General features: G+C 53.2%; 207 protein-coding genes and 1 other RNA gene (2 of these 208 only partly in view). 129 read left to right on the top strand and 79 right to left on the bottom strand.

Going from position 1 to position 230,686, the window contains the following annotated elements; translation table 11 throughout:
• Positions 1–279: the end of a DUF2490 domain-containing protein gene (locus CWO84_RS16755; protein ID WP_101053961.1), read on the top strand. Its footprint begins 426 nt before the window's first position; 279 of the gene's 705 nt are visible here — the last part of the coding sequence; its start codon lies off the left edge, out of view; its stop codon occupies positions 277–279.
• Between the two features lie 108 nt (positions 280–387).
• Here CWO84_RS16755 and CWO84_RS16750 read toward each other — a convergent pair whose 3' ends face one another.
• Together CWO84_RS16750 and CWO84_RS24475 are read right to left on the bottom strand one after the other, a co-directional pair.
• Positions 388–693 carry a hypothetical protein gene (locus tag CWO84_RS16750; protein ID WP_033158224.1) on the bottom strand — a complete coding sequence of 102 codons (306 nt, stop codon included), beginning with the start codon at positions 691–693 and terminating at the stop codon, positions 388–390.
• 86 nt (positions 694–779) lie between these two features.
• Entirely contained in the window at positions 780–944 is a 165-nt protein-coding gene (locus CWO84_RS24475) for a hypothetical protein (protein WP_165786353.1), read from the bottom strand.
• Positions 945–1,040: 96 nt separating this feature from the next.
• Between CWO84_RS24475 and CWO84_RS16745 the strand changes: the two genes are divergently transcribed.
• The 3 genes from CWO84_RS16745 to CWO84_RS16735 all read left to right on the top strand — a co-directional run bounded on the left by CWO84_RS16745 (position 1,041) and on the right by CWO84_RS16735 (position 6,369).
• Complete coding sequence (locus CWO84_RS16745) at positions 1,041–1,676, top strand: phosphatase PAP2 family protein (protein WP_101053958.1); 636 nt, start codon at positions 1,041–1,043, stop codon at positions 1,674–1,676.
• A gap of 3 nt (positions 1,677–1,679) precedes the next feature.
• Positions 1,680–2,066 carry a diacylglycerol kinase gene (locus CWO84_RS16740; protein ID WP_101053955.1) on the top strand — a complete coding sequence of 129 codons (387 nt, stop codon included), beginning with the start codon at positions 1,680–1,682 and terminating at the stop codon, positions 2,064–2,066.
• A gap of 259 nt (positions 2,067–2,325) precedes the next feature.
• Complete coding sequence (locus CWO84_RS16735) at positions 2,326–6,369, top strand: hypothetical protein (protein ID WP_101053952.1); 4,044 nt, start codon at positions 2,326–2,328, stop codon at positions 6,367–6,369.
• 152 nt (positions 6,370–6,521) lie between these two features.
• Here CWO84_RS16735 and CWO84_RS16730 read toward each other — a convergent pair whose 3' ends face one another.
• The 4 genes from CWO84_RS16730 to CWO84_RS16715 all read right to left on the bottom strand — a co-directional run bounded on the left by CWO84_RS16730 (position 6,522) and on the right by CWO84_RS16715 (position 10,782).
• Entirely contained in the window at positions 6,522–8,567 is a 2,046-nt protein-coding gene (locus CWO84_RS16730; protein WP_101053948.1) for a serine/threonine protein kinase, read from the bottom strand.
• Entirely contained in the window at positions 8,536–8,823 is a 288-nt protein-coding gene (locus CWO84_RS16725) for a SelT/SelW/SelH family protein (RefSeq protein WP_101053946.1), read from the bottom strand. Before CWO84_RS16725 ends, CWO84_RS16730 begins: the two co-directional genes overlap by 32 nt.
• A gap of 3 nt (positions 8,824–8,826) precedes the next feature.
• On the bottom strand, positions 8,827–10,197 hold the full coding sequence (gene mpl, locus CWO84_RS16720; RefSeq protein ID WP_101053943.1) for a UDP-N-acetylmuramate:L-alanyl-gamma-D-glutamyl-meso-diaminopimelate ligase: 1,371 nt from the start codon (positions 10,195–10,197) through the stop codon (positions 8,827–8,829).
• Positions 10,198–10,260: 63 nt separating this feature from the next.
• Positions 10,261–10,782, bottom strand: coding sequence for an ankyrin repeat domain-containing protein (locus CWO84_RS16715; protein WP_101053940.1), 522 nt, complete (start codon positions 10,780–10,782; stop codon positions 10,261–10,263).
• Positions 10,783–10,853: 71 nt separating this feature from the next.
• Between CWO84_RS16715 and apaG the strand changes: the two genes are divergently transcribed.
• The 3 genes from apaG (at position 10,854) to CWO84_RS16700 (ending at position 12,457) form a co-directional block, all read left to right on the top strand.
• Positions 10,854–11,231, top strand: a complete 378-nt coding sequence (gene apaG, locus CWO84_RS16710) for a Co2+/Mg2+ efflux protein ApaG (protein ID WP_020484295.1) — start codon at positions 10,854–10,856, stop codon at positions 11,229–11,231.
• Positions 11,231–12,064, top strand: coding sequence for a symmetrical bis(5'-nucleosyl)-tetraphosphatase (locus tag CWO84_RS16705; RefSeq protein ID WP_101053937.1), 834 nt, complete (start codon positions 11,231–11,233; stop codon positions 12,062–12,064). Before apaG ends, CWO84_RS16705 begins: the two co-directional genes overlap by 1 nt.
• Before the next feature lie 75 nt (positions 12,065–12,139).
• On the top strand, positions 12,140–12,457 hold the full coding sequence (locus CWO84_RS16700; protein ID WP_101053935.1) for a periplasmic heavy metal sensor: 318 nt from the start codon (positions 12,140–12,142) through the stop codon (positions 12,455–12,457).
• Between the two features lie 58 nt (positions 12,458–12,515).
• Here the strand turns inward: CWO84_RS16700 and speD are convergent, their stop codons facing one another.
• Positions 12,516–13,295, bottom strand: coding sequence for an adenosylmethionine decarboxylase (gene speD, locus CWO84_RS16695; protein WP_101053932.1), 780 nt, complete (start codon positions 13,293–13,295; stop codon positions 12,516–12,518).
• Between the two features lie 4 nt (positions 13,296–13,299).
• Entirely contained in the window at positions 13,300–13,719 is a 420-nt protein-coding gene (locus CWO84_RS16690) for an OsmC family protein (RefSeq protein WP_033158234.1), read from the bottom strand.
• Between the two features lie 128 nt (positions 13,720–13,847).
• Here CWO84_RS16690 and crp point away from each other — a divergent pair, with 128 nt between their 5' ends.
• Complete coding sequence (crp, locus tag CWO84_RS16685; protein ID WP_033158235.1) at positions 13,848–14,501, top strand: cAMP-activated global transcriptional regulator CRP; 654 nt, start codon at positions 13,848–13,850, stop codon at positions 14,499–14,501.
• 19 nt (positions 14,502–14,520) lie between these two features.
• Here crp and CWO84_RS16680 read toward each other — a convergent pair whose 3' ends face one another.
• Positions 14,521–17,583, bottom strand: a complete 3,063-nt coding sequence (locus tag CWO84_RS16680; RefSeq protein WP_101053929.1) for an efflux RND transporter permease subunit — start codon at positions 17,581–17,583, stop codon at positions 14,521–14,523.
• Complete coding sequence (locus tag CWO84_RS16675) at positions 17,583–18,752, bottom strand: efflux RND transporter periplasmic adaptor subunit (RefSeq protein ID WP_225892967.1); 1,170 nt, start codon at positions 18,750–18,752, stop codon at positions 17,583–17,585. The genes CWO84_RS16680 and CWO84_RS16675 overlap by 1 nt, the downstream gene beginning before the upstream one ends.
• 136 nt (positions 18,753–18,888) lie before the next feature.
• Between CWO84_RS16675 and CWO84_RS16670 the strand changes: the two genes are divergently transcribed.
• Positions 18,889–19,584: a TetR/AcrR family transcriptional regulator gene (locus CWO84_RS16670; protein ID WP_033158237.1), complete on the top strand. Its 696-nt coding sequence runs from the start codon at positions 18,889–18,891 to the stop codon at positions 19,582–19,584.
• Here CWO84_RS16670 and CWO84_RS16665 read toward each other — a convergent pair whose 3' ends face one another.
• Complete coding sequence (locus CWO84_RS16665) at positions 19,585–20,370, bottom strand: dienelactone hydrolase family protein (RefSeq protein WP_084153388.1); 786 nt, start codon at positions 20,368–20,370, stop codon at positions 19,585–19,587.
• 156 nt (positions 20,371–20,526) lie between these two features.
• On the opposite strand from CWO84_RS16665, the gene CWO84_RS16660 reads away from it, so the two are divergent.
• A complete protein-coding gene (locus tag CWO84_RS16660) occupies positions 20,527–21,726 on the top strand; it encodes an MFS transporter (RefSeq protein WP_101053926.1) in 1,200 nt (399 codons plus the stop codon).
• A gap of 148 nt (positions 21,727–21,874) precedes the next feature.
• Entirely contained in the window at positions 21,875–24,115 is a 2,241-nt protein-coding gene (locus tag CWO84_RS16655; protein ID WP_133120709.1) for a PAS domain S-box protein, read from the top strand.
• Here CWO84_RS16655 and CWO84_RS16650 read toward each other — a convergent pair.
• Both CWO84_RS16650 and bamE read right to left on the bottom strand, forming a co-directional pair.
• On the bottom strand, positions 24,112–25,053 hold the full coding sequence (locus CWO84_RS16650) for a peptidoglycan DD-metalloendopeptidase family protein (RefSeq protein ID WP_101053921.1): 942 nt from the start codon (positions 25,051–25,053) through the stop codon (positions 24,112–24,114). The genes CWO84_RS16655 and CWO84_RS16650 overlap by 4 nt on opposite strands.
• A gap of 12 nt (positions 25,054–25,065) precedes the next feature.
• The gene (gene bamE / locus CWO84_RS16645; RefSeq protein WP_033158240.1) at positions 25,066–25,410 is read right to left on the bottom strand and encodes an outer membrane protein assembly factor BamE; all 345 of its coding nucleotides are present in this window, start codon (positions 25,408–25,410) and stop codon (positions 25,066–25,068) included.
• Positions 25,411–25,520: 110 nt separating this feature from the next.
• On the opposite strand from bamE, the gene CWO84_RS16640 reads away from it, so the two are divergent.
• Together CWO84_RS16640 and CWO84_RS16635 are read left to right on the top strand one after the other, a co-directional pair.
• Positions 25,521–27,125, top strand: a complete 1,605-nt coding sequence (locus CWO84_RS16640; protein WP_033158241.1) for a protein adenylyltransferase SelO — start codon at positions 25,521–25,523, stop codon at positions 27,123–27,125.
• Between the two features lie 112 nt (positions 27,126–27,237).
• Positions 27,238–29,391: a retention module-containing protein gene (locus tag CWO84_RS16635; RefSeq protein WP_033158242.1), complete on the top strand. Its 2,154-nt coding sequence runs from the start codon at positions 27,238–27,240 to the stop codon at positions 29,389–29,391.
• Between the two features lie 62 nt (positions 29,392–29,453).
• Here the strand turns inward: CWO84_RS16635 and CWO84_RS24720 are convergent, their stop codons facing one another.
• Entirely contained in the window at positions 29,454–30,065 is a 612-nt protein-coding gene (locus CWO84_RS24720) for a VPLPA-CTERM sorting domain-containing protein (RefSeq protein ID WP_033158243.1), read from the bottom strand.
• Positions 30,066–30,349: 284 nt separating this feature from the next.
• Here CWO84_RS24720 and aceE point away from each other — a divergent pair, with 284 nt between their 5' ends.
• The 8 genes from aceE (at position 30,350) to CWO84_RS16590 (ending at position 39,039) form a co-directional block, all read left to right on the top strand.
• The gene (gene aceE, locus CWO84_RS16625) at positions 30,350–33,022 is read left to right on the top strand and encodes a pyruvate dehydrogenase (acetyl-transferring), homodimeric type (RefSeq protein WP_033158244.1); all 2,673 of its coding nucleotides are present in this window, start codon (positions 30,350–30,352) and stop codon (positions 33,020–33,022) included.
• A 13-nt stretch (positions 33,023–33,035) separates the two neighbouring features.
• Positions 33,036–34,331 (top strand): 2-oxo acid dehydrogenase subunit E2, encoded by a 1,296-nt coding sequence (locus tag CWO84_RS16620; RefSeq protein WP_033158245.1) that lies wholly within the window; start codon positions 33,036–33,038, stop codon positions 34,329–34,331.
• 33 nt (positions 34,332–34,364) lie between these two features.
• Positions 34,365–34,547 carry a hypothetical protein gene (locus tag CWO84_RS16615; RefSeq protein WP_033158246.1) on the top strand — a complete coding sequence of 61 codons (183 nt, stop codon included), beginning with the start codon at positions 34,365–34,367 and terminating at the stop codon, positions 34,545–34,547.
• Positions 34,537–34,941, top strand: coding sequence for a PIN domain-containing protein (locus CWO84_RS16610; protein WP_033158247.1), 405 nt, complete (start codon positions 34,537–34,539; stop codon positions 34,939–34,941). The genes CWO84_RS16615 and CWO84_RS16610 overlap by 11 nt, the downstream gene beginning before the upstream one ends.
• A gap of 46 nt (positions 34,942–34,987) precedes the next feature.
• Entirely contained in the window at positions 34,988–36,250 is a 1,263-nt protein-coding gene (locus CWO84_RS16605; RefSeq protein WP_033158248.1) for an AAA family ATPase, read from the top strand.
• A 5-nt stretch (positions 36,251–36,255) separates the two neighbouring features.
• Positions 36,256–37,008, top strand: coding sequence for a hypothetical protein (locus tag CWO84_RS16600; RefSeq protein ID WP_051670268.1), 753 nt, complete (start codon positions 36,256–36,258; stop codon positions 37,006–37,008).
• Between the two features lie 73 nt (positions 37,009–37,081).
• Complete coding sequence (gene lpdA, locus CWO84_RS16595) at positions 37,082–38,497, top strand: dihydrolipoyl dehydrogenase (RefSeq protein ID WP_033158249.1); 1,416 nt, start codon at positions 37,082–37,084, stop codon at positions 38,495–38,497.
• Positions 38,498–38,592: 95 nt separating this feature from the next.
• Positions 38,593–39,039, top strand: a complete 447-nt coding sequence (locus tag CWO84_RS16590; protein WP_033158250.1) for a hypothetical protein — start codon at positions 38,593–38,595, stop codon at positions 39,037–39,039.
• Positions 39,040–39,096: 57 nt separating this feature from the next.
• On the opposite strand, the gene CWO84_RS16585 is transcribed toward CWO84_RS16590, so the two are convergent.
• The 3 genes from CWO84_RS16585 to mutY all read right to left on the bottom strand — a co-directional run bounded on the left by CWO84_RS16585 (position 39,097) and on the right by mutY (position 41,117).
• Positions 39,097–39,642 carry a hypothetical protein gene (locus CWO84_RS16585; RefSeq protein WP_101053919.1) on the bottom strand — a complete coding sequence of 182 codons (546 nt, stop codon included), beginning with the start codon at positions 39,640–39,642 and terminating at the stop codon, positions 39,097–39,099.
• 154 nt (positions 39,643–39,796) lie between these two features.
• Positions 39,797–40,066 carry an oxidative damage protection protein gene (locus tag CWO84_RS16580; RefSeq protein ID WP_033158252.1) on the bottom strand — a complete coding sequence of 90 codons (270 nt, stop codon included), beginning with the start codon at positions 40,064–40,066 and terminating at the stop codon, positions 39,797–39,799.
• A complete protein-coding gene (mutY, locus tag CWO84_RS16575) occupies positions 40,029–41,117 on the bottom strand; it encodes an A/G-specific adenine glycosylase (protein WP_033158253.1) in 1,089 nt (362 codons plus the stop codon). Before mutY ends, CWO84_RS16580 begins: the two co-directional genes overlap by 38 nt.
• Before the next feature lie 255 nt (positions 41,118–41,372).
• Here mutY and CWO84_RS16570 point away from each other — a divergent pair, with 255 nt between their 5' ends.
• Positions 41,373–42,059, top strand: coding sequence for a zinc ribbon domain-containing protein (locus CWO84_RS16570; RefSeq protein WP_084153389.1), 687 nt, complete (start codon positions 41,373–41,375; stop codon positions 42,057–42,059).
• A 224-nt stretch (positions 42,060–42,283) separates the two neighbouring features.
• On the opposite strand, the gene CWO84_RS16565 is transcribed toward CWO84_RS16570, so the two are convergent.
• Together CWO84_RS16565 and CWO84_RS16560 are read right to left on the bottom strand one after the other, a co-directional pair.
• Positions 42,284–42,550, bottom strand: a complete 267-nt coding sequence (locus tag CWO84_RS16565; protein WP_020484270.1) for a hypothetical protein — start codon at positions 42,548–42,550, stop codon at positions 42,284–42,286.
• A gap of 213 nt (positions 42,551–42,763) precedes the next feature.
• Positions 42,764–42,970 carry a cold shock domain-containing protein gene (locus CWO84_RS16560; protein WP_033158255.1) on the bottom strand — a complete coding sequence of 69 codons (207 nt, stop codon included), beginning with the start codon at positions 42,968–42,970 and terminating at the stop codon, positions 42,764–42,766.
• Between the two features lie 295 nt (positions 42,971–43,265).
• Between CWO84_RS16560 and CWO84_RS16555 the strand changes: the two genes are divergently transcribed.
• Positions 43,266–45,377, top strand: a complete 2,112-nt coding sequence (locus tag CWO84_RS16555) for a hypothetical protein (RefSeq protein ID WP_101053916.1) — start codon at positions 43,266–43,268, stop codon at positions 45,375–45,377.
• A gap of 46 nt (positions 45,378–45,423) precedes the next feature.
• Here CWO84_RS16555 and CWO84_RS16550 read toward each other — a convergent pair whose 3' ends face one another.
• Positions 45,424–47,058: an alpha-D-glucose phosphate-specific phosphoglucomutase gene (locus CWO84_RS16550; RefSeq protein ID WP_033158257.1), complete on the bottom strand. Its 1,635-nt coding sequence runs from the start codon at positions 47,056–47,058 to the stop codon at positions 45,424–45,426.
• Positions 47,059–47,130: 72 nt separating this feature from the next.
• On the opposite strand from CWO84_RS16550, the gene CWO84_RS16545 reads away from it, so the two are divergent.
• Positions 47,131–47,685, top strand: coding sequence for a L,D-transpeptidase (locus CWO84_RS16545; RefSeq protein ID WP_033158317.1), 555 nt, complete (start codon positions 47,131–47,133; stop codon positions 47,683–47,685).
• An 84-nt stretch (positions 47,686–47,769) separates the two neighbouring features.
• On the top strand, positions 47,770–48,048 hold the full coding sequence (locus CWO84_RS16540; protein WP_165385904.1) for an Lpp/OprI family alanine-zipper lipoprotein: 279 nt from the start codon (positions 47,770–47,772) through the stop codon (positions 48,046–48,048).
• Between the two features lie 66 nt (positions 48,049–48,114).
• Here the strand turns inward: CWO84_RS16540 and CWO84_RS16535 are convergent, their stop codons facing one another.
• Together CWO84_RS16535 and rdgC are read right to left on the bottom strand one after the other, a co-directional pair.
• Positions 48,115–49,080, bottom strand: a complete 966-nt coding sequence (locus CWO84_RS16535; RefSeq protein ID WP_033158259.1) for a L,D-transpeptidase family protein — start codon at positions 49,078–49,080, stop codon at positions 48,115–48,117.
• Positions 49,080–49,988: a recombination-associated protein RdgC gene (gene rdgC, locus CWO84_RS16530; RefSeq protein ID WP_033158260.1), complete on the bottom strand. Its 909-nt coding sequence runs from the start codon at positions 49,986–49,988 to the stop codon at positions 49,080–49,082. The genes CWO84_RS16535 and rdgC overlap by 1 nt, the downstream gene beginning before the upstream one ends.
• 438 nt (positions 49,989–50,426) lie before the next feature.
• Between rdgC and CWO84_RS16525 the strand changes: the two genes are divergently transcribed.
• Together CWO84_RS16525 and yjgA are read left to right on the top strand one after the other, a co-directional pair.
• Positions 50,427–50,654, top strand: coding sequence for a hypothetical protein (locus CWO84_RS16525; RefSeq protein WP_225892965.1), 228 nt, complete (start codon positions 50,427–50,429; stop codon positions 50,652–50,654).
• Position 50,655: 1 nt separating this feature from the next.
• Positions 50,656–51,303, top strand: coding sequence for a ribosome biogenesis factor YjgA (yjgA, locus tag CWO84_RS16520; protein WP_033158261.1), 648 nt, complete (start codon positions 50,656–50,658; stop codon positions 51,301–51,303).
• A gap of 7 nt (positions 51,304–51,310) precedes the next feature.
• Here yjgA and mtgA read toward each other — a convergent pair whose 3' ends face one another.
• Together mtgA and CWO84_RS16510 are read right to left on the bottom strand one after the other, a co-directional pair.
• Positions 51,311–52,051 (bottom strand): monofunctional biosynthetic peptidoglycan transglycosylase, encoded by a 741-nt coding sequence (gene mtgA / locus CWO84_RS16515; protein ID WP_033158262.1) that lies wholly within the window; start codon positions 52,049–52,051, stop codon positions 51,311–51,313.
• Positions 52,052–52,561: 510 nt separating this feature from the next.
• A complete protein-coding gene (locus CWO84_RS16510; protein ID WP_101053913.1) occupies positions 52,562–54,970 on the bottom strand; it encodes a TonB-dependent receptor in 2,409 nt (802 codons plus the stop codon).
• Between the two features lie 420 nt (positions 54,971–55,390).
• Between CWO84_RS16510 and CWO84_RS16505 the strand changes: the two genes are divergently transcribed.
• The 15 genes from CWO84_RS16505 (at position 55,391) to CWO84_RS16430 (ending at position 77,503) form a co-directional block, all read left to right on the top strand.
• The gene (locus tag CWO84_RS16505) at positions 55,391–55,906 is read left to right on the top strand and encodes an RNA polymerase sigma factor (RefSeq protein WP_033158264.1); all 516 of its coding nucleotides are present in this window, start codon (positions 55,391–55,393) and stop codon (positions 55,904–55,906) included.
• Positions 55,907–55,979: 73 nt separating this feature from the next.
• On the top strand, positions 55,980–56,972 hold the full coding sequence (locus tag CWO84_RS16500) for a FecR domain-containing protein (RefSeq protein ID WP_033158265.1): 993 nt from the start codon (positions 55,980–55,982) through the stop codon (positions 56,970–56,972).
• Between the two features lie 177 nt (positions 56,973–57,149).
• Positions 57,150–59,681, top strand: coding sequence for a TonB-dependent receptor (locus tag CWO84_RS16495; protein WP_101053910.1), 2,532 nt, complete (start codon positions 57,150–57,152; stop codon positions 59,679–59,681).
• Positions 59,682–59,720: 39 nt separating this feature from the next.
• Entirely contained in the window at positions 59,721–60,935 is a 1,215-nt protein-coding gene (locus CWO84_RS16490) for a sialidase family protein (RefSeq protein WP_101053906.1), read from the top strand.
• A gap of 365 nt (positions 60,936–61,300) precedes the next feature.
• Positions 61,301–61,822 carry a sigma-70 family RNA polymerase sigma factor gene (locus CWO84_RS16480; protein ID WP_101053901.1) on the top strand — a complete coding sequence of 174 codons (522 nt, stop codon included), beginning with the start codon at positions 61,301–61,303 and terminating at the stop codon, positions 61,820–61,822.
• Positions 61,823–62,004: 182 nt separating this feature from the next.
• Positions 62,005–62,976 carry a FecR family protein gene (locus CWO84_RS16475; RefSeq protein WP_101053898.1) on the top strand — a complete coding sequence of 324 codons (972 nt, stop codon included), beginning with the start codon at positions 62,005–62,007 and terminating at the stop codon, positions 62,974–62,976.
• A gap of 366 nt (positions 62,977–63,342) precedes the next feature.
• Positions 63,343–65,778, top strand: coding sequence for a TonB-dependent receptor (locus CWO84_RS16470; protein WP_101053895.1), 2,436 nt, complete (start codon positions 63,343–63,345; stop codon positions 65,776–65,778).
• Positions 65,779–66,029: 251 nt separating this feature from the next.
• The gene (locus CWO84_RS16465) at positions 66,030–67,253 is read left to right on the top strand and encodes a PepSY-associated TM helix domain-containing protein (RefSeq protein ID WP_101053892.1); all 1,224 of its coding nucleotides are present in this window, start codon (positions 66,030–66,032) and stop codon (positions 67,251–67,253) included.
• Between the two features lie 268 nt (positions 67,254–67,521).
• Positions 67,522–68,028 (top strand): sigma-70 family RNA polymerase sigma factor, encoded by a 507-nt coding sequence (locus CWO84_RS16460; RefSeq protein WP_033158272.1) that lies wholly within the window; start codon positions 67,522–67,524, stop codon positions 68,026–68,028.
• Between the two features lie 89 nt (positions 68,029–68,117).
• Entirely contained in the window at positions 68,118–69,128 is a 1,011-nt protein-coding gene (locus CWO84_RS16455; RefSeq protein WP_101053889.1) for a FecR family protein, read from the top strand.
• Positions 69,129–69,257: 129 nt separating this feature from the next.
• Complete coding sequence (locus CWO84_RS16450) at positions 69,258–71,624, top strand: TonB-dependent receptor (protein WP_101053886.1); 2,367 nt, start codon at positions 69,258–69,260, stop codon at positions 71,622–71,624.
• A gap of 230 nt (positions 71,625–71,854) precedes the next feature.
• On the top strand, positions 71,855–73,090 hold the full coding sequence (locus tag CWO84_RS16445; protein WP_101053883.1) for a PepSY-associated TM helix domain-containing protein: 1,236 nt from the start codon (positions 71,855–71,857) through the stop codon (positions 73,088–73,090).
• A 180-nt stretch (positions 73,091–73,270) separates the two neighbouring features.
• On the top strand, positions 73,271–73,798 hold the full coding sequence (locus tag CWO84_RS16440; RefSeq protein ID WP_101053880.1) for an RNA polymerase sigma factor: 528 nt from the start codon (positions 73,271–73,273) through the stop codon (positions 73,796–73,798).
• 69 nt (positions 73,799–73,867) lie between these two features.
• On the top strand, positions 73,868–74,860 hold the full coding sequence (locus CWO84_RS16435) for a FecR family protein (protein WP_240348126.1): 993 nt from the start codon (positions 73,868–73,870) through the stop codon (positions 74,858–74,860).
• A gap of 261 nt (positions 74,861–75,121) precedes the next feature.
• On the top strand, positions 75,122–77,503 hold the full coding sequence (locus CWO84_RS16430) for a TonB-dependent receptor (RefSeq protein WP_165786352.1): 2,382 nt from the start codon (positions 75,122–75,124) through the stop codon (positions 77,501–77,503).
• 70 nt (positions 77,504–77,573) lie between these two features.
• Here CWO84_RS16430 and CWO84_RS16425 read toward each other — a convergent pair whose 3' ends face one another.
• Positions 77,574–78,161 (bottom strand): Uma2 family endonuclease, encoded by a 588-nt coding sequence (locus CWO84_RS16425; protein WP_033158278.1) that lies wholly within the window; start codon positions 78,159–78,161, stop codon positions 77,574–77,576.
• Between the two features lie 463 nt (positions 78,162–78,624).
• Between CWO84_RS16425 and CWO84_RS16420 the strand changes: the two genes are divergently transcribed.
• The 3 genes from CWO84_RS16420 to CWO84_RS16410 all read left to right on the top strand — a co-directional run bounded on the left by CWO84_RS16420 (position 78,625) and on the right by CWO84_RS16410 (position 82,677).
• Complete coding sequence (locus tag CWO84_RS16420; RefSeq protein WP_033158321.1) at positions 78,625–79,149, top strand: sigma-70 family RNA polymerase sigma factor; 525 nt, start codon at positions 78,625–78,627, stop codon at positions 79,147–79,149.
• Between the two features lie 110 nt (positions 79,150–79,259).
• A complete protein-coding gene (locus tag CWO84_RS16415; RefSeq protein ID WP_033158279.1) occupies positions 79,260–80,216 on the top strand; it encodes a FecR family protein in 957 nt (318 codons plus the stop codon).
• Between the two features lie 103 nt (positions 80,217–80,319).
• Positions 80,320–82,677, top strand: a complete 2,358-nt coding sequence (locus tag CWO84_RS16410; protein ID WP_101053872.1) for a TonB-dependent siderophore receptor — start codon at positions 80,320–80,322, stop codon at positions 82,675–82,677.
• 266 nt (positions 82,678–82,943) lie between these two features.
• On the opposite strand, the gene CWO84_RS16405 is transcribed toward CWO84_RS16410, so the two are convergent.
• Both CWO84_RS16405 and CWO84_RS16400 read right to left on the bottom strand, forming a co-directional pair.
• Positions 82,944–83,387, bottom strand: a complete 444-nt coding sequence (locus CWO84_RS16405; RefSeq protein WP_101053868.1) for a GNAT family N-acetyltransferase — start codon at positions 83,385–83,387, stop codon at positions 82,944–82,946.
• A 94-nt stretch (positions 83,388–83,481) separates the two neighbouring features.
• Positions 83,482–84,048: a YceI family protein gene (locus CWO84_RS16400; RefSeq protein ID WP_033158282.1), complete on the bottom strand. Its 567-nt coding sequence runs from the start codon at positions 84,046–84,048 to the stop codon at positions 83,482–83,484.
• A 106-nt stretch (positions 84,049–84,154) separates the two neighbouring features.
• Here CWO84_RS16400 and CWO84_RS16395 point away from each other — a divergent pair, with 106 nt between their 5' ends.
• The 8 genes from CWO84_RS16395 to CWO84_RS16360 all read left to right on the top strand — a co-directional run bounded on the left by CWO84_RS16395 (position 84,155) and on the right by CWO84_RS16360 (position 92,641).
• On the top strand, positions 84,155–84,499 hold the full coding sequence (locus CWO84_RS16395) for a DUF2069 domain-containing protein (RefSeq protein ID WP_033158283.1): 345 nt from the start codon (positions 84,155–84,157) through the stop codon (positions 84,497–84,499).
• 11 nt (positions 84,500–84,510) lie between these two features.
• Positions 84,511–85,203 carry a DnaA regulatory inactivator Hda gene (gene hda, locus CWO84_RS16390; protein ID WP_033158284.1) on the top strand — a complete coding sequence of 231 codons (693 nt, stop codon included), beginning with the start codon at positions 84,511–84,513 and terminating at the stop codon, positions 85,201–85,203.
• Complete coding sequence (locus CWO84_RS16385; protein WP_033158285.1) at positions 85,200–86,138, top strand: 2-dehydropantoate 2-reductase; 939 nt, start codon at positions 85,200–85,202, stop codon at positions 86,136–86,138. Before hda ends, CWO84_RS16385 begins: the two co-directional genes overlap by 4 nt.
• 219 nt (positions 86,139–86,357) lie before the next feature.
• Complete coding sequence (fusA, locus tag CWO84_RS16380) at positions 86,358–88,463, top strand: elongation factor G (RefSeq protein WP_033158286.1); 2,106 nt, start codon at positions 86,358–86,360, stop codon at positions 88,461–88,463.
• 148 nt (positions 88,464–88,611) lie between these two features.
• Positions 88,612–88,935, top strand: a complete 324-nt coding sequence (gene fdxA, locus CWO84_RS16375; RefSeq protein WP_033158287.1) for a ferredoxin FdxA — start codon at positions 88,612–88,614, stop codon at positions 88,933–88,935.
• Between the two features lie 669 nt (positions 88,936–89,604).
• On the top strand, positions 89,605–90,855 hold the full coding sequence (locus CWO84_RS16370; RefSeq protein WP_033158288.1) for a dicarboxylate/amino acid:cation symporter: 1,251 nt from the start codon (positions 89,605–89,607) through the stop codon (positions 90,853–90,855).
• Positions 90,856–91,017: 162 nt separating this feature from the next.
• Complete coding sequence (locus CWO84_RS16365; protein WP_101053865.1) at positions 91,018–91,533, top strand: RNA polymerase sigma factor; 516 nt, start codon at positions 91,018–91,020, stop codon at positions 91,531–91,533.
• A gap of 121 nt (positions 91,534–91,654) precedes the next feature.
• A complete protein-coding gene (locus tag CWO84_RS16360) occupies positions 91,655–92,641 on the top strand; it encodes a FecR family protein (RefSeq protein WP_346426969.1) in 987 nt (328 codons plus the stop codon).
• A gap of 2 nt (positions 92,642–92,643) precedes the next feature.
• Here the strand turns inward: CWO84_RS16360 and CWO84_RS16355 are convergent, their stop codons facing one another.
• Together CWO84_RS16355 and CWO84_RS16350 are read right to left on the bottom strand one after the other, a co-directional pair.
• On the bottom strand, positions 92,644–92,928 hold the full coding sequence (locus CWO84_RS16355; RefSeq protein ID WP_033158290.1) for a type II toxin-antitoxin system mRNA interferase toxin, RelE/StbE family: 285 nt from the start codon (positions 92,926–92,928) through the stop codon (positions 92,644–92,646).
• Positions 92,925–93,164: a CopG family transcriptional regulator gene (locus CWO84_RS16350; RefSeq protein ID WP_101053859.1), complete on the bottom strand. Its 240-nt coding sequence runs from the start codon at positions 93,162–93,164 to the stop codon at positions 92,925–92,927. The genes CWO84_RS16355 and CWO84_RS16350 overlap by 4 nt, the downstream gene beginning before the upstream one ends.
• A gap of 200 nt (positions 93,165–93,364) precedes the next feature.
• Between CWO84_RS16350 and CWO84_RS16345 the strand changes: the two genes are divergently transcribed.
• The 7 genes from CWO84_RS16345 (at position 93,365) to CWO84_RS16315 (ending at position 103,058) form a co-directional block, all read left to right on the top strand.
• Positions 93,365–95,881, top strand: coding sequence for a TonB-dependent receptor (locus tag CWO84_RS16345; RefSeq protein WP_101053856.1), 2,517 nt, complete (start codon positions 93,365–93,367; stop codon positions 95,879–95,881).
• Between the two features lie 145 nt (positions 95,882–96,026).
• Positions 96,027–97,253, top strand: a complete 1,227-nt coding sequence (locus CWO84_RS16340) for a PepSY-associated TM helix domain-containing protein (protein ID WP_051670283.1) — start codon at positions 96,027–96,029, stop codon at positions 97,251–97,253.
• A gap of 324 nt (positions 97,254–97,577) precedes the next feature.
• The gene (gene polA / locus CWO84_RS16335) at positions 97,578–100,355 is read left to right on the top strand and encodes a DNA polymerase I (RefSeq protein ID WP_033158292.1); all 2,778 of its coding nucleotides are present in this window, start codon (positions 97,578–97,580) and stop codon (positions 100,353–100,355) included.
• A 22-nt stretch (positions 100,356–100,377) separates the two neighbouring features.
• Positions 100,378–101,274 carry an MBL fold metallo-hydrolase gene (locus tag CWO84_RS16330; RefSeq protein ID WP_033158293.1) on the top strand — a complete coding sequence of 299 codons (897 nt, stop codon included), beginning with the start codon at positions 100,378–100,380 and terminating at the stop codon, positions 101,272–101,274.
• On the top strand, positions 101,252–101,662 hold the full coding sequence (locus CWO84_RS24470) for a hypothetical protein (RefSeq protein ID WP_165385903.1): 411 nt from the start codon (positions 101,252–101,254) through the stop codon (positions 101,660–101,662). The genes CWO84_RS16330 and CWO84_RS24470 overlap by 23 nt, the downstream gene beginning before the upstream one ends.
• 89 nt (positions 101,663–101,751) lie before the next feature.
• On the top strand, positions 101,752–102,288 hold the full coding sequence (locus tag CWO84_RS16320; RefSeq protein ID WP_033158295.1) for a transposase: 537 nt from the start codon (positions 101,752–101,754) through the stop codon (positions 102,286–102,288).
• 215 nt (positions 102,289–102,503) lie between these two features.
• Positions 102,504–103,058, top strand: coding sequence for a hypothetical protein (locus CWO84_RS16315; protein WP_129871319.1), 555 nt, complete (start codon positions 102,504–102,506; stop codon positions 103,056–103,058).
• Positions 103,059–103,558: 500 nt separating this feature from the next.
• Here the strand turns inward: CWO84_RS16315 and mltB are convergent, their stop codons facing one another.
• The 4 genes from mltB to CWO84_RS16290 all read right to left on the bottom strand — a co-directional run bounded on the left by mltB (position 103,559) and on the right by CWO84_RS16290 (position 107,402).
• Complete coding sequence (mltB, locus tag CWO84_RS16305; protein WP_033158297.1) at positions 103,559–104,740, bottom strand: lytic murein transglycosylase B; 1,182 nt, start codon at positions 104,738–104,740, stop codon at positions 103,559–103,561.
• A gap of 17 nt (positions 104,741–104,757) precedes the next feature.
• Positions 104,758–105,891, bottom strand: a complete 1,134-nt coding sequence (locus CWO84_RS16300; RefSeq protein WP_033158298.1) for a PilT/PilU family type 4a pilus ATPase — start codon at positions 105,889–105,891, stop codon at positions 104,758–104,760.
• Positions 105,892–105,906: 15 nt separating this feature from the next.
• Complete coding sequence (locus CWO84_RS16295) at positions 105,907–106,944, bottom strand: type IV pilus twitching motility protein PilT (RefSeq protein ID WP_101053853.1); 1,038 nt, start codon at positions 106,942–106,944, stop codon at positions 105,907–105,909.
• A 116-nt stretch (positions 106,945–107,060) separates the two neighbouring features.
• Positions 107,061–107,402, bottom strand: coding sequence for a TraR/DksA family transcriptional regulator (locus tag CWO84_RS16290; RefSeq protein WP_033158299.1), 342 nt, complete (start codon positions 107,400–107,402; stop codon positions 107,061–107,063).
• A gap of 145 nt (positions 107,403–107,547) precedes the next feature.
• Here CWO84_RS16290 and CWO84_RS16285 point away from each other — a divergent pair, with 145 nt between their 5' ends.
• Genes CWO84_RS16285 through CWO84_RS16275 form a run of 3 tightly spaced genes read left to right on the top strand, consistent with a single transcriptional unit; the run spans position 107,548 to position 111,352 of the window.
• Positions 107,548–108,453: an AAA family ATPase gene (locus CWO84_RS16285; protein ID WP_101053851.1), complete on the top strand. Its 906-nt coding sequence runs from the start codon at positions 107,548–107,550 to the stop codon at positions 108,451–108,453.
• Positions 108,450–109,400 (top strand): DUF58 domain-containing protein, encoded by a 951-nt coding sequence (locus CWO84_RS16280; protein ID WP_101053848.1) that lies wholly within the window; start codon positions 108,450–108,452, stop codon positions 109,398–109,400. Before CWO84_RS16285 ends, CWO84_RS16280 begins: the two co-directional genes overlap by 4 nt.
• Before the next feature lie 2 nt (positions 109,401–109,402).
• On the top strand, positions 109,403–111,352 hold the full coding sequence (locus CWO84_RS16275) for a DUF3488 and DUF4129 domain-containing transglutaminase family protein (protein ID WP_101053846.1): 1,950 nt from the start codon (positions 109,403–109,405) through the stop codon (positions 111,350–111,352).
• Positions 111,353–111,461: 109 nt separating this feature from the next.
• On the opposite strand, the gene CWO84_RS16270 is transcribed toward CWO84_RS16275, so the two are convergent.
• Positions 111,462–111,725: a hypothetical protein gene (locus CWO84_RS16270; RefSeq protein ID WP_033158303.1), complete on the bottom strand. Its 264-nt coding sequence runs from the start codon at positions 111,723–111,725 to the stop codon at positions 111,462–111,464.
• Positions 111,726–111,826: 101 nt separating this feature from the next.
• On the opposite strand from CWO84_RS16270, the gene CWO84_RS16265 reads away from it, so the two are divergent.
• The 8 genes from CWO84_RS16265 to rimK all read left to right on the top strand — a co-directional run bounded on the left by CWO84_RS16265 (position 111,827) and on the right by rimK (position 117,639).
• Entirely contained in the window at positions 111,827–112,747 is a 921-nt protein-coding gene (locus tag CWO84_RS16265) for an SPFH domain-containing protein (RefSeq protein WP_033158304.1), read from the top strand.
• 2 nt (positions 112,748–112,749) lie between these two features.
• Entirely contained in the window at positions 112,750–113,196 is a 447-nt protein-coding gene (locus CWO84_RS16260) for an NfeD family protein (RefSeq protein ID WP_033158305.1), read from the top strand.
• A 58-nt stretch (positions 113,197–113,254) separates the two neighbouring features.
• A complete protein-coding gene (locus CWO84_RS24220; RefSeq protein ID WP_129871318.1) occupies positions 113,255–113,803 on the top strand; it encodes a hypothetical protein in 549 nt (182 codons plus the stop codon).
• A 692-nt stretch (positions 113,804–114,495) separates the two neighbouring features.
• Positions 114,496–114,845, top strand: an RNA gene (gene rnpB / locus CWO84_RS16250) — RNase P RNA component class A.
• 33 nt (positions 114,846–114,878) lie between these two features.
• Positions 114,879–115,514: a methylthioribulose 1-phosphate dehydratase gene (locus tag CWO84_RS16245; RefSeq protein WP_101053844.1), complete on the top strand. Its 636-nt coding sequence runs from the start codon at positions 114,879–114,881 to the stop codon at positions 115,512–115,514.
• The gene (locus CWO84_RS16240; RefSeq protein ID WP_101053841.1) at positions 115,502–116,059 is read left to right on the top strand and encodes a cupin domain-containing protein; all 558 of its coding nucleotides are present in this window, start codon (positions 115,502–115,504) and stop codon (positions 116,057–116,059) included. Before CWO84_RS16245 ends, CWO84_RS16240 begins: the two co-directional genes overlap by 13 nt.
• Positions 116,056–116,730 (top strand): acireductone synthase, encoded by a 675-nt coding sequence (gene mtnC / locus CWO84_RS16235; RefSeq protein ID WP_101053838.1) that lies wholly within the window; start codon positions 116,056–116,058, stop codon positions 116,728–116,730. Before CWO84_RS16240 ends, mtnC begins: the two co-directional genes overlap by 4 nt.
• 18 nt (positions 116,731–116,748) lie before the next feature.
• Positions 116,749–117,639: a 30S ribosomal protein S6--L-glutamate ligase gene (gene rimK / locus CWO84_RS16230; protein ID WP_033157488.1), complete on the top strand. Its 891-nt coding sequence runs from the start codon at positions 116,749–116,751 to the stop codon at positions 117,637–117,639.
• Positions 117,640–117,722: 83 nt separating this feature from the next.
• Here rimK and CWO84_RS16225 read toward each other — a convergent pair whose 3' ends face one another.
• Genes CWO84_RS16225 through CWO84_RS25015 form a run of 4 tightly spaced genes read right to left on the bottom strand, consistent with a single transcriptional unit; the run spans position 117,723 to position 119,761 of the window.
• Positions 117,723–118,133, bottom strand: a complete 411-nt coding sequence (locus tag CWO84_RS16225) for a biopolymer transporter ExbD (RefSeq protein WP_033157489.1) — start codon at positions 118,131–118,133, stop codon at positions 117,723–117,725.
• Between the two features lie 4 nt (positions 118,134–118,137).
• Positions 118,138–118,818 (bottom strand): MotA/TolQ/ExbB proton channel family protein, encoded by a 681-nt coding sequence (locus tag CWO84_RS16220; protein WP_101053835.1) that lies wholly within the window; start codon positions 118,816–118,818, stop codon positions 118,138–118,140.
• 15 nt (positions 118,819–118,833) lie between these two features.
• Positions 118,834–119,250 (bottom strand): energy transducer TonB, encoded by a 417-nt coding sequence (locus CWO84_RS25020; protein WP_165786350.1) that lies wholly within the window; start codon positions 119,248–119,250, stop codon positions 118,834–118,836.
• On the bottom strand, positions 119,234–119,761 hold the full coding sequence (locus tag CWO84_RS25015; RefSeq protein ID WP_240618083.1) for a hypothetical protein: 528 nt from the start codon (positions 119,759–119,761) through the stop codon (positions 119,234–119,236). Before CWO84_RS25015 ends, CWO84_RS25020 begins: the two co-directional genes overlap by 17 nt.
• A 225-nt stretch (positions 119,762–119,986) precedes the next feature.
• Between CWO84_RS25015 and CWO84_RS16205 the strand changes: the two genes are divergently transcribed.
• The gene (locus tag CWO84_RS16205; RefSeq protein ID WP_101053830.1) at positions 119,987–121,873 is read left to right on the top strand and encodes a potassium transporter Kup; all 1,887 of its coding nucleotides are present in this window, start codon (positions 119,987–119,989) and stop codon (positions 121,871–121,873) included.
• 25 nt (positions 121,874–121,898) lie between these two features.
• Here CWO84_RS16205 and CWO84_RS16200 read toward each other — a convergent pair whose 3' ends face one another.
• Positions 121,899–122,345, bottom strand: a complete 447-nt coding sequence (locus tag CWO84_RS16200) for a hypothetical protein (RefSeq protein ID WP_101053827.1) — start codon at positions 122,343–122,345, stop codon at positions 121,899–121,901.
• Positions 122,346–122,418: 73 nt separating this feature from the next.
• Positions 122,419–123,294: a fumarylacetoacetate hydrolase family protein gene (locus CWO84_RS16195; protein WP_101053824.1), complete on the bottom strand. Its 876-nt coding sequence runs from the start codon at positions 123,292–123,294 to the stop codon at positions 122,419–122,421.
• A gap of 339 nt (positions 123,295–123,633) precedes the next feature.
• Between CWO84_RS16195 and mmoX the strand changes: the two genes are divergently transcribed.
• The 11 genes from mmoX to CWO84_RS16140 all read left to right on the top strand — a co-directional run bounded on the left by mmoX (position 123,634) and on the right by CWO84_RS16140 (position 138,227).
• A complete protein-coding gene (gene mmoX, locus CWO84_RS16190; protein WP_033157495.1) occupies positions 123,634–125,217 on the top strand; it encodes an aromatic/alkene monooxygenase hydroxylase subunit alpha in 1,584 nt (527 codons plus the stop codon).
• A gap of 28 nt (positions 125,218–125,245) precedes the next feature.
• A complete protein-coding gene (gene mmoY, locus CWO84_RS16185) occupies positions 125,246–126,424 on the top strand; it encodes an aromatic/alkene monooxygenase hydroxylase subunit beta (RefSeq protein WP_033157496.1) in 1,179 nt (392 codons plus the stop codon).
• Positions 126,425–126,433: 9 nt separating this feature from the next.
• Complete coding sequence (gene mmoB / locus CWO84_RS16180; protein WP_101053821.1) at positions 126,434–126,859, top strand: methane monooxygenase regulator MmoB; 426 nt, start codon at positions 126,434–126,436, stop codon at positions 126,857–126,859.
• Between the two features lie 9 nt (positions 126,860–126,868).
• Positions 126,869–127,366: an aromatic/alkene monooxygenase hydroxylase subunit gamma gene (mmoZ, locus tag CWO84_RS16175; protein ID WP_033157498.1), complete on the top strand. Its 498-nt coding sequence runs from the start codon at positions 126,869–126,871 to the stop codon at positions 127,364–127,366.
• 155 nt (positions 127,367–127,521) lie between these two features.
• Positions 127,522–127,782 carry a soluble methane monooxygenase-binding protein MmoD gene (gene mmoD, locus CWO84_RS16170; RefSeq protein ID WP_051670140.1) on the top strand — a complete coding sequence of 87 codons (261 nt, stop codon included), beginning with the start codon at positions 127,522–127,524 and terminating at the stop codon, positions 127,780–127,782.
• A 1-nt stretch (position 127,783) separates the two neighbouring features.
• Positions 127,784–128,821 (top strand): aromatic/alkene monooxygenase hydroxylase FAD-binding subunit MmoC, encoded by a 1,038-nt coding sequence (gene mmoC, locus CWO84_RS16165; RefSeq protein ID WP_033157500.1) that lies wholly within the window; start codon positions 127,784–127,786, stop codon positions 128,819–128,821.
• Positions 128,822–128,936: 115 nt separating this feature from the next.
• On the top strand, positions 128,937–129,230 hold the full coding sequence (locus CWO84_RS16160) for a hypothetical protein (RefSeq protein WP_033157664.1): 294 nt from the start codon (positions 128,937–128,939) through the stop codon (positions 129,228–129,230).
• 20 nt (positions 129,231–129,250) lie between these two features.
• Positions 129,251–130,933, top strand: coding sequence for a chaperonin GroEL (gene groEL / locus CWO84_RS16155; RefSeq protein ID WP_101053817.1), 1,683 nt, complete (start codon positions 129,251–129,253; stop codon positions 130,931–130,933).
• 212 nt (positions 130,934–131,145) lie between these two features.
• The gene (locus tag CWO84_RS16150) at positions 131,146–132,933 is read left to right on the top strand and encodes a sigma 54-interacting transcriptional regulator (protein ID WP_101053815.1); all 1,788 of its coding nucleotides are present in this window, start codon (positions 131,146–131,148) and stop codon (positions 132,931–132,933) included.
• A 768-nt stretch (positions 132,934–133,701) separates the two neighbouring features.
• Entirely contained in the window at positions 133,702–137,691 is a 3,990-nt protein-coding gene (locus CWO84_RS16145) for an RHS repeat-associated core domain-containing protein (protein ID WP_165786349.1), read from the top strand.
• Positions 137,692–137,696: 5 nt separating this feature from the next.
• A complete protein-coding gene (locus CWO84_RS16140) occupies positions 137,697–138,227 on the top strand; it encodes a hypothetical protein (RefSeq protein ID WP_033157504.1) in 531 nt (176 codons plus the stop codon).
• Positions 138,228–138,310: 83 nt separating this feature from the next.
• Here the strand turns inward: CWO84_RS16140 and CWO84_RS16135 are convergent, their stop codons facing one another.
• A complete protein-coding gene (locus CWO84_RS16135) occupies positions 138,311–138,499 on the bottom strand; it encodes a hypothetical protein (protein WP_033157505.1) in 189 nt (62 codons plus the stop codon).
• 185 nt (positions 138,500–138,684) lie between these two features.
• Here CWO84_RS16135 and trpE point away from each other — a divergent pair, with 185 nt between their 5' ends.
• From trpE to CWO84_RS16110, 5 genes are all read left to right on the top strand, one after another.
• Complete coding sequence (gene trpE / locus CWO84_RS16130) at positions 138,685–140,193, top strand: anthranilate synthase component I (RefSeq protein WP_101053808.1); 1,509 nt, start codon at positions 138,685–138,687, stop codon at positions 140,191–140,193.
• Positions 140,190–140,780, top strand: a complete 591-nt coding sequence (locus CWO84_RS16125) for an aminodeoxychorismate/anthranilate synthase component II (RefSeq protein WP_101053805.1) — start codon at positions 140,190–140,192, stop codon at positions 140,778–140,780. Before trpE ends, CWO84_RS16125 begins: the two co-directional genes overlap by 4 nt.
• Positions 140,777–141,016 (top strand): DUF4160 domain-containing protein, encoded by a 240-nt coding sequence (locus tag CWO84_RS16120; RefSeq protein WP_101053803.1) that lies wholly within the window; start codon positions 140,777–140,779, stop codon positions 141,014–141,016. The genes CWO84_RS16125 and CWO84_RS16120 overlap by 4 nt, the downstream gene beginning before the upstream one ends.
• Positions 140,976–141,245, top strand: coding sequence for a DUF2442 domain-containing protein (locus CWO84_RS16115; RefSeq protein WP_101053800.1), 270 nt, complete (start codon positions 140,976–140,978; stop codon positions 141,243–141,245). Before CWO84_RS16120 ends, CWO84_RS16115 begins: the two co-directional genes overlap by 41 nt.
• A gap of 298 nt (positions 141,246–141,543) precedes the next feature.
• On the top strand, positions 141,544–142,788 hold the full coding sequence (locus tag CWO84_RS16110) for a TIGR03862 family flavoprotein (RefSeq protein ID WP_276308164.1): 1,245 nt from the start codon (positions 141,544–141,546) through the stop codon (positions 142,786–142,788).
• Positions 142,789–142,854: 66 nt separating this feature from the next.
• Here the strand turns inward: CWO84_RS16110 and CWO84_RS16105 are convergent, their stop codons facing one another.
• Positions 142,855–143,700, bottom strand: coding sequence for a hypothetical protein (locus CWO84_RS16105; RefSeq protein ID WP_033157511.1), 846 nt, complete (start codon positions 143,698–143,700; stop codon positions 142,855–142,857).
• Between the two features lie 376 nt (positions 143,701–144,076).
• Between CWO84_RS16105 and trpD the strand changes: the two genes are divergently transcribed.
• From trpD to trpC, 5 genes are all read left to right on the top strand, one after another.
• Positions 144,077–145,093, top strand: a complete 1,017-nt coding sequence (gene trpD / locus CWO84_RS16100) for an anthranilate phosphoribosyltransferase (RefSeq protein WP_033157512.1) — start codon at positions 144,077–144,079, stop codon at positions 145,091–145,093.
• 39 nt (positions 145,094–145,132) lie between these two features.
• Positions 145,133–145,429 carry a type II toxin-antitoxin system RelE/ParE family toxin gene (locus tag CWO84_RS16095; RefSeq protein ID WP_033157513.1) on the top strand — a complete coding sequence of 99 codons (297 nt, stop codon included), beginning with the start codon at positions 145,133–145,135 and terminating at the stop codon, positions 145,427–145,429.
• 3 nt (positions 145,430–145,432) lie between these two features.
• A complete protein-coding gene (locus tag CWO84_RS16090) occupies positions 145,433–145,738 on the top strand; it encodes an addiction module antidote protein (RefSeq protein ID WP_033157514.1) in 306 nt (101 codons plus the stop codon).
• A 489-nt stretch (positions 145,739–146,227) separates the two neighbouring features.
• Complete coding sequence (locus CWO84_RS16085) at positions 146,228–147,322, top strand: hypothetical protein (protein ID WP_033157515.1); 1,095 nt, start codon at positions 146,228–146,230, stop codon at positions 147,320–147,322.
• 359 nt (positions 147,323–147,681) lie between these two features.
• Positions 147,682–148,479: an indole-3-glycerol phosphate synthase TrpC gene (trpC, locus tag CWO84_RS16075; protein WP_101053797.1), complete on the top strand. Its 798-nt coding sequence runs from the start codon at positions 147,682–147,684 to the stop codon at positions 148,477–148,479.
• A 261-nt stretch (positions 148,480–148,740) separates the two neighbouring features.
• Here trpC and CWO84_RS16070 read toward each other — a convergent pair whose 3' ends face one another.
• Positions 148,741–149,484 (bottom strand): methylenetetrahydrofolate reductase, encoded by a 744-nt coding sequence (locus tag CWO84_RS16070; protein ID WP_033157517.1) that lies wholly within the window; start codon positions 149,482–149,484, stop codon positions 148,741–148,743.
• Between the two features lie 310 nt (positions 149,485–149,794).
• Here CWO84_RS16070 and CWO84_RS16065 point away from each other — a divergent pair, with 310 nt between their 5' ends.
• The 13 genes from CWO84_RS16065 to CWO84_RS16000 all read left to right on the top strand — a co-directional run bounded on the left by CWO84_RS16065 (position 149,795) and on the right by CWO84_RS16000 (position 166,454).
• A complete protein-coding gene (locus CWO84_RS16065; RefSeq protein ID WP_101053794.1) occupies positions 149,795–151,195 on the top strand; it encodes an efflux transporter outer membrane subunit in 1,401 nt (466 codons plus the stop codon).
• Complete coding sequence (locus CWO84_RS16060) at positions 151,192–152,370, top strand: efflux RND transporter periplasmic adaptor subunit (RefSeq protein WP_033157519.1); 1,179 nt, start codon at positions 151,192–151,194, stop codon at positions 152,368–152,370. The genes CWO84_RS16065 and CWO84_RS16060 overlap by 4 nt, the downstream gene beginning before the upstream one ends.
• Positions 152,367–155,474 (top strand): efflux RND transporter permease subunit, encoded by a 3,108-nt coding sequence (locus CWO84_RS16055; protein ID WP_101053791.1) that lies wholly within the window; start codon positions 152,367–152,369, stop codon positions 155,472–155,474. Before CWO84_RS16060 ends, CWO84_RS16055 begins: the two co-directional genes overlap by 4 nt.
• A gap of 475 nt (positions 155,475–155,949) precedes the next feature.
• Positions 155,950–158,247 carry a PKD domain-containing protein gene (locus tag CWO84_RS16050; RefSeq protein ID WP_033157521.1) on the top strand — a complete coding sequence of 766 codons (2,298 nt, stop codon included), beginning with the start codon at positions 155,950–155,952 and terminating at the stop codon, positions 158,245–158,247.
• 291 nt (positions 158,248–158,538) lie between these two features.
• Complete coding sequence (locus tag CWO84_RS16040; RefSeq protein WP_033157523.1) at positions 158,539–160,425, top strand: ATP-binding cassette domain-containing protein; 1,887 nt, start codon at positions 158,539–158,541, stop codon at positions 160,423–160,425.
• Positions 160,426–160,427: 2 nt separating this feature from the next.
• Positions 160,428–160,937: a hypothetical protein gene (locus CWO84_RS16035; protein WP_033157524.1), complete on the top strand. Its 510-nt coding sequence runs from the start codon at positions 160,428–160,430 to the stop codon at positions 160,935–160,937.
• Between the two features lie 8 nt (positions 160,938–160,945).
• A complete protein-coding gene (locus CWO84_RS16030) occupies positions 160,946–161,389 on the top strand; it encodes a universal stress protein (protein WP_033157525.1) in 444 nt (147 codons plus the stop codon).
• Positions 161,382–161,909: a bifunctional adenosylcobinamide kinase/adenosylcobinamide-phosphate guanylyltransferase gene (cobU, locus tag CWO84_RS16025; protein ID WP_033157526.1), complete on the top strand. Its 528-nt coding sequence runs from the start codon at positions 161,382–161,384 to the stop codon at positions 161,907–161,909. Before CWO84_RS16030 ends, cobU begins: the two co-directional genes overlap by 8 nt.
• A gap of 7 nt (positions 161,910–161,916) precedes the next feature.
• Positions 161,917–162,957, top strand: a complete 1,041-nt coding sequence (gene cobT, locus CWO84_RS16020) for a nicotinate-nucleotide--dimethylbenzimidazole phosphoribosyltransferase (RefSeq protein WP_033157527.1) — start codon at positions 161,917–161,919, stop codon at positions 162,955–162,957.
• Positions 162,958–163,131: 174 nt separating this feature from the next.
• Positions 163,132–163,545 (top strand): TM2 domain-containing protein, encoded by a 414-nt coding sequence (locus CWO84_RS16015; protein WP_101053789.1) that lies wholly within the window; start codon positions 163,132–163,134, stop codon positions 163,543–163,545.
• A gap of 2 nt (positions 163,546–163,547) precedes the next feature.
• Positions 163,548–164,270, top strand: a complete 723-nt coding sequence (locus tag CWO84_RS16010; RefSeq protein WP_033157529.1) for an adenosylcobinamide-GDP ribazoletransferase — start codon at positions 163,548–163,550, stop codon at positions 164,268–164,270.
• The gene (gene bluB / locus CWO84_RS16005; RefSeq protein WP_033157530.1) at positions 164,267–164,980 is read left to right on the top strand and encodes a 5,6-dimethylbenzimidazole synthase; all 714 of its coding nucleotides are present in this window, start codon (positions 164,267–164,269) and stop codon (positions 164,978–164,980) included. Before CWO84_RS16010 ends, bluB begins: the two co-directional genes overlap by 4 nt.
• On the top strand, positions 164,970–166,454 hold the full coding sequence (locus tag CWO84_RS16000) for a cobyric acid synthase (RefSeq protein ID WP_033157531.1): 1,485 nt from the start codon (positions 164,970–164,972) through the stop codon (positions 166,452–166,454). Before bluB ends, CWO84_RS16000 begins: the two co-directional genes overlap by 11 nt.
• Positions 166,455–166,596: 142 nt before the next feature.
• Here the strand turns inward: CWO84_RS16000 and CWO84_RS15995 are convergent, their stop codons facing one another.
• Positions 166,597–167,040 (bottom strand): helix-turn-helix domain-containing protein, encoded by a 444-nt coding sequence (locus CWO84_RS15995; RefSeq protein WP_033157532.1) that lies wholly within the window; start codon positions 167,038–167,040, stop codon positions 166,597–166,599.
• A 104-nt stretch (positions 167,041–167,144) separates the two neighbouring features.
• Between CWO84_RS15995 and CWO84_RS15990 the strand changes: the two genes are divergently transcribed.
• Together CWO84_RS15990 and CWO84_RS15985 are read left to right on the top strand one after the other, a co-directional pair.
• Positions 167,145–167,987 (top strand): oxidoreductase, encoded by an 843-nt coding sequence (locus CWO84_RS15990; protein WP_033157533.1) that lies wholly within the window; start codon positions 167,145–167,147, stop codon positions 167,985–167,987.
• A 100-nt stretch (positions 167,988–168,087) separates the two neighbouring features.
• Positions 168,088–169,089, top strand: a complete 1,002-nt coding sequence (locus CWO84_RS15985) for an NADP-dependent oxidoreductase (protein WP_101053786.1) — start codon at positions 168,088–168,090, stop codon at positions 169,087–169,089.
• Between the two features lie 472 nt (positions 169,090–169,561).
• Here CWO84_RS15985 and CWO84_RS24710 read toward each other — a convergent pair whose 3' ends face one another.
• The 4 genes from CWO84_RS24710 to CWO84_RS15960 form a co-directional block, all read right to left on the bottom strand.
• The gene (locus tag CWO84_RS24710; protein WP_205800408.1) at positions 169,562–169,744 is read right to left on the bottom strand and encodes a hypothetical protein; all 183 of its coding nucleotides are present in this window, start codon (positions 169,742–169,744) and stop codon (positions 169,562–169,564) included.
• Positions 169,745–169,868: 124 nt separating this feature from the next.
• The gene (locus CWO84_RS15975; RefSeq protein ID WP_051670117.1) at positions 169,869–170,960 is read right to left on the bottom strand and encodes a GTPase domain-containing protein; all 1,092 of its coding nucleotides are present in this window, start codon (positions 170,958–170,960) and stop codon (positions 169,869–169,871) included.
• Positions 170,961–170,965: 5 nt separating this feature from the next.
• A complete protein-coding gene (locus tag CWO84_RS15970; RefSeq protein ID WP_051670118.1) occupies positions 170,966–172,078 on the bottom strand; it encodes a GTPase in 1,113 nt (370 codons plus the stop codon).
• Positions 172,079–172,680: 602 nt separating this feature from the next.
• Positions 172,681–173,103: an MFS transporter gene (locus CWO84_RS15960; protein ID WP_051670121.1), complete on the bottom strand. Its 423-nt coding sequence runs from the start codon at positions 173,101–173,103 to the stop codon at positions 172,681–172,683.
• 126 nt (positions 173,104–173,229) lie between these two features.
• Between CWO84_RS15960 and CWO84_RS15955 the strand changes: the two genes are divergently transcribed.
• Both CWO84_RS15955 and CWO84_RS15950 read left to right on the top strand, forming a co-directional pair.
• Positions 173,230–173,490: a type II toxin-antitoxin system ParD family antitoxin gene (locus CWO84_RS15955; RefSeq protein ID WP_033157535.1), complete on the top strand. Its 261-nt coding sequence runs from the start codon at positions 173,230–173,232 to the stop codon at positions 173,488–173,490.
• Between the two features lie 2 nt (positions 173,491–173,492).
• Positions 173,493–173,783, top strand: coding sequence for a type II toxin-antitoxin system RelE/ParE family toxin (locus tag CWO84_RS15950; protein WP_033157536.1), 291 nt, complete (start codon positions 173,493–173,495; stop codon positions 173,781–173,783).
• A 170-nt stretch (positions 173,784–173,953) separates the two neighbouring features.
• On the opposite strand, the gene CWO84_RS15945 is transcribed toward CWO84_RS15950, so the two are convergent.
• From CWO84_RS15945 to amoA, 6 genes are all read right to left on the bottom strand, one after another.
• Positions 173,954–174,460, bottom strand: a complete 507-nt coding sequence (locus tag CWO84_RS15945) for a DUF1993 domain-containing protein (RefSeq protein ID WP_033157537.1) — start codon at positions 174,458–174,460, stop codon at positions 173,954–173,956.
• A 64-nt stretch (positions 174,461–174,524) separates the two neighbouring features.
• Positions 174,525–174,905 (bottom strand): tautomerase family protein, encoded by a 381-nt coding sequence (locus CWO84_RS15940; RefSeq protein ID WP_033157538.1) that lies wholly within the window; start codon positions 174,903–174,905, stop codon positions 174,525–174,527.
• 20 nt (positions 174,906–174,925) lie between these two features.
• The gene (locus tag CWO84_RS15935) at positions 174,926–176,161 is read right to left on the bottom strand and encodes an MFS transporter (protein WP_101053783.1); all 1,236 of its coding nucleotides are present in this window, start codon (positions 176,159–176,161) and stop codon (positions 174,926–174,928) included.
• A gap of 382 nt (positions 176,162–176,543) precedes the next feature.
• Complete coding sequence (gene amoC / locus CWO84_RS15925) at positions 176,544–177,317, bottom strand: bacterial ammonia monooxygenase, subunit AmoC (protein WP_033157540.1); 774 nt, start codon at positions 177,315–177,317, stop codon at positions 176,544–176,546.
• A 16-nt stretch (positions 177,318–177,333) separates the two neighbouring features.
• Positions 177,334–178,572 carry a bacterial ammonia monooxygenase, subunit AmoB gene (gene amoB, locus CWO84_RS15920; protein ID WP_033157541.1) on the bottom strand — a complete coding sequence of 413 codons (1,239 nt, stop codon included), beginning with the start codon at positions 178,570–178,572 and terminating at the stop codon, positions 177,334–177,336.
• Between the two features lie 12 nt (positions 178,573–178,584).
• Complete coding sequence (gene amoA, locus CWO84_RS15915) at positions 178,585–179,337, bottom strand: bacterial ammonia monooxygenase, subunit AmoA (protein ID WP_033157542.1); 753 nt, start codon at positions 179,335–179,337, stop codon at positions 178,585–178,587.
• 249 nt (positions 179,338–179,586) lie between these two features.
• Between amoA and CWO84_RS15910 the strand changes: the two genes are divergently transcribed.
• On the top strand, positions 179,587–180,522 hold the full coding sequence (locus CWO84_RS15910; protein ID WP_033157543.1) for a LysR family transcriptional regulator: 936 nt from the start codon (positions 179,587–179,589) through the stop codon (positions 180,520–180,522).
• On the opposite strand, the gene CWO84_RS15905 is transcribed toward CWO84_RS15910, so the two are convergent.
• The 6 genes from CWO84_RS15905 to ileS all read right to left on the bottom strand — a co-directional run bounded on the left by CWO84_RS15905 (position 180,519) and on the right by ileS (position 188,220).
• Positions 180,519–181,613, bottom strand: coding sequence for an L-dopachrome tautomerase-related protein (locus CWO84_RS15905; protein ID WP_033157544.1), 1,095 nt, complete (start codon positions 181,611–181,613; stop codon positions 180,519–180,521). The two genes, CWO84_RS15910 and CWO84_RS15905, sit on opposite strands and share 4 nt — an antisense overlap.
• A gap of 357 nt (positions 181,614–181,970) precedes the next feature.
• Positions 181,971–182,192 carry a hypothetical protein gene (locus tag CWO84_RS15900; RefSeq protein ID WP_033157545.1) on the bottom strand — a complete coding sequence of 74 codons (222 nt, stop codon included), beginning with the start codon at positions 182,190–182,192 and terminating at the stop codon, positions 181,971–181,973.
• Positions 182,193–182,359: 167 nt separating this feature from the next.
• Positions 182,360–182,521, bottom strand: a complete 162-nt coding sequence (locus CWO84_RS24465; protein ID WP_165385901.1) for a hypothetical protein — start codon at positions 182,519–182,521, stop codon at positions 182,360–182,362.
• 1,024 nt (positions 182,522–183,545) lie between these two features.
• Positions 183,546–184,421, bottom strand: coding sequence for a restriction endonuclease (locus tag CWO84_RS15890; RefSeq protein ID WP_033157547.1), 876 nt, complete (start codon positions 184,419–184,421; stop codon positions 183,546–183,548).
• Between the two features lie 495 nt (positions 184,422–184,916).
• Positions 184,917–185,396 (bottom strand): signal peptidase II, encoded by a 480-nt coding sequence (gene lspA, locus CWO84_RS15880; RefSeq protein WP_033157548.1) that lies wholly within the window; start codon positions 185,394–185,396, stop codon positions 184,917–184,919.
• Positions 185,389–188,220 carry an isoleucine--tRNA ligase gene (gene ileS / locus CWO84_RS15875; protein WP_101053781.1) on the bottom strand — a complete coding sequence of 944 codons (2,832 nt, stop codon included), beginning with the start codon at positions 188,218–188,220 and terminating at the stop codon, positions 185,389–185,391. The genes lspA and ileS overlap by 8 nt, the downstream gene beginning before the upstream one ends.
• Before the next feature lie 325 nt (positions 188,221–188,545).
• On the opposite strand from ileS, the gene CWO84_RS15870 reads away from it, so the two are divergent.
• Both CWO84_RS15870 and CWO84_RS15865 read left to right on the top strand, forming a co-directional pair.
• A complete protein-coding gene (locus CWO84_RS15870) occupies positions 188,546–189,148 on the top strand; it encodes a nitroreductase family protein (RefSeq protein ID WP_101053777.1) in 603 nt (200 codons plus the stop codon).
• A 44-nt stretch (positions 189,149–189,192) separates the two neighbouring features.
• A complete protein-coding gene (locus tag CWO84_RS15865) occupies positions 189,193–190,584 on the top strand; it encodes a diguanylate cyclase (protein WP_101053774.1) in 1,392 nt (463 codons plus the stop codon).
• Between the two features lie 48 nt (positions 190,585–190,632).
• Here CWO84_RS15865 and CWO84_RS15860 read toward each other — a convergent pair whose 3' ends face one another.
• The gene (locus tag CWO84_RS15860) at positions 190,633–191,613 is read right to left on the bottom strand and encodes a TIGR03790 family protein (RefSeq protein ID WP_240618082.1); all 981 of its coding nucleotides are present in this window, start codon (positions 191,611–191,613) and stop codon (positions 190,633–190,635) included.
• Positions 191,614–191,964: 351 nt separating this feature from the next.
• Here CWO84_RS15860 and CWO84_RS15855 point away from each other — a divergent pair, with 351 nt between their 5' ends.
• Positions 191,965–192,360: a DUF2721 domain-containing protein gene (locus tag CWO84_RS15855; protein WP_240618081.1), complete on the top strand. Its 396-nt coding sequence runs from the start codon at positions 191,965–191,967 to the stop codon at positions 192,358–192,360.
• 39 nt (positions 192,361–192,399) lie between these two features.
• On the opposite strand, the gene CWO84_RS15850 is transcribed toward CWO84_RS15855, so the two are convergent.
• Both CWO84_RS15850 and CWO84_RS15845 read right to left on the bottom strand, forming a co-directional pair.
• Positions 192,400–192,786 (bottom strand): MAPEG family protein, encoded by a 387-nt coding sequence (locus CWO84_RS15850; protein ID WP_033157552.1) that lies wholly within the window; start codon positions 192,784–192,786, stop codon positions 192,400–192,402.
• A 167-nt stretch (positions 192,787–192,953) separates the two neighbouring features.
• Complete coding sequence (locus CWO84_RS15845; RefSeq protein ID WP_101053767.1) at positions 192,954–193,580, bottom strand: DUF998 domain-containing protein; 627 nt, start codon at positions 193,578–193,580, stop codon at positions 192,954–192,956.
• Positions 193,581–193,793: 213 nt separating this feature from the next.
• Here CWO84_RS15845 and CWO84_RS15840 point away from each other — a divergent pair, with 213 nt between their 5' ends.
• From CWO84_RS15840 to CWO84_RS15830, 3 genes are all read left to right on the top strand, one after another.
• Positions 193,794–194,474, top strand: a complete 681-nt coding sequence (locus tag CWO84_RS15840; protein WP_101053764.1) for an SDR family oxidoreductase — start codon at positions 193,794–193,796, stop codon at positions 194,472–194,474.
• Positions 194,475–194,520: 46 nt separating this feature from the next.
• Positions 194,521–195,780 (top strand): FAD-binding oxidoreductase, encoded by a 1,260-nt coding sequence (locus CWO84_RS15835; protein WP_101053761.1) that lies wholly within the window; start codon positions 194,521–194,523, stop codon positions 195,778–195,780.
• 252 nt (positions 195,781–196,032) lie between these two features.
• Positions 196,033–196,449, top strand: coding sequence for a hypothetical protein (locus tag CWO84_RS15830; protein WP_101053758.1), 417 nt, complete (start codon positions 196,033–196,035; stop codon positions 196,447–196,449).
• A 176-nt stretch (positions 196,450–196,625) separates the two neighbouring features.
• Here the strand turns inward: CWO84_RS15830 and CWO84_RS15825 are convergent, their stop codons facing one another.
• On the bottom strand, positions 196,626–197,477 hold the full coding sequence (locus CWO84_RS15825) for a YicC/YloC family endoribonuclease (RefSeq protein WP_240618080.1): 852 nt from the start codon (positions 197,475–197,477) through the stop codon (positions 196,626–196,628).
• Between the two features lie 54 nt (positions 197,478–197,531).
• Here CWO84_RS15825 and CWO84_RS15820 point away from each other — a divergent pair, with 54 nt between their 5' ends.
• From CWO84_RS15820 to CWO84_RS15805, 4 genes are read left to right on the top strand one after another with little or no spacing between them, the layout of a single operon-like run.
• A complete protein-coding gene (locus CWO84_RS15820) occupies positions 197,532–198,437 on the top strand; it encodes a serine/threonine-protein kinase (protein WP_101053752.1) in 906 nt (301 codons plus the stop codon).
• 57 nt (positions 198,438–198,494) lie between these two features.
• Positions 198,495–199,244 carry a ribonuclease PH gene (rph, locus tag CWO84_RS15815; protein WP_033157559.1) on the top strand — a complete coding sequence of 250 codons (750 nt, stop codon included), beginning with the start codon at positions 198,495–198,497 and terminating at the stop codon, positions 199,242–199,244.
• 4 nt (positions 199,245–199,248) lie between these two features.
• A complete protein-coding gene (rdgB, locus tag CWO84_RS15810; protein ID WP_033157560.1) occupies positions 199,249–199,836 on the top strand; it encodes an RdgB/HAM1 family non-canonical purine NTP pyrophosphatase in 588 nt (195 codons plus the stop codon).
• Positions 199,833–200,897 carry an aminoglycoside phosphotransferase family protein gene (locus CWO84_RS15805; protein ID WP_101053749.1) on the top strand — a complete coding sequence of 355 codons (1,065 nt, stop codon included), beginning with the start codon at positions 199,833–199,835 and terminating at the stop codon, positions 200,895–200,897. Before rdgB ends, CWO84_RS15805 begins: the two co-directional genes overlap by 4 nt.
• 186 nt (positions 200,898–201,083) lie before the next feature.
• On the opposite strand, the gene CWO84_RS15800 is transcribed toward CWO84_RS15805, so the two are convergent.
• The 10 genes from CWO84_RS15800 to CWO84_RS15755 form a co-directional block, all read right to left on the bottom strand.
• Entirely contained in the window at positions 201,084–201,608 is a 525-nt protein-coding gene (locus tag CWO84_RS15800) for a hypothetical protein (protein WP_133120706.1), read from the bottom strand.
• A 387-nt stretch (positions 201,609–201,995) separates the two neighbouring features.
• Positions 201,996–204,359: a penicillin acylase family protein gene (locus CWO84_RS15795; protein ID WP_240618079.1), complete on the bottom strand. Its 2,364-nt coding sequence runs from the start codon at positions 204,357–204,359 to the stop codon at positions 201,996–201,998.
• A gap of 247 nt (positions 204,360–204,606) precedes the next feature.
• On the bottom strand, positions 204,607–206,166 hold the full coding sequence (locus CWO84_RS15790; RefSeq protein ID WP_101053743.1) for a SulP family inorganic anion transporter: 1,560 nt from the start codon (positions 206,164–206,166) through the stop codon (positions 204,607–204,609).
• Positions 206,167–206,198: 32 nt separating this feature from the next.
• Positions 206,199–206,831, bottom strand: a complete 633-nt coding sequence (gene can, locus CWO84_RS15785) for a carbonate dehydratase (protein WP_101053740.1) — start codon at positions 206,829–206,831, stop codon at positions 206,199–206,201.
• A gap of 148 nt (positions 206,832–206,979) precedes the next feature.
• On the bottom strand, positions 206,980–208,551 hold the full coding sequence (locus CWO84_RS15780; RefSeq protein WP_101053736.1) for an NADH-quinone oxidoreductase subunit M: 1,572 nt from the start codon (positions 208,549–208,551) through the stop codon (positions 206,980–206,982).
• Positions 208,544–210,085, bottom strand: coding sequence for an NADH-quinone oxidoreductase subunit M (locus CWO84_RS15775; RefSeq protein WP_101053733.1), 1,542 nt, complete (start codon positions 210,083–210,085; stop codon positions 208,544–208,546). Before CWO84_RS15775 ends, CWO84_RS15780 begins: the two co-directional genes overlap by 8 nt.
• Positions 210,082–211,659, bottom strand: coding sequence for a proton-conducting transporter membrane subunit (locus tag CWO84_RS15770; protein ID WP_346426968.1), 1,578 nt, complete (start codon positions 211,657–211,659; stop codon positions 210,082–210,084). Before CWO84_RS15770 ends, CWO84_RS15775 begins: the two co-directional genes overlap by 4 nt.
• Positions 211,656–214,853: a DUF2309 domain-containing protein gene (locus CWO84_RS15765; protein WP_240618078.1), complete on the bottom strand. Its 3,198-nt coding sequence runs from the start codon at positions 214,851–214,853 to the stop codon at positions 211,656–211,658. The genes CWO84_RS15770 and CWO84_RS15765 overlap by 4 nt, the downstream gene beginning before the upstream one ends.
• Positions 214,853–215,170 (bottom strand): hypothetical protein, encoded by a 318-nt coding sequence (locus CWO84_RS15760; RefSeq protein WP_165786348.1) that lies wholly within the window; start codon positions 215,168–215,170, stop codon positions 214,853–214,855. The genes CWO84_RS15765 and CWO84_RS15760 overlap by 1 nt, the downstream gene beginning before the upstream one ends.
• Entirely contained in the window at positions 215,167–216,639 is a 1,473-nt protein-coding gene (locus CWO84_RS15755) for an NADH-quinone oxidoreductase subunit M (RefSeq protein ID WP_101053727.1), read from the bottom strand. The genes CWO84_RS15760 and CWO84_RS15755 overlap by 4 nt, the downstream gene beginning before the upstream one ends.
• Positions 216,640–216,963: 324 nt before the next feature.
• On the opposite strand from CWO84_RS15755, the gene rlmH reads away from it, so the two are divergent.
• The 6 genes from rlmH (at position 216,964) to CWO84_RS15720 (ending at position 224,748) form a co-directional block, all read left to right on the top strand.
• Positions 216,964–217,428, top strand: coding sequence for a 23S rRNA (pseudouridine(1915)-N(3))-methyltransferase RlmH (gene rlmH, locus CWO84_RS15745; RefSeq protein ID WP_101053720.1), 465 nt, complete (start codon positions 216,964–216,966; stop codon positions 217,426–217,428).
• Positions 217,429–217,432: 4 nt separating this feature from the next.
• The gene (locus CWO84_RS15740; protein WP_033157572.1) at positions 217,433–218,008 is read left to right on the top strand and encodes a nucleoside triphosphate pyrophosphatase; all 576 of its coding nucleotides are present in this window, start codon (positions 217,433–217,435) and stop codon (positions 218,006–218,008) included.
• Positions 218,005–219,462: a ribonuclease G gene (rng, locus tag CWO84_RS15735; RefSeq protein WP_033157573.1), complete on the top strand. Its 1,458-nt coding sequence runs from the start codon at positions 218,005–218,007 to the stop codon at positions 219,460–219,462. The genes CWO84_RS15740 and rng overlap by 4 nt, the downstream gene beginning before the upstream one ends.
• Positions 219,463–219,471: 9 nt before the next feature.
• Positions 219,472–223,272: a YhdP family protein gene (locus CWO84_RS15730; protein WP_101053717.1), complete on the top strand. Its 3,801-nt coding sequence runs from the start codon at positions 219,472–219,474 to the stop codon at positions 223,270–223,272.
• Between the two features lie 70 nt (positions 223,273–223,342).
• Positions 223,343–224,161: a carbon-nitrogen hydrolase family protein gene (locus CWO84_RS15725; RefSeq protein ID WP_033157575.1), complete on the top strand. Its 819-nt coding sequence runs from the start codon at positions 223,343–223,345 to the stop codon at positions 224,159–224,161.
• Between the two features lie 5 nt (positions 224,162–224,166).
• Positions 224,167–224,748 carry an outer membrane protein assembly factor BamC gene (locus CWO84_RS15720; protein ID WP_033157576.1) on the top strand — a complete coding sequence of 194 codons (582 nt, stop codon included), beginning with the start codon at positions 224,167–224,169 and terminating at the stop codon, positions 224,746–224,748.
• A 15-nt stretch (positions 224,749–224,763) separates the two neighbouring features.
• Here the strand turns inward: CWO84_RS15720 and moaC are convergent, their stop codons facing one another.
• Positions 224,764–225,252, bottom strand: a complete 489-nt coding sequence (gene moaC, locus CWO84_RS15715) for a cyclic pyranopterin monophosphate synthase MoaC (protein ID WP_033157577.1) — start codon at positions 225,250–225,252, stop codon at positions 224,764–224,766.
• A 53-nt stretch (positions 225,253–225,305) separates the two neighbouring features.
• Between moaC and CWO84_RS15710 the strand changes: the two genes are divergently transcribed.
• Positions 225,306–225,539 (top strand): MoaD/ThiS family protein, encoded by a 234-nt coding sequence (locus tag CWO84_RS15710; RefSeq protein ID WP_101053714.1) that lies wholly within the window; start codon positions 225,306–225,308, stop codon positions 225,537–225,539.
• A 1-nt stretch (position 225,540) separates the two neighbouring features.
• The gene (locus CWO84_RS15705; RefSeq protein ID WP_033157579.1) at positions 225,541–225,999 is read left to right on the top strand and encodes a molybdenum cofactor biosynthesis protein MoaE; all 459 of its coding nucleotides are present in this window, start codon (positions 225,541–225,543) and stop codon (positions 225,997–225,999) included.
• A gap of 5 nt (positions 226,000–226,004) precedes the next feature.
• Here CWO84_RS15705 and CWO84_RS15700 read toward each other — a convergent pair whose 3' ends face one another.
• The 4 genes from CWO84_RS15700 to rho all read right to left on the bottom strand — a co-directional run.
• Positions 226,005–226,265: a hypothetical protein gene (locus CWO84_RS15700; RefSeq protein WP_033157580.1), complete on the bottom strand. Its 261-nt coding sequence runs from the start codon at positions 226,263–226,265 to the stop codon at positions 226,005–226,007.
• 134 nt (positions 226,266–226,399) lie between these two features.
• On the bottom strand, positions 226,400–227,500 hold the full coding sequence (locus CWO84_RS15695) for a glycoside hydrolase family 5 protein (RefSeq protein ID WP_033157581.1): 1,101 nt from the start codon (positions 227,498–227,500) through the stop codon (positions 226,400–226,402).
• A 43-nt stretch (positions 227,501–227,543) separates the two neighbouring features.
• A complete protein-coding gene (locus CWO84_RS15690; protein ID WP_084153348.1) occupies positions 227,544–229,214 on the bottom strand; it encodes an ABC transporter ATP-binding protein/permease in 1,671 nt (556 codons plus the stop codon).
• 231 nt (positions 229,215–229,445) lie between these two features.
• Positions 229,446–230,686, bottom strand: partial view of a transcription termination factor Rho gene (rho, locus tag CWO84_RS15685; protein ID WP_033157583.1) — the 3' portion only. The gene runs 16 nt beyond the window's last position; only the last 1,241 of its 1,257 coding nucleotides appear in the window; the start codon falls outside the window, past its right edge; the stop codon is at positions 229,446–229,448.

Below are 230,686 nucleotides of genomic sequence, written 5' to 3'. Positions count from 1 at the left end.
CGGCACCGCTTCCGTTTAGTCTATTCGATACCGGACAGCCAAGCTTATCTAATCGCGCTTGATGAGCTGTTTGTGTATTTCAATTCCATAGACGAGGGCCGGCTGGCGCGATCCGTGCAAACCGGTATCAACCAAAATCGCAGTTATGTCGGGGTGGGCTACAAAGTAACCAAAAATTTGAATGTCGATACCGGCTATCAATTGCAATACATCCATAACTACGGCTCGCCCGATGTCACCAATCACGTCTGGCTAACCAATATCAATGTCAATTTCTAAGCCAGAGAAATGCGGGGATTTTTCGCTACCACCAGCGAGGCACTAAAACCAAGCTGGAGACTGACTCTATATGCAGCCCGCCTGGGCTGCATATAGAATCCTCGGCTCTCAGCTAAAAAAGCTCAACCGGTTTTTCACTTCCACAGCAACCAAGGCATCGTAATGACGCCGCAATACCGAGTCCGTAGGACGCGGAAATAAAGTGGCTTCAATTTCGCTTTGCAGCTGTTCCAGAAAACTGGAGCTTGGTTCCGTGCTGTCAGTAGCGACAGACTGGCTGGTCGAAGTTGCTGGCGTTTGGCCTTTAGCGGAACGAAATAGTTTGCCGAAAAAGGAAAGTTCGCAACCCTGAGACGAGTATGCGCACGCAGCGACCAGGCCGCTCAGTATGAACAATACAATGGCTTCGAACATATCAACACCTCATGACTAATAAAGAATACCGGCCAAACCAGGTTGCAAAGTCAACCAGGCCTGTGCCGGCGACTCTTGCTTAGCAATTAGAATGCCACCACCAAAAACGCATAAGCCATTGTTAAATAATTAAAAAATAATTTATCAGCACCTAAAACCCTGCCGTTTTCCCAACAATTTGTCGGTAATACACCAACACGCATGACAGGCGAAGCGGCAAGCCGCGGTGCGGAATTAGATGTTTCCGGCAAAAGCCGGAATCCATGGTAACAATAAAACTCTCGATTGCCCGGAAACAGCGAGATTCGACGGCCGGATTAGTGGTTGGCTAACGCGGAGGCAAAATAATGAAAATGTTAGGCTTGAAATATCTCCCGACGTTTGGATGTTGGTTAACGGCAATCGCACTGTTGGTTTTTATCGAGCGCTTCAGTGTGCATTGGCACCCGTGGGATCGCGTTCTAATGAGTACCGCGCACGGCATCAGAAGTGTGTTGCTGGATCGTTTTTTTGCAGCCATCACCTGGGCTGGTTCGCTGTTCATTCTAGCCCCGATAACCGCAGTGCTAAGCGGTGTTCTGGTGAGAAACAACCGTATCAAAGAGGCAGGGTTGATGGTCTTGAGCCTAACGGGTGCAGCCCTGTTCAGCCGTCTCGCCAAGCTTTGGTTCGCTCGCCCGCGGCCCGACTTTTTCCCCGTTGTGGGTGAAATCCCCTTGGACGCCTCATTCCCAAGTGCCCACACCGCGCAAATCGTTGCCTTTGCTACGGCCTTATGCTGGATGTGCAAACCCGACAAACTGGGGCTTAACTTTTACGCTTTGACCGGGTTTACGCTATTGACGGTATCCCTGGTTGCCGTCTCACGAGTCTATCTGCAAGTTCATTTCCCCTCGGATGTACTAGCTGGCGCCTTACTGGGACTATTGTGGGTGCTGGGTTTAATTAATCTGCTGCAAAACGGCGGCATCTTCATCAGGTGAGTCATGCGAAACAAATTTCTTAATACCGGACAGAGTGGTTATCACCCTTTAAGAAAACTGAAGGTCTGTTTGTCAGGTCTGCGCTACGCGGTTGTTTATGATTTTAGTGTGGCCTATAAAGTCGTACTGTCCGTGTTGATTTTGGCCGTATGCTTTTATTTTCGCCAATGGGTGGATTTCATCTCGGTACTTACCGCCACCGGGCTGATGCTGATATGCGAAATGTTTAACACTACGATAGAGGCGCTCTGCGATTTCGTGGAAACTCGGCAAAATGAAAAAATCCGCGTCATCAAGGATATTGCCGCAGCCGCTGCCGGCATCAGCATTCTGATTTGGGCAGTGGTCATGCTCTCGGAGCTCAGCTACTTAGGGTCGTTAATCGCTTGATCCGCCGCTGATAAAGATTTCCCCGGCACCATCAAACAAATAGCTACAAGAGGCAGACGGCGCAGTGCCTTAAAAGCAAAAACCGGAGATTGCTCAATTTCACCAGCTTTAGCCCGGCTGGGGATAAATCGCCCCCACGCTAGATAAGCATGACGAATGTTAAGATACATAAATCCCTTTATGCCCCTGGGTGCGGAGGGAGAGAGTTTTCTGTGATGTTTATCAAGTCCCTTAAATGGGATGAGGGCGGGAGGATAATATGGGACGATTGGTTTTTATGCTGTGGCTACTGCTTGGGCTGGCGCCGTTGCAGACGGCAAGGGCGTTGGACATGCAAGAGGTTCCGGAACCGTTAAAACCCTGGATCAGCTGGGTATTGGCGGATGAAACCCAGTATCGTTGCCCGTTTATCTTCGACGATTTTCAACAAAAACACTGCGCCTGGCCGGGCGCTCTGCACCTGAATTTACAAGCTAAGCACGGCAGCTTCGTTGCCGAATGGACCGTGTATCGCCAGGATTGGATTAGCTTGCCGGGCGACACGCAACATTGGCCGCAGGCGGTCACCGTCAACAAACAAACCCAGCCGGTCGTAGAAAAAGACGGTAAGCCGGCCCTGTACTTGCCCGCCGGCCACTACCAGATCAGCGGCGAATTTTTCTGGGAAAGCCTGCCGGAACAATTAGCCTTACCCGAAGCCAGCGGCTTGATTCAGCTCAGCGTCAACGATAAGCCGGTCGCGTATCCCCCCATCAAGCAAGGTGCCTTGTGGCTGAATACCGAGAACGCCGACACTGCCGACCGGGAGCAGGATAGGCTGGACCTGCAAGTATTCCGGCAGGTGCAGGACGAGGTGCCACTGCAAGTCATTACCCGGCTGGATTTGGAAGTCTCCGGCAAGGCCCGCGAGATTGAGTTTCCTTATGCTTTACTGCCTAACTTTATCCCGGTGGCGTTGAATAGCCCGTTGCCCGCTCGTCTGGACGGAAACGGACGACTATTGGTGCAAGTGCGGCCGGGACGCTGGAGCATAGACATTCATGCCCGCCACCCGCAAGCCTTGACGCAACTGGATTTGGCTGTAAAGGACGAGAACTGGCCGGCGCAAGAGTTGTGGGCATTCCAGGCCGTGCCGGCCTTGCGTCTGGTGGAGATCGAGAATTTGACCGCGATAGACGGCAGCCAAACCAATCTGCCCGCCGAATGGCAGCATTTACCTACTTATCAACTCCAGCAAGGCGAGAGTATGAAGTTTAAGGTCATGCGCCGCGGCGACCCTGAGCCCGAACCGAATCAACTCAAGCTGCAGCGCACGCTGTGGCTGGACTTCGAGGGCGGCGGTTACACGGTCAGCGATAACATCACCGGTACGATGAGTCGCGACTGGCGTTTGAACGCGGTGCCCGAGCTGGGACTGGGCCAAGTGCAACTGGATGGTCAGAACCAATTGATCACGCAACTGGCGGACGGCAACCAGGGCGTGGAAGTGCGCCGCGGTGCCATCCAGCTGAATGCCGACAGCCGGATCGAAGCCGATTTAAGTAGCTTGAGCGCCAGCGGCTGGCAACAGCGTTTTCAACAAGTACAGGCTGAATTGAATATCCCGCCGGGCTGGCGTCTGCTGGCGGTCAGCGGCGTGGATAATGTGCCGAATAGCTGGTTAAACCGCTGGACCTTGCTGGACTTATTTTTGGTCTTGATCGCTGCATTGGCCGTGGGCCGGCTCTGGTCGCCACAATGGGGCGCATTTGCCTTGCTCAGTTTGGCGCTGATTTGGCATGAGGCCGACGCGCCGCGCCTAATCTGGCTGAATGTGCTGGCGGTGTTGGCGCTGCTGCGGGTATTACCGGCGGGTAGCTTTTGGCAATGGTTGAAATGGTATCGCAACGCCAGTTGGCTGGCGCTGCTGATGCTGACGATTCCATTCATGGTAGCGCAAATTCGTATCGGACTTTACCCGCAGCTGGAACTGCCCCGGCAGCCTATTCAACGTTTGCATTCGATGGTGAGCACCGCCGCACCGATGGCGATGCAAGTAGAACAAATGGCGGATTCGGCGATGGCGCCGGAACGGAGTGATTCGGGCGAAGCTGAGCGCGGAGTTTATTTTAAAAAATCGGTTGCACCTGTCTCCCCTTACGGCGGCAGCTCGGCCATTTTGCAACGGGTCGATCCGGAAGCCAATTTGCAAACCGGTCCTGGTCTGCCGCATTGGGGCTGGCAGAAGGTGGATTTGAGCTGGAACGGCGCGGTCGATAATGGGCAGCAAATCGGACTCTGGTATTTGTCGCCATTTATGATGATGTTGCTGCACTTTGCCCAGGCCCTGTTGGTGGCGGTGTTGGTGTTAAAAATGCTGGGAGCCATCGCCACCAACTGGCGCTTGTCCTTGCCGAGTTTGACCTGCCTGTTGCTGCTGCCGCTGTTGATGGCGCCCAGTGAAAAGGCCTATGCCGATCTGCCCGACGCGCCAATGCTGGAACAATTGAAAACCCGTTTGCTGCAAGCGCCGCAGTGCCTACCCAACTGCGCGCAGTTTGCCGACATGCAACTCCTGCTCAAGCCGGAAGTGCTGCGTATCGAACTGCAATTGCACGCTCAACAAGATTTGGCAGTACCGTTGCCGGCCCAGCTTGAGCAATGGTTTCCGGAGCAGGTCAGCGTCGATGGTGGCGAGGCGCAAGCCTTGATTCGGCAGGATGACGGCAGCTTGTGGCTGGTCGTGAATGCCGGCGTACACAAGGTAACAATGCAGGGCCGTTATGCCGCGCAGGATAAATTTAGTTTGCCGCTGCCATTGCCGCCGCAACACGCTGGTGTCATTGCCGACGGCTGGCGGGTGGATGGTTTATACGAGGACGGCAAAGTCGGTCCGCAACTGGAGTTCAGCCGTCTGCAACTCGATACAGGGCCAAAAAACAAGCTGCAACAAACCGCGTTGCCGGCATTCGTGCGGGTGGAAAGAACCCTGCATTTGGGCTTGGACTGGCGGGTGACCACCCGCGTCGAACAATTGGCCGGCGCGCTCAGTCCGGTGTTACTGGAGCTGCCGTTGTTGCCGGGCGAAGCGGTTACCAGTCCGCAGGTGCGGGTGAAGGACGGCAAAGTATTGGTGAACATGGCAGCGGGTCAAGCTACTTTGGAATGGGAGTCGGCACTGGCGAAAACCGAGCAATTGACCTTGCAAGCCGCCGACACGCCGCAATGGACCGAGGTGTGGCGCGCCGATGTCAGCCCGATCTGGCATTTACAAGCCGACGGTATTGCGGTGGTGCATCACCAGGACGGGCAGGGCCAGTGGCTGCCGGAATGGCGGCCTTGGCCGGGCGAAAAGGTCAATCTGACTATCGGCCGACCGCAAGCGGTGGCCGGCTCAACCCTGACTATCGATAGAAGCGAATTGGCAGTCAAGCCGGGGCAACGCAGCGAAACAGTCGAACTGATTTTGAGCATCCGCAGTTCCAAAGGCGGACAACACCCCGTAAAACTGCCGGAACAGGCGGAGCTGCAAAGTGTGACGATAGATGGTGTCAGTCAGCCGATTCGCCAGCAAGGCGCAACGGTCAGCTTGCCGATACATCCCGGCACCCAGCAAATCGTGCTGAATTGGCAAACGGCTAAAGAACCGGGCGTGCTGTTGCGCACGCCGCTGGTCGATCTTGGTGTTGCCAGCGTCAACAGCCGTATTCAATTACTGATGCCACAGCAGCGTTGGTTGTTGTGGACCTTCGGCCCAAAATTTGGTCCCGCTGTGTTGATTTGGGGTTTGCTGATCGTACTGGCCTTATTGGCATTAGGATTGGGTAAGTTCAGCATTACTCCGTTGCGGCATTGGCAGTGGTTTTTATTATTGATCGGTCTGAGCCAACTGCATATTGCTGCCGCATTTTTAGTGGTGGGCTGGTTGTTTGCGTTGGGATTGCGCGCCGGCCATGCGCCGCAGCGGCCGCGTTGGTTCAATCTGGCGCAAATCGGCTTGGCCGGTTTGACGCTGTTGTCGCTCTTGTTAATAGCGATTGCCGTTGAGCAGGGCCTGCTGGGCGAACCGGATATGCAAATTGCCGGAAATCAATCCTCTGCAACTTTGCTGAACTGGTATCAGGATCGCAATGGCCCGCAGTTGGCTGTTGCCACCGTCGTAAGCCTGCCTTTGCTGGCCTACCGTATTCTGATGCTGGCTTGGTCTTTGTGGATGGCCGCAACGTTGTTGAATTGGCTGCGCTGGGGCTGGAACTGTTTTATCGGTGGTGGGCTTTGGAAAAAATCACAGCCTCCAGTGGCCGTGCCGAAATCAGAAGCTTGACATAGCAGATACCCCCGGCACAGCCGGGGGCTTTATTACGCGCAATGACCTTCCAGGCTTTCTCTAACTGGCTAATCACTGAACACTGCAACGCAATGCTTTCGCCACGCCTTTTATAAGTTCCAAGTGCAGCACTGTGTAATAAAGCCGCGTCACCAAGCTTCTAAAACCACCACTTTCCAGCCCCGATTCTCCGCCGGCCGTAAACTTACCCAGGCGGCGATCTGTCTTGACGGCTCAGATTGCCCCGCTGACTGGCTTTGGTAATAGCCCACGCCGGCGTCTTGATCGGCGATTTCAGCCGCGAGCTGGCGCAATTCCGGTATCTGATTGAAGCGCTCCTCACGGAACAAATTAAGGCCAATCTCCTGCGGATCGCTATCGTAAAGCAGCAGGCCATCATCTTGGACGACCCACACTGTGCGTTTTTGGGTCTGAGTATCCTCGGCCAGCAAACCACCCAGAAAATCGACCGGTTTGATGCGCATGGAAATAAAGCCCGGGATGGTTTTACCCTGTTTGATCGGCACCACCATCGTGACAGCGGGAAAGCCCTCAGGGGCTTGATAAATCCGGCTCAGAATCGGCACACCCCGCTCTAAAGTCATTCGGTTGTGCTCAAGTTGCGAGGTATCGGCACCCAGCGCTTGGCGATATTTGCCCGGAGCTACCGCCACGATAGTGCCGGGTGCGCGGGTGGTAGCGAAACTTTCACCGCGCGGATAACGTTGCAGCAAGCTCTCCAGTAAGCCGCTGGATGCGGCTAAATCGGCGTTGCTGTGTAAGGACTCGGCGGTTTGCTGCATGCCCATGCGCATTTCGTTCAGATTGCCCAAGATACTGTCCGCGATCTGGTTGGCGGCCGTCAGATTCTGATTGGAAATACGGGTGACATCGGCTAGCGCACGCTCCACCTGCTGCTTTTCCTGCTTGACGAGTTCGCCTTCAGCCACCGCCAAATTTCGGGCTTTATGCGCCTCCACGCCAAATTTGAAGGCCAGTCCGGCGCCGATCAAAATCGCCAGCAATACCGCCAGACTGGCCGCCAGCACGACTTTGTTGCGGGCGATGAAGCGGCGGAGCAGTTCGCCGCGCGAATAGGCATAGGCACTCACCAAGCGACCGTCGCGATAGGCCCGCAACTCGTCGGCTAACGCAGCCGCATTCGGAAACCGTAGCGATTTGTCCTTGGATAATGCCTTGTCGCAGATGGCGATCAATTCCGGCGGCATGGGCAGCTTCGGATCCCGCGCCGAGGGCATAGACGCCAGCGAACTGAGTTGCGCCAATATTTCATCAGCACTACCGCTTAGCGGCGGATGGCCGGCCAATAAATAATAGAGAATACAACCAAGCGCGAACACATCGGAGCGCGTATCCACAACACCGAAATCGGGATTAGCTTGTTCCGGCGCCATATAAGCAGGGGTGCCGAGAATGTCGCCGATCCGGGTCAAATCCGCATCGTCGGCCACCTGTTTCGGTGCGGCAGATATTAGTGGCGCCAGATCGGCTTCGTTTTCCACCTTGGCCAAACCCCAGTCCAACACAATGGTTTCACCGAACGGGCCCAGCACGATATTGCCGGGTTTGATGTCGCGATGAATCACGCCTTTGGAGTGGGCGTACGCCACCGCTTCGCAAACGTCGATTAATCTGTCCAACAAGCCCAGGCGCCGCGACAGCGCATGCTCGGCCAACACCTCGTCATTACAGGCTTTTAGGGCTTTGGCCAGTGTATCGCCACGCACCAAGCGCATCACATAATAGGGCGCGCCGCTTTGCTTCGTTCCCAGATCGTAAACCGGCACAATCCCCGGATGTTCCAGGCGGCCGGTAATGCGGGCTTCACGCAGAAAACGTGCGCTGAGCTCGACATCATCATTCGCAGCCTGATCCAGTAATTCCTTGATCGCCACTTCGCGGCCGATGCGCTCGTCAAACCCCAGCAACACCTGACCGCCGCCGCCCACGCCCACGGCGCCGCGTAGAGAATAATCATCGTTGAATTTAGCGTCCTGCCCAGGGCTGTCGTTCAACACCTGAGGGTAGGGGCGAGGCTTGATCCGGGTCAGATCGTCGTCTTTGGGTTTGATGAGCGTGGCGTCGTCTTCCGGGAGCATCATCTCAGACAGCTTAGCCTTGTTTAGTCTTTGCGCAGCCTGATCAAGACTGCGGCGCGGGCTTGCGGTCGGCATGCCCCAGGTCGCGCTCGGGGGCAATTTGATCGCGCACCAATTGCTTTAACTCGGTAATCTCCGGAAACCTGCCCTGCTGCTTGCGGGACCAGACCAACTCGCCGTTGGCGCGCACCTCAAAGATACCGCCGGTATCGGGCTGCATTACCAGTTCGTCCAGTTCTTGTTCGAAAGTGCTTAACAATTCCTGAGCCATCCAGGCCGCGCGCAATAGCCAGCGGCATTGCGTGCAGTAGCGGATTTCGACGCGGTTCATGGCTTACAACTCGTCGCGCAGGCGCTTGTATATGCCGCCGAAACTGCCGTTACTCATCAGCAACACATGGCAAACGCCGCCGGCTTGCGCTTTGATGGTAGCGATAATGCTTTCCAAGCTGTTGCAAATCTCGATGTTGTTGGCGTATTTCAGCAGCTGGCTTAAATCCCAGCCCAAGTTGTCTGGCTGATAGACGATGGCTTGGTCGGCCTGGCCCAGCGATTCTGCGAGCGATTGCGTATGCACACCCAATCGCATGGTGTTGGAGCGCGGCTCGACGATGGCCAGGATTTTTTCGCTGCCGACTTGTTGGCGCAAGCCGTCCAGCGTGGTTTTTATCGCTGTCGGATGGTGAGCGAAGTCATCGTAAACCGTGACGCCGGCGCTTTTGACGATGACTTCCATGCGCCGTTTCACGCTCTGAAACTGCTGCAAGGCTGCTATCGCATCTTTTGCCAGAATGCCGATATGCCGGGCGGCGGCGATGGCAGACAAGGCATTGTAGACGCTATGGCGGCCGGTCAAAGTCCACTCGACTACTCCTTGCTCTTCACCGGCAAAACTGACGCTGAAGCTACTGCCGTCAGCTTTCAACAAGTGCGCCTGCCAATCACCTTCACCGTCGATAGCCGTCTTCACGACCGGGGTCCAGCAGCCTGTTTCCAGCACTTCGGTAACATGTTGTTCGCAAGCCGGGGCGATGATCAGACCTTCGCTGGGTATGGTGCGCACCAGATGGTGAAACTGTTTTTTAATGGCGTCCAGGTTTTCGAATATGTCGGCGTGATCGTATTCCAGGTTGTTCAAAATCGCGGTTCTGGGCCGGTAATGTACAAACTTGGAGCGCTTATCAAAAAAGGCGCAATCGTATTCGTCGGCTTCGATCACGAAAAAATCCGACTCGCCCAAGCGCGCGGAGATGCCGAAATTCAACGGAATGCCGCCGATCAGAAAACCCGGTTTGAAACCGTTGTATTCCAGCACCCAAGCCAACATGCTGCTGGTAGTGGTCTTGCCGTGGGTACCGGCCACCGCCAATACCCATTTATTTTGCAACACGTGTTCCGCCAGCCATTGCGGACCGGAAATATACGGTAAGCCTAAGTTCAATACTGCTTCCACTTCCGGATTGCCGCGCGACATGGCGTTGCCGACCACCACCAAATCGGGTTTGCAGTCCAGGTTTTCGGCCTTGTAGCCGTTCATTAGTCGAATACTTTGTTCTTCCAACTGCGTGCTCATCGGCGGGTAGACGTTTTGATCGGAGCCGCTGACGGTGTAGCCCAATTCGCGGGCGATCAAGGCCAGGCCCCCCATAAAGGTGCCGCAAATGCCGAGGATGTGGATGTGTAATGGCTTTTGTAATTCTGTCATTCTGATAATTTTAGCGGGGTTAATTAGTTGCAAATCCGGAAATTCGGTCGGCAGCGAATTGGATCATTTTTTCGGTTCTTCCGGCTTTTTTTCTTCCTCGGCTTTGGGTTCGCCTTCGATTTTTTCTTCGACTTTGGCTTCCGAACCTTTGGCACCGGCCGCTTCTAACAGCTTTACGATGTTTTCCCGGCCGAGTTTTTTGGCTTTATCGAGTATTTTCACGCTCTGGCTATCGGCGGCATTGACGTTGGCACCGGCTGCGATTAACACGCCAACGATGTCGGCATTGCCGAACATCACTGCATCCGTTAATGCGGTGGAACCCAGTTTGTCCGCCAAATTGACGTCGGCACCATACGCCAGCAGCGCCTTGACAATCCTTAAATTGCCGTTAAAACTGGCTGCCATCAGCGCGGTACGGTCGGTCTCCAATTTGCCATTGACGTCCAATCCTTGGGCCAATAGCGCCTCGACGCGATCCAGCTTGCCGGTGGCTGCGGCGGCAAATAGATCTTTAGTATCTTCGGCAAGCGCCTGCACGGACCAGACGATTAGCCCGGCGCTCAGAAATCTGCGGATATTCATCGGATTGCTTGCTTGCGTTTGGGTATGAGTTGGGTTGAAATAAGGCAAATACTGATTTACATCATCTATCAATGAGCGAAAAAAACAAAGTTTTAGTTGAAGCCCAACCCTACTATATCGAGGCCCAATCGTCCCCCGAACAGAACCGCTATGTGTTCGCCTATACCATCACCATCACCAACGTCGGTTCCACGCCGGCCAAATTGCTGACTCGCCACTGGCTGATCACCGATGCCAACGGCAAGGTGCAGGAAGTGAATGGCGACGGCGTAGTGGGAGAAAACCCGCATCTTAGCCCCGGCGACTCATTCCGCTATACCAGCGCGGCGATGATAGAAACTCCGGTCGGGGTGATGCAAGGTAAGTATCAAATGCAATCGGACGCCGGCGAAAATTTTAACGCAGCCATTCCCAAATTCACTTTATCGATACCCAGAACCCTTCACTAATGGCGATTTATGCAATTGGTGACATTCAGGGCTGTTACGACGAGTTCCGTCGCTTACTGGACCATATAAGCTTCGATCCGAATCAGGATCAACTCTGGCTGGCCGGCGACTTGGTTAACCGCGGCCCAAAATCCTTGGAAACGCTGCGCTTTGTGAAAGGCTTGGGTTCTGCGGCCGTTACCGTACTGGGCAATCATGATCTGCACTTGATTGCGACCGTGGTTTCGCTGGGCAAGGCCGGTAAAAAAGACACGCTGAGCGACGTTTTAAGGGCCGAGGATTGCGAAGAGCTGATAACCTGGCTGCGCCATCAAAAGCTGTTCCATCACAATGATAATTTTTGCATGCTGCATGCCGGTTTGCCACCGCAGTGGGATTTTGAAACCACACTGCGCATGGCGCGTGAAACCGAGCAAGCCATGCAAAGCCCGGATCACGAACGCTTTTTCCGTTCCATGTACGGTAACAAACCCGTAGTTTGGCGCGACGATTTACTGAAAACCGAAAAGCTGCGCTTTGCGATCAATTGTTTCAGCCGGCTGCGCTATTGCACCGTCGACGGCGTGATGGATTTTGGACCCAAAGGCGCACCCGGCAGCCAGCCCGACCACTTGATGCCCTGGTTTGAAGTGCCGGGCCGCAAAAGTATCGATATGCGCATCATCTTCGGCCATTGGTCCACGCTGGGCTATTTCGCCGGCTATAACTGTTACTCAATAGACACCGGCTGCTTGTGGGGCGGACAATTGACGGCGCTGGAACTGTCCGAACAACCCAGACGTTTCAGTATCGACTGCGTGGCCTCGCATAATCCCAAGGCTTTTTCAGAGTAGTGAACTTTTGCCGGCGTTCCGGCATCAGTTCCCTCGCACACCAAGCACCACATCAATTTAACTCGAGATTAGACCATGCGAAAAAACCTGTTCCTCGCCATCATCCTGGCCTTGCCATTAACCGCCGTCGCTTATCCCAGCGAAAACGATTACGGCCAGCCGGTAGACCACAAGCTAGAACATTTGAACAAACTGCTGCAACTCAGCCCCGAGCAAAAAGCCAAGCTTGAAGCAATATTTAAAGAGCAGCACGAAAAATTCCGCGCCATCCACGAAGAGTCGCACAGCCGGATGAAAGAGGTGTTAAGTCCGGAACAAATGCAGAAAATGGACGACTTGCGTAAGCAGCATCAGGAACAGATGCGCGAACAGAGTCGCAAGCCGGCCCCATAAACAAAACGGCCTCAGCAGTAGCTGTTACTGCTGAGGCCGTTGTTTGAGCTAGCGTATTTTAAGAGAAATTTCGACCGTAAAAAATCTCGGCCATTTCTTCCTGCAGCATTTCCTGAATTTCTTCCTGCTCTTCGTCGCTGAAATTACTTTCCTTCTCGAACAAATAATTTTCCAGCTCGGTTTCTTTCAACATCATCTTGGTGTGGAAGATGTTTTCCTGATACACATTGACGTCGATCATCTGGTACAGCTCTTTCGTGCTTTCCGCGATGTAATTCTGGATGGAATTGATTTTATGATCGATGTAATGTTTTTGCCCGGACACATCGCGGGTAAAGCCACGCACGCGGTAGTCCATGATCACGATGTCGGACTCGAAACTGTGAATCAGATAATTCAAGGCTTTCAGCGGGGAAATTTGCCCACAGGTTGACACATCGATGTCGGCCCGGAACGTACAAATATCGGTATCCGGGTGGCTTTCCGGATAAGTGTGTACGGTGATGTGGCTTTTATCCAAATGCGCTAAAACCGTCTCCGGCAACGGGCCGGGTGACTCGGAATTCATGCCGGCCGGAATGACCGCACCTTCGGAAATCAGCATCGTCACACTGGCACCCTGCGGATCGTAATCCTGATGGGCGATATTCAAAATTTGCGCGCCAATGATGTTGGCTACGTCTTTTAAAATCTGCGTCAAACGCTTGGCGTTATAGGCTTCGTCGATATATTCGATATAGGCTTTTTCCTGCTCTTTGGGTGCATAGCAAACGTCGTAAATATTAAAACTCAACGATTTGGTCAGGTTATTAAACCCGTGTAACTGTAATTTGCTCAACCGATCAACCCTCTATAACTTCAAAATCATGACTTATTTCCACGCCCGCTTTGCCCAACATAATTGAAGCCGAGCAATATTTTTCGGCGGATAACTTCACCGCCCGTTCCACTGCGGCAACCGGCAGATTTTTACCCGTCACCTTGAAGTGCAAATGAATTTTGCTGAATACGGCCGGTACTGTGTCCACCCGTTCCGCAGTCAGTTCGGCAGTGCAATGTACGATCTCGTGGCGGCCTTTTTGCAAAATATCCACGACGTCGAACGACGAACAGCCGCCCACGCCCAACAACAGCATTTCCATGGGGCGTACCCCGAGATTACGGCCGCCGTGATCCGGCGGACCGTCCATCACAACCGTGTGCCCGCTGCCGGATTCGCCGACGAATAATCTGCCGTCGACCCATTTAATCGTTGCCTGCATGTTAAACCCCAACCAAATTCAAAATTGTCGCGAATTTTACAACGAACCCGTCAAATGTCTTGATTTTTTTGTAAAACTACTGCACCTTGATAGGGTAACCAATCTAGTTCACAGAATTATTACAAATTATGAGCTTTGTTAAACAAAACAAGATTTCACCCTCTGCCCTGGATGCCTTTTTACGCTTCTGCCATGTTAGAAGCTATCCGGCCAAAATCACCATAGTCCGCCCCGGCGATATAGGCGACAAGCTGTTGTTTGTGGTCGACGGCTCGGTCAGCGTCAGCGTCGAGGACGAGGAAGGCCGCGAGTTGATTTTGGCGTATTTGAACAAACACGATTTCGTCGGCGAGATCGGGGTGTTCAAAAACGCCGAAACTCGGAGCGTACTGGTGAAAACCCGCACCAAATGCCAGATGGCGGAAATCGGCTACGAGCGCTTCAAAATGCTGCTCAACGCCGAGTTGCGCGATCAGGCGGTGGAGATTTTGACGGTACTCGGAGAACAGCTGTCGACACGTTTGCTGATTACCAGCCGCAAATACCGCGACCTGGCGTTTATGGACGTGGAAGGCCGTATCGCCCGCACCCTGTTGGATTTGGCCAAGGAGCCGGACGCAATTACCCATCCGGACGGCATGCAGTTGCATATCACCCGCCAGGAAATCGGCCGGATCGTCGGTTGTTCCCGCGAGATGGCAGGGCGCGTATTGAAAGAGCTGGAAGACAAGGGCTTGATCACCGCACACGGTAAAACCATCGTGGTATTCGGCACACGTTAACGCCGCGTGAAGGGCGAATTCATTCGCCCTTTGAGACACTACCGAAAAACGGCTTTACCAAACTTTGCCGAGCACTATCGACATAGGTAAACACCACCGGCACCACCAGCAGACTTAACAAAGTAGAGCTAATCAAGCCGCCAATCACCGCCACCGCCATCGGCTGACGAAAACTGGCGTCCGCCCCCCATCCCAACGCAATCGGCAACATACCGGCAATCATGGCCACCGTGGTCATGACTATAGGCCGGGCGCGTTTATGGCAGGCATCCAGCAAGGCCTCGTGCCGACTCAGCCCATGTTCGCGCATCGCCAGCAACGCATATTCCACCAGCAGGATCGAGTTTTTGGTGACGATGCCCATCAGCATGATCAAGCCTATCATCGACGGAATATTCAACTCGCCGCCGGTCAGCAACAGTGCGACAAACGCGCCGCCCATTGACAACGGTATCGCCGACAGGATGGTCAAGGGTTGAAAGAAATCCTTGAATAGCAACACCAATACGCAAAACACGCACAGCAATCCGGTCAGCATCGCCATACCAAAACTGCTGGCCAATTCGGCCATGATTTCGGCGTCGCCGGTACGAATCAATTTAACGCTGGATGGCATATTAACCACTGCCGGCAAAGTTTTGGCAGCGGCCAGTGCCTCACCCAGGGACATGCCGCCCAGTTCGGCGTTGACCGTGACATAGCGGCGACGGTCATACCTGTCAACCTGCGCCGAACCGCTGGCTAACGTTAGCTCCGCCACACTGGACAGCGGCACCAACCTATCCCCCGCCCTTACTCTTAGATTGGCTAAGACCTGCAAATCCTGCCGCGCGACATCGGCTATCCTTACCCGAATCGCGAGTTGGCGGTTATCCAGATTCAACTTGGCCAGTTGGGCGTCGAAATCACCGCTGGTGGCAATCCGCACCGTTTCACCGATCAGCTCGGCCGTCACGCCTAGTTCGGCAGCGCGCTGCCAGTCCGGCCGAATCGCAATCTCCGGCCGTTCCAGGCTGGCCGTGGAGCTGATGCTGCTCAAGCTACCCATATTACGCAAATCGCGCTCTAAGGCCTGCGCGCTGGCCTTTAAGGCCGCCGCATTATCGCTGGACAGTATCAAAGACATCTTCTCGCCCGGACCACCGATGCCAATGGAGAAGCGGGCGCCGGGCACTTCGCGCAACACTGCCCGCACTGCCTGTTCAATCTGCGCTTGATGCGGCCGCAGTCCTCGCTCGCTCAAGGTTAAGGTCAGCGCTCCCTTACGTTGTTCGCCCGGTCTGGTCACGCCGCCACCGACTATTTGACTGCTACCGACCGCGGTAAAAATGTGTTCGACACCTGCCAGCGGTTGCAGAACCGTTCGCGCCGCTTCGGCGACTCGACCGGCATCGTTTATCGAACTACCCGGCGGCAACTCGAATTGCACCGTGGTGTAACCGCGATCAGCGGGCGGTACGAAACCCGCCGGAATCAAGGGCAGCAATAAGCAAGCGCCGATAAAAAACAGCGTGGAGAGCAGCATCGTCGCTTGGCGATGACGTAGCGTCCAGTGCACGGCTTGCAGGTAAATGGGCATCAATCTACCATCGACGCTGGCCGGATGATGACCTTCAGTGAGTAAATAAGCCGCCAGCATGGGCGTCAGCAAGCGCGCCACCAGCAAGGATGCCAGCACCGCAACCACCGCCGTCCAGCCGAATTGCCGGAAAAACAGCCCGGAAACCCCGTTCATCAGCGCGGTAGGCATAAACACCACCACCAACGTCAAGGTGGTGGCGATCACCGCTAGCGCGATTTCATCAACCGCTTCGGCGGCGGCCTGACGGATGCTTTTGCCCATCCGCACATGCCGGGCGATGTTTTCGATTTCCACAATCGCATCGTCCACCAATATCCCGACCACGATAGCCAAGGCCAGCATGGTCAGCATGTTCATGGAAAACCCCAGCCAATGCATCACCGCAAAAGTCGGCAGAATCGACAAAGGCAGGGCCGACGCCGATACCAAAGTTGCCCGCCAATCGCGCAAGAACCACCAGACCACCAGCACCGCCAATAACGCGCCCTCGTAGAGCATCATCATCGAACCTTCATACTGCTCTTGCGAATACGCCACCGAACCGGAAATCAGCGTAAAACTCAAGGAAGGATCGGCTTCGCGCATCCGCGCCAAGGCCTGCTCCACATCATTGGCGATGCGGGTTTCGTCAAAACCCTTGGCCCTGTAGATGTTGAAACCGATCAAGGGCTTGCCGTCCAAGGCTGCCAATTGCGTACGCTCGGCAACGGTATCGCGGACCGTGGCGATTTGCGCCAAGCGCACCTCGCCGCCGTTGGCTATAGGCACCGGAAAGGTCGCCAGTTCGCTGGCCTGCCGCACTGTGGCCAGTGTGCGCACGGATTGCTCCGCCAAGCCCACATTACCCCGGCCGCCGGAAGACTCCTGCTGCGCCTGTTTCAAGGCTCGCGACACATCGGTCGCGGTGACGCCCAGCGAAGCCAAGCGCACCGGATCGACTTCCAAGTGTATTTCCCGCTGCACACCGCCCAGGCGTTCGAAACGGCCGACGCCGGCCACGCCCAACATGACCTTGCTGACGTTATCATCCACCTGCCAGGATAAGGCTTCCTCTTCCAGTTTGGTCGAGGCAATCGCATAGGTCAAAATCGGCGCGCCACCCACTGTCACCGCACTGATACTAGGTTGCAGCACACTACTCGGTAAATCCGAGCGCACCCTGTCCACCGCATCCTTGGTTTCTATCAAGGCATCGGAAAGCTTTTTTTCCAGAATAAATTCGACATTGATTTGCACCAAACCATCGGTAATCGAGGTGCGGATATGCTTCAATCCGGACAGCGTGGCAATCGAATCCTCGACTTTGCGCGCCACTTCGGTTTCCAACTGTGCCGGCGCCGCACCCGGTTGATTAAGTTTGACGATAACGCTGGGTAAATCCAGATCCGGCAAGCTCTGTATGGATAACTGTTGTAAACCGCGCAGTCCGGCCAGTGACAGTAAGATAAACAGTAAAATCGATGGAATGGGGCTGCGAATCGACCAAGAGGCAAAACTCATCAATCAACCCTCGCCGGCGCGATGTGCACGAGATCACCATCATTGAGAAAGCCGGCCCCCTCCAATACCACGCGCTCTGCTTCGCTCAAACCGTGGACGATTTCAATATCCACCCCGTACTGACGGCCGGTAGCGACCGCCTGCAAACTTACCGGGGAGGTATCGGCATCGCTGAGCAGCTTCAGCACATAGTTGCGGCCATCGCGGATCACCACGCTGGCGGCCGGCACCACCAATGCCGGACGCTGACTTAACTCGATCCGGCCATTGGCATACATGCCGGCCCGCGCCTGACTGCCCGGCAGGATGTCGGCGTACACGACGCCCAATCGCGACTGCTCGTCCAAGGCCGGCGCCAGTTGCCGCACCCTAGCTTGGGCAACGCTGCCGTCCGGCAGGCTCAGTTGTATCGCTTGCCCCGCCTGAATTTGCGCGATTTGCCCGGCGGTCAATTCACCACGCCATTCCAGGCGATTTTGCCGAATTAACCGAAACAACTCCTGCCCGCTGCCGGCCACCGCGCCCAGGGTTGCCATTCGCGCGCTAATCGCGCCGTCGTCAGGCGCCCGCACCTCGGCATAGCTTAGTTGCAACTGTTTAGCAGCCAACTGGGCCTTGATCGCATCGACCTGAATTCGGGAGGTTTCCGCTTCGGTTTCGTACCGCAACAACTCCTGTTGACTCAGCGTCGCTGCGTTTTTGAGTTTCAGCACCCGCTGTTTGTTGGTTTCGGCTTGCGCGGCGGTGGCCCGCGCCTGGGCCAGATTGGCCTGCAATTGCGCCAGATCGGCGCGCAGCATATCAGCATCGAAACGCGCCAATAGCTGACCGCGCTTGACCTGATCGCCGACATTGACATTGACTTCGATTAACCTTAATCCGGATTGCTGGGCGCCGATGACGGCTTCTTGCCAGGCCGTAATCGCCCCCGACGCTTCCAGGGTGGTCGGCCACTGCCGCCATTGCGGCACTGCCCGCGTCACCGTCAGCGCCGGCACCGTTTTTCCCGGCGCTGCTGCGCCTGGACTTTCGCGGTTTAACAACCAAACTATTAGCACCGCACAGCATGCCAGTACGGTAAAAATCCCGATAAGCAATGAACCGCGTGCCAATCCACGCTGGGAATAAAGGGTATAAAAGCTTATACGGCGGGCTAGGTGTGTCATCATGACGAAAAATCTCGGCAAACATTACTCAGCTCCAAGTCTATACGACAATTTAAAACTGAACCATCGGGTCTAGAATAAGCCAAACAGCGGCCTAGTGCTCGAAACTCAGCCGACTCGCTCGAATAAGGAAGGTTCCATGAGAAAGAAAAGTGGAGAACGTTGCCAAGCCATTCTGGATGCGGCAAAAACCCTGTTTGAAAAAGTCGGTTTCGAACAAGCGACGATGGCGGAAATCGCCGCTACTGCCGGCCACTCCAAGGCCACGCTGTACAACTATTTCAGCTCCAAGGAGCAGTTGTTTCTGGAATTGGCGCGCCGTTCCGCTGATCGCCACAGCGAGCAATTATTTTCCTTGCTGATGCCGGACTGCGGCAGTGCGCCTCTCGATACACTGCCAGACCAGGTCAACCAAGTCCTGGCACTGTTGCAACCTTCCGACGACTTGCCGGCCACTTTGCAACGTTTCGGCGAAGGCGTGATGAGCAACTTTCTGTCCTTGAAAAGTTTGGCGGCCCGACGCATGTTGATCGCAGCCGCCGCCACTCAGCCGGAAGCCGGCCGCCTGTTTTTCGAAAACGGCCCCGCCAAGGGCATGCAATTTACTGCGCAATTTTTCGCACAAGCGATGAATGCCGGCCAGTTGCGGCATGCCGACCCACATGTGGTGGCCGCGCATTTTCGCGGTTTGCTGGAATCGGAAGTATACGAATCGGGCTTGTTCAACGCCCGCCGGGAATTGAAACCCAAACAAGTTAAAGCCACAGTCGAGCGCGCCGTCAGCGCGTTTATGAGAGCCTATGCACCGACTGCCACCGATTTGACTGACGATTAGCTATTGCTTGAACACTTCGCGAAACAACTGTTGCATGGCTTCCCAAGATTGTTTATCCGCCTCGGCATCGTAAGCAATAGGCAAATTATTGGCTTTGCCCAACCTATCCGCGTCGGGGTTGGTGAAACCGTGGCGCGCGCCGGGATAGTTAACCAAACGATAGTCCACGCCGGCTTGGGTCATTTCTTTTTCAAACGCCGCAATACTGTCGGCGCTGACAAACTCGTCGGCCGCGCCGTTCAAAACCAATACCCGCGATTTGACCTGCCCACGTCTTGCCGGGGTTTGCGTGGCCAGATTACCGTGAAAACTCACCACTGCCGCCAGATCGGTACCCAAGCGCGCCATATTCAAGACTGTCGCACCACCGAAACAATAACCTATCGCCGCAATCTTACCCTTATCGACACTGGCTTGTTTTTGTAAAAAGGCTAAAGCCGCCGTAAAACGTAATTGCGAAACGCCGGCCCGCTCCACGACGCTGTTCATGAAGGTTGAGGCTTCGGCTGCATGCTCGCTGGATTTGCCGTCGCCGTACATATCGACCGCCAGCGCGGTATAACCCAGTTCCGCCAACATCTTCGCGCGCTGCCGGGCGTAGTCGTTCAAGCCCCACCATTCGTGAACCACCAGCACGCCGGGCTGCTTCTCGCCTTTCGTATCGTCCCAAACCAGATAGCCTTTTAGCGTGGTATCGCCGGCGGTATAACTCACGGCTTGCTCCTGCAATGCCGCTTGCAAACCGGAACTGAACAATAAGGCCAAAAAGAATAAACTACGCATCATAGAAACCTCCTGTTGAAAAATGGCCTTACGTTTACACTGCTAACGGGCATTGTCAATCTCTAGGGCCTTCCAACAATAAAATTCCATCGGGGCGACGGGTTTTACAGCAACCTAGGCGCTGTGATTTCCTTTAAACGAACGGCAAACATAAACTCCATGACGCATTCCGGCGCAAAACCTATCTGGCGACAAATCCCGAAAAGCGTTTGGGCATTGGGTTTTGTCAGTATGTTGATGGATATTTCCTCGGAAATGATCCACAGCCTGCTGCCGGTATTCATGCTCACCACTCTGCATGCCAGCAGTTTGAGCATCGGTTTGATCGAAGGCGCAGCGGAAGCGACCGCGCTGATCGTCAAGGTGTTTTCCGGGGTGCTCAGCGATTATTTGGGCAAGCGCAAAAGTCTGGCCTTGATAGGTTACAGCCTGGGAGCCTTGACCAAACCCCTGTTTGCCATCGCCGGCAGCAGCGGTATGGTTTTAAGCGCGCGACTGCTGGACCGGGTCGGCAAAGGCATACGCGGCGCACCGCGCGACGCACTGGTTGCCGACATTACCCCGCCGGAAATTCGCGGCGCGGCCTTTGGCCTCAGGCAATCGCTGGATACGGTCGGCTCTTTTCTGGGACCATTGCTGGCGGTGGCGCTCATGCTCCTGTGGGCCAACGATTTTCGGGCGGTTTTTTGGGTGGCCGTGATCCCCGGCGGGCTGTCGGTGCTGATGTTGCTGTTTGGTGTGCGCGAACCCAAGCATCTGCAGCGTTCGCAACACGGCAACCCCATCAAGCGCGCCAATCTGCAACGCTTAAATGCCGACTATTGGCGGGTAGTGATGATAGGCGCGGTGTTCACACTGGCGCGATTCAGCGAGGCCTTTTTGGTGCTGCGCGCCCAACAAAGCGGCATTCCGATTGCGCTGTTACCCTTGGCAATGGTGGCGATGAATGTTGTTTATTCGGCCACGGCTTACCCGTTTGGCCGTCTGTCCGACCGCGTATCGCATCGCAAATTGCTGGCTTGGGGGCTGTTGGTACTCATCGCCGCCGACCTAGTACTGGCCAGTAGCGCCGATTGGCGGATAGTGTTGGCCGGCGTTGGGCTTTGGGGGGTGCACATGGGCATGACTCAGGGCCTGCTGGCCAAAATGGTCGCGGACACGTCACCGGCCGACCTGCGCGGCACCGCTTACGGATTTTTCAATCTGGTCGGCGGCATCGCCATGCTGTTGGCTAGCGTCATGGCGGGGTTGCTGTGGGATAGCTACGGCGCCGAGTTTACGTTTTACGCGGGGGCCGGATTTTGTTTAATGGCCTTATGCATCCTCATCGCTCGTCGCCGGGGTAAAGCAGCTCATTGAGCGTTTATTGGATTGGAGCAGCCGCAGATTAAAACAGGAAAAATCCTCGAAAGATTTTGAAATAGGCCTACAAAGATGTAAGCTTTAGCGTACAAAAAATCTCGTCAACGACTGCGCGTTTCAGCCGAATAAGTACTTAAAGCCTAGTTTGAAATACATCCTTCTCAGCCGGTTACAGCGTATCAATAAATACCAGCTTTGGCTGATTTCGGTTGCTCTGGCGACAATGCTCACCGAATCGATTGTGGCGATAATGGAATGGCTGCTGAAAGGCGAAATCAGCTTCGATTATCTACTTACCGGCTTGGTCGCTTCGCTACTGGTCGCCTCTTTGATCTGCGCGATGATCATTGTTTTTTTAGACCAGTTGAGCAGTTTGAACGACGACAATATCCAATTAAGCACTATTGTCACCGCACTCCCCATTCCACTGGCGCTATTCGACGACAAGCGCAATCTGCAAATGCTGAACCCGGAATTTACCAAGGTCTTCGGGTACCGGCTCCGGGATATTCCCAACCTGCCCGCGTGGCAATTACAGGCATTCCCCGATCCTGTTTACCGTGAAACGATTGGCGCGGAATGGCAAAAGCGCTTCGAAAATGACGACCAAGAATTTCAGCCCCTGGAAATCAAAGTTCGTTGCAAAAACGGTCTGAACAAGCACGTCATGACCACCGCTACCCGCATAGGTGGGGCCGGCAAGAAAATGCAACTGGTATTGCTCTACGATATTTCCAAACGCATCAATGCAATGAACGCGCTCGCCGAGTCGCGCAGCTTGCTGCAATCGGTGATCGAAACCATACCCATGCGGGTATTTTGGAAAGACCTGCACTCGCGCTATCTCGGCTGCAACTCGCAGTTCGCGCGAGATGGCGGTTTCACGAGAACCGAAGACCTCCTCGGTAAAGTCGATCAGCAACTATCCTGGCGAAACCAGGCTTTGCGCTATCGTGCCGACGACCGCCAGGTCATGCAATCCAATCTGCCTAAGCTGGCTTACGAAGAGCCGCAAACCACGCCTGAGGGCAAAGAGATTCTACTGAGAACATCGAAAGCGCCACTGCGCAATAGTTTGGGCAAAACCATCGGGGTATTGGGGGTATACGATGACATCACCGAGCTAAAGAAGATCGAAAACGAGTTGTGGCTGGCCAAAACCATGGTCGATAAAAGCAAGACCGCTTTCTTCTGTCTTGATCCGAAGGGCATGGTGACGTACGTCAACGATTACGCTTGCCAGTCCTTGGGCTATTCGCGGGACGAACTGGTGGGTATGGCCCCCTGGGAATTCGATCCGGACCTTTTGGCCAGCGCCTGGTCAAACATTTGGCAGCGCTTGCGCGACTGCGAAATTGTCAGCCACGAAAGCCGCCATCGACGTAAGGACGGCACGATTTTCCCGGTTGAGCTCACCTGCCACTATATCGCTCACAATGGCTTGGAACTGAGTTTTACCTTCGCGCAAAATATTAGCGAACGCAAACGCCTGGACACCGAGCTGCGGATTGCCGCGACCGCTTTTGAATCGCAGGAGGGCATGATGATTACCGATGCCGATGCCGTCATTTTAAAGGTGAATAAATCCTTTACCGAGATTACCGGCTACGCCAGCGAAGAGGCCATCGGTCAAAAAATGAATATCCTCAATTCCGGCATTCACGATGCGCTGTTTTTTGCCGAAATGTGGCAGTCCATTGATAGCAAAGGCGTCTGGCAAGGTGAAATCTGGAATCGGCGTAAGAACGGCAATATATTTCCGGAATGGCTCACCATCAGCGCCGTGAAAAACCCGGATGGCAAAATAACCCATTATGTCGGCACGATGATGGACATAACGGCGCGTAAAGCCATAGAGCAACACATTCATCATCTGGCCCACTTCGACGCACTGACCGACTTGCCCAATCGCACCTTGCTGATCGACCGCTTGCATCAGGCTATCGCTCAGGCCAGACGCGAACGCAGTTTGCTGGCCTTGCTCTATCTGGATCTGGATAAATTCAAGCCGGTCAACGACAGCTTCGGCCACGATGTCGGCGACTTATTGCTGAAAGAGGTGGCGAATCGCCTGGAAGCGTGCATCAAGCGGGAAACGGATACCGTGTCGCGTTTGGGCGGCGATGAGTTTGTGATTTTACTCAGCCAATTGGACCGACACTCCGCGGCCGGGCTGGTGGCCGAAAACATCTTAAGCAGTCTGAATCAGCCGTTTGTGATTCAACAACACACGCTGGATATTTCTTCCAGTATCGGCATTGCCGTTTATCCCGATGACGGCCTGGAGGCAAATAGCCTGATGAAAAACGCCGACAATGCCATGTATCAAGCCAAATGCGCGGGGCGGGGCTGCTTTCGGTTTTTTAGTTCAACGGCTGGTGGTTAATTGCCGACGGTAGCCGCCGGTCCGGATAACCAAAGGCCAAGCTTCGGTTCTACCGCCAGACCGTTCTCGTCGGTAAATTGAAACGGTACGGAGATCAGCTCCATACCGCGATTGATCTGCACCGCAAAATGCAAATGCGGCCCGGTCGTCAAACCGGTATTGCCGGAGTAAGCGATCAGCTGCCCGGTTGCCACCCGCATTCCTGGCGTGACTTGGGCTTTTTCCAGAGCCAAATGTGCGTACACAGCCATGGAGCCGTCCTCATGCAAGATCCTGATACTGTTAGCCTTGCTGGCGTAAGCCTGGCTAGTACCATGACTGGTATAGTCATTTTCCACTTCCAGCACGATACCGCCCCGGGCTGCGTAAACCGGCGTATCAATCGGCATCATGATGTCTACCGCATAACGATTCTGTTCATCGTGATGACTGTATGGTCCATTAAAAGCTTGGGTAATTTGAAACTGTGCACCGGCCGGCAAAGGTGGTTTATAAAGGGTTTGACTCACATAGCCGCGTAAAGGCCGCCCAACCACATAGCTGTATTGCAGATTGACACTATAAAATCCGGCGCGCTGGTTGGGAATAAGCGAGAACAAGCTGCCGGACTGGCCGGATTCAACGACAAAGCGGCGCGGCAAATCCGGATTGGCGCTGACATTTTCCCGCTCTCGCCAATCGACGGCCAGTTCGATAGGCCCCGGATAGGCGTTCAGCGCAAAAAAACTCGGTTGCAAATCATCGGCCGTTTTTTCCAGCCAAACGCGCTTAGGAGTGGCGGCTTTTAACTGCCTGACTGCTACCGGCTGATTCGATGCGGGGGCCTGATCGGTAAAAAACCAGGTACCTTCGGCATCCTGATATTTATAAAGCTTTTTCGCTACACCGCTACTAGACACCAGTAACAGCGAGATCGCCAAAATACCGCGAGCAAACACCGGTCGCCACGATTATTTGCGGGTAGAACTAAAGGTGTAAGAGCGCACTACGCCTTGTGCGTCGAAACGAATCAGCAAATCCTGGGAATCGTTACCGCCGAACAGGGCATATTTGTAGATCCCGTAAGTCCAGGTAGGCTTACCATCTTCCATGCCGGTGCGCCAAGGCGTGCCGAACATTTCGGTAATATCTTGCTTACGGGTTTGGCCGACCTTGATTTCCGGCACTCGGACGGGGGAAAACTCTTGGCCGACAGTAAAGCAACCGGTCAGTTGCGTCGTCGCAAGGCAGGCGACTAATAGAAGTGAACTAAAGCCAAAAGCGCGTGGTCCGCGTTTTGCAAGAAAATTGTTCATTGGTATTCCCTGATTGAAAAGTTGATTGATATAAACTAGCTGTTAGTGGCTTATCTTAGCCGGTTCCAGCCGCGATTCGAAAATTTTTTAGCCTCCGATAAGATGTCATCATGCCTACCGAAAACCACAATTCAGCCCTCGATAATCTGAACTTCGACAATCGCTTTATCCGCGAGCTGCCTGGTGATCCCGAACCGGATAATTTTCGGCGCCAAGTTTATGCAGCCTGCTATTCCCGGGCCAATCCGACGCCGGCGCAGCAACCCAGATTGGTCGCTTATTCCAGAGAAGTCGCGGAAGATTTGGACTTATCCGCCGAACTGTGCGAATCGGAAGATTTTTGCCAAGTATTCTCCGGCAGCCGGCTAGCAAAAGGCATGGAAGCGTATGCGATGTGCTACGGCGGCCATCAATTCGGCCATTGGGCCGGTCAGCTCGGCGACGGCCGGGCTATCAACTTGGGCGAGGTGGTTAATCAGCGTAAGCAACGCTACACCTTGCAACTAAAAGGCGCGGGCGTGACGCCATATTCCCGCAGCGCCGACGGTTTGGCGGTTCTGCGTTCTTCAATACGCGAGTTTTTGTGCAGCGAAGCCATGCATCATCTCGGTGTGCCGACCACCCGCGCCTTAAGCGTGATACTTACGGGTAAACAGGTGGTGCGTGATATGTTTTACGACGGTAATCCGCAAATGGAACCGGGTGCGGTGGTGTGCCGGGTGGCGCCGTCGTTCGTCCGCTTCGGCAACTTTCAAATATTCACCGCGCGCGATGACATCGATTCGCTGAAAAAACTGGTGGATTACACCATCCGCACCGATTTTCCTGAGCTGGGCGAACCGTCGATACCAGTCTACCTGGATTGGTTTAAAGCCGTGTGCCGCAAGACGGCCGAGATGATCGTGCACTGGCAGCGGGTCGGCTTTGTGCACGGCGTGATGAATACCGACAATATGTCGATCCTGGGCTTAACTATCGATTATGGCCCTTACGGCTGGCTTGAAAATTACGATCCGGACTGGACCCCCAACACCACCGATGCTCAAGGCCGCCGTTACCGCTTCGGCAATCAGGCGAAAATCGCCTATTGGAATTTGGTACAACTCGCCAACGCTCTGTATCCCTTGATTATGCGCGCCGAAAGTTTGCAACAAGCTTTATCGGCTTATACCGACACCTTCGACGCCGGCTGGCAGGCGATGATGGCCGCCAAATTGGGCCTAACAAGGTTCGAGCCCAGCGAAGACGAGACCTTGGTGAACGACTTAACCCAGCTCATGCAAGCCGCTGAAACCGATATGACTTTGTTTTATCGGCAGCTGGCTGACGTCGATGTCAGCGCGGAATCGAATTCGCCGGCGCAATTTTTAGCGCTGTTGCAGCGTACCAGCTACGAGCCGTTGAACGACGACCTCATGGAACAAGCTAGCCGCTGGTTCGCCATTTATCGCCTGCGCAGTCAGCGCGACGGCAGGCTAACACTGGATCGCAGTTCAGCGATGAACGCGGTCAATCCGAAATACGTATTGCGTAATTATCTGGCGCAATTGGCTATTGACCAAGCCGAACAGGGCGATTTTTCTTTAGTCCAGGAGTTACTCGAAGTGCTGCGACGCCCTTACGCCGAACAAGCGGATAAACAGAGTTTTGCCGCTAAACGGCCCGATTGGGCTAAGCAGCGCGCCGGCTGCTCCATGCTGTCCTGCAGCTCCTAACGACTCGTCTCGGCAAATTTCGAACCAAGGTACTATGTCAACTTGTTCAAATTAGCTTATTATTCGGTCACAAAATCACGTTATTTATTTGGAATAAACTTCGGAGCAAAGCATGGCCAAAGAAATCGGCATCGTTAAAATCGCAACTGGCACCGTTACCGCCATTGCCGCCGACGGCAGTAAACGTATTTTGCAGGTCGGCGACCGCGTTTACCCAACCGATCTTTTGACCACTGCCGACGGCAGCACGGTGATGATACAACTTGCCAATGGCTCGTTTATTGATATGGGCGGCAACGACAGCATGCAGCTTGCTGCAGCGCTGCAGGAACAAGGCGAGCCGGCTCAGATCACCCAGAATCCGACACCCGCCGGTCCCAGCGCGGAAGATATTCAGGCGGCCTTACTGGCCGGCGCCGATCCAACCACAATAGCTGAAGCGACTGCCGCTGGCGGTGCGCCGGCAGCAGGAGGCGCGCCTGGGGCAGGTAACGAAGGCCATGTGCCGGTTATCGTCGAATATCTCAACCCTGTAGCACCGGTCACGAATGGTTTCGATACCACCGGTCCCAATGTCGCATTTCCGCCGATTGTGCCGGAAGTTTTGATTTTGAATCCGGAGCAGGCCGCTGCAACCTCCGGCAACCAGCCGCCGATTGCAGGCAATGACAGCGTTACAGGCTTAACACCCGGCAGCAGTGTTACGATCAACGTGCTGGGCAACGACAATGACCCGGATGGCACGCTCAACCCCGCCAGCGTGCAAATCGTCGGCAGTAACGGACCCGGTCAACCACTAGTTGTGCCTGGCCAGGGTATTTGGACTGTCGACACGACTACAGGCTCCATCACTTTTACGCCAACCCCCGGTTTTACCGGCAATCCGACTCTGATCACCTACACCGTCGAGGATGATTTGGGCCTGGAGTCCAATCCCGCCGAAGTCAGCATTGTTTACGTGCCTACTGTCACTGTCAGCGACGTCATCGTGGACGAAAGTGACGCTAGCTTACCCCCTGCCGAGACCGGCGCTCTGCGTATTAACGGCCAAGCACCAACATCGGTTGTCTTGTCGGCCAGTGGGGCAACCTGGGACGCCGCTACGCAAACCCTGACAGCCAGCGACGGTTCTTATCAGGTAGTTGTGAACAATGACAGTTACACCTTTACCTTGCTAAACGCTTTGACCCACATAAACACAGGCGCACCGGAATCGCCGGCTATTGGCTTTACATTTTCCGCGACGTTAACCGATCAGGACGGAAGGGTCGCGAATACGACGTTTAGTGCGAACGTGTTTGATGATGCGCCCTTCGTCAAAAACAGCAACGGGAATTTACAAGATGCCGCAGGTCAAACATTAACGGGCTTGATTGATTACGATCTGGGTTTTGACGGCTTTGGGAGTGCCGGTGGTGTAAATTTGACAAACAATAATGGGGCGTTAACGTCTCGAGCAGATGGTATTTCTTATTTGATTGTCGATAGCAACGGCGACCAGTTACAAGAACTTTATGCTTTTGTCGATAACGGTGCCCTGACGACCACATTTGCCGACCTCAGTGCTGACCGCATGGTATTTTCGCTGCTGCCGACAGTTAACGGCGCCGTAGATGGTGCGTACAAATTGGAATTGCACGATGTTTTGGATTTGCCTGCTGCACCGAGCACCACTCTAGATTTTGGCAGCGCCGCGCTGGCTTTCGGTGCCGGAAAAGTTGCTGTAGGGAATTCTCTGCTTGTTGAGGGCAGCAACCTGTTTATCGACTCAGCAAACAATGACGTCGGTGTGGGTGATAGATTTTTGGATGCATCGGAAGTAATAACCTACAGGTTTGGTACTGTCGGCGGTTTCGATATTACATCTCCGCAATTAGTAAACTCGGTACAACTCAACGAAGCCGATGTTGGTAGTGCTTTGGATGTTTTTAGCTGGACAGCTTATAGGGGGCTAACCCAAGTTGATACTGGAACGGTTGTATTTAGCACGCCTGCTGGAGGTGGGCTTACGGACCCGATTGATGTGGTTGGTGGATACGACAGGCTGGAAATCCAGGTTAATTTTGGCAAGCTCGCGGTGGGAGGCCTGCAATATACCAGCGTAGCGCCACAAAACCTGCAATTACAGTTTGGTTTTAGTGCAACAGATGGTGATGGCGATAGCACCCGCGTTGGTAGCTTTACCGTCGATACCGGCGCATTGCTCAATACTGGCATCAGCAGTGTGCTGCCTGATTTGCAACACCCCGATAGCGTTATTCATTAATCAAGCGCATTTCGCAACAAAAAGCCGGCATAAGCCGGCTTTTTGTTGTCTGGGAACCAGCTTTAATCTGCTTTGCGCTGTTTTCCGTAGCCTACCATACCAATCAGACCAGACAAAAACAGCCATGTTGCGGCCGGCAAAGGTACTGCCGAAGTCGTATACGTAATAGTGGCCTGGACAAAAGGGTTGCTGCCTTGTCCAGCATTCAAGTCCGCGGTCACATCAGGTGACAGTGCCAAGGTGATAAGGATTTTGTTGTCCTGTGTCCAACTCTGCAATAAAGCACCCGGTAGCAGCGTGCTCCGCGACCACTCGACCAAATCGGCGTTTGTAACCGTGCTGTAATTGTTGGCGTCCACAAAGACAGAACTAGAGTTAACGGGTGGAGCAATAGGAGCAAATTTCAGATTGCTGATCACACTTTCGAATGTAACGGCGATGTTCTCAGGATTGGCAGTAGATGCGTTGATCGAGTAATCTCCACGCGCATGGACAGTGAAGCTGCCGGCCACTAAATCCGCCAAAGGCGCATTATCAATAGCGAAAGTAAAAACCTGTCCATCCAGGGTTTGCTGGAACTCAGTGGAGGTAAAGCTGACCAGCCCAGCACTAGCTTCTATGCTTGCCGTAGAAAGAAACAAGGCAACCAAGGGTTTAACTAGTTGATTACGCATAGGGATTTCCTTAAAAATGAGTACTGGCACAAATTTTACGTCATGTCGGCTTGCAAAGCCACCTGTACTTAAGGGCTGAAGCTCATTAAACCCAATGCAATTCTGACCATACAATAACCTTTTGCCTGCTTCGAAAAACTAAACCGCTGCGTTTTTTGGCTACACCCAGGTTTTACCTGGATTCTAGCCGGATTTGCCGGCAGCGGATTACTAAAAAAATATGCTCAAACCAGCCATTTCGGGTATCCTTTTTAAGCTAATCCAACGTTTTCCAAGGTTCCGTAATGACCAACAATACCGATATTGCCGCCAAACACGATATTGATCCTGCTGAAACCCTAGAATGGATGGAGGCACTGCAAGCGGTGATAGAAAAAGAAGGCGGCGACCGCGCCAGTTTTCTGATTGAAACCCTGCTCAGTACCGCCAGACAAGCCGGCATGGACATTCCGTTCTCGGCTAATACGCCTTACATCAACACCATCCCGATAGATAGGCAACCCAAATTTCCCGGCAACACCGACATCGAGCGCACCATCCGCTCTTACGTGCGCTGGAATGCGATGATGATGGTGTTGCGCGCCAACAAATACACCAATGTCGGCGGCCATATCGCCAGTTTCGCTTCCGCCGTCACCTTATACGATGTCGGGCAAAATCATTTCTGGAACGCCCCCTCGGACAAACACGGCGGCGACCTGATTTTCTCGCAAGGTCATTCCGCGCCCGGCACTTATGCTCACGCCTTCTTGCTGGGCCGCTTGAGCGAAGAGCAAATGGACAGCTTTAGACAAGAAGTCGGCGGCAACGGCTTATCGTCTTACCCGCACCCGTGGTTGATGCCGGACTTCTGGCAATTCCCCACCGTATCGATGGGCCTTGGCCCGATCATGGCAATCTACCAAGCCCGCTTCATGCGCTACATGCAAAACCGCGGCTTTGCCAACACCGAAGGCCGTAAAGTCTGGGCCTTCCTGGGCGACGGCGAAACCGACGAACCGGAAACTCTGGGCGCGATCGGCATGGCAGGCCGGGAAAAACTGGATAACCTGATTTTCGTCGTCAACTGCAACCTGCAACGTCTGGACGGTCCGGTACGCGGCAACGGCAAGATTATTCAAGAACTGGAAGCCAACTTCCGCGGCGCCAACTGGAACGTTATCAAAGTGATCTGGGGCCGGCGCTGGGACGCGATTCTGTCCCGCGACAAGGACGGTTTGGTGGTTAAACGCATGATGGAATGCGTGGACGGCGACTACCAAACCTTCAAATCCAAGGACGGCGCCTACGTCCGGGAAAAATTCTTCAACACCCCCGAACTGCAGGAACTCGTCAAGGATTACACCGACCGCGACATCTGGGAATTGAATCGCGGCGGCCACGACCCGATCAAAGTCTTCGCGGCCTTCAACGCGGCGGTCAACCATACCGGCCAACCCACCGTGGTTCTGGCTAAAACCATCAAGGGTTACGGCATGGGCGACTCAGGACAAGCGCAAAACACCAGCCATCAACAAAAGAAGATGAGCATGGAATCGATCAAATACATCCGCGACCGCTATCAATTGCCGGTCAGCGACGAAGAGTTGATCAATCTGCCTTACCTGCGTTTTGCGGAAGACTCTGCGGAACTCAATTACCTGCGCCAACGCCGCGTCGATCTGGGCGGTTATCTGCCGGCTCGCCGCGCCAAGTCCTACCCGCTCGAAGTACCGGCCTTATCCGCTTTCAAAGCGCTATTGGACGGCACCGGCGAAGGTCACGAGATTTCCACCACCATGGCCTTTGTGCGCATTTTGAACATCCTGGTCAAGGACAAACAAATCGGTAAGCGCGTAGTACCGATTGTCCCGGACGAGTCGCGCACTTTTGGTATGGAAGGCATGTTCCGGCAGTTGGGTATCTGGTCTCAAGTCGGCCAGCTCTACACCCCGCAAGACGCCGAGCAACTGATGTTTTACAAGGAAGACAAGCACGGCCAGGTGTTGCAGGAAGGTATCAACGAAGCGGGCGGCCTGTGCGACTGGATTGCAGCCGGTACCGCCTATTCAACCCACGGCGTACCGATGATTCCGTTTTTCATCTATTACTCGATGTTCGGTTTCCAACGGGTCGGCGATCTGATTTGGGCCGCGGCCGACCAACGTACCCGCGGTTTCCTGCTGGGCGGCACCGCCGGCAGAACCACCTTGAACGGCGAAGGTTTGCAGCATGAAGACGGCCACAGCCATCTGATGTCGGCGACCGTGCCAAACTGCTATTCCTACGATCCGACCTTTGCCTGCGAATTAGCAGTGATCATTCAGGACGGTTTGCGCCGGATGTATGTAGAACAGGAGGATATTTTCTATTACATCACCTTGATGAACGAAAACTACGACCAGCCGGCCATGCCCGAAGGCGCGGAAGCCGACATTCTGAAAGGCATGTATTTGTTCAAGAAAGGTCCGAACAGCAAAAAACCGCGCGTGCAATTGCTGGGCTCCGGCACCATCTTTATCGAAGTCATTGAAGCCGCCAAACTGCTGCACGATGATTGGGGCGTGGACGCCGACATCTGGAGCTGCCCAAGCTTTACCGAGCTGGCTCGCGACGGCCAAACCTGCGAGCGCTGGAACCGTTTGCATCCGACCGAAAAGCCGCGCATCACGCATATCGAGCATTGCCTGGATAGCACCAAGGGTCCGATCATCGCCGCTACCGATTACATGCGCGCATTTGCCGAACAAATTCGCCCTTGGGTGAATCGCTCTTACACGGTGTTGGGTACTGACGGTTTCGGCCGCTCGGACACCCGCGCCAAGCTGCGTAGCTTCTTCGAAGTGGACAGATACCACGTTGCCGTTGCCGCCTTGCACAGCCTGGCGCAAGCCGGCGAGTTCGACGCCGCGAAAGTCGAGGTAGCCATTGCTAAATACAACATCAACCCTGACGCAACCGCCCCTTGGTTGATCTAACGGAAAGCGACATATGAGTTCTGTAATTGAAATAAAGGTCCCCGACGTCGGCAATGTCCCTGAAATCGACATCGTCGAGGTGCTGATCAAGCCCGGCGACGTGGTCGCGGTGGAACAAACCCTGGCGGTGATGGAGACCGACAAAGCGACGATGGATTTACCGTCCAGCGCGGCCGGCACCATCAAAACCGTGCATATCAAACCCGGCGATAAAGTCTCCGAAGGCACACTGATCGCTACTCTTGAAGCAGGCGAGGCAGCCGCTGCAGTTCCCGCCGAACCGGCACAGACTGTAACACCTGCCCCAGTTGAACCGAGCCCTGCACCGGTTGCGGAAGCCCCAAAAGTAGAACCTGCCCAACCAGCCGCAGCGCCTGTTGCGCCCGTGGCAAGTAGCAATGAAGGGTTTAAAGCACACGCCACCCCCAGCGTCAGACTGTTTGCCCGCGAATTGGGCGTGGACCTGAGCAAAATCCAAACCGGCAGCGGCCGTAAAGGCCGTATCCTGCAAGACGATGTGAAAAACTTCGTCAAGCAAGTCATGGCCTCCGGAGGTTCGACCAGCGGTGGCGCAGGCATACCGGCCATTCCGGCAGTAGATTTCACCCAATTTGGCGAAATCGAGGAAAAACCGCTCAGCAAAATCAAGCGTCTGACCGGCCAAAACCTGACCCGTGTCTGGTTAAACCTGCCTCTGGTGACCTATCACGACGAAGTGGCCATCGACGCGATGGAAGACTTCCGCAAATCGGTCAACGCTGGCTTAGCGAAGGACGCCGTTAAAGTCACCGGCCTAATCTTCATCATGAAGGCGCTGGTAGCGGCAATGCAAAAATACCCATCCTTCAATAGCTCATTGTCTCCAGACGGCGAAAAACTGATCTTCAAACATTACTTCCATATCGGTATTGCCGTGGATACCCCGAACGGCTTAGTCGTGCCGGTGATTCGCGATGTCGATAAAAAAGGTATTTTCCAATTATCCAACGAGCTAGCCGAAAAAAGCGAACTGGCCAGAACCGGCAAATTGAAACCTGCCGATATGCAAGGCGGCTGTATGACCATCTCCAGCCTGGGCGGCATCGGCGGCACCGCGTTTACGCCCATCGTCAACGCCCCGGAAGTGGCGATTTTGGGCGTCACCCGCTCCAAGGTACAACCGGTGTGGAACGGCAAGGAATTCGAACCGAAACTGATGCTGCCGCTGGACATCACCTACGACCACCGCGTCATAGACGGCGCCGAGGGTGCACGTTTCATGGAAGCATTGAAATCTTATCTGGGCGACATTCGGCGCTTGTTGTTGTAAACGGCAAGGATCAATTTTCTTGGGAGGCCCAGTATGCAAACACTGAATTTAGAGAAACTACCGGATTTTGCCAGGCATGAATTGGAGGATTTTTATCAATTTTTGTTGCAAAAATACGCGGGGCAACAACAAGACCTTAAGGAATCAGCGCCATTAGCGCCTCGCTTGGTTAAACCATTCGAGCCGCTGCCACGCGAAGCGGTGTATGAGCGTTAACTGTTTTGTCGATTCCAACGTCTGGCTTTATGCTTTCATGGATGAGAGTTCGCCCAAACACCAACAAGCTTTAAAGGTTATCGCACAGCCCGGCGTAATGCTTAGCACTCAAGTTGTGAACGAGATCTGCAACAATCTGCTGCGAAAAGCCGGATACACCGAGCAAGAGATTCGACAAACCGTGGATAATTTCCGGCAACGTTATCCGATACATACCGTCACATTGGATGATGTACGCCGGGCCTCCGAATTACGCGAATCGTTCAGTTTGTCCTATTGGGATAGTTTGGTGGTCGCTTCCGCAATAGTAACCGATTGCCGAAGCATTTACTCTGAAGACATGCATAGTGGTTTAAACATAAACGGTTTACAGCTAATCAATCCTTTTATTTAACCCAATCTCCTAAAAATCGGCATTTTAATAGCGAATAGTCAAAGTCATGGCCGAAAATCCTAGCAATCAAGGCGTTTATTTCCTGTCGTTATCGGTGGAAAACGTGCGCTGTTTTGCCGAGAAACAGACACTGGATTTGTCGGATGGCAACGCTAGGCCGGCGCAGTGGACGGTGATTTTGGGGGGAAATGGAACGGGCAAATCTACTTTGCTGGATGCGCTGAATATCAAACAAAGTACACCTTGGCTAGATAAAAATCTTATTAGGTTAAACAACTCGTCCGCTAATACGAATTTACAATTTGGGAAAAGCGATGGCTTGGATTCGGTTGTATCGCAACAACTAGAATACGCCTTTAAACCGTTTATTCGAGGCCAACATATTCGTGAAACGATGCAAGGGCAGAAAAATTTTGATGAAATATTTGACTACCAATCAATATTTTATTATTCCGCCAGCAGAAGGTTAGCTAGGAAATATGAATTTGATTTTGGAGGTGGGGATGTCGAACTACCTATTGATGAACCAGACAATTTAATCAATGCCGAAGAATGGCTACTCCAAACCGATTATATTGCTAATAAACCATCCGAGATTCAGGCGAGTTACCAAGAACGTCTGACGATTATTAAAGACACGCTGATTGCTTTATTACCGGACGTCAGCGATATTCGCATCTCGACACCCAGCGAAAAGTCGCCAAACCCCAGGGTCGAATTCAATCTACCCGACGGCTGGCTGTTGTTATCTCAGCTCAGTCTTGGCTATCAAACCATGACCGCCTGGATGGTCGATCTGGCCGCACAGTTATTCAAGCATTATCCCAATAGCGCCAACCCTATCGCCGAACCTGCGGTGGTATTGATCGACGAAATCGACCTGCATCTGCATCCCAAATGGCAGCGAACGATCATGGCTTATTTGAGCGAACGCTTCGTCAATACTCAGTTTATTGTTACCGCCCATAGCCCCTTAATCGTGCAGGCTGCGGAAAATGCCAATATCGTGGTGCTTAAGCGCGAAGGCGACTCGGTTAAAATTCATCAACATCCGCAAGACGTCAAAGGTTGGCGTATCGACCAGTTATTAACCAGCGACTTGTTCGATTTGCCCAGCGCCCGTTCGCCGCATTATGAAAACCTGTTGAACCAACGCCGGCAGATTTTGAGCCAAGCGCAATTGACCGGTACCGATCAAGCCAAATTGTCTGAACTGGAATGTCAAATAGGAGAACTGCCCACAGCGGAAACCCCCGAAGATATTGACGCGATGAATATTATTCGCCGTGCGGCGGAGCTGTTGAAATAGGTCCGATGATTTTTATCCAGCGCAGCCAGGAACCCGCCGTATTGCAAAACAAGGGTAAAGCTGAACAACAGGCTTTTTGTGAGGCTTATGATGCTGGCAAACGCGAATTTAAATTCGATAGTGCGATTTACGGAAATCCCACCGTTAAAACCGCGTTATTAAAAATGCAGTGTGACAAGTGCTGTTTTTGCGAGTCGAAAATTTCCCATATTAGTTATGGCGATGTGGAGCATTACCGGCCCAAGGGCGGCTACAAACAAGCGGAACAGGACGAATTTCATGCTCCTGGCTATTATTGGTTGCCTTATACTTGGGAAAACTTGTTACTGAGCTGCACCTTATGCAATCAACAATTTAAGAAAAATCTGTTTCCTTTGTTGGACCCGCAGGAGCGAGCACTTAACCACCACGACGACATTACGTTGGAACAGCCACTGTTAATCAACCCTTCCGCCACCGATCCTCGGCAATATATCGGCTTTCGGCAAGAGATTCCCTATGCGATTGACGGCAATATCTACGGCAAAGCAACGATTGCTGTTGTGGGATTAGATAGAGAAGCGTTGAATGAAAAGCGGCGTAGCCACCTTGCGTTGATTAATCAATTAATTGCGGTGATAAAACTTGCGAACAAGCAACTCGAAAACACTGAACTTCAATCGGTAGCCGCGCAAGCAAAACAAATAATTGCCGAAGCGATATTACCAACGGCGGAATATTCGGCCATGATAAATGCACAATTACCGGCATTACACTGACGGCTTAAGCCTGCCGGACGATTTTGAATTGATAAAATAACCTAAATAGACATCCTCACTGGAGACAAATCCTATGACTAATTCCGTTACACACGCCGAAGTTTTGGTTCTGGGCGGCGGCCCCGGCGGTTACACGGCCGCATTTCGCGCTGCCGATCTGGGCAAACAAGTGGTGCTGGTCGAACGCTATCCTGTGTTAGGCGGCGTTTGTCTGAACGTTGGCTGCATCCCGTCCAAGGCCTTGCTGCACACTGCGCAAATCATCCACGAAGCCGAGGCGATGGCGGAACACGGCGTCAGTTTCGGCAAGCCAAACATTGACTTGGACCAAATTCGTGCCTGGAAACAAAGCGTCAGCCAAAGCCTGAATCAAGGCTTGGGCAAACTGGCCAAGCAACGTAAAGTCACTGTAATCCATGGCGTGGGTAAATTTGCCACCGCCAACAGCTTAACGGTGACCAGCGAGGCCGGCGTGCAAACCGTCACCTTCGACAATGCCATCATCGCCGCCGGCTCGCAGCCAACTAAAATCCCCAGCTTTCCGCATGACGATCCTCGCGTTTGGGATTCCACCGACGCACTGGAACTGAAATCGGTACCGGAAAAACTATTGATCGTCGGCGGCGGTATTATCGGCCTGGAAATGGCGACTGTTTACCATGCGCTGGGTTCGAAAATCAGTGTCGTGGAATTGATGGATCAGATTATCCCCGGCTGCGACAAAGACTTGGTCACGCCACTGCAACGCAAAATCAAAAAGCAGTACGAGAATCTGTGGCTACAAACCAGCGTTAAGGCGATGGAAGCTACCGATGCCGGCATTAAAGTCACGATGGAAGGCAAAGGCGCACCGGAATCCGAAGTGTTCGATGCGGTCTTAGTGGCGGTGGGCCGCCGGCCGAACGGTAAATTGATCGACGCCGATAAGGCGGGCGTCAATGTAGACGAGCGTGGCTTCATCCCGGTGGACAAGCAAGGCCGTACCAACGTCAGCAATATTTTTGCGATCGGCGACATCGTCGGCAATCCAATGCTGGCCCACAAAGCCACGCACGAAGGCAAAATCGCCGCCGAAGTCATTGCCGGGCACAAAGCCGGTTTCGACGCACTAACCATTCCTTCGGTCGCTTACACCGATCCGGAAGTAGCTTGGATGGGCCTAACCGAAACCCAGGCGCAGCAGCAAGGCGTGGAATTCAACAAAGCCGTATTCCCATGGGCCGCCAGTGGCCGCTCTTTGGCACTGGGCCGCAGCGAAGGTATTACTAAAATCCTGACCGACAAAACCACCGGCCGTATTCTCGGCGCCGGCTTTACCGGCCCCGGTGCCGGAGAATTAGTGGCAGAAGCCGTGCTGGCTTTGGAAATGGGCGCGGACGCTACCGACATCAGCCTCAGCATCCATCCGCATCCAACTTTATCGGAAACCTTTGCGTTTGCAGCGGAAATGATAGAGGGAACGATTACCGACCTGTATGTAAAGAAATAGTGCTTATTTTGCTAAACGCAAAATTCGTGAGTGAGTTAAACGTCAGCCTGCCATTTTTTGGTGAGAACGCCGACATCATATAGAAGGAACAGCGAGTGGAAAAATTTGTCTTTGGGGCTGGCGAAGATGACAGAAAAAGGTTGCTGAATTTCGTTGATGCTCTGCAGCAGTTTTTAGAGAAGGTGATAAATAACGGCGAGTATTTTCAGCCGAAATTTCGCGACGATTATAAAAAAGCCTGGATTGAGCTTAACCCAAACTTTTCGGCGCTAAAAGACGGCTTGCAACGTGCGGAAACCCACACCTTGTTAGCGCAAGGCTTATTGGGAACCCAGCTAAATCTAAAGCTCGCCGTCATCAATCATTTTTTAGGCGAATTTTTGCTGTACGGAATAGAAATTATCGGCGGCCACAAACTGCTTGAAAGACTTTTGGGTGTTGTCAGCAAATTACTGGCAAACATGGCAACCGCAGTGGGCACCGGCTTAGCCATTCAGAGCTTCGTAGATTTTCTTGTTGCCATGATCAAGGAAGACAGCTAGTGATTGTTCGCTTAGGCAATGCCTAAGCGAACGAAACCCGAACCACTAAAACGCTATTCAAGCGGCTTTCTTAACTTCTACGCCTCTAGCCAACAAGCCATCTCGACCTTTCTCCGCCAAAGCCAGGATTTGATAAGCCAAATCTTCGGCGATATTCAATTGCTTTAAAGAGGCGGCCAAATGCTCCATCACGATGTCGTAATGGAAATCGTCAGGACCGAGCTTGATCAAAAAACTATGAGCCGGCGTTAACAACGTGATGCTTCTAATCTCTTGCCCGCCAACGATATCCAGCAGGAAGGCAAAATCGTTGCCGGTAACCAAACTCGGTTTGGCGTTGGTGCGGGCAAACGCTGCCGTAAAATACCCATCCAATGCCTCTAATACTCTATCATCGTCACTATTTAAGCTATTGAAGTAAGCTTTCAAATAGGCTTTTAGCGCATCAGCCTGCTCAGCAGCCGGGCGGGTAAAGAAGAAGCGGTTAATCCGATAGTCGTCCAGCATTTTTGCATAAAACACATCGACTATTTTACCCATCAGGACGTGGTCGCTGAGAGCTGCGCGCAAGGCATGGATCTGAGGTGCTACAGTTGCGTTCATATTTTTCTCCGGATGATAGTTTTAATAGACATCCCGAGCTTTCCAGTCACGGTGTTTTTGTCAACCTTTTAACCGGATTAACGCTATACAAAAGCCATACACGCAACTTTACAAATACTAACCATCTGACAAAGCGCCTAAAGCCCAAACGGCACTATTTTTTCGGCACATAGCCTTCCGGCAACTCGAAACCACCGGCAAACAAAAATTTCTCGCGCTCGGCTTCCAATATTTTTTTCGCAGCCGGATCGAAACTGGACAGCCGCTGCTCGTTAATTATCATGGTTTGCATCGCTAACCAGTCCTTCCAGGCCTGTTTCGACACATGCTCGAAAATGCGTTGGCCGTTGACACCCGGAAACGGTGGCGCATCCAGACCCTCAGCCTCAACGCCCAGTTTTACGCATGTAATCATTCTCGTCATTTTGATCCTCTGTGACATGTTGTTGCAGCAGACGCTTGATCGGCGCCGGCAAACCTAAAGTAGTAATCTCGGCGGTTTTATACCAAACCGCCCGCTCGCCTTCCATCACATTGTTTATGGGGTTTTCCAACTTTGCCAGGATCGGTGTGTAGTCCAGATGATAATGCGAGAAACTGTGGCGCTGGTCTGGTAAAGTCTGCAAAGCATGCATTTGGTAATGGCGTTGCAGACACCAATCTTGCAAAGCCTGCGGATCGTCAAATTCCGGCAGACTCCATAGCCCACCCCAAATGCCGGTCGGTGGCCGCCTTTCCAATAAAACCCGGTTTTCCTTGTCTAGTAACAGCAAAAAATATAGTTGTTTGACCGGTACGTCCTTGCGAGGCTTGGGGCCTGGTAACTGTTTTACTAAGGCCAACTGCCTAGCCTGACAGCCTTCTGCAACGGGGCAGATCTCGCATAGCGGCTTACTGCGGGTGCAGAGCGTAGCGCCCAAATCCATCATTGCCTGGGTGTAGTCGCCGGTTCTTTGCGTCGGCGTATAGCGCTGACTAATTTGCCAAAGCTGCGCAGCCACTTTATTGTCACCTGGCCAGCCATGCACGGCATGAAACCGCGCCAACACGCGCTTGACGTTGCCGTCCAATATGGGCTGGCTTTGCCCGCAAGCGATGCTGAGTATCGCCCCCGCAGTGGAGCGGCCGATGCCGGGCAAGGCACTTAGCTCTGCGACGGTTTGCGGGAATACGCCGGCATTGCCGGCAACGATTTGCGCGGTTTTGTACAGATTTCTGGCGCGCGCATAATAGCCAAGCCCGGACCAGTGCTGTAAGACTTCGTCCAGTTCTGCGCTTGCCAGGCTTTGCACCGTCGGAAACCTGGCGACGAAGCGATTGAAATATGCAATCACGCTGACTACTTGCGTTTGCTGCAACATAATCTCCGACACCCACACTCGATAAGGATTAATGTCCCGTTGCCATGGCAAATCCTTACGGCCATGATTATCAAACCAGCTAAAGAGTTTTTGTTGGAATTGTTCGGGGGACATGATGCCGTTTGGGAGAAGGGAAAAAATCAATTACGCATTGCCTCTGAATAGTACCGTAAAGGATTTAGATAAGGCAAAAAACCGGTTTTCGTCTGTGGTCTCTGAGCCGGAAACAGCCAGACAGTGTTTGAACTTCTAAAGTTTAGCACTGAGGGTTATCCGCTTTTTTGTGTGATATTCTCTACCTAAGGAATCACGCCCATTCAACGAGCTAATGATTGATTCAAATGCAGTCCCCTACAAACAGGAGTTGCAATGCTTATGTTTTCTTTGATTTCCTCATCAAGCAATGCATGGCAGCGGGCCGCCCAGCTATTCATTACGATTGCCAGCATTCTGACAATAGGCAAATTAATTACGCTAGTACCGGTAATGACGGAATTGGAAGTGGCCGGCGTATTCAAGGCCGCGGCCGTAGTCTGGTTTTTTGCCAGGCTGGCAGCATTAATCTTGTTTTATTTTTTTGCCGGCTACGTGATAGAGGCCATTCCCAACAGCGGCGGTGCGTTGTCATTTGCCAAAGGTATCGCCGAGCCGCTAACCGCACTGTTGATTTTGATTACCGTACAGGCATTGTTTTGGGAGTTATTGGCGCCGTTCGTCGATAGCTTGGGTAGAACGATTTACCATAGTAGCGCGATCATTCTGATTGTAAGCGTCAGCATTTGGTTTGTGTTCAGGGCCTATAGCCATGCTACTTACCTGATCGATACCGTTGCCAAGCTGGTTAAAATGTTATCAAGGCTTCTCCCCCAGCAAAACCCGGCCTGTCAGCAATGCGGCGCCGACATTACCGCAAATACTCATTTTTGTAATGCCTGCGGACATAAAACCCAATCATCCAATACATGTCCCGCATGCGAAGCGAAGGTTTCGGTTGATCAACAATATTGCCAAAATTGCGGATCTAAGCTTGGCAGTACAATAGTTTCGGACAGCTGAGGAAGCTAGATCTACAGCTGAAGTCGCGTTGCTAATTCAATAGCTTAACCACACTGCAAAAACCGCCGTTGAGTTGATAGGCTCCAAGCCGCCATGGTCAGCACAATTGGCGGCTACCTGTTCCAACTTATTGCATACCAAAGGCAATAGCCTTATGAACCAGCCCGCACTAGCGGCAAGGCTGGTACCAAATTAAATTTGCCAGCTTTTTGAGTTTTGGCAGATCACTCGGAAAGGCGCTTGGCTACTCGCTGATAAGCTTCCTTCAACTCCTCTCCAACGATTTTAGCCTTGGCGATGTACTCTTCGGAAGTCTCTATCGATTCGTCGGCAATTTCAGCGGCTTTACTTTTAATCTGCAACCACTGTTTTTCCGCTTCTGCAAATTCATCCTTGGCATCCATTGAAGCCAGATGCAACTTCAGTTGCAGTTCCTCGCGAACCGAATCCAGATTAACGAGCAAACTTTCAAATTCGTTTTTTAACGACATGCCCCACCTCTTTACTTGATTAAAATTACAAAGACTTTGGACCATTGCGGACAACTAAAGTTTAGTCTGCTGAATGCTTTGCTAGAAGCTTTTAAAAGCAATCCAGTACGTTGAAATGAAACGGTGGGAAGAACGAAAGTGGAAACCGCGTTTGATTTCCACTCTATCTAACAAAAAAGCCGTAGGTACCAATTGGCAACTACGGCTTAATCTTTAAACGATGGTTACTTCTTCGGCTTGTGGGCCTTTAGGGCCGCGGCCCAATTTGAACTGTACATGCTGACCTTCGTCCAGCGTTCTGTAGCTGTTGTTTGGGTTCAGAATGTTTTTGAAATGTACGAAAACGTCAGGGCCTTGTTTTTGTTCGATAAAGCCGAAGCCTTTGTCTGCGTTAAACCATTTTACGACGCCAGTTGTCATTGTAGACATAATAAGTCCTATTAAAATTTAGATAATGCCCTAGCTAAAGTAAGGCGGGTCACGCTGGTAAATGTGGAAATTACTTAATGAAAAACTAGGACGAAGGACTACTGAAGAGACATCGAGCTGGTAGACAAAGGGTAAATCGTATTTTCTAGCTGGCTTGCATTCTAGGCTGATTCGACTGATTGTCAATTTAAATCGTAAAATCCAATATTTAGATACTTCAGGACTTATCTTCGCTATTCGGCAATTTGCGGGATTCCTCATGCTCAGCATAAACCTTTAACTACCAATGAATGCTTCATTAAAGCGATGCATCAGACGGCAATATTTGTTTGATGTTGGCGCGGCGATTTTGTTTTTCGGGGCGCTAACCCAGCAAGCTGAATTAAGACAAGCCGCGACTATTGCCGTTAGTGAACTAGCGGCGCAAGGCTACAAGATACCTAGCGAGGACGATCCGGTGCGGGTGTTTCCCGCGTTGACCAGTGGAGCGTTCAGCGGCCGCCATGCCGGCGGCTGGCGGCCCGGCAGTATTTATCTGCGGCAACAACCGCAAGGCGGGCTGAGCGAGGCGGTATATCTGCGTCACGAACTATTTCACGAAGCCAGTCATCGCAGCTGTGGCGGCCGCTTACCGGCTTGGGCTGAAGAAGCGGGGGCGATGTATTTTAGCGGCGAATTGGCGAGCCTAGCACCTGGAGACTGGCCCGGATCGCTTGAACTGCAACGCATCAAAAACCGGGTTAGGCAAGGCGCCGAGTTAGATAGCAATGACCGCGAGGCATTGGCCCGAATCTTGGTCAATACCGGCTGGCCGAACGAACCGTGTGCCGTGTCGGCAAAATTAAATGAAATGCTTGGTCAGGCATTTGATGATGCGGGGGATAGCTCCTTTCTGTTGATGAGCCTGCTGTCCGGGCGGATATTGGTAAGCGGCGGCGACCAAGTCAGCCGCTTACCCCCGGGTTCCTTGTTGAAAATTCCCTATGCGGCGGCATTGGCGCAAGCCGATCCGGATTTGCTAGGTACAGAACTGGCGGCGAGCGATACCGAAAAGCTTTTGCGGCGCCGCGAGCAATTTCAAGGCGAACGCTATCGTCTGTTATTGTCGCCCATTAAAGACCAAAAACTTCCGGCGCAAACTGAACCATCGGACCTGCAGACCTGGCGATCTTACCTGGGCGAACGTAACGCCGACGGCGATTTTGCTTTACAGACCAACTTGCCCGAACTGGCACTAACAATGCGGGCGGCCTTGCTATCGAAGCCGGAATATTTTCGCGGCCTGAGTCAAAACGGTATCCTGCCCAACTCCACCTTGGCGGGGCAACGCGAAACCGATAAAAAATTGTTGCGCCAACTTCAAGTTCTAGCAAAAACCGGCACGGTATCGACTGTTGACGGCCACCCCTTGGCAGGCCACTTAATGCTAGCCTGGCCAGCTACGCACCCGGTGTTTCTGGCGATATTTCGGCAACGCGGCGTCAGTGGCGCAGCAATATTAAGCAAAGCTGCCGCCTTGCTGAGCACTTGGCAACACGACTATCCCAGCCGCTTTGCGGCAGTTAGGGTTAGTTTGTTAACGCCTACCGATCCAGATAGCTGGAGTGCGGAGCCGGACTGTCCGTTAGTGGCTAACCAACACGGGCGCTTTACGGTTTGCGGGCAAATCAGGATCGTTTCCAGCGCACGTGGCAGCCGATCCGAGCGGGTGGTGAAAGGTGTTCTACGACAAACTGATGAACACGGAGTAACCGTGCTGGAAACTGATCTCGACAGCTATGTCGATGGCGTATTGGCTGCCGAGGCCCAAAATTTAGCAGGCAGTGCACGCGAAGCGATGCGGGCTGTGATTGCCTGGAACGGCAGTCACGGCAGCCATAGGCACAATGAATCCAGCTCACTTTGCGACACCACGCATTGCATGGTCTATCTCGGCGAGTTGCCTGAGGACAAGCCGCGACGCAGCAGCCACACCGATATTGCGTTACTGACGCTTTTGGACCAACTGGCGGCCAAATCCGGATTGAACTGGTTACCGTTTGCCAACGGCGGTGATCAGCACTGGCAACGGCAGCTCTCAAGCGCGGAGCTAAGCCGGGCATTTGCGGAAAATCAAATTCTGGATATTCGCCGCGAACGGCGCAAGGACGGCGAGTTGTTTATCCGGCTATTTTATCCGACCAGCGAAGAGTTGCTCAGTTGCGAGATTTTTCGTAATACCCTGAAGCTACCTTCTTGCCCTGATTCGGTAACAGCTGCCGATGGTCAGACCTGGCAATTTGCAGGCATAGGCGCCGGACACGGCCTGGGCTTATCCATCGACAGAGCTCAGGCTTTGGCGGAGGGCGGTCGAACTGCGGAGCAGATTTTACGGGATGCTTACGGGCAGAGCCGTTAGATCAGGCGCTTCAGCCAGACCTAACGTATTATGCCGCCGGGTTCGATCAAGTAATAACGTCAGGCTCGGTCCTGCCGGTACGCTTTTTGACTTCGCAGAGCTGCTCGGCAATCTCTATTAATTCCGCCAGCGCGACTTGGGCATCCTGATCGTGCTTGCTGACATCACGCTCGTAGCGTTCCAAATAAATACGCAAAGTAGCGCCGACCGTACCGGTACCGGACAGCCGGAACACGATGCGCGAGCCGTTCACAAAACCGATGCGGATGCCTTGGTTGCTGCTGACACTGCCATCGACCGGATCGGTGTAACTGAACTCATCGGCAAATTTGACTTCGTAATCACCCCAGCTTTTGCCGGGTAGGCTGCTTAACTGACCACGCAAATGCGCGACAATGCCGTTGGCAATGTCGGAATCGACCGCTTCGTAATCGTGCCGACAGTAAATGTCGCGGCCGTATTTTTGCCAGTGTTCATGGACAATATCTTCCACCGATTCGCGTTTGCGCGCGATTAAATTCAACCAGAACAGCACCGCCCACAAGCCGTCTTTTTCGCGGACATGATTGGAGCCGGAACCGAAACTTTCTTCGCCGCAGATAGTAATTCTGTCGGCATCCAGCAAGTTACCGAAAAATTTCCAGCCGGTTGGGGTTTCGTAGCAAGGCAGGCTCAATTTGTCGGCAACCCGGTCAACCGCTTGGCTGGTCGGCATCGAGCGGGCTACGCCGCTAATGCCTTTGGCATAAGCCGGAATCAACTTGGCGTTGGCGGCCATAATCGCCAAGCTGTCACTGGGAGTAACAAATATGTTCGCGCCCATCACCATATTGCGGTCGCCATCGCCGTCGGATGCCGCACCAAACGTAGGCGCATCGGCGCCGAACATGATTTCGCAGAGTTCGTGAGCGTGAGCCATGTTCGGATCGGGGTGGCCACCACCGAAGTCTTCCAGCGGTACCGCGTTAAATACCGAGCCGGGCGCCGCGCCCAGGGTGTCTTCCAGAATATGCTTGGCGTATGGCCCGGTGATGGCGTGCATCGCATCGAAACGCAAGGTGATAAAGCCGTTATGGATGCTTTGTTTGAGCAGGTCGAAATCGAATATCTTGGCCATTAATTCAGCGTAATCGGCTACCGAATCGATAATTCGAATTTTCACGCCACCTTTCTCGACTTCACCGATAAGGTCTAAATCTATATCGCCGAAACGGGCTTTTTTGTAACCGGTGATGGTTTTGGTATTCTCGTACAGTTTGTCGGTAAACTTTTCCGGAGCCGGGCCGCCGTTGCCGACGTTGTACTTGATCCCAAAATCTTCTTCAGGGCCGCCGGGATTGTGACTAGCTGATAGAACAATACCTCCGAACGCATTGTATTTCCTAATAATATTTGATGCGGCAGGAGTGGACAACAAGCCGCCTTGGCCTATAATGAGCTCACCGAAACCGTTGGCTGCCGCCATTTTTATAATGATCTGGATGGCTTTACGGTTAAAGTAGCGGCCATCGCCGCCAATCACCAAGGTTTTGCCCTGAAAATCCTCCAGACTGTCGAAGATGGATTGGACGAAATTCTCTAGATATTTGGGTTGCTGGAAGACTTTGACTTTTTTGCGTAAGCCCGATGTACCGGGTTTTTGATCATCGTAGGGAGTCGTTTTGGTGATTGTTGTTGTCATATGCTACCCTTTGTAATACCTCGTTTCGAAAGGGTTAAATTACACCAAAACTTTGATGATTTACAGATTGCCATGATAAAGAAAAAATTATTAGGTGTTTTGATTGTGATGGGTTGTACCGTATCAGCACGCAGTTTCGCTGACCAGGATGTTTGGTTGTTGGTCGATACGCAGACGCAAAGCATGGAAGTCAGAAAGGGCGACAAGACAGTTGCCGTGCTGGAAAATATCGCTATTGGCCGCAATGGCGCCGGCGAAAAGAATCATCGCGGCGATGACATCACGCCGCTCGGTAACTATCGGATCGGCTGGATCAACGAAAGAAGCGCTTTCCGTAAATTCTTCGGCCTGACCTATCCCAATGTAGACAATGCCGATAATGCCTTGAAAAAAGGAAAAATCGATCTCGACACTTACGAAGCTATTGCCAGAGCGCATTCTGCCGGACAAATTCCGCCGCAAAATACCGATCTCGGTGGGCAAATCGGTATTCATGGTTTGGGCAGCGGTAGTCTGTCCATCCACAGATCCATGAATTGGACACACGGATGTATCGCGTTGACTAATGATCAAATTGATCAGTTAAGTCAATGGGTAGAAAAAGGGACACTCGTAACGGTGAAATAATGTTGGTAAAATCCAAAAAAATGTTGGACAATTACCACCGTTTTTCATTTATTATTTTTTGAAACCACAATCAAGGGGAAAACCATGATGAGAGCTATTACATTATCAGCAGTTGTTGCAATTGCAGCTTTGGCAACCGGTTGCGCAAGCACTTCAGACCTGGAAGCTTTGGACGCAAGAGTTGGCACTTTGGAAGGCAAAGTTGCTACTGCATCTGCTGACGCCGCTTCTGCTAAAGCCGCTGCTGCTGAAGCTGCTGCAAAAGCTGCTGCTGCTGAAGCTGCTGCTAACCGTGCTGCTCAATATGCTCAAGACACCAACAGCAAATTGGACCGTATGTTCAAAAAATCACAACACAAATAAGCATTATTGCTGTTGTTGATTTTAAAAAGCCCGTGAGCCGCAAGGCCACGGGCTTTTTTGTTGCCTCTATTTTGCTGCCGGAGCAGCTTGGCCTTGCACGACAGGAGGCGTCTGGGTAGGACGCTCATAAATAGCCACCGGAATACCCGTCGCTTTTTCTACTGCCGCTTTTAAAACAGAACCTTTGATTACCGGCATTTGCCCACCGTTGGCTTGCTCTATCAAGTTCAATGCCGTATGCAAGCGCTGTTCATAAGTAGCCGGCGTTTCTTCCATTTCCGGATAGACCTCCATATACAACGTGTCGTGATACCAGCCCACCTTAATGGATTGATTAACAATATTGACCTGAGTACCAACCTTGACCATCGGAAAAAACTGCTCGATGTCGGCCGGATACATTCGAATGCAGCCGTGACTTACCCGCATGCCGACACCGTTGGTTTTGTTGGTGCTGTGAATCAGATAGCCTGATATGCCAAGTTTAAACGCAAACAGCCCCAGCGGGTTATCGGGGCCGGGTGGATAATAAGGCTCCAACACATCGCCATCAGCCAAATGCTCGGCAATGATCGATTTTGGCGGAGTCCAAGAAGGATTTTCGGTTTTACCGGCTATATGGGTTTTACCTAGCGGTGTTTTCCAGTTGTCTTCCCGGCCGATGCCGATCGCATAGGTTACGACCCTGCTAGAATCCGGAAAATAATAAATACGCATTTCCGGCAGATTGATCACGATCCCTTGGCGCGGCGCATTGGGCAGTATAAAGCTACTGGGAATCCGCACCTGCGTGCCTTCGCGCGGCAACCAACGGTCAACATGGGGATTGGCCAGCACGATTTCGTCCTGACCCAGCCGGAAGTTGACGGCGATGTCAATCAGCGTGTCTTCCTGCTTGGCCGCGACATATTTGACCTCATGCGGCGGATTGCCTATCAAACTGTCACCCGGCCTATCCGGTGCCGGCAGCGTCAGTGCCGACGCTACAGTGCTGGCTGTCAGCAGCAAACTGAATAACAAACGGGTTTTCATTAGGCGTTACCTTCAGCAGTAAATAATTCAAGCAGACGCGGCAAAAACTGAGCAAGTTCCGCCGTCATAATAGAAAAATCGGCATCAAACTGCTCGACTTCGTCGAATGCCTCAATATCCGCGGCTTGCTCCTGGATAAGATCAAGAAACTTTAGCCGCTTGACCGCCAAGTTCTCATCCAACACAAACGAAATGCGTTCGGCCCAGCTCATTGCCAGCTTAATCACTTGCTTGCCGCTATCCAGATGATTCTTGATTTCCGGCAAGGCCAAGTCGTGACGCTTGCAACGAATAATCGAGCCTTCTTCTTCCGGCGAACGCAGCTCGCATTCGTCTTCGATCAAAATATCTTTAGGCGAGGTGTTGTCGATCAACCATTGCGTCATCACGCTAGCCGGTTTGGCGGTAGCGGTGAGCGGTACGATAGGCAAGGAACCCAGACATTTACGCAATTGGCTGAGCATATCTTCGGCTTTTTTAGCCGATGCCGCATCCACAACCAACCAGCCGCCTTGACTATCGATATAAGCATAGGTTTTGCGGGAAAACGAAAACGCCCGCGGCAACAGTTCGAATATCAATTCGTCCTTAATGCGGCTGCGTTCTTTCGCCGGCAATTTGCGCGCCTCGCGTTCTTCAATTTCATTGATTCGCTCTTGCAGCATTTCGTTGATCACCGATGCAGGCACCACTTTTTCTTCTTTTTTGCCACATAGCATCAAGAAGCCGTTATTGGCATGTACCAGCGCATCCGAAGCTCTACCCAGTGGCGAGGTCCAGCCGAAACTAAACTCGTCGTGACTGCCACAGGAACGAAACGGCTGTTGTTGCAGTTTTTGCTCCAAAGCAACAGCATCCAAAGTAAATGGCTCGGTAAAACGGTAGACTGCAAGATTTTTAAACCACATGAAATGACTCTTTTTTAAAAACCGGCCATTATCGCAAATTTACGCACACCATATAAGCCAGCCCATTTAAAGACTCGCCAAAAAACACAGTTTGGCCGCAAATTTGCTTGGCGTGTAAACAAGTTATACACATAAAACTGTTTACGACAACACCAGAAAACGCTTGACAAAATAACTCGTTGAAATACAAAGTATCATTTGTAAATCATTGATTATTATTAACTAATGATAGTGACCTAATAATATACAATTTGACCGCAGCCCAGAGCTACCGGGGACCAGCAAAGGCTTTCGACATTTAATACACAGAGTTATCCACAGCTTCTGTGAATAACTGAATTTACCCAACTGCAATAATCGCTTAGCGACAAATCCAGACAAACAACTTTTAATGTGTCGCAGCAAGCAATGTCTTATTGCGTGGCAAGGTTTGCTAGAATGCCGCATAGCAAAGTCCCTCACTCACAACAAAGCGGTCACATCATGCTGTCAACCTGGGAAAACCTGATACTCGGCGCCCTGGCGCTGCTGCTTTTGTTCTGGATGCAGCCTGGCATCAAAGCCGCAATCGCGCGTAGCAAACAAACACCATCCGATTGGCCCAGCGTTATTGGGCCACTGCTGATGGTGGTGATGTTCGTGCTTTTCTTAATAGCAATGGTTTGACATGAACGACGAAGATTACCAAGAAGAATTCGAAGAAGATTATTACGACGAACCCCATGACGAGGACGACGGCGAAAGCGACGAAGAAGAACAAGAGGTCGAATATTACGCGATACGTCCCAACAAGACTCGCATCAAAAAAGAAATAGCCGAAGTGTTTGCGATGGCCGAGGAAATATGCGCTCTATCCCCTGCACATATTGCCGAATTCGAATTACCCGAGAACATAGAACAAGCCCTGCGCGACGCCGGCAAAATGGGGCAAAACTCCGCTAGAAAACGCTTGTTGAAATATATCACCGCGCAGCTCAGGAAGCTGGATACCGCCGCGATTCATGAAAAACTGGCGCGGATGAAAAATCGCAGCGCCCATGCGGTCAGAGAACATCATCAGGCCGAACGCTGGCGCGATTTGTTGCTGGCAGCCAATGGCAATCAGCAACTGACCCAATTTATGGAAGAATTTCCGGGCGCGGATAGCCAACATTTGCGCCAATTGCAGCGCAACGCGCAAAAAGAAGCCAAGGAAGCCAAACCACCTAAGTCGGCGCGCTTGTTATACAAATATCTGAAAGAACTGATTGCCGATGCGTCCGGCCTGCCGCTCTCTGACGAGGACGCGCAGAATAATCAGGATGCAGAGGATTAACAAGCGATCAATTCCCCAATACCCGCATCTGGCCCAAGATCCAGCTTTGGCGTTTATGTACATAAGCGCTGGGCTGATCGGCTTTTAGCAATATAGGGTTCGGCAATGTCGCCGCCAACAGCGCAGCCTGATTGGCAGATAACTGCTGGGCGGAAATACCGAAATAACGGCGACTGGCCGCTTCTATGCCAAATAAATGATCGCCGAACTCGGCAATATTCAAATACATTTCCAGAATCCGCTGTTTGTCCCAAATAGCCTCTATTAATAACGTAAACCAGATCTCCAGCGCCTTACGCCCGAAGTTTTTAGCCGGGCTTAAAAACAAATTCTTCGCGACTTGCTGACTGATCGTACTGGCCCCACGCAGTTTACCGCCGCGCAAATATTGGTTAAAAGCCTTGGTGATGGCGTCAACATCAAAGCCGTTATGCTGATAAAACAATTGATCTTCGGACGCGACCACCGCAGCAAAGGCGTGCGGCGAAATATGCCGGCGACTGACCCAGCGCTGATCAATGCCTCTATAGTGTCGGCCTTCGACCAGGTCGTCAACATGCTGATGTAGCATGAATGCCGACGTCGGCGCCGGCAGGTACCGCAATACGCCTACCAGCAGCAGCGAACTGAGCACAAAAAACAGCGCCGCATAAACCAATCCGCGCTTGCAACGTTGCGGTAAAGAAAGCGCCGTTTTGGGTTGGCGCCAAAATTGGCGATAGCGGGCCGGATGACGGAAATGCTTCACGAGCGATTCGAGCGTTGTGACTGGGATGTTTATTATCCATGATTGAACACGGAATTGACTAACTGCGGCTTTTGCGGGAAATGCCGCAAAGCAAAGCCTTTATTGCGGCAAATAACATAGAAATTAACAGAATGGCCGTCGATTTTAGCGAAAAATCCTGGATCACGTAGCCTTCAGGGTTTGGCATGGATATTGTTATATAAAGACCGGTGTCAAGGATGTTTAAGTTCTCTCCCCCGTGAACATGGAAAACAAGACGCCAAGGATACCTGGATAAAAGCGCGGAAAACCGCTTTTATCCGGGCAGGGATGACGAAGCCCTCTATACCTCCTGCCTGCTCAATAATCAGTAAAAATTCAAATCGAGTTGGCGATGAGCCGCAAGACTGAGTTGTCCATACGCCCATCCTCTATCCCAAATAAAGCTCTCGCACGGGGATATTCACACGAGGATATTCAAAAGGGGCTAATGGCACCGCTTTATCAGCAGCACCATCAACCCGTATTGAATTAATATTCCAATTTCAATGATCCCATGGCGGAAATAGGGGCACCAACGTTAGCGGTAGGCAACCAAGAAGTTGAGCCGGTGTAGTATTCCTTATCCAGCAAATTGTAGACATTGACTTGCGCGGTCAGACGAGTTTTACCTATAGGTTGCACATACGCCATCATGGCGTCCAGCCGGGTATAGCCTGGCAATTGATAGGTATTGGTATTGTCGCCTTCGCGTTTGCCGACGACTACACCGCCGAGACCGGCCTTGAAGTGCTCAGTGAATTGATAAGTACCCCACAGACTGGCTTGATGCTCAGGCACATTCAACAACCGATTGCCCTGCAAGCCGCTGTAATCCTTGGTATATCTTGCATCGGTGTAAGCGTAGGTCGTCACCAGGCTGAATTCATCGGTAATCTGGCCTTTAATATCCACTTCAATGCCCTGACTACGCGCCTCGCCGATAGTTTTTTGATCGGTGGGGTCCGGCGTGCTCAAGTCGAAAGTCATCAGATTATTTTTAGTTAAATGATAATACGCCACTGTTGACGACAGGCGTTTATCGAAAAACTCGGTTTTGAAACCGATTTCATACTGCTCGGCCGCTTGCGGTGCAAAATTGCCGCCGGTAGCGGAACGGCCGTTATTCGTACCGAATGATTCAACGTAATTGCCATATACAGACAACCAATCCCAAGGCTGGTAAACGATACCTACCCGCGGACTGAATTTATCTTCGTGTTGCATGCTGAATCCAGCCTTGGTTTCATCCCAGGAGGTACCGCCGTAGCCGCCGTAACCTGCCATATCGTAACGCCCGCCGCCCATGATGTGCAGCTTATCCCACAAGGTAATTTGGTCTTGAAAATACACCCCGTACCAATCGTCGCGCGAGCGCCAAAACCAATTGGCGGGCTCGGCGCGCAGAGCCGCCATGTCGAAATTGCCGTATTGGGGATTGTTGATATCGAATGTGGGTATGGTGCCGTAACTAAAGTTATTGTCCGGCGCATCCTGATTAAAAAAGAACCAATCGCCCCCCACTAAAACATTATGTTTGAGGCCGAAAGTTTGAAACTTTCCGGTGAGATCCAGGCTGGTAGAGTAAGAGCGGCGGTTACTGGTGCCGAGGATGCCAAATCGATCCAGAGTATGCCCATCCGCGTTAATTTTACTATTAGGCGCAACGCCGCCGAATACGATGTCGGTCTCGTCCCACTGAAATTTATGCCTTAGCCCCCAGTCATCATTAAATTTGAAGCTCCAATCCGCATAAATCAGCGTAGTGTCTTGGCTGGGTTTAATGGACGGATCGCCGGTAAATAAGGATCTGCGGTTTGTAATAGGCCGATTGCCCGATACCGGAACGCCATAATCTTCCGTGTAATTTTCATGGCGTTTCTCTATTTCGACATTGGCCTCGAAGCGGTCGTTGGGCCGCCAAGTCAATTTCGGCGCAATAAATACCCGCTCGTGATCAAAAAAATCTCTGAAAGAATTGCCTTCATCGTAAGCGGCATTAAACCGGTACAACAGGGTTTTATCCTTATCCAGCGGCCCGGTTGCATCCACCGTGGTACGAAATTCACTGAAGGAGCCAAATTGCTGCTGCAAGGAATAGTAAGGCACATCCAACGCCTTTTTGGTCACATAATTAACCATACCGCCGGGTTGCAACCTTCCATAAAGCACGGATGCCGGGCCTTTCAACACCTCGAGCTGTTCGATATTCGCCGGATCGAACTTGCCCATCGAGCGCCTGAAACCATTGCGGTACATTTGATCGTCGGAAGCAAAGCCGCGAATAATGAAGCTTTCGTACATATCCGCCGTACCGTAAGCCCGTTGCACCCCACTGACGTTTTGCGTCAAGGCGTCTTCGATGCGGATCGCTTGTTGATCGTTCATGATCGATTTGGGCACAACCTGGATAGATACCGGGGTGTCCATGATCGCAATATCGGTTTTGGTCGCCGTTGATGCATTCGGCACCGCATAGAACTGGCTGAATGGGTCGTTAGGGTCATATACCTTTTTGCCCACCACATTCACCGCCGGCAAGGCCGTAGGGTCCTGTTTGTAATTCAGAGACTGCCTTTCGATCACTATATTGCCGCTCTCAGCCATGCGGTAACTCAATCCGCTGTCTGCCAGCAAACGTTGCAACGCGGCTTCCGGGGTGTAATGGCCGCTAAGGCCCTTGCTTTGCAGACCCTCGGTGATTGCCGTGTCGTAGACCAGTTGCAAGCCGCCGGATTCCGCCAAGCGATTCAGCGCGGTAGACAGAGAGCCTGCGGGGATACTGAAAGCCCGACTGACACTATCTGCCACCGCGGTACCGGAAACCGCCAACACAGCCCCTAATACCAGTGCCGAAGCATGTCCAAACAGGCCGCCGCTAAATGTTTGTTTCAACGCCATGAATTTCCCTCGCTGTTGTTAAATAATGACTATCGTTGTTTTGACGCACGACAGGCAGAAAACAGGAGGTGAGGCACAAAAATTCATGGCAACTAAGTGGCTGCTACTGACATTGCAGGCCCCGACACATCGAACGCTTTTCTCGGCATTTCGCTAATCCGCTAATCAGTCCCCCTATTTTGCTTTCCGGTATCGTACCGGCCACCATCAAAAAATAGGTTATATGCCGCGCCAGATGCGCCATATAACCTATTCAACACCAGTTAAATGTGTGCGGGTAGCGCGAATGCGAACCGCCGATCTTTGCTCCAAGCCAGCAATATCAGGATATTCAGCGCCTTGGTCCGCATTTGAATCATTACTGGCACGAATCAGGCATGGGACGGAGCTCCTGAAACCACTGAAACCCAACCCTGCCTCATGACCCCGGACATCAGCTCGCTGTATCGACTGCATTGCAAGGAGCTGCTGCACCACTTGCTGCGAATAGTCAAATGCCCGGAAACCGCGGAAGATTTGCTGCAAGAAAGCTATCTGATCTTGGCCCGCACCGCCAACGATACCTCCATAGACCACCCGCGCGGATTTTTATACCGCACCGCCAGCAATCTGGCGATGGATCACCTGCGCCACCATAAAGTCGTCGAGCGTCATCAGGAAGCGACGCGGCATCTGGATGAGCCGCAACTGGCCGGAGTGGAAGCCGAATTAGCCGATCAGCAATGGCGCACCCTGTTGCAACAAACCATCTACGAGTTACCGCCGCGCTGCCGTGATGCATTTATCCTGCATAAAATTCATGGCTTGAGTTATCGGGAAGTGGCTAATTTTCTGGATATTTCCGAGAGCGCCGTGGAGAAACACATCCTCAAAGGCTTAATGTATTGCCGCAAACAGCTAGGCAGTCATTTTGGCCGCCCGTATCGGACCGACTGAGGTTTTTGCCGCCTTAACCGTCGTACCGATATTACCCAGGCATACGCCTAGCCCAGCGTCTTATAATGCAGCCATGACTGAAAACCAACCGTCCGCCGACTCTGATAAGCCTGATGCCATTAGCGAGCAGGCGATGACATGGTTTGTGAGGCTGCGTGCCGAGTCGGTAGCGGCAGACGAACGCCGGCTATTTCAAATCTGGCACCAAGCCGCCCCTGCTCACCGCGAGGCCTATGCCGAAATCGCTGCATTTTGGGAGGATGCCGATTTCCACGCCACGCTGGACGCCGCCACGCTGTCGCCACAGATTTCGCTGAATAGTAAACCAGTCAACAGCCCAAGGCGGCGTTTAGGTATCGCCCCCGGCGCCAAACCGTTGTTAGCCGCAGCCGCTTGCCTGGTCATCGCCGCGCTTATTTATCAGCCGGCATTAAGCTGCTGGCAGGCCGACTACTGCACCGCCGTCGGCGAAATAAAAACCGTACAGCTCAGCGACGGCAGCCAAGTCACTTTAAACTCCGGTACCGCGCTTAACGTTAACATGCGTAATGGCCGGCGCCATGTCCAGCTAGTCCGGGGCGAGGCATTTTTTGAGGTGCAACACGACTCTCAACATCCTTTTCAAGTGGATGGCCGCTACAGCAACACACGGGTATTGGGTACACGTTTCGTGGTTAAGGAAGACGCCGACAGCGACACGGTCAGCGTGGTGAATGGGGTGGTGGAAGTCAGCCGGGATCGGCAAAATCCGGCCACATTGAACGCCAATGACAGCGTGGAGGTCGGCGCTCGCCACCAAGGCGAAATCCGCCACCAGCCCGCCGACAACGCCACGGCATGGTTAAAAGGCAGCGTCTCGTTCGATAATGTGCCGCTCAAGAAGGTGATTGCGGAAATTGGCCGCTATCGGCGCGGTAGCCTGATAATCCGCAATCAGGTATCGCAGGACATGAAAGTCAGCGGCCGCTTTGATATTCGCGACACCGATAAAACCCTGGAGTCGTTACAACAAACCCTGCCAATCCGGATTTACCGATTTACACCGTGGCTGGTGGTGATCGCTTGAGCATCGCAAAGCTTATCGCCTAGCCAAATCGCCCGACAAAGCTAGCCGCCATTCAGCCATATCTTCTTAGCTTCAAAAAATAGTTTTACCGTCAAGCTGAGGGAAAACGCATTTCGCCCGTCTCCATTGCAACCCCAATCTTTCGGGGGATCAATTCATTCGCTAAGGGAGAATCTAATGGCATCTTATCCGTTCCGCAAAGCCCACCGCAAAGGCAAGCCGACGCAATATAATCGTTGGCCTTTGTCGCTGACAATCGCCGCTGTGCTCAGCACACCTGCCGTCATTGCCGCCGAACAAAACATCGCTTTCGACATCCCCGCACAAAGCTTAGGCGGCGCATTAAATGCCTTTGCCGACGCCGCCAACGTACAGCTTAGTTATCCGGCGGAAATGGCGGCAGGCTTGAAATCGCCCGGTGTCAGCGGCCAATTGACGGCCCAACAAGCTTTACAAAAACTGTTGGCCGGCACCGGCGTGGTAGCCGGTGCCACCGGTAACGGCACCATTACGCTGCAAAAAGCGCCGGATTCGCACAACGATGTTTCAACCTTGTCGGCGGTCACGGTGTCCGGCAATCGCACCCGCAGCAACGCCGCCGACCCTTACAGCAAGGACTATGCGGTGACAAAATCCTTTGCGTCCACTAAAACGGACACGCCGTTGATGGAGAACCCCACATCCGTGCAAGTGGTGTCACGTGCAGTGATGGACGACCAGAAAACCACCAAGGTCAAGGATGCGCTGGAAAACGTCAGTGGCGTGCGCGCTAATCCCTCGCTGGGTGGTGGCGTGGGCTTCATCGTGCGCGGCTTTCGCAACAACAACATTTACCGTAACGGCTTAATGGCCAGCGAGGCCTTCTTTGGCGACTTCGACGCCGCCAACCTGGAAAACATCGAAGTAATCAAAGGCCCGGCACAACTTTACGGCCGCACCGAACCCGGCGGCATGATCAATCTCACCACCAAACGCGGCCTGGATACGGCGTACTACTCGCTGGAACAGCAGTTCGGCAACTACGACCACTACCGGACCCAATGGGATGCCGGCGGGCCGCTGACCAGCGACAAGTCTTTGGTGTATCGCTTTTCCGGCGCCTACCAAAGTAACGGTTCGTTCCGGGATTTCGTGTCGGTGGACCGGATGGTGTTCAATCCCAGCATTACTTGGCGGCCCAGCGATTACACCGACGTGACGCTGGATATCGAGGGCACCGAAAAGACCGCACCGGCCGATTTCGGCATTCCATTTATCGGCAATCGCCCGGCCTCAATTCCGATCAGTCGTAACCTGGGCGATCCGAATACGCCGAACGGCGAGCAATCCGGCGTCAAAATCGGCAGCGAAATCAACCATCGCTTTAACGACGACTGGGCGATACACAACCGCTTTCTGGCCAGTCTCGCGGAAGGAGGTACTACGTTTGTCAATCCGGGGCCCGCATTTGACGCCGCAGCAGCGTTGAACCAGACTACCGGCTTGATGCAACGCAATATCTTCCGGCAAATCACCGATCAAGAGCATTACGCTACCAACCTGGATCTCACCGGCAAATTTCAAACCGGTGCTCTAAAACACGACGTGTTGGTCGGATTCGACTTTTACCGCACGTTCAACAAGTATGGCGGCGACGGTCGTTGGAAGAGCGCCGATCCGGCATTGGCGATCAACATCTACAACCCCTATCCCAGCTACGGCATTTCCCAGTCGACATTCAATAGCGCATTTGCGACTACTGGCGACACATTCGGCACCGCAGCGAATGGCGGCATCGGTAATCGCGCTTCAATCTACAACAGCTGGTACGGGGTGTATTTCCAAGATCAAATCACCTTTTGGGACAAGCTGCACATCATGGGCGGCGGCCGTTACGACTGGACCGAAACCGGCCGCGGCAACGGCTTTGATTTTGCTACCGCCGAAAGCCGTATCAACCAGTTCAAACGCGAGGACCAAGGTTTCAGCCCCAAAGTCGGCATTCTTTACGAGGCCATGGACGAACTCAGTCTTTACGGCAACTGGACCACTTCGTTCGGCGATAACAACGCGCCGGCCGCTGATGGCCGCAGTTTTGATCCGCAGATCGGCGAACAATTTGAAGTGGGTTTGAAAACTCAATTGTTCGACCAACGGCTATTGGCAACCTTGGCGTATTTCCATCTGGAAAAAGACAATATTCTGGTTGCCAATAATGCAACTCCCGATCCTTTCGACCGTATCGCCAACCTGCAACGCAGCCAAGGCATTGAGTTGGACGCCACCGGGTATTTGACCGACAAATTCAGTTTGATCGGCAGCTATGCGTTTACTGATGCGAGGATCATCAAGGACTACAGCGGCGGCACTCAGGGCAATCGAATGAGCAACGTGCCGGAGCATTCCGGTAGCCTGTGGCTGCGTTACGACATGAATGGCTACGCCGCCAAGGACGGTTTGAGCGCGGGTTTTGGCGGTGTTGCTGCCGGCCAACGCGAGGGAGACAATACCAACACTTTCCAGATGCCGGGCTATGTACGGCTGGACGCTTTTTTGGCGTATAAGCAAAAAGTCGGCGGTTCCCGCATCACCGCCCAGTTCAACATCCGCAATTTGCTGGACAAGGAATATTACGAGTCCACCGACCCCGATTCCAACGTCGCGCCGGCCCTGGGCGTGTATCCCGGTGCGCCGCTGACGGCTATCGGCTCGATTCGGGTGGAATATTGAGGTAAATTGCCCACCTGTCCGCCACCGTCGAGAACCATCATGCGCTACGCCAAATTGATTACAAACACCCTTGCCGGCCTGTTGCTGTTTGCCGGCATCAGCCAATCGCTCTTGGCCAAACCGCTGCCGTTCCGCGAATTGGACCTGCCGGTGGCCGGTTTCAGCCAGCAGCACCATTTGGCTAAAACCGCCGATGAGCATTTGATTGTCAGCTGGGTGGAAACCGACGCCGAAACCAGTACCGCCAAGTTTGCGATACTGGAAGAAGGGGGCTGGAGCATCCCGCTCACCGTCGTCCAAGTGAAAGGCAAGCTGGCCGATCCGCCGGTGGTGATCGGCTTGAGCGACGGTAGCCTGGCGGCGGCCTGGATGCCTTATCGGCAAGGTGCTACTGATCGCTATGCGGCGGACATCTTACTGGCACGTTCTATCGACGGTGGTTTAAGCTGGAGTCCGGCGTTAAAACCATACGGCGACGCGGCGCGAATTTATGACGCACAAATGTCTTTGGCCGCGCTTCCCGATGCCCGGCTGGCGCTGGTCTGGACCGACATGCGCCATGCCAGCCACGACCCGGCGGCGGATAAGAAAACCAATCGTTACCAACTGATGGCAAGCGTCATCGACAAAAACTGGCAAGCCAGCCCGGAGATCGTGCTGGATGACGATGTCTGCTCCTGCTGCCGCAGCTATACCGACGCGCAGGGCGAACAATTGGTCACGGTCTACCGTGATCATGCCACCGGGGAAATTCGCGACATCAGCGCGGTGCGCTGGCAGGCTGGCGGCAATCCGCAAATTGCTAACGTTCATGCGGACGGCTGGGTGATCGGCGGTTGCCCCAGTAATGGGCCATCCATTGATCTGACGCCCACCGCCGGTGTGGCGGCTTGGTTCACTGCCGCCGACGGCAAAGGCCGGGTGAAATTGGCTTTCTCCACTGACCAAGGCGCGCATTTTAATTCGCCTATCGAGCTGGATGCCGACGCCAGCGGCTATACCAACGCCTTGCTGCTGGACGACGGCTCGGCCTTGGTCAGCTGGCGCGGCCGCAATGGTCCCGACGATGAGCTAAGGGTTGCCAAAGTGACCAGCAAGGGCAAAATCAGCCGGCAAACCACCGTATATCGCGGCAGCTTCCCGAAATGGCCCAGCAAATACCTGGCGCTGGCCCGCGTCGGCAAGCAAGCTTTTGTGGCCTGGACCGATCCGCTTCAGAAGAAAATACGCCTGGTCAGTTTATCCCTCGACTAAACAAGCCCCTAAAAGAGCAGATTGACCTTGAGATATTCTCGTCCCGAGCCCTTCGCCAGCATTCCCAAACGCGGCATATGACACAGTTTATGCCGTTGTATCGCCGGATATTGCCCGCCGACTTTTCCCAATTGCCTTTAGCGGTTTGCGCAATCCCTCAAGCCCGGCGGGCTTTCCGGACAATCTCACGCTAAAAAACCTCTCTTTTCTAAGTTTGGGTGCAAATATTGCTTGCTTATTAACCCAGCCCTTAATGTCGCTCGCCTTAGCGCTCTTAAGGTACTGAGCCAGCCCGAACGGCATACCCGCGACAAATAGGGCCGGTTTAATCAACACCCTATTTGGCCGCCTACCTAAACTATCCCATGCTTGAATTGACTGCCGCCGACATTGCCGATCTGATGCACAAGCATCGCCACGAGTTATTGCGGTTTTTATCGCAACGCATCAGCTGTACGGATACGGCGCAGGATATTTTTCAAGAAACCTTCATTCGCTATGCCGGTTACGGCGGCAAAGATAGCGTGGAAAATCCCCGCGCCTTCATTTTCCGCATCGCGGCCAATCTGGCTACCGATTATCTGCGCAGCCACAGCCGCCATGCCGGCCCAGATCTGGAAGCCGCCGAAAATGACGAGGCTGAAGTAGGCGTACAATCTTCGTTATCCGCCGAACGGACTGTCATGTCGCAACAACAACTAGAGCAACTGGTCACTGCGTTGGATGATTTATCGCCCAAATGCCGGGAAGTGTTTATCTTGCTCAAACTCAAGCATTGCAGTTACGCAGAGGTGGAACAAAGGCTGGGCATATCACAAACCATGATCTTTAAATATTTGACCCAGGCCATGCGCCATTGCCGAGCGAAGGTTGGCGATCTGGATTGACCGGGTTTATTTATTAAGCCATCCATGACCATTCCCGGCACTCGGCTGGCCCTGTGTCCTTCAACATACACCGGGCCAACGGCATTTTGGGCCGGATTAATAGTTTTTGCCCATCGGGCCTGAGTTTACCAACAAGCGTTTTATAATCAGGACACCGAGCAGACAGCACAGCCACTTTGGATATGAACCCTTCCTTCCCGCCTTTTCCCGACGCCAGCGCCGAGGAGCAAGCCGAATACTGGCTGGCTCTGCGCGAATCGCCGTTCTACGACAGTGAGCAGGAAAAATTGTGGCTGGCCTGGCTGGCGGCCAGCCGAGAGAACCGGGAAGCCTGGCAACAAACACAGCTTTTTTTTCGGCGCGTGGAGACCTTGCATCCGGCCCAAGTTCGCCGAATCGAACGATCAGTACAAAAAGCCGGCAGAGCAGTTGCGGCCGGGGCGGGTCTATGGCGCTGGCCCATTGCCGCCTGCCTGATGCTGGCAGTATGTTTGGGCTGGGCGTTTAATGCCGGCTATTTTGCTGACTTCCGCACCAGCACCGGCGAGCAGCGCCGAATTCAGCTCAGCGACGGCTCGACGGTGATTTTGAATACCGCTTCGTCGCTGTCGGTGGATTTTTCCGAACAACAGCGGGTGATTCGATTGCACGGCGGCGAGGCCTATTTCAAAGTGGCCGCCGATGCCGCAAGACCGTTTGAGGTCGTTGCCGGCGGCGGTAGGGTTCGCGCTTTGGGCACGGCATTTGACGTTAAACAGTGGCAAGGCGACCTGGCAGTCACCGTTTATGAGCACAGTGTGCGCGTTGCGTTTGCCGACGGCGCGACCATCGAGCGCCTGCCGGAGGGCCAGCGCGTCGCGTCGCTCGACGGTAAAAGCGGCACACCGGAACAGACCAATCTCAGGCAAGCCGCCGCTTGGCAGGAGCGGCGCCTGGTGTTTAAGGAAAAGCCGCTGCAACAAGTCATCGACGATCTAAACCGCTACCGTCCGGGAAAAATCGTCATCGCCGATCCCGACTTGGCCGCGCATTTGGTGACCGGCGTATTCAACGCCAACGACCCGGAAGCGGCGTTGACGGTTATCGAGACCACCTTGGCGGTTAGCGAAACCCGCCTGACCGACGCATTCATCGTCCTGCACCGCCATTATTGACCCGGCCCTATTTATCGGTGAAATGCCGTTCGCACCCTCAGGGGCATAAAGGTGAACGGTATTTTTGGGCCGGATTAATAATTTTTAGCCCCTGCCAATAAGCCCTGGATAAATTCGCCAGTACTGCCTACACGGGATTATTGACCGGGTGAATTTCATAGCTTTTACGGAGCGGCGTGGCGCCGAGCCTAGGCCCCATCCGGTCGCTGAGGGCATTGCGCTGCGTCCTTGGTCAAAAATATTTTCTCACCCAGGTTATAAAACCCATCCCTCCCTTCGTCTTTGCTTTGGAACCCCTGCGGATACGCCGACGGAACACCTTCCCTCGCCAACCGCCGTCATCACAATCACAAGCCAGGATGCCCAATGAGTCAGCGCACAATACCGCCCTTTAACCCGTTCTGTTTAACCGTTTTTGCCGTCGCGATGAGCGCCAGCCCCTGGTGTGCGGCGGAAACTGCCATCGAGTTTGCCATCCCGGCCGCACCGTTGGCGGATGCCTTGCTGCAATTTTCCGAAACCAGCGGCATCAAGGTGTTCTTCAGCTCTCAATTGGCCGGCAACCTGCGCGGCAACGCCGTACAAGGCCGCTTTACAGCGCAACAGGCGCTGGACAAACTGTTGAGCGGAACCGGTCTGACACCACAAACCGCGACCGATGGCACCGTGACGCTGGAAAAGTCGGCAAAGCCAATCGAACCGCAATCGGCGGCCGGTACGACAACTTTGCCGAGCGTGACGGTGCTCGGCAAAACCCTGTCGGACCCTAACGATCCCTATAACTCGGACTATCACCTACCCAACGCCAGTGCCGCCACGAAAACCGATACGCCGATCATGGAGTTACCGATGTCGGTACAAGTTATTCCCAAACAAATATTGAAAGACCAACAGGCAATTCGAATCAAGGATGCGCTGAAAAATGTCAGCGGCATAAACTGGGCGACCGACCCGATGTACGAAGGCTTTCAGTTACGCGGTTTTCAGACCGATGGCACCACCACGGTTTATCGGAACGGACTGCGCATCCGGCGTGCCGTGCAAGAGGTGGCCGATCTGGAACGCTTGGAAGTCCTGAAAGGTCCGGCCGCGGCTGCGTATGGTCGGATCGAGCCGGGCGGCTTGATCAACATTGTGACCAAAAAACCGCTGGATACCCCTTATTACGCATTGGAACAGCAGTTTGGCTCCTACGATATGTTCCGTACCACGGCGGACGCGACCGGGCCGATCAATCAGGACCGTTCCTTGTTGTACAGAGTCAATTTGGCTTATCAAAACAATGAGTTTTTTATCGACAAAATGGATCAGGAACGGGTGTTTTTCGCGCCGTCCCTTACATGGAAGCCCAGCGACCGCACCGAAATCAATTTGAATTTGGAGTATCTCTACGATACCCGCACCAGTTATACCGGCTTGCCGGTACAGGGCAACCGTCCGGCCAATGTACCGATCAGCCGTTACTACGGTTTTGGCTCGGATAATGAAAAATCGGTATTCGACAAGTTTTTGATCGGGTTTGATTGGTCGCACCAATTCAACGACGATTGGAAAATCCAGCATCGCTTTCACTACTACAAGCTGGATTACCAAATCAACAATTCTTCATTTTTCCCAGGACCGGTCAATCCCGCTAATAATCGCACCTCGGTAAGAAATGTGACCGATAGGCCCATCGACATTACCGATACCGTCGCGACCAGTATCGATCTCACCGGCAAATTCAAACTATTTGGAACTGAGCATCGGGTATTGGCGGGATTCGATTACTTTTGGGAAGACTTTGAAGGTCAGGGGTTCTTTGGTGCGCCCGCGCCCGCCAGCCATAGGCCGGTGGTTGATATTTTTAATCCGGTCTACGGACAAGTTCCATCCGCTGCCAGCCGGGGTTTCAATAATTTCAGCACCTTAGAACAATATTGGTACGGCGCTTACTTTCAGGATCAAATCACCCTGTTTGACAAGCTGCATATCATGGGTGGCGGGCGCTACGATTGGGCAACGCGCAGCAGCGGCGCAGCCTCGACTTCCATCGCAGCTGCCAGAAACAGTGAGACTGAAGTTAAAAACGAGGCTTTCAGTCCGCGCGTGGGTGTGGTCTATCAACCCTGGCCCTGGCTGTCACTGTACGGAAATTATACGGAATCGCTGGGCGGGGCGAACAGCGCGTTGGCGTCAAGCGGCAAACCGCTGGATGCCGAAACCGCGCAGCAGCACGAGGTTGGATTCAAAACCGAATGGTTCGATAAGCGGTTGATGACCACGGTTGCCTTTTACGAATTGACCAAACAAAACATCGCGACGCCGGACCCGGTAAATACCCGGTTTTCCGTGCAAACCGGCGAGGCCCGCAGCCGTGGTATCGAAGTAGACATATCGGGCCAGATTACCGATGGCCTGAACTTGATCGCGACTTACGCCTATACCGATGCAGTCATCACACAGGATAACAGCGGTAATCAAGGCCGCAAGCTATGGAACGTGCCGGCAAATTCTGGCAGCTTCTGGGCCAAATACGCATTTCAAGATCCCGCTTTGCGTGGCCTAAATGTTGGCGCCGGCGCGTATCTGGTTGGCGAGCGCCAAGGTAATAATTTGAATAATTGGCAAATGCCGGGCTACGTCAGAGTCGATGCCTTGCTCGGCTATTCCTGGGAGATAGGCAAGTCTAAAGTGACCGCGCAGTTGAACGTCAATAATCTGTTGGATAAGACGATTTACGAAACATCGGCATTTAACAGCTATTTGACTCAGCCGGGCGCGCCGCGCAATTTCATGGGCTCGATCCGCGTGGAATTCTGACGCCGGATGGCTCGGTCATGCTATCAAGCCGATCATGGTGAGCCAGTTCAAACCATGATCGGCTTGGTTTCAAGGTAAAGGTATTTGGCTTGGAGAAATTCCGATTAACGCCTTGCCGGTCTAACTCGTAGCGCGTGAGGAATTTTGGCCCGGAAACGTCTTATCCAAATGAAACACATAAAAACAAGGGTTAGCGAATTTGGATACAAAGCCCTGACTCTTCAAATTCTCAACTCAAATCTGTTACTGCGATGAATGTAACCAATCCTCAATCCGGCCTTATCGTTCGCAGCGAACCAGAGCACCATTCGCTTGCCCGCCTCAAAGCCCGCCGCCAACGCTGGCTAACCGTGCATCTTTGGTTGGGGCTGACGCTTGGCTTGTTACTGTCTATTTACGGCATCACCGGCAGTGTCCTGGTGTTTTATCCCGAAATCGACGAATGGTTGCATCCCGAGATGTTGACGGTGCAACCGCCGGAACATGCCGAGTACCGGCCCTTGGCTGAAATTTTCGCGGCCGGCAAAGCTGCCATGCCACCACAAGCCAAACACAACTTCGCCACGTATCCGCGTAACGAGTTCGCGAGCTTCAAGCTGCGCTTCGCGGTGGCGGATGCCAACGGTGCGGTGGAACGCTGGGAAGTAGGCGTTGATCCTTACACCGCGAAAGTCACCGGTAAACAGCTCCAGGAACGATCCGGCGATTGGTTGCCCAACACCTTCATCGGCCTAATGTTCAAGTTGCACTATGCCTTATTGTTGCCCAAAGACATCAGCACAGTAGTGGTCGGCCTGTCCGGCATATTATTGATCATCTCCACGCTGACCGGCCTAATCGTCTGGTGGCCGCTGACCAGCAAATGGCGGCAAGCACTGGTATTTAAAGCCGGTGCCGGCAAGGTGCGCTTCAATTACGACCTGCATAAAACCAGCGGCTTTTACACCGCGTTGGTGATGATTCCGGTGCTTTTTTCCGGGGTTTACATGGTGCTGCCGCATAACGTGGTGCCGGTGCTGGAATTGTTTTCGCCGGTGACTTACCGCTACTGGTTTCATTCCACGCCATCTACGCCGGATGCGCCGACCATCGGCATGGATCAAGCCGTGGCTATTGCATTGAAACAATACCCAACAGGCCGGCCACACTGGATTTACGGCGCGCCGAATCCCAGCCAGACTTACACTGTATGCCAGGACGGCGTCGATGCACCCGACAGTATCTTGCAACGCCGCTGCACGGTAATCGACCGTTACAGCGGCAAGATTCTGGACTTGGACGATCCCAGCCTGCCGACCGCCACGGCCGGCGAAATCTTCACCCATTGGCAATGGCCGCTGCATTCCGGCCAGGCCTTCGGCATGACCGGGCGGATTTTGGTGTTTATCACCGGACTGGCCTGCCCGGTGCTATTCGTCACCGGGGTGATTCGCTGGCGGCAAAAATCCAGGACCAAGCAAGTACGGAAGGGCTGATTCCGATCCGTTATCAGGTGCCGAAACGAGTGGTCAATATTTTCGACCGACACGAGGTGCCTGAATTTGCCGCTCCGCAAGGCGTGCTTAGAAGCAGGATGCGCAATTTAAAAGTGCGTGATATGCCGCACTTTGCTCGTCGCGCTTTCGAGGGTTTTGGCATCAATCCCGCCGACTGACGGATCAAGCGCCGTACAACACTGACTTCCCAGGTTAGTGGCTTAAAAGTTGCTGCAGCGGAAGACGTTTCATTGCCGACTATGTGTTCATGGATGCAATTACCGATTCCGATTTACTGGCCAGCTTTCTGCTCTATCAGAAGGAGCTCCAGCAATTTTTGACGCATAAGGTCAATTGCGCGGAAACCGCGGCCGATTTGATTCAGGAAACCTATCTGCGCATCGCCCGCTATTCCGCCGACGGCGAGATCGTCAACCAGCGGGCGTTTGTGTTCCGCATCGCCGACAATCTGGCCCTGGACCATTTGCGCAGCCGGGCCAGACACGAGCAACGCGACGGCGGCTTGGTCGAGGAAGACCTCGTTTGCAGACAACCGCAACCGGACAGCATGCTGGAGGGGCAGCAACAAATGGAATTGTTCGAAAAACTCATCTACGAACTGCCGCCGCAATGCCGCAAGGTGTTCTTGTCGTGCCGAGTGGAAGGCAAGCGTTATTCCGAAATCGCCGCCGAGCTGGGCATATCGATACGTACCGTGGAGGCCCATATGTACAAGGCCTTGAAGCATTTGAAAGACCGCATCGATTTCCTTTGATGCGCCGTGCGTTCGTATCATGCAACTTAACCCCGTTCTAAAATCGTGGCATCATGCCTGCCTCGGCTCAACGCTTCGCGCTCCCAACCATGTCCGATAAGCTCCAATCCGCGTCTTCCGATTTGCTCTCGGACCAGGCACTCGCCTGGTTTGCCCGCTTGCAAGCGGATGACGTCAGCGACGATGTGCGCCGCCAATTTGAAATTTGGTACCACGCCGATCCTCGGCACGCCGAAGCCTACGATAAATCCCGCAAGCTATGGAGCCTGCTGCAACAGCCGGCGGAGCGGGTTCAACAACGCCTGCAAGCGGATGCCGCCCAATTTAAAACCGAGACTTTTTCCACCGGAAGGGCGCTGGGTGTGGGGCGCTTACAATCGTCGGCGAGCGGCCGAAACCTGCTGCGTTTTGCTTCAGCCTGCCTGGGGCTGTTGTTGCTGGTGGCCGGCTGGCGCTTACCGGAGCACTGGCAAAACTGGCGCAGCGATTACCATACCGCAGCCGGTCAGCAACTCAGTATCGAATTGGAAGACGGCTCTCGGCTGACTTTGAACACCGATACGGCACTGGCGGTCCGTTACAGCGACAACTTGCGGGAGATCGAATTGTTGCGCGGCGAAGCCTATTTCGAAGTCGCGCCTAATAAGCAACGGCCGTTCGTCGTCGACGGCGGTCAGGCGACCGCGCGCGCCGTCGGTACCGCCTACAGCGTTCGTAAACAAGCCGACGAGTTGCGCGTCGTTGTTAGCGAAGGCACCGTAGAAGTTGACGCCGATAGTACTAAGGCGTTGGTGCACGCCGCCGAGCAAGCCGAATACCGGCAAGGCCGGCTGCAAGCCGTTGCTCGGCTCGACAACGACGATGCATTGGCCTGGCGACGACGCCAAACTGTGTTTCACCGCCAACCTTTGACGCAAGTATTGGAAGAAATTAACTGCTATCGCAGCGGCCGGATTGTCGCGGTCAATCCGCGGTTGGCCGAGCGGGTGGTCAACGGTGTCTTCAACAACGCCGACCCCGATGCTGTGCTGGCCGCGCTGACCACCACGCTGCAAGCCAAGGCCTTGCGGATGCCGGGCGATTGGGTGTTGTTGTATTGACGTAATAGATGGGCGCGCCTTGCGCCGTTAGCCAACGAATATAAAAATATTTTTCTCGGCACTAAGGGTAAGCCCGAACCCGCGTCGTCTTTGTCGGTAACACCTGCCATCGACAAAGGAGATAGACGCATGAAATACCCCGCACACACTTGCCGTGCCCCACTCTACGTAGCACTTGCTGCCGGCCTATTGACGCCTACTGTTATCCTGTCTGCCGAGCAAACCGCGCAAACCTTTGATATTCGCTCCCAAGCGCTGTCCTCCGCGCTGATCCGGTTTTCCGCACTCACCGGCTTGCAAGTGCTGTATGAAGGCGACATTGCCGAGCGCATCACCGCGCCGGAATTAATCGGCCGTTATACGCCGGAACAGGCTCTGCGGAACTTGCTGCGCGGCTCCGGGCTGCAGTACCGGTTCAGCAACGGCAATACCGTCACCTTGGAAAAGGCGGCGGCGGTGGAACCGCAGTCCGCCGCCGGTACGACAACCTTGCCGACGATGACGGTGACGGGTAAAGCCTTAGCAAGCGAAAGCCCAAGCCTGACTACGCCATCGCTCCAAGAATCGCAAATCAAACTGAATCGCGTGGCGGGCGGTACGTCGGTGATCGACGGCAAGCGGATCGAAGAAGGCGCGCCCTTGTCGGTCAGCGATGCCTTGGCGACGGCGCCGGGCGTTTATGTGGGCGACATTAGTGCCGGCGCGACCGGTGGATCGCGCATCTCCATCCGCGGTTCGGACGGCAATTCCGATATTTCGCCGATTCGCGGAATAAAATTTCTGCGCAACGGCATGCCGTTTACTCACGCCAACGGGACGTTCGATGTCGAGGCGCTCAATCTTTATGCTATCGAGCATATCGAAGTCTATCGCGGTGCCAATGCCTTGGAATACGGCGGCAGCAATTTGGGCGGCGCCATCAACTACATCACGCCGACCGGGTATACCGCCAATGGGTTGAAAATCGGCATCGTCGGCGGCACCAACGATTATTACCGACCTTATTTCAGCGGCGGTAAAGCGTTTGAAAACGGATTGGATGTTTTCGGCACGTTTTCCTACGTCAATACCGATACGACCCGGGAAAACAATCATCAAGAGCAGTTTTTAGGCCATGGCAATGTCGGCTACCGCTGGAACGAAAATCACGAAACCCGTTTGTATTTCGATGCGCAAAACCATAATTTCTTGTGGCCGGCAACGCTGAGCAAGCGACAAATCGACCAAAATCCCCAGCAAAACCCCAACGATTGGTCCTTACCTAACGGCTTTTCATCTTACCGCTTCGATCTAAAGCATTCGGTAAAATTGCATGGCGGCGATCGACTCGATGTCGGCACTTATTACTCGATCAATAACTATCGTTACGACTATACCGATAGCGGCAATCACGACCAGTGGCAGGATGTCGGCTTTAACTGGCGGCATGAGATCAACGGCCAGTTATTGGGTTTAAATAACCGGGTAGTTTGGGGCGGTCTGACCCAATGGCAATTTATCAACGATAAAAACTACGGCATCGTCGGCAGACAGCTTGGGCCGTTGTTGACGGCGGAGCGTGACCGCTGGCTGAATGTCGAAGCGTTTATGGAAGATCAATTGAGTTTGACCGACAGGTTTACCTTGATTGCCGGCATTCAATTGAATTATCGCGATGTGAATTACGAACGGTACGAAGGTTATGTGGCTAGTGCCGCCAGACCCAGCAACCAAGCCAATCAAGATTTCTTCACGGCTAACCCCAAGCTGGGCTTTACTTGGCAAGCCACCGACGAAGCACAGATTTACGGCAATGTCAGCCGTAGCGCTGAACCGCCAAAAATGGCCGATCTTGCCAACATTTATCTCCAACCCAAACGAAATCTGCAAACTGCCAGCACCGTGGAAATTGGCACGCGCGGGCAAGCCCAGCGCTTGAAATGGGACTTGGCTTTTTATCAGTCCTGGGTTAACAACGAGTACTTGATTGTTTCCAATCCCAGAAATCCAACGGCCTTTTCCTCCACCAACGCCGATAGCACGACCTTGCATCGTGGTGTCGAACTCGGCTTGGAAACCACTTTACCGCTAAATCTGGCGGCGTCGGGCGATAACTTACGGCTCAGCGGCAACTACACCTGGAATGACTTTACGTTTGACAGCGACCCCGCGCTTCGCAATAACCGCTTGCCCGGCATTCCCGAACACAATGCTTTCGTCGAAGCGCTGTACCAGCATCCCAGCGGCTTTTACATCGGCCCCAATGCCCGCATCGTCAGTTCCAATTATGCGGACTTCGCCAACACCCTGGCCGCCAAACCTTATGCGCTGTTGGGCGCACGCATGGGTTGGGATGACGGCAAACATTGGAAGTTGTTCGTCGATGGCCGAAATTTGACCGACGAGCATTATGCGTCGTCGGTGTGGGTTCTAGGCAATGCGAATGGTGCCGATTTGGACCAGTTCAATCCCGGCGCGACCCGCTCGGTATTCGGTGGCGTGGAATACCGGTTTTAAGCACTGGCGGGTTGTCAATTAGTAGGCCTAAACGTGCCGGGGCATACCGCTCCGGCCCGAAATGACGGTGGGAATGGCACTTAGTTCCCGCCAAACCCGGTCGATACGATGCGGATTTCCTACGCCTAAACGTCTTATGCAAGAAAGGCAGCCAGCGCTTGATCCGGACAAGAGCAGTATCTGGTTCCCTGGCTTCTTTTTCGAATATTGACGATAACCGTACTCCCATCATGAACAGTAATCTCTATCAACCTGACACGCTTATCCAATCCAAGCCGCAAAACCGAGAGTTGTCTCGCCTGAAAGCCCGCCGCCAACGCTGGCTGACCGTTCATTTATGGTTGGGTCTGACGCTGGGTTTGCTCCTGTCGATTTACGGCATCACCGGCAGCATCCTGGTGTTTCATGCCGAAATCGACGAATGGTTGCATCCCGAGATGTTGACGGTGCAGCCACTGGCGCATGCCGAATATCGACCCTTGGCGGAAATTTTCGCAGCCGGCAAGCAGGCGATGCCGCCAGCCGCGAAGCATACCTTCGCCACTTATCCGCGCAACGAATTCGCGGCCTTCAAACTGCGGTACGCGGTTGCTGGTGCTGACGGCTCGCTGGAAAACTGGGAAGTTGCCGTTGACCCGTATACGACTAATATCACGGGTAAGCAACTCAAGAGGCGCTCCAGCAACTGGCTGCCCAGCACTTTTATCGGCTTGATGTTTGAATTGCATTTCGCCTTGTTGATTCCGGGAGAACTCAGCGAGCCGATAGTCGGTATGTCCGCCGCGTTATTAATTATTTCGACCTTGACCGGCCTGGTCGTCTGGTGGCCGTTGACCGGACATTGGCGCAACGCCTTGACCTTTAAAGCCAAGGCCGGCAAGGTGCGCTTCAATTACGATCTGCATAAAACCAGCGGATTTTACACCGCCTTGGTGATGGTGCCGGTGCTGTTCTCAGGGATTTACATGGTGCTGCCGCATAACGTGGTGCCGGTACTGGAACTGTTCTCGCCGGTCACCTACCGTTACTGGTTTCAATCCCAACCGCCTTATCCAAACGCCCCGGCCATCGGCATGGATCAAGCCGTGGAGATTGCCTTGAAACAATATCCGACGGGCCGGCCGCACTGGATATACGGTGCCACCGAGCCTACTAAGACCTATACGGTTTGTCAGGACGGCGTCGATGCGCCAGGCAGCATTTTGCAGCGCCGCTGCACGGTGATAGACCGTTACAGCGGCAAGATTCTGGATCTGGACGACCCTAGCTTGCCGACCGCTACGGCCGGTGAAATCTTCACCCACTGGCAATGGCCGCTGCATTCCGGCCAAGCTTTCGGCATGCCGGGAAGAATTTTGGTGTTTATCACTGGATTAGCTTGCCCGGTGCTGTTTGTCACCGGGGTGATCCGCTGGCGGCAAAAGCGCAGAGCCGGCCAAAATAGCCGCAAAGATTTTGCCGTGTGATATGCCGCGACTTTTTCAAAAACCGCGGCATATCACACAGCGCTCAATCAGTGGGTATAGCCAAGCACCGACGCAAGCTAGCGTAGCGGTCGGCGCAAACCGCTACCTCAGGTCGTTTTCAGCGTCATGGCCTGAACATTGCTGGTTTCGCGCCAGCCGTCCCTCCGCAAACAATCACCAATGCCCAAAGACCTTTCCGGATTTCTGCACACGCTGTTTCTGCAACACGCGCACGAAATCGGCAGCTTTTTACGCGGCCGTTGGCCGAGAGAGCCCGATGTAAGCGACATTGTGCAGGAGACTTTTCTGCGCTTATCGCAATATCCCGATCCGCAAACCATTCATAACCCCCGGGCATTTTTATTTCAGACCGCCGCCAATCTAACGGTTGACCGGCATCGCCGCCGCGAAACGCGCGCACGCTTCGATGACGCCGACGCAGACATCGAGCATGTTGCCGACCAAAGCCTTTCGCCCGAGCATTATTGGCAAACTCATCAGCAATTGGAGAAATTCTCCAGCTGGTTGGACGAATTGCCGGAATTGCGCCGTCATGCCTTTGTTTTATACCGGATCGAAGGCTGTTCCCATGCCGAAATTGCCCGGCGCCTGGGCATTTCGGTACGTTGCTCCGAGCGTTACGTGATGCTGGCAATGCAACATATCAGCGCCAAACTCAGCGCTGAACCGGAGCACGCTTGGCGGTAATTGCCGTCTAGCCCGTCTATGCCTATGTCCGGTAAACTGCTGCCCCACTCAATTGAACAGAAGACCAGCGTGACCAGCATTCAATCTTGCAGTCAAGCGACCCGCGAGCAGGCGATAAGCTGGTTGCTGCGTCTGCGCGATGCGCCCGGCAACCCGCAAATCCGCCAGGAATTTGCTGATTGGCTGGCAGCCGATCCACTGCATGGGCAGGCTTACCAACAGGTTGAAGCGCAATGGGCCTGGATGGAACCGTTCAAACAACAAGCCTTCCTGGCGCGCAACGAGGCCTTACGTTACCGGCCGCCTACTCGCAGGCCGGTTTGGCTGCGCTGGGCAAGCTATAGCGCTGCCGCGATTGTCTTGCTGGGCGTCGGCCTGGCGTTATTCTCGCCGCAAGGTTGGTACGGATTCCCCCATAGCTATGGCACCGGCAAGGGCCAAAGACAGACCTTGACGCTAGCAGACGGCTCCAGCCTGGAACTCAACACCGACACCGAGGTGCGAGTGCATTTCAACCGTCGTCAGCGCCATGTCGATCTGGTGCGCGGCGAGGCTTTTTTTAACGTGACTCACGATGCCGAAAGGCCATTCACCGTGCATGTTGGCAATGTCAGCGTGCGCGACATCGGTACGGCATTCGATGTCTACAAACAATCCGACCGGGTCAGCGTCGCTGTGCAGGACGGTTTGGTAGAAATGACCGGCCAAGGCAGCAGCCGCGAATTGCACGCCGGTCATCAGTTGGCTTATAGCCATGACCAGCGCTTCGTCGAAGCATTGCAATCCGACATCGCCACCGTCACTGCCTGGCGGCAGGGCCAGCTGATTTTTCGCGGCCGGCCTCTTGGCGAAGCGCTGGCGGAAATCGGCCGTTATCACGACGTACAAATCCGCCTGCCCGATCCTAAACTGGCCGAACTGCGCGTCAACGGCAGCTTCCGCACCGAGCAACTGGACAATATGCTGAACGCGGTTGCCATGTTGTTGCCGGTCAAAGTTAAACATGTCGGCGAGCGCGAAATCGTGCTGGAAGCAGCATCATCGCGCAGCGCGAATGATTAACTCGGGGTTTGAAAACCTGTTCGCCTTTATGCAGCTTGGCTACATACCCGTTTAAGACGTGACCCAACGGGCGTTGACAACACCAGCCCCGAGCGCAACCAAAGCGCCCAGCCCAAACGAGAATAGCGGCCATACCTAAGGCCGACTCAATCATTCGCCCCTAACGCCGGGTCGTCGCAAAATAAACTATCGTTTTGCTGGCGGCTTTTTTGATCGACTGCGTCTATGCCCATGACCCCTTAACCAATGGAGACATGGAGCATGACATTGACGATAAAACGCCTGGCGACCGCAATCGCGCTGATCTCGGCGCAAGCCTACGCCGAGGACGACAAACGCCATTTCGATATTCCCGCCCAAAGCTTGGCCTCCGCGCTTCAACAACTGGCAAATCAATCCGGCAGAGCGATGCTGTATGCCGAACAATCCGCCGCCGGCAAGACCAGCCCGGCGCTGCAAGGCGAATTTAGCGTCGAGGAAGCCGTCCGTCAGTTAATAAACGGCAGCGGCTTGACTTATAGTATTGGCGCGGATGGTACTGTGACTTTGAAACCAGCATTCTCCGGCAGCGATGCGACAACTTTAGGCGCGGTGTTAGTCAAAGGCACGAGTGACCCGAGCGATCCTTACAATAAAGATTACGCAGTCTCCAACGCTGTGACCGGCACCAAAACCGATACGCCTTTGTTCGACACCCCCATTTCCGTGCAAGTGCTACCCAAAGCCATCATCGACGACCAGCAAGCCATCGGGCTGGAAAATGCCCTGAAAAACGTCAGCGGCGTTGCCAAGGGCTGGGGGTTTGGTAACGATAAAGATGAGAATCTCTATATTCGTGGCTTCACCAATACCAATAATATTTATCGTGACGGTGTATTAACACCCACTACGCCCATTTCACTGGCTAATGCCGAGCGTATTGAGGTGTTGAAAGGGCCTTCGGCCATGCTCTACGGTCGTGCCCAACCCGGAGGTCTAGTCAATATCGTGACTAAACGACCGCGAACAGATGCATATTATTCGCTACAACAGCAATTTGGTTCCTTCGATACTTACCGCACCTTGCTGGATGCCACCAATAAAATCACCGAAGACGGTGCATTGGCCTATCGTCTGAATTACGAACATTTGGACGGCGCGACATTCAGGGATAACCATCCGGTCACTCGTGACTTTGTGGCGCCGAGCCTGACTTGGAATATTAGCGACAAAACCCGACTGGATCTGGATTTTATGTATCAGAACATCAAAGACGTCGCCGATTCCGGCATCCCTTACAGCTTGCAGCAGTCAGGAGCGATTCCAGGCAAAATTCCATTTCACTTTTCCGGCAACGAACCGACCGACTTTGCCGACAAAGAGGCTTATACCGGCGGCTTAACCCTGACCCACGAGTTTAATCAAGACTGGAAAGTGCGGGCAAAATATTCAACCCATAACCAAACGTTTTTAACCGCACAGACTTCTTCGAATGAAAACGTCGATCTTCTGGGTAATTTGGCTAGAGGTTTTATCAAGACCAGCGACGATTTTCAAAATCAATATGGCACCGTGGACATAACCGGTCATGTCGAGACGGGACCGTTGAAACATGCTGTTTTGCTGGGTGCGGATTACTACCATTCCAAGAACAGAAATCTGTTTAGCGCTTATACGACCGCTCCCAATATCAATGTCTTCAACCCACAATACGGATTTACCGAGTTGCTGGACCTGCCGCTAGGAGGACAGAACGATACCGTCAATGAGTGGTATGGCATTTACATTCAGGACCAAATCTCGTTGTGGAATCAATGGCATTTATTGCTGGGCGGACGCTTCGATAATGCCATGCACAGCAATTACGATGCGCAAGGCGTTTCCACCAATCACACCGACGACGACAACTTTAGTCCGCGCATAGGTTTGTTGTACCAACCCGTGCCGTGGCTAGGTGCTTATGTTAATTACGTCAACGGCTTCAACGCCTTTAATGCCGGACGGCCTATTGACGGTTCCGCCTTCGCCCCGGAAAAATCCAAGGAAATGGAGTTTGGCTTGAAAGGCGAATGGTTGGATGGACAATTGCGCGCCAATCTGGCGTTCTTCGAATTGACCAAAAGCAATATCAAATCGCAACTGCCGGCCCCTAACAACAGCTTTTACGCCACAATCGGCGCGGCACGCAGTCGAGGCATCGAGTTCGACTTGCAAGGGCAGTTGACCGATTACTGGAACATCATTGGCACTTATACCTACATCGGCGCAGTTGTCACCAGCGGCAACGAGTCTCCGTTCAGCGGCGTGGGCAAAGCCGGCAATCGCCTGGAGAATATCCCCAGAAATACCGCCAGTTTATGGTCCACCTATGATTTTTCAGGTCTGGGGGCACAGGGCTTCAGCGCCGGGGCAGGTGTATACGTGGTTGACAAGCGCTCAGGGGATGTCGATAACAGCTTCGAAATACCCGGCTATACCCGCGTCGATACGATGTTGAAGTACCAGCACAAAGCCGGACCTTCCCGTATAACCTGGCAATTCAACATAGAAAATCTTTTGAATAAGGAATACATCGCATCCAGCAACGGTTACGGTAATTTTATTTACCAAACCATGCCTGGTGCGCCCCGGACTTTCTTGGGCTCGGTAAAGGTGGAGTTTTAGTCACATAGGCCGGGTTACGCTCTATCGCGCTAACCCGACTTACGTTTATGACGCCCACACCGACGACGGATCAACCCTTTTCTTGCCTGAATTCGTTCATATCACGGTTATCGACTCGGTCGTAAATGTCTTCCACGTTTAAGGTCAAACCTATGGATTCGAAAGTCACCGCATCGCCCAAAAAATAATATTCCGACAGCCAGTGCTTGTTCCGGCGCAACACCTGCACCGAAACGATGTCCTGTTCTATCAACACATACTCCTGCAAGGACGGCAAATTGATGTAGCGCAGCAGTTTGGTGGTGGTGTCGGTTTTGCGGGTCGAGCGCGACAGTACTTCGACGATGATGACCGGCGAAGTGGAAAAAACATCGTCGCCGGCCATTTTGCTGCAATCCACCAGTACATCGGGATAAACGTAATCCTTACCCATCCGCACTTTAATGTCGGCCATGAACGTTGCACAGGGCGTGCCTTTCAAATGGTTTCGGAACTCGCCCAAAATATTGGCCGAGATACAGTTGTGGTTATAGCCGGCCCCGGCCATCGCATAAATCCGGCCGTCGATATATTCGCGCTTAACGTCGGAATGGATCTCCGTGGTCAGATACTCCTCTTCGCTCAGATAAAAACTGTCTTGCTCTTGCTGTAACGCCATGACTCGCTCCCAACTATGCTTGCGTTGCTTGAAGATATTGTTAGGGACCTGGCCTGGGAATACAAGGGGGAATTCTCGACTAACGGCAGCAGGATTGCTCAGGTTTGAGCATGCCGCGCTCGGCAATTGCCCCTGAAATTGATAATGCGGAAAAAGCCTGTGTGATTTGGCGTATCTAAAAGCCATTTTGCGTGATCTAACGCACCCGGTTCCACAAAAACTCCCGCCGCCCAAACACAAGCAACCACCGTTACGGGTAACTCAAGCTACTGTTTGCAAACGGTTTAATCGCAGCCAAAACCTGTCTATCGATTTGAAATCCGGCCGGATGGAATGTTTTTTGCGAGGTATTCCGTTCGATCAACCCCACCAAACCGGAATTGGTCCGGCTGCCATGCCGTTAAGTCCAGCCCAGCTTGGTAGTTTGCCTAACCGTTATCTTTTTCGTCACCGAGTCTTGTTAGTGCCAAAATCCAAACCATCGCTGTTTGATCGGCTATTTCAGCGGCATAGCCAGGAACTCCGGGTGTTTGCCGGCCTGCGTAGCGGCAATGAGTTTGCCGACGATTTGGTACAGGAAGCGTATTTGCGGCTGATGCAGCACCCCGAACCGGAGTCAATCGATAATGCCAGAGCCTTTCTATATCGAACGATCGCCAATCTCAGCGTCGATCAACATCGCCGGCAAAACGTCCGCGACCGTTTTCATGCCGAAATCAACGGCGACGACCAGGTACTGCATGCCATACCGACTCCCGAGCCATTACCGGAAGATAAATTAGCCTCGCAGCAGGAGTTGCATGCCTTAAACAGCATTTTGCAGGAATTGCCGGAGGCAACCCGCAACGTTTTCGTGCTTTACCGGCTGGAAGGATTGTCACACAAGGAAATTGGCCGGCGACTGGGCGTTTCCGAACGTAATTCCGTGCGTTTGCTCGGGATCGCCGCGCAACACGTTCTGCTGCGCTTTGCTTCGTTGGATGACTAAGCGCATGGGCGGGGCAGCGGTTTTTCTCACCGCTTCATTTGCCGGATTTTAAATGTTGGGCGGCTACGTGATAATGCTCGGCAAGCGCAACCTAATGTCCTCTGTTTAACATGCCCAACATCCAGACCTCAACCGTTTTGCAGCAACAAGCCATAGAGTGGATTCTGCGGCTGGATTCGGCTACCTGCACGCCTGCAGATCGCCAGGCCTTCGCAGAGTGGCTGGCGCTAGGCGAAGACCGGCGACGCATTTATCAGCAGTTGGCCAGCCGTTGGAACAAACTGGATCGCTATAAGGGCCGGGATTTTCCGGTGCGTCGGCAAGCGCTGAGCTACCGGGCACCTCACAAGCGAACGCGCCGCCTTAGCACGCTGGCGTTAGCCGCTTCGCTGCTATTGGGCTTGGGCATAGCGACTTTTTCCGAGTACGGCTGGTACGGCTACCCTCGCCACTATGCAACCGAGCGCGGCAGCCGCCAAACCGTACACCTGGCCGACGGCTCGCGTTTGGAACTGAGCGGCGATACCGAGCTGACTCTGCGAGTCAACCGTTGGCGGCGCTCGGTTGAATTGATCAAGGGCGAGGCATTTTTTAGTGTGGCCCACAACCCGCAACAGCCGTTTGAGGTGCAGGCCGGCCATGGCAGTATCGTTGATATTGGCACCGAGTTTGACGTGCGCTTGCAAAATCGGCAGGTCGCTGTCGCGGTGCTGGAAGGCGCGGTAAAGATTGTGACGAGCGGCAGCCGGGAAATCAGCGCCAATCAAGTACTCGCTTACGATCAGCGCGGCGACTTTCTGGAAAGCCAAGACAAACCGGCCACTATCACAGCCTGGCTACGCGGCCAACTGGTGTTCGAAAACCGGCGGCTGGATGAGGTATTAAGCGAACTGGAACGCTTTCACGACACGCGCTTGACCCTGGCCGACCCGAGCCTGGCCAAGCTAAGGGTCAGCGGCACCTTCCATATCGGTAATCTCGACGGCGCGCTGAATGTGATCGCGATGACGCTGCCGGTCAATATTCAGCGGCCTTCGCCGGGACAGGTAATATTGGCCGGACGCTGAGGCCGCCAAGACCGCACAGCGCGTCTTCCCCTCCAATAATTTTTGGCGTCTTTTTCGGCTTGGTGCGTTTCATTCTGGAAACCCAAGCAAAAGGAGAAGATGGATGAAGTTTTTAATACAACCGGCGTTGCTCGGCGCCTTATTGGCCACTGCCTGCGAAGTGCGGGCAACCGAAACCACCTACAGCTTTGATATCCCGGCCCAGGAACTGGCGGCGGCGTTGCCAAAACTGGCGGCGCAATCCGGCGTACAAATTTTTTACGCTCACGATAGTGTGGCAGGCCGCAATGGACCGGCGTTACGAGGCACGATGACGCTAAACGAAGCACTCAGTAAACTGCTGTCGGCCAGCGGCCTGAGTTTTGCGATTGCCGGTGACGGTTCGGGATCGATCAAGGCGGCGGGCAAGGACGCGACGATGTTACAACCGGTGAATGTTATCGGTCAGACGGTTTACAACGCCACCGATCCCTACAATACCGATTACAACCGCCCCAATGCCACGACGGCCACCAAGACCGATACCCCGATCATGCAGACGCCGGTTTCGATTCAGGTAGTGCCTAAAGCCGTGCTGGCGGACAAACAATCCATGACCTTGCCCGACGCAGTAAACGGCCATGTCAGCGGCGTATTGGGCCGCACGGGCGGGGGATTTTTGTACGACAACTTCATCATTCGCGGCCTTGCCGGTTCCGGTTTTGGCGATGCCTACCGCAATGGCTTGTTCAATCGCCAAGACATTTACGATATTGCCAATATCGAGCAGGTGGAGATATTAAAAGGCCCGGCCGCAGTGCTTTACGGGCGGATCGAGCCCGGCGGCCTGGTGAATTATGTGACCAAGAAACCGCTGGATACTGCTTACTATTCTCTGCAACAACAGTTCGGCTCTTACGATCAATATCGCACCTTGGTCGATGCCACCGGACCAATTAATGACGACAAGACGCTGCTTTATCGATTCAATGGCTCTTACACGGATAATCAGTCGTTCCGGGATTTTGTCGGCAACGAGCGCGTGTTTGTGGCACCGGTCGTTACCTGGCGGCCGAATGAAAAGTTCGAAAGTAATCTCGAGCTTGAATACAAGCATGACAACTTTAACGCGGATTTCGGCATTCCCGCGATTGGCACCCGCCCGGCAGCCATTCCCTTCGACCGCAGCCTAAAAGATGGCTTTCAGCGCCAAACCGTGGAAAGTACGCTGGTGGGCTACGACTGGACTTACCACTTTAACGACGATTGGAAAATCACCCAGCGTTATCTGTTTAAGGATTGGTCGCTAAGCGGTCCGGCCATTTTCAACGGTGGCTTACAGGCTAACAACCGCATTCTGAATCGTTCCGCCTCCGTGGGTGTACAAGATGTAAGGACCCATTCCGGCAACATCGATTTGAACGGTAAATTCGAACTCCTGGGCAGCAAGCACAATCTGTTGGTTGGCGTCGACGGCTTTCACGCCACGACCGAGGCGCCATCGGCAAACGGCTCGGCTGCTTCTATCGACATATATAATCCGGTTTATGGGCAAGTAAACTTTGCCGCCTTGTCGACCTACAACAGATTCTTTTATCGCGAGGAATCGTGGGTGGGCGCATACGCCCAGGACCAGATAACGCTATTTGATAAGCTGCACATTTTGTTGGGAGGCCGCTACGACAACGTCACCACCGGCGCTATCGCTTCGACGGCCTCCCTGGATGCGGCCAAAGCCGGACGGATAGAGCGGGAAGACAACGCTTTTAGCCCGAGAGCCGGTATTCTTTACCAAGTCCAGGATTGGCTGTCGATTTACGGCAGTTACACTAAATCTTTCAGCGGCAACAATGGCGTGAGCGTCGGCGGCACCAGTTTTGAGCCGCAGATTGGTAAGCAATATGAAATCGGCATCAAGACAGAGTCGCATGACAAGCGCTTTTCATCGACCCTGGCGTTTTTTCATTTAACCAAGAGCAATCTGCTAACCGACGATCCTAACGAAGCCAATCCCGACTACCAGATTCTGGCCGGCAAAATCCGCAGTAAAGGTATTGAATTGGATCTGGCCGGGCAAATTACCGAGCAACTGCATTTGTTGGGGACGTATGCCTATACCCAGGTTAATTATGTGCAAAGCTTCAGCGGACTAAAAGGCAATCGCTTGGAGAATGTACCCGAGCACCAGGGCAGCCTGTGGGGTACCTGGCAGTTTACCGATACTTTTAAAGCGGGCTTAGGTGCCGTTGCCGTTGGTAGCCGGCCATGCGATACCGCCAATACCTGCTCGTTGCCCGGCTACGCTCGCGTGGATGCGATGGCGGCGTATAGCCCTCGCATTGGTCAACACAAGCTTACTTTGCAGTTGAACATCAATAATGTTTTGGATAAGGATTACTACGCAAATACGTCGGGTGGACGCCACACCAGCATTCCAGGTTCACCCATCAGCGTATTGGGTTCGTTGAAATATGAGTTCTAAAAGCCGCTAAGGATAAGGATGGACGGAAAACTCCGCGCATCCACCGCCCCAAACCGTTTGGGCTGAGGGCGGGGTTAGTAATCGGCGACAAATGGGGCTATTTGTTAAGCAGGACCGGCTGCACTTCCTTGATGATCACCGGCGACATGGAAAAAAACATCGTCGCCAGCCGGTTTTCTGCAACCCAGGGATAAACATCATTACCCATCCGCACGTTGCCCCCGACCACAAAAGCGGGCCATTTTTGCGCAATGCGGCACTGTTATTCAAAAAATCAAGCGCATGGGCAACATTTGAGACGCGCTGAAACCTTGTCGCTGGTAAAAGCGCTGAGCTTGCAGATTATCGGCGTCGGTCAACAAGCTGAGCCGGCGACAGCCATTTTGGCGGGCAAACGCGACCGCGTGTTCCAACAACCGGCTACCAAGACCTAGGCCGCGAACCTCGCTTGACACGACCATATCTTCCAGCCAGGCCACCCTTTCGCCCAGCGCGGTGGAGACTGTGTAAAGCAGATTCACCATACCGACAATTTGGCATTCATGCCGCGCCACCAGAATATGGCCGATGTTTGGGTCGGCAATGATGCTCGCCAAGCCTCGATGCTGAGCGGCATAATCGGGCTGGAACTCGGCTTCTTGACTGAATAATTCGCCTAGTAGCTGACAAAGCGCCGGGATGTCGGCCGCATTGGCTAAGCTTATTTCCATCCCCGTCTCCGGCTAAGCATTAAAAGCGTTGTGTAACACCCGATTTCGGCGCAAGGTAAAGATTGGCTCGGCATTGAGCAAAGCGCTGGGCAACTTAATCCTTAACAGCTTCAACCTGGATGAGCACCTTGACCTCATCGCCGACTGCCGGCACATATTTGTCGATACCAAACTCCGAGCGTTTTATCGTGCCGACCGCATCGGCGCCACAGGTGTACTTTAATCTGATGACATTCATCCCGCAGTAAAAGTGCTCAACGTCCAAATGTACCGGCTTGCTGATGCCGTGCAAGGTCAAAATGCCATCCGCACCGACCAATTTTTCGCCTTGAAAACTGAGCGTGTCAGATTTAAAGGCCATCAGCGGATATTGCCCGCTATCGAAAAACTCCTTGCCACGCAAATGCTCTTCCAACTCCTTCAAACCGGTACTGATAGACGCGGTGTTGACGCTGATGTCTATGCTGCCTTTACCCGCTGCGGTATCCAGCGTCACTTTGCCGCTGGTTTCGTTAAAACGGCCGCGTTGCGTGGAAAAACCCAAATGGCTGATTTCAAAGCTGGGGAAGGTGTGATGGCTATCGATGGTATAGCTATCGGCGGCCAACACGCTAAAACTCATCAGGCCGGCAGCGGTTATGGAGCAAAGTTTTCGAATCATGACTATGTCCTTTGTGGGTTAAAAAAACGAGCGACACTGCATTATTGCAGAGACTTTGTGATAATAGATCAGCTTAACTCTATCACTCTGGCCATTTGCCGCTCTCATGCAACGAATCTATTACTATTACGCGGCCTTGATGGGCTTCTTCGGCCTGTTTTTGTTAATGATGGCTTGGCATACGCTATTGTCACCATCGAACAAGTTGCCCACTGCATTGCTGTTATTAATCTCGGCCGGACCGCTATTGCTGCCGTTTAAAGGTTTATTAAACCGCAACCTGAAAAGCTGCACCTGGATGTGTTATTTGAGCCTACCGTATTTCGCGCATGGCGCCGCTGAAGCCTATGTCAATCAAATAGAACGGCCTTATGCGCTGCTGGAAGTGTTGTTCAGCCTGCTGCTGTGCTTCGGCGCCGGCCTGTATGTCTACAAAGCGGAAAAAGCCTGAGCACCGGCGGCATGCAAGTCCCGTTACAATTCGAGTTTCAGAACGATCAGACCTTTGCCAGTTTTTTTCCCGGCAATAACGCCGAAATCGTCACGCAATTAAAGGCCCTGGCAGAGAACGGCCAGGAACAGCAAATTTTTATCTGGGGCGATGCCGGCAGCGGGAAAAGCCACTTGTTGCAGGCCTGTTGCCAGCAAGCCAAACTGGCGGGTAAAGACCCGTTCTATCTGGCTTTTGACATCGACCATTTGCCGGCACCGACCTTGTTGGACGGCCTGGAAGATCTGGAATTGGTCTGTTTCGACAATATGCAAGCGCTGGCCGGCCACCTCGACTGGGAACACGCGCTGTTTGCTTTTTATAATACGCATCGGCAGAACAATCATAAATTGCTGCTGGCTGCCGATTGCCCGCCAAAGTTTTTGGGCTTTGACTTACCCGACCTGAAAACCCGGATGGCTTGGGGACTGACCTTAAAAATCCAGCCTTTGCGCGACGATCAATTAATCGAGGCACTGACTTATAAAGCCCATTTTTTGGGCTTCGACATTCCGCCGGCAGTGGGGCGGTTTTTATTGAATCATTATGTTCACGATTTAGCAGCGCTATGGTTACTTCTGGAAAAAATCGACCGCGCTACCTTGGCCGCGCAACGCAAGCTAACTATCCCGTTTTTAAAGCAAATTCTGGCTGACGAAACATGAGTAGCAAAGTATTGATCGTAGGTGCCGGCGCTATCGGCGGCTTTTACGGTGGCCTGCTGGCTAAGGTTGGCGCAGAGGTCTCGGTGGTGTGCCGCTCCGATTATCACATCGTCAAACAACAGGGTTACCGTATAAAAAGCCATGACTTGGGTTGCTGGCAATTCATGCCTAGTCAGGTATTGCGCAATGCCGCCGATTACGATGGTCAAGCCGATTACCTGATTTTATGCAGCAAGGTAACCCCGGATATCGACCGGGTGGCACTGCTTCGCGATGCGGTAGCTCCACACACGGCGATTGTGCTGATCCAAAACGGTGTCGAGATTGAACAGGAGCTGCAACAAGCTTTCCCGGACAATCTGTTAATCAGCGGCTTGGCATTTATTTGCTGTAACCGGCTGGCTCCCGGCGAGATTAGCCACTTGGCTTACGGCAAGTTGATTCTGGGTAATCTGTCAGATAGCCACGAACCTAAAACATCGCATTTGCGCGATTTGTTCCTACAAGCCGGCATCGAATGCGCGATTAGTGAAGATATTGTCGCCAGCCGCTGGCAAAAATGCGTGTGGAATGCGCCGTTTAATCCGCTATCGGTACTGTCCGGCGGATTGGCAACTCAGGCGATATTGCAGAATCAGGAAAATTTTGTGCGCCGCGTTATGCAGGAAGTCTGCAGTATTGCCGCGGCTTGCGGCCATCCGCTCCCGACCGATATTGTCGAAAAACACATTGCTCTGACCTGTGATATGCCACCCTATAAAACCAGCATGCTGCTGGACTTCGAACGCGGACAGACCATGGAAACCGAAGCCATTCTCGGCAACGCGGTGCGCGCCGCCCAGCGGCAAGGTTTAGACTGTCCTTGCCTGCAGTCGCTTTATGTATTGATGCAACTCCGGGAGCTGCAAATCCGTTCTAATAGCCTTCTTAGCTAATTCACACAATTGACATTCTGCTTTTTGTTATTTTTCGGTTAGAATGTGAAGATTTTCATTGACCCTGTCTTTGAAGAAGCCGTGTGAATTTCGCCTCAGACCTTGCAAAGCGAAGACCGGCCGCATACTTCGCTAGACTAGCAGCTATGTGATCCACAACCAACCGTGGCAATGGTGCTGGGGTTTAAAAGTTTTTATGTCCATTTTTAGAGTATAACCATGACTGATCTATCGCTTTACAGAAACATCGGCATCTTCGCTCACGTCGATGCCGGTAAAACCACGACAACCGAGCGGATTTTGAAGCTGACCGGAAAAATCCACAAAATCGGTGAAGTTCACGAAGGCGAATCAACCATGGACTTCATGGCTCAGGAAGCCGAGCGCGGTATCACCATTCAGTCAGCGGCCACTACCTGTTCTTGGGCGGGCAGCACCAAGCAATTTGAGCCACACCGCTTCAACATCATCGACACCCCGGGCCACGTTGACTTTACTATCGAAGTTTATCGTTCCTTGAAAGTATTGGACGGCGGCATCGGCGTATTCTGCGGTTCCGGCGGCGTTGAACCGCAATCCGAAACCAACTGGCGCTATGCGAACGACTCCAAAGTTTCTCGTATCATTTACGTCAACAAGCTGGACAGATTGGGCGCGGATTTCTACCGCGTCGTCAAGCAAGTCGAAGACGTACTCGGTGCAAAACCGGTCGTCATGACCTTGCCTATCGGCGAAGAAGACAATTTCGTCGGCGTGGTCGACCTGTTGACTCGCAAAGCCTGGGTCTGGGATAACTCCGGCGATCCAATGAAATACGAAATCCAAGATGTGCCCGCCAACATGGTGGAACAAGTCGAAGAATGGCGCGCGAAACTGATCGATTCAGTCGCCGACCAAGATGACGACATCATGGAAAAATATCTGGAAGGCGAAGAACCCACCATCGAAGAAATCAAACGCTGCATCCGTAAAGGTACCATCGCGATGGATTTCTTCCCGACCTATTGCGGTTCTTCGTTCAAAAACAAAGGCGTGCAATTGGTACTGGACGGTGTTATCGAATATCTGCCGAATCCTACCGAAGTTAACCCGCAGCCTGAAACCGATATCGAAGGCGTACCAACCGGCGAACACGCGATTGTCGATCCAGAACGTCCGTTCCGCGCGCTGGTTTTCAAAATCATGGACGACCGTTTCGGCGCCCTGAACTTCGTCCGTGTTTATTCCGGCAAGCTGAAAAAAGGCGACTCCGTATTGAACACCTACACCGGCAAAACCGAACGTGTGGGCCGGATGGTGGAAATGCACGCCAACGACCGTAACGAGATCGAAACCGCACAAGCCGGCGACATCGTCGCGTTGATCGGTTTGAAAAACGTGCAAACCGGCCACACCCTGTGCGACCCCGACAAACCGGCCACATTGGAGCCGATGGTATTCCCGGATCCCGTTATCTCCATTGCGATTGCACCGAAAGACAAAGGCAGTAACGAAAAAATGGGTATTGCGCTGGGCAAAATGGTGCAAGAAGATCCCTCTTTCCGCGTTGAAACCGACCAAGAATCCGGCGAAACCATCATCAAAGGTATGGGTGAGCTGCATCTTGACATTAAAGTCGACATCTTGCGCCGTACCCACGGTGTAGACGTCAACGTGGGTAAACCACAGGTGGCTTACCGCGAAACCATTACCCAACGCATCGAAGACAGCTACACCCACAAAAAACAATCGGGCGGTTCCGGTCAATACGCGAAAATCGATTACGTCATCGAGCCAGGCGAAGCAGGCAGCGGTTTCGTATTCGAATCACAAGTGACCGGCGGTAACGTACCTCGCGAATACTGGCCTGCTGTCGAAAAAGGCTTTAAAGCCAGTATCGACAAAGGTGTGTTGGCAGGCTTCCCTTGCTTGGACTTCAAAGTCATTCTGACCGACGGTGCTTTCCACGCGGTCGACTCCTCATCCATCGCTTTCGAAATCGCTGCCCGTGCCGCGTACCGTCAATCGATCCCAAAAGGTAGTCCGCAATTGCTGGAGCCGATCATGAAAGTGGACGTATTCACACCGGATGCGCATGTCGGTGACGTAATCGGTGACTTGAACCGTCGCCGCGGCATGATCAAATCGCAAGATGCCGGTGTTACCGGTGTGCGTATTAAAGCCGACGTGCCGCTGAGCGACATGTTCGGTTACATTGGCGATTTGCGCACCATGACTTCCGGTCGCGGCCAGTTCTCCATGGAGTTCTCGCATTACACCGCTTGCCCACGCAATGTCGCGGAAGAGGTGATCAAGGAAGTTAAGGAACGTAACAAAGACAAATAAGCATTATACGGGCTGATCTTGTCGGCCCTTATTCTGCTTAATATTGCCGATCAGCCACCTGCCGCGTTAAGCGGCAGGTGCATTTTTAACCATAAAGCTTCCGCCATGCACGGCAGCTTGTTCATTTACCTAACCTTGGAAGAACAATATGGCTTTTGTAATCACCGAAAACTGCATCAAATGCAAATTTACCGACTGCGTTGACGTATGCCCCGTCGATTGCTTTCATGAAGGTCCCAATTTTCTGGTTATCGATCCCGACGAATGTATCGATTGCACCCTCTGTGAACCCGAGTGCCCAGCCAACGCCATCCACGCGGAAGACGAATTGCCGGAAGGCCAAGAACACTTCGCAGCGCTGAACGCGGAACTGGCCAAACAATGGCCTATCATTACGGAAGTGAAAGACTCTCTACCAGACGCCGACGAATGGAACGGCAAACCCGGTAAATTTGCGTTGTTGGAAAAGTAAGAACTGCCATTGATTAATGAAATACCGAGCCCATGCCCTTCCGGCATGGGCTCAACCCAGCGTTAAAGCACTCGCTAGTCACTAGCACTTAATCCCGCAAGTTAGCGATAGTATTTCGTGGTTACGCACTACGACCCTCGTGTTTTCGCCATTGAAAAGATGTAGTCATTGGATTGCACTTTGCTCGCGTTAGGCTGTTCGCTACAACCTCTCTGACTTGCTCTCCCGCCAGACCGCCCAGAACCACCCGTGCTTCTGCCGGCTCGCTGCGCGTCACTCTAACTCCACCCGCATTTCCGCGGAACACTCTATTTTTAGGGCTGCTCGTGACACCCCGCCAAGATTACATTATTAGCAGTTAATAATTCACCTCGACACTCGCTACGGCGGTACTTTTGCCACCATTTACGCCCCTTCCGACCCCATTCTCCATCTGACTGCTTGGTACTTCTCCCGTTAGTTTTATTGGTTTAATGTTGTTTCCCGTCATTCAGGTGCCATGATCACCGCCATTTACCTCGCTAAATGCAGACCCGAATAACTGCGGGGGTGGTATCGATTGTCAGAGCATTTTCATCCGACCCAAAACCCATCATGGCGAGAAATCAAGCAAAGCATCCGCAAAACCCCTAAGATCAAAGCATCCCCGCTAACTGTTCTAATTCCGTCATGAAAAACCACCACCGATTACTGCTGAGTTTAGTGCTGGGCGCGTGCGCCGGACTGGTCTGCCACGGCTTTGCCAACAGCGAGGCATTGCAAATCTTTAACCGCTACTTGATGGAACCCATCGGCCAAATCTTCTTGCGGCTGATCTTCATGATCGTGGTGCCGATGGTGATGAGTGGTTTGATGTTGGGTGTGTATCAACTCAGCAATCATCACGGATTGGCGCGGGTCGCCCAGCGCACTTTGTTTTTTACCTTGCTGGCCAGTTCGGCGTCGGTGGCGGTGGGGATTTCACTGGTCAATCTGGCGCAGCCGGGCGTTGGTTTGGATATTTCGCAGATGTTGGGCGATAGCAGCGGCGTGAATAAAATCCAGCAAAACGTCGCCCAAGCCAAGCCGGTGGTGCAGTCTTTGTTGGAGATCATTCCCAAAAATCCGTTCGCCAGTGCCACTCAAGCACTGGAAGGCGAGATGTTGTCGTTGATGTTCTTTTCCTTGGCCTTCGGCGCGGCGCTGGCGGCGACCAATGGCGACAAGCCGTCGCGTTGGGTTGGCTTATTGGAAGAAACCTATGCCGCCTGCTTGTTGATCGTCGATACCGCGATGAAACTGGCGCCGATTGCGGTGTTTGCGCTGGTGTTTCAATCGACTTTCAAATTTGGGCATCACATATTGTTTTCCTTGGGGTTTTACGTGCTGGTGGTGGTGACGGGGCTGCTGCTACAGCAAGTGGTGGTGTACAGCATGCTGTTGCGCTTCTTTACCAGCCTAAAGCCCTTGAATTTTTTCCGGCAATGCCGGGATGTCTATCTCTACGCCTTTGCCACAGCGTCGTCGAATGCCACATTGCCGCGCTCGCTGGAACTGGCGGAACACGATTTAAAACTTAGGCCGGAAGTTGCGCGGTTTGTATTGACAATAGGTTCCACCGCCAACCAGAACGGCACGGCCTTGTTCGAAGGCATTACCGTGCTGTTTCTGGCACAGGTATATGGTGTCGATTTATCGCTGGCGCAGCAGGTACAAGTGGTGTTGATGTCGATATTGGCCGGTATCGGCACGGCCGGAGTACCCGGCGGCTCGTTACCGCTGATCATGATATTGACCCAACAGGTCGGGATTCCTGCTGAAGGCATGGGTTTGATTTTGGGGGTGGACCGCTTCCTGGACATGTGCCGCACCACTTTAAATGTTAGCGGCGATTTGGTGATTGCAGCCTTGGTCGACCAACCCGAACAGCAGCGAACCTAACAAACCAACTGTGTCATATCGCGCATAGGATTGGCCATATGCCTTAGTTTTTTAGCCCCAATTCAACGACCCCGGCTACACGGGCACCCCATATTGCCGGCAATCCGCCGCCATGGCATGTAGCTTGCAGAAAATTGGATTCTCGCATGAATTCGATTTGGCATGACTCAACCACACAACACCGCCACCAGTCAGGAATTGGCCGATTTTTTTAACGCCAGCCACCCGCAACTGCAAAAATATCTGTATTGGCAGGTCCGCTCGCGGGAAGTGGCTGAGGAGCTGGCGCAGGAAACCTATCTGCGGTTTTTGAGACAAGAGCCGCGACACATTCTGGATCTGAATGCCTTCATGTTTACCATCGCCGCCAATCTGGCGCGTGACCATCTGCGCGGTATCAAACGCCAGCAACATCGCGAGATGGTGCCGCTGGATACCGACATCGCCGACTCGAAACCGCACACGGAAGACATCGTCGCCAGGCAATATCTGGGAGAACAATTGCAACAAGCCATCGCCAGCTTGCCGGACAGAACCAGGGAAATTTTTCTGTTATACCGCGCCGACGAACTGAGCTACAAACAGATCGCCGCGCGACTGGATATTTCCGAACGAACCGTCGAATATCATCTGCGCCAAGCGCTGCTGCTGTGTCGAAGTTCTTTGGCCAATACTTGAGTGCTGTTTAAATAGCACTCGGCGCAGCCGCCCCCCATTCAAGTATCCCATGCTGAAAATATACCCGGTCGAACCGGCTCGGGCTTTGCTTTACAATCGCGCTTAACTGAACTTTTAGCCGCTGCTACCCCGGAGTCTCGCCATTCACCCAATCGAATCATCCTCCGCTTCCGACCGCCTCTTTACCGAAGCCAATGCCTGGTTCTTTCGGCTGCGCGCGGACGATGTCGACGCTGCCGAGCGAGAACGGTTTGCCGCATGGCTGGCCGCCAGCCCCTTGCATGCCGAGGCCTGGGATACGGTGCAAGCGTTGTTCGCGGATTTGGAAGCCCCCGCCAAGGCCGTTCGCCGGCAAGCCGCGGCACCCTTGACCGCCAAGCGTCCTCGACGCCTGCGAACCGCTAGCATGGCAGCGGCCTTGGCCGCTTGCGCGGTCTTGATCACCGTGCTCCCGCAATCGACACTTCTGCAAAACCTGCAAAGCGATTATCACACCGCCACCGGCGAACAGCGCCTAGTCACGTTGACCGACGGCTCGCGGTTGCTGCTGAATACCGACAGCGCGGTTGGCATCGAAATGACCGCCGCTGAACGCCGGGTTACGCTGCTGCGCGGCGAAGCGTATTTCGAAGTGGCGCGCGCGCCGCAACGGCCGTTTTGGGTGGTGGCCGGCGACGCCCGCGCCCGAGTCACCGGCACCGCGTTCAGCGTCGGCCGCCGTTCGGAAAATGTTGCCGTCACCGTCGCCGAGGGCCGAGTGGAAACCAGCACCGAAAGCCATCCCGAACAGATCACAGCCTTGACACCGGGCGAGTCGGCGCATTATCGAGGCGCCCGGCTCTCCGCCAAGCACACGGCCGACATAGCGCGCGAATTGGCCTGGCGCCAAGGGCAAATGGTATTCGTGCAAGCGCCGCTGGCTGAGGTGGTGGCGCAAATCAATCGTTATCGCCCCGGCCGTTTGATCGTCACGGACCCGCAATTGGAAAATCGGCCGATCACGGCGGTGTTTAATATCGACAAGTTGGACGATGCGGTATCCGCGCTGGAGCAAACCTTCGGCATTCGGGCCCGGCGCATTGCCGACTATTGGGTGTTGCTAGGGTAAAGTTAGAGTGTGTCCGGCCAAAGTCTGGCCGTATGAATAATGGCAAGCACATGAATGTCCTTATCCTGTACACGGTAAACAACAATGAACGGAAAATGCGTAATGATCAGTTCTCGGGTGCCGTCGATACGGCCCGGACGGCCCATGAAAGGATTTGCGAGTAAGCTATTCAGCGTGTCGTGAATTTTGGTAATAATTCGTGTTGCAGCATTGCGGTTGTCTTGAGCCACAAAGTCGTATATCTCGCTCAAATCGGTCTTGGCTCGCCGGGTATAGCGGAGTCTCATTTCATTGATGGCGACGAATGTTGTTCAAAAAACGCGGCCATTTCCGCGTCGTCAACGAATTCTCCACGGTCCGCTTGAGCAAGCCCTTCCTTGATTTTATCCAGCATGCCATTTTCCCACGCAATGAAATTGCCGATGGCTTGATTCGCTAGCTCCGTTTCATCTCGATGAGTTTGCTTGGCAAGCGCGCTCAATTGGGCTTTTAGTTCGGGATTTATTTGTAAGGTAACAGGCATGGCGGCTTCTTCCGTTGTTCGAAAAACATCGTGAATACCAGTTTAATGACTCGCGTTTCTTAACACAATAAACACAGCGTGGCGTAGAGGTGAAATATTTTTAATTTTGCCTAGGGATATGCGCAAAGCCATCGTCCTTGCTGGTTAATGGGCCGAATCGCCCAGCAACCCTGACGACGATTTATCTTGCGGAGATGTAAATGCCTGATCAAACACCTATCGCCACCCGCTTGCCACGGTGCAAGTCCAAAACACCCGCGCGACTGCCCGGCGGCCTGTTGCTACTTTCGCTGGCGGCATCCCATGCCGCGCACGGTGTGGGACCGGCCTCGACAGCCCAGGCCGAACAAACGGCCGACTACCGGATTCGCTCGCAGACTCTGGACAAGGCCTTGGTGGAGTTTTCGCTGAAATCCGGCATTCAAGTGGTGGCCGACGGCAAATTGACCGCCGGCGTTACCTCTCCTGGCGTATCCGGCCAATATGCGCCGGAGCAGGCTTTACGAAAATTGCTGGCGGGCACCGGCGTGGCGGTGCAATCCAGCCGCAACGGCACGGTGACTTTGGAAAAAGCCGCCGCACCCGAGCCGCAATCTGGCGCCAATACTTTGCCGACGGTGACGGTGGCCGGTACGGCTGCGTATGACCTCACCGATCCTTATAGCCGCGACTACAATCGTCCCATCGCCAGTACCGCGACCAAAACCGATACCCCCATCATGGAAACGCCGATGTCGATCCAAGTGATTCCGCGCGCGGTGCTGGACGATCAACAAGCAATTTCGGTCGGCGATGCCTTAAAAAATGTCAGCGGTGTGCAATCGGGGGGCTATAGTTTTTACGATAACGCCACGATCCGCGGCTTCGATGCCGGGCAAAGCACCTACCGCAACGGGCTGCGCCAACCCTATATTACCCATCTGGAAACCGCCAATCTGGATCGGGTGGAGGTGCTGAAGGGGCCGGCATCGATCTTATTCGGTCGCATCGAACCCGGCGGCTTGGTCAACCTGGCCCCCAAGCGTCCGCTCGATACGCCTTATTATTCCGTACAACAACAGTTCGGCTCTTACGACCTCTACCGCACCACGGTCGATGCGACGGGACCGATATTGGCGGATAAGTCGCTGTTGTACCGGATGAATATCGCATACAAAGACAACGATACCTTTCGGGATTTCGCGCATCAGGAGCATGTGTTTGTCGCGCCTTCGCTAAGCTGGCGTCCCAACGACCGTTTCGAAACCAATCTGGACATCGAATACCAGCACGATACCTGGGTCGAAGACGGCAGCGATAGCGGTATACCGGCTATCGGCAACCGTCCTGCCAATCTCCCGATTAATCGCTATCTGGGCGACGCGGTGTTCAATCGTCAAAACCCGAATACTCAGGATAAGGTGCTGTTGGGTTTCGATTGGTCGTATCAGTTCACCCAAGACTGGAAGCTGAAAAACCGCTTCCAATACATCGACGCGCAGTATCATCAATCGATACTGTGGGCGGATAGCCTGGCGGATGACAATCAAACGCTTTCTCGCGGCCTGTGGCATACACCCATACACCGGATGACCTACAGCACCAATCTGGATTTGACCGGCAAGTTCGATACCGGATTTGCCCACCACGATGTATTGGTCGGCTTCGATTTAAATCGCTTTAACAGTCAGGACGGCGGCGGATTTTCGGGCTATGCCGATACTTATTCGGACCTGGACATCAATATCAACAACCCGGTGTACGGTGTCGATATGTCGGCGCTGGCCGGCGCGAAGAACTTTTACTATAAATCCCAAGATAACTGGTACGGCGTCTATTTTCAGGATCAGATCACCTTGTGGGACAAACTACATATTTTGGGCGGCGGCCGCCACGACTGGACGGAAAATGGTAGCGGCGAATCGTCGAATTCGCATGCCGCAATCTCGATGAAAAATACCCGTAGCGAATTTTTCAGCCCTCGGGTCGGAATCCTGTATCAACCCTGGCAATGGCTGGCGCTTTACGGTAATTACGTCGAATCGATCGGCAGCAATAACGGCGGCCTTTCCGCCTCCGGCCAACCGTTCGGACCGCAAACCGCGACCCAATTCGAAGGCGGCATCAAAACCGATTTTTTCGATGGCCGGCTGAGTTCGACGTTGGCGTATTACCATATAACTAAGCAAAATTCGCTGGCCACCGACCCGAATAATCCCCGATACAGTGTCGCGATCGGCGAAGCCCGTAGCCGCGGCGTGGAGCTCGACATAACCGGCCGGGTTACCGAGAACCTGAGTTTGATCGGCACTTATGCCTATACCGATACCAAAATCACCAAGGATTCGGCGGCGATCTATGATGCTGACGGCAACGCCATTGCCACGAACTCGGGCAACACCGGCCACCAACTGCCCACGGCACCACGCCATTCTGGCAGCCTGTGGGCCAAATATGGCATAGACAACGGCCTTTTGCGGGGCTTGAACTTCGGTACCGGCGTTTATGTCCGCGGCCAGCGGCAGGGCGATAACGCCAACAGCTTTCAATTGCCTGGCTATGCGCGTTGGGATGCCAGCATTAGTTACAGTTTCAAACACGGTGGCACCAAAATCACCCCGCAACTCAATGTCTACAACTTACTCGACAAAACCTATTACGACCATTCCAGCAATCGGCTGAATATTCGCCCCGGCGAACCGTTGACGTTTTTAGGTTCGGTGCGGGTGGAGTTTTGATTCCAAACGCATTAGCGGATCGGGGCGGTCCAACCCCGATCCTAAGATTTCTTTGGCTAGGCCGGTGGGAATTTCACTACCTCATACGTCTTATCCGATGATGGCCGGTACTTTGCCGGCTTGAAATGGAAATCCTGGAGCCGCTATGAAAATTCGTCCCTTTTGGGTATTGGTGCACCGTTATGCCGGTCTGGCGATGACGGTTTTTTTGATCATCGTCGGCCTGACCGGCAGTCTGTTGGCGTTTTATAGCGAATTGGAGCATTTGATCAGCCCGCAGCTATCGGCGCCAGCATCGTCTTTACCGCGCTTGAGCCCGCCTTTGCTAAAAGCCAAGGCCGAACTGTTGGTGCCTCAGGGTAATGTTGTTTCAATATGGCTGGAACACGATGCCGCGCATCTCGATGTGGCGCCGCGCACCGATCCGGCTAGCGGTAAGCCGTACGAACTTGGCTTCACCCAGCTGATTCTGAATCCCTACACCGGCGAAGAACTGGGCCGCCGCACTTGGGGCGCGATTTCCGAAGGCTGGATCAACCTGATGCCCTTTGTATACAAATTGCATTATGCCCTGGCACTGGATGAAATCGGCGGCTGGATTTTAGGCATTACCGCGCTGGTGTGGACCTTGGATTGCTTCGTGGGATTTTATCTGACGCTGCCCGTTGCAAAACGACACACCTCGCCGGCTGCCCACGGAAAGCCGCGTTCGTTTTGGCAACGCTGGGCGCCGGCCTGGAAAATTAAATGGAACGGCTCCAGCTTCCGAATAAACTTTGATTTGCATCGGGCCGGCGGCTTGTGGGTGTGGGCCATGCTGTTGGTGTTCGCCTGGTCCAGCGTTTATATGAATCTGGCAGATACTGTTTACGCGCCGGTCACCCGGGCGGTATTCACCGATTATCACGAACCCTGGATCGATTTTCCTGATCTGGACAAACCCTTGGAGCAGCCAGCAATTGCCTGGTCTGACGCTTACCGGATAGCCGTCGAGCAGATGGGCCAAGCGGCGCGTGAGCAAGGATTTGTGATTCAGTCACCGTCAGGCTTTCGCTACAACCCGGCCAAAGGGTTTTATGTTTATCAGGTGCGCACTAGCCTGGATATACAGGACAAGCACGGCACTACCCGCTTGGTAATCGACGCCACTACCGGTGCTGAAAAATTGCTGTTACTGCCCCGCGGCCAGTATGCCGGCAACACAGTGACTAACTGGTTGGGGGCCTTGCACATGGCTAACGTGTTCGGCATGCCTTACCGGATTTTTGTGTGCCTGCTGGGGCTGGTGATTGTGATGCTCTCGGTGACCGGAGTAGTCATCTGGCTGAAAAAACGCCGGGCCAGACTGCAAAAAACGGTGTTGCAGGATTAAGTTTAAGAGGCTGATGCCAGCGAGTAAGTTATGGTTTTCGCTGGCGTCCGCCATCCCATAAGCCTCACCATCGATTAATTGATGTTTGATTGTGGGCTGTAGTTATCCCCGAAGATATTCTTCCGGGCTAATGCTGCGCTGGGAGTGCGGTAATGCCATGGCTGAACTCACGAGGAAAGCAGTTTTCAAACGGTGTGATGCAACATAGTCGATAGCCGGCCTGGCAGTCAAGCGTCCCGGCGCCAACTGGTAATAACGCACTTGCAGCCATCAGTGTGGCCCTGTATCGTTGCGGGAACCCTAATTCTTGCTTGTTGACTTTACATGTCCGATTCCGCTCCCAACAAATTGATTCTGGTCGACGGCTCGTCGTTTCTGTTTCGCGCCTTTCACGCCGTGCCGCCGTTGACCAATGCCCAGGGGGAGCCAACTAACGCTGTTTACGGCGTGTCCAATATGCTGCGCAAGCTGATCAATGATTACAACACGCCCTATATCACCGTGGTATTCGATGCGCCGGGCAAGACTTTCAGACATGATTTGTACGATCAATACAAAGCGCATCGGCCACCGATGCCGGACGACTTGCGCGTGCAGATTGCGCCCTTGCACGATTTGATTCGCTCCTTGGGTTTACCGCTGATTATCGAACACGGCGTGGAAGCCGATGACGTGCTGGGCAGTCTGGCGCAAAACGCCGCGCGCCAAGGCTTTGAAGTGATCATTTCCACCGGCGACAAGGATATGGCGCAGCTGGTCAACGAGCAAATCACGCTGGAAAACACCATGACCAACACCCGCATGGATATTCAGGGTGTGCAGGACAAATTCGGCGTCAAGCCGGAGCAAATCATCGATTATCTGGCGCTGATGGGTGATGCGGTGGATAACATCCCCGGCGTGCCGAAAGTCGGTCCGAAAACCGCCGCCAAATGGTTGCAGGAATACGGCACGCTGGATAATCTGATCGCCCGCGCCGACGAGATCAAGGGCAAAGTCGGCGATAACTTGCGCGAAGCCTTGGGCCAACTGCCCTTGTCCCGCGAACTGACCACCATTAAGTGCGACGTGGCCTTGCATTACAGTCTGGACGATTTGAAACGCAAGGAGCCGGACATCGCCGCGCTGAAAAATCAGTTGGGCCATTTGGGTTTCAGCAGCTGGCTAAAAACTTTGAACGGCGACGGTTCAACCCCCTCTCCAGCGGGAGAGGGAGGGGTGAGGGGAAATCAAAGTAGCCCCCCCTCATTTCAGCCTTTACCCGCGGAGGAGAATGAGCCGAAGGCCGCGCTTACCAGAAACTACCAAACCATCCTCACCCAAACCGATTTCGATACCTGGCTGGAAAAACTCCGGCAAGCCGAGCTGTTTGCCTTTGACACCGAAACCACCAGCCTGAATTACAGCGACGCGCAAATCGTCGGCGTGTCCTTCGCGGTAGACGCCGGCCAGGCCGCTTATCTGCCGGTGGCGCACGATTATCCCGGCGTACCGGCCCAACTTTACCGGCAAAGCGTCTTGGATGCCTTGAAGCCCTTACTGGAAGACCCAAACAAAGCCAAACTAGGCCAAAACCTGAAATACGACGCCCATGTGCTGGTCAATCACGGCATCGCACTACGCGGCATCCAACACGACACCATGCTGGAATCCTATGTGCTAAACAGCACCGCCACCAAACACAATATGGACGATCTGGCCAAGCATTACCTGGGCGTCGATACCATTCATTTCGAAGACGTGGCCGGCAAGGGCGCCAAGCAAATCGGCTTTGCCGAAGTGGCTATCGAGCAAGCCAGCGAATATGCCGCCGAGGACGCCGACATCACCCTGCGTCTGCATCAAACCCTGTCCGATCAATTGCAACAGCACCCCCGTTTATGGGCCTTGTATAACGAGATAGAAGTGCCGCTGATCGGCGTGTTGGCGCGGATCGAGGAAAACGGCGTGCTGATCGACAGTGCGATGCTGGCCCAGCAAAGTCTGGAGTTGGCGAACCGGATGATAGGCATCGAACAGCAGGCCCACGATCTGGCCGGATCGGCGTTCAACCTGGGTTCGCCCAAGCAGATTCAGGAAATCTTGTACGACCGTTTAAATTTGCCGGTGTTGAAAAAAACTCCGAAAGGTCAGCCGTCCACCGACGAATCGGTGTTGCAAGAACTGGCGGTGGATTATGCCTTGCCCAAGCTGATTCTGGATTTTCGCAGCATGAGCAAGCTGAAATCCACTTACACCGACAAATTGCCGCAACAGGTCAGTAGCCGCACCGGCCGGGTGCATACTTCGTATCATCAGGCCGTGGCCGCGACCGGGCGCTTGTCCTCATCCGACCCCAATCTGCAAAACATCCCGATTCGCAGTGAAGAAGGCCGCAAGATTCGGCAGGCTTTTATCGCCCCGCCCGGCTATAAAATCGTCGCCGCCGACTATTCGCAGATTGAGTTGCGCATAATGGCGCATCTATCCGGCGATGCCGGCTTGCTGGCGGCGTTTTCGCAAGGTGTGGACGTGCATCGCGCGACGGCGGCGGAAGTATTCGAAGTGGAACTGGATCAGGTGACTCACGATTTGCGCCGTTCGGCGAAGGCCATCAATTTTGGTTTGATTTACGGCATGTCGGCGTTTGGACTGGCCCAGCAATTGGGCTTGCCGCGCAACCAGGCCCAGGCCTATATTGATCTGTACTTCAGCCGTTATCCCGGCGTGAAGCAATACATGGACAACACCCGGGAACTGGCCAAACAGCAAGGTTACGTGGAAACTATCTTCGGCCGGCGTTTGTATTTGCCGGAGATCAACTCGCGCAACGCCGCGATGCGCCAATACGCCGAGCGCACCGCGATCAACGCACCGATGCAAGGTACAGCCGCCGACATCATCAAACGGGCGATGCTGGCTTGCGACGCCTGGATAGGCACGGACAATCCGGACGTGAAAATGATCATGCAAGTACATGACGAATTGGTGTTTGAAGTATCAGAAGCGCGCATGGGGGAACATATGGAAACCATCCGCGGCATCATGTCCGGCGCGGCCGAGTTGCATGTGCCCTTGCTGGTGGAAGTGGGTAGCGGCGAGAATTGGGACGAAGCGCGTTGATGATTGCTGAGGCTGTTGGGCCATGAAATTCAAGTTCTGGGGAGTGCGCGGCTCGATTGCCACGCCGGGACCGAGCACGGTTAAATACGGCGGTAACACCACCTGTATCGAAGTCACCAGTAGCGCCGGCGATTTAATCATTATGGATGCCGGTACCGGTATCCACGCGCTGGCGCAAAGCTTGCCCCAACAAGCGTTGACAGCACATATTCTGATTACCCATACCCATTGGGATCATATCCAAGGCTTGCCGTTTTTTTTGCCGATGTTCAAGCCCGGCAACATCATCAATATCTACGGCGGCCTGGAACCCTTGACCCATCAGGGTATCGAGCGAGCCATGCATGTGCAGTTACAACACAGCTATTTCCCGATCAGCGAAGCGCAGTTAAAGGCCGAGGTGCGTTATTTCACACTGAAAGCCGGCGCGCCGATTACCGTGGGTAGCGTACGGGTGACGCCGACGGTACTGAATCATCCGGTTTACAACTTTGGCTATCGTCTGGATGACGCCGACGGCAGCTCCTTATTTTTTACCGGCGATTACGAGCCACAGCTTAATCCTTATCAGCCCGATCATCCCGGCTACCCGGCCATGCAGGAATTAATAGAACAAAAGCACGAAGAAGTGATTGCGGCCATGGCCGGGGTCGATGCGTTGATCATGGACAGTTCCTACACCGACGCCGAATACGCCAACCGACATGGCTGGGGCCACGGCACTTATCGTTCGGCGATGAATTTCGCGGCGCAGGCGGGCGCTAAACAGTTATTTTTGACGCATCATGAGCCGACGCGGAGTGATGCGGATTTGGAGGCGATTTTTGCATCGCTGTTGCAGGCTGGTGAGGTTTCGGTTTGTTTGGCTCGGGAGGGGGAGGAGTTTGAGTTGTTGGATGACTCTGGTCAGTCCGAATAAGTTAAGCCTGATTTTGCTGGAGTTTGGTTTTTTTGTGTCGCTGGCGCGACGGGTTATTTGTAAGTCGGGTCTCGGCCCGACAGCCGAGATACTTTCGCTACGAAAACCATCCCTGGTTTTTGCCCTTCGGGCCAGCCTGACGGCTGTTCAAATTCGCTCCCGGCGAATTTGTGCTTCGCCAAAAGAAAGTATCCAAAGAAAAGGCCACCCGGATGCCGCTTATTCCCTGTGCTCCTCGCTTTTGAACGGGGTCGCCGAAAGAGGCTTCCTGCCCCTTCGGCAACGCGATGCATCCATGCATCGCCCCTACGGGCTGCTCCGTTCAAAAGCTGCGGTGCTCGGCGCGGTATACGGGAGAAAACCGTACCTCGCTTTGGATGTTATTTAGTATTTCCTCGTTCCCACGCGCCGCGTGGGAACGCAGACTATCCGCGCCAGCGGTAACATACGACAAAGCAAGCAAACGAGGTCAAACCCATGGGCCGCAGTCGTTACCGCATTCTCCAATCCCAGCAGCCGCATTTCATAACCTGTACCGTACTTAACTGGATACCGTTATTCACGCGCCCGGCTACCGTGCAAATCGTGCTGGACGCCTTGATTTACCGTCAACAGCAGCACAATTGGCGAATTTACGGCTACGTCATTTTGGAAAATCACTTGCATTTGCTGGTACAAGTTGACGATTTATCCCATCAATTGGCCCACTTCAAATTATACACCGCGCGCCAGCTGATCGATTATTTGCAAGCCATTAACGCCGAGCGCTTATTGAAGCAATTGAACTGGTTTCGCAAGGCTCATAAAACCGACCGGGATTATCAGTTGTGGGAAGAAGGTAGTCATCCGCAGTTGATCGACAACCCCGACGTCTTGCGGCAGAAATTAGACTATATCCACCTGAATCCGGTCAAACGCGGCTATGTCGATTTACCGGAGCATTGGCGGTATTCGAGTGCCCGGAATTATGCGGGGCAGGATGGATTGTTGCCGGTTTATCGGGATTGGTTTTAGCTGACCGCAGCGCGGCTGGTTTGCATTCCCACGCGGCGCGTGGGAACGAGATAATACCGTTGATCGGCTCAACGGATGGACAGGAGTCAACGCCTCCGCCGTTGGCAATGCGGCAAATGATAAAACCTGGAGATTATCCGCATGAAAAATAATAATGCGTTAATGCAAGACCTGGCCCCTATTGCGCGTGATAACGGTAATTGATGGAGTTTTATATGATTTTGAATAGTTTGAAAATACAGCGCAATGCCTGTTGGTTATTGCGCCTTGCAGCCTTCTGTTTCACCTTATTGTCATGCCAAAACAGCTTGGCAGAAACTAATCCCGAGCCTGTTTTCGAGTTGACGCATACCTGGGGCGGCGTTCCTACTTCCGTTATCAAAATATATCCCGATGGCAAAGTCCATTTTCACCGCAACAAAACTGATTTTGGTAGTGAATCCGAAGACCGCTATGCACAGATGACAGCAGAGCAGTTGAATGAACTGGTGGATGTATTTTTATCGCTTCCATTTGATGCCTCAAAAAAGCTTGAGCGGGCAAAGGAAAGTGTAAGTGTACCTTGGCGTGTTTTTATCGCCTATAAAGATAAATTCATTAATATTACTATTCAAGACTCTATTTTTTTTCAATTTTTTGAAAAAAAAATGAGTAAATATAGCAATCTAAAACAATTGCTTTGCGGTGAAAACAATCAAGATGAATGTGGCACCAATGTATCCAATATACCCGATGATTTACAGGGCCTTAGAAAATACATGGAACCATGAAGCTTACTTTAAATTTTAACTTACATACAAACAGCGGAAAACTATGACAACGGTAACCGATGACCAAAAAGGCCAACTCATTAAATCCAGCTGGTTTTACCCGATGGAGACTAAAGGATTGACACTTATCTATAGCATCGTAGCCCCGATTAGCGAAGCGTAATCGGGGGGATGTGAGTCTTGCGTACGATTACGCTCCGCTAATCGTACCTACGGGGTATCGTGAAATCGGGATGGTTTTGTTCCCGTATGCCGCGCCGAGCACCGGAGCTTTTGAGCGGAATAGCCCGCAGGGGCGATGCAGGGATGCATCGCGTTGCCGAAGGGGCAGGAAGCCCCTTTCGGCAACCCCGTTCAAAAGCGAGGAGCGGAGGATCAAAGCGGCATCCGGGTGTCTTTTCTTTTGGATACTTTTCTTTGGACAAGCAAAGAAAAGTATCTCGGTTGTCGGTCCAAGAACCGACATTAAATCAAGCCGTCGCGCCAGCGACACAAAAATCCTACCCAGCATCAGACCGATTAACAGCCACCCTCTGATACCCCCTCTTAATCGCCAACGCCAACTCATGCACCGCCATCGCATAGTGCGTGCTCTGGTTGTAGCGGGTAATCGCATAAAAGTTAGGATGTCCCAGCAAGTATTCGTCTTTGCTTTGATGCCTGAGCAACAACAGCCGCAACGGATAATCGCAAGCACATGTGTCAGCCGGTTCCACACCTGCTTTAACCAAGGTATCCAAAGAATAAGCATGGTCCGCGCCGGGTTCCAGGCTGTCGATGCCATGGAAGCTGCCGCGTGTGGCCGAGACGATGGGTTGACCGGCTTGCCAGCCGTGCTGAGCAAAATAATTGGCCACGCTGCCGATCACGTCCTCCGGATTCCACAGGTCGCGGCGGCCGTCGCCGTTAAAGTCCACCGCCCATTGCAAAAAACTGCCGGGCATGAATTGGCCCAGGCCCATTGCGCCGGCGAAGGAGCCGACCGGTTTGCCGGGGTCCAGGCCCTCGCTACGGCTCATCACCAGAAAATTTTCCAGTTCGCTGCGGAAATATTCGCCACGCCGCTGGTAGTCAAAGCCCAAGGTCGTTAGCGCGTCGATGATTCTATGGTTGCCGACGAAGCTGCCGAAAGTGGTTTCCACGGCCATGATGCCCAGGATGTATTCGGCCGGCACGCCGTATTGCTGGCTGGCGCGTTGCAGCGTTGCATGATGCTGTTGCCAGAAGCTGATGCCGGCGTTGATATGCCGGTCGTCCAGAAATTGCGCGCGGTAGCGGGTCCAGCCGCCTTTGCTGGTTTTACCTTTCATGCCCTGATCGGATTTGGCCAGATAATCCAACGTCCATTGCTTGCGTTTGGCTTGCGAGAACAGGCCTTGCAGATATTCGCGGTTAAAGCCGTGCTTTTGCACCATCTGTTCGATGAACTGGTTCAAAGCCGGATAGCCGGCGTAATCACCGGTGACGGCTGTAGCGTGATAGCCGCCGACGCTGGCGAACGGCCGTAAGTCCGGCGTGGCTTGGCGCGACTGGTTGGGCGCGGTTTGTTGGGTGGGTGTGCGGACGCGAGTATTGGCTTTATCGCCGGCGGGCGGCTGCGAGGCGCAGCCCGCCAAAAGTGTTATTAACAGTGCCGAACCGGCGTTTTGTAGCGAGACTTTACTAGTACTAAATGTATACAAGCGAGTTATATCCAGGGCTATTTAAAAAGACTGCCTCCCTCGTCGTCGTTTTCGGCCAGGGTCATGCCGGCGGTTTCGAAGTTGACGTTCTCGGCCCCCAGTTTAATCATCAGGCGCACCTCGTTGCGGGAGTCGGCAGCGTGCAAGGCGTCATCGTAACCAATTTTACCCGCCGTATACAGATCGTAAAGCGCTTGGTCGAAAGTCTGCATGCCATGCTCGCGGGAGCTTTTCATCAGTTCTTTTAATTTGTGTACTTCGCCCTTGCGGATCATGTCTGATGCCAGCGGGGTATTCAGCAAAATCTCAATAGCCGGGTAGCGGCCCTTGCCGTCGGCGCGCTGAATCAATTGTTGGGCGACGATACCGCGCAAGTTCAAAGACAAATCCATGAACAGCTGGCTGTGCATTTCTTCCGGGAAAAAATGCAGAATGCGGTCTAAGGCCTGGTTGGCGTTATTGGCGTGCAGGGTACAGACGCACAAATGCCCGGTTTCGGCGAAGGTGATCGCATGTTGCATGGTGTCCCGGCTTCTGACCTCGCCAATCAGGATTACGTCCGGCGCTTGGCGCAGGGTGTTTTTTAACGCCACTTCAAACGATTCGGTATCCAGGCCCACTTCGCGCTGGGTGATGATGCAGCCCTTGTGCGGATGGATAAACTCGATAGGGTCTTCAATGGAAATGATATGGCCGCTGCTGTTTTCGTTGCGGTGCCGAATCAAGGCCGCCAGCGAGGTTGATTTACCGGTACCGGTGGCACCGACAAACATCACCAGACCGCGCTTGTACATGATCAGTTCTTTCAACACCGGCGGCAGGTGCAATTCCTCTGCGCTGGGGATGGTGGTTTCGATGCGGCGCAACACCATGCCGGCCGAGTCGCGTTGGGTAAACGCACTGACCCGGAACCGGCCAAGACTGTGGGCACTCAAGGCAAACTGGCATTCGTGAGTGTTTTCAAACTCGTCGCGTTGGCGCTGCGACATGATACTGAGAACCAGCATCATGGTCTGTTCGCTAGTTAAAACGGATTTGGACACTTCGACGACTTTGCCGTTGACTTTCATCGACGGCGGCCGGCCGGCGGTGATGAACAAGTCGGACGCTTTCTTTTCCACCATCAGGGCCAATAGGGCTTTAAAGTCCATGACGCCTCCTAAAATTTAACGGAACATATCTTTGTTGACGGCTTTGACCATCGCGCCTTTCGCAGTAATCAAGCCTTTGTCGACCAACTCCTTCAGATTTTGATCCAGCGTCTGCATGCCGTCTTTGCGGCCGGTTTGGATCGCGGAATACATCTGCGCTACCTTGGCTTCGCGGATCAGGTTGCGGATGGCCGGGGTGCCGACCATGATTTCGTGCGCGGCAATCCGGCCGCCACCGACTTTTTTCAATAGCGTTTGCGAGATAACCGCCTGCAAAGATTCGGACAGCATGGCGCGGATCATGTCTTTTTCCGCCGCCGGGAAGACATCGATAATCCGGTCTATGGTTTTCGCGGCCGAGGTGGTATGCAGGGTGCCGAATACCAAGTGACCGGTTTCCGCGGCGGTCAATGCCAGGCGGATGGTTTCCAAATCCCGCATCTCACCCACCAGAATGATGTCCGGGTCTTCCCGTAATGCCGAGCGCAAGGCTTCGTTGAAACCTAAGGTATCGCGATGTACTTCGCGCTGGTTGATCAAGCATTTCTGGCTTTCGTGGACAAACTCGATAGGGTCTTCGACGGTCAGGATGTGCGCGTAATCATTGGTATTAATGTGATTCACCATCGCCGCCAGCGTGGTTGATTTACCGGAACCGGTTGGGCCTGTGACCAGAATCAGGCCGCGCGGTTTGGTACACAATTCCGCAAAAAACTTTGGTGCATCCAGGTCTTCCAGGGTTAACACCTTGGACGGAATGGTCCGGAATACCGCGCCGGCGCCTCTATCCTGATTGAAGGCGTTGACCCGGAAGCGAGCCACGCCGGGCAACGCGAAGGAAAAGTCGGTTTCCAGAAATTCTTCGTAATCGCGGCGCTGCTTGTCGTTCATGATGTCGTAAATCAGCGCGTGGACTTCTTTGTGATTCAAGGACGGGATATTGATGCGGCGGATATCGCCGTCCACCCGAATCATCGGCGGCAGGCCGGCGGAAAGATGCAAGTCGGAGGCTTTGTTTTTGACGGAAAAGGTCAAGAGTTCGGCGATATCCATGATTTATGTCCCAACAATAAAAGGAATGATCGTCGGCAAGGATAGTACACAATTCAAAACCGGCCGGCTTATTCCTGCATGGCAGCAACCCTTATGCTGGTAAGTGGTGGATCGGCCTAGCGGTGTTGGCTTTTTTCGGCGCAGTGTATACATTGATTGGCATACGGCACCGCAGCCAAGCGTTCCTTTTTTATGGGTTCGCCGCAACTCAGGCAAATGCCGTAGGTACCGGCATCGATGCGGGAAATGGCTTGTTTAATTTTTTCGACTTCGTCGCGTGTGGCGTTGCCCAAGGCGTCCAATACTTCGTCATTTTCGGTTTCGACGGCCTGCTCGGAAAAGTCCTGGGCCAGCGGTTTGTCGGTGTGTCTGACGTCTTCGGTGATTTTTCCCAGCCTGTCGTCCAGGTCTTCCAGCATATTCAATAGTTGGTCGCGTACATCGGTATAGTCTTTCATGGTGCTCTCCGCAGCAGGGCTGCATGGTTTAATAACCGGCTTCTGCCGGCCGGATGTCAATCCCTGGTTTATACAATGAAGCCGATAGCAGGTGCAACCAAGCTGATCTATACTCGAGTCATCGACATTTCTAGCTTTTTGCACAATGGACCTTGCTCTCGACCGCTTACTCGCCGCCGCCAATCAAGTCATTCTCGGTAAACAACCCCAAATTCGTCTGGCGGTGTGCTGCCTGTTGGCCAGAGGGCATTTGCTGATTGAGGACATTCCCGGTGTCGGCAAAACCACCCTCTCCCACACTCTGGCGCGCTTGTTTGGTCTGGAATATCAGCGGATTCAATTCACCAGCGATATTTTACCGGCGGACATCGTCGGTTCGTCGGTATTCGATGCCCATCAACAGCTCTTCAGCTTTCATCCGGGGCCGATTTTCAAACAAATGATCCTGGCCGACGAAATCAACCGGGCCACGCCCAAGGCACAAAGTGCCTTGTTGGAAGCGATGGAAGAACGGCAAGTAACCGTCGAAGGCCGGACTTACCCCTTGCCGCAACCGTTTTTTGTCATCGCTACGCAAAATCCGGCGCATCAGATTGGCACCTTCCCGTTACCGGAGTCGCAAGTCGACCGGTTTTTGATGCGTATCGAGTTGGGTTACCCCAGCCGGCAAGCCGAACGGGAATTACTAAGCGGTCAACCCCGGCATGTGTTGATCGACGAGTTGCCGGTGGCCTTACTACCCGCGCAATTGGCTGATTTGCAACAGGCGGCGGATCAGGTACACGTATCGCCGGCCTTACTGGATTATCTGCAAGCCATTCTGGCGTTCAGCCGCCAATCCAACGACTTTGCCAGCGGCCTGTCGCCGCGTGCGGGCTTGGGTTTGTTGGCCGCCGCCAAGGCATGGGCGCTTATCGACAAGCGCAAGGCCGTGTTGCCTGAAGATCTGCAAGCGGTTTTGCCGGCAGTGGCCGGACATCGTTTAAACGTGGGCGCCAATGATTCGGCGGCCATCGTCGCGCCCATTCTCAAGCACGTACCGGTACTTTGAACGAAGCGGCCTTATCCATAAAACAGCGCTTTAAACTGTCGCGCTTTTTTACCGGTGAGGCGCCGACCGCAGGACCGATTGTGTTGACGCAGCGGCGGGTATTTATTCTTCCCACGCAACGCGGCTTGGCTTTTGTGCTGTTGATTCTGTTATTGGTACTGATAGGTTTTGTCTACAACAATAACTTGGCGTATTTGCTGGGATTTTTACTGGCCAGCATCTTTTTCGTGACCATCCTGCACAGCTTCAAGGCCTTGGCTGGATTAACGATTCAGCCGGCCCGGCAGCACGCGGTGTTTGCCGGCCAGGCCGGGCCGTTTAATTTCCAGATCAGCAATCCGGGCTCGCAGCCGCGCTTTGCTTTGGATTTGGCTTTGCAATCTGAGTTATCCATAAGCTTGGCCGCCGAGCAAACCCAAACGGTGACGCTATATCAACCCACCCGGCAACGTGGCTGGCAGTTGCCGGGTACACTGACCCTTTCCAGCACCTACCCCTTGGGTTTATTTCGGGCTTGGGCGCCACTACGTTTCGATAGCCCGCTGCTGGTGTATCCCAAGCCGGCCAGTAAACTACTGCCGTTTCCGGACAGCGACGGCGGTCAGGATAAGCCCGGCCAAAACCGCCGCAGCGGCGATGAATTTGATGGCGTAAGAGTGTATCAGCGTGGTGACGCGATTCGGCAAATCCATTGGAAAGCCTTTGCCAAAGGCCAGGGCGTGCATAGTAAATATTACCGCGGCACCAGTGCCAACGAATTGTGGCTGGATTATCAACAGGCACCGGGGCATCACACCGAAGAACGCCTCAGCCAGTTATGCCGTTGGCTAGTGGACGCCGAACAAGCCGGTTTACGCTACGGCTTGGTGCTGCCTGGCTTGCGTCTGCCACCGGACAACGGCGCCGCGCATTACCGTCACTGCCTGCAAGCCTTGGCGCTGTTTTGAGCATGCCGTTTCTGCCGTCCACGCGGCTGATGTTGTTTATGTTGGGTTCGATAGGCCTGATTACCTTGCCGCATGCCTGGCATATTCCGCCGATATTGTTTAGTTTTTTCACTCTGCTGCTGCTCTGGCGCTTGCTGAGTGTTTGGCAGCCCCGCTATTTGCCAAGCCGGTTTGGCGTGTTTTTATTGATGCTGCTGGGAATAGGCTTGTTATACAGTCAGCAGCACTCGGTATTCGGCCGCGATGCCGGCACCAGTCTGTTCGTGGTGGCCTTGGGTTTGAAGTTGTTGGAAATTCACGGCCGGCGCGATGTGTATGTAATCGTTTATCTGGCTTTCATCGTGGCGGTCACGCAGTTTTTGTACGAAGAAAGTATCTTGATGGCGCTTTATATCCTGCTGGTATGCGGGGTTTTGCTGGCTACCTTGATTACGCAAAACAGCCACACGCCGCAAACTCTGGCGGCCTTAAAAACCTCGGCAGCGATTATTCTGCAAAGCCTGCCGCTGGCTCTGGTGTTGTTTGTGTTGTTCCCGCGACTGGAAGCGCCACACTGGAGTTGGTTGGACGATGATACGCATGCCAAAAGCGGTTTAAGCAATACATTGGAGCCTGGCTCCATCGCTGAACTAAGCCTGTCGCCGGAACTGGTGTTCAGGGTTAAATTTGACGGAGAAATGCCGCCGCCGGCGCAGCGCTATTGGCGCGGGCCGGTGTATGCCAATACCGATGGCATAAGTTGGCGAGCGCCGCCGGTGTTAGGGCGGGAGAACAATCCGGATCAACCAGTTTTTACAGGCACGACTTACGATTACACGCTGATGATGGAGCCACAGAAACAGAATTGGGTATTCGCGCTGGAAATGCCCAGCCAGTTTGACGGCTTGCGGCGCAACGGCTTGTATCAGCTAATTACCAGTAAAAATCCCGGCGACCGCGCCGAGTATCGGCTGAGCTCGTCGCCAGCCTATAACACCGGCGGCATCAGTAAATCCGAGCGTCGGGAAAGCTTGCAACTACCCGGCAAAGCGTCGGAAAAAATCGTCGAATTGGTTAAGCAGTTACAAGGCCGGCCAGCAAGCCCCGAGTTGTTTATCGCCAATTTGTTGCAATATTTCCGGCAGGAAAATTTTCATTACACCTTAAGCCCGGAAGCGATGCCGGATAAACCCATCGAGACGTTTTTGTTTGAGCGCCGTGCCGGGTTTTGTAGCCATTACGCCACGGCCTTCGTCTATTTGCTGCGCGTGGCGGAGATTCCGGCCCGGGTGGTGGGCGGTTATCAAGGTGGGCAGATTAACCAAGTCGGCGGCTTTCTGGAGATCAGGCAAGCCGATGCTCATGCTTGGGCGGAAGCTTGGTTGGAAGGACGCGGCTGGGTCAGATTTGACCCGACTGCCGCCATCGCTCCGGAACGCATCGAGCGCGGCGTGAATGTGGATTTACAGATTGCTAGCGGTGCGGTGAATTTCAGCCCGGTGCAACTCGATGCCAAGACCTTGTCCTGGCTGCAACGCGGCCGGCAATTGTGGCAAAGCGTCGATTACAACTGGCAACGCTGGGTTATCAACTATGACACGGTTAATCAGAAAGCGTTTTTACAGAGCTTAGGAATAGACAGCTTTGTGAAGCTTGGCTATTGGCTGGTGATTAGCGTTGCCGGTATAGGTGGTGTCGTGGCTTGGCGCTTGTTGCGGCCTAACCGGCGCCGCCAAGATCCGGCGTTGCGCTTGTACCGGCAATTTTGTACCAAGTTGGCTAAAGCCGGATTAAGCGTTGACATTGGCGACGGCCCCCAAACCGTCGCCGAGCGCGCCAAAAAACTGCGCCCGGATTTGGCCGAAACGATTGAGCGGATCACCGCGCTTTATATTCGCTTAAGCTACCAAGCCGACAGCGAAGCCGGCGATTTGCAGGTTCTAAAAGGACTAGTCGCGCGCTTTAGGGTTTAAATATACCTTTCCCACCGCAAATTTCGGCATATATGCTTGATAGCCATCAGGGAGCGCTGGCGTGAGGGAAGCAAAAAACGAAATTTGCAGCGCGAATTTATGCGACGGATTAATGTAAATCCGGCACTTCTTCAGCCCCTTTTAGGGCTGGATTCTTGGCCGCGGCCGCAGCTTGTTCCTGTTGTTTTTGTTTGTTGCCTTCGCCGAACATCACCGCGCCGGCCATGAATATGGCGCCGGCAATCGCGATGATAGGCAGGCGACCGGGTTTGTCCATCCACAGCAGTATCCACTTGGGTTTGATCAGGCCGACGACCAATATAATCGCCGCCAAAATCATCACGTTAAAACTGTAGTAGATCAAAGTATTCATGAATCGGAACCCTGTTTCCAGCAAGTTAAAGAGACATACATTATTATTAGCCGCGTGACCGTTGGCAATACACAATTCATTTTCATAATTTAGGAGGCGCTATGGGCGGCTTTGGTTTATTCGCAATAATGTTGTTGGTATTTGCGGTTTTGATGGTGTTCATGAGCGTCAAATCTGTTCCGCAAGGCATGGAATACACCGTCGAACGCTTCGGTAAATATACCGCGACTTTGACGCCTGGCTTGAATATCATCATGCCTATCATCGACCGCATCGGCCGCAAGCTGAATATGATGGAACAGGTGCTGGACGTGCCGTCGCAAGAGGTCATTACCAAAGACAACGCCATGGTGCGGGTGGATGGGGTGATTTTTTACCAGATCATGGATGCCGCCAAAGCGGCGTATGAAGTCAATTTCCTGGACGTGGCAATCATCAACTTGGTGATGACCAATATTCGTACCGTGATGGGTTCCATGGACCTGGACGAACTCTTGTCACGTCGTGATGAAATCAATGCCCGGCTGCTGAACGTGGTCGACGAGGCCACCTCGCCGTGGGGTATTAAAGTCACCCGTATCGAAATCAAAGACATCGCCCCGCCCAAGGACTTGGTCGATTCCATGGCCCGGCAAATGAAAGCTGAGCGGGAAAAACGCGCACAGATTCTGGAAGCCGAAGGCTTGCGGCAAGCGGAAATTCTGAAAGCCGAAGGTTTGAAACAAGGTGCGATTTTGGATGCGGAAGGCCGCAAAGAAGCCGCATTCCGCGACGCCGAAGCCCGCGAACGTCTGGCAGAAGCGGAAGCCCGCGCCACGATGATGGTGTCGGAAGCCATCTCCAAAGGCGATGTGCAGGCCATCAATTACTTCGTCGCGCAAAAATATATCGAGTCTTTAAAAGACGTCGCCTCCGCCAACAACAGCAAACTGATCTTCATGCCGCTGGAAGCCTCCAGCGTCATCGGCGCGCTGGGCGGCATCGGCGAACTGGCTAAAGAAGCCTTAAACAAAAAGGCCTGATTATGGGGGAGCAAGACATCGTATTTTGGTACTGGTGGGTGCTGGCGGTCGGCTTTTTGGCCTTGGAAATCGTCGTCACCGGCTTCTTTTTTCTGTGGTTGGCGGTGTCGGCGTTCATCGTCGGCGCGGTAGTGCTGTTAGTGCCGGCCACGCCGTTCAACGTGCAGTTATTGATGTTTTCCTTACTGGCGGTGTTGTCGGTATTGGGCTGGCGCAAATACGCCCGCACCCGCGCAGTGGATGCCACCGATCATCCTTTATTGAATCAGCGTGGCGCTCAATATATTGGTAGGACTTTTTTTCTGATTGCGCCTATCGAGAATGGTCAGGGTAAGATTAAGGCCGACGACACGGTTTGGAAGGTGCATGGGGAGGATAGTCCGCTGGGGGCTAAGGTGAAAGTGGTGGCGGTGAAGGGGGCGGTGTTTGAGGTGGAGGTTTGTGAGTGAATTTCTTGCTCTGACCAATTACCGCTTATTCCGCAATCAATTTTAGGAGGAAGAAATAGTGTCAACTGATGTCACTGGTCAAGTCACTATCGATCAACATCCCGAATTATCCTACGAGAGCCCAAGTGTTCACTTGTCTCCGACAAGTTTTGCGATCTCTAGGCCCGCAGGAGATACCAGCTCATACGGTGGCATATTTGATTTCTCGATATTCAATGTTAATGTTCTGGAGCGATGGCTCTACGAAGTCCGGAGACAACCAATATTTCGTCTGAGTTGCAAAGGTGATCGCTTGGGGTCAATGGATTGTCTTCGAGGCTATGCCGCAGCAGCCGATACCGACTCAGGACATTCGACCTTTCTTATTTGCTCTATAGATATGGTTTTGAATCTATCAAGGACATCGGTGCATTTTCAGATCGATGGCGAATTTGGTCAATCGCTGCCTTACACCAAGCCGTTGTATAAAGAGCTATCAACCTTTTCCATTGTCTTTACTATCGAAGATGATGAAATGCTTAATGTGTGTCGAGACCGCGGGCAAAGGCTACTTGACTATCGAAATCGGTTCGTTTTTGGTGGTAAAAATGCGGAGCCATCCGGCTAGTTTCGTAGTTCGTAGGGTGGGCACGGTTTTCGTGCCCACGCGGATTTGAAGTATTTCAAAATAATGTGTCGCTGGCTCGACGGCTGGTTTTAATGTCGGTTCGCGGACCGACAACCGCGATACTTTCGCTACGAAAACCGTCCATGGTTTTCGCCCTCCGGGCCAGCCTACCGGCTGTTCAAATTCGCTCCAGGCGAATTTGTGCTCCGCCAAAAGAAAGTATCCTAAGAAAAGGCGGCCCGGATGCCGCTTGCACCCTGCGTTCCTCGCTTTCGCCGGGGGTTGACGAAAGGGGCTTCCTGCCCCTTCGTCAACGCGCCGCATCCATGCGTCGCCCCTACGGGCTAATCCCGCCGAAAGCTCCGGTACTCAGCGCGGCATACGGGAGAAAACCCCGTCCAGTAATTTGAAGCTTGATACGCATTTAGGCTATGGATCCAGCCAAACCATTATTAGTTGGATTTGAGCCAAGTTGTAGTCATTGGCTTATACATTCAAATTGGCCGGAAGCACCAGCCTTTAGAGCATTCCCACATTCGGGTAAGATGAGATCACACATCAAGCAAACTTTCTCGATCTCCAATACTTGAATTTTGCGACTACCTCTCCATCACATCCCGTCTGATTCCTCTCTGAGTAGCTAAAGTGCGCAATTACTCCTATTTCCCGGCTTTGCCTGTATAATCCCCAGCAGAGTTGGCCGAACAGTCGCCGTTTTATGCAAATAAAAGGGAGGAAAGTCCGGGCTCCATAGGGCAGGGTGCCAGGTAATGCCTGGGAGGCGTGAGCCTACGGAAAGTGCCGCAGAAAATATACCGCCTGGTTTTTCGGAACCCGGTAAGGGTGAAATGGTGCGGTAAGAGCGCACCGCGCAACTGGTAACAGGTGTGGCAGGGTAAACCCCACCCGGAGCAAGATCAAATAGAGGAGCATTGGCGTGGCCCGCGCTGCTCCTGGGTAGATTGCTTGAGCGTCAGAGTGATCTGACGCCTAGATGAATGGCTGTTCAAGACAGAACCCGGCTTACAGGCCAACTCTTTCTCTTCTTTTTCTTTTGCAATCCGCAAAATACTCCATGACAGCAAAAACCGACGAATTTTTCCGCAAGGCCGATCAGTTGATTGCCGCCGGCCGCTTCATCGACAGCAAGGGTTGGGTGCCCGCCACCAGCGGTAATTTCTCCGCTAAACTCAGCGACGGCAATATCGCGATTACCGTATCCGGCCGCCATAAAGGCCGCTTGCAAACCGATGACATCATGTTGATCGACAGCAAAGGTCATTCCCTGGACGGCAAGAAACCTTCGGCGGAAACGCTATTGCACACCTCGCTGTACCAACGTTTTCCGGAGGTTCAGGCGGTGCTGCATCCCCATTCGATCAACGCCACTTTGACGGCGCGCTTGTTCAAGCATGAGATCGTGCTGAAAGATTACGAACTGCTCAAGGCGTTTGCCGGCATCAATACCCATGAGACCCGCATTTCCATCCCGATTTTTGCTAACGATCAGGACATTCCCCGGTTGGCCGACAAGGTGGACAATTACCTGGACCATCACACGCATGACGTTTACGGCTATATTATTGCCGGCCACGGTTTTTATACTTGGGGCGCATCGGTAGATGATGCCTTGCGCCACCTGGAAGCATTGGAATTTTTATTCGACGTTGAAATTCGCCTACATGGAGTAACACGATTATGCGCGCATTAACCCTTTACCCTGCCGATAAACCGCAACAAGGCCATACCTTTCTCGACTTTGCAGCCATCGCCGAGCAGCTGCAAGGCATAGGCGTACAGTTCGAGCGCTGGCAGGCCGATTGCGAATTTTCGCAGACGGATGATGCCGATGCGGTACTAAAGGCCTATCAAAGCTCGATAGACAAACTCAAACAGCAATACGGTTTTCAGTCGGTGGACGTCATCAGCCTGAACGCCGACCATCCCAATAAAGAGGCTTTGCGGCAGAAGTTTTTGGCCGAGCATACCCACAGCGATTTTGAAGTGCGTTTCTTCGTGGAAGGCAAAGGGCTGTTTTATCTACACGTCGGCGATCAAGTGTACGCGGTGCTTTGTGAGCAGGGCGATTTGATCAGCGTACCCGCCAATACTACACATTGGTTCGATATGGGGGAAAATCCGGCGTTTAAATGCATACGCTTGTTCACCACCGAAGACGGTTGGGTAGCGGAGTTTACCGGCAATCCGATTGCAGAAAGTTTTCCGACGCTGGACCAATACGTCGCCGGCTTATGATCAAGGCTATCGTTACCGACATTGAGGGAACCACGTCGTCATTGTCGTTCGTCAAAGATGTGTTGTTTCCGTACGCCCGCGCCCGCTTGCCGGATTTTGTGAGACGCCATCGAGAGCAAGCCGAGATCAAGCTATTATTGGCCGATGCCAAGCAGTTAGCCGACGTAGAACTCGATGACGATGCACTGATTGCACAGTTCATCCACTGGATAGATACCGACCAAAAAATTACGCCGTTAAAATCCTTGCAGGGCTTGATCTGGCTGGAAGGCTATCGCAACGGCGATTTCACCGGCCATGTCTATGAAGACGCTGTGCGCAACTTGAGAAACTGGTTTGGCCTGGGCTATAAGCTGTATGTCTATTCCTCCGGCTCGGTGCAGGCGCAAAAACTGCTGTTCGGGTACAGCGACTTCGGCGATCTTACCCCCATATTTTCCGGTTACTTCGATACACACATCGGCGGCAAGAAAGAGGCAACATCGTATGAGCGAATTGCCGCCGAGCTTGGCTTGCCGGCCGAACAAATCCTGTTCTTGTCGGATATAAAAGACGAATTAGACGCCGCCCGCCAGGCCGGCTTCGCCACTTGCTGGCTGGTGCGCGACCAGGTTCCCGACACCAGCGCCGAACATGTGCAAGTCAGCGATTTTGATGGCATTCATCTGTAAACCTGGCACTGTTTACCTATGAAAATAGCAATCCTGTCGCGTGACGCGACGCTGTATTCCAGCGTCCGGCTGCTGGAGGCCGCCGCCGCTCGCGGCCATGAGGCCAGGGTGCTGGACCCGACCCACTGTTACATGAACATCACCTCCATGAAGCCGTCCATTCATTACATGGGTGAAAATCTGGTGGGTTACGACGCGGTCATTCCCCGCATCGGTGCGTCTATCACCTTTTACGGCACGGCGGTGCTTAGGCAATTCGAGGTGATGAACACCTTCGTTCTCAACAATTCCGCATCGATCAGCCGCTCCCGCGACAAACTGGCGTCCAGCCAGTTGCTGGCTCGCAAGGGTATCGATTTGCCCATTACCGCGTTTGCCCATAATCCGGACAATATCGAAGACCTAATCGCCGAAGTCGGCGGCGCGCCGCTGGTGATCAAACTGGTGGAAGGTTCGCAAGGCATAGGCGTCGTGCTGGCGGAAACTCATAACGCCGCGCATAGTGTGATTCAGGCGTTCATGGGTCTAAACGCCAACATCATGGTGCAGGAGTTCATTCAGGAAGCGGCGGGTAGTGATATTCGCTGCTTTGTTATCGGCGACAAAGTGGTCGCGGCAATGAAACGCCAGGGCCGTGAAGGTGAATTTCGTTCCAATCTGCATCGTGGCGGCACGGCCACGCTGGTCCGATTGACCCCGCAGGAGCGCTCGGCGGCAGTGCGCGCCGCGAAAATCATGGGGCTCAACGTCTGCGGCGTGGATTTGCTGCGTTCCAAACGCGGACCGCTGGTGATGGAAGTCAATTCCTCCCCTGGTTTGGAAGGCATAGAAAAAACCAGCGACAAGGATATTGCCGGCTTGATGATTGAATATATTGAAAAGCATGTCGGGAAAAATAAATCCGGGTAATCGGTAACCCGGATTTAGTCAACAGAATCGTTAAAGCGTTGGAGGGGGATCGCGGGTTGGGCGAGAAACCCAGCCGATATGGATTATTTTTCCAATGTCACGAATGCCAACTTGGAAATCCCGGCATGCTGTACTGTCGCCATCACTTCCGCCACTTTGCCGTAATTAACGCCTTGATCGGCATAAATGTGAATGATTAGCTCGGGGTTGCCGGCCAATTCGTTCCTCAGCGTGGTATCCAACGCCGCTAAATCGGCCACGGCGTTTTTATTCAGGGTTACGGCACCTTGCGCGTCGATACCCAGTTGCATAGGCTGCTTTTCCAAATCCGGCGTCGTGGAGGCCGTTTTCGGCAAAGCCACGTTGACCGATTGGGTCAACAACGGTGCGGTGACCAACAAGATAATCACCAACACCAACATCACATCTACCAGCGGCGTAACATTAATCTCGCTAACCGGCCCATCGTCGTCTGAGTTTGTTTTAAATCCCATGTAATTAATCCTTGTTTTTACTGGTATTGATGTTTGAGTCGCCGAAGGCGATATGCAGAAAACCCTCGACGAAATTTTCCAGCGAAGCCCGATGGTGCTTGGCGCGACGCTGGAAGAAATTATAGGCCAACACTGCTGGTACGGCTACGGCGATACCGATAGCCGTAGCAATTAATGCATCGCCGATTGGCCCGGCCACTACGTCCAAACTGGCCGAACCGCTGGCGCTGATGTCGTGCATGGCGTGCATGATGCCAAGCACGGTACCGAACAGGCCGACGAACGGCGCGGTGCTACCGATACTGGCCAGCATGGTCAAGCCACTTTCCATTCGGCGTTGTTCGTCCTGAGTCTGTTTACGTAAGGTTTGTTCCAGCAAGTCTTGTGGAGAGCCACGAAACTTAAGGCTGGTGCAGGTTTCCGGATGAGTCATTTCCGCCAACCAGGCAAAGCCGCAGGCTGCAACCCGGGCTTTGGGGCCGCGTGCAGTTTCTGGAGGCAGTTGCTCTGCGGCCTTTAAATCCGTAGCGTCCCAAAAAGCATTGTTGTACTGTTTGTTATAGTAATTGTTCTTGGCAAACTGCCAGATTTTGAAAAAAATCAACGTCCACGTTATCAACGAAAACACTAGCAATGTGTAAAGGGTAGCGTCGATAACCGCTTCCGGGGCTATATGGTAGGGCATTAATCTCTCCGATTTTTATTCACGCAAAGTAAAAATTATTGGCACAATCACCGAACTGGCCACCGGCGTCTCGCCGCGTTTGGCCGGAATGAATTTCCATTTTTTCACGGCTTCCACCGCCGATTCGTCTAGCATCTCGTGGCCGCTGCTGTGCTCGACCGCCACCGAATCGCTTAAACCCTCCGGCGAGACTTGCACCCGTAACATCACCTTGCCCTGCCATCCGCGGCTTTTCGCAATCATCGGATATTCCGGCTTGGGGTTGTGGGCGTAGTTTGCCCGAAAATTGGCTTCGGTAAACTGCTCGGCGTTGGTTGCGGTCGTGTTGGTCGTCGTAGTCGTTACCGGCGCACTGCTCGCTGTATTGCTTACCGGTGTCGGCGGCGGCTCGGAAACCGGCTCAACCGGCGCATACTCAGGCGCCTTTTGCACGATAGGCGGCGCTTTTTTGGGAACCGGCTTGGGCTGCGGCTTTTTCGGCGGCGGCTCTTTTTTGGGCGGCGGTGGGGCGGGTCGGCGGCGGCTCGGAAACCGGCTCAACCGGCGCATACTCAGGCGCCTTTTGCACGATAGGCGGCGCTTTTTTGGGAACCGGCTTGGGCTGCGGCTTTTTCGGCGGCGGCTCTTTTTTGGGCGGCGGTGGGGCGGGAGGTGGTGGGGCGGCGGCGGGCTTAGGCGCAGACATCGCAATCATCGATACTTCCATCATCAAAGGTTGCGCCGGCGTGACTTTTTCCTCGGGTTTCAATAATTGCTGCAAACCCCAAACATGCAGCAACGCGACTAATAGCGTTAACAGCCTCAGCATGCTGGCGGGCCGTTCCTCTCCCAATAGCCTCCGCCAAAATGAGTCGGAACCGCTTGCCACTGCCGGCAGATAACCGCCGAACGACGCTAACTCTTTATTTTGCAAAGCATCCTCGTGGTTTTTAAATAAATACATATAAACTGTTGAATACAAAATTAAGCGCGATTCGAATTTAGCCGGGCATTGTAAATTAATACGTCTTAGCGCGACAGCCATCCTTACAGGAAACAACACTATCTAACCATTCCTTACTAAGACGTTTCAGCCGTCAAAATCCCCACTGGCTGATGACGGTTTCGGGCTAAATTACAATCTGTGGCATAATTTCCACTCCCGTCTTGTATTTCCGATTGATTCCATATGTCCGTAAAACAATCCGATCATCCCCAGGGTCAAGTCAACACACTGGCTTTAAGCGCGATAGGCGTGGTGTTTGGGGACATCGGCACCAGTCCTTTGTATGCGGTAAAAGAGGTTTTTCACGGCGGCTTGCCGACCGATGCCACCCATGTGCTCGGGGTGCTGTCCTTGATTTTTTGGGCTATCACCTTGGTGGTCACCACCAAATACGCAATTTTTATCATGCGCGCCGACAACAAGGGCGAAGGCGGCATCATGGCCTTGATGGCGCTGGCCTTGCAGGGGTCCAAAGATAATCCGGAACGCAAAGCGTTCATCGTCACCATCGGCCTGCTTGGTGCATCGTTGTTTTATGGCGACAGCATGATTACCCCGGCCATTTCGGTACTCAGCGCCGTGGAAGGTTTGCAAATCGTGGCGCCGCGTCTGGAACATTACGTTTTGCCAATCACCATCATCGTGCTCAGCGTGCTGTTTTTTATCCAGACCAAAGGCACCGGCAAAGTCGGCAGAATGTTTGCGCCCATCATGTGTTTCTGGTTTGCCACGCTGGGTCTTTTGGGGGGCATCAGTATTGTCCAGCATCCGGATGTATTGATGGCGGTCAACCCCTATTACGCGGTCAGTTTATTAATTGAATTGGGCTGGAAAGGCTTTTTAATCATGGGCGCGGTGGTGTTGGCGATAACCGGCGCCGAAGCCCTATATGCCGATATGGGACATTTCGGCTTAAAACCAATTCGGCGCGCCTGGTTCTATTTCGTATTTCCGGCCTTGCTGCTTAATTACTTTGGCCAAGGCGCATTGTTGATCGGCAATCCCAAGGCCGTTGAAAATCCGTTTTATCTAATGGCACCGCATTGGGCCCTGTATCCGCTGCTGATCCTGGCGACACTGTCCACCGTGATTGCCTCGCAAGCCGTCATTTCCGGGGCGTTTTCTGTAACCCGGCAAGCCATACAACTCGGTTACTGTCCAAGGATGAATGTTCGCCACACCTCCGGCGACGAAATGGGCCAAGTCTATTTGCCTGCCGTCAACTGGCTGCTAATGGTCTCGGTGTTTATTTTAGTTTTGAGTTTCAGATCGTCGTCCGCATTGGCATCGGCATACGGCATTGCCGTAACCGGCACGATGATTGTCGATACCATCCTGGCCTTTATCGTGATCCAGGCCCTATGGCAATGGAACAGAGCCACCAGCATTGCTTTTCTATCGACCTTTTTGATTATCGACCTGCTGTTTCTGTCTTCCAACAGCCTGAAAATCCCACACGGCGGTTGGTTGCCGCTGGTGGTGGGTACGGTATTTTTCTTGATTATGACCACCTGGATCAAAGGTAAGGAATTGTTAGCCAGGTACCTGGACGAAAAACGGGTATTGTTCGAGGACTTGGACGAACGTTTGAAAGACCGGCCCCTGGTTACGGTACCCGGCACGGCAATCTATATGGCCCGCAGCGTACACGGTGTGCCGCAGGTCTTGCTGCACAACCTGGAGCACAACCATGTGATGCACGAAAAACTCATCGTGCTGACCATCGTGACCCGCGAGGAACCTTACGTGGATGAAGCGCATAGGGTAAAAATCCGCATGTTCGGGGATAGCGGCGGCTTTTACCGGGTGAAATTGTATTTCGGCTTTCAAGAAGAACAGGACGTACGCCGCGCCCTGCAACTTTGCTGTCATGAAGGTTTGGATATCGATCAAAAAACCGTATCGTTTTTTATCGGTAGCGAGAAACTGTCGTTCCGCCGCAAAAGCCCGATGCCGAAATGGCGGCGCTCCTTGTTCAGTTTCTTAACGCATAATTCCAGTAGTGCGATAGAGTATTTCAAAATCCCCGTCGAACGTGTGATCGAGCTGGGAATCCGCATCGAATTGTAGAAATCCACTGTGCGCCTCGGCGCGCTTAGTCGCCGCGTCTGCCGAAACGGCCGCCCCAGCCGCCGCGCTGATGGTCGCCGTCACTGTCCCTGCGCCCGAAACCGCGTTCCTGTCGCTCCGGCATCGATTGTTGTTGGAGGGATCTTTGTTCGGCATGCCGTTCACGATCAAAGTCCCGACGCCCCAAGTCCCGCCCCTGCCAACCGCCAACACGATGATCGAAATGCGGCATTGGTTGATGCCAGTCATGATGATCATCGTGATGATGCTCCGGACGATAACTCGGCTGCACATAATAGCGGCCGTAAGTAATACTGGTGCTCGGGCTGGCATAACTACGCCCGTAGCTTTGGTAATAGCCGGGCGACGAGTAAGCACTGCCATAACCATAGTCACGCTGATAATAGCCGGTCGCGCAACCCGATAGGGTTAATACGGCGATGGTAAGAATGCTGACTTGTATGGTTTTCATGACTGCCTCTTGGCTGGTTGGCCCTCTAATGTAAAGTTAGGCTTAGCATATCCGAGGCAGACTTAATCAATGCTTAACCTGAGGCGCCGACCAAAAAATGTTCCGGCTCGGCAATCACCGGATTGCTTAGCGCGCCGATGCCTTCTATCTCGATACGCACAGTTTGTCCCGGTTTCAGATACCCGCGCGGCTTCATTTTTACTCCCACCCCAGCCGGTGTACCGGTACTGATCACATCGCCCGGCTCCAACGTCATCACTTGTGTCAGATAAGCAATCAACTCGTAACAATTAAAAATCATGTCGCCGGTATTACCGTTTTGCCGCAACTCGTCGCCCACCCAGGTTTTTAAACTGAGATTATGCGGATCGGCGATTTCGTCGGCCGTCACCAGCCATGGCCCCAGTGGACCATGAGTATCGAAGGATTTGCCCAAGGTCCAGGTTGGCGTGCGTTGCTGCCAATCGCGCACCGTCACATCGTTGCAAATGGTGTAGCCGGCGATAACTTCATGTGCCTGTTCTACCGTTACGTGTTTGCAGCGCTTGCCAATCACAAACGCCAACTCACCTTCGTAATCAACCTTGTCCGACACCGGCGGCAGATGAATCGCCTCGCCATCGGCAATGACGCAGGTACTTTGCTTGGTAAAAAAGGTTGGATATTCCGGTTTTTCCATTCCGGTTTCACCTATGTGATCGGCGTAATTCAAACCAACGCCCAACAGCTTGCCGGGACGCGGAATCGGCGCCAACAACTGCACGTCGCTGAGAGCGATGCGTTCGCCGTCGGCAGCAATCTGCTTTTGCAGCGCTAGTTTTGCCGACTCTCCAGCCGCCAGAAAATCGAGCATATTGCCGGGCAAATCCGCGCCGGCCGGGACGATTTGCGCGCCAACCAGTGCGCCTATATGTACTTGACCATTGTATTTATAGCTCAGTAGTTTCATACCGAATCAACTCTTCATCCAAACAAAATCCGCATTGTATCGCAGTGCCGGTGTCGCCCAGCAAAACCCGCGAACTGGACGTCTTATTTCTAAGCACTGTCCAGTTATTAGACGCTCATTCTTTAAAATGCATCGGCTCAAAGCCATAGACAATGCCATCTAAGACATTGTTAATAAAAGGCTTAATCAAATAACGCAATACTGGCACACGTGTTGCAATCTGACCACCGAGGCTGGCGTCAGTCCAGGCCAATCAGCGCTTTAAGGCAACGGAAAGTCACCGCTTAGCTGAATGACGACAGCCTCGCCATTCTTATAACACCACAACGAGGATTCAATATGGCTATAAGTACCGCCACAAAAGCCGCAACCGATGCGTTGGCCGCCAATCCGGCGCCCGTCAGTGTGGGTGCACAGGAAGTTCACCGCTGGATGCAGAGCTTTACCTGGGATTTTGATAAAAATCGCACCAAGTATTCGACCAAATACAAAATGGCCAACGATACCAAGGAGCAATTCAAGCTGATCGCGAAAGAATATGCCCGCATGGAATCGGTGAAGGACGAGCGTCAATTCGGCAGCTTGCAAGACGTGTTGACGCGGGTGGACGCGGCGAACCGCGTGCATCCGAAATGGAACGAGTCGATGAAGATCATCTCCAACTTCCTGGAAGTGGGCGAATACAACGCCATTGCCGCTACCGGCATGCTGTGGGATTCGGCCACCGCGCCCGAACAAAAAAACGGTTACTTGGGCCAAGTGCTGGACGAAATTCGCCACACCAACCAATGTGCTTACATCAACTATTACTTTGCCAAACAAGGCCAAGACGCCGCCGGTCATAACGATGCCCGCCGCACGCGAGCAATTGGTCCGCTGTGGAAAGGCATGAAACGGGTATTCTCGGACGGCTTTATTTCCGGCGACGCGGTGGAATGCTCCATCAACCTGCAATTGGTCGGCGAAGCCTGCTTTACCAATCCATTGATCGTGGCCGTAACCGAGTGGGCGTCCGCCAACGGCGACGAAATGACGCCGACCGTATTCTTGTCCATCGAAACCGACGAGCTGCGCCACATGGCTAACGGTTATCAAACCGTGGTATCCATCGCCAACGACGAAGCCGCTTCGAAATATCTGAATACCGATTTGAACAACGCCTTCTGGACCCAACAAAAATACTTCACACCGGTATTGGGCATGATGTTCGAGTACGGCAGTCATTTCAAAGTCGAGCCATGGGTGAAAACCTGGAACCGCTGGGTGTACGAAGATTGGGGCGGTATCTGGATCGGCCGTTTGGGCAAATACGGCGTCGAATCGCCACGCAGCTTGCGCGATGCCAAAAAAGACGCTTACTGGGCGCATCACGACTTGTTCCTGATTGCTTATGCCTTGTGGCCCACCGGTTTCTTCCGTTTGAGCCTGCCAACCCAGGAAGAAGCGGAATGGTACGAAGCCAACTACCCCGGCTGGTACGACATGTACGGCAAAGTCTACGACGAATGGCGTGCGCGCGGTTGCGAAGACCCCAGCAGCGGCTTCCTGCCGATTCAATGGTTCATCGAAAACAATCATCCGATTTATATCGACCGGGTTTCGCAAGTGCCGTTCTGCCCTAGCTACTGCAAAGGCGAAAGCACGCTGCGGGTGCTGGAATACAACGGCAAGAAACATTCCTTCAGCGACCAATGGGGCGAAAGAATGTGGTTGTCCGAACCCGAGCGTTATGAGTGCCAAAACATCTTCGAACAATACGAAGGCCGCGAACTGTCGGAAGTAATTGCCGAAGGTTTTGGCGTGCGTAGCGACGGTAAAACCTTGATCAGCCAGCCGCACACCAAAAAGGACGGCAAGCTGTGGACACTGGACGACATCAAACGGATTAACTGCGTGTTTTCCGATCCTTTGAAAGCCCTTTAATCGTTTCAATTCTTTAAGGAAATAGCTTATGTCTATAGAAGTAAATGGCGGCAGACGCGGCCTGACCGACCCGGAAATCGCCGCAGTGATCATGGCCGCAGTGCCGGACAAGCCTCTGGAAACCCAGCGCAAAATGAATTACTTCATGAAGCCGCGCGGTAAGCGGATCAATGAATATGAAGTGTTGTGTTGCTATAGCCAGCCGACGCCGGACTGGATTCCCGGCGGTTTGGACTGGGGCGATTGGACTCAAAAATTCCATGGTGGCCGCCCATCCTGGAGTAACGAGTCCACCGAAATGCGCAGCTCGGATTGGCTGGCGCACCGCGACCCGGCTTTCCGTTGGCATGCGCTGTATGTCAAGGATAAAGCCGAAGAGTGGCGTTATACCGACCGCTTTCTGAAAGCCTATTCCGCCGACGGCCATGTGCGTTCGATCGATCCGGTTTGGCGCGATGAAGTATTGGGCGATTATCTCGGTGCCTTCGGTTTTTACGAGTATGGCTTGTTCAATGCGCATTCCTCGGTGGTGCGCGATTGCCTGGGCGACACCTTGCGGATGAGCAGTGCGATGATCGGTTTGGACAAGGTCGACAATGCGCAAATGATTCAAGCGGAACGTACCTTTTTGTCTAAATTGGTGCCGGGTTTCCCCGAGTCCACCGACATTCCTAAACAGGAATGGACAAAAGGCGCGATTTTCAAAGGCGCCAGAGAATTGGTGCAGGATATTTGGCAAGCGACTTATGACTGGAACGAAATCCTGTTCTCCGGCCATATGATTTGCGACCCCATCTTCGGGCAATTTGTACGCAGAGAGTTCTTTATGCGGTTGTCGTCTTATTACGGCGATAACTTGACCCCGTTCTTTATCAATCAAATGCAGTTGTATTTCTCGCAAACCAAAGGCATTACCACCGACATGTTCCATACCTGTCTGGGTGCCGACGTGGAATTTGGTGATTACAACAACCGGTTGATGCGGGCCTGGGCCAATAAATGGCTGCCCAGAACCGTCGATGCACTGAAGGATTTCATGGCGATTTACGCCACCATTCCGGAAATCAAAGGCGTCAGCGACAAAGCCGCCATCGAAGCGGCGCTGGTTAGGGTGTTTGCCGATTGGAAACGCGATTTTGCCGATCCGATCAACTTTAAAGTCGATACCAATGCCCTCGTCAAAACCGTGTTAAGCGGACTCAAATAAGGAAAACTCATGTCGAAAAGTTCAAATGCTTACGACGCAGGCATTATGCAAAAAACCGGCAAAGCCTTTGCCGATGAATACTTTGCCGAAGACAACCAGGTCGTGCACGAAAGCCACGAAGTGGTGCTGGTTCTGAAAAAATCCGATGAACTCAACACCGTGGTGGAAGAAATTCTGCAAGGTTCGCACAAGGCGGACAACCCCACGCTGGTGGTGGAAGACCGCGCCGGTTTCTGGTGGCTGAAAGCGACCGGCAAAATCGAGATCGACTGCGTCGAAGTTTCGGAATTACTGGGCAAGCACTACAGTGTTTACGACCTATTGGTGGATGTGTCGTCCACCATCGGCCGTGCTTATACCCTGGGCGAGACCTTCACCATCACTTCCGAGTTGATGGGTCTTGACGTCAAACTGAAAGACTTGGCTGCGGCGTAGGAGAACACCATGGCAAATATTCATGACAACCCCACCCGTAATGCCTGGATGGCCAAAATTGCCACACTGGATACGCTGGCAAAGGCGCACGCCTTCATTACCGACTTCCGCGCCAAGCACATGAGTCCGTTCAAAACCGACTGGTCGCTGGAATTGGATGGCCTGTGGATCGAGTTGAAAATCGAAGAAAAGCTGGCGCTGTTGAAGCACAAGGAATTCAACGACACCCAATTGCTCAACAATTGCACCTGCGGCGCCAATGCCCAGCAAGTGGCAAATGAAGTAATTGCCAAAATGGAGGCATGCACGGACATGTACGAAGCAGAGCGCATTCATATCAACTTCAGACTGGCCTGCAAACCGCCTGTGATGCCGGTCAATGTGTTTCTGGACACCGACCGCCAGTTGGGGACCAAGTTGATGGAACTGCGCAACACCGACTACTACGCCTTGCCGTTAGAGGCATTGCGTCAGAAACGCGGCGTGAAAGTGGTCACCTTGCAGTAATCGTTCGGCAGGATGCGCCGCACTTGCGCGTGGCGCATCCTTTATAGCCAACAAACCGATAGCGGACAAAACCTACTCGTCGCTTACATCGCCGTGAGCGAGAGGGCGTTTGTGTGCGCTTCGATCTCAACGAACCATTTCATAGAATCAGTATTATGGATTTTTTCTCAAATTTTAAGTCGGCGGTTGCGCCCGCTTTTCCCAGTGAAGCCGACAAACTCACCACGCTATACGACACCGCGCCCTACGCTGCTTTCTGCGAAGATCTAGAGTTCATGTGGCGCTGGACCATCTACCGCGACCAAAAACTGGTGCAGGAAGGGTGTTCGCTAACCCTGGACGCATCGCGGCGCGCGGTTGAGCACGTATTGGCGTTTTTCAGCGTGTCGGCCAAAAACCAATGCCTGGGAGAATGACATGAGCGCCCATCAAATTAAAATCATTACGCAAGACGGGGAAGCCGTTTGCTTTGATTGTTACGAAGACGAGGATGTCATCACTGCGGCGGTGCGCCAGGATATTTATTTGATGTCGTCGTGTCGCGAAGGCGGTTGCGCGACTTGCAAAGGATTTTGCGCGGAAGGCGATTACGTTTTGGGCAAATGCAGTTCGCAGGCTTTGCCCTACGAAGAAGAAGAGGCCGGCGAAGTGTTGTTGTGCCGCTGTTACCCCGTGAGCGATTTGGAAGTCGAAGTACCTTATACCTACGACCGGATTTCATTCTCACCGGAAGGTTTGACGTTTGTAGCGGAAGTGATTGAGCTGACGCCAATTTCCATCAACGTGGTGAAACTGCTGCTGCGGCGCACGGGCGACGATCAAACCATCAAGTTCGACTCCGGGCAATTTTTTGATTTGGAAATTCCCGGCACCACCATCACCCGTTCATACTCCCCCGCCAACACGTCCAATAAAACCGGCGATCTGGAGTTTTTGATTCGCATCGTCGATGGCGGCAAATTTTCAGAATATTTAAAAAACGACGCCAAGTTGGGTCAGAAATTAAACGTCAAAGGCCCGTCCGGCGTTTTCGGTTTGAAGGAAAACGGTTTTACCCCGCGCTATTTTGTGGCCGGCGGCACCGGACTGGCGCCGATATTATCGATGGTGCGGCGGATGCACGAATGGGAAGAACCGCAAAAGTGCATCATCTATTTTGGGGTAAACACCGAAGCCGAAATTTTCCATCTGGATGAACTGAATCAACTGGCCGCACAAATGCCGACGCTGGAGCTGAGAAACTGCGTCTGGAAATGTTCGGACGACTGGCATTGCGAAAAAGGCAGCGTGGTGGACATCCTGCGCCGCGATCTAAAGGATACCGGCGCCAAGCCGGATTTATATCTGTGCGGGCCGCCGGGCATGGTCGACGCCACCTTTGCGGTGTGCGCCGAAATGGGCATCCCTAAGGAACGTATCTACCTTGAAAAATTCCTGCCTAGCGGTTCGCCTTAACGCCACGGGCAAACAGGGTGCTGCGCTGCCATTTCCCTGCGCAGCCATCCTGTTTGCCGATCCAAATCAGCCTTTTTTTCCTATCGAAAAATCGCGCAACCACGCTGAGGCGACTATGAAAGCCGACGATGTAGAGTTTCTGGTTGGTATGGCGGTGCAACTAGACGAAACGATCAGAAAACTGGTGATAGAAGAGCAGGAGATTTTTGAAAAATTGGGCGATGCCAGAGTTCAGGAATTAAAGGAATTCTGGAATCAGGAATTCACGGGCGAAGAAGAGGCGGACTTTAAACGCAGCCTGGATTACTGGGACAAAATCCTGATTCGTACTTGGGCCAATGCGCAACGTGCTCGGCAAACCCGTGCCCAGGTGGGGCAAACCTTAATGAAATTAAATTCGCACCTCTAACCGATGGGAACACCCTAGAAATGAGTAAACACGTTATTTACAACCCGGAAGCTCGCCAACGTCTGCTGCAAGGCATCAATGCGGTAGCACGCGCGGCGAGCGTTACGCTGGGTAGCGCCGGCCCTGCCGTGATGATTCAACACCGAACCGACGGCATCATGCCCGTCTTTACCCGAGATGGCGTTACTGTTGCCAATGCCATCGTCATGGAAGACCGGATTGCCGATTTGGGTGCCCGCATGTTGCGGGACGTCGCCGGCGCGGTGTCTCGCGAAGTGGGCGACGGTACCACCACGGCGATTGTGCTGGCGCAAAGCCTGGCGGAGGAAGCGCTGAAAAGCGTCGCGGCCGGTTTTCATCCCCTGCAATTGCAAAAAGGCATGGAGTTGGCGCTGATCTTGGTGGAGCAGCATTTACAAAAATCGGCTGTCACCGACAGCGCGGCAGACTGGGTCGAAAAGATTACGCGGGTCGCCAGTAAAGGCGAAGCCGGTGTCGGCAAGCTCCTGAAACAGGCCCTGGCCGAGCTTGGCGAAACCGGCACCTTGACCTTTCAATTGGGTAATGGCCGCGAAGACCAACTGGAGATTGTGGAAGGTATCCATTACGAGCAGGGCTTTTTGTCGCCCTATTTCATCACCGATAAAACCCGCGCCGAAGCGGTTTTGGAGCGGCCCTACATTCTGTTGTACGACCGGGAAATCAGCGACTTCATGGATCTGGTACCCCTGCTGGAAGACGTCGCGGCGGAAGGCCGCGCGCTTTTGGTCATCGCCGAAGCGGTCGCCGAGAAAGCGTTAACGGGCTTGTTGCTGAATCATGTGCGCGGCATTTTCAAAGTGGTGGCGGTCAAGCCGCCAGGCTTCGGTGACAAACGCATCAACAGGCTGAGCGATTTGGCCCTGTTGACCGGCGGCACCGCTATTTTGCAGGAGCGGGCCATGCGGCTGGAAGACGTCACGCTGGCGCAACTGGGTCAGGCGCAGCGCGCGGTCATCTCGGAAGGTAATACAACGATCATCGGCGCCGTGGGTTCGCGCGAACCGGTTAACACGCGCATAGAGGCGTTACGGCGCGAGTTGGCACTAGTTCGCGCCCGTAAACCCGGCGAAGGTTCCGCCACCGGCAATTTACACGAAGCCGAAGAGCTGGAAGAGCGCATCGCTATCCTGTCCGGCAAAACCGGCAGCTTCCAGGTCGGCGGTATCTCCGACGTGGAAATCAAAGAGCGGCTGGTGCGCATCGAAAATGCCTATTTGTCCGCCAAGGCTGCGCTGCAAGAAGGCGTGTTACCCGGCGGCGGTGTCGGTTTGTGGCGTTGCACCACGGTGCTGGACGAAGTGATTGCCGAAAATGCCGAGCAACAACAAGGCATCGCCATCGTCAAGCAGGCGCTGGGCGCGCCGCTCCGGCAATTGTTGAACAATGGCGGCCTGAACAACGAAGACGTGCTGATGCGCTTAGCCACCCAGGCTGACCCGGCATTTGCCGTGGATATGCAGTATTTAAACTACGGGCACTTTCTGGATATTGGGATTATCGATCCGGTAAAAGTGTTGCGCACCGCCTTGCGCAATGCAGTCAGCGTGGTGGCTACTTTGATCAGCAGCGAGACGGTCATCATGAACGTGCCGGACTTGTCCATCATGGCCGGCTATTCGCCGGAATGGGCTGCCGCCACCCGCGAAGATCCCCGTATGTAATTGTAATTTCTACCTCAACCTCCTCTCTCCGAAAGTTAGAGATATCCATTATTCTGCAATGGAGTAAGGCAATGTGACGTTATGTCGCATTGCCTCTTTTTTTGATTTTGTTATTTTGGACAACATCGCCGTAAAAAGCAGCTAAACCTCTGTTTTTTATATTTTTGTTTTGTGCCGATACTAAATTGGCGCACCAAAATACAAGAGGAAAAATGGATATTGCCTTGCACTTGCCCCACAACGTTAAAATCATCAAAGAAGCCTGCGCGTTCAAAACCTCCCTAGCGTTTGAAGTTGATCGCCCGATACAGGCCTGGCGCTGGATGGCACAGAGCCGTTGCGTGCCCGATCACACGGACTGGGTACGCCCGGAAGTCTCGGAATCCTGGCGCCGCTGTCTGGAAGAATACCAATTGCCATTGGGCAATTACGCGCGCTGGGATCATTGGCGTTTCACCGCCGATCCGGAGCCGCGCATCAACCGTGCCGCTCACGATATTGCCGAAATGCTGCGGCATTTGGGGCATCAGTTCGACGTGTTTTTGAAAGAAGCCGGCGTCATGCTGGTATTGACCGATGCCGACGGACACCTGTTACAAGTCTTGGGCGAAAATCCGTTTGCCAGCCCTTTCATGCTGAGTTTGTACGAAAAACACAGCCGCTGGAGCGAAGCGGTGTTGGGTAATAACGGCATCGGCACCGCCGCGCAACTGAAAAAACCGATTGCCTTTCAGGGCATGGAGCATTTTGTCAGTCTGTTACACCCATTCACCACGGTCGGTTATCCCTTGTTGGATGAGAACGACAACGTGCAAGCCGTGATCGGATTGATCAGCGATAGACAGGAAAGCATGAACTCCTTGTTCGCATTCTTGCATTTGTTGTGCGTACTCCTAAATACCAATCTGCCCTTAACCCAGAGTCCGGTTGCGCAAGCGCGGGTATTGGAAAAAATCCCGTTCAAACCCGCCAAAAGGCCGCCCAGCCAATACGAATCGGCAATGTCGGAACAATTAACCGCCTTGGTAGAGAAGGCCGTGAAGCTGCAACACCATAAGATTCCGATGCTGATTACCGGCGAATCCGGCGTGGGCAAGGATCATTTCGTCAATCTGCTGAAACACGCCGGACCGCGGAAAAATCAGCCTTTGATTGCGATCAACTGTGCATCGATTCCGCATGACTTAATCGAAAGCGAACTGTTCGGTTACGAAGCCGGCAGTTTTACCGGCGCGCGCAGTGCCGGCAAACCGGGGAAATTTCTGTTAGCGGACAAAGGTATTCTGTTTCTGGACGAAATCGGCGATATGAGCCTGGATTTGCAATCGACTTTGCTGCGAGTGCTGGAAACCTCGGAATTTACGCCAGTCGGTGGTAGCAAACCGATCAAGGTGGATGTGCAAATCGTCGCCGCCACCAACGTACCCTTGTTGGAAGCCGTCGAAGCCGGCCGCTTCCGCCGCGATTTGTATTACCGTTTGAACGGCGCGCAAATTCATCTGCCGCCCTTGCGCGAGCGCGACGACAAGCTGGGCATCATTCACCACATCTTGCAGCGCGAACTGGCTAATCTACCCAACCCGCAGGCAATCAGTATTTGCCCCAGCGTCATTGCCTTGATCGAGCAACACCCGTGGCCGGGCAATATCAGGCAATTGATCAACGTCATCAGAGCGACGCTATACACCGCCGGCGACACGCTGATTACCCGCCAGGATTTGCCGCTGGATTTTGTCGAAGAGCTGGGTAAAGTGCTGCCGGGGAACGACAATAACGCTTTGGACAACACGCTAACTTATCCAATATCGGCGGCTGCGGGCCGTACCATGACCCTGGAAGACTGGGAGTTACACGGCATTAAAGCCAGTTTGCGGGAATGCGCGGGCAATATTTCCTTGGCGGCGAAAAACTTAGGCATAACTCGCACCACGCTGTACCGAAAAATCGAGCGCTTCGGGCTGGATAAAATCGACTGGCGGGAGCATTCTAAGGCCGGGTAAGAAGCACACTGATTCGAGAGGCGCGTAATTGCATCCACTTGCACATCCTCCGCTGACAGATGCGTAAGTGATCGTTTTCGGTCGTATTTTTGCCTTTCAGCTTCCGCATTGATTCTCCCTTGCATGTCCCGTTTTACCCCATAGTCAATTAGCTATTATGTTTTTTGGTTAGTTTTTAGAGCTGTTGCCCATGATTTTTTCTCTGTTTGTTGGGCTGGCTGAAGCTCTGATAATAATAGACCTGGTGTAGATTCAGTCACAAAAACACCCGCTAGTGGTTAAACCCACTCCTGTAATTAGCTTTTACGGCTATGCTGAGTCGGCAACAAATAGTAAGGACTGGATGTTGTATTTTCTAAAACGGCTCAGAGAACAGGACATATATCAAGATTTAATCTGACAACCCGCAGAACATTATTGGCAACACGCACTATTGCTGATCGCTTGACACAAAATCATTGGATAAATTATGAGCAGCGAACGAAATAATGCTCGTGGCTAATGTTGTTTGATAGGTTCGGAACGCTTATTTTTTGGGTATACCATATGGAAAAAACAATAACATTCTTCTTGATATTCCTCTTTTCTCAGCCAGTTTTCTCAGGTAATTGGTACTACTACGGATCAGAGGCGGCTGCAAGAATGGCTGCAGGTGGTGACGGTAATGTCTGGGGGCCATATGGCCCTTGGCCAATTGGCCCAGCAAATTGCCCTGGCTATGATGCTGGTACGTTCTCTTATACACGGTACTACTATGCAATAAAAGGGGTGTGGTTTGGAGACGGCTATACTTATTGCGCCAATGGGAATCAAATCTGTCCTTCTGGCAAAGGGGTAGATGTAGTTAGTGGCGAATGTTATACAAATTATAGTGTTCCATCCAAAAACTTAGGCGCTCCCCAAGAATGCGTCGGCAACCCCTGCGACCCCGCCACCGGCAATAAATACCAAACCGAAAACGACTTCGAGAATACAGTCATCGATCTGAGTTTTACCCGTTATTACAACAGCGGCGCCTGGAATGCAAACGGCGCGCTGGGCTATGGCTGGAGCCACCAACTAGCCCCCAGCCTGGAAATTCTCACCGGCAAGATTTTTATCCATCAAGCGGATGGCCGCGCCGAATGGTTTGTTTTGACCAATGGCCTCTGGCAAGGCGATGCCGACAGCCGTTTGCGGCTGACCCAAGATAGCACCGGCTACAGCTTGACCGATCAACTGGGCGTGGTGGAACGTTACGACACCGCCGGTCGCATCGTGTCCCGCACCGAAGCCAACGGTCGCACCACCACATACAGCTATGACGGCAGCCAACGCTTGGTCACTGTCACCGGTCCCTTCGGCCACAGTCTGCAACTGGCTTACGACAGCGCCAACCGGATCAGCAGCGTCACCTACCCGGACGGCCTCAGCAGCCAATATCAATACGACAGCGAGGGCAACCTCAGCAAAGTGACCTATCAGGATGGCAACTTCAAACGTTACCATTACGAAAACACCGCCCTCCCGCATGCCCTGACCGGCATCACCGACGAGAACGGCGACCGTTATGCGACTTGGGCTTACGACAGCCAAGGCCGCGCCAATTTATCCAAACATGCCGGCGACGTTGAACAAGTAGCGCTGAGCTATAACAACGACAATAGCACCGATGTCGTCGATAGCTTCAATGCCAGCCGGCATTACACGTTTCAGACTATCTTAAACGTTCAGAAACTAACCGCTATTAGCCAGCCCGCCGGAGCCGGTAGTGTTGCGGCAACCCACACCCAAAGTTATGACGCCAACGGCAACCTTGCCAGCCGCACCGACTTCAACGGCAACCTCAGCTGTTATGCCTACGATCTTAGCCGCAACCTAGAAACCGTCCGGGTGGAAGGCCTGGCGCCCAGTTCGAGTTGCCCGGCCAACCTCAGTGCTTACACGCCGGCGCCGAACAGCATCGAACGCAAACGCAGTACCCAGTGGCACGCCAACTACCGCCTGCCCACCCAAATCGACGAGGCCGGCCGGCGCACCGCCTTCAATTACGACGCGGGCGGCAACCCGCTGAGTAGAACCGTCACCGATACTGTGACCGGGCAAAACCGCAGGTGGAGCTATACCTACAACAACCTCGGCCAAGTGCTGAGCGCCGACGGCCCGCGTACCGACGTTAGCGACATCACCGCCTATAGCTATTACTCGGATACCACGGCCACTCACCATCCCGGCGACCTGTGGAAAATCACCAATGCCCTGGGCCACACCACCACCTTTACCGCCTACGACGCTAACGGCCGCCTGCTCAGCCTGACCGATCCTAACGGCTTGGTGATTGGCTTTGCTTACGACGCCCGCGGCCGCCTGACCCAAAAAACCGTCGACGGCAACACCACCGCCTACACCTACGACAAAGCCGGCAACCTGACTCAAACTACCTCGGCAGCCGGTGTGACCCATACGTTTACCTACGACGCCGCTCACCGTCTGACCGACATCACCGACGCCCTGGGTGGCAAGATTCATTACACGCTGGATGCGATGGGGAACCGCACCAAAGAGGAAATTCTCGATAGCAGCGGCGCAGTGGTTAAAACCCGCAGTCGCGTCTACGACGCCTTGAACCGCCTGGCTCAAGACATCGGCGCCTACAACCAGACCACACGCTACGAATACGACGCCAACGGCAACCTGACCCAGGTCACGGACGCTAACGGCCATGCCACCCAGCACCAATACGACAGCCTGGACCGGCTGATCCGCAGCACCGATGCTCTCGCCGGCTTGACCGACTATCGCTACGACAGTCAAGACCGCCTCACCCAAGTCACCGATGCCAACAACCACGACACCGTCTACAGCTACAACGGCCTCGGCGACCTGATGCAACTGGACAGTCCCAATACCGGGATTACTCAATACGGCTACGACAGTGCCGGTAACCGGATCGGTAAAACGGATGCGGCCAATGTGTCGGTAACATATACCTACGATGCGCTGAATCGGATTAAAAGTGGCGATGGCGGCGCGCAGTTTTATTACGACGAAAACGGCAACCTGGGCAAGCTGTCGCGCGCCTTGCGTTCGGGCTACAGCGGTAACCGGACTCTCAAGTACGACCGGGCAGGACGGTTGACTTCCATCACCGCCAAGGGTTTACCGCATACCTACGATAACTTTATTTACTATGCCTACGACGCCGATGGCAAGGTAGAAAAAATATCGCATTCGGGATACCGTGAAGTTCTTTATGGCTTTGATGCGGCCGGCCAAATCGAGTCGGTATCGCTGCACGACTGGGATGATGGTACCGTTAGCTGGGTCTACGACATAACAACACCGCTAGCAACTCACATCACCCATCTGCCGTTCGGCCCGGTCAAATCGCTCACCTACGGCAATGGCAAACAGATCAGCCGTCGCTACGACTTAGACTACCGGGAAACCGGGCGCACCGTGCCGGGCGTCATGGCCGCCACCTATGGCTATGACTTGAACGGTAACCTCGACAGTGTGGCCGACGAATTAAGCCCCTCGGGGCGTCATCGAAATTTCGGTTACGACCCGCTGGACCGGCTGTCCAGCGCCACCGGCGTGAACACCCATGCGTTTAGCTATGACGATGTAGGCAACCGTCTGAGCAGCGAGCGGAATGGCGCACAGACCTCGTATACCTACGACCTCGGCAGCCAGAAACTACTGGCGCTCACGGGCGCGCAGCAGGCCAGCTACCAGTACGACGCGAACGGCGACGCGAGCCAGAAAGGCAGCCGGCATTTTTACCAGGCCACCGACCATTTGGTGACGGCCATCAAGGATGAGGTGGGCGGAAGCCTAGTCTCGGTTCAGGCTAATAAGTACGACGCCTTCGGCTATCGCAGCATGAAACTGACGAACAGCGGTAACGTCGCGTTTGATTATGACGTGCTGAGCGGAACGCTGCTGGATGAAACCAAGTGGGGAAGGACGGCCTTCTCGCACAGCTACGTTTACCTGGAAGGCGAGCCACTGGCGCGGATCAACTATGACGTGGACTCGGATCCAAACCAGACACCCTGGCCTATCCATTATTACCACAACGACCGGTTGGGCACGCCCCAAAAGACCACGGACCGCACGGGCAACATCAGTTGGGCGGCAGATTTCGATCCGTTCGGCAAGGCCACGCCGACCACGGCCTTCATCACCCAGAACCTGCGTTTCCCCGGTCAATACTACGATGAAGAAACCGGTCTGCATTACAATATCGCCCGTTTCTACGATCCTAACCTCGGGCGCTACCTGCAATCCGATCCGATTGGGTTGGCGGGGGGCATTAATACCTACACCTATGTTTTAAATAACCCGCTGAATCTGGTTGACCCAACCGGTGAGAATCCAAGAATAGTATTAGCCGCACTTGAATGCATAACACACCCATCTGCATGTGTTAATGGGGCTAAGGCCGTTGTTGAGGCTGCAGTTAAAGCCTGTCCCAACCCCTTTGGCAAGAAAGGTGGTCTTGCACACCAATCAAAGGTTGCAGAAAAAGCTAATGATATAGAATCACGCGGCCTTAAAGCACAACAAGAATATAAAGTTGAAACTCCAGATGGGGATAAAAGCTATCGCTATGTCGATCTCGTTGCTAGGGATGCTGAAAACAATGTGACGGAAATGTATCAGGTAGGTAAAGAAACTGTAAGGGGGAACCCTGTGTCGCGTGAAATTACTGCTTTAGATGATATTGAAGCGGCAACGGGAACCAGACCATCATTTATTCCCTATAACAAATAAAGACCATGGGCAAACAAGTTAATTATTTTTTAATGCCAAATGACATAGTTTTGCTTGAAGATAAGCTGCAAAATATTGAGCCTTTGGTCGTAATCCGTAATCGATCTAATACATCAGTACCTGAAAAACTAGATAGCCTCAATTTCGTTGAAGATGGGCGACAATGGCTTAGTTTTTATATTCTTCGACTTGACGACTTTGAGTATGTTCACATGAAATATGTGGCTGCTCAAGGTTATTGGACAGTCGATGAATTGCGATCACCTGTAATTGAATTTGATGGATGTTTTTTTAATGGGGATGTTCTTCGCCGAGGACGAATTTATTTCAATGAAAAGTATTATGGTGAAAACGGCGAATTGATTGAAAAACCTGAACAATTTAGAAAATGGGCTAATAAAATTTTAGCTACAACTAAACGAAGTTTGATTAAATATGGGATGTCCTATATTGGGGAAGCCGCTAAAAATTGGTCAGATTCTTCAGGTGCGGCTTTGTCAAAGGCTGGAAACGAAATAGTCCGTAAGGCGCAATAACGTGCGCTGATCTATAGGATGCTGCCGACAGGCGCATCGTTCGCGACCGTTGCGCCTTGCATGGCTCGGCACAAACTGCAGATTCAAAACCGAAGTGCAATACCCGAAATGCGCATGGATTCGCCAAACTCTTTATTCACCGCCAATGTTTTAACCTTGCCGACAGGGCTATCAGCTGCCGAAGGCCCTTGATCAGCTGCTGCCGCGTCTTGTCCCAAACGCTGATGCCTTTCCTGCTCCAGCGCCTCAATGTCACGCTGTAACAACTCCATTTTTATCAGCCCGATAGATAGAGGTGCAAAATATAAGGCTGTCAACGTGCAGCCAGTTTAATTTTGGACGTCCAAGCAGTTTACAATTTCGCAGTAGGCTCAGTTTTCAGCCGCGCGGGTCGCTGCTGGGCGCGTTGTGCGTTACAATCGCGAGTCGCACAACCGGTTGCTTCAAGAGAATAATAATGACACCCGCCGAATTTACCGCATACGCCCAACAAGGCTACAACCGCATCCCGATCTGCCGCGAAGTGCTGGCCGATCTGGACACGCCGCTCAGTGCTTACTTAAAGCTGGCCGACGGCCCTTATTCCTATTTGTTTGAGTCCGTACACGGCGGCGAGCAGTGGGGACGGTATTCGATCATCGGCTTGCCTTGCAAAACCCGTATCAAAATCAGCGGCCACCGCATCACGGTCGAAAAAGACGGCCAGGACACCCAAGTTTTTGAGCACGCTCAACCGCTGGAATGGATAGAAGAATTTCGGCAAAACTACAAGGTGCCGGACGTACCGGGATTACCGCGCTTCAACGGCGGCCTGGTCGGTTATTTCGGTTATGAAACCATCGGCTATATCGAGCCGCGTTTAAAGCCCAGCGGCAAACCGGACCCTATCGGCGCGCCGGACATCCTGTTAATGGTGTCGCAAGATTTGCTGATATTCGACAACCTGTCCGGCAAAATGCTGTTGCTGACCCATGCCGATCCGGCACAAGCCCAAGCTTACGAAAACGCCAAGGCCAGACTCGACGAACTGGTGGTGAAGCTGCGTGAATTGCAAGCCAATCCGCAAGCGCATCCTGCCGTTAAGCACGTGCACGAACACGATTTTGTCTCCGGTTTTACCCAACAAGGCTACGAAGATGCAGTGCGAAAAGCCAAGCAATACATCACCGACGGCGACTGTATGCAGGTGGTATTATCGCAGCGCATGTCGATTCCGTTTGAAGCCGCGCCGCTGGATTTGTATCGGGCTTTGCGGTGCCTGAATCCGTCGCCGTATATGTTTTTCATGAACCTGGACGATCTATATGTAGTGGGCTCGTCGCCTGAAATCCTGGTGCGGCTGGAAGACAACGAAGTGACGGTGCGACCAATCGCCGGCACCCGCAAACGCGGCGAAACCCACGAGCAGGATCTGGAACTGGAAAAGGAACTGCTCGCCGATCCGAAAGAAATCGCCGAACACTTGATGCTAATCGACCTGGGCCGCAACGATACCGGCCGGGTAGCGAAAATTGGTAGCGTCAAACTGACCGATAAAATGATCGTAGAGCGCTATTCGCACGTGATGCACATCGTTTCCAACGTCACCGGCGAATTGCAAGAGGGCAAGAATGCCTTCGACGTATTGGCAGCTACCTTCCCGGCCGGCACCGTCAGCGGCGCGCCGAAGATCCGGGCCATGGAAATCATTGACGAGCTGGAGCCGGTCAAGCGCGGTATTTATTCCGGCGCGGTGGGCTACATCTCCTGGTCCGGCAATCTGGATACGGCCATCGCCATTCGCACGGCGGTGATTAAAGATCAAACCTTACACATTCAAGCCGGCGCCGGCATCGTTTACGATTCCGTGCCGCGCAACGAATGGGATGAAACAATGAACAAAGGCCGCGCGGTGTTTCGCGCCGTCAGCATGGCCGAAGCCGGCCTCCTGAGCAGCGCGGCTCAATCTAAAGGAGCACAAACATGAGCGGCGTCAGATTGGTGATGGTCGACAATTACGATTCGTTCACCTACAACCTGGTGCAATATTTCGGCGAACTGGGTGCCGACGTGGTGGTGGTACGCAACGACGAAGTGACGGTGGAAGACATTGAGGGCCTGCGCCCGGACAAAATCGTCATTTCCCCCGGCCCCTGCACACCCAAAGAAGCCGGCATTTCCGTGGAAACCATCCACCGCTACGCCGGCAAATATCCGATTCTGGGCGTCTGTTTGGGCCACCAAAGTATCGGCTACGCCTTCGGCGGCAACATCATCCACGCCAAGCAAATCATGCACGGCAAAGTATCGCCGGTGTATCACAAAGACTTGGGCGTGTTCAAAGGCTTGAGCAACCCGTTCACCGCCACCCGCTACCATTCGCTGGTGATCGAGCAATCGACTATGCCCGATTGCCTGGAAGTGACCGCCTGGACCCAGGACGAGGCCGGCAACATCGACGAAATCATGGGCGTACGCCATAAAACGCTAGATATTGAAGGCGTGCAATTCCACCCGGAGTCGATCCTGACCGAGCATGGGCATGACATGTTGCGGAATTTTTTGGCGCGATGAGTCCAACGGTTTTCAAAGAAGCGGGTTACCGCTTCTTTTTCTTCTCTCGAGAAGAGCCCAGAATGCACGTTCACATCGTTTCCGAAGACGGCGAGGCCAAATTTTGGCTAAAACCGGAAATTGAGTTGGCTAAAAATTATCGATATTCCAGAAAGCAGATAAAAGAAATCGAATCTTTAGTGGAGAAACATTACGATGAACTCATTAGCGCTTGGCAACAACATTTCCCCGGCTGAAGTGACACACATATCCAGTCACGGCGTATGGTTGCTGACTCGGACCGAAGAGTTATTCATGTCTTATGATGACTTTCCGTGGTTTAAAAATCAGCCCATCAATGCCATTCTCCGTGTTGAAGAGCCTTCACCTAATCATTTTTACTGGCCTGACATGGATATAGACTTGACTGTGGAGATGATCAAACATCCGGAGAGATTTCCATTGCAAGCCAGTAGTCAGTCCTAAATAAACTGCATGACATCTCGATTTGCAATTCGTAATGACCGTCAATTCAAAAACCACCTGTTACTAAGGCACTACTTCGTAAAACATGGATGAGCTTTTTTCCTTGATTTGGGCGGCAATACATTGGCGATTTGTATTGTGCGTTCTAATCTCGCTCAGCTTGGCATTTTTTCTTTCATATGCCATCGAACCTTTTACATCGGGATATTGCGTGAGCTTAGTCGGTGTCGGAGCGCTCCTGGGCATATATTGGCAAGGAAAGGTTGGTTAGAACATGAAACTTTAGCCTAGCCACGCATTGACTTCCTTTAACCACTCTATTGCCATCATCGGCGCCGGCCCCGCCGGCTTGATGGCCGCCGAAGTGCTAAGTCAGGCCGGCTTGAGCGTCGCTGTGTTTGACGCGATGCCCTCCGCCGGGCGTAAGTTTTTGATGGCCGGCAAGGGTGGATTGAACATCACCCATTCGGAACCGTTCGAGCCGTTTTTGTCTCGCTACGGCACACAGCGTGCCGCACTGAAACCGATGCTGAACGCCTTCTCTCCGGAGGCCCTGAGAGCCTGGGTGCAAGGCTTGGGCATAGAAACTTTTGTCGGCACGTCCGGCCGCGTGTTTCCAACGGAGATGAAGGCCGCGCCGCTACTGCGCGCCTGGCTGCACCGCTTGCGTTCGAACGGTGTGCACTTTCATATGCGCCACCGCTGGCTGGGCTGGGATGATGATGGAGCGCTGCGTCTACGCAATCCCGATGGCGAAATTTCGGTCAAGCCGCAAGCAACCTTGTTGGCCTTGGGCGGTGCCAGCTGGCCGCAACTAGGGTCGGATGGCGCGTGGGTGACTTGGTTACAGGCGCGCGGAGTGGAAATTGCACCCTTGCAAAGCGCAAATTGCGGCTTTGAAGTAGCGTGGAGCGAGCATCTGCGCGAGAAGTTTGCCGGCGCGCCGCTCAAATCGGTAGCGCTGACATTTACCGACACGCAGGGCTATGCCGAACGCAGGCTGGGCGAAATGGTGATTAGCACGCACGGCGTGGAAGGCAGCCTGATTTACGCATTTTCGCGGCGGCTGCGCGAATATCTGCATGTTCACGGCAGCGCCACCTTCACCGTTGACCTACTGCCAGGACGCGATGCGGAACGGGTGCTGGCCGAAATCAGCCGCCCCAGGGGTTCCCGGTCCTTATCCAGCCATTTGCAGAGCCGGGTTGGCATTTCCGGCGTCAAAGCGGCCTTGCTACGCGAAGTGCTCAGCCAGGCGCAATTTGCCGACGCCGCCATTCTAGCGAAGACGATCAAAGCCTTGCCCATCACTGTCAATGCCACCCGGCCCATCGCCGAAGCGATCAGCAGCGCCGGCGGCGTGAGTTTTAACAGTCTTGATCAAAATCTGATGCTTACCGCGCTACCCGGCGTTTTTGTCGCCGGTGAGATGCTGGATTGGGAGGCGCCGACCGGGGGATATTTGCTTTCGGCTTGCTTCGCTACCGGCCGCAGTGCCGGACTGGGCGTGTGTGACTGGCTAAACCGGCATCAAAAGTTTTAAAGAACTCCCCACTCCATAGCCGGACGCAAAAAAGGGGTAGCCGGCGCCACCCCTTCGACATCTTGTTTAGCGTGCGACTTCTGCGAATGGCCGCATTCTGCGCATTGTATTAGCCGACCGCAACGAGGCGGCTCCGGCCAATACACTGCCAAATAGCCAGAAAGCCCCCGGTAGCGGTACGCTGCCGCCGCCTCCGGTTCCGTAGTCGTACCCGTAAACCGATGCACTGGTATTCGCGGAAAAACTTCCGCTCCAACCGTCTTTAAAGACCAAAGCAACAGACAATATATCGTTTTCCGTCACGGGCGCGGAGCCGGTTGATAGGTACTGATTGACATTTTGGTTGACTGACCCGGAGTTTCCGCCATTGTAGTAACTCAAATTGAAGCTTGCGTTGGAGCTTGCCGAGGCATTACTTGAGGCACCCAGATCCCCCATCAAACTGTAATTCGCTTCGAAAATTAACAGTCCGCTGCCTTGCACGGTAAAACTGCCGGATCGCTGGCTACCGCTGCTGGCTGATAAACTTTGATACGGAAAAGAACCGTTTAGAGCGGCATTGGCGTTGATTTGATTAATCGATGTAGCGCTGGAAGCAGATCTGCTATAGGTCGATGTGGACAGTGACTCGGTAGTCGAAGTCCCTGAGCTCCAATTTGCCGCGCTATCATAGGTGTTGTAGTAGTAACCAGTATTCACTTGGCTAGTGTCGTTCTGATTACTCCACGTCACAGTTGGCAGGCCATTGCCAATATCAATGGCGGTAATTTTAAAGGTACTCCAGTCGATGACCGCGCTCGCAGAAACCGTCGCCGCCTCAGCAGATTGGGCAAGGCAAAGCGATAGCACCAGAATGCTGAACAGATAAGTCTTAAAGTAAGGTCGCCGAATCGGCTTGGCAAAGTATTTCATGGTAATGTCTCCATTGATTAACGAGCACAAATTTTCTGCGCACGGCCAAACGGCCAAAAACCGTTGCCATGCTGATAAAGACTAGCTCTTTGCGACAAGCCGCTTATTTAAAATGCTAGTCTTGACCGTCATTTAACAGCTAAGTTAACCACCGTCAATTACCATAAAAACATAACGGCTTAATCAATGTGCTACGTCAATAAAACTTGAAATTTATAAGCTGGCTTGGAATAAAATCGCCTTTTTATCTACCCGTTCTCGAGATCGTGTAAGCAAGCGACCTCGCTCGCGAGGGATTGACGGCCCGCGAGGTTTTCGATATGAGCCGTCGTTTGTTATCATCCCTGTCTTGACCAAGACACCGGCTACCCACTCCATGCAAATCCAAGCCACGCTGCAAAAACTTCTGGATAAACAAGACCTCGGCACCGAGGAAATGCGCGATGTGATGCGTACCATGATGCAAGGCGAGCTGACCGACGCGCAAATCGCCGGCTTTTTGATTGCCTTGCGCTGCAAGGGCGAAACCATCGAAGAAATTGCCGCGGCGGTCAGTGTGTTACGTGAGCTGGTGCGGCCGGTTCCGGTGCATGGAGAGCATGTCATCGACACCTGCGGCACGGGCGGCGACGGTGCCAACACTTTCAATATTTCGACGACGGCGGCCTTTGTAGTCGCGGCGGCCGGCGGCAAGGTGGCCAAACATGGCAATCGCTCGGTATCCAGCAACTGCGGCAGCGCCGATGTACTGGAAGCAGCAGGCATTAATCTGGATATGCCCGCCGAACAAGTGGCGCAATGTGTTAACGACATAGGCGTGGGCTTTTTGTTTGCCGCCAAGCATCACAGCGCGGTGCGCCACACGGTTGGTCCGCGCAAGGAAATGGGCGTGCGCACCCTGTTCAATCTGATCGGCCCTCTTTCCAATCCGGCCAATGCGCCGCATCAATTGATCGGCGTGTTCGATAAACAATGGTTGGTGCCGGTCGCGGAAGTCTTGAAAAAACTGGGCAGCAAGCATGTGCTGGTGGTGCATGCGCGCGACGGCCTGGATGAAATCAGCATCGCCGCACCGACCGACGTTGCCGAATTGATCGACGGTATCGTTCATTGCTACACCATCACGCCTGAAGGATTTGGCTTATCTCGCGCCAGTCTGGAAACGCTATCAATTACCTGTGCTACCGATAGCTTGGCTATCATTCGTTCGGTATTGAACAACCAAGCCGGCCCGGCCCGCGACATTGTGGCGTTAAATGCCGGCGCGGCGATTTATGCCGCCGATTTGGCCGATTCGCTGGATGCCGGCATTCGCCGAGCGCATCAGGTGTTGGCGGATGGGAGTGCTTTGGGTAAGTTTGAGGCGTTGATTGGGTATTCCAAAGCCCACTAAAGTATTGACGAGGTGTAATCGTTCGATTACAGTTTCTGCATGTACACAATCAAACAACTCCCCGCATTCAGCGAATGGCTGTTTGGCTTGAAAGATGGATTGACACACCGCCGCTTGGCGCGCCGACTGGAAAAGGCCCAACTAGGCAATCTCGGTGACGTCAAAGCGGTAGGCGGGAGTGTGTTTGAAATGCGTGAACATTTCGGCCCCGGCTGGCGGATGTACTATGTGCAGCGAGGCGAGGTGTTGATTGTGATGCTGGGTGGCGGCGATAAATCAAGCCAGACCGCCGATATTGCGAAAGCTCAACGCCTAGCCGCGTTGTTGGAGGACTGAATCATGAACGAAAAAATCAAAATTGCCGATTTGCCCGTGTTCGACATTACCGAACATCTGGATAGCGATCAAGCCATTGCCGAATACCTAACCGTTGTTCTGGAAGAAGATGATCCGGCGGCCTTGGCCAATGCACTCGGCAGTATTGCCAGGGCGCGAGGCATGACCGAAATTGCCGCTGCCGCAGGCATCAGCCGCGAAGCCTTGTATAAAGCTTTACGCGCCGACGCCCAACCGCGCTTCGAGACCATTGCCAAAGTCTGCAAGGCACTTGGGGTTAAGCTGACGGTGCAGACAATAGCGGCATGAGATTCCTCTGAGGGAATGCATTGGGTAAGTTTGAGGCGTTGATAGGGTATTCTCAGGCGGTCTAATTTTGTGTCGCTATCGCGACGGTTTTTTATATGTCGGGTCTCGGCCCGACAGCCGAGATACTTTCTTTTGTTTGGCCAAAAGAAAGTATCCAAAGAAAAAGCCACCCCGATGCCGCTTATTTCCTGCGCGCCGAAGGGTTTGAACGGGGTTTTCGGAAGGGCTATCCCTAGCCCTCCGAAAACGAGCGGCATCCCTGCCGCTCCCCTGCGGGCTGACCCGTCCAAACCCTCCGGTGCTCGGCGCGGCATAGGGGTGAAAACCCCGCAGGGAAATTCGAAAGCGTCTAATATTTTGAGGTTTTCGTAGGCTGGGTTGAATGAAAATGAAACCCAGCAAGAATATATTTAAGCGAGGTTTTACTTCGCTCAACCCAGCCCACGGACTCTTTGTCGCGAAGCAACTCAATTACGCCAGATACGAGATATGAGTTTAAAGTTAGAGAGTCATCAAGAAAGTGTTTTAGAAGAGCTAATGCAAAAGTCTTTTGGGGCCCAAAATATTTATATACCTCAAAATTACAAGAAAGGTGAAAAAAAGCATAAAGAAAAAGAACCTTGTGATTTAGCTTGGTTTGGAAATGGGGTTTTGGTACTATTTTATTTAACATCTGGCAACAAATCTCTCGAGAAGCAAGATGAACATAACCTTAAACAAGCAAGAAAATGGATTCACTATTGGAGGCATCAGTCTAATCAAAAACTTAATGGAATAAATAGATTTGGTGATTCTGTATCAATTTCTTTTAAGGAAATAAATTACTGCGTATTATTGTCAGTGGTGTCCCATTCAACTGGAATTGTATTTCACAAGGTTGCCAAGAACAAACCTTATGGATATACGTGCACAATTCCAGAGTCATTGATACATGCTATTTCTGGTTTTCATGGAACTGTAGTCGATCTATTAGATTTAATTTATAAGTATTCATCGAACCCGCGCCGTGCAATACTAAATCATAATCCGTTAGGCGATGAAAGATTATCAATATTAATTAAGAAAAAACAACAAGACTTAGACTCAATACTCAAACTTCGGCATGATTCAAGTCTTAATGAAAATGACTTTTCATTCATTTATGAAATGATAAATTTAAACAGGCTTCCTGCTCCGATTGGGGATAGGCTTGTTTCCAACTCATCTGGCAGGGAGCTTATTTCAAGTTATTTTGCCGATATGACTGCGCGAGACTTTATACATATTGCTATATTAGCTGAAGGCCTAATAAAAAGAACTGATAACGCTAAGTTTAGTGTTGCAGGAGAAACAAAAGGAATGCATTTAAATTGGATTATTTGTGCTACAAGTTTTTCTTCACGCAATATGATGGAATATGTCGAGCCTATCATTAAACAAGCCAGCGAAAGAAATATGCCACTTCTAGTGTACGCATACACATTCGAGTTTACCGACTATCGTTCGCCATCCATGTATGCGTTACCTCCAAAAAGAAACAAGTCCCAATCAGAACATCTTGTAAGCTTAACTACCCAAAGATTATCTATTGCTTTTAGCATGTAAATTTTTATTGTTTCGAAGTAAAACCTAAAAAATACTGGGTAACAGTATCTACCAATACCGATTTTATTGTTTGTAATTCCGGGACGGTTTTATCCCTTATGCCGCGCCGAGCACTGGAGGGTTTGAACGGATCAGCCCGAAGGGGAGCGGCAGGGATGCCGCTCGTTTTCGGAGGGCTAGGGATAGCCCTTCCGAAAACCCCGTTCAAACCCTTCGGAGCGCAGGATATAAGCGGCATCTGGGTGGCTTTTTCTTTGGGTACTTTCTTTTGGCCAAGCAAAAGAAAGTACCTCGGCTATCGGGCCGAGACCCGATGTTAAAATAACCGTCGCCTTAGCGACACAAACCCAACAAGAACAATGACCGATACACCAGACATCCTAAAAACCATCCTAACCAAAAAAGCCGAAGAAGTAGCCCGCCGCAAAAGCAATACGCCATTGTCGATGCTGGAAGAATTAGCCGGCACCGTGCAAGGCCCGCGCGGCTTTTATTCGGCGCTACGCAGCAAGGCCGATCAGAAAAAGCCGGCGATTATCGCCGAAATCAAGAAGGCCTCTCCCAGCCAGGGCGTGATCCGCGAGAACTTCAAACCGGTGGAAATCGCCGTCGATTATGCGTTTAGCGGTGCGACCTGTTTGTCGGTGCTGACCGACAAGGAGTTTTTCCAGGGCTCGGAAGCCAATCTGCAAATGGTGCGGCAAAACTGCCCGCTGCCGGCGATTCGCAAGGACTTCATGATCGATCCGTATCAAATTCACGAATCGCGAGCTTTGGGCGCCGATTGTATCTTGTTGATCGTCGCAGCACTGGACGACGCGATGCTGAAGGAATTGGCCGACACCGCCACCGGCTTGCGCATGGACGTATTGACCGAAGTGCACGACGCGGAGGAATTGGAACGGGCCCTGAAGCTCAACACCAATATGATAGGCATCAATAACCGCAACCTGCGTACGTTTGATGTATCGTTGCAAACCACGCTGGATTTGAAAAACACCATTCCTGCCGACAAGTTGATTGTCACCGAAAGCGGCATTCACACCCCTGCCGATGTGAAATTGATGCAGGAGAACGGCATCTACACCTTCCTGGTTGGCGAAGCCTTCATGCGTGCCGAATCGCCGGGGCAAAAAATGCGCGAGTTGTTTTTTTAGGTTAACTCTTGGCTCAGATTGATGCCGGCTGCCGATGCTGGAAGCGGCATTCAACCGGGTTTAGGGATAGTAAATCAAAGTATCTACCGGACGACACAGAGCGTCCATGGCGGCGTTCCCACGCGATACCTCACGCCAGCGTCAGCCCCTTCTCCCACCGGGAGAAGGTTGGGATGAGGGGATCAGAATAAAGCTTTTCTAATTTATCCCCTCACCCTAACCCTCTCCCAGTGGGAGAGGGAACTATTGCTGATGTCAACATTACCCGCCCAATTTAATCGCCCCAAAATACCGCGCCAAATCAATCCGGATCGGCATGAAATAGACATTCAAACCATTCGCTGCCGCCGAGGCAATCACGCCATTGGCAAATTCCACATTCCAATCGTAATCCGGCCGAAAACGCTTCGGAAACTTCACCTTATTTTTCACTTCCCAATAGTTCATCGAGGCCTTGCTGGTGATGGGACTAATGCCGATATAGGTTTCCAGGCCTTGCATGTGCTCGGCGTAGATGTCGATCATGCGGCTGTCGTAGAACGGCTGGGAGAAAAAGCCGCCGGCGCCGGCATCGACCTTGCGTTGGATGTAATCGCATTCATCCTGCACACCGCTGCGATGCGGGTCGAAGCCGGCGTATATGTTCAGATTTGGGAAACGCTGGCGCACAGCTCGAATCAAATCCACCACATCGGTATTGTAAAACGACCGCTTCAAACCTTCCGGCGGATCGCCGGACACCAACAATACGCTGTCCAGCGCATATTCTTCGATGATACGGTAAAGTTCGCCGCTGTCGATTTTGAAGTCTATCGCCCGAAAATGCGGAATAAAGCGGTATTTGCTCCGATCAACGCGGGTTGCCAATTCCCAGCTGCGGGTATCGAAGCGTTGGATGTCCGGGACATTAATGATGTTGATGCCTTTGTCCAAAGTTTGCACAAAGGCGTATTGCTGGTCGAAAGCCTCTAGGCTGCGCGGGACGATTTCAAACGAAATATTCATCGTGTGGCTGGGTAGTTAAAAGATTTGACGGGAAACGTGCGCGATGCGCAAAGTATGGATTGTAACGCAGTAAAAACAAAGCCCGGCGGACATGGCCGATTTCTTTGAGTGGGTTAACGCAGCCTAAGCGCCAAGAGGCGGAATAATTTCTACCCAGCGGGCTTGCTGAACAATTAGTCGGTCCCAAGCTATCACGGCGAGTGGATTGCCTCTATTATTTTTCGCTTGCGGTGGGGATTTGGTCTGTTTGAACGTCTTACTCAATAACCGCGCCTCTATTCATCGGATTTTTTCTGCCATTCCCGCCCTAATGCCAGCCAAACCTTGCCACCCGATGTTATGGATTTTGTCAGCTCTATCGGCGCTATTGACTGTTGGCTGCGAAGCGCCCGCGCCTCGGGACCCACATGCTTTGGCTTTTCAGGCACCACCACACTGGAGCAGCAACGGCCATTTTGCCGAAAAGGCCGCAACGAGCTGGTTGGCCGCGTTTAATGATGAGCATCTGACGGGCTTGGTAAGCAGCGGTCTGGCCGATAATTTTGATTTGAAAACTGCCGCTGCCCGCGTCGACGCGGCACGCGAACAAGCTGTTATCGCCGGTTCCGGCCGCTGGCCGCAATTGTCGTTAACACCCGGCTATCAACGCGCAAAGTCCAATGTGGGTGGCGAAAGCAACGAATCCGGCGCGTTTATGGCGCTGTTCAACCTGAGCTGGGAGCTGGATGTCTGGGGCCGAATCAAGGCCGGACAACAAGCCGCGGAAACCGAAGCCGAAGCGACTGGCGACGATTATCGCGCCGCGCAATTATCGCTGGCGGCACGGATTGCCCAAGCCTATTTCGAATTCACTGAAGCGCAATGGCAAGCGACGGTGGCGGCACAGTCGGTCAAGGACCGCGGCACCATTGTCGATCTGGTGCGCGGCCGTTTCAACCGGGGTTTGACCCGCGGCCTGGATTTGCGCTTGGTGCTGACCGATCTGGCAAATGCCCAAGCGCAGCTGGCCCAAGCTAGAAACGATGCGCAGTTAATCGGTAAGCGCCTGCAAACCTTGCTGGGCCGGTATCCGGGGAATGATCCAGCTAAACAAGAATTCGACGCGACATTCCAATTACCGCAGCCGCCGGAAACCTTGAGCGCCGGCTTGCCGGCCGAGCTATTGGAACGCCGTCCGGACGTCATCGCCGCATTCAAACGCTTGCGGGCCGCCGACTCGCGCTTGGAAAGCGCCGAAAAAGCCCTGTTGCCGCGCGTGACGCTGACCGGCGCGGGTGGTGCCAGCAGCGCGGCCTTGACCGAGATCATCGCCCCGCGCGCGGCCGCCTGGAACCTCGCCGCCGGCTTGGCCCAGCCGCTATTGACCGGCGGCCGGCTGCAAGGGGAAATTCGCTTTAATGAAGCTAAAGTCCAGGAAGCCTTTAACCAATACCAGAGCGTGGCCTTAAACGCCTTTCGCGAAGTCGAGCAAGCGCTGGCCGCCGAAGCCTGGCTGCGCACCCAGGAACAGGCCTTGCGCGAAGCTGTCGAGCAAACCGAGGCCAGCCGTAAGCTGGCGGTGTATTCCTACCGGCAGGGCTTGATCGAAATCCTGACTTTACTCGACAGCTACCGCAGCACCCTCAATGCGCAAAGCGCTCACCTGGCCGTACAGCGGCAATTATTAAACAATCGTATCAACCTCTATCTGGCATTAGGCGGTGGCGTTTGAATCCGCAAACACTCAATTTAAAAATCCTGTTACCGATTCTGGTATTGCTGGCGGCGGCCGGCGCGGCCTGGGCGATCATCGCCGGCAAGCCGCAAAACGTGCAGCAAAACACCGAACCAACGATTCCCAAGGTCAATGTGGTTCGCGTCGAGCCGCAAAGCTTGCGGCTGAACGTCATGTCCCAAGGCGTGGTCGCGCCGCGCGAGACTATTGACTTGGTCACCGAAGTGGGCGGTAAAGTAGCGCAGGTACATTCGGCGATGGCTGCCGGCGGTTTCTTTGCCGCCAACGAATTGCTGCTGACCATAGACCCGCGCGATTACGATTACGCCATCGTTGCCGCCGAAGCCCAGCTGGCCGAGGCCCAGCGAGTCTTGATCAACGAACAGGCCCAAGTCGAGCAGGCACACAGCGAATGGCAAGCATTGGGCGAAGGCGAACCTACAGCGTTGGCGCTGCGCAAGCCGCAATTGGCCGAGGCGCAAGCCAAGCTCAAGGCCGCCGCAGCTGATCTGGCCAAGGCCAAACTCAATCGCAGCCGCTGCGAATTGCGGGCACCGTTTGCCGGGCGGGTGCTCAGCAAACAAGCAGGTTTGGGCCAATATCTGCCATCAGGCGCAGTGATAGCACGGATTTACGCCAGCGATGTCGCCGAAGTACGTCTGCCGATCAGCACCGAGCAACTGGCCTTTTTGGAACTGCCTTTGGGGCAACATGGCAAGGTCGGCCGCTGGCCGGCGGTGACCTTGCGCGCAGAACTGGCCGGCCAGCCGCATAGCTGGCAAGGCCGCATCGTCCGCAGCGAAGCGGCGCTGGACGACAACAGCGGCCAGCTTTATCTGGTCGCGCAAGTCGCCGAGCCGTTCCGGGAAAGCGCGGATAGGCCGCCCTTGCTGAGCGGATTATTCGTGCAAGCCGAGATCGAAGGCGTGCTCCGCGACGGCTTGTTTAGCTTGCCGCGCACGGCTTTGAACGGTTTGCAACAAGCCAAATTGGTCGATGCCGAGCAACGCTTGGAAATTCGCCAATTGCAAGTGCTGCGCCACGACGCCGAGCATGTCGTCGTCAAGGCCGGATTAAATCCCGGCGAGCGGGTGGTGGTGTCGGAATTGCCGGTGGCGGTGGCCGGCATGAAAGTCACCGCAGTCGAAGCGCAGCCTGACGCTGCCCCATGATGCCCACCAACCAGCGATTGGGTTTATTGGCTTGGTTCGCCGGCAATCCGGTCGCGGCCAATCTGTTGATGCTGCTGATTCTGACCGGCGGCGTGCTGGGTGTGCTTGGCGTCGATAAAGAAGTATTTCCGCGCTTCAGCCCTAATATCATCGTGATCGAAGCCGTATTCCCTGGCGCTGGTCCCTCGGAAGTCGAGGAATCGGTATGCGTGCCCATTGAGGAAGCCATCCACGATGTGCCGGGCGTTAAACATCTGCACGCCGAGATTAGGGGCGATAACTGCAAGATCGAAGTTGAAATTCTGCCGGACCACGACCGAAACCAGATGATGGCAACCCTGCAAAGCTGGGTGGAAGCCATTCCGCGCCTGCCGAAACAGCTGGAAAAAATCCAGGTGTTGCCGGCAGGCCGGGACGACGACGACGGCGTGATCTGGCTGGCCTTGCACGGGGCTACCGATGCCGCCACCTTGCAACGTTACGGCGACCGGATTCAGGAACAACTGGCAGCGATTCCGGGCGTCAGCCGCGCGCGTAACTACGGTGAGCTGGCCTATGAAATCGACATCGAAGTGTTGCCGCATCAATTACGCAAATATCAGCTGACACTGGACGACGTGGCACAAGCCTTGCGTAAGGCCTCGGTGGATCTGCCGGGTGGCCTGATCAAGAATCCCGACGGCGAGCTGCAATTGCGCGTCAGTGGCCGCGCCCGCGACGCCGACGCGGTCGGGGCCTTGATCGTCAAGACTTTGCCGGACGGCAACCGAGTGCGGCTTGAGCAAATCGCCACCATCAAGGACGGCCTGGAAGAACGCTTATGGGCCTGGCATCACAATGGCGAAACTGCGCAGGGTTGGGAGATTCACGCCGAACAGGACAGCGTCGCAGTAGCCCGGCGCGTCAAAGCGTATGTCGAAGAGATGCGCGGGCAATTGCCGGACGGCTTGCGTCTGATTACCTGGTGGGACGATTCGCAAGCTTACGATGAGCGCATCGGCACGCTGTTGGAAGACGGCTTGAGCGGCTTCGTGCTGGTCTGTCTGGTGCTGACCTTGTTCTTAAGGCTGCGGGTGGCGCTGTGGGCCGGCGTCGGCATTTTTACTTCGGTGCTGGGTGCGTTTTGGCTGATGCCGGCCCTGGATATTTCTCTGAACATGCTGTCCTTATTCGGTTTTTTGCTGGCGATGGGCATCCTGGTGGACGACGCCATCATCATCGGCGAAAGTGTGCATAGTCGGCAGACCGAAGGCCGGGAGTCACCGCTGCAAGCGACGATTAAGGGGGTGCAGGAGGTGGCGCTACCGGTGAGCCTGTCGGTATTAATCGTACTGGTAGCGTTTTTGCCCGGCCTGTTTTTACCGGGTTGGGCAGGGCAACTGATGCGGCCGATTTGCCTGGTGATGATCTTGACGCTGGTGTTCTCACTAATCGAAGCCCTGCTGATTTTGCCATCGCATCTGGTCGGCGACATCGATACCCAGGCCAAGCCCGGCCGTTTACAACGCTTGCGCGAGCGAATGAATCAGAGCTTGGATCGTTTCGTCGTACGTGTTTACCAGCCGCTGTTGGAAACGGCACTGGCCTGGCGTTATTTGACCGTGGCCTTGTTCATCGCCCTGCTGGCAATTTGCACGGCCTTGGTACTAAGCGACCGGGTGCGGCAGTCGATTAATCCGGATGTCACCACGGACAGTTTTTGGGTATCGATGCAATTGCCGCAGAGTGCGCCTTACAGCGAGGCACAAGCACTGGCGACCCAAGTGGAAAAAGCCCTGTTTGCTTTACGCGACGAACTGGACGGCGTGGATCCAGCAAGCCGGCAAAACATGCAAGCCGCTCATGCCAACGACCAGAGTGTGGTGGTCGGTGTGGAAACGATTATTTGGGAGCATGGCGCCGGTATTTGGTTGGAATTCTCGGCAGAAGGCCGCCGGCGTTTGAAAGTTGAAGACTTCATCCGCGACTGGCGGCAACGTATCGGCGATATTGGCCGGGGCAAGGTCGATTTTATTTACAAAGAAGGCGATGTGCCTTACGACATCGAGTTGCTGCTGGGCGCCGACGACCCAAGCCTGCTGCAACCCGCCGCCGAGCAACTCAAAACGGCATTGGCGGCGTTTCCCGGGGTTTACGATGTGATCGACTCATCCGAACCGGGCAAACCGGAAGTACGGCTGGCGTTAAAGCCGGAAGCCGAACGCCTGGGCTTGCGCCTGGAACAACTGGCCGAGCAAGTCCGCCAGGGTTATTACGGCGAGGAAGTGCATCGCTTCCTGCGCGGCCGCCGGGAAGTAAAAGTGATTGTGCGCTATCCGTTGGAACAACGACAATCGTTGGATGCGTTGAAGGCTCAACCAGTACGCCTGCCGAACGGCAGCAGCGTGCCGCTAAACGATCTGGCCGAGATCAAATTGGTGCAAGGCTATTCCCGGTTGAACCGTGAAGACCGGCATCGGGTGTTGAAGGTACAAGCCCGCGTCGATCCGACCAAGGCCGATGTCAACGGTATTTACGCCGCGCTGGAAAGCGGCGCCTTGCCGCGTCTGGAGCAGGCGTTTCCCGGCCTGAATGTGCAAATCGGCCAGCAGCGCCAGGAACAGGAAGCGATGCTGGCGGCCTTCGGTAAAAATACCTTGATCGCACTGTTGGTGATCTATGCTTTGATCGCGGTGCCGTTTAAATCTTACAGCAAACCGCTGATCTTTCTGTTGGCAGCGCCGGTGGCCTGGAGCGGCGCGGTGCTGGCGCATTGGGCGGCCGGATTGCCCTTATCGATGGAATCGTTAGTGGGCATGATTGCGGCTAGTGGCGTGGTGGTAAACGACAGCCTGGTGCTGCTGGATTATATTCGTCAGCACGGCGACGAAGATACCCCGGTGGAACACCTGATCAGCGCCGCCTGTATCGCCCGTTTTCGGCCGATCTTGCTGGCCTTTCTAACCAACTTTGCCGGTTTTTTGCCGACCTTACTGGAAACCAGCCAGCAAGCGCAGTTCCTGATTCCGATGACTTTGTCGCTGTCAGCCGGCCTGTTGATCGGGATGGCCGCCAGCTTGATTTTGACGCCGGTTTGCTATGCGATTTTGGGGGCCAGACGATAGGTGGTATCGCGGTAAAAACCAAAGCGGTAAGTTTGGCCTGATGCATTGGTGGCGGGGGTTTTTGGCAGGTAGCGATGTTGCCACCACTTACTAAATTAGCGGCGGATTCGCGTTGTAAGGCAATCCTATCAAGCCGGTGTTATGCTGCGAGGTACGGTGGCAGTGACGGGTATTTTCATTTACTAAAACATAGCTTTAGGGAGGTCTGAAAACATTTGTCATCGTTGTGTATGCGCGGATCTAGTAAGGTGATTGCAAAGGGCCCGCGCTTTCTGGGGAGCGGCACTTGGGTATTGTTATGAGTTACCTTGGGAAAGGTCGGCGCCGTTCAGTTTTTTCCGTTCTTTTTAAAATAGCCACTCTGATCTCAGAATTTTTGGGCACATTGTTCTTTACTTTGTCGTCAGTATTACTCGCCTGTGCCTGCCGATTTTGAGAATGGGTACAGTGATCTTTCCATACACGGGAGTCCACCATGAACAAACAGACATTCATCGCATCCGCCGTCATCACTACCTTAGTGGGTTGCGCCACGCCGCCGATTGAGCAGAAAGCGACCATCGAAAATGATTTGAGTACCGAATTACCCGCTTCAGCCGCCGGCATATCTGCAGAGCCACTGTACTTTTCTTCGCAACAAGAAGCCGAAAGCGCTTTGATCGGTTATAACTACGGGCTGACCCTGCTTGCCGATGGCCGGGTTCAAGCATTTGTCTCGGGTTTAAACGGGTCGGGCATGGAAAACCCCTTCGACGTGGTCAGGGCAAAATCGCAAAGTTCATCAGCCAAGATTACCGACCTGGCCGAGGCGGAAACTGAAATGGCATTTCCGCAAATTACCCTAACAGGCAAAAAGAACGGTCAGGCAGCTATCGACGCATTGGGCGACAAGCTGGGGGATGTGGCGAAAGCCTACGACATGTCCAGCGAACGCCTGGAAGATATATTGCGCACCGATGCGTCCGCCTGGATCGATGAAAGCGGCCGCCTGCTTTATATCGACGAGCATACCAAAATCACTCAAGGACAAGGCGAGCAAGAAACCGCCACGGTCACCAGCACCGGTAGCGGCGTAGCCAGTACGGCAACTGCCGACCCATTCGCCCTGCACAGCAAGCCTGGTTCCAATCGCGTTATTTATTTGGACTTCAATGGCCACATCGCGACCAACACGGCCTGGAGTATGACTACGCTTACCGCTCAAGCCTATGATATAGATGGCAACCCGGGCGCTTTCAGCACTACGGAATTAAATAACATTCGCGAAATATGGCAACGGGTAGCGGAAGACTACGCCCCATTCGATGTTGACGTGACGACCCAGGAGCCCACTTTGGATGCCTTGAGGCGCAGTAGCACCAGTGACATTCAGTACGGCACTCGAGCCGTGGTTACCCGGTCTATGCCGGAACTTTGCAACCAGACATGCGGCGGCGTGGCTTACGTTAATGTGTTTTCATATTATTCAGCCGCCTACCCGGAACGCTATCGGCCCGCCTGGGTATTCTTCGACAAACTGGGCAACGGTTATCCCAAATATGTTGCAGAAGCTATTTCACACGAAGTAGGGCATAACTTAAACCTCAATCATGATGGCAATGCCAGCACCGGCTACTATGCCGGCCATGGTAGCGGTGCTACCGGCTGGGCGCCGATCATGGGAGTGGGCTATTACAAACCTGTCGCACAATGGAGTAAAGGCGAGTATCCGGGCGCCAACAATCTGCAGGATGATCTTGCAGTAATAAACGCTGCGGGTGCGTCTGTGCGGCCCGATGACTTCCCGGATGCAACAGCCAGTGCGGCACCATTAGCCGGCGACGCCAGTGCGGTTTCACAAAGTGGCATCATCGAGCGCACAACGGACGTCGACGTTTTCGTATTTTCAACCGGCGGGGGCAGCGCGCAGTTGAATGTTACACCCGATGCAATAGCGCCCAATTTGGATGTGTTGTTAACGTTAATTGACGCGCAAGGCAAAACGGTGGCCCAAGCCAATCCGGTGGACAGCTTGGCGGCATCCTTAAACGTCTCGCTCAACGCCGGAAAATATTTCCTGAAAGTCGAAGGAGTAGGCAAAGGCGACTTAACTACGGGTTACTCTGACTACGGCAGCCTTGGTCAATACCAAATTACCGGCAATTACCCGGTTGTAGCGTTGGTGCCACCCTCAGCAGTCATCACAGCGCTGCCAACTGTCGGCGACGCTCCGCTGAATGTTACGTTGAATGGTGCCGGCTCAAGCACTAAAAACGGCTCGATCTCTTCATACGCCTGGAATTTCGGCGATGGTTCTGCGGCAACAACTGGCACATCGGTCAGCCACATCTACAATACCCCCGGCGCCTATACCGCAACACTAACCGTTACCGATAGCAGCGGTTTGAAAACCAGCACCACACAAAGTATTCAGGCGGCGCAAAGTGTCGTAGCGATGAATATGAAAGTTGCCAGTACCGTGATGACTCGAAAATTGTTAAGCGGAGGTAAATCGCAATGCGTCGCCAACATTACCGTTAAATCCGGAACATCGACCATTACCGGTGCAGGCGTCTATGGTACCTGGAGTGGCTCGGTTACCTCGAGCACCAGCAAAACTAATGTGACCGGGGCAAGCTATTCCATTACCGGCACAAAGGGCTCGACCAGTTTGAGCAGTGCCCTGTTACCTAGCAACAGCAAGGGTACTTGCGCGTTCACCGTCACCAAGGTAGTTAAAAATGGCTACTTGTACGATGGTAGTGGCGCTATTTCACGCAGTTTGTCCTGGTAAGTTAATTCTCGGGGGCGGCTGGTTCTTGGCCGTCCCCGACGTATTCCGGAGTTGCCCCGTTTGACGATAATTCATCCGAAATCGGGATAACCTTAAAAACATTACCGCTCCCGCTTACATCCCCTAGCGGCTTATCCCTCCTCTCCCAAAAGCTCCTATTGCCCTGCTCAACAACAAGCCCGCAAATAGCCGGCTCTGCGTCGTCACGTAAACTGCAAAAGACGCGCAACCCCCTGCCGCGCTAAAATCCCCCTATTGTGCGGTGTCGCACCCAGCCAACTTTTGACCATCATGCTCAATTTCAAAAACATCGCCATCCGTCGCGGCAACCGTTTGCTGTTTAGCGAGGCCTCTTTCACGATACATAAAGGCCAAAAAATCGGTCTGACCGGAGCCAATGGTGCCGGCAAATCCAGCTTTTTTGCGTTATTGCGCGGCGAATTGCATGCCGACGAAGGTGATTTTTCCATGCCGCCGAATCTGGAAATCGCCCATGTCGCCCAGGAAACCCCGGCCTTGGAATGTTCAGCCATCGATTATGTGCTGGACGGCGACAGAGAGTTACGTGCGTTGCAGGCAAAATTGCATACGGCCGAGCAAGCGCACGACGGCATCAAATTGGCGGAGCTACATGCCGCTTTGGATCATGTCGGCGGATACACGGCGCAAGCTCGGGCCTCGCGTTTGTTAAACGGTCTGGGTTTTAGCACCGAGCAAGAAAGCCGGCCGGTCAGCTCATTCTCCGGTGGTTGGCGTATGCGTTTAAATTTGGCGCAAGCGCTGATGTGTCGGTCCGATGTTTTACTTTTGGACGAACCCACCAACCACTTGGATTTGGACGCAGTGATTTATCTACAGGATTGGCTCGGCAAGTACCCCGGCACGCTGCTGTTGATTTCGCATGACCGCGATTTTCTGGACACCATCACCGACCACATCGTGCATATCGAGCAAAACAGAGCCGAAATATACACGGGCAATTATTCCGACTTCGAACGCATGCGCGCCGAAAAACTGGCTCAGCAACAAACCGCCTACGAAAAGCAGCAGCGTGAGATTGCCCATATCCAAAGTTTTGTTGACCGTTTTAAAGCACAAGCCACCAAAGCCAGACAGGCGCAAAGCCGGATCAAAGCGTTGGAGCGCATGGAATTGATCGCTCAGGCTCACGTCGATTCGCCGTTTGGTTTCAGTTTTCCGCCGCCGAAGAAAATGCCCAATCCACTGCTGAAAATCGAAGAAGCCGACATCGGCTACGGCGATAAAGTGGTGATTAAAAACGCCAGCCTATCGATTGCGCCGGGCGACCGCATCGGCCTGCTCGGACCCAACGGCGCCGGCAAGTCCAGCCTGATCAAAGTACTTTCCGGGCAAATGCCGGCATTGACTGGTAAGCTACAAACCGCTCAGGATTTGCATATCGGCTATTTCGCTCAGCATCAATTGGAATTGCTAAGCCTGGAAGAAAGCCCGCTCTGGCATCTGCAAAAGCTGGATAAACAAGCGACTGAAAAAGATTTACGCAATTTTCTGGGCGGCTTCGATTTTCGCGGCGACAAGGTCAACGATCCGGTCGGACCGTTTTCCGGCGGCGAAAAAGCCCGCTTGGTGCTGGCGATGTTGGTTTATCAAAATCCGAATTTGTTGCTGCTGGACGAGCCTACCAACCATCTGGATTTGGAAATGCGCCACGCTCTGAGCGTGGCTTTGCAGGAATACCAAGGCGCTCTGGTGGTGGTTTCGCATGACAGACATTTATTGCGCTCGGTGACCGACCAACTGTTATTGGTAGCCGGCGGCAAAATCCAGCCGTTCGACGGGGATTTGGACGATTACAAGCAATGGCTTGCCGAACAAAAGAAAGCGGGCGACGAACCGGTCGCCAACGACAATGGCGGCGGGGTGTCGCGCAAGGATCAGCGTAAACTCGATGCGGAGCGCCGGCAGCGTTTAAAACCATTGTTGGACGCGGTGAAAAAAGCCGAAGCGGCAGTGGAAAAGTTTCATCAGCAACAGCGCGATCTGGAAGAACAATTGGCCGATCCGGCCATTTATGCCGAGGAATATAAGGAACAATTAAAGCAGTTACTGAGCCGGAAAGGCCAAATCGATAGCGCGCTGGAACAGGCAGAAATGGATTGGCTGGCAGCGGAGGAAAACCTACAACAAGCGGAGTGATCATGTACCAACTGATGGTGTTGTTTTTTGAGATTTGCATTATGCGCAAAGGCCCGCAGGATGTGCCGGCGTCGCCTTGGTTAATGCGGCTGATGTTCATACCCTATTTGCTGGTTAATCTATTGATTTTGCTGCTGGATAGCGATTGGTCGCATGCCCTGCTGCAAATTGCCGCCGAGACGGTGTTGATGATAGGTTTTTGCTATCCGCTACTCTATTTTTCCGGAAAAACCGCCCGTTTTCCACAAACCCTGACAGCACTATTGGGCTCTGATGTGGTGATTAGTTTGTGCGCCATTCCGGCGGTCGCCAGTCTGTATACCCAGATCAGTCAGGTGGCATATATCGCGATGATAGCTCTGATGGGCTGGCATTGGCTGGTTAACGGCAATATTTTTCGGCATGCCCTGGATAGGCCGTTGATGTTCGGCTTGGCGTTGGCTTTTTTATATATACTGATTTCCACACAGGTTATGACTTTGTTGTTTACCGAGATCGCTGTTAGCGATTAGGAGGAATTATGTCGATTTATAAACATGTTTTATTGGCGGCCGATTTTTTTGAACATGGCGGTCAAGTTGCGGAAAAAGCCAGGCAAATCGCCGCGCAAAACGCTGCCCAACTGAGCTTGGTCCATGTGGTCGATAATTTGCCGATTACCGATCCGGCCTATGGCCCCATCATTCCCTTCGACGTGGATCTGACCCAGGAACTGATGGATGCCACCAAGAAACGCCTGCACGAGCTGGGCGAGAAACTACAGGTTCCCGCCGAACGGCAACATCTGGAAATGGGTAGCCCCAAACTGGAAATCGTCCGGGTAGCCGAAGAGATTCAGGCCGACTTGATTGTCGTAGGTTCGCACGGTCGCCATGGTTTAGCATTGTTGCTCGGCTCTACTGCCAACGGCGTGCTGCATCACGCTAAATGCGATGTACTGGCGGTGCGGTTAGCGGATGATTGAGCTGGTTTTGGGCGGCGCCCGTTCCGGTAAAAGCCGCTATGCCGAGCAACAGGCTTTGGCCTCCGGCCTGCCCGTGGTTTATATCGCCACCGCTGAAGCCGGTGACGACGAAATGCACAGCCGCATCCAGCACCATCAACAACGCCGGCCGCCGCATTGGTTAACCGTTGAAGAACCCATCGCCTTGGCGGACGTGATTAACGAATATGCCGGCAAACAACATTGCTTGCTGGTGGACTGTCTGACGTTGTGGTTATGCAATGTGTTGTTCGATAAACAAGGTAATCTGCAAGAACAGCGCTATCAGCAACAAGCCGATGCCTTATGCGCCGTACTGGCGACCGGCAGGCAACGGGTGATTATGGTCAGCAACGAAGTGGGCCTGGGTGTCGTAGCCGCCGACGCCATGACGCGCCGATTCGTCGATGAAGCCGGCTTTTTACATCAAAGACTCGCGCAAATCAGCGACAAGGTGGTGCTGGTCACCGCCGGTTTGCCGCAAATCCTCAAAACCCTGTAATTTGATTATGAACAGTTTATCCGCGCCGATTGCCGCGCCTGATGCCGCTTATTACCAACAAGCTTTAAGCAGGCAAGCACAATTGACCAAGCCGCCCGGCTCCTTGGGCTTGCTGGAGGATTGCGCGGTCAGGTTGGCGGCGATGCAGCGCCGGGAAATACCTAAACTGGAAAAAATCCATGTCAGCGTATTTGCCGCCGATCACGGCATTGCCGAGGAAGGTGTCTCGGCATTTCCGCAAGTGGTAACGATGGAAATGGTAAAAAACTTCGCGGCCGGCGGTGCCGCGGTGAATGTGCTGGCCCGGCATGTCGATGCCTATTTCGAAGTCGTCGATGTCGGTCTATTGCAGCCAGTGGCCTTACCCAATGTAATCAGCCATCGAGCCGGTGCCGGCACCGCTAATTTTTCACGGACAGCGTCGATGAACGACGAACAGTTAACGATAGCCTTGGCCGCTGGCCGGGCTGCCGTCGAGCGGGCGGTAGCGAACGGCGCCGATTTGTTTATCGGCGGGGAAATGGGCATCGCCAATACCACCAGCGCCAGCGCTTTAACTGCCGCCAGTTTGCGGATACCGGCCGCCGAGATTACCGGCGCCGGCACCGGTTTGAACGCCGGACAAATCGATCACAAAGCCCGTGTTATCGACTCCGCCTTACAGCTCCACCAAGCGGCTCTGCAATCGCCTTTGGATATTTTAAAAACCTTGGGCGGTTTTGAAATCGCCGCGCTCACTGCAGCCTATATCAGCGCCGCCCAGCAAGGTCTGCCGGTGTTGATAGATGGCTTTATCAGCAGTGTCGCGGCGTTGCTGGCGGTGGGGATCAATCCCGGCTGCGTGGACTGGTTTTTTTACGGCCATTGTTCCGCGGAAAAAGGCCATGCCCGCGTCCTGCAAGCCTTGAACGCTCAGCCGTTATTGAATCTGCAGATGCGTCTGGGCGAGGGTAGCGGCGCGGTGTTGGCGGTACCCTTACTGCAAATGGCCTGTCGTTTACACAATGAAATGGCCACATTCAGTCAAGCGCAAGTCTCTACTGCCTGAAATAGGCTTGCGTTAGCAAGCTGCGTCAAGCGCAATGGCGGGGCCTTGGGCTTTCCCGTATCATTAGCCGCGAAAAATAAGCTGGGCTGACGTCGAGCTTGCTTTGCGACCGGCAACTGTCCTAATGGCAGCTGCACATAATAATAAAAACATACAACTGATTTGGTAAACAACATGCTAGGACACATAGAAAGTTACGATGAAAGATGCCAGACCGGCGTGATCAAATACGAAGGTCAATTCTACGAATTCCACCTGGATCAATGGACATCGGAAGCGCCGCCCAAAGTCGGCGATGATGTGGATTTCGATCACGACGAAGATAAAGTCACCGACGTCAGCCTGGTCGGCGCTTATCTAATGGAAGCCAAGCCAGTCAAAAGCAAGTTGGTCGCGGCTTTGCTAGGGATCGCGTTCGGCGCGATCGGCTTGCATCGCATTTATCTGGGCTTCTATTTCCTCGGCTTCACCCAAGCCGTAGTCACGCTGGTTACCGGCGGTTTTGGCGTCATGGGGGGCTTCATTGAGGGCGTATTAATTGCTACCGGCCACATCTATAAAGATGCCAAGGGACGTCATCTTAAATAATCGTGGATGCTTTTCTGCTTGCCTTGCAATTTCTGACCCGCATCCCCGTTAGTTGTCGTGACGCGGCTGGCGCTCCCGTGTTGGGACGTTCGGTTTTGTACTATCCGGCGGTCGGCCTGCTGCTGGGTATGCTCCTAAGCCTGCCGCCGATACTGTTTGCCGGCAGTGCGCCCATGCTGTTGGCGGCTATCGTCTTGGCCGGCTGGGTCTTACTGACCGGTGGCCTGCATTTGGACGGTTTGGCCGATTGCGCCGATGCTTGGGTCGGCGGCTACGGCGACAAACAGCGTAGCCTGCAAATCATGAAAGATCCGGCTTCCGGACCGATTGCGGTTAGCTTGCTGGTGCTGGTTTTAGTCCTGAAGTTTGCCGCGCTGACCTCTATGTTCGAGCAAACTCGCCTCGCCCCCTTGCTGCTGGCCCCGGTTTTAGGCCGAACCGCAATTCTGGGTTTGATGCTGACAACTGACTATATTCGCCCAAAAGGCCTGGCCGAGGCGCTATTGCAACAATTGCCAAGAGCGCATATCCAAGCGGTGTTGGTGATTAGCGTCCTGACTGCCGCGGTGTTTTTAGGTTTACCGGCCGTACTGTTCGCCGGAGGCTTACTATGTTGGGTACGGCAAACCGCGGTCTCGCGCTTGGGCGGGGTAACCGGCGACGTTTACGGTGCGGCGGTCGAGCTAACGGAAGCCGCCGTGCTAATGGTTGCCATGCTGCAATGACACAGCAATCGCCGCGTTCGCCGGCAACTCCCGAGCACAAATCTGCACCGCAAGACGCCTCTGCCGCGCACCGCTTCCCTGACCAACAACTCGCCGGCGTCTATCGCGCCATCGCCGAACGCCGCGACATGCGGCATTTTCTTTCCGATCCGGTCGATGCCGAAGTCCTGGCACGTCTATTACAAGCCGCGCATCAGGCCGGCAGCGTCGGCTTGATGCAGCCCTGGCGCTTTATCCGCGTCACTGATCGCTGTTTACGTAATGATATTTACGCGCTGGTCGAACAGGAACGCAAACTTACCGCCGAAGCCCTCGCCGAACGGCACGACGAATTCATGAAGCTTAAAGTGGAAGGCATACTCGATTGCGGTGAATTGCTGATCGTCGCTTTGCCGGACCGGCGCGAGCAACACATATTCGGTCGGCGCACACTGCCGGAAATGGATCTGGCCTCGGCGGCCTGCGCGATTCAAAATCTGTGGCTGGCGGCCCGCGCCGAAGGCCTGGGGCTGGGTTGGGTATCGCTATTCGATCCGGACGCATTGGCGCAACTATTGAAAATGCCCACCGGTAGCCGGCCGATTGCGGTGCTTTGCTTGGGCCATGTCGCCGAGTTTTACCCCAAACCCATGTTGGAACTGGAAAACTGGGCAACGCCGCAACCTTTATCGGCGTTTGTCTACGAAAACGGCTGGCCCGATGCATCCTAAGCCGCCTTTCCACGCCCTGATGGTGCAAGGCACCACCTCCGATGCCGGCAAAAGTACCTTGGTGACGGCCTTGTGCCGTTATTACCGGCGTCAAGGCATCGCCGTCGCGCCATTCAAGCCGCAAAACATGGCATTGAATAGCGCGGTAACCGTCGACGGCGGCGAGATCGGCCGCGCCCAAGCCGCCCAAGCCGCAGCCTGCGGTTTGCCGCCGCATAGCGATATGAATCCGGTGCTGCTCAAGCCCAATACCGACACCACCGCGCAAGTGATTATTCACGGCAAAGTCCTGCAAAACCAATCGGCCAGCCAATACCACGATTATAAAAAAGTCGCCAAGCAAGCGGTTCTGGAATCGTGGCAGCGCTTGGGCGCTCAGTACCAGATGCTGATTGTCGAAGGTGCCGGCAGTCCGGCAGAGATCAATTTGCGCGCAGGCGACATCGCCAACATGGGCTTTGCCGAAGCGGTGGATTGTCCGGTGATTCTGATCGCCGACATTGACCGTGGCGGCGTGTTTGCGCACTTGGTCGGCACGCTGGAATTGCTGTCGGCAAGCGAACAACAGCGCGTAATCGGTTTTGTCATCAACCGCTTCCGGGGCGATATTGCGCTGCTAAAACCCGGTTTGGACTGGCTGGAACAGCGAACCGGCAAGCCGGTGTTGGCCGTGCTACCGTATCTGCACGATCTTTATCTGGAAGCCGAAGATGCCTTATCCACTCGGCATGCCCAACAGGGCCAAACCGGCGCGTTTCACATCGTCGTACCGCATTTGCCCAGCTTCAGCAATCATACCGATTTCGATCCATTGCAATTGCACCCCGGCGTACAGGTCAGTTTTGCGAAAAGTCCAGACCAGGTAGCCGGTGCAGACTTGATTGTGCTACCCGGCAGCAAATCGGTGCGTAGTGATTTAGCCCGTCTTAGAGAGCAAGGCTGGGACAAATTTATTGCTCGCCATTTGCGTTACGGCGGCAAACTGCTGGGGATTTGCGGCGGCTTTCAGATGTTGGGCAAAAGCATAGACGACCCGCTCGGATTGGAAGGTCCGGCCGGTAGTGCTGCCGGCCTGGATTTATTGGATATGCAGACGATTTTGCACGCGGAAAAATGCTTGAAACAAACCACCGGCACGTTTTATGGGCAAACGACAAAGGTGGCGGGCTACGAGATTCATCTGGGCGTCAGTAGCGGTCCGGCGCTGGCACAACCCTTATTTTCGCTAGCGGATGGTCACGATGGCGCCGTTTCGGCAGACGGACAGGTGGCGGGCAGTTATCTGCACGGTTTATTCGATTTGCCTGCCGCCTGCGATGCGCTGTTGCATTGGGCAGGCTATCGGCAAGCGCAAGCCCTGGATTTCAATGCGTTGCGCGAAGCCGGCATCGAGCGTCTGGCTGATTGTCTGGCAACGCATTGCAATTTCACCTTGCTGGAAGCGTTGGCGGCATCTACCCGGCGAGCTTGCTGACGCTCAGCCATTGCGGCGAATGGCTGAAATATGTGCCATTTCCGACAGCGGATTTTTTGCATAAACCCCTTTGTTTGATTAGGGCTGTTGCCGTTTTAACTGGGCAACCAAATAAAAGCGCAGGCCAAAGCGGCAATAACCCCTAGTCGCCATCCGGCTCGACAATGCGTATCGGCCGATTCCCGATCTTTATCCCGGTGACCTCATCCACAAGCACCGGTCTGATTTCTGCCCCCGTTTCTGCGTCCAAGATGCGCACCAGTTGGCCCTCGCCGCGATATTGACGTCCCCAGGCACCCATCGTGAACAGCACCGGCAGAAAATCGCGGCCGGCGGCAGTCAACACATACTCCTCACGCGGCGGGCGTTCCGAATAAAGCCTTTTTTCCAACAAGCCTTCCGCTGTCAGAGTCGCCAATCTGCGGGTCAGGATCGCGGGTCCGATTCCCAGGTTTTTCCGAAACTGGTCAAAGCGGGTGAGGCCGAAATGGGCATCCCGCAGAATCAAAAGACTCCATGCGTCTCCCAGAAAAGCCAAGCAGCGCGCGATTGGACAAGGGTCATCACAAATATTTTTATCGTTCATACAATTTTGGTAGTGACTTGCTTTCAAATTGGTAGTAACATAACTACCGAAATGATAGTAACACTTAGATGATAGACAATCCATCCCGCAAGGAGATTTGAGTTATGAGTATTAAGCAAAATATTAGTGTCGCGCTGGTTACCGGCGCATCCTCGGGCATCGGCGAAGCAACCGCTCTGCGGCTGACCGCGGCTGGCTACAAGGTCTACGGGACCAGCAGACGGGGCGCCCAAACCGGTCAACGTTCTTTTCAGATGCTGCCTCTCGACGTGACTAGCGATGTTTCCGTCGAAGCTGCCGTTAGCGAGGTGATGCAACGGGAAGGACGCATTGACCTGCTGGTGAACAACGCCGGCTTCGGGGTTGCGCCTGCTGGAGCGGAAGAGAGTTCGATTGAACAGTCCCAGTCGGTTTTTGATACGAACTTCTTCGGCATCGTCCGCATGACTCGCGCCGTTACACCCCATATGCGGCGCCAAGGCAGCGGTCGCATCATCAACATCGGCTCGGTACTTGGCGTATTGCCGATGCCGTATATGGCCATTTATGCCGCGAGCAAGCACGCGATCGAAGGCTATTCGGAATCGCTAGACCACGAGTTGCGTACCCGAGGCATCCGGGTCTCGGTCATCGAGCCCGCATACACAAAAACGAAGTTCGACGCGAACCTAATGGCGGCCGATTCGCAGCTTGAGGAATACCACGAAACCCGCGCGGCATTAGATAAGGTGTTGGAGGAAGTTATGGCTATTGCCGATGAGCCGGAAGTCGTGGCCGATGTGGTGCTGAAAGCGGCCAGATCGGCTCGTCCCAAGCTCCGATATACCGCGGGCGGTCTCGCTAAGCGCTTGAGCTTGCTACGCCGATTTGCGCCTGCTCGCGTATTGGACGCAGGGCTTCGTAAAGATCTGCGGCTCGACGCAATAAAAAAACCACAAATGTCATGAAGGCGTTCGTCGTCCAGCGTTATGGAAACCAAGTCGCATTTCAACACCGATTTAGTCTGAACTTAGCAACAAGGAATTTTTTGTGAATAGCACATTAACCATGAAAGCCCTCACCTTCAAACGCTATAGCAAGTCGCCCGAGATCGGTTTTTCCGACATTTCTCGTCCCACACTGAAGGCTGACGAACTGCTGGTAAAAGTCCACGCCGCGGGCCTGAACCCGATCGACAACATGATTCCAACCGGGATGTTCAAACCGGTCCTGCATTTCCAGTTGCCGGCCACGCTGGGCAGCGATCTGGCGGGTGTGGTGACTGAGGTCGGCAGCAACGTAACGCGCTTCAAGCCCGGCGATGCGGTCTTCGCCAGTATCTTCGATCTTGGCACGGGGTCGCTTGCCGAATTCGCGGTGGTGCCGGAGAGCGCCGCCGCGCTGAAGCCGGCCAATCTGGATTTCGTGCAGGCCGCATCCATTCCGATGGTCGGGCTTACCTCCTGGCAAGCGCTGAAGGAACGCGCCAATCTTCGCGCCGGCCAGAAGCTGTTCATCCCGGCAGGCTCAGGCGGCATTGGCACCTTTGCGATCCAACTGGCAAAGCACCTTGGCGCCACGGTGGCAACCACCACCAGCACCGGCAACGTTGAACTGGTGCGCAGCCTGGGAGCCGATGAAGTCGTCGACTACAAGAAGCAAGATTTCGAGAAAGTGCTGGGCGACTACGACGTGGTGCTTGGCACGCTCAAGGGGGCCGAACTCGAGAGAACCGTCGGCATCCTCAAGCCGGGAGGCAAGATCGTCTCGCTGATCGGGCCGTTGGATGCGGCGTTCGCGGATGCCAAGCGCTTGAATTTCTTCCTCAGGTTCGTATTCGGGCTGATGAGCCGCAAGATCATGCGGCTTGCCAGAAAACGGGCAGTCACTTACTCATTTCTGTTCGTGCGTCCCGATGGCGATCAACTCAGTGAAATCGGCAAACTCCTCGAAGCCGAGTGCATCAAGCCCGTGATCGACAAGGTATTTCCGTTCGAGGAAGCCAAAGATGCGCTTGCCTACCTCGCCCAAGGGCGTTCGAAGGGGAAAGTCGTCGTCAAGATGCTGTGAGCAGAAGACACCTGGCCCTCCCTGGCTAACGCCGGGCACTGGGATCGATACGACGCTCACCGGTCCGATCTTTTCGCAGCGACGCAAACCGGCAAGTCTGCGCCACGTCTCCTTTAGCTACTCCATCGTAAATATTTTCAATGTGAATAACTGATGTTACGCAGCTGTGGTTTTTTGTCCCGTTATTCCGCCCCGAGCATCGCAGCTTTTGGCGGGAACAGCCCGTTAGGGGAGCGGCAAGGATGCCGCTCGTTTTCGGAGGGCTAAGGATAGCCCTTCCGAAAACCCTCGCCAAAAGCGAGAAGCGCAGGATCTAGGCGGAATCCGGGCGGCCTTTTCTTTGGATACTTTCTTTTGGCCGAGCAAAAGAAAGTATCTCGCCGGTCGGTGCGAGAACCGACTGCAACACAAACCAGTCGCGATAGCGACACTGATTCTGATGGCATCGGACAAACCATAAGGTTGCGTAACATCAGTGAATAACGTGAACCATTTTTTGATAACTCCACAGGCCGCTATAAATCGCAACTGGAAAGGCACGGGGCTGGTTGGCGTTCTGATGAAGAGCGCCACAGTGGCGTAGTTCGTCGTGATGTGGAAATAAAAAGGCTATTTGCAGAATGAGGTTGGAATGATGGCCGACAATCTTTATCATTGAACTCGATCAAGTGGTTGGAATTTGATTTTCTGATATCTCATGGAGTGGTTGAGTAGGGCTTGATTGTCTTGTTACGACCCTAATCCTTCTGTCAGTTATATTTTTAAATGGCAACAAACCATTAATGAGCAGTCGGGCACAATACCTCGGCCTTTAGCTCTTGAAGTCTCTCTGTAATATTCCTAGTTTGTGAATCAATATATTTATCAACCTTTGATTCTACAGTATTAAGTTCGTCTAAAAACTCGGCTTGTGTTGTGGATTTAGTTGCAAATAATGCATAAACGGCCAAAAATGGTAGCAATGCCGCAAAAACTGGAGCTTGGTACCAAGTTAGATTAAGATCAGTAGACTTTTTATGAAAATGATTTGACGAAGTTGATGGTACGTTAGATTCAAAAGGTGGGTAACCAAGTTTTTCTGAAAAAGTCCCATACATTTTTATTGTAGAATCGATTTCTTTATTAATTTGTGATGCAAGCGTTTTGTATAACTTATCTGTATCCGCGTTAATTTTTTCTCTTACATCACTTTCATTTGAACCAAAGTGTCCTATAGTTTTAATCTTGGCTTTAATATCTGTTAGCCAATCTCTCTTTATTTCATTCATGACGTAGTTGCATCTGAGCGGAACACGGATAATTAATGAATCAAAAAAATCAGAAAAAGCCTTGCGCTCCACATCGCCCTTTCCAAAAGGCTTTGTTTCGCCAGATCGCGTCTTTTTTTCTTCACTACAAACTGAAATTACTGAGATACCTTGAATAGACGCCTGTATTGTTTGCCTCATGGCGTTCTCGTCATCTTCGCCAACTTGATCGCATTTTGTCAGAATTACAGATACGTTGTAATTGTTTTCAATAAATTTTTTAATTATATCTATATCGCAATCTTGTATTCTATTTCCGCCAGCTTGAATACAATAAAAAACAGAATGAAACCATTCGGAGGCGGATTGATTTATGCCTCGTTTATCTAGCTCTTTGCTCAGCTCAGACATCCATTGATCATGCTTTCCAACTTCAAGGCCCCATGAATCAAAAAGGGTAACTGGTAAACCATTTATTTCCATTTCTACTGGATGAAATCCATTTTTAGTGACCGGCCTTCCGATGTCGGCTTTTACTACGCATTCTCCATATAGATAGTTTATGAAGGTGCTTTTCCCCACTCCTGTTTGGCCTACAATGGCAACATTATAACGAGCATTCATTTTACTTATCCTTGATTTTTATTAAAGTTATCTTTAAATCGTTGTTCGAAAAATGGTGCAAGGTTGTCAATAAACTTATTCAGTTCACCAACATCTCCTTCAAGTCCTTTTTCTATGATTGCCTCGCATAACTCTGAAACAGATAAACCTACTGCATAAGTTATTGAAGATGCGACGGATGCATTTATTAATCCACCGGCGACAGTCCCAAGCCCAGGGAAGTATTTGAATAATTGCCCAACAACCCAAATTCCACTGCCAGATATGACGCGGCCAATAATGGGTGTAAATATTGATCCATTCAGTATGCTTGAAAAATTATCAAGATTGTAAGCGTATAATATCCTAGCGATCATGGCAACCTGATTCCCTAAAAGCAACGGCGCATCAGAAACAGGTAAAGGAGTAAAACCAAAAAATGCAGCTCCAGCAACGTGTTGTTTAATAATTTTATTAGCTTCGTCACGCTTAATATTCAAACTTTGTTTTTGAGCGGATGCAAACGCAATCTTCAAGGCTTCTGGTAATTTTTCAATCGACCACTGTAATAAATCTTCAAACTGCCATTTTTGACCATTGTCTTTTGCGCTTGTTTCAAAAACTGGTATATTTGGTAATGATTTTTTTATTACCTCTATAAATTTAATTGACTCATTTTCTGATAGGAATTCAGCTTTGGTAATCACGATTGCGACAGGAATGCCATAGGCAGAAAGCTTGTTAATCGTTTCGATGTCGAAATCTAAAATTCGTCCTCCCGATGCCTGAATACAGTACCAAACCAAATGGATAGAATTGTCAGATTCTGACGAGCTAAAATCCCTCGCCGCGTATTGAAAAACATCCTCAATAAATACTCTCTCTTTTTCAGAGCCCACTTCATAGCCTTTAGTATCAAAAAGGACAATCGGAACTGTTTCACAAGAAAAATAATCAATGAATTGAGTAACCGGCTTTCCCGTGCCTGTCTTGGCCAAGTTTTCGCCAAAACAACAGTTTATTAGCGAACTTTTGCCAACACCAGTTCCACCGATTAACAGGATATTGGGTTTTTTCACTCCTCCTTTGAAGGTTTCAAATTCAGCACCTAGAGATTCTTCGAAATTATTTACACTCATTTGTGTCCCTTGATTTTATTTTTATTGAGAGCTCAATTAACGTTTAAGAAGTCTGCCAAATAACCCACCACAAAGTGTTTGAAGGCGGTTTAGCTCCAACTTTGACAGGGAATTACTACCGCATGTTGGGCAGCAGTCATAATATTCTCCAGGCATTAAAGCGTCGCTTCTCGGGGAAACGGCTTTTCTCCACCCACATGAAGCGCAGACATAGGCGAACGGTTTAGGTTTGATAGGCATGATGATTTTTTGTTTGATGGTTCTTAGTAAAATAGCGATTATCTGTCTCGCTACAGTTTTAAGTTCGTAGACAAGTCTGAAATATAGTTGATGAAGTTCAAATGACTAACCCTAACACGATATATTTGTTGTCTGACTTATACCAAGCTACTTAGCAACAAGTCATTGAATGCCTGCATTCAACGGTTGACCTGACAATTACTGGAAACCTAAGCCGTCCGGCAACGAGCATTGGCAGCCCAACCAACTTTTGTACATAACAAGCCATTGCGCTTATCAACGATCCAACCAGGTTTTGCACAAAACGGCGCGATAAAAAAGCATGAACAGTTCTGATTTCCAACCCTAGAATGCACATAGCCTTAAAAACGAACAGTTTGCGGTTCTCTGATAAAAAGAACGATACTGGTTGCGACAAAAGCGAATAGGCCCGACGCCACAAAAGCCAGGTGGTAATCACCAATCAGACTATGCACGTACCCGGCACTGTAGGCGGCAATGGCCGCTCCGATTTGATGTGCAAAACAGATCCAGCCGAATACCACGCCGACGTTTTGTTTCCCGAATAAATCGGCGGTCAAGGCCGAGGTGGCCGGAATCGTGGACAACCAATTCATACCGTAAATAATCGAGAAAATCATTAATTGCCCGATCATAGCTATGCTGGGCAGTACTATCAACGTTGCGCCTCTGACTACGTAATAAAACGCCAGCGGCCACCGCTTGCCGTAGCGGTCGCATAACCAGCCGGATAATATGGTGCCGAACACATCGGCCGCGCCCATGACACGGCCATGGTCATTTCGGTAAAGCCGTGTTCGATGCCGTATTGCATGGGATAATTGGTTTGCTTTTCCAGGTGTAAGAATATATCTTACTGAGACTTTTAATAATCTGATTAGGAGAACGACATGGCTCAAGCGCGAACCCAAACCGTTAGCCTCGGCGAGCACTGGAATAACCTCATTGACTCTTTGCTCAAGAGTGGACGCTATGCAAGCGTTAGTGAAATTATGCGTGACTCATTACGCTTGCTTGAGGAAAGAGAAGCGAACTCCAAATTGCAATCTTTACGCACATCCCTAATTCAAGGTGAGGAGAGTGGCGATGCCGGCGAATTAAACATGGAAACAATCAGACTGGAAGCCAAAAAAGAAGCCGGTTTAGTCTGAAAATGCGCAAAATCCATACTCAGGCACTCGCAAAACAAGATCTAAAAAATATCTGGCTTTACTCATTTAGCAACTGGGGCGAGGTGCAGGCGGATCGCTATTTTGATGAATTAAATGCGGCTTTCGCTTTAATCGCTGAAAATCCGGAATTGGGTTTTGCCTGTGATTACATTCGTGAAGGGTACAGGCAATTCCACATCAATCGCCATTTAGTTTTTTATCGTGTTACAGCAGCCAAGATTCATATTGTACGGGTGCTACATGACAGTATGAATTACACTGCGCAATTATAAAAATTTCAGGACAGGGTGGGGTGTTGATTTATGGAAGCTTGATCATTCATCATGAGGTTCGAATTTTTTACGAAGGTATTTCCCAGAACGACAGCGGATAGAATCACCATAGGCAAAACGCCGCATTCTACCTATGGAAAACAAAAGACATGAATAATTCAAACGCTGAATTAATCCACGCCCAAAAAGTCCGATTTCCCCAATTCAACCCCATTGTGCCTAAGGATTGCGTAGGTCATCGTGATGTGGAAATAAAAATTAGGTAGGACAAAATCCAGCAAGTATGGCAGACCGACAAAGTTTTTCTCGGTGCCGCCAATCTTGAAATTAATAGCCAGATTCTCAGTGCCATTTATTTGCGCCGGGGTTACATCTTGGATAAAAGCGATGGCTTTGGATATACGAGCCTGCAAATCGGCAAATGTGCTTTCATTATCCTCATAGCATGGGTTCTCTAACCCCGCCAAGCGAGCGGCACAGCCTTTGACCATATCCGTTGCAATTTGAACTTGTTTGCTGAGCGGAAACATATCGGGGGCCAAACGGTAATTGATAAACACAGATTGATCAATATTTTTCGCTTCGGCGTGGATTGCGGCTTTATCAAGTATTTTCGATAAATTGCCCAGCATTTTGATAAAAACTTTTATTGATACTTGATACATATCGATGGACATAATAACCCCCTATTTTTAAAAACATTTAATCAGATTAATGAAACGCAGAAGTATTGACCGCTTATTACGCATACTGCGCAATGCCATTCCCAAACGACCAATTTTCCTTTTTGACTTCAACTAGACTTATTAAGACATCTTCTCTGCGTATATCTAGCTGATTATGTAGACTATCGGCTATGTTTTTATAAAGTGATTTCTTTAAATCGACACCTCTGCCTTCATTCAAGGTTATTTGTATAAAAACGATGCCATCGCTTCGATGTATACCAAGATAATTGGAATCGTAAATTAAAGAATTATTATCATGCTCGGTAATAACCTGAAAACAATCTTTTTCGGGTACATTGATTGTGCGCACCATTTCTTGGTGAACGATTTGGCCAATCTTTCTCCCGAACTCTTTATTTTCTTGCTTCATTAACGATATTCGAACTAAGGGCATGTTATTCCTCCAAAATTAAATTAAAAACGAACAGTTTGTGGTTCTTTTATGAAAAGAACGATACCGGTTGCGATAAAAGCGAATAGACCTGACGCCACAAAAGCCAGGTGGTAATCACCCATCAGGCCATGGACATACCCGGCACTATAGGCGGCTATGGCCGCCCCGATTTGATGCGCAAAGCAGATCCAGCCGAATACCACGCCGACGTTTTGTTTGCCGAATAAATCCGCTGTCAAGGCTGAGGTTGCCGGAATCGTGGATAACCAATTCATGCCGTAAATAATCGAGAACAGCATTAATTGTCCGGTGCTATCTATGCTGGGCAGCACTATCAGCGTTGCACCTCTGACGACGTAATAAAACGCCAATGGCCAGCGCTTGCCGTACCGGTCGCATAACCAACCGGATAAAATGGTGCCGAACACATCGGCCGCGCCCATGACGCCTAAGGACATGGCCATGGTCATTTCGGTGAAGCCGTGTTCGATGCCATGCGGAATCAAATGAGTCTGAAACAGTCCGGAGGTGGTTAAACCGCAAATGCCAAAACTCAAGGCTAACAACCAGAACTGCGGACTGCGCATGGCCGAGCGCATGGGATTTTGATCCGGCTTAAGCATTGTTCGATGAACGCCATGGTCGCCATACGCCGACAGGCCTTTTGATTCGGGATCGTCTCTTAAAAATTTCAGCACCAACGGTAAAGCCACCAAGCCTAAGCCGACGGCGATAAACAATGTCGCCGCACGCCAGCCTTCATGCACATTGATCTGCATGAGGACAGGGGTGAACACTAATTGGCCGGAGGAGAAGGCAGCGCCCAATATGCCTAGCGCCAGTCCGCGGTGTTTATGAAACCAGCGATTGATCAACGCCGACCCCATAATCATGGAAGTGCCGCCCGAACCTGCGCCAATCAGCAATCCCCAAAACAAATACAGCTGCCAGGATTCCTGCATAAAAACGCTGCCACCGGCGCCAGCCACCGACAAAATCAAGGTGATAACGCTGATCCGTTTGGCACCGTAGACATCCATCAATCGGCCTAGAAACGGTCCGGCTAGACCAAATAACAGCAGATTGAGTGAAATGGCGCCGCTAATGGTTTCCCGGTTCCAGGCAAACACCTGTTCCAGAGACAGCATGATGATCCCTGGAACGGAGCGCAGCGCCGATGCCATAAACAAGCATAGAAACGTGACCGCGAGTATGACCCAGGCATAGTGAACCGAATCAATGTGACTCTTTGGCATGGCGACTAATGACTTAAACATTTTCGTGAGAGTTTGTTAGTAACTGACATTACGCAACCTTATGGTTTGTCTGATGCCATCAGAATCAGCGTCGCTATCGCGACTGGTTTATGTTGAAGTCGGTTCTCGCACCGACAGGCGAAATACTTTCTTTTGCACGGCCAAAAGAAAGTATCCAAAGAAAAGGCCGCCCGGATTCCGCCTAAATCCTGCGCTTCTCGCTTTTGGCGAGGGTTTTCGGAAGGGCTATCCCTAGCCCTCCGAAAACGAGCGGCATCCTTGCCGCTCCCCTACCGGGCTGCTCCCGCCAAAAGCTGCGATGCTCGGGGCGGAATAACGGGACCAAAAACCATGACTGCGCAACATCAGTTAGTAAACAGCCCTATTCGGCGTCTTCGATTTTTTCCATTAGCTCGATCAGCCGAGTCACGCCTTGTAACAATATCCCGCCCACACCATGGGCAAACCATACGCCAATCACGAATCCCCAATGGATAGGCGCGGCGAAGAATTCCTCTCTAAACCAGAAGGTATGCCCCCATTCGTTGAATCCGACGCTGACTAAGATCATGAAGGGTCCGAACACCGCCAAGGTCAAAGGCAAGGAGATGCCTTTGGCATACAAGGGCAAGCGGGTTCTAGCATACAACCAGGCGCAGCCGCCCAGGATCACGTACAGCGGGAAGTTGAAGTAAAACTCGATGATGTGATTAGCGGTAAACGGCGTATCGCGGATCGCCACCTGATGCCAGGAATTGTCCTGTTCGGCAAAATAACTGCCCGCCCAGTACACCGCAAAGGTGTAGATGCTGATCCACATCGTCAAGGTGAAATAGCGGCGGATTTCTTCCTTGGGCGCCAACTGATCCAGATTCCGGTCGCGCGTGGTCCATAAGTAACCCCAAAAGCCGCTGACGACGACGGCGAGAACCGCCAGTTCGATATAAAACAGCCGCATCCAGTACTGTTCGAACGCGGGTTCCGTGGAATCCAAACCGTGCGCGATGGCAAAAGCGCCCTGATACAACCGTAAACTGATGTAGATAACCGCTAATAGACCAAAACCCTTTAGGTACTTAGGTAAGTCGATCAAATACCAAGGCAATGATTTTGGGGTTTCGGTGCTTAAGCTAACATGTTCTGTCGTGGTAGCCATGATGTGTGCTCCTGAATTAATTGAATTTGGGAATGACGGCGGCGGAAATGCTGGAGATATAGCGTTTTCCCATCACGTCGTCGTAAAGAAACAGTAAGCCACCCACTCGGCTATCCGCGTCTTTGATTAGTCCATCCAGCTTTTCCGACTCCCAGGCCGCATCGCGCACTTCAATAGTGACGGTACGTTGTTCGCCGGGGGCGATAGGCGTGTTGTCATTCAGGCTCAGGCCTTTATTGCTGACGTCGTCCTTGCCGGGCACGTTGCCTACCTCGGATAGATCATCATTCATGAAATGCACGTTGGAACTGGAAAACTCGCCTATCCTGACCGCCCCTTGGCTGCGATTATCGACACTAACCTGCAACACCATGGCACGTTGCGCCACGTTGTATTCGGCTTTTAGCGTGTCGACATTGACCGTTCCGGCATTGACTTGAGCCGGTAAAGGCAAAATCCTATCCAGTCCTGCTTGTAATGGGATGGTGTCCGGATAACGGCTATTGGTTACGGAATTAATCACCAATACCAATACCGGAATGCCCACTAACACGGCCTTGGCGATGACTTTGTCCCGAGCTGTGATCAACTCATGTTCCAAACCGGCATCCAACATCCGGTAACGGCTGATGAACAAGGGACGGCGCACCCACCACAACAGCCAGGCAGCCGCCAACGCTCCCCAGAACAGGTGCCAAAACACACCATTGGCAAAGCCGAAGCTTTCCATGTCGATCATTTCACCGTTGATGGTTTGAATGGTATTGCTAAAGTCCGCGGGATCGCCGCCAATGTCCAGCCACACCCCAGGGCCCATTACCTGACCGGCGTCTTTTAAATTAAAAAACGGATGGATGTGATAATGGCCAGGCAAACGGCCCTTCATGACCACCTTGAACTCGTAGTCACCGCCCGGCTCCAGGGCTACCGAGTTGGTCCATGGTTTGCCGTTCAGGTAACGTTCGGTGCGGATCAGTACCGGCCCAGGTGTTGAAATATTCAGGAAAGTGGCTTCCGGCTTTGGCACACTGATCGGCCAGTCTTCGGCGACATGAAACTTGCCGCTAACGCTGACTTCATCGTTGACGTTGAATTTTTGCGTGGACCATTGCACGTCGTACCACTGGATGGTGCGCATCCTGATGAACGGCTCCAGGGCTTTTTCGCCATGTGCCTGCGCGGTGGGTACCGTAAATATGGACAATACATTGACGCACAGCAACGCCAACAGCCAAGGTTTAAAGAGTGATTTCATGACCATTCCTCCTTAGATTTTTTTCAAATAACGGGTGGTGGCGAACCATTTACCGATGTACCACCACAGCGGATACATCAACGAGCACAACAACGCTGAACAGAATGCCGCCAAAGGTGTGGCGTACTGACCGTAGGTGCGCAAGGTGCCGCGCTCGATGATGCGCAAGTATTCAGGCATGCCGGTGCGGATATATTGGAAACCAAATAAATCGGCCACAGTCAGCTGGCTGTTGTGGTATTCGACCGCTTGGTGGAACATGCCGAAGATCGGCCAGTTGGTCGGGTAAAACAACAAGGCAAACGCGCCACCGCCAAAAATGGAGGTGATGGTCAGGCTGTTGGTCAGCATCAACAAGGTATCCAGTACCAAGGCTCCCGGCACCATGGTGGCCGGCAACACCATGTTGACGGGAAAGAAATTCCAGTAGTGATAGGCAAAGATTCGGGCAACCCAAGTGCCGATCAACAACGCTGCAACGCAGAGCGTGGCGCCCAAAGGTAGCCGGAACTTATCCCATAACACAGCTTGAACAGCCGCTGGAAAGGTGATGCCGATTAAGGGTGTGACCAAAGGCCACCATTGCCGATCTTTCCAATCGACCCAGAAGTCCCAGTCGCCGACGGTCAGGGCGAAATGCAGATGGAACGAACCGATGAATAAAAATAGGGCCAGTACCAGAATCAGATAATCGTAAGCTCTGGCCAGCCGGGCTTTTTCGCCCCGATAAGGTTTGAAGGTTGAAATTGGAATTTGTGCAGACATGGTAAGAATCCCCCGTAATATGTTTCAGTAAACGGCAATCGCCATTGAGTTTTGGGCGCGCCGCCAACCGAAAAGCTACCCTTGGGGGAGTTAAACCTTGTAGGCTTGGACGACGCGCTCGGGGTATAAGGTAGGGAGAAACGGCTTGGCTGTGAAATGGTGAAATTTCATCCGCTACCATCAAGACTGTTCATACCGGCCAGCAGCGATATTGTTTAGTATGCAGCCGAATTTTTTGAGGAACTCAGGATGGCTAACCTACGCACTTTCGACTTAAACCTATTGCTGGCTTTCGATGTTTTGATGCGGGAGCGCAATGTCACCCGCGCGGCGGAATGCATGTTCGTCACCCAGTCGGCGATGAGCCATACCTTGCACCGCTTACGCCAGCAATTGAACGATCCAGTCTTGGTTAAATCGCCCACCGGCATGCAGCCGACCGCACTGGCGCTGGCCTTGGTGGAGCCGGTACGCAGTCTGTTACAGGAAATGGAACGATTGCTAGAGGCACCCCAGGCCTTCGATCCGGCATCCAGTCAGCGCCGTTTCACCATCGCCGCGACCGATTACATGGAGTTTTTGATCTTGCCAGAGTTGTCGCAATTGATAGAGCAAACGGCGCCGGGCGTGGATATTCATGTCAAACGTACGGAATCTGCTTTTCCCTTGGCGCAGTTGGAAAACGGCAGTCTGGATGTGGTGTTGGGCTTTGCCTCGGTACTGAATCCGCCCGCGCATTTGCACTGCGAACATTTATTCATGGATCGCATGGCTTGCGTGGTCAGGCAGGATCATCCCACCATCCAAGCCGCACCGTCGTTGGAGGACTATTTGGCGGGGACGCACATGCTGATCTCCCGAACCGGCGATAAATTGGGGGTAATAGACGAGAAATTGACCGAGTTGGGCTTGGAGCGGCGTATCAATTTCATCGTGCCGCATTTTCTATCGGCACCCTTGATCGTGGCCCAAACCCACATGATTTTGTCTTTGCCTTATCGCTTGGCCATAGCTTTTCAGAAACTGGTGCCGCTGCAAGTATTACCCGTGCCGGTGAGTTTACCGGACTACGATTTGGCGATGATTTGGCATCCGCTATGGGAAAAAGACCCGGCCCACGGTTGGTTGCGCGAACAAATCAACGCCATAGGCCGGAAAATAAGCGCATCTCAAATCAATCTTTAACGTCCTGGCAGGCCCGCGGCCAAGGCTTTGACCTTCAACAGAAAGTAAGGCGGTTTGGATTGGTTGTCGCCGCCGTTCAGTGTGGCTGAGCGATGCAAGCGATTCACTACCGCATAGAGTTGGCCGTTAGCGCCAAAACTGAAGGAATCGACCCATGACAGCCTTGGACACTGCGCCAATTGCCGGTATTGTCGGTTAGGCGCGATCACGCCAATCGCATTATTCGCCAAGTCCCCCAGATAAATATTGTTGTTTTCATCAATGCTGATGCCGTCCGAAATCGGTTTGTCGCTGTAGTGTTCCACCTGCTTTGCCAGTTCTTCAGGCGTTAACGACTCGTTGACCAAATCCGCCGCTTTAATCCGGTAAAGACTGAGGCCGTGCATCGGCCCGAAATAGACCCATTCGTTGGCCAAATCCTCGGTAATCGGATTGACGCCAATATGCGGTTTGACCAACTCGCCCGCCGGGGTTTTCACCTGAATCGGCACATTGTCGATGACCAAATCGACGTTTTCCGGCACCACACTTTTATGGCCTTCCAGCACCCGCCGCGCCGCACCGGTAGACAGGTTGACCACAATCAAGGCGGCATTCGCGCCACCGGCCGGATCGCTGATGAAGGCATGATTGTGGTTGGCATCCAACGCAAAGTCGTTGACGAACGCATCCTTGGGCGCGATCGGCGCGGGTAAATAAATCAAGCGCTGGAGTTTATTGGTTTTGGTATTCCAGCCGACCAGCTTGGGCGTCACCCCGCTCCGCATGCCATTATCCAGCATCCAGACGATACCGTTGCTATCGGAGCGGATACCCAGCACCGAATCGAGTTTGATCGGTGCAGTCGAATCGGTTGCGGACAGTTCCTTATTCGGAAAAGGCAGCAAGGCCTGGTCTTTGTATTCCACCACCGTGTATTGCGGTTGATAAAACTGATGCTGGCTCATGATGATCCGGCCGTTGGCAGTCGCCGTGACATTGCCGGGGCCGGTATCGAGGTTGGCGAATACATCAAAATGAGAGTTGCCATCCGCCAAAGCCTCAAAGGCTGCAAACACCATGGCGGTGCAAAATAGGATTCCACGGTTCATTATCATCTCCAGTAAGTTGTTGGGTTAGGCAACACCATACTGGATCGTTAGACCCCTGTTAAATGACATCCATTCATCACGAACCATTCAGTACATTGATGATGATTGGCGTATTCAATTTTGGAAGCGCAGCGATAGCGAAGTGAAGGTTTTTATACCCAGATAGCCGCAGCGCCAAGTTGCGGGAGAATCTAAGCTCAACCCCTGGTTAGAGCGGAACAATGTGACACGGGTGCCGTTCGGGCCGAGCCCATCGAAGCCCAGGCTGGCGCCCCCTTCGATAGACTCAAGGCGAATGGTATTTAGGGGGCGAGTTAATAATAACGCCCAGAAAAACGCCGTATTTGAATTTCTCCATTACATTTCAACATCCAATACATTCAAAACATCCGGCCTTTGTTGCACGAACACTTCTGGTCGCTGAAGTATTCGATGCCAATTGCGACGAGTCATTTGTTCAATCCAGTCCAACACATCATCAAACTCGTCATCGCTCCATGATTCGATAATCGCCAGGGTGACGGGAGGCGCATATAAAAATTCGAGCGCACTTTTCATATTTGCGTAACGTAAATTCATGGTATTTCTCCTATGGCTTTATGCTTGGCAGTGAATGACTGTAAGGATCTTTAATATGTCTACGATTTGGCTTTGGTTAAAAAAATACCCATAAGGTTCCGCCTTGATTAGCAATGCCCGCATTTGAGTCTGCGCCACAAGTTGCCGATAGCGGCCAGCCTACACTCTTAAACCCGCGCAGGTGTTGCTTGATTCAAGTTACTGGCCAATGATGCGGAACCAAATAAAAGTGTGGATAGGATAAATTGACCGGAGACGAAGCTGAGCACGCCGGTGACAAAAAACAAGCCAATCATCACGTCTCTATAAATGTTTTTTGAAATATTCATGGGGTCCACCTTGACTATGTTTAGTCGCTTTGTAAGTACGACTTCACTATATACCCACCAAAAATATTTACAATCAGGCATTTTATTCATGATTTGTTTCTTTTATGGAAACAAATCGCCCGGAACTTTTGTACTCTGTAGCGCAAAATAGCTACCGTCATTCAACTTCGCGGAGTTGTGTGAGCGGTCGGACGGGTTAGCGGCTTGTTTGACGTGGAATTTTTGACCTTAGCGTGGCAGGGTTTGCGTTCCCAATTAGCTCAAAACTGCCCTCTTATTAGGTTATCAACGGATAAGAATAATTTTTCTGCGCGACGGTTCCGCGGACGGGATTTGAGATTTCGGGGATGATGTCAATGCAGTTGGTGTTTTAGGTGTCGCTAGCGCGACGGCTAGTTTTTAATGTCGGGTCTCGGCCCGACAGCCGATACTTTCGCTACGAAAACCATCCCTGGTTTTCGCCCTCCGGGCCAGCCTATCGGCTGTTCAAATTCGCTCCATGCGAATTTGTGCGTGGCCAAAAGAAAATATCCAAAGAAAAGGCCACCCGGATGCCGCTTAGATCACTCGGCACATCCTTGTGCCTCGCCCTTCGGGTGCGATTCATGCAAATCGGCTATCCTGCCGATTTGTCCTGCGCTCCTCGCTTTTGAACGGGGTTGCCGAAAGGGGCTTCCTGGCCCTTCGGCAACGCGATGCATCCCTGCATTGCCCCTAACGGGCTGATCCGTTCAAAAGCTCCGGTGCTCGGCGCGGCATACGAGAGAAAACCCGTGCGCGATTTGCAGGGTTTGAGCTTATAAAAATTGTAGCCATTTTGAGGTAGCTCCGAATAGCAAAGCGTATTCGGAGGAATGAAGGGAGCTTACAATCATTGTTTGCCTTATTGGAAGCAGCACATACTCTTAAAGATTTAATTCAACATGCGTCCGATTACGCTGCGCTAATCGGACCTTGCGCTTTATCTCGTTCCCACGCTGAGAACATGTGATTTCGGTACGCAATTTTCAGATTTAACTAGATGTTAGATATCCTCATTTTCAAAGAAATCATTATCTAACGCTTTGACCTCATATGAGTTTTTCACTTGAACCCCTACCCCGAATTTGTACATCAACTCAACCAATCGCAGTCCGTTAACTAGAACGATTGTGTGATGGGCTGCCTTAGCCTTCTTCTTTGCATTTTCGTCAAAATCGGAGGTTGTGACAAAAATTCCCTTGGCTGTGTCACCACTCATGGCCCCGATGAAATTTCGAATATCGGGTTCACGGACCTTGTTGTCAGTATACCGTTTGGCCTGAATGTAGATCTTCTCCAAACCAAGTTGATCTTCATTTATGATTCCGTCAATTCCGCCATCACGGGATTTGGAAGTTTCAATGAATTCGCCATAGCCCATTCGATTCAGCAAGATAAGAATAACTCTTTCGAAAGCGAATGGATCAATCAGCTTCAGTTTCTGTAAAAGCTCAATTTTGACATTGTCTTCAATCTGTTCAATGCCAGAATCAATAAGGTCCTGTGGACTTGAGTTGGCAATTTCTTGCTTTTCAGAAATCGCTCCCTCCGGTTTGTAGAAGCCGATAACGTCAGACGCCAGTTGATCTATTGAAATCGTTTCGACCTTTGCGGACTTACCTTTCTCGGTAATCTGGACATAACCGCGTTGAGGATAGTGGACTAGACCACCTTTCTTGAGATAGGACTTTCCCCAGGCGATTCTGTTTTCCAGAAGTCGATCACCACTCTTTGTTGTCTGATTCAGCAATTCTGGCGGAAGCTTTGAGTAGTATTTCTCTTCGACAAGCCGTAACAACTCCCGTCCTGGAACGACCCTACCATCACGCAGAATGTCAATTATTGGAAGGAATGTGTCATTGAACTTCGGTAATTCCAATTTTTTTCTCCTCTGTCAACCCGATAAGGCGCAATTGGTAGGGCGTCAATAGGCGTAGCCGTATTGCGCCGTATGTTGGTCTTAAATCATTCGGCGCATTACGCTATCGCTAATGCACCCTACAAAGGGTCGTAAACAATAAGCCGCGGATTTGGCGCGGGGTTTTCCCGTATGCCGCGCCGAGCACCGGAGCTTTTGAAGGGATCAGCCCGCAGGGGCGATGCAAGGATGCATCGCGTTGCCGAAGGGGCAGGAAGCCCCTTTCGGCGACCCCGTTCAAAAGCGAGGAGCGCAGGGATTAAGCGGCGTCCGGGTGGCGTTTTCTTTGGATACTTTCTTTTGGCCAAGCAAAAGAAAGTATCTCGGCTGTCGGGCCGAGACCCGACATTAAAAACCAGCCGTCGCGCTAGCGACACCTTATTGGAAAAATCTCCCCTAGCCCCTCTTTTTCAAAGAGGGGAACACGTTGGCTATAACCAAATGGCCGTGCTAAGCCTACTCCAAACCATCCACATCTTTCCGCTCAACCCCAAAACTCTCCAACAACATCAACCCCACGCCAATACAAATCGCCGAATCAGCAATATTGAAAGCCGGCCAATGCCAGTCCTGGTAATAGACATCCAGAAAATCGATCACATAACCATAAGCTACCCGATCGATCAGATTGCCGATAGCACCGCCCAACACCAAAGCCAGGGCGACGGCCATCAAAGTCTCGTGTTTTTGTAAACGATAAAGCCAGACCGCGATGATGCTACTCATCACCACCGCCAGGCCGGCGAATAGCCAGCGCTGCCAGCCGCCGGCCTGGGCCAGGAAGCTGAAGGCCGCGCCGGTATTATGTACGTAGGTCAGATTGAAATACGGAAGCAAGGGGATCGACTCAAATAGCTGCATCGAACCGTCCACCGCCAGCTTACTGGCTTGGTCCAACACCAGTGTGACTGCGGAAATCCACAACCACTTAAGCATAACGACGGGTCTCGCCAGGGCCAGCGACGTTTTCCACACAGCGGCCGCACAGTTCCGGATGCTCCGGGTGCTCGCCGATGTCGTAGCGTTGGTGCCAGCAGCGCACGCATTTGGCATGCTCGGATACCGTGACTTTCAATTTCACGCCATCCAGTTCGGTCGCGACCGCATCGTCCGGGCAGAATTGCATGTCGGCGACGCCGGCGTTGGACGTAATAAAGACAAAATGCAGCTCGCTGGCCAGTTTGTTCAATTCCGCGCCGTAAGCGTCATCACAATACAATTCCACTTCCGCATTCAAAGACGCGCCGATGGCGCCCTTGCCGCGTAGTTGCTCCAGTTCCTTGGAGACCACGGTGCGCACTGCCATCACTTTGTCCCAAGTGTCACGGCTGATAGCTGCGTTGGCGTCCAGTGGGAATAAGCCTTCGTACCAGGTTTCCAGAAACACCGATTCGCCGCGTTGGCCGGGAATGAATTGCCATAATTCGTCGGCGGTGTAGCTGGTGATGGGCGCTAGCCAGCGGGTAAGCGCTTCGATGACATGGTACATCGCGGTTTGCGCGGAACGCCGGGCCAGGCAATCTTCCTTGGCGGTGTATTGGCGGTCTTTGATGATGTCCAGGTAAAAGCCACCCAAGTCGATGCTGCAGAAGGTCAGCACTTTTTGGTAGATGCTTTGGAACTGATACGCGCTGTAAGCGGCTTTGATCTCTTCCTGCAATTGCCAGGCTTTATCGACGGCCCACCGGTCCAGCGCCAGCAAATCGTCTTTGGCGACCAGATGTTGGGCGGGGTCGAAGCCGTCCAGGTTGGAGAGCAGAAAGCGCGCGGTATTACGCAAGCGGCGGTAGCCGTCGGAAGTGCGTTTCAAAATCTCATCGGACACCGACATTTCGCCGCGATAATCGGTGCCGGCCACCCACAAGCGCAACACATCCGCGCCCAGCGATTTCATCACCGTTTGCGGCAGCACCACGTTGCCTTTGGATTTGGACATTTTCTTGCCCTCGGCATCGACAGTAAAGCCGTGGGTCAATACTTGTTTGTAAGGCGCGACATCGTTCATCGCTACCGATGCCAATAAGGAAGATTGGAACCAGCCGCGATGTTGATCGGAACCTTCCAGATACAAATCGGCCGGGAAGCGCAGTTGCTCGCGGCGCTCCAACACGGCGGCATGGGTCACACCGGAATCAAACCAGACATCCAGAGTGTCGGTCATTTTTTGGTAATGCTCGGCATCGGCACCAATCAATTCCGCCGCGTCCAGCTCAAACCAGGCGTCTATGCCTTGTTGTTCGATGCGTTTGGCCACTTGTTCGATCAATTCGCCGGTCCGTGGATGCAATTCGCCGCTTTCTTTATGCACGAAAAAGGCAATCGGCACGCCCCAGGTACGCTGGCGAGAGATACACCAGTCCGGACGGTTATTCAGCATCGCTTCGATACGGGCTTGGCCCCAATCCGGTATCCACTCTACCCTTTTCACTTCGTTCAACGCGGTATCGCGCAGGCTGTTTTTCTCCATGGAGACGAACCATTGCGGGGTGGCTCGGAAGATGATCGGGGTTTTGTGGCGCCAGCAATGTGGGTAGCTATGCAGCAAGGCGTGGTGATGCAGCAATTTGCCGCGCTCGCGCAATACCTCCAGCACTTTTTCATTGGCGGTAAACACGTGTAGGCCGGCGAACAGTTCGGTGCTAGGCAAAAATACGCCGTTGCTGCCGACCGGGTTGTCGACGGGCAAGCCGTATTTCATGCCTACGACATAGTCTTCCTGACCGTGACCGGGAGCGGTGTGTACCGCGCCGGTACCGGCATCGGTGGTGACATGGTCGCCCAAGATGACGGGCACTTGCCGGTCGTAAAAAGGATGTTGCAACAATTGGTGTTCCAGCGCCGCGCCCTTGCAGTAGCCGACGATGTGATGCTCGCCGATACCGTAACGCAATACCGCGTCTTTGAGCAAGGCTTCGGCGATGACCAAGCGCTCGGTTTGACCGTCGATTTCGCATTGCACCACGGCGTATTCCAGATCCGGATTCAAGGCCACGGCTTGGTTAGCCGGCAACGTCCACGGCGTGGTGGTCCAGATCACCACCGACAGCGGGCCTTTGCCTTCGCGGTCACCAGCGTGATGGCACTTGGCCATGAAAGCGTGTTCATCAACGACGGCGAAGCGCACGTCAATGGCCGGCGAATGTTTGTCTTCGTATTCCACTTCCGCCTCGGCGAGCGCCGAGCCGCAATCGGTACACCAATGTACCGGTTTGGCGCCCTTGCTAAGATGGCCGTTGGCGGCGATTTTGCCCAAAGCGCGGACGATGTCGGCTTCGAAGGCAAAATCCATGGTTAAGTAAGGGTTGTCCCAATCGCCCAACACACCCAGGCGGATGAATTCTTCTTTTTGGATATTGACTTGTTTCTTGGCGTAGGCTCGGCACTCTTTACGGAATTCGGCCGGAGTGACTTTGACGCCGGCCTTGCCGACCGATTTTTCCACCATCAACTCAATCGGCAAGCCGTGGCAATCCCAGCCCGGCACATAAGGCGCATCGAAACCGCTGAGGGTTTTGGATTTGACGATGATGTCCTTCAACACTTTGTTGACGGCGTGGCCGATGTGAATCGCGCCGTTGGCGTAGGGAGGGCCGTCGTGCAATACAAATTTAGGCCGGCCGGCGCACACCTCGCGAATTTTTTGATAGAGCTGGTTTTCGTTCCATTTTTTCAGCATCTCCGGCTCGCGTTGCGCCAGATTGGCTTTCATCGCAAACTCGGTCTTGGGGAGGTTCAGGGTTTGTTTGTAATCCATGGTCATGATGTTGTCTGCGTTGCATTCCAGCGGCTGGGTGCGGACTTAGGCCGCCGAAAATAACGGTTGCGCCGATTAGCCGAATGAGTCTAAGGATGATAGTAAACGCGCGATTTTAGCACCAAGTGCCAAGTGGCATAAAGCCTACTCGGCGCTGGACCTTGAACCGTGCTAAAAATAGACGGGACGGCGTCGGCGAGTTACCATCGGTTAGCGTATCCGGTTTGCTGATTTAGGAAATTTACCGGCGGGTTTATGCGTGGCACAGGGTCGGCAAACTGCCGGCTCGGCACGCGCAAAAAGCTACCAAGCACACAGAAGAGGCTCAACCATGCAACATAAACGCGCCACCACCCAGGTTCAGATTCACGACTTGATCGCCAGCCGTTGGAGCCCGCGGGCTTTTGCCGTGGATAAAATGGTCAGCCACCCGGATTTAACCGCGTGCCTGGAAGCGGCGCGCTGGGCGCCGTCTTGTTTTAACGACCAGCCTTGGCGCTTTGTGGTTTGCGACAAATCCAGCAATCTCGCAGCCTGGGAAACCGCGCTATCGGTGATTGTCGAAAAAAATCAGCTGTGGGCCAAAAACGCCCCGGTGTTCATCTTGACGGTGGCGATGCAGAATTTTAATCACAACGGCAAAGCCAACCGCTTTGCCGCTTACGACACCGGCGCCGCCACGCTGAGCTTATGCTTGCAAGCCAACGCTTTAGGCTTGATTACCCATCAAATGGGCGGGTTCGATGCCGATAAAGCCCGGCAAGTGCTGAATTTACCGGACGACTGTACGCCGATGGCGATGTTGGCGTTAGGTTATCAAGCCGAGGCGGATAACTTGGCCGAAGAGTTTCAAGCCGGCGAGCAGGCGGAACGCAGCCGTGCGGCCCTGGAGCTGCGGTTTTATCTCGGACAATGGGGCGAGGCATTTAAATAAGCGTCGCCGATATTCATGAACTGCGATTGCCTTGAGTCGCGCCAATGAAAAATCTTAAAACCTCCTATGCGCGCAGCCTGATCGAGGCCAGTCTCGATCCGCTGGTGACTATCAGCGCGGAAGGTAAGATCATGGACGTGAACAGCGCTACCGAAAAAGTCACCGGCGTACCGCGGCAGCAATTGATCGGCAGCGATTTTTCCACTTACTTTACCGATCCGCAAAAAGCCCGCGACGGTTATCGCCTGGCGTTTTCGCAAGGCAAAGTCACGGATTATCCGCTGGCTATCTGCCATACCTCCGGCCAGATCACCGAGGTGATGTACAACGCCTCGGTTTATCGGGATGACAAAGGTGACGTCGCCGGAATTTTTGCTGCGGCGCGGGACGTTACCGCCTTAAAAAAAGCCCAAACCGAATTGGAAGCGGCGATTTTGCATATGCAATTAATCCGCGAGATGACTGATCTTTTACAGAGCTGCCAAAAAATGGACGAAGCTTATCCGATTATCAAAGCGGCATTGGTACGTTTGTTTGCCGATTCCATCGGCGGTCTGTATATGCTGGACGCCGCCGGTAATTCGCTGGTGCTGGCCGATGCTTGGGGAAGCGGCGAAAGCGAACTGGAAGCCGTGTTTACCCCGGACGAATGCTGGGGCATGCGGCGCGGCTGCATTCATATGGCGCGCGTCGGCCAGAGTATCAATCCGGTTTGCAACCACGTAAAACCGGGAACCAGCCCTTATCTGTGCATTCCGTTGTTAGCGCATTCGCGCGCTTTGGGTTTGATTTACATCGAACACCGGTTTACCAGTGGCCATCCGGAAGATATTCAACGCGAGCTGTCGATAGCCGAAGCTGCCGCGGATAGCGCCCGGCTGGCCTTGGCGAACTTGAGCTTGCGCGAGGAATTGCACGAGTTATCCATACGCGATCCGCTCACCGGTTTGTTCAATCGGCGTTTTCTGGAAGAAGTGCTGGACCGGGAATTATTGCGGATGAGCCGCTGCGGCAAAATGCTGGCCGTGGCGATGGTAGACATCGATCATTTTAAAATTTTTAACGATAACTACGGCCATGACGCCGGTGACGAAGTTTTGAAAAAAACCGCGCAATTGATGAACGGCTTTCGGGAAGGCAGCGATATGGTTTGCCGCTTCGGCGGTGAAGAATTCGTGGTGGTCACGACTGAAATCCAGCCGGACAAAATCTTGCAACGTCTGGACGCTTTGCGTGTGGCTATCGAAAGCTTATCGCTGAAGTTTGGTAATCATCAGTTACCGCAGGTGACGGTATCGATAGGTGTGGCGATTTATCCGGTGCATGGCGGCACCCGGCTCGATCTGTTAACTCGTGCCGACCAAGCGCTTTACGTCGCCAAGGAAGCCGGCCGCAATCGGCTTGTCGTCGCGGATGAAGAGGCAGATGTGGGGTGACTGCTAAAATCCCACCTTCTAGGGGGAAAGGGGTTTTATGGATGCCTACTAAGGCGCCGGCGTTTGGCGCGGTTGATAAGCAAACGGTTTAGCCAGCGGTTCGCCGACAAAAATCCCCTGGCCGGGTTGGGCGACGCTTTTCCAGTAAGCTTCAATCACAGTGCTGCCGCGCAAGTAGAAATACATCAATACGCCCGGATTGGGAAACTTGGCCGGGAAATTACAGGGTTCCACCACCGCGCCATAACTGGCGGTAGCGCCGGCACGCAGCCATTCGGTGATGTTCATCTGGTCGCTGCCCGACATCACGCCGCCCGTGGACGTGAGATGGTCGGCAACAGCGCCCGGTAAATAGCGGTTATCCGCCAGATGCGGCACTTTGGTCAGTCCGGTGAAATAAAACATCACATCCTGTCGTCCCTCAATATACTCTTGCTCCAGATAATGCACAGGCCAAAAACTGGCCAGTGATTCGGCCACTTTCGGAAACATTACCGCTCGAGAACTGCGCGCCTGGTCCGAGGTTTTTAACAAGTATGCCGAGCCTTGCGGATGCGAATAATCCGAGGCGACACCGGTATCGATCAGTTTTTTCGCTTCCGCGAAGGTTTTACCCGCCACGGCCATGGTGGGCCGCCAGCCGTGTGTTTTAAACGGTTTATCGGTTTCGGAGGTGAAATAAGGGCTGTTATGGGTTTGTACGCAGCCTTTGGCACAAAAGGATTCGCTAAAACCCGCTGCGAAGGCCGTGGTGATGGACATGCAATCGACGCGAAACGGTTGTAACCAGGTCAAGGCAAAGGCCTGCACATGTGCCGGCGTTTTTTGATCGACTTCATGCTTCACTTGCTCAAATTGTTGTTTGGACAACACGGCCTGATTCGGTGCAAAACGCGCATGTATCATCTGTTCCGCCGGAATTTGCCGCTGCTTTTGGTAATAAGCGGCGATTTGTACGCTCAAGGGATCGGCGTCGTTGACGATGACCGCCAGATCTTGGCCGGTCAGCGCCGAGGATGGCCGGTACATCGGCGAGACCGGGGCGGCCAATGTGGGCGAGCAAAGCAGCTGGCTGAGGATAAGCCCGAGCAGGGCAAATTTGCATGACTTAACGGGAAACACACCTTACTCCGTGAGGTTGGCGGTCGAATTTATCGGATCGGTCACTTTAACCGGACACGCATTAAATGCAACACTCATTGTAAAATTTTTCGACAGTGGGCAAGGTGCGCGTTTACCTTGTCCGATTAAACCCGGCCTTTGAATGTCGCGGGAATCAGGAATCCGGGGCATTTAAAGCTTGGGTGGATCAATGCGTTATTTTTAATTTTGCGGATAGTCATTACGGATGCCATAGCCAACATACCGACAGTTGCTCATGTGATTCAACAAGCGGTCGCTCCGGTTTTTCTGCTGTCCGGCGTTGCCGGTATTTTGGCGGTATTGACCAACCGCCTGGGACGCACCGTGGACCGGTTTCGTTTGCTCAGTGAGCTTGATGGCGCGCAAGCCGAGCAACATCATCCGGAATTGCAAATCTTGACGCGGCGGGCACGTTGGAACCAATGGTCCATCATCCTGTGCACCAGTTGCGCCTTGCTGGTTTGCCTGTCCATCGTCGTCATGTTTGTTGGCGTGGAATTGGCCATCGATCTCTCGGATGCGGTCTCTCTTTTGTTTGTGGCATCAATGCTGGCGCTGATAGCCGGTCTTTTGTGTTTTCTTAGAGAAATCATCTTGGCCACGGGCATTTTAGCCCTGCTCAAACGGCCTTAAGCTATCCAGCAATTCCGCAGATTATTGCCCAAGCATCAGCTAACCGAATGCGGCATAAGCGGCGTAGCCCAGATTGGCGACGGCTAGGCCTATCAGGGTGAAAATAGTGATTTGCATGCCAAGCACTCGTTGATCCAGATTCGCACGCAGCAAGCCCCGGGCGTGGACTATTCGACCCAGGATGATCGCAAAACCGCCGATATGCAGCAGCGCGGCATGTCCGCCGCTTAATTCCAGCAGCGCCAATAAAATCAACAATATCGGTATGTATTCCGTAGCGTTGCCTTGGGCGCGGATGGCGATTTGCAAATCGGTCTCGCCGCCATCGCCGAAAATCACTTTTTTTGCCCGGCGCAATTTGATAACTCTCTGTGACAACCCGGCTATTAGCAAGGCCGCCAAAGCGGCATATACGGCACTGATCACATTATTCTCCCGCGGTTTTGGTGTTGAAATTTCGGTGATTGAAATCCTGGAAAGTTCCTGCCATCAAGCAGACCCTTAAATTTCATACTCCACTGCACTCGACACTTGCCTGTGCCGAAGTGTCGTTATCAAGTGTCGGGCAATAACTAAAGTTTTTAGCAACAGCGCTATTCATCGGTCGCTACGGGAGTGCGCCGTAAACGCAACGCCAACACCAATGTCCAGATGGAAAGCACGCCGGTTGCCCAGTGTTCGAACAGGCCGGGGGTTTGGATAGGATTGGCCTCCCAAGTCATCAGCAGCAGCAAAGTCGTCGCCAGCAAGCCGCTACCAATCGAGTAAGCGCTAAGCAGGCCCAGCCACGCATGGCGTCGGAACACCACACCGCAAACAAGTGTTGCCAGAATAGCCGCGGAAAACCCGGTCATCGCAAACAGCCGATGTAATTCCTGGCTGGACGACAAGCCATCGCAGCCGGGGTCGCAGGCGAATACGCCGGCCCCAATCCGCCCAATTCCGTCCAGACCAACCAGCGTGGCGAGCAGTGCCGAACGCCAACCTTCGCGCAAAGTGGCCGGGACTGCTAATGCAAAGCACACATACAATAATCCGGCGAATCCGAAGCCGATATAGCGCATCGGTATTTCCGTAATACTGCCGCGTTCGCCCAATTCGCTGATGTACTGATAGCTGTGGTTGAACTCCGGGCGCATGGCGCCGGCCAAACCAATCAGCGACAGCCAGATTACCGGTGCCGCGATGCCGCTGAAGATGCCAAATCGGCCTGGATTCATCCGCAAATCTCGTCACGTAAAAACACTAGTTTATCCCGTCCAGCTTAGCCGTGCGTAGTGCATTGACTAACTGCATCCGCAAGGTAGCCTTCAGACCACGGGGGGCTAGTGGTGCAAAACTCAGTCTGTTACGGCGCATACAAGAAGAAATCATTAGCACCCCCACCGCAAACGACAGATTTTGTTTGGATTGATCGGCTGACAGAGGACAACATGGGTAATGTTTTGATTGTAGGAGCCAGTAGCGGGATTGGGGCGGCACTTGCCGGTTTGGCTCAGCCGCACTGCAAAGTCTACTCCTTAAGCCGTTCTGCTGCGGTGCCGAACGTGTTCAAACATTTTAGTTGCGATGTAGCAAGCGACGTATTGCCGGCCATTGATGAACCCTTGCAAGGCTTGGTGTATTGCCCCGGTAGTATCAACTTAAAGCCTTTCGCCAGGATCAAACCCGAGGAATTTATTGCGGATTTTCAACTTAACTTGATCGGCGCCGTGCGCTGCCTGCAGCACTATCAGCGCAATCTGCAAGCGGCGGAGGGTGCTTCGGTCGTGCTGTTCAGCACGGTGGCCGTGCAAACCGGGTTTCCTTTCCATGCCACGGTCTCGGCATCCAAGGGCGCGATAGAGGGTTTGACCCGCGCCTTGGCGGCGGAATGGGCGCCAAAAATCCGGGTAAACGCCATCGCGCCGTCATTGACCGACACGCCATTAGCGCAAAGTCTCTTGCGCGAAGACAGCAAAAAACAGGCTGCTGCGGCGCGGCACCCGCTTAAGCGTTTGGGCGAAGCCGGCGATATTGCCCAGATGGCCTGGTTTTTACTGTCCGAAAATGCCGCCTGGATTACCGGGCAAGTCATGCATGTCGATGGGGGAATGTCTGCTATCAAGACTTGATAGCCGCTGAAAATTGCTTTGCAGCGCCAGGCTGCGCGGAGACTTGATGAATAAGCTCTATCATACCGTGGTGATTGGTGGTGGCTGCCTCGGCGCGGCATGCGCTTTTTCGGTACAACGCCGGCTGGGCAATAACAGACATAAAGTCGCCATTATCGAGAAAAAAGTTTTGGGTGCCGGTCTGAGCTCCCGGCATAGCGCCATCGTCCGCTCCGCCAATGCTTCGCCGATGGCGGCCAGGATGGCTAAAATGGCCACCCAATATTGGAAAAATCTCAAACCTCTTTGGGGCGTCAACATCCCCTACGAGCAACCGGGCGCTATCTGGATTGCAGAAAATACCCCCGACAGCCGTGCCGAAAGTTGGACGGCGCTGGAGCAAATGCTGCAACAGGAAGGCATAGGCTTTGCGATGCTTGCTCATCGCGACGTGATGGATCTGAGCCGCCAAGCCCTAAAAACCGTGCCGGACGAAATTTATTACTACGAACCGGACGTTCTGCAGTTGGACTCGCCGCAGATATTAAATGCCATGCAAACGGCGGCTAAAAAGAACCGCATTGATGTGCTGGAGCATTGCGAAGTCATAGACTTTGCACATACCAAGCAAGGCATCAGCGCCATCAATACTAGCCAGGGCAAAATTTTTGCCGAACATGTGATCAACGCCGCCGGGGCTTGGAGCGCGGAATTATTTGCCGGTATCGGCTTAAGTATCCCGGTGGCTTTGGAACCGGTGTATGCCGCCAATTTTTTAGTGAGCGCCGATGACATTCCCGAAGGGATGCCCATCATCGCCGACTATGTCAATCAAGCCTATTTTCGGCGCTGGCGCGGCAGCATTTTGCACATGCACCAACCTCGTAGCCGCAACGCCAAGGATATTGCCCGCTCGTTTAGCAGAGCGGTGATGAATCCGGAGGGCGCCAACGTCATTTATGACGCGCTGAGTTTTAATGTTACCCATCAACAGCTCGATAATTATCTGGGTAAGGTGATTAATCGTTTCCCGAAAATCGGCAAGCCGGTCTATGCCGGCGGTTATCATTCGTTTTTCGATATTACCCCCGATTTGAAATTTATCTTAGGTCCGGACACCCAGTTGACTAATCTCTACCACTGCTTGGGCGCCGGCCAAGCTTTGAAATACGCGCCAATTTTCGGCGAGATCATTGCCGACTTAATTATTGAAGGCCATGTGAATTCAAAGTCTATTGATATTGCAGAGTTTTCCATAGATAGGTTTTCGAATAACGATATATCCCAGTTTTGGCAGTCCAATGCACTGAAGAAAAACAGCTTGTAAATTCTAGTTATTATTAATCGAGGAGTTAATCCATGGAAGGGATTTATTTTGCCCATTATTTTTATTGAGTTTTTGTAAATTTGCAGTTGATTTGTAAATATTCGACAAACCTATTTTTTATGGAATAGTGAGTGAGCGTAAGCTGGTAACTAAATGCTCTAATCGTCGAGTAATTTATTAGCGAGCCAAAAATATAGTTTTTAGAGATTAAATTATATTAAACATCAATATTAAATAGTGGGGGATTTACTCATGAAAACATCAAATAATATTTACCGTTTTATCCGCACCTCAATTGCCATAGGCTCAATTGCATTGTTTTTTAATCCTGTGACAGTTCAAGCCTCCGACCATGAATCAGAATGCTTTAATTCAGTGCAAGGCAAAATCCCCTGGAATGACGAGAAAAATATGAATTGGGAGCCCAAAAACGTCAAGCAACTCTGTGCCGGAACGACTAAACCCGCAGAGCCTGGCGCATGCTTTCTAAGCGTACTGGACGGCCGAGTGAACTGGGGCAAGGGTATCAGTTGGGATTGGCAAAATATTATTAATCTCTGTGCCGGCACCAATAATGCCAAAAACACAGTAGAGTGCTTCCAGAATGCCACAGGAAAAGGTTTGGATTGGCGAGACGCAATATTGTTTTGTCAGCGCGCTGATAAGTAGAGCTTTAATTTACGCTATCAGTGTTGTTTAGCTTTATTATGGGTCTTGAGCTTGTCGGATAATAGTGAGCCGCTAACGCCGACAAGCTCAGTTTGAACTTTAAATTGGAGGGATCACAAAATATATGCGGCACGAGAAGTAAGATAAAAGTCTAAGCGCCTGTCTTGGTTGAGACTTCATTCAATATTTTGTATCTGCTCACGCATCTGTTCGATAAGCACTTTTAAATCGATGGAAATCTGCGTCATTTCCCGGTCAGCGGACTTGGAGCCCAGGGTGTTGGCTTCGCGGTTCATTTCCTGCATTAAAAAATCCAGGCGGCGGCCAGTGGGTTCCGGTTGTTTCAGGGTGCGCAGCACTTCGGCGACATGGGTTTCCAATCGATCCAGCTCTTCGGCTACGTCCAGCTTTTGCGCCAGCAACACCAACTCCTGCTCCAAGCGATCAAAATTGGGTTCGGCGACCATTTCCAGCACCCGGCTGGTAAGCTTGCTGCGCAGGTTATGCAGTACATCCGGCATGCGTTTGTGGGCGGCATCGACCAACACATTGATCTTTTGACAGCGGTCTTCCAGAAGTTGCGCCAGTTGCGCACCTTCGCGGGCGCGGGTTTCCAGCATTTTGTCCAGGGTTGAGTCCAGCAACCGGACGATTTTATCGCGTAGCGCTTCCTTGTCGGTTTCGGTTTCTTGTTGCACCCCCGGAAACGCCAACACCTCCAGCGCGGAAAACGGCTGCGGGTTGTTCATCAACGCTTCGATACCGGCAGTAGCGGACAACAGTTTTTCGACTATTTCCCGATTGATATTGAAGCTGTTGTCGCTGGCTTGTTTTTTGTAGCTCAAGGCGCATTCGATTTTGCCGCGCTTGAGTTTGTCACTGATCAGGCGGCGGGCATCGGCTTCGACAAAACGCAGTCGCTCCGGCAACTTGACGCTAACATCGCTGTAACGATGGTTGACCGAACGTAATTCGCAAAGGATGGTCAGATTGTCGGCGCTTATTTCGCCGTCCGCGAAAGCGGTCATGCTTCTTATCATTTTTCACCTATAATCGTTACGCTTAACCCGCGCAGCTTGCACATGGCCGAATACTACGATCCAGAAACTTATCCCAAGGAATGGAATTACCTTCAATCGGGAACCATTATAGATCAGTACATGATCGAGCGGGAATTGGCGCACGGCGGCTTCAGCTCGGTGTATCTGGCCAGACAGCTGGCCGATCAAATTCAGGTGGCGATTAAGGAATATCTACCGCGCAAGCTGGCACACCGCACCTGGAACAATCTAGTCGTACCCAATAATGAAGAGGCCAAGACGCTGTTCATGCGCGGCCGCTCGCTATTCTTTGAAGAAGCCAAAGTGCTGGCGATGCTGAAGCACCATAATATCGTCGATGTGATTAATTTCTTTCAGGCCAACGACACCGTGTATATGGTGATGACTTACGACTATGGCATCACCCTGGACAAAATCCTGCACAAACGCAGCCTACCGATTAACGAAGCCTTCCTGCTGACGGTATTCAAGCTGTTGCTGACCGGCGTGGAAGCGGTGCATCAAAAAGGTCTGGTGCATCTGGACATCAAACCCGCGAATATTCTGATTCGCAGTGAAAACGACCCTTTGCTGCTGGATTTTGGCGCCATCCGTAAAATCACGCTGGACCCGCAACGCAACCGCGCCAAGGTGCTGACCAACGGTTATTCGCCTATCGAGCAATACGATAACAATGGCAATCTCGGACCCTGGTCGGACATTTATGCGGTGGGCGCCAGCATGCGCGCCTGCCTGGATTATAAAATCCCGCAGCCCTCGCCGGATCGCATCAAACAGGACGATTTGGCGCCGGCCGTGAAGGCGCATAAACGGCACTTTCCGGAGTACTTACTAAAAGCCATCGATTGGGCCATGGCGGTTTTTCCGGAGAATCGGCCGCAAAGCGTGGCGGAGTTACAGCAGGCTCTCAGTCCCGGCAATAGTTAAAAATCCGCCCGGTAAAGCCAGTATAATGCCGGCAATTTGTATACCAACGAGATGAATATGAGACCAAGCGGACGCAATCCCGATCAATTACGCGAAATACGCTTTACCTGTAATTACACCAAACACGCCGAAGGCTCGGTGTTAGTAGAGTTCGGAGATACTCGGGTTCTGTGTACCGCCAGCGTCGACAATAGCGTCCCGCGTTTTCTAAAAGGTAAAGGCGAAGGTTGGGTTACCGCTGAATACGGCATGCTGCCGCGCTCCACCCACAGCCGAATGGACCGCGAAGCCGGCCGCGGCAAACAAGGCGGCCGCACCCTGGAAATTCAACGCCTGATCGGCCGCTCCTTACGCGCCGCCATCGACTTGAAAGCTCTCGGCGAAAACACCATCACCATTGATTGCGATGTCATTCAAGCCGACGGCGGCACCCGCACCGCATCCATCACCGGCGGCTTTGTTGCACTATCGATTGCGATTGAGCACCTGTTAAAAACCCACAAAATCAAGAAAAACCCGCTGCACGGCCAAGTGGCCTCGGTATCGGTAGGCATTTACAACGGCGTGCCGGTGTTGGATCTGGATTACGCCGAAGACCATCAAGCCGAAACCGATATGAACGTGGTGATGAACGAAGCCGGCCACTTCATCGAAGTACAAGGTACCGCCGAAGGTCATGCTTTTAGAAAAGACGAATTAAACGCGATGCTGGAGTTGGCAGAGTTGGGTATCAATCAGCTGCTGGAAAAACAGCAAGCCGCATTGCGCGAAGCCAAAAAGCCCGCGCCGCTGCGAGTCGTGCTGTAAAAAAATGAGTTCGATCGTTTTAGCCAGCGGTAATGCCGGCAAGATTCGGGAAATTCAGGCCATCCTGCAAAACGACCAAATCCTGCCGCAATCGCAATTCAACGTGGTCGAGCCGGAAGAAACCGGCGCGACCTTCATCGAAAATGCCATCATCAAGGCCCGCAACGCTGCATTGCACTGCAACTTGCCGGCCATAGCTGACGATTCTGGTCTGGCCGTCGATGCGCTGGGCGGCGCGCCGGGGGTGATTTCGGCGCGCTATGCCGGGGTCGGCGCTTCTGACCAAGCTAATCTGGACAAGTTACTGGAAGAAATGCGCGACGTGCCGGACCCAGAACGGAGCGCGCGCTTTATTTGTGTGATGGTTTATCTGCGCCATGCGTTGGACCCGACGCCCATTATCGCCCAAGGTGTTTGGGAAGGCCGGATTCTGCGGCAGGCGGTGGGTGAAAACGGCTTTGGCTACGATCCGGTGTTCTGGGTCGAACAATACCAATGCTCGTCGGCACAACTGGCCCCGGAATTAAAAAACGCCCTCAGCCATCGCGGCCAAGCTTTGCAGGCGCTTAGTCAACAACTTGCCGGACTGTGAGTCGGCTTCAGCAGATAGCCGAACAATTCACCGGCCTCGGCAGCAACCCGCAGATCAGCCCACTCGGTAACGGCCTGATCAATGACACCTATCTCGTCACCCCAAACAACGGCAGTCGCTTTGTGTTGCAAGGCCTGAACGGCCGAGTATTTCCGCAGCCGGAGCAGGTCATCGCCAATCTGCAACGGCTGAATCGGCATATCGGCTCTCAGCGTGCCGCCGATGTGCAGCTGCAAATCCCGGCCATGCTTTCCACCGTGGCTGGAGCAGCGAGTTATCGGGACGACAGTGGCCAAGTCTGGCGAGCGTTGGAATTGATCGAGCCCGCCGAGAGCCGCGAGTACATCAGCAATCCGGCGGAAGCCAGCCAAGTCGGTTTTGCCTTGGCGCACTTCCACAAGCTATGCGCCAACCTGCCCGCCGCTGAACTGCACGACACCCTGCCGGGCTTTCATATCACGCCAAGCTATTTTGAAATTTATCGCCAACGGCTGACGCAGCCGTTGCAAGTCACCGTCGATGCGGAATTTAGCGAGTGCCGGGATTTTATCGACCGGATGCAGCAACAAATCCACGTCCTGGAACAGGCCAAGCAGCGCGGCGAACTGCGCGAACGGGTGATCCACGGCGACCCGAAACTGAACAATTTTCTATTCGAACCCGGCAGCGACCGCATCGTCAGCCTGGTCGATCTGGACACCGTCAAACCCGGCCTGGTGCATTACGACATCGGCGACTGCCTGCGCTCCTGCTGCCACAACCTCAGCAACAATGAATTCGACTTGGCCCGCTGCCGGACCATTTTGGAAAGCTACCTGCAAGAAGCCGGCGAGTTTTTCACCGCTAAGGATTACGACTATCTTTACCCGGCCATCTGGCTGATTCCGTTCGAACTGGGCCTGCGCTTTTTCAGCGATTACCTGGACGGCAACCAATATTTCAAAGTTAGCGCGCCCCGGCAAAACTTGGAACGGGCGCAGGCGCTATTTGAATTGTGCGGGAGTATCGAGCGGCAGAAGGACTTGTTGGAGCGATTGATTGCCGGGTGTAAACACGGATAGTCTGGCTTTTTTGAATTTCGGAAATACCGAACGCCGATTGTCCCATCAGAACATTTGTAGTTGTAGGGTACGCACCGCGTATCCTGGCTGATTTCCAATTTAGCCAAAATCTAGAACAAGCCGATAGGCATTTATGGGGATTTAAAGTTTGCCGAAAACCCTCTTGCTTATCATGGCCTACATGGCTCAGGGACCATCCGGCGCATCCACTTGTTGGATGGTCTCCAAGCCCTTCTTCTTAAGCGCGAGTATAAGGGCCTCTCGATTACCAGTCGCTCGGGCGTCGTAGTAGATGCGCCCTGGAAATCGCGAGGGTGTGATAATGACGAAATCCACATCGAGCTCTCCTGGCCTTACTATTCTGCTCTCGTCGTGTAATTTGACGTAGGCCGCTGTCTCCCAGAAGCGGCGCTCCGAATTGTAGAATGGAACAAGCACAATCAACCACACGATAGTGAGGCGAAAAAACACTGGTATTTTGCCCAGTAGCCGGCAGACTGCCCACCGAGAATCGTTCCGGCGCTTGGGGATAATAATGCCCACCGCGATAACCCAAGACCAAAGGGCACGAGTTTGTATCTGCTTCGCCTGTAGGTCCCAACCAAGAAGTTGCATGCAGATCGATGCGGAAACAACTCGGTCCAGCAACAAGATCGCCAGTAACAAAGCGAGTGCCCCAACAAGCCAGTGGTAGTAGCGGTGCGATCTCATTCCTCTGCAATCCTCGTCTTTCTGTTCGACCAACAATGAGCTAGATAAACTGCCCATGGACCTTGAAACGAACTGTGACATATTAACTTATCGACTAGCATCGAATTTTTTCATCTGCATGTCTCTGGTAAGAGCTAGGTATGACCAGTGCTACTCAAGTTAAAGTGATTGAATCAAATTGAGCCTGCTCCGATAGCGGAGGATATGCCGGCCTCAAAATGTGCGATTACGCAAGCGAATCGCGCCGACAAGCTTGTTGGCCCTTTTCTGTCATTTCAAATAAATTTTAACTGGCAACTCCGGTTCGTCACTACCTCTTCACCAAGCTGTAAAGCACGGATCGCACACCTTTTTAAGCTTTCGATGGTACGCGATGCGTGGCTACCGTCACCTCGGCACAAACTGCAAAACATCCTCACCCACAGCCGTCCGCATCGGCAAAGCCACCCCATCCCGCCAAAAATTCTGCTGGTCGCGGTAGTGCGCCGATAACGGGTGTCCAGACTGGCCGCCCGGCATGTGGAACAGGGCGTTTTCCGGGTGCGACGGCGACAAGACCAGCCGTTCGCTGGCGCCATGGGCGTTGTCCATGACCTTGACGCAAACGCTGGCGCAGCCGTCGCTGTCGAAGGCGGGCATGTCCAGCACGCCGCTCAAAGCAGCCGCTACTTTGCTGAACGGGTGGCGTAAATTAACCGGGTGGGTCATGCCCCAAGTCAATTGATCGAGCTCGACATTGGGATATTTCTCGCGCAACGCTTGCACGGTTTGCCGCAAGGTTGCCACGATCATGGCCTGCCAATCGTCTTGATAACGCGGGTGCAGCACGCCTTTGGGCCGTTGCGTCAGCAATTGCCGCAGCGGCGTTTCCATTTCCCGCCAGGCGTAACGAAATTGCGGATCCAGTGTTTGGCCTGCCGCCACCACTTTCTCAAACACTGCGCCGGCCAGGCGGGTTCTAAATTCACTCAAGATTGGCGCGCCGATGCTGCCGGTTTTCATGTAGCCGTCCCAGGCGGCGATGGCGTTGCGGGATTTTTGCAAGCTGCCGTCCGCCGCGCTCGGATTGCTCAGAGCATCCAGCGCCAATTGCTGGTAAAATCCCAGAATTTCACTGCGGGTATCCAATTGAATTGCCAGCAAATCCGGCTCCGTCAGGCCGTTGCGAGTTTTCAGCAATTCCTCGATGCGGTGCGCCCGATAGCTCAAGGACCAGTTATGGCCGATCACATAGGGATAATCCCGGCCCAGGGTGCGATTGTTGGCGGTGACGATAAAACCGTCGGCCGGGCCGAACAGGCGCGGCAAATCATCGGGAGGGATAGAGCCGTCCCAAGCAAAGTTGCCGTCGGCCCACGACTGGCTGATCAGGCCGTCGAATCCGCGGCGTTTGGGAAAGCGGCCCATGTAAGTCCAGGCGATATGGCCGTCACGATCAGCAATCACTACGTTCTGCGGCGGACCGCCGAAGCGATTCATCACCGCCACGGCTTGCTGGGTATTGCCGGCTTGGTCCATATCCATCAGGCCCAGGTCCACAAAGTGCGGCTCAAGCGCAGTCCATTTGATCGCCACGGGTTGACCCAGTAAATCTTGATCCGATACCGGCCCCCATTCGCTGTCGCGCAAGGTCAGCGTCACGTCGGGCTCGCCTTTGACGCGAATGGTTTCCTGGTGTTCGGTAAACGCTTGCCAGCCCTGCGGTGTGCGATATTGGCCGGGATGGGCGGGATCAGTTTCCAGGCGGATCAAATCCAGAAAGTCGCCGGTGACATTGGTAAAGCCCCAGGCCACATCATCGTTGCCACCAAGGATTACGGCAGGAGCACCAGGTAAGGTCACGCCGTAAATATGGCGATTGCCATAACTCAGATCGGCGCGGTACCAGATGTTGGGCACATTTAGCGCCAAGTGCATATCGCTGGCGATCATCGCCCGGCCATCGCGGGTTTTGCTGCCGGCAACCACCCAGTTGTTGGACCCGGACACCACATTTTCGGCATCCACTGCTTGGTTAAGCGCCAGCGTTGAATCGGTGCCGGGTAGGCTGGCCAGTGCCTCAAGCGGAATTGACGGATTAAAGCGGCGCGGTAGGTTGCCGCCGACCAATTCCTTGGCGTAGGGATCGGTATCCGGCGTCAAGAAAGTCACCAACTCCTGAGGCAGCGCGCGAGCCATGACGCTGACCATGCGCTCGTCCTGTTCCTGGCCGTTCAGGGTTTGAAACATCGCCAACTCGACGAGGATGCTGTCTTCAGGGCGCCAAGGCTCGGGACGGTGGCGCAGCGCCAGAAATTCCGGCGGTAGAACACGGGCAGTGCCGATGAATTGATTCACGCCGTCGACATAAGCTTGCAGCGTCAAACGCTGAGCCGGGGGCAAATCGGCAACGATGCGTTGCGCGGCGCGATCCATTTGATAAATCCGCTGTTTACGGTCCGCGTCCAGCGCCTTGGCACCAAACAATTCGGCCAGGCGTCCGGCGCTTTTGCGGCGCATCAATTCCATCTGAAACAATCGGTCGCGGGCGTGCAAGTAGCCTAGCACGCGATAAGCGTCTTCCCGCTGGGTTGCTTCGATTTCCGGCACGCCGAACGCATCGCTTTTGACGCGGGCTTGACTGGACAGGCCGGGCAAAACTACTTCGCCATTTTCGGCGGGTAGCGATGCCAGCAACAGCCCTGTTACCAAAGCAATTCCACCGACAATAACACCGGCAATCGACAGGGAGGCAACGCGCATTTTGGACATGGTTGATATAGCCTCGGGGAGATTGGAAAAATTGGCGCGGAGAAAGTCGCCAACTGCCCCGGCTATTATAGGGCTAAGATTTCAAAAGGTGATTGAGCGGATTTTTAGCAAAGCGGAGTTTAGTAATTAGACTCCGCTAGCAAAAATATTCGAAATTCATGCGTCAAAAAATCGGTTTCGGCACGGCGTTTTCCGAAACCGATTAACAACTTTCGATTGGTAGTGGCTTAAAGAAATTGACTTTGCATCAGTGAGCCGACGAAGACACGTCGCAAGAGACGCTAAAGCCCTGGATTTCCACATTAATACCGCGGTCCGGCGCGGCCAGCAGAAAATCCGCGATGGTTTCAATGATGTCTTGATCGATGAACAACGCTTTGGAGCCGTCAATCAGCAATTCGCAGTCATCGGTTACGGCAGATAGATGCTTACGTAGCAAGGCTTTATTCAAGAAGGAGACATCTTTATGTAAGCGCAACAAATAATGATCGCCGTGCTGAGTCAAGGTAATCGCCGCGTGGAAGTTGGCTTTCAAGACGAAGTAGAATCCAGCCGCCATACCAATCGCGATACCCAACAACAGGTCAGTGAATAAAATCGCCACCACGGTAATCGCAAAAGGCGCGAACTGATTCCAGCCCTTGCGATAAAACTCCACGAACAGTGCCGGCTTGGCCAGTTTGTAGCCGGTTTGCAGCAGAATTGCCGCCAAACAGGCTAACGGAATCATATTCAAATATTTCGCAAAAAACAGCACACTGACCAATAACAAAACGCCGTGTAAGAATGACGCGATTCTGGTCTGGCCCCCGGCATTGATATTGGCCGAACTACGTACGATCACGGCGGTAATCGGCAGGCCGCCCATCAAGCCGCTGACCATGTTGCCCAGGCCCTGCGCTTTCAGCTCCCGATTGGTCGGCGCAACCCGTTTGTGCGGGTCCAATTTATCGACCGCCTCTATGCTCAGCAAGGTTTCCAGGCTGGCGATAATCGCAATGGTCACCGCCACGCTGTAAATTTTCGGGTTACTGAAATAACTGAAATCCGGTAGACGCAATTGGTTGATAAAGTTGGCGGCACTGCCCAACTCGGGAAGCGACACCAAGTGCTTTTCGCCAATCATCATTTCCGGGGCAAAACGCACTGCCAGAGCGTTGAAACCGACACCCCAAATAACCGCCAGCAACGGACCGGGAATTAACTTTAAAAGCTTGAACTGCTTGATAAACCCGGAATCCCAGATCACCAAAATCAATAGTGCCACGGCACTGACGATGGTAACGCCGGGGGTAATCGCTTCCAACGCTTCGGACAATTCGAAGAAGCTGGATTCAGCGCTCTCCTGCATATAACTTTCATCGCCTTCGAAGCTGGTATCGTAACCGGTGGCATGCGGCGTTTGCTTGATAATCAAAATCAAGCCAATCGCCGCCAGCATGCCTTTAATCACCGAAGCCGGAAAAAATGCGCCAATTACCCCGGCTTTTAAATAGCCCAGAATTATTTGCAAGCCGCCGGCCAGCACCACGCTCAGTAAAAAACCACCAAAGCCGCCCAAGGTTTCGATGGCTTCGAAGACGATAACCGTCAATCCGGCTGCCGGTCCGGAAACGCTTAATTGCGAGCCGCTGGCCCAGGAAACCAGAATGCCGCCCACCAAGCCGGCGATAATGCCGGAGAACAACGGCGCACCAGAGGCTAGCGCAACCCCCAGGCATAACGGTAAAGCCACCAGAAAGACCACGATACCGGCCGGTAAGTCCTGGTGCAGATGTTTCATATAAGAATTCAATTGCGATGTCATTGGTTTACCCAGTCGTTGCGAAAATCCGGATGCTAGTCGGCATAGCGGTAAATCGGATTGATTTGCGTGTTATGGTCGAGTTTGATCAATTCATTGATCAAGCCGTCGTTCAGGCCGTATACCCAACCATGTAAAGTGGGCTTGTGCCCGTGTTTCCAGGCCGACTGAATAATCGAGGTATGCGCCAGGCGATAAACTTGCTCGATGATATTCAGCTCGATCAAGCGATCGGTTTTTTTCTCCGGCGCAATAGACTCAAGCTCTTCCTGATGCAAACGGTAGACATCTTTAATATGCAGCAGCCATTTATTGGTGATAACCAGATCGGATTTTTGCGGCTGCAAGGCCGCTTTCACGCCGCCGCAGCCGTAATGGCCGCAAACGATAACGTGCTTAACTTTTAAGACGGAAATGGCGTATTGCAAGACGCTCAGGCAATTGAAATCGGTGACGATGACCTGATTGGCAATATTGCGATGCACAAAAATCTCGCCGGGCTTGGCATTGACGACGGTCTCCGCAGGCACCCGGCTATCCGAGCAGCCTATCCATAAAAAGTCGGGCCTTTGCTCTTTGGCCAACTGGACAAAAAAATCAGGATCTTTCCTACTGACTTCTTCCGACCAGGCTTTGTTTTCCAGCAGTAATTTCGTGGGTGTAATCATAATGGGTGTCCTTATTTTCTATCACTATGCGTTCTGGAGCGGATCCGGAACGGGTTGTTCAAAAGAATGTGTCTTTACTGGCAATACTATATCGAATCGAAACTACATGGCAATTGCTTTACGCTTTAAATCTGGGTTAAAGCAAAATTTATATTGAACCATCGCTCAGCGCGCCTGAAATTGTGGTTCTCTGCGTGAGTATGGATGTTGGTGCCGCCTGCGGAGCCACCACGCTTAAGCGCTGCCACCAGGACTGTACACTGGTTTCTTGCCAGGACAACAGCCATTGCGGATACAGGCCTATCACCAATACCAGCAGCGCCGGTACGACCAGCAATGCCAACTCGCGTGGGCGCAGGTCCTGGGTTCTGGCTACACTGTCGTGTAAAAGCGGGCCAAAGAATGCCCGTCTGACAAAACCCAACAGATACGCCGCGCCCAATACCGCGCCAAACAAAGCCACCATCGCCAGTGCCGGATAAGCCTGCAATGCACCGAGTATCATCAGCAATTCCGCCGGGAAGCCATTGGTGCCGGGCACGCCGATACTGGATAGCGCAAACACGAAAAATAGCGTCGTTAAGCGCGGCATGGGTTTGGCCAAGCCGCCGAGATGAACCAAATCGGTACTACCCAAGCGTTGCTGAATCATGCCGGCGATCAACATCAGGCTGCCGGCAACGATGCCGAAATTCAGCAACTGCATGACCGCACCCTGCAAACCTTGCAGATTGAAAGAAGCAATACCGACGATTACCAGACCGACATGGCTGACGCTGGAATAAGCCAGCAAACGGCGCAAATTGGTTTGCTGTAACGCAATCAAGGCGCCGTAAATCAGCGTCACCGCACCGAGTATCGCCAACAGCCAGCGATGCTCCAAGGCCGCTTGCGGCGCCAGCGGTATCGCAAAACGGATGATGCCGTAAACGCCCAGTTTCAAACCAACCAGCAAGGCGCTCAGGAAAGTCGGCGCCTCGATGGCCGTGGTCGGCAGCCAGGTGTGAAACGGCAGAAGTGGGGCTTTCACCGCAAACCCCAAAAACAGCAGCAGAAAGATCAGACCCTGCGCCGACTCGGGTATCGGCGTGTTGAGTAAAACCGGCAAACTGAAAGCCAAATCCTGCGGAATGGTCCCGCCGTTAGCCTGCGCGTGATTAATCGCCAGCAAAATAATCCCGAACAACAAGGGCACGCCGCCGAATAACATATACAAGGTATATTTCATCGCCGCGTACCGTCGCTCTGCGCCTACGCCCCATAAACCGATCAAGAAAAAAATCGGTGGTAAGGTCAGCTCCCAAAACAGGAAGAACAAGGCCAGGTCCAATGCGGTAAATACACCGATAGTTACGCTCTCCAGCGCCAGCATCAACGCCAACTGAAAGCGATTTAACTGCCGCACGCTGTTCCAGCCGGCCAACAAACCCATCAGGGTCAGCAAGGCCGTCATCGGCAAAAACAGGATTGAGATGCCGTCCACACCGAGTTGATAGTGAATATTCAGGCCCGGTATCCAGGCATAGTCTTCCAGCAACTGAAAATCACCACGCGCGGTATCGAAAACCCCGGCCGCCGCGACGGTAAACAGTAATTCCACAACGGCTACCAACAAAGCGCCGCGCTTGGCTAACCGGGTATCCTGGATGAACGCCAGCGATAAGGCCCCCAACAAAGGCCAGACCAGACAGAGGGACAGCAAAGGAAAACTATCAATCATGGTGCGGGCCGTTCATGTGGTGGCTGTGATGTTCCGGATAATGTTCGCCTATTTCCTTGGCTTCCTGATCAATGTATTTCAGCCAGGGTGTGGTGTAAAAACCGGTGCCGATCAGCAGGCCGCAGATGGTCACAGCGATAATCCGCTCCTTAACCACCGGATGGTGAACGCTGCCGTAAGGCTGAATAATGCGCTTGGCATGAGCAATAAACAGACGCTGAAACGCCCACAACAGAAAGGCTGCCCCCAGCACGTTACCCAGTAAAATCGCGATGGCGATGTACCAGCCGTGTTCCTCAATGGTGCCTTCTATCAGTAGATGCGCCGCATCGAAACCCGGCGTGCCGGGCATGACCATGGTGCTGAGCGCGGAAATCAAAAACAGCAAGGCTATCGTCGAATTAGTCTCGAACAACCCGCCCAGGCGCGGCAGGAACGAGGTACGGGTGCGCTCGTAAATCAAGCCGATGCTGAACAGCATGCCGGCTGTCGCCAACCCATAAGCTATCGACAGCAGAATGCTGCCTTCCAAGGCAAAATCGTTGAAGGAGAATACGCCTATCGCCAACATGCCGGTATGACTGATCACCGCAAACGCCAACAGTCGGCGCATATTGATCTGCATCAACGCCAGCAAGGCGCCATAAAAAATGCCGATCAAGCCCAGATCGACGACAAAATGTACCCATTGCTCAGCCGCGCCCGGCACCAGCGGCAGAATGAACCGAATCAAGGCGTAAATGCCCAGCTTCAAACCGGTCAGAAAAATCGCCGCGCTGGCTGCGGTGCCGTGCTCGGCCAACAAGGGCAGCCAGGCGTGGAACGGAAACAGCGGCATGCGGATCGCAAAGCCGAAAAACAGCAGGATAAAGATCAGGGTTTCGTTAGGAATCGCCAGATTGTGATGCTTTAGAGTCAACCAATCGAAGCTCAAATCCAAACCATTTTGCGCCAAACCATAGCTCAGCAACACAAAGCCGGCCAGACTCATGGCCAAACCGGACAGCCAATATTGCAAGACCGATTTAACCACCTGGTTGCGCTGCTTACCGGTACCGGCAAATACCGTTAATAACACCACCGGCACCAGTTCCAACAAGCACCAGAACCAGAATTGCAGCGTATTCAGCGCCGCAAACGCGCCGATTAAAATACCTTGATAGGCCAGCAGGCAGGCGATGAACAAGCGGTCGTTGCGATGCCGCGTGATCAAGGTATAGACCAGCGCCAGCAAGCCTAAAATTGCCGTCAGTGGAATAAACAGAATATTGGTGCCGTCCACGCCAACCCGATAGTTCATACCCAACAATTGAAAATGTTCGGCCAGATGCAGCCCGGGCGTTTCCGAATCGAATATCAGCAATAGATAAATGCTCAGCAATACGTTCAGCAATGCGCCGGCAAAGGCCAGCCGTACGCTGTAAATCGGCTTGGCGAACACCACCGCCAGCATGGTCAGCAAAGGCACCAACGTCAACACCGTTAACAGCGGCACCGCCGCCACTGCCTGCCAGAAAACAATAGGGGTATTCATCGGTATCCCAGCGCTACCATCAAGGTGATCAACACAAACAACGCCAGATAGCGCGGCTGTAACAATAATTGTTCGAAACGGTTGGCAGCCTGACCCAGGCGCCGGCCGAGCCGAATCGAATCGCGGCCGATGCCGCGCAGAATAAAGCGATATTCGAACCAGTTCAGCAAGGCTGCGGTCCATTGCGCCAATTTGCCGGCCAGACCGCTGCCTTGCGCGAAACTATCTTCCTGGCTATCCAGGTTGGCGCCCATTTTTTGTTCTTCCCATTGCGCGAACGACGACACCGCTTTGATAGCCGGTGCCGGCGCGCCCAAGGCCTTATCGACGATATGTTCGTCGATGTAACGCGCATCCTTGGCCAAGCGTAAAACCGGCTTGACCATCAGCCAATCCATGGCCGGCTCCAGCCAGCCGCGCTGCAAGGACACGATAAACGCCCAGCGGCAATTTGCCAGAACCGGTGACACTGTTTGGATCGGTTGTCCGTGGGTGTTGTGCAAAATCGAAGGCGCGGTTAGCAACAAGTAGCAACGTACCACGGCATGGGCGCAAAGATGCCACGCCGCTAATGTCCAAAACCCCAGCCCACATTCGACGAACATTAAGCCCAGTTGCGCGGAGGTGGCGAAGATTTGCGAGCTTTTAATGTCGGTCTGGCTCAAGCCTACCCAGTAACTGTAAATTGCGGTGAGCGCGCCAACCACCGTCAACAACAGCATGGCCAGCGGCGCCTGCATAAACAAAGGCTGCAATTGGATAATCAAGAACACGCCGGCATGGATCATGGCCCCACCATAGAAAATCGCGCTGGATGGCGTTGGCCCTTCCATTGCTCTGGCCAGCCAGGGCGTGAATGGAATTTGCGCAGATTTGGCGAATGCCGCCATGGCAAAACTCAGGGCCAGCAAGTTGGCGTCGCCCGCTTCCAGATCCGCCGCGCTGAGGTTGATGGTTTGCCAATCGGCATTCTCCAGCCAGGCCAGGGCCAGGCCAATAGCCAAAATAAAGCCGCCGTCGCCGATGCGATTGGTGACAAATACGCGGGTGGCGTTATGCGCGGCGATGGGGCGGTCGTAGGCGTAAACAATCAGCCAGTACGAGCAAACCCCGGCCATCTCCCAGGCAATAAAGGTAAACACCCCGTTGCCGGACAACACCAGCAGCAGCATTGCCGCCGCAAATAGATTCAGGATGAAAAAAAAACGATGGAAACCGGCCTCGCGGTGCAGGTAATTCACTGAAAAGCGCATCACGACCAGCAGTAACAGCGAGAACAAACCGGCCACCGCCAGATTAAAACCGCCGGTGCTGAGTGTGTAGTCTATGCTCAGCGAGCCGCTACGCAGCCAGGTGCCGTACGACACCGAGTCGGGCAACTGACCGGACAAATTGCCGGCCAATAAAGCCAGGGCCGTCAGTACCGATAGGCCGATAGCCGTCACGCCCAGCCGGGCCGTGGTTTTCTCGCCGGCCTCGCCGTCGATAATCCGGCAAAAATGCAGGCTGCCGATCAGCAGCGCGGCCAGCAACGGAAACAAGGGAATCAGGGTTGCGTAGGCCGCCATACTCATACAACCGCCATTAATTCGGGCTGTTTGATCAGCATCGGCGCCACCGGCTGGGTTTCGTCTCGGTAACAATCCGGCGAGTTATCCCGTAGCGGCAGTTCAATGTTGTCCGGTTGCCAGCGCACGAAGCCGACACCGCGCTGAAACACAAATATCTCACCGCTGTCCGGATCTTTGGCACTGAGATGCACCCAACCGCCGCCGATCAATTCCCGCAGGCTTTCTTGCCTTCCGTAAATCTGCTCCAACACCGCGGTTTTCGCCTCGACAATAATTTGCAAACGCATGGCCTCGTGAATCTCGATCATTTGCCGGGGTAAGCCGGTGCGCAAGTCGCTGCTGGCGCCTTCCATCACTGCACAGAAGCCGGTCAGATTGTGCGGCACTTTTGAACCGCAACCCAACCGTTCGTTATTCACGGTGGAGAAATAATATTCCAGGTTGATGCCGGCCCCGACCGGACCGACCGCCAGCAAGATGCCTTCCAGCACTGTACCTTCAGGGTCCTGGCTCGGATCGTAGGAAATCAAAAACAGGCGACGGTCAAAAAATGCACCTTGCGTTAAAGAGCGCCTACCGACCAGTGCCGCGGCGTTGGTGGCATGGCCCAGCTCCGGCCGAGCCTGGGAAAAATCGGCAGCGCGGTTTAGAAAATGCCGTAACGCTTGCTTGGGCTCCGGCCGGCGCGGCGCGGACGCCAAACGCCGGCAGCGCTCGTGAGCCGACATGCGCTGCGCGTGTTGCATCTGCTGCATAAATTTGTTGAAGGCCGGTTGGCACTCCCGCGGCACGGCGCTGCTGTCATACCAGATGATGTCTTCGTCGCAGGTATTGTGTTCGGCGCCGATGAACCAGGTGTCGGCTGGAATGAAGATACCGCGCTCGGCCAGTAATTGCCTGACTTCTGGCCGATTCGCCATTGCCGCGAACAACCGGGCATTTGGTCCGCCGTGCCGGCCGCTGCAGGCACCGCAATCGTATGCGGACAAATGCGGATTGTTTTGGCTCATCGAACCATGGCCCATCAATACCACCAATTCGGCAAAGCCGTAAGTCAGACCGGTATTACGCAAAAACCCGGCGATGCGCTCGGCTTGCTCCTGGTCGGTAAAGCCTAATCTGGGCTGTTGGGGGGAGGCAGGCGTCTCGGGGTTGCCAGCGGTAAAATGCAATTGCGATGGCACGTCGGGCGCGATGCCTTTCGCCACCGCAGCCAGCAACTGCTGCTGCGTTTTGGGAATGAAACTTTTCGCCAGCAACCCGAGCAAAGTAAAAGGTGCCATGGCATTGATCACCGGATATGCCAGCAGCGTATCACGGCGCAAACCGTGCTGAAGCAAATCGGCAAGCCGTTGCTTTAGATTGCGGCCTTGCCGGCGCCGGGCCAAGGCTTTTTCCTGGCCGGGTTGACTGCATTCCTGAACGTTATGTGCCGGTACGACCACCACCGGACAAAGGGCCGTCAATTTGCTATCGTCCAAGCCTTGGTAATTCATCGGCACCCCGAAAAATCCGGCGGCTCCCAGCGTTTCGATAGCCGGATTGAGTTCTTCCAAGTGACGGCGGATGCCTTCCTCGCGATCATCCATGCAAAACACGATTTGTGCTGCGGGGCGGTTGTCTCGTTGCGCCCAGCGCCCGCGATTATGATTGGCGTGCAGGGCTTGCAGCAGGGCTTGTTGATAGTGGCGTTCGTAGGCGTTCAGCCAAATATTGCTGCGATCCGCCTCGCTGAAAGTGTCGATGACGGCCAAGCAATCCAACAGCGGGGCCGGCTCTGATCGCTGCACGTCACTGGCGGTTAATCCAAGCAATTGGCAAAGGCGAAACAAGCGCCAACCCTGGTTATAAATACTGAGGGCTGAGGGAGCCAACGGACTAAGTTGCCAGGTCCAAATCCGTTCGGCCACGGTCTGCCAGACCTGTTTGTCCCGCGCCGAATCTTTCAGTAAAGCCTGTGACGCAAGCGCCAAATACTCCGGCAATTGGCCTTTAAACAAAGTATGCCTGACCGAAAACTCGGCCAGGTTTTTCGAAAAATAACCGCGGAGTTTGTCCAGTTGCGCCTCGCAACCCCATTGCTGCCTGCATAGCTGTTCTGCGTACAGCCGATCCAGAATCAAGCGTATCGCCAGATAATCGGCCAATAGGGGCTGGGTGGCGTCATCCGCTTGATAATCGGGATGAGTTTGCCGCCAGTTGATCAAACCCGACCAACCCGGCAGTTCGAGGGTTAGCCTTTGCAGATAGCCAACCCAGCGGGATTCTGGGATTTTCAGTGCTACCAGCTCTTGCGCAATCGCATCTATGGGTTCGGCAGGTAGTGCTCCCATAACCGCTTGCCAATTATGTAGTTCCTGAAAAACCGGCTGGGCATCGTAGATCAAACTCTCGCGCCAAGCTTCGTACAAACCCAGTTCTTGGCGCTTAGGCAATCGCCAGGCCGCCAGGCCTTCGTCCAGCAAAGATGCACATAAACGAATTAATTGAGGCCGCACCGTGTCCAGAATATCCTCGCCGGTCAACGCCAACAGCAAGCCGCGCAATGTCAAACTGCCGCCGACCCGTGCAAAAAGGCTTTCCAGGCTCTCCATGCAAGATTGGCGCATCTGCTGTTCCGCACCGGCATTCGCCGCATCCGGCAGCCATTGCCGGATTTGCTCGGCGGACAAATCCAGCAAATCTTCCGGATGCAAATTCTGCATTTGCAATCCAAGCTTGGCGACCAAACCATCCCATAACTCGGAAGCCTTTTCGCCGTTGCTTAACATATTCTCCAACACCCGGAGTTCGCGCACTTGCCAATCGAATTGCGCAGGCTTCAGGGCCGCCAAATCGTGCAGCAAGGCCAGTCGGTAAAGCATGTGTTGGGTGATGGTTTTGCCATTGACCTTGAAAATCTCGGTGTCCAGCGCATCAGCAAACTGCCGCGCCAACGCAGCATCAATATCGTCATCGGCTATCCGGCCCCGCGCATAAAACTCGCGAAACTGTTCGGCCGGCAGGTAGCAACTGATACCCGTCAATTCGGTAAAGTCCGCCAGCGCTTGTTCGAACGGCAGGTGTTGAAAACCATGCAAGGTATTGTGATGCACAAAATCGTGAATCGGTGCTTGTCCCGGTAATACGTGATCCAGGTGATGGATCGCGTCAAGGATGATTTGTCGGGGCGACAAGGTGCTTGTAGACGATGCCATCATTGCCTTAACACCCTGATCTTCGAAAATGGTGTCGCTACCGCGACGGATATTTTAATGTCGGTTCTCGGACCGACAGCCGAGATACTTTCTTTTGCATCGCCAAAAGAAAGTATCCAAAGAAAAAGCGACCCGAATACCGCTTTGATCCTGCGCGCCAAAGCTTTTTCCGAGGGTTTTCGGAAGGGGCTTCCCAGCCCCTCCGAAAACAAGCGGCATCCCTGCCGCTCCCCTAGCGGGCTGATCTCGGAAAAAGCTTCGGTGCTCGGCGCGGCATACGGGAGCTGGACCCTTCCTTCGATATGGACTATGTTCACGGCAACCTCTCCCCCATTACCGCCAACATTTTCCCCACCGTTGCCATAGACAAATCAATCAACGGCGCCGGTAGCAAACCAAACAATACAATACCGCCGACCAACACGCCGGAAGCCATCAGTTCCAAAGATTTCAGGTCGGCAATCTCACGCATCTGCGGTTTCACCGGCCCGGTAAACAGCAAGCCGATGGTGCGCATCGCATAGGCGGCGCTGATCAGAATACTGAGGCTAAAAAACACCATCAACCCTCCCCATTCTTGAAAGCCGCCGATTAGGGTATGCAGTTCCGCGATAAAACCAACGGAGCCGGGCAAGCCCATGGCCGCCAGCAAGGTCAAGGTAGTCAAGGTGGCAAAGCGCGGCATGACCTGCACCAGCGAACTGTAATCTTGAATGTTACGGGTATGCGTGCGTTCGTAAAGCAGACCAACCAATAAAAACAACGCGCCGGCGATCAGGCCGTGCGCGGTCATTTGTAATATCGCACCGGTGAAGCCTGTTTGATTCAGCGCGGCAATGCCCAACAGGACCACGCCCATATGACTCAAAGAGGAGTAAGCCACCATGGCTTTCAGATCGCGTTGCCGCCAGGCCAGCAAGCCACCGTAAAGCATGCCGAACAAAGCCAGAAATACCAGCAGCGGCTGAATCAATTTTGCGGCAACCGGCAACATCACCACACAGCGCAGCAAGCCGTAGGCACCCATTTTCAGCAGAATGCCGGATAACAGAATACTGATTGGACTGGGTGCTTCGACGTGAGCCAACGGCAACCAGCCGTGCAAGGGAAAGATCGGCATTTTCACGCCAAAGCCGATCAGGAAGCCCAGCAGAACCAAAACCTGTTCGATCTCCGGCATATTTTGCGCGGCTTGGCCCATCGAGGCCATCAAGGAGCCCTGGTTTTCCAGATCGTATTGACTGATCGCCAATAAACTCAGCAACATGAACACCGAGCCGCCCATGGTGTACAGCACGAAATTTAAACTGGCGGCATGCCGGCGTTTGCCGCCCCAGCGGTCGATCAGGAAAAACAGCGGGATCAACGTCACTTCCCAGAAGATGTAAAACAGCGCCCAGTCTTGCGCCATAAACACGCCGAGCATGCCGAATTCCAACAACAGCACGGAAATATGATAGCCCTTGATGCTGTCGGTTAAAGAAAAGGATGCCAACAGGGAAATGCAAGTTAACAGAGCAGCCAGCACCAGCATCGGCATGGACAGGCCGTCCACACCCAAAGCGTAAGCACTGCCCAGCTTAGGGTTAAGCGGATAGAACTCGCTAAATTGCAGCGCGGTGTCGTTGGCGTCGAACTGGGCCAATAGCAAACCAGCCAGCAACAAAGCCGCCAAGCTGACTACATTAGCTACAATTCTGATCAATCGGCTATTCCGGCTGGAGACCAGTACCAGTAATATTGCCCCCAGCGCCGGGGTCCATAACAGCGCGCTTAGCATCACCATTGTTATCGTCTAAGTCCAATACAACAAACATTCTAACGACATTTGGTTGAAAAAAGCCAATCCGACCAAGAATTGGTTTAAATAAACCAGATGGCCGTTTAGGGCTTGCACTATCGGACGGTAGAGCCGATTTCGCAAAGCCCGGCGCTTCGTGTAACCTAAGCGCAGCAAAAAATATCGGGATTTGGGGATCCTGCGCATGCCAAACATGGTCACGCTAGCGATTAGCGCCAATAGCTCGGCGACGTTTGTAAACGCTGTGCGTATGAATGCCACCCGAGTTCTTCACCCCGTTTTCCCGCGAATTGATAGCCTGTAACAACTATGCAAATCCACATGATAGCCGTCGGCAACAAAATGCCGGACTGGGTACAGCAAGGTTATAATGAATATGCCAAGCGGCTGCCGCGCGAATGCGAGTTGCTGCTAAAGGAAATCGCCCCGGACAAACGCCGTAGCGGCGACATTGCCCGCATTACCAAGGACGAAGGAGAACGCATGATAGCGGCATTGCCCAGCCGGGCGCACGTGGTGACGCTGGACATACCCGGCAAGCCCTGGACCACGCCTAATCTGGCGCAAGCCTTGCACCGCTGGCTGGGTAACGGCCAGCCGGTCGCATTAATGATAGGCGGACCGGAAGGTCTATCCCAGCAAGTACGCGACCTGGCGCAGGAATCCTGGAGCCTGTCGCCGCTGACCTTCCCGCATCCCTTGGTTCGAGTGATTGTCGCTGAACAAATCTACCGGGCCTGGAGTCTGTTGAATAATCACCCTTACCATCGTTAAGCGCATGCACCCACAACTGATCCTGGCCTCCGCCTCGCCGCGCCGCAGCGAATTGCTCAAGCAAATCGGCATCCGTCACAGTATCATGGCGGTAGACATCGACGAAACGCCGCGGCCGGGCGAAACACCGACTGCTTACGTCGAACGGGTAGCCGCAGAAAAATCGGCGCTCTGTCTGGCAACGGTCGGCACTGATTTACCGGTATTGGCCGCGGATACCAGCGTGATTTGCGACGGCCGCATCCTCGGCAAACCGGACGATTTGCAGCACGCCATTGAAATGCTCAGTCATTTATCCGGCCGCAGCCATCAAGTCTATAGCGCGGTATCCTTACGTGGTGAGCAACACTGGCAAGCGCTTAGCGTCAGCGAAGTGCGCTTTAGGCCCTTGAGCCACCAGGAAATCGTCGCTTACTGGCAAACCGGGGAACCTCACGACAAGGCTGGCGCCTATGCGATTCAAGGCTTGGCCAGCGTATTTATCGAATCGATCACCGGCAGTTTTTCCGGAGTAATGGGCTTACCGCTCTTCGAAACCGCGCAATTATTAAGCCTAGCAGGCATAGACATCATCCAATGAGCGAAGAAATATTAATCAACGTCACGCCGCCGGAAACCCGAGTCGCGGTGATCGAAAACGGCGTCCTGCAAGAGCTGATTATCGAACGGGTCCGGCAAAAAGGTTTGGTCGGTAACATTTACAAAGGCGAAGTGTGCCGGGTGTTGCCGGGCATGCAGGCGGCTTTTGTGGATATTGGTTTGGAAAAGGCGGCGTTTTTGCATCTCTCCGATTTCAGCAGCAAGGAACTGGCCGAAAGAGCCTCGGAAAATATCGAACACTATTTAAAGGAAGGCCAAAAATTGGTGGTGCAAGTCACCAAAGATCCGCTCGGCAACAAAGGGGCGCGGTTGACCACCGATATTTCCATCCCCTCCCGCTACCAAGTTTACATGCCCTATGCCGGTAACTCCGGCGTCTCGCAACGTATCGAATGCGAATCCGAACGCACCCGCTTGCGGGCTTGCATCGAAGCCTATCAGCTGAAACACCAGGTGCCGGGCGGCTTCATCGCTCGCACCGCCGCCGAATGTGTGGAAGACGTGATTTTGTATTCCGACATGACTTTTTTGCACAAACTCTGGGAATCCATCCTGGAAAAAAGCAGCAAGGCCAAAGTCAAAACCCTGATCCATGAAGACCTGCCGCTCAGCATCCGCACCTTGCGGGATTTGTACAAGGACGGCATCGAAAAAATCCGCGTCGATTCCAAGGAAACCTTTCTACGCTTGGTCGAATTCGCCGAAACCTTCGTGCCGGAAATCGTTTCTGTGATCGAGCATTATTCGGGCGAGCGGCCGGTGTTCGATATTTACAACGTGGAAGACGAAATCAGCAAGGCCTTGGACCGCAAGGTTAAACTCAAATCCGGCGGCCATCTGGTATTCGATCAGACCGAGTCGATGACCACCGTTGACGTCAATACCGGCGGCTACGTCGGCGGTCGCAATCTGGAAGAAACCATCTTCAAGACCAATCTGGAAGCGGCCCAGACCATTTCCCGGCAATTGCGGCTACGGAATTTGGGCGGCATCATCATCATCGATTTCATCGATATGCAGAGTGAGGACCACAAGAAGCAGGTGTTGCAGGCCTTGCAGCGCAACCTGGACAAGGATCACGCCAAGACCAAAATCACCGAAGTCTCCGCGTTGGGTCTGGTGGAAATGACCCGCAAACGTACCCGCGAGAGTTTGGAACATATCCTCTGCGAGCCTTGCTCGACCTGCGGCGGTCGCGGCGTCTTGAAAACCGCCGAATCGATCTGCCTGGAAATTTTTCGGGAAATCATTCGCGTGGTCAGGCAATACAATGTCCAGCAAATCCTGGTACTGGCTTCCGAACAGGTCGTGGAAATGCTGCTCGACGAAGAAGCCGATATGCTGGCAGAGCTGGAAATGTTCTTGAAAGTCGGTATTAAAATCCGCGCCGAAGCCGAATATAACCAGGAGCACTACGACGTGGTGTTGTTATAGGCGGCTATTTTGGTTATTCACCACGTTACCCGGGCTACCCGACACCTGTTGTTCTGGTCGCTGATCACGATTGCCCTCCTCTTGAGCGCGGTACGGGTTTTTTTGATCGACATTGCCGATTACCGCATCACGCTGGAACAAAAAGTCCGCGAGACCACCGGCATTCCGCTGCATATCGGCAAACTGGGCGCGAATATGCGCGGCTTCAGCCCGGAATTATTGTTGCGGGAAATCGCTATCGAAGGCGCCGAAGCCCGGGCGAAGCCGGCTATCCGTTTGCAAGAAGTGCGGATCGGCATCGATTTACTGGAATGGCTATTGACCCAGGACCCTATGGCCGCCGGTTGGGTGACGCTGGTGGGCGCCAAACTGGATATTCTGCGTAATGAGGACGGCAGCCTCAGCATCAAAGGCCTGCAAAGCAGCGACGGACAACCGCTGTGGCTGTTACAAGGCGGCAAATACGAGATCCTGCAAAGCCAGGTGACGTGGCAGGATCTGAAGCGGCATCGGCCGCCGGTGACTGTCGAACACTTCGATTTGCTGATCAAAAACCACTATCTGGATCAAAGCCACGAGATCCATCTAGTTAGCAGTTTACCGGAGCAATACGGCGATAACTTGCGCATTTCCGCCCGGCTTGACGGCAATATCTTTCAGGCCAATGGCATCAACGGCCAAATTTATGTGGAAGGCAGCAATCTGCAAGGGCCGGCTTGGCTGATCGAGGATTTACCGCTGGGTTTGCATTTGGAATCCGGCTCGGGCGATATGCGGATCTGGAGCCAATGGCGCGACTCGATGCCTTACCAAGTTAGCGGTTATCTGCAAGGCCAACAGATTAAACTCGGCAGACAGCAAGGCAAACCGCTGCAACTCGATACCTTTGAAGGCAATCTGGCCTGGACCGAGCAAAACGGCCGGCAACGTTGGAGTGCCTACGACGTCAACGTTTTCGCCAATCATCAGCGCTGGCGGGATGCCGAGCTCTATCTACAGCAAGATGCGCAAGGCAACCTCAGCGGCGTGATCAAACAGTTGAATTTGCAAGCCTTGATGCATTTGATTCCGCCGTTTCTACCGGCAGAGCAAACCGATTGGGCTAAATGGCTGTCACTCAATCCACGCGGCACTTTGCGCGATCTGTCGTTTTACGCTGAGAGCAATCAGCAACGCTATGCGCTCAACGGCCATTTCAGCCAACTGGGCAACGATGCGCAAGGCGACGTGCCGCAATTACAAGAGCTAAGCGGCTCGATCATTGCCGGTGACCAGGGCGGGCAACTGATATTCGACAGTACAAACGCCAAATTCAATGCGCCGCAAATGTTTAGGAGTAGCCTGGACGTCCCGCGTTTACAAGGCCAAATCAACTGGCGGCAAACCGACAGCGACTGGCAAATCGCCAGCGAAAATCTGCAACTGGACAGCGCAGCCTTCCACACGCAGACCCATCTGCAACTCAGCATCCCCAAGAATGACGACAGCGCTGTCATTGATATGCGCACTCGTTTTGACAATTTCAAAGACATCAGTAACGTACCGCAATACCTGCCGGCCAAAATCATGGGCAAGGATGCGGTAGCCTGGCTGGACGATGCTTTTATCGGCGGGCATATCGACAAGGGCGAAATGCGCTTGAACGGAAGATTAGCGGACTTCCCGTTCACTAACGGTCCCGGCCTATTTGAAGTAGTGTTTGAGATAGACGACGGCGAAATTCAGTTCAACGCCCTGTGGCCGCATTTGCGTGCGGTGCATGCCGATGTGCAATTCCTCGGTGCGGATCTGAACGTGGCGATTAACGGCGGCCATAGCGAAAATGTCGACATCAATCAAGCCGTGGTTTCAATTCCTGACCTGGCCAATAGCGATTATGTTTACGTGTTAGGCCAGGTGCAGAGCAAGCTGCCGCAAAGCTTGCAGTATCTGCAAAAAACCCCGTTACGCGCCAAAATCGATCCGCTGGCTAAAGTGTTGGCCCCGGATGGCCATACTCAGGTCGATCTGGATCTGAAAATTGCTTACTACGAAACGCTGCCGACCACCGTCAAAGTCGATGCGCATCTGGATAAGGCCCGCTTGCTGGTCAAACCCGTCGATCTGGCCGTCAACGACATCAGCGGCGTGCTGCGTTTTACCGAAGACCGGGTCAGCAGCAACCGCCTGGAAGGCAATACCCTGGGTTATCCGATACATGCCATCCTGCAAAGCGATGCCAGCGCCACGCAAATCCTGATAGACGGTACCACCGACATCCAGCGCCTGGAAAAGCAATTCAGTTTCCTGAAAAACCAGGTTGCCGACGGCAGCTTGAATTATCAAACCGTATTGACGCTGCCTTACGATGCGGCTAAGCCGTCCACCCTGAGCATTAACAGCAACTTACAGGGCGTAACGATCAACACCCAGGATGCTCTAGCCAAATCGGCCGATCAAGAGCAAGCATTGAATCTAAGCTTTATTTTTAACAACAGCCCATACTTGCCACTAAAAATTACTTACGGCAAGGAGTTGAACGCTGCGCTGTTGATCGACGGCAAACAAAATCAACTCCATTCCGGGCATATAGTGTTCGGCCGGAACTCGGCGGACTTTTACGAACCGGCAGGGTTGAAGCTGGAAATCAAGCAGCCGCAATTCAAATTGTCCGACGCGCTTGCCGCATTCTCCGACAACGAAACCCAGCAACGTTTGCCGGCGTTAAAAGAAGTTATTCTGGATACCGAGCAACTGATCTGGCAAGGCCAGAACATCGGCGCGCTAAAATGCCGGTTGCAGCATATCAATCAAGCTTGGCAAGCCACGTTGGACAGCGCGATGGCACGCGGCAAATTGACGATCCCCGACCAGCGCGGCGGCACCAACATCATCAAGCTGCAAATGGATTATCTGAATTTGTCGGCGATGGATAGCCTGAATTTCGACGCGGCAGAAGACGTCGTTACCGACTTGCCCTTGATCGAGATCGACAGCAAACAACTGCTATGGCGCGGCGTGGATTTGGGTAGCTTGAAGCTGAATACCGAGCGGCTGATCAACGGCATTCATTTCAAACACGTGCAACTGGCCAGCGTGGCCGGTACGATAGATTTCAGTGCGGACTGGATCAAACTGGTCGGTGGCAGTTCGACGCAATTAACCGGCAAACTGAACATGAACGGTTTCGGCTTGTTTCTGTCGCAGCTAGGTTTTACCGACGACTTGAGAGGCACACACGCCGAAATCAATTTCAACGGCGGCTGGCGCGGCGCCCCGCAGCAATTTTCAGCGGCCAACCTGACCGGGCAAATGCAGCTGAAGTTCAGTGACGGCCGCATTTCCAGCATCGAGCCGGGCTTTGGCCGCTTGCTGGGCTTGATCGCGATGGAACAATGGGCCAAGCGCTTGAGCCTGGATTTTACCGACGTCTACCGCCAGGGCTTGGCCTTTGATCAGATTACCGGCGACTTCAAAATCAGCAACGGCTTAGCCTATACCGACAATTTATTAATCGACGCGGTATCGGCGAAACTCAGCATAGCCGGGACCGCCGACCTAGTAAAAAAGACCATGGACCACCGCGTTGCCGTCGTGCCCAAGAGTTCCGGGGCGGTGCCGATTGCTGGTACAATCGTGGGCGGTATCGCTGCCGTCATTACCCAAGTGGTGACTGACGATTACAAAGAAGGTTATTTTTTCGGCTCGCAATACAAACTCGCCGGGCCCTGGGGCAATGTCGAGGTCACGCCGTTACACGATCAAGACGGCTTGGTGCAAAAGGCTTGGCGCGGCTTAACCGGCGGCTGGCTGGAGTCGCTGAGCAAATGAACGGCTCTGCCGAATAAACGGCTCCCCAACAGTTAAAACTATAGAAAACAATTAAAATCAGGGACACCTCATGACCATATGTGCCGCCATCCAGATGGCCTCCGGACCGCAAGTCAGCGCCAATTTGCTTGAAGCCGAGAAACAGATCGCCGAAGCCGTGAAAGCCGGTGCGAAACTGGTAGCCTTGCCGGAAAACTTTGCCATCATGGGTATGAACGAATACGACAAGGTTAAAGTCAGCGAGCAGGATGGAAACGGCCCGATTCAGGATTTTCTGGCCGCCATAGCCAAAAAATACGGCATATGGGTGATAGGCGGCACGATGCCGATGCAGGCCACCGCCGCCAATAAAGTCCGCGCGGCTTGTTTGATCTACAACGAGCAGGGCGAGCGAGTCGCCCGCTACGACAAAGTGCATTTATTCGACGTCAGCGTGCCGGATACCGCCGAGGAATACCGCGAATCCGACTCCGTCGAAGCCGGCGACGCCTCCTGCGTGATCGATACGCCGTTCGGCCGGCTGGGTGTGGCGGTTTGCTACGACTTACGCTTTCCGGAATTTTTCCGGCCGATGACCCGGCAAGGCCTGGATATATTGGTGATCCCTTCCGCGTTTACCGCCAAAACCGGCGCCGCGCACTGGGAAGTATTGTTGCGGGCCCGCGCCATCGAAAACCTCTGCTACGTCATCGCGCCAAACCAAGGCGGCTTTCATATGAATGGCCGGCAAACCTACGGCCACAGCATGGTGATCGATCCTTGGGGCGTGGTACTGGATTGTTACAAAACCGGCCCTGGCTTTGTCAGCGCCGAAGTCGATAAAAGCCGCCTGGAAAAAACCCGCCTGTCTTTCCCGGTGCTGGAACATAGACGCTTTTTTTGCGAGTGAGCCTTATGTTGTTAAGAACGCTGACTTACAGCCTGCCTTGCCTGTTGCTGACGGCTTGCGCGGATGCGCCGGACAAATACCGTGATACCCACCACCTGGAACTGCCGCCGGTTTTACCGATAGAACATACCAATCCGCAGCCGGCAGTGGCTGCCGACGATTTAAAGCCTAAGTCGGCTTTGGCCGATTTGATGGCGTTTACCGACGAAGGGGGCAAGCCTGTGCTTACCTTGAAAACCCGCCCCGACCGGGCTTGGGAAATGGTCGCCACGGCATTGAAAATCAGCAATATCGAAGTGCTGGATAAAAGCCAGGAAGATCAACGCTTTCAGGTGCGTTATGACCCCGACACCAGCGGCAAAGATGTCGGCTTGTTGCGCGCTTTATTGAATAATGATTACGACGAAGCCGAATACACCATCAAGTTGAAAGAAGAGCGGCGTGGCTTAACCGTCAACGCCAGCCTGACAAAACCGGAAGACTTGGAGTTTGGCGAAGATGGCTCGGCGGAGCTGATTCGTTTGCTACACAAAGCCATAGACGAAAAAATCATCAACCGCCCGCCTGACAAGAAGGCCGACGAGTAAGCGGCAAGGCTTGATTTAAGCGTCGTCCCGGCGCCAGTGCCCGGATTTGCCGCCGCTTTTTTCCAGCAAACGCACCCCTTGAATCGTCATGCCGCGGTCCACGGCTTTGCACATATCGTAAATGGTCAGCAAGGCAATCTGGGTCGCGGTGAGGGCTTCCATTTCCACGCCGGTTTGGCCGGTAGTCTTCACTGTGGTTTGACAATAGACCCGACTCAAGTCGGTTTGGGCTTGCAGGCTAAGCTCGACATGACTGATCGGCAACGGGTGGCAGAGCGGAATCAGATCGGCGGTTTTTTTACTGGCCATGATGCCGGCAATGCGGGCGATGCCCAGTACGTCGCCCTTCTTGTGGGTGCCGGACACAATCAACGCCAAGGTTTCCGGCTGCATCTCTATGTACCCCTCGCAAACCGCCTGACGTTGGGTGATGGCCTTATCCCCGACATCCACCATATGGGCTTCTCCGGCGGCATTAAAATGAGTGAGCGGCGAATGGGACATGGCATACTAGGCAAGTGGAATCAGCCAAGCATTGTATTACCGGGTGAATAAAGATGTCGATTAAAGTGCTTTACTTTGCAAGCTTGAAGGATCGCATCGGCCGCAGCTACGACGAGCTGACAATCGATGCGCCGTTGACAGTGCTAGAGGTCTGGCATCGCGCTAATCCGCACATGGACATGCCGGGCACGGTATTGGCGTCGATCAATATGGAGTATGTCGGTCTGGATGCCGAAGTTAGCGACGGCGACGACGTGGCGTTTTTTCCACCGGTGACCGGAGGTTGAAATGAGTACCATCAAACTTAGCGCCGAGATTTTCGACCCCTGGCAAGAACTGGCCGATTTTCAAGCTCAGGCGGTCGACATGGCCGGCAAATACGGCGCCACCGGCGTTTTCGTTGGCAGCATGCGCGACTTCAATGAAGGCGACGAGGTACGCGGTATGTACCTGGAGCATTATCCAGGGATGACCGAAAAGCAATTACAGCGTATTGTCGAACAAGCCCAAAGTCAGTGGCAGTTATTAGACGTGCTGCTGATCCATCGCATCGGCCAGGTATGGCCCAACGATACGCTGGTGCTGGTGGCAGTGTGGTCCGCGCATCGCGGCGACGCTTTTGACGCCAGCCGCTTCATTATGGAAAACTTGAAAAGCCAGGCACCGTTCTGGAAACGGGAAACCTTGGAATCCGGACAAACACGCTGGGTCGAAAAGAACAGTGACGGCTATCTAAAGCAACCTTAGGGCTGTTAAGACTGACGCAAATTACCCGTGGACTTTGTCTCGGCAGCATAATTTACCGTTGGCATTTCGGCCAATGACTGGGCTTGCAGCTGCTGTTGCAGTTCGGCAATTTGCTGGTTGGACTGAGTAAGCTGCTGTTTCAGTTCATTGATGGTTTCATGCAGATATTCGAAGTGAACTTGAAAATAGCGCGCAGACGGGAAGCAGGCATCCAAGGCTTCCGGCGACATTTTGTCCAATTTGGTTCGAGATCGTCTTGTTTTCATATTACACCTAATCATCATTATCGGCTAAAGCATACCCATGCGGCATGATTGCTATGATGCTGTTAATAGTAAGACGTTCCAGAACGCAAATCCCCCACTTAAAATACCAAATATTTTAGCAATAGCCCCAAGCGTCAAGCATACTTACCCGGTAACCAGCCACGCTCGACGCATTCCCGAAAATTCCATTGCGGCATATTCTCGGTTTTATAACTCCAGAAAAACCAGCCCAGATACTTTTCGAACACGGCCAGTTGGGCGGCCGCGTAGCCGCGACAAGCGATATCGAACTGCATGTCGTCCATTTCCGTATGGACATGATCGAAAAGCCCCTCGGCCCAAAGCGCCGCCAGTTTTGCATCCAACCCCAAACTCCATTCGCCGACGTAGGTCGGCAAACTCAGGCCGCTGATAATCTCGTCAGCTTCTGCTTTCCAATCGCAAACCACTTTTTGCAAATGCTGATAAATATCCCTGTCGATATCGTCCTGCACAAAACATTGATAACGGTGTATGTCAAAGATCACATTGCCATGCTCGGGCGACTGTAAAAAACCGGCGTATTCGCGAAACGACCGGAAACCATCATGAAATATCACCGCCACCTGTTCAGCCGGACAATGGCGGCGAATGCGCCAATAAGCGGCTTCGGTGTAACGTTTCAACAGTTCAGTATCCACATCCCAGCGCGGCTCGTTTAAGATCTCAATTCCGTGCAATGCCGCGCGTTTGCCGTAACGCTGGGCCAATCGCTCCAGGGTCTCCAGGGAATAGTCGATATAGCTGTTTTGAGTATGCCACTCGCAAACGTCCTGGATGCCGCCATTATCGAAACCGTTCTGACAGCCGGGCGCGGCATGGAGATCGACAACGACCTTTAAGCCAAATTCTTCAGCCCAATCGAAAGCCCGGTCAAGTACCTCCATGCCGCCGCCGACAAAAGGAAATCGCACGGCGCCGAAACTATGATGATAGGGATAATCGGCTGCAAACAGCCAATAGCCAACCGGGATGCGTACCGCATTGATCCCGACTTGCGCCAACCAGGCAAAGTCGGCGCGGGTGATGAAGGTTTGCCAATGTTGCTGCAAACGGGTTTCGGCTTCGCGGCCCAATTCGACGCACCAACTGGTCTCGTCCCTGGCATTCAACCCGGCAAACAAACTGGGCGTCATCCATTTTTCTAAAACCAACCATCCGCCCAGATTGACCCCGCGCAGTTTTTTGGCAGACATTCGGATAGCCCCTGTAACAAAGCGCCTTAGAGCACGTTTCCCGTTAGCAGAGCGTAATCCGCCGCTTGTACAAAGCCTGTATATTGGGCACCTTGGTGATGGTCAGGACAGCGGAATCCGTGAGCCTTTTATGGATTAGATTGACCATGTCCACTTCGCTTTCAGGGTCGAGCGAATCAAAGGCTTCCTGCATCAATATCCATTTGGGTTTGTGCAACAACAGCCGCACCAAGCCCAAGCGTTGTTGTTGTTCGCGCTCAAGATTCTTCTCCCAATCGGCAACCTGGTCGAGCTGTTCCTCCAACTCTTTCACTCCGGCCAGTTGAAGGGCATTTTCAAGTATCTGCTGATCGAAAGTGGAGGGGTTGGATGGGTAGCAAATCGACGCGCGCAAGGTACCGGTAGGCAGATAAGGACGCGGCGGCATAAAGAACATGGTTTCATCATCCGGCAATTCAATTATGCCTTCGCCCCATGGCCACAGACCTGCTATAGCTTTGAACAGCTTGTTACCGGAAAACGCATTGCCAGCAATCAACACCCGCTCTCCGGCCTTGATTTCTTCATTGAGAGTGGACACGCAGACGATTCTGTCCAAACGCGAAATGCATAAATCGCGAAACGCCAATACGGATTTGTCGCTTTTCACCAAGCGAATCCGATAGGGGTCAGGCTTGGCTATTTCGCGTTCCAATTGCTCCAGGGCCTTGCTCAATCCCAAAACTCGCTCGACAGAGGCCCGCCATTCCGCAACCTTACCCATATTGTCAACCGGCCAGGACAAAGCCGCGACCATTTGCTGGAAAGCCTGCGCGGATTGCATCAACGCTCCCAGGCTGATCGTACCCAGAATAAAGCGCGGCGCCGACACCAAGATAGGAAATGCCATGGACAATATCGAATAACCGGAACTGAACATGGTGATCCGCTGCCAGGCATGGGTTTGCTGATTCCAGGCATCGACAATGTTTCCGAATAAATGATGAAAATGCGGATTCTCATGGCGCTCACCGTGGATCAAGGCAATGGCTTGCGCATTCTCCCGGGCTTTGACCAGCGCGAAGCGGAAATTGGCTTCCACGGTCTGTCTATTGTCGGTAGCCATAGTGAGCGGCTTACCTATCCACCAACCCAGCGTGGATGCGCTAGCGGCGTAAATCAACGCCAACCAGACCAAATGGCCTTGAACCGGGATTTCGACCAAACCTAGATTTACCGTAACGGTCCCCGACAAGGTCCACAGGATCTCGGTAAAACTGGTCAACAACAGTACGCAGTAAAAGAAAGTGTGTAACAGATCGATTGCGTATTCAGTGGAAATGCGGACATCTTCGGCGATGCGTCCGTCAGGATTATCGTGCTGACCCGGTAAGTGGGTAACCAGATAATGCCGGCCGTCGCGCATCCATTGCCCGATCAATTTATCGGTTAACCAGCCCCGCCAGCTCAGTTGCAAGCGGCGTTTGACGACCAAATGGGTCGCCGTGATTGCCATATTCGCGATAAAAATCAAGACGATCAACCCAACTTGGGTAAACAGCCTCGACATAGAGCGCTGCTCCAAGGCATCGAATAAATCCGCGCTCCATTCGGTAATAATGACCGAGACCGCAATTTGCGCCACTGTTAACGCGACCAAAAACGCCGATAAGGTCCGAATGGTCGTCTTATTTTCCGAGCACCAGAAAGGGCCGGCTAATCGGACGAATTGCATAAAAAATTTGCTGGTTGTTCGCAAGGCCATACTCCTCGTTTAAGGTCGTCGCGCAATATAACAAAATTAATCGCATCGATAACCATCAAATGTGCTGGCGCGCTGCTGGCTGCACATCAGAATGAGTCTAGGCTTCTGTGTTTTATGACAAAAAAGAGAAAAACAGCGGTGGGGATGTTTGACGAGTTTGTGACGAGCGCTGTAGCGCTCGTCGGTACAGAGGTTTTGCGCTCAGCGCTTCATCGAATCGAAAAATGCAGCGTTGGTTTTAAAGTCCTTGAGTTTGCCCAGCAAAAACTCGGATGCCGCCAACTCGTCCATTGGCTGCAGGATTTTGCGCAAAATCCAGGTTTTTTGCAGTTCGTCCGGATCGACCAGATATTCTTCGCGGCGCGTGCCGGAGCGGTTGATGTTAATCGCCGGATAGATACGTTTTTCAGCGATTTTCCGCTCCAGATGCAGTTCCATGTTACCGGTGCCTTTAAACTCTTCGAAGATCACCTCGTCCATCCTCGAGCCGGTTTCCACCAGCGCGGTAGCGATAATCGTCAAACTGCCGCCTTCTTCGATATTCCGCGCCGCACCGAAAAAACGTTTGGGTTTTTCCAGCGCATTAGCGTCGACACCACCGGACAACAGTTTGCCGGAAGACGGTACCACCATGTTGTAAGCACGGGCCAGACGGGTAATCGAGTCTAACAGGATAACCACGTCGTGCTTGTGTTCAACCATGCGCCGGGCTTTTTCGATGACCATATCCGCCACTTGCACGTGACGGGTAGCGGGTTCGTCGAAGGTACTGGAAACCACTTCGCCACGCACGCAACGCTCCATCTCAGTCACCTCTTCCGGGCGCTCGTCGATCAAGAGCACGATCAGATAACACTCGGGATTGTTCTCGGCAATCGCATGGGCGATGCTTTGCATAATCATGGTTTTACCGGCTTTCGGCGGCGAAACGATCAAGCCACGCTGGCCTTTACCGATAGGGGCGATCAAGTCGATGATACGGGCGGTTAAATCTTCACTGGTGCCGTTGCCTTGCTCCAAACGGAAACGTTTATTGGCAAACAGCGGTGTCAGGTTGGAAAAGGAGATTTTGTTTTTGGATTGTTCTGGCGATTCGAAGTTGATGCTTTCGACCTTCAACATCGCGAAGTAGCGTTCGCCTTCCTTCGGCGGGCGGATTTTGCCGCTAACGGTGTCACCGGTGCGTAAACCGAAACGTCTGATCTGGCTGGGCGATACATAAATGTCGTCGGGGCCCGCCAAATAGGAGCAACCCGGTGTTCTTAAAAAACCGAATCCATCCGCCAATATCTCCAAAACCCCATCGCCAAAAATATCTTCCCCACTCTTCGCCTGTTTCTTCAAAATCGCAAAAATCAATTCCTGCTTTCGGGCTCTGTCGATGTTTTCGAGACCCAAGGATTCAGCGATTGCAATAATTTCAGTGGCTTGTTTAAGTTTTA

Origin of the sequence: Methylomonas sp. Kb3 (genome assembly GCF_002834115.1) — a bacterium.
GTDB lineage: Bacteria > Pseudomonadota > Gammaproteobacteria > Methylococcales > Methylomonadaceae > Methylomonas > Methylomonas defluvii.
This window is presented reverse-complemented; position numbering and strand designations above follow the sequence as displayed.

Coding starts and splice junctions, on each gene's coding strand:
- CWO84_RS16750 (WP_033158224.1), bottom strand. CDS start 693: ATGTTCGAAGCCATTGTATTGTTCATACTGAGCGGCCTGGTCGCTGCG.
- CWO84_RS16745 (WP_101053958.1), top strand. CDS start 1,041: ATGAAAATGTTAGGCTTGAAATATCTCCCGACGTTTGGATGTTGGTTA.
- CWO84_RS16740 (WP_101053955.1), top strand. CDS start 1,680: ATGCGAAACAAATTTCTTAATACCGGACAGAGTGGTTATCACCCTTTA.
- CWO84_RS16735 (WP_101053952.1), top strand. CDS start 2,326: ATGGGACGATTGGTTTTTATGCTGTGGCTACTGCTTGGGCTGGCGCCG.
- CWO84_RS16730 (WP_101053948.1), bottom strand. CDS start 8,567: ATGCCGACCGCAAGCCCGCGCCGCAGTCTTGATCAGGCTGCGCAAAGA.
- CWO84_RS16725 (WP_101053946.1), bottom strand. CDS start 8,823: ATGAACCGCGTCGAAATCCGCTACTGCACGCAATGCCGCTGGCTATTG.
- mpl (WP_101053943.1), bottom strand. CDS start 10,197: ATGACAGAATTACAAAAGCCATTACACATCCACATCCTCGGCATTTGC.
- CWO84_RS16715 (WP_101053940.1), bottom strand. CDS start 10,782: ATGAATATCCGCAGATTTCTGAGCGCCGGGCTAATCGTCTGGTCCGTG.
- apaG (WP_020484295.1), top strand. CDS start 10,854: ATGAGCGAAAAAAACAAAGTTTTAGTTGAAGCCCAACCCTACTATATC.
- CWO84_RS16705 (WP_101053937.1), top strand. CDS start 11,231: ATGGCGATTTATGCAATTGGTGACATTCAGGGCTGTTACGACGAGTTC.
- CWO84_RS16700 (WP_101053935.1), top strand. CDS start 12,140: ATGCGAAAAAACCTGTTCCTCGCCATCATCCTGGCCTTGCCATTAACC.
- CWO84_RS16690 (WP_033158234.1), bottom strand. CDS start 13,719: ATGCAGGCAACGATTAAATGGGTCGACGGCAGATTATTCGTCGGCGAA.
- crp (WP_033158235.1), top strand. CDS start 13,848: ATGAGCTTTGTTAAACAAAACAAGATTTCACCCTCTGCCCTGGATGCC.
- CWO84_RS16680 (WP_101053929.1), bottom strand. CDS start 17,583: ATGAGTTTTGCCTCTTGGTCGATTCGCAGCCCCATTCCATCGATTTTA.
- CWO84_RS16675 (WP_225892967.1), bottom strand. CDS start 18,752: ATGATGACACACCTAGCCCGCCGTATAAGCTTTTATACCCTTTATTCC.
- CWO84_RS16670 (WP_033158237.1), top strand. CDS start 18,889: ATGAGAAAGAAAAGTGGAGAACGTTGCCAAGCCATTCTGGATGCGGCA.
- CWO84_RS16665 (WP_084153388.1), bottom strand. CDS start 20,370: ATGATGCGTAGTTTATTCTTTTTGGCCTTATTGTTCAGTTCCGGTTTG.
- CWO84_RS16660 (WP_101053926.1), top strand. CDS start 20,527: ATGACGCATTCCGGCGCAAAACCTATCTGGCGACAAATCCCGAAAAGC.
- bamE (WP_033158240.1), bottom strand. CDS start 25,410: ATGAACAATTTTCTTGCAAAACGCGGACCACGCGCTTTTGGCTTTAGT.
- CWO84_RS16640 (WP_033158241.1), top strand. CDS start 25,521: ATGCCTACCGAAAACCACAATTCAGCCCTCGATAATCTGAACTTCGAC.
- CWO84_RS16635 (WP_033158242.1), top strand. CDS start 27,238: ATGGCCAAAGAAATCGGCATCGTTAAAATCGCAACTGGCACCGTTACC.
- CWO84_RS24720 (WP_033158243.1), bottom strand. CDS start 30,065: ATGCGTAATCAACTAGTTAAACCCTTGGTTGCCTTGTTTCTTTCTACG.
- aceE (WP_033158244.1), top strand. CDS start 30,350: ATGACCAACAATACCGATATTGCCGCCAAACACGATATTGATCCTGCT.
- CWO84_RS16620 (WP_033158245.1), top strand. CDS start 33,036: ATGAGTTCTGTAATTGAAATAAAGGTCCCCGACGTCGGCAATGTCCCT.
- CWO84_RS16615 (WP_033158246.1), top strand. CDS start 34,365: ATGCAAACACTGAATTTAGAGAAACTACCGGATTTTGCCAGGCATGAA.
- CWO84_RS16610 (WP_033158247.1), top strand. CDS start 34,537: ATGAGCGTTAACTGTTTTGTCGATTCCAACGTCTGGCTTTATGCTTTC.
- CWO84_RS16605 (WP_033158248.1), top strand. CDS start 34,988: ATGGCCGAAAATCCTAGCAATCAAGGCGTTTATTTCCTGTCGTTATCG.
- CWO84_RS16600 (WP_051670268.1), top strand. CDS start 36,256: ATGATTTTTATCCAGCGCAGCCAGGAACCCGCCGTATTGCAAAACAAG.
- lpdA (WP_033158249.1), top strand. CDS start 37,082: ATGACTAATTCCGTTACACACGCCGAAGTTTTGGTTCTGGGCGGCGGC.
- CWO84_RS16585 (WP_101053919.1), bottom strand. CDS start 39,642: ATGAACGCAACTGTAGCACCTCAGATCCATGCCTTGCGCGCAGCTCTC.
- CWO84_RS16580 (WP_033158252.1), bottom strand. CDS start 40,066: ATGACGAGAATGATTACATGCGTAAAACTGGGCGTTGAGGCTGAGGGT.
- mutY (WP_033158253.1), bottom strand. CDS start 41,117: ATGTCCCCCGAACAATTCCAACAAAAACTCTTTAGCTGGTTTGATAAT.
- CWO84_RS16570 (WP_084153389.1), top strand. CDS start 41,373: ATGCTTATGTTTTCTTTGATTTCCTCATCAAGCAATGCATGGCAGCGG.
- CWO84_RS16565 (WP_020484270.1), bottom strand. CDS start 42,550: ATGTCGTTAAAAAACGAATTTGAAAGTTTGCTCGTTAATCTGGATTCG.
- CWO84_RS16560 (WP_033158255.1), bottom strand. CDS start 42,970: ATGACAACTGGCGTCGTAAAATGGTTTAACGCAGACAAAGGCTTCGGC.
- CWO84_RS16555 (WP_101053916.1), top strand. CDS start 43,266: ATGAATGCTTCATTAAAGCGATGCATCAGACGGCAATATTTGTTTGAT.
- CWO84_RS16550 (WP_033158257.1), bottom strand. CDS start 47,058: ATGACAACAACAATCACCAAAACGACTCCCTACGATGATCAAAAACCC.
- CWO84_RS16545 (WP_033158317.1), top strand. CDS start 47,131: ATGATAAAGAAAAAATTATTAGGTGTTTTGATTGTGATGGGTTGTACC.
- CWO84_RS16540 (WP_165385904.1), top strand. CDS start 47,770: ATGATGAGAGCTATTACATTATCAGCAGTTGTTGCAATTGCAGCTTTG.
- CWO84_RS16535 (WP_033158259.1), bottom strand. CDS start 49,080: ATGAAAACCCGTTTGTTATTCAGTTTGCTGCTGACAGCCAGCACTGTA.
- rdgC (WP_033158260.1), bottom strand. CDS start 49,988: ATGTGGTTTAAAAATCTTGCAGTCTACCGTTTTACCGAGCCATTTACT.
- CWO84_RS16525 (WP_225892965.1), top strand. CDS start 50,427: ATGCCGCATAGCAAAGTCCCTCACTCACAACAAAGCGGTCACATCATG.
- yjgA (WP_033158261.1), top strand. CDS start 50,656: ATGAACGACGAAGATTACCAAGAAGAATTCGAAGAAGATTATTACGAC.
- CWO84_RS16510 (WP_101053913.1), bottom strand. CDS start 54,970: ATGGCGTTGAAACAAACATTTAGCGGCGGCCTGTTTGGACATGCTTCG.
- CWO84_RS16505 (WP_033158264.1), top strand. CDS start 55,391: ATGACCCCGGACATCAGCTCGCTGTATCGACTGCATTGCAAGGAGCTG.
- CWO84_RS16500 (WP_033158265.1), top strand. CDS start 55,980: ATGACTGAAAACCAACCGTCCGCCGACTCTGATAAGCCTGATGCCATT.
- CWO84_RS16495 (WP_101053910.1), top strand. CDS start 57,150: ATGGCATCTTATCCGTTCCGCAAAGCCCACCGCAAAGGCAAGCCGACG.
- CWO84_RS16490 (WP_101053906.1), top strand. CDS start 59,721: ATGCGCTACGCCAAATTGATTACAAACACCCTTGCCGGCCTGTTGCTG.
- CWO84_RS16480 (WP_101053901.1), top strand. CDS start 61,301: ATGCTTGAATTGACTGCCGCCGACATTGCCGATCTGATGCACAAGCAT.
- CWO84_RS16475 (WP_101053898.1), top strand. CDS start 62,005: ATGAACCCTTCCTTCCCGCCTTTTCCCGACGCCAGCGCCGAGGAGCAA.
- CWO84_RS16470 (WP_101053895.1), top strand. CDS start 63,343: ATGAGTCAGCGCACAATACCGCCCTTTAACCCGTTCTGTTTAACCGTT.
- CWO84_RS16465 (WP_101053892.1), top strand. CDS start 66,030: ATGAATGTAACCAATCCTCAATCCGGCCTTATCGTTCGCAGCGAACCA.
- CWO84_RS16460 (WP_033158272.1), top strand. CDS start 67,522: ATGGATGCAATTACCGATTCCGATTTACTGGCCAGCTTTCTGCTCTAT.
- CWO84_RS16455 (WP_101053889.1), top strand. CDS start 68,118: ATGTCCGATAAGCTCCAATCCGCGTCTTCCGATTTGCTCTCGGACCAG.
- CWO84_RS16450 (WP_101053886.1), top strand. CDS start 69,258: ATGAAATACCCCGCACACACTTGCCGTGCCCCACTCTACGTAGCACTT.
- CWO84_RS16445 (WP_101053883.1), top strand. CDS start 71,855: ATGAACAGTAATCTCTATCAACCTGACACGCTTATCCAATCCAAGCCG.
- CWO84_RS16440 (WP_101053880.1), top strand. CDS start 73,271: ATGCCCAAAGACCTTTCCGGATTTCTGCACACGCTGTTTCTGCAACAC.
- CWO84_RS16430 (WP_165786352.1), top strand. CDS start 75,122: ATGACATTGACGATAAAACGCCTGGCGACCGCAATCGCGCTGATCTCG.
- CWO84_RS16425 (WP_033158278.1), bottom strand. CDS start 78,161: ATGGCGTTACAGCAAGAGCAAGACAGTTTTTATCTGAGCGAAGAGGAG.
- CWO84_RS16415 (WP_033158279.1), top strand. CDS start 79,260: ATGCCCAACATCCAGACCTCAACCGTTTTGCAGCAACAAGCCATAGAG.
- CWO84_RS16410 (WP_101053872.1), top strand. CDS start 80,320: ATGAAGTTTTTAATACAACCGGCGTTGCTCGGCGCCTTATTGGCCACT.
- CWO84_RS16405 (WP_101053868.1), bottom strand. CDS start 83,387: ATGGAAATAAGCTTAGCCAATGCGGCCGACATCCCGGCGCTTTGTCAG.
- CWO84_RS16400 (WP_033158282.1), bottom strand. CDS start 84,048: ATGATTCGAAAACTTTGCTCCATAACCGCTGCCGGCCTGATGAGTTTT.
- CWO84_RS16395 (WP_033158283.1), top strand. CDS start 84,155: ATGCAACGAATCTATTACTATTACGCGGCCTTGATGGGCTTCTTCGGC.
- hda (WP_033158284.1), top strand. CDS start 84,511: ATGCAAGTCCCGTTACAATTCGAGTTTCAGAACGATCAGACCTTTGCC.
- CWO84_RS16385 (WP_033158285.1), top strand. CDS start 85,200: ATGAGTAGCAAAGTATTGATCGTAGGTGCCGGCGCTATCGGCGGCTTT.
- fusA (WP_033158286.1), top strand. CDS start 86,358: ATGACTGATCTATCGCTTTACAGAAACATCGGCATCTTCGCTCACGTC.
- fdxA (WP_033158287.1), top strand. CDS start 88,612: ATGGCTTTTGTAATCACCGAAAACTGCATCAAATGCAAATTTACCGAC.
- CWO84_RS16370 (WP_033158288.1), top strand. CDS start 89,605: ATGAAAAACCACCACCGATTACTGCTGAGTTTAGTGCTGGGCGCGTGC.
- CWO84_RS16365 (WP_101053865.1), top strand. CDS start 91,018: ATGACTCAACCACACAACACCGCCACCAGTCAGGAATTGGCCGATTTT.
- CWO84_RS16355 (WP_033158290.1), bottom strand. CDS start 92,928: ATGAGACTCCGCTATACCCGGCGAGCCAAGACCGATTTGAGCGAGATA.
- CWO84_RS16350 (WP_101053859.1), bottom strand. CDS start 93,164: ATGCCTGTTACCTTACAAATAAATCCCGAACTAAAAGCCCAATTGAGC.
- CWO84_RS16345 (WP_101053856.1), top strand. CDS start 93,365: ATGCCTGATCAAACACCTATCGCCACCCGCTTGCCACGGTGCAAGTCC.
- CWO84_RS16340 (WP_051670283.1), top strand. CDS start 96,027: ATGAAAATTCGTCCCTTTTGGGTATTGGTGCACCGTTATGCCGGTCTG.
- polA (WP_033158292.1), top strand. CDS start 97,578: ATGTCCGATTCCGCTCCCAACAAATTGATTCTGGTCGACGGCTCGTCG.
- CWO84_RS16330 (WP_033158293.1), top strand. CDS start 100,378: ATGAAATTCAAGTTCTGGGGAGTGCGCGGCTCGATTGCCACGCCGGGA.
- CWO84_RS24470 (WP_165385903.1), top strand. CDS start 101,252: ATGACTCTGGTCAGTCCGAATAAGTTAAGCCTGATTTTGCTGGAGTTT.
- CWO84_RS16320 (WP_033158295.1), top strand. CDS start 101,752: ATGGGCCGCAGTCGTTACCGCATTCTCCAATCCCAGCAGCCGCATTTC.
- CWO84_RS16315 (WP_129871319.1), top strand. CDS start 102,504: ATGATTTTGAATAGTTTGAAAATACAGCGCAATGCCTGTTGGTTATTG.
- CWO84_RS16300 (WP_033158298.1), bottom strand. CDS start 105,891: ATGGACTTTAAAGCCCTATTGGCCCTGATGGTGGAAAAGAAAGCGTCC.
- CWO84_RS16295 (WP_101053853.1), bottom strand. CDS start 106,944: ATGGATATCGCCGAACTCTTGACCTTTTCCGTCAAAAACAAAGCCTCC.
- CWO84_RS16290 (WP_033158299.1), bottom strand. CDS start 107,402: ATGAAAGACTATACCGATGTACGCGACCAACTATTGAATATGCTGGAA.
- CWO84_RS16285 (WP_101053851.1), top strand. CDS start 107,548: ATGGACCTTGCTCTCGACCGCTTACTCGCCGCCGCCAATCAAGTCATT.
- CWO84_RS16275 (WP_101053846.1), top strand. CDS start 109,403: ATGCCGTTTCTGCCGTCCACGCGGCTGATGTTGTTTATGTTGGGTTCG.
- CWO84_RS16270 (WP_033158303.1), bottom strand. CDS start 111,725: ATGAATACTTTGATCTACTACAGTTTTAACGTGATGATTTTGGCGGCG.
- CWO84_RS16265 (WP_033158304.1), top strand. CDS start 111,827: ATGGGCGGCTTTGGTTTATTCGCAATAATGTTGTTGGTATTTGCGGTT.
- CWO84_RS16260 (WP_033158305.1), top strand. CDS start 112,750: ATGGGGGAGCAAGACATCGTATTTTGGTACTGGTGGGTGCTGGCGGTC.
- CWO84_RS16245 (WP_101053844.1), top strand. CDS start 114,879: ATGACAGCAAAAACCGACGAATTTTTCCGCAAGGCCGATCAGTTGATT.
- CWO84_RS16240 (WP_101053841.1), top strand. CDS start 115,502: ATGCGCGCATTAACCCTTTACCCTGCCGATAAACCGCAACAAGGCCAT.
- mtnC (WP_101053838.1), top strand. CDS start 116,056: ATGATCAAGGCTATCGTTACCGACATTGAGGGAACCACGTCGTCATTG.
- rimK (WP_033157488.1), top strand. CDS start 116,749: ATGAAAATAGCAATCCTGTCGCGTGACGCGACGCTGTATTCCAGCGTC.
- CWO84_RS16225 (WP_033157489.1), bottom strand. CDS start 118,133: ATGGGATTTAAAACAAACTCAGACGACGATGGGCCGGTTAGCGAGATT.
- CWO84_RS16220 (WP_101053835.1), bottom strand. CDS start 118,818: ATGCCCTACCATATAGCCCCGGAAGCGGTTATCGACGCTACCCTTTAC.
- CWO84_RS25015 (WP_240618083.1), bottom strand. CDS start 119,761: ATGTATTTATTTAAAAACCACGAGGATGCTTTGCAAAATAAAGAGTTA.
- CWO84_RS16205 (WP_101053830.1), top strand. CDS start 119,987: ATGTCCGTAAAACAATCCGATCATCCCCAGGGTCAAGTCAACACACTG.
- CWO84_RS16200 (WP_101053827.1), bottom strand. CDS start 122,345: ATGAAAACCATACAAGTCAGCATTCTTACCATCGCCGTATTAACCCTA.
- CWO84_RS16195 (WP_101053824.1), bottom strand. CDS start 123,294: ATGAAACTACTGAGCTATAAATACAATGGTCAAGTACATATAGGCGCA.
- mmoX (WP_033157495.1), top strand. CDS start 123,634: ATGGCTATAAGTACCGCCACAAAAGCCGCAACCGATGCGTTGGCCGCC.
- mmoY (WP_033157496.1), top strand. CDS start 125,246: ATGTCTATAGAAGTAAATGGCGGCAGACGCGGCCTGACCGACCCGGAA.
- mmoB (WP_101053821.1), top strand. CDS start 126,434: ATGTCGAAAAGTTCAAATGCTTACGACGCAGGCATTATGCAAAAAACC.
- mmoZ (WP_033157498.1), top strand. CDS start 126,869: ATGGCAAATATTCATGACAACCCCACCCGTAATGCCTGGATGGCCAAA.
- mmoD (WP_051670140.1), top strand. CDS start 127,522: ATGGATTTTTTCTCAAATTTTAAGTCGGCGGTTGCGCCCGCTTTTCCC.
- mmoC (WP_033157500.1), top strand. CDS start 127,784: ATGAGCGCCCATCAAATTAAAATCATTACGCAAGACGGGGAAGCCGTT.
- CWO84_RS16160 (WP_033157664.1), top strand. CDS start 128,937: ATGAAAGCCGACGATGTAGAGTTTCTGGTTGGTATGGCGGTGCAACTA.
- groEL (WP_101053817.1), top strand. CDS start 129,251: ATGAGTAAACACGTTATTTACAACCCGGAAGCTCGCCAACGTCTGCTG.
- CWO84_RS16150 (WP_101053815.1), top strand. CDS start 131,146: ATGGATATTGCCTTGCACTTGCCCCACAACGTTAAAATCATCAAAGAA.
- CWO84_RS16140 (WP_033157504.1), top strand. CDS start 137,697: ATGGGCAAACAAGTTAATTATTTTTTAATGCCAAATGACATAGTTTTG.
- CWO84_RS16135 (WP_033157505.1), bottom strand. CDS start 138,499: ATGGAGTTGTTACAGCGTGACATTGAGGCGCTGGAGCAGGAAAGGCAT.
- trpE (WP_101053808.1), top strand. CDS start 138,685: ATGACACCCGCCGAATTTACCGCATACGCCCAACAAGGCTACAACCGC.
- CWO84_RS16125 (WP_101053805.1), top strand. CDS start 140,190: ATGAGCGGCGTCAGATTGGTGATGGTCGACAATTACGATTCGTTCACC.
- CWO84_RS16120 (WP_101053803.1), top strand. CDS start 140,777: ATGAGTCCAACGGTTTTCAAAGAAGCGGGTTACCGCTTCTTTTTCTTC.
- CWO84_RS16115 (WP_101053800.1), top strand. CDS start 140,976: ATGAACTCATTAGCGCTTGGCAACAACATTTCCCCGGCTGAAGTGACA.
- CWO84_RS16105 (WP_033157511.1), bottom strand. CDS start 143,700: ATGAAATACTTTGCCAAGCCGATTCGGCGACCTTACTTTAAGACTTAT.
- trpD (WP_033157512.1), top strand. CDS start 144,077: ATGCAAATCCAAGCCACGCTGCAAAAACTTCTGGATAAACAAGACCTC.
- CWO84_RS16095 (WP_033157513.1), top strand. CDS start 145,133: ATGTACACAATCAAACAACTCCCCGCATTCAGCGAATGGCTGTTTGGC.
- CWO84_RS16090 (WP_033157514.1), top strand. CDS start 145,433: ATGAACGAAAAAATCAAAATTGCCGATTTGCCCGTGTTCGACATTACC.
- CWO84_RS16085 (WP_033157515.1), top strand. CDS start 146,228: ATGAGTTTAAAGTTAGAGAGTCATCAAGAAAGTGTTTTAGAAGAGCTA.
- trpC (WP_101053797.1), top strand. CDS start 147,682: ATGACCGATACACCAGACATCCTAAAAACCATCCTAACCAAAAAAGCC.
- CWO84_RS16070 (WP_033157517.1), bottom strand. CDS start 149,484: ATGAATATTTCGTTTGAAATCGTCCCGCGCAGCCTAGAGGCTTTCGAC.
- CWO84_RS16065 (WP_101053794.1), top strand. CDS start 149,795: ATGCCAGCCAAACCTTGCCACCCGATGTTATGGATTTTGTCAGCTCTA.
- CWO84_RS16055 (WP_101053791.1), top strand. CDS start 152,367: ATGATGCCCACCAACCAGCGATTGGGTTTATTGGCTTGGTTCGCCGGC.
- CWO84_RS16050 (WP_033157521.1), top strand. CDS start 155,950: ATGAACAAACAGACATTCATCGCATCCGCCGTCATCACTACCTTAGTG.
- CWO84_RS16040 (WP_033157523.1), top strand. CDS start 158,539: ATGCTCAATTTCAAAAACATCGCCATCCGTCGCGGCAACCGTTTGCTG.
- CWO84_RS16035 (WP_033157524.1), top strand. CDS start 160,428: ATGTACCAACTGATGGTGTTGTTTTTTGAGATTTGCATTATGCGCAAA.
- CWO84_RS16030 (WP_033157525.1), top strand. CDS start 160,946: ATGTCGATTTATAAACATGTTTTATTGGCGGCCGATTTTTTTGAACAT.
- cobU (WP_033157526.1), top strand. CDS start 161,382: ATGATTGAGCTGGTTTTGGGCGGCGCCCGTTCCGGTAAAAGCCGCTAT.
- cobT (WP_033157527.1), top strand. CDS start 161,917: ATGAACAGTTTATCCGCGCCGATTGCCGCGCCTGATGCCGCTTATTAC.
- CWO84_RS16015 (WP_101053789.1), top strand. CDS start 163,132: ATGCTAGGACACATAGAAAGTTACGATGAAAGATGCCAGACCGGCGTG.
- bluB (WP_033157530.1), top strand. CDS start 164,267: ATGACACAGCAATCGCCGCGTTCGCCGGCAACTCCCGAGCACAAATCT.
- CWO84_RS16000 (WP_033157531.1), top strand. CDS start 164,970: ATGCATCCTAAGCCGCCTTTCCACGCCCTGATGGTGCAAGGCACCACC.
- CWO84_RS15995 (WP_033157532.1), bottom strand. CDS start 167,040: ATGAACGATAAAAATATTTGTGATGACCCTTGTCCAATCGCGCGCTGC.
- CWO84_RS15990 (WP_033157533.1), top strand. CDS start 167,145: ATGAGTATTAAGCAAAATATTAGTGTCGCGCTGGTTACCGGCGCATCC.
- CWO84_RS15985 (WP_101053786.1), top strand. CDS start 168,088: ATGAAAGCCCTCACCTTCAAACGCTATAGCAAGTCGCCCGAGATCGGT.
- CWO84_RS24710 (WP_205800408.1), bottom strand. CDS start 169,744: ATGATAAAGATTGTCGGCCATCATTCCAACCTCATTCTGCAAATAGCC.
- CWO84_RS15975 (WP_051670117.1), bottom strand. CDS start 170,960: ATGAATGCTCGTTATAATGTTGCCATTGTAGGCCAAACAGGAGTGGGG.
- CWO84_RS15970 (WP_051670118.1), bottom strand. CDS start 172,078: ATGAGTGTAAATAATTTCGAAGAATCTCTAGGTGCTGAATTTGAAACC.
- CWO84_RS15960 (WP_051670121.1), bottom strand. CDS start 173,103: ATGGGCGCGGCCGATGTGTTCGGCACCATATTATCCGGCTGGTTATGC.
- CWO84_RS15955 (WP_033157535.1), top strand. CDS start 173,230: ATGGCTCAAGCGCGAACCCAAACCGTTAGCCTCGGCGAGCACTGGAAT.
- CWO84_RS15950 (WP_033157536.1), top strand. CDS start 173,493: ATGCGCAAAATCCATACTCAGGCACTCGCAAAACAAGATCTAAAAAAT.
- CWO84_RS15945 (WP_033157537.1), bottom strand. CDS start 174,460: ATGTCCATCGATATGTATCAAGTATCAATAAAAGTTTTTATCAAAATG.
- CWO84_RS15940 (WP_033157538.1), bottom strand. CDS start 174,905: ATGCCCTTAGTTCGAATATCGTTAATGAAGCAAGAAAATAAAGAGTTC.
- CWO84_RS15935 (WP_101053783.1), bottom strand. CDS start 176,161: ATGCCAAAGAGTCACATTGATTCGGTTCACTATGCCTGGGTCATACTC.
- amoC (WP_033157540.1), bottom strand. CDS start 177,317: ATGGCTACCACGACAGAACATGTTAGCTTAAGCACCGAAACCCCAAAA.
- amoB (WP_033157541.1), bottom strand. CDS start 178,572: ATGAAATCACTCTTTAAACCTTGGCTGTTGGCGTTGCTGTGCGTCAAT.
- amoA (WP_033157542.1), bottom strand. CDS start 179,337: ATGTCTGCACAAATTCCAATTTCAACCTTCAAACCTTATCGGGGCGAA.
- CWO84_RS15910 (WP_033157543.1), top strand. CDS start 179,587: ATGGCTAACCTACGCACTTTCGACTTAAACCTATTGCTGGCTTTCGAT.
- CWO84_RS15905 (WP_033157544.1), bottom strand. CDS start 181,613: ATGAACCGTGGAATCCTATTTTGCACCGCCATGGTGTTTGCAGCCTTT.
- CWO84_RS15900 (WP_033157545.1), bottom strand. CDS start 182,192: ATGAATTTACGTTACGCAAATATGAAAAGTGCGCTCGAATTTTTATAT.
- CWO84_RS24465 (WP_165385901.1), bottom strand. CDS start 182,521: ATGAATATTTCAAAAAACATTTATAGAGACGTGATGATTGGCTTGTTT.
- lspA (WP_033157548.1), bottom strand. CDS start 185,396: ATGCTTAAGTGGTTGTGGATTTCCGCAGTCACACTGGTGTTGGACCAA.
- ileS (WP_101053781.1), bottom strand. CDS start 188,220: ATGACCATGGATTACAAACAAACCCTGAACCTCCCCAAGACCGAGTTT.
- CWO84_RS15870 (WP_101053777.1), top strand. CDS start 188,546: ATGCAACATAAACGCGCCACCACCCAGGTTCAGATTCACGACTTGATC.
- CWO84_RS15865 (WP_101053774.1), top strand. CDS start 189,193: ATGAAAAATCTTAAAACCTCCTATGCGCGCAGCCTGATCGAGGCCAGT.
- CWO84_RS15860 (WP_240618082.1), bottom strand. CDS start 191,613: ATGTACCGGCCATCCTCGGCGCTGACCGGCCAAGATCTGGCGGTCATC.
- CWO84_RS15845 (WP_101053767.1), bottom strand. CDS start 193,580: ATGAATCCAGGCCGATTTGGCATCTTCAGCGGCATCGCGGCACCGGTA.
- CWO84_RS15840 (WP_101053764.1), top strand. CDS start 193,794: ATGGGTAATGTTTTGATTGTAGGAGCCAGTAGCGGGATTGGGGCGGCA.
- CWO84_RS15835 (WP_101053761.1), top strand. CDS start 194,521: ATGAATAAGCTCTATCATACCGTGGTGATTGGTGGTGGCTGCCTCGGC.
- CWO84_RS15830 (WP_101053758.1), top strand. CDS start 196,033: ATGAAAACATCAAATAATATTTACCGTTTTATCCGCACCTCAATTGCC.
- CWO84_RS15825 (WP_240618080.1), bottom strand. CDS start 197,477: ATGACCGCTTTCGCGGACGGCGAAATAAGCGCCGACAATCTGACCATC.
- CWO84_RS15820 (WP_101053752.1), top strand. CDS start 197,532: ATGGCCGAATACTACGATCCAGAAACTTATCCCAAGGAATGGAATTAC.
- rph (WP_033157559.1), top strand. CDS start 198,495: ATGAGACCAAGCGGACGCAATCCCGATCAATTACGCGAAATACGCTTT.
- rdgB (WP_033157560.1), top strand. CDS start 199,249: ATGAGTTCGATCGTTTTAGCCAGCGGTAATGCCGGCAAGATTCGGGAA.
- CWO84_RS15800 (WP_133120706.1), bottom strand. CDS start 201,608: ATGAGATCGCACCGCTACTACCACTGGCTTGTTGGGGCACTCGCTTTG.
- CWO84_RS15795 (WP_240618079.1), bottom strand. CDS start 204,359: ATGTCCAAAATGCGCGTTGCCTCCCTGTCGATTGCCGGTGTTATTGTC.
- CWO84_RS15790 (WP_101053743.1), bottom strand. CDS start 206,166: ATGACATCGCAATTGAATTCTTATATGAAACATCTGCACCAGGACTTA.
- can (WP_101053740.1), bottom strand. CDS start 206,831: ATGATTACACCCACGAAATTACTGCTGGAAAACAAAGCCTGGTCGGAA.
- CWO84_RS15780 (WP_101053736.1), bottom strand. CDS start 208,551: ATGATTGATAGTTTTCCTTTGCTGTCCCTCTGTCTGGTCTGGCCTTTG.
- CWO84_RS15775 (WP_101053733.1), bottom strand. CDS start 210,085: ATGAATACCCCTATTGTTTTCTGGCAGGCAGTGGCGGCGGTGCCGCTG.
- CWO84_RS15770 (WP_346426968.1), bottom strand. CDS start 211,659: ATGAGTATGGCGGCCTACGCAACCCTGATTCCCTTGTTTCCGTTGCTG.
- CWO84_RS15765 (WP_240618078.1), bottom strand. CDS start 214,853: ATGGCATCGTCTACAAGCACCTTGTCGCCCCGACAAATCATCCTTGAC.
- CWO84_RS15755 (WP_101053727.1), bottom strand. CDS start 216,639: ATGGTGATGCTAAGCGCGCTGTTATGGACCCCGGCGCTGGGGGCAATA.
- rlmH (WP_101053720.1), top strand. CDS start 216,964: ATGCAAATCCACATGATAGCCGTCGGCAACAAAATGCCGGACTGGGTA.
- CWO84_RS15740 (WP_033157572.1), top strand. CDS start 217,433: ATGCACCCACAACTGATCCTGGCCTCCGCCTCGCCGCGCCGCAGCGAA.
- rng (WP_033157573.1), top strand. CDS start 218,005: ATGAGCGAAGAAATATTAATCAACGTCACGCCGCCGGAAACCCGAGTC.
- CWO84_RS15725 (WP_033157575.1), top strand. CDS start 223,343: ATGACCATATGTGCCGCCATCCAGATGGCCTCCGGACCGCAAGTCAGC.
- CWO84_RS15720 (WP_033157576.1), top strand. CDS start 224,167: ATGTTGTTAAGAACGCTGACTTACAGCCTGCCTTGCCTGTTGCTGACG.
- moaC (WP_033157577.1), bottom strand. CDS start 225,252: ATGTCCCATTCGCCGCTCACTCATTTTAATGCCGCCGGAGAAGCCCAT.
- CWO84_RS15710 (WP_101053714.1), top strand. CDS start 225,306: ATGTCGATTAAAGTGCTTTACTTTGCAAGCTTGAAGGATCGCATCGGC.
- CWO84_RS15705 (WP_033157579.1), top strand. CDS start 225,541: ATGAGTACCATCAAACTTAGCGCCGAGATTTTCGACCCCTGGCAAGAA.
- CWO84_RS15700 (WP_033157580.1), bottom strand. CDS start 226,265: ATGAAAACAAGACGATCTCGAACCAAATTGGACAAAATGTCGCCGGAA.
- CWO84_RS15695 (WP_033157581.1), bottom strand. CDS start 227,500: ATGTCTGCCAAAAAACTGCGCGGGGTCAATCTGGGCGGATGGTTGGTT.
- CWO84_RS15690 (WP_084153348.1), bottom strand. CDS start 229,214: ATGCAATTCGTCCGATTAGCCGGCCCTTTCTGGTGCTCGGAAAATAAG.